This window comes from Companilactobacillus hulinensis (assembly GCF_003946555.1).
Classification (GTDB): Bacteria; Bacillota; Bacilli; order Lactobacillales; family Lactobacillaceae; genus Companilactobacillus; species Companilactobacillus hulinensis.
Map to the genome: position 1 here is coordinate 1 of NZ_RHOO01000001.1, position 230,686 is coordinate 230,686.

Annotated in this window: 212 protein-coding genes and 1 tRNA gene (1 of these 213 cut by a window edge); 148 read left to right on the forward strand and 65 right to left on the reverse strand. The window is 37.1% G+C overall.

What is annotated here, in order from left to right:
• The first annotated feature begins 96 nt into the window (after positions 1-96).
• Positions 97-222, forward strand: coding sequence for a hypothetical protein (locus EKM66_RS12795; protein ID WP_263854115.1), 126 nt, complete (start codon positions 97-99; stop codon positions 220-222).
• A gap of 219 nt (positions 223-441) precedes the next feature.
• Complete coding sequence (locus tag EKM66_RS00005; RefSeq protein ID WP_125760387.1) at positions 442-3,114, forward strand: cation-translocating P-type ATPase; 2,673 nt, start codon at positions 442-444, stop codon at positions 3,112-3,114.
• A 607-nt stretch (positions 3,115-3,721) separates the two neighbouring features.
• On the opposite strand, the gene EKM66_RS00010 is transcribed toward EKM66_RS00005, so the two are convergent.
• Positions 3,722-4,414 carry an EAL domain-containing protein gene (locus EKM66_RS00010; RefSeq protein WP_125760389.1) on the reverse strand — a complete coding sequence of 231 codons (693 nt, stop codon included), beginning with the start codon at positions 4,412-4,414 and terminating at the stop codon, positions 3,722-3,724.
• Positions 4,415-4,471: 57 nt separating this feature from the next.
• The gene (locus EKM66_RS00015) at positions 4,472-4,903 is read right to left on the reverse strand and encodes a GNAT family N-acetyltransferase (RefSeq protein ID WP_125760391.1); all 432 of its coding nucleotides are present in this window, start codon (positions 4,901-4,903) and stop codon (positions 4,472-4,474) included.
• Between the two features lie 317 nt (positions 4,904-5,220).
• Between EKM66_RS00015 and EKM66_RS00020 the strand changes: the two genes are divergently transcribed.
• Positions 5,221-6,585, forward strand: a complete 1,365-nt coding sequence (locus EKM66_RS00020) for an FAD-dependent oxidoreductase (protein WP_125760393.1) — start codon at positions 5,221-5,223, stop codon at positions 6,583-6,585.
• Positions 6,586-6,729: 144 nt separating this feature from the next.
• A complete protein-coding gene (locus EKM66_RS00025) occupies positions 6,730-7,059 on the forward strand; it encodes a metal-sulfur cluster assembly factor (protein ID WP_125760395.1) in 330 nt (109 codons plus the stop codon).
• Between the two features lie 472 nt (positions 7,060-7,531).
• Here the strand turns inward: EKM66_RS00025 and fba are convergent, their stop codons facing one another.
• Positions 7,532-8,398 (reverse strand): class II fructose-1,6-bisphosphate aldolase, encoded by an 867-nt coding sequence (fba, locus tag EKM66_RS00030; protein WP_125760398.1) that lies wholly within the window; start codon positions 8,396-8,398, stop codon positions 7,532-7,534.
• Between the two features lie 402 nt (positions 8,399-8,800).
• Between fba and wecB the strand changes: the two genes are divergently transcribed.
• Entirely contained in the window at positions 8,801-9,943 is a 1,143-nt protein-coding gene (gene wecB, locus EKM66_RS00035; protein WP_125760400.1) for a non-hydrolyzing UDP-N-acetylglucosamine 2-epimerase, read from the forward strand.
• Positions 9,944-9,973: 30 nt separating this feature from the next.
• Here the strand turns inward: wecB and EKM66_RS00040 are convergent, their stop codons facing one another.
• The gene (locus tag EKM66_RS00040) at positions 9,974-10,459 is read right to left on the reverse strand and encodes a GtrA family protein (RefSeq protein ID WP_125760402.1); all 486 of its coding nucleotides are present in this window, start codon (positions 10,457-10,459) and stop codon (positions 9,974-9,976) included.
• Between the two features lie 2 nt (positions 10,460-10,461).
• On the reverse strand, positions 10,462-10,917 hold the full coding sequence (locus tag EKM66_RS00045) for a flavodoxin (protein WP_125760404.1): 456 nt from the start codon (positions 10,915-10,917) through the stop codon (positions 10,462-10,464).
• A gap of 124 nt (positions 10,918-11,041) precedes the next feature.
• On the opposite strand from EKM66_RS00045, the gene map reads away from it, so the two are divergent.
• The 3 genes from map to galU are packed head-to-tail and all read left to right on the forward strand — an operon-like array spanning position 11,042 to position 13,768.
• Positions 11,042-11,839 (forward strand): type I methionyl aminopeptidase, encoded by a 798-nt coding sequence (gene map / locus EKM66_RS00050; RefSeq protein WP_125760406.1) that lies wholly within the window; start codon positions 11,042-11,044, stop codon positions 11,837-11,839.
• An 11-nt stretch (positions 11,840-11,850) separates the two neighbouring features.
• Positions 11,851-12,819: a YihY/virulence factor BrkB family protein gene (locus EKM66_RS00055; protein ID WP_125760408.1), complete on the forward strand. Its 969-nt coding sequence runs from the start codon at positions 11,851-11,853 to the stop codon at positions 12,817-12,819.
• Between the two features lie 37 nt (positions 12,820-12,856).
• Positions 12,857-13,768 carry a UTP--glucose-1-phosphate uridylyltransferase GalU gene (gene galU / locus EKM66_RS00060; RefSeq protein WP_125760410.1) on the forward strand — a complete coding sequence of 304 codons (912 nt, stop codon included), beginning with the start codon at positions 12,857-12,859 and terminating at the stop codon, positions 13,766-13,768.
• Between the two features lie 464 nt (positions 13,769-14,232).
• On the opposite strand, the gene EKM66_RS00065 is transcribed toward galU, so the two are convergent.
• Positions 14,233-14,517 carry a hypothetical protein gene (locus EKM66_RS00065; protein ID WP_125760412.1) on the reverse strand — a complete coding sequence of 95 codons (285 nt, stop codon included), beginning with the start codon at positions 14,515-14,517 and terminating at the stop codon, positions 14,233-14,235.
• A 95-nt stretch (positions 14,518-14,612) separates the two neighbouring features.
• On the opposite strand from EKM66_RS00065, the gene EKM66_RS00070 reads away from it, so the two are divergent.
• Genes EKM66_RS00070 through EKM66_RS00080 form a run of 3 tightly spaced genes read left to right on the forward strand, consistent with a single transcriptional unit; the run spans position 14,613 to position 18,163 of the window.
• Positions 14,613-15,767, forward strand: a complete 1,155-nt coding sequence (locus EKM66_RS00070) for a thiolase family protein (protein WP_125760414.1) — start codon at positions 14,613-14,615, stop codon at positions 15,765-15,767.
• Complete coding sequence (locus tag EKM66_RS00075) at positions 15,764-17,002, forward strand: hydroxymethylglutaryl-CoA reductase, degradative (protein WP_125760416.1); 1,239 nt, start codon at positions 15,764-15,766, stop codon at positions 17,000-17,002. The genes EKM66_RS00070 and EKM66_RS00075 overlap by 4 nt, the downstream gene beginning before the upstream one ends.
• A 3-nt stretch (positions 17,003-17,005) precedes the next feature.
• Positions 17,006-18,163: a hydroxymethylglutaryl-CoA synthase gene (locus EKM66_RS00080; protein WP_125760418.1), complete on the forward strand. Its 1,158-nt coding sequence runs from the start codon at positions 17,006-17,008 to the stop codon at positions 18,161-18,163.
• 531 nt (positions 18,164-18,694) lie between these two features.
• Here the strand turns inward: EKM66_RS00080 and EKM66_RS00085 are convergent.
• From EKM66_RS00085 to EKM66_RS00100, 4 genes are all read right to left on the reverse strand, one after another.
• A complete protein-coding gene (locus EKM66_RS00085) occupies positions 18,695-19,258 on the reverse strand; it encodes a plasmid pRiA4b ORF-3 family protein (protein WP_125760420.1) in 564 nt (187 codons plus the stop codon).
• A gap of 73 nt (positions 19,259-19,331) precedes the next feature.
• On the reverse strand, positions 19,332-21,527 hold the full coding sequence (locus EKM66_RS00090) for a glycoside hydrolase family 65 protein (RefSeq protein WP_125760422.1): 2,196 nt from the start codon (positions 21,525-21,527) through the stop codon (positions 19,332-19,334).
• A 336-nt stretch (positions 21,528-21,863) separates the two neighbouring features.
• Positions 21,864-22,667 carry a hypothetical protein gene (locus EKM66_RS12680; RefSeq protein ID WP_225426532.1) on the reverse strand — a complete coding sequence of 268 codons (804 nt, stop codon included), beginning with the start codon at positions 22,665-22,667 and terminating at the stop codon, positions 21,864-21,866.
• Between the two features lie 198 nt (positions 22,668-22,865).
• Positions 22,866-23,339 carry a nucleoside 2-deoxyribosyltransferase gene (locus tag EKM66_RS00100; RefSeq protein ID WP_125760424.1) on the reverse strand — a complete coding sequence of 158 codons (474 nt, stop codon included), beginning with the start codon at positions 23,337-23,339 and terminating at the stop codon, positions 22,866-22,868.
• Positions 23,340-23,443: 104 nt separating this feature from the next.
• On the opposite strand from EKM66_RS00100, the gene EKM66_RS00105 reads away from it, so the two are divergent.
• From EKM66_RS00105 to EKM66_RS00130, 6 genes are all read left to right on the forward strand, one after another.
• On the forward strand, positions 23,444-23,674 hold the full coding sequence (locus EKM66_RS00105) for a hypothetical protein (protein WP_125760425.1): 231 nt from the start codon (positions 23,444-23,446) through the stop codon (positions 23,672-23,674).
• A 62-nt stretch (positions 23,675-23,736) separates the two neighbouring features.
• Complete coding sequence (locus EKM66_RS00110; RefSeq protein ID WP_125760427.1) at positions 23,737-23,928, forward strand: hypothetical protein; 192 nt, start codon at positions 23,737-23,739, stop codon at positions 23,926-23,928.
• A gap of 30 nt (positions 23,929-23,958) precedes the next feature.
• Positions 23,959-25,638 carry an FAD-dependent oxidoreductase gene (locus tag EKM66_RS00115; RefSeq protein ID WP_125760429.1) on the forward strand — a complete coding sequence of 560 codons (1,680 nt, stop codon included), beginning with the start codon at positions 23,959-23,961 and terminating at the stop codon, positions 25,636-25,638.
• Between the two features lie 161 nt (positions 25,639-25,799).
• Positions 25,800-26,177: a cupredoxin domain-containing protein gene (locus EKM66_RS00120; RefSeq protein ID WP_125760828.1), complete on the forward strand. Its 378-nt coding sequence runs from the start codon at positions 25,800-25,802 to the stop codon at positions 26,175-26,177.
• A 25-nt stretch (positions 26,178-26,202) separates the two neighbouring features.
• Positions 26,203-26,475, forward strand: a complete 273-nt coding sequence (locus tag EKM66_RS00125) for a cupredoxin domain-containing protein (protein WP_125760431.1) — start codon at positions 26,203-26,205, stop codon at positions 26,473-26,475.
• Positions 26,475-28,403, forward strand: coding sequence for a copper-translocating P-type ATPase (locus tag EKM66_RS00130; RefSeq protein ID WP_125760433.1), 1,929 nt, complete (start codon positions 26,475-26,477; stop codon positions 28,401-28,403). The genes EKM66_RS00125 and EKM66_RS00130 overlap by 1 nt, the downstream gene beginning before the upstream one ends.
• A 159-nt stretch (positions 28,404-28,562) precedes the next feature.
• Here EKM66_RS00130 and EKM66_RS00135 read toward each other — a convergent pair whose 3' ends face one another.
• The 4 genes from EKM66_RS00135 to EKM66_RS00150 all read right to left on the reverse strand — a co-directional run bounded on the left by EKM66_RS00135 (position 28,563) and on the right by EKM66_RS00150 (position 33,642).
• Positions 28,563-29,594 carry a branched-chain amino acid aminotransferase gene (locus EKM66_RS00135; RefSeq protein ID WP_125760436.1) on the reverse strand — a complete coding sequence of 344 codons (1,032 nt, stop codon included), beginning with the start codon at positions 29,592-29,594 and terminating at the stop codon, positions 28,563-28,565.
• A 393-nt stretch (positions 29,595-29,987) separates the two neighbouring features.
• Positions 29,988-30,974 (reverse strand): LacI family DNA-binding transcriptional regulator, encoded by a 987-nt coding sequence (locus tag EKM66_RS00140; protein WP_164505003.1) that lies wholly within the window; start codon positions 30,972-30,974, stop codon positions 29,988-29,990.
• Positions 30,971-32,464: a UDP-glucose--hexose-1-phosphate uridylyltransferase gene (locus tag EKM66_RS00145; RefSeq protein WP_125760440.1), complete on the reverse strand. Its 1,494-nt coding sequence runs from the start codon at positions 32,462-32,464 to the stop codon at positions 30,971-30,973. The genes EKM66_RS00140 and EKM66_RS00145 overlap by 4 nt, the downstream gene beginning before the upstream one ends.
• On the reverse strand, positions 32,464-33,642 hold the full coding sequence (locus tag EKM66_RS00150) for a galactokinase (RefSeq protein WP_125760442.1): 1,179 nt from the start codon (positions 33,640-33,642) through the stop codon (positions 32,464-32,466). The genes EKM66_RS00145 and EKM66_RS00150 overlap by 1 nt, the downstream gene beginning before the upstream one ends.
• A gap of 211 nt (positions 33,643-33,853) precedes the next feature.
• Between EKM66_RS00150 and EKM66_RS00155 the strand changes: the two genes are divergently transcribed.
• Positions 33,854-34,720, forward strand: a complete 867-nt coding sequence (locus EKM66_RS00155) for a DegV family protein (protein WP_125760443.1) — start codon at positions 33,854-33,856, stop codon at positions 34,718-34,720.
• A gap of 334 nt (positions 34,721-35,054) precedes the next feature.
• On the opposite strand, the gene EKM66_RS00160 is transcribed toward EKM66_RS00155, so the two are convergent.
• A complete protein-coding gene (locus tag EKM66_RS00160) occupies positions 35,055-36,440 on the reverse strand; it encodes an MDR family MFS transporter (protein ID WP_125760445.1) in 1,386 nt (461 codons plus the stop codon).
• Positions 36,441-36,589: 149 nt separating this feature from the next.
• Between EKM66_RS00160 and EKM66_RS00165 the strand changes: the two genes are divergently transcribed.
• Positions 36,590-37,111 (forward strand): GNAT family N-acetyltransferase, encoded by a 522-nt coding sequence (locus EKM66_RS00165; protein WP_125760447.1) that lies wholly within the window; start codon positions 36,590-36,592, stop codon positions 37,109-37,111.
• Positions 37,112-37,194: 83 nt separating this feature from the next.
• Here EKM66_RS00165 and EKM66_RS00170 read toward each other — a convergent pair whose 3' ends face one another.
• The gene (locus EKM66_RS00170; RefSeq protein ID WP_125760449.1) at positions 37,195-38,100 is read right to left on the reverse strand and encodes an amidohydrolase family protein; all 906 of its coding nucleotides are present in this window, start codon (positions 38,098-38,100) and stop codon (positions 37,195-37,197) included.
• 180 nt (positions 38,101-38,280) lie between these two features.
• Here EKM66_RS00170 and EKM66_RS00175 point away from each other — a divergent pair, with 180 nt between their 5' ends.
• Together EKM66_RS00175 and EKM66_RS00180 are read left to right on the forward strand one after the other, a co-directional pair.
• On the forward strand, positions 38,281-39,171 hold the full coding sequence (locus tag EKM66_RS00175) for a LysR family transcriptional regulator (protein WP_125760451.1): 891 nt from the start codon (positions 38,281-38,283) through the stop codon (positions 39,169-39,171).
• 61 nt (positions 39,172-39,232) lie between these two features.
• Positions 39,233-39,820, forward strand: a complete 588-nt coding sequence (locus EKM66_RS00180) for a histidine phosphatase family protein (RefSeq protein ID WP_125760453.1) — start codon at positions 39,233-39,235, stop codon at positions 39,818-39,820.
• Positions 39,821-39,896: 76 nt separating this feature from the next.
• Here EKM66_RS00180 and rlmD read toward each other — a convergent pair whose 3' ends face one another.
• Positions 39,897-41,276, reverse strand: a complete 1,380-nt coding sequence (rlmD, locus tag EKM66_RS00185) for a 23S rRNA (uracil(1939)-C(5))-methyltransferase RlmD (protein WP_125760455.1) — start codon at positions 41,274-41,276, stop codon at positions 39,897-39,899.
• Between the two features lie 74 nt (positions 41,277-41,350).
• Here rlmD and recX point away from each other — a divergent pair, with 74 nt between their 5' ends.
• The 3 genes from recX (at position 41,351) to ntdP (ending at position 42,939) form a co-directional block, all read left to right on the forward strand.
• The gene (gene recX, locus EKM66_RS00190; protein WP_225426538.1) at positions 41,351-42,112 is read left to right on the forward strand and encodes a recombination regulator RecX; all 762 of its coding nucleotides are present in this window, start codon (positions 41,351-41,353) and stop codon (positions 42,110-42,112) included.
• 17 nt (positions 42,113-42,129) lie between these two features.
• The gene (locus EKM66_RS12480; protein ID WP_164504996.1) at positions 42,130-42,288 is read left to right on the forward strand and encodes a hypothetical protein; all 159 of its coding nucleotides are present in this window, start codon (positions 42,130-42,132) and stop codon (positions 42,286-42,288) included.
• A 117-nt stretch (positions 42,289-42,405) separates the two neighbouring features.
• Positions 42,406-42,939: a nucleoside tri-diphosphate phosphatase gene (gene ntdP, locus EKM66_RS00195; RefSeq protein ID WP_125760458.1), complete on the forward strand. Its 534-nt coding sequence runs from the start codon at positions 42,406-42,408 to the stop codon at positions 42,937-42,939.
• Positions 42,940-43,035: 96 nt separating this feature from the next.
• On the opposite strand, the gene EKM66_RS00200 is transcribed toward ntdP, so the two are convergent.
• The 4 genes from EKM66_RS00200 to EKM66_RS00215 form a co-directional block, all read right to left on the reverse strand.
• Positions 43,036-43,797: an amino acid ABC transporter ATP-binding protein gene (locus tag EKM66_RS00200; RefSeq protein WP_125760460.1), complete on the reverse strand. Its 762-nt coding sequence runs from the start codon at positions 43,795-43,797 to the stop codon at positions 43,036-43,038.
• Complete coding sequence (locus tag EKM66_RS00205; protein WP_125760462.1) at positions 43,797-44,492, reverse strand: amino acid ABC transporter permease; 696 nt, start codon at positions 44,490-44,492, stop codon at positions 43,797-43,799. The genes EKM66_RS00200 and EKM66_RS00205 overlap by 1 nt, the downstream gene beginning before the upstream one ends.
• Positions 44,493-44,522: 30 nt before the next feature.
• Positions 44,523-45,308 carry a transporter substrate-binding domain-containing protein gene (locus tag EKM66_RS00210; RefSeq protein WP_125760464.1) on the reverse strand — a complete coding sequence of 262 codons (786 nt, stop codon included), beginning with the start codon at positions 45,306-45,308 and terminating at the stop codon, positions 44,523-44,525.
• A gap of 423 nt (positions 45,309-45,731) precedes the next feature.
• Positions 45,732-46,196 carry a hypothetical protein gene (locus EKM66_RS00215; protein ID WP_125760466.1) on the reverse strand — a complete coding sequence of 155 codons (465 nt, stop codon included), beginning with the start codon at positions 46,194-46,196 and terminating at the stop codon, positions 45,732-45,734.
• A gap of 130 nt (positions 46,197-46,326) precedes the next feature.
• Here EKM66_RS00215 and EKM66_RS00220 point away from each other — a divergent pair, with 130 nt between their 5' ends.
• Both EKM66_RS00220 and EKM66_RS00225 read left to right on the forward strand, forming a co-directional pair.
• Positions 46,327-47,676 carry a hemolysin family protein gene (locus EKM66_RS00220; protein ID WP_125760830.1) on the forward strand — a complete coding sequence of 450 codons (1,350 nt, stop codon included), beginning with the start codon at positions 46,327-46,329 and terminating at the stop codon, positions 47,674-47,676.
• 64 nt (positions 47,677-47,740) lie between these two features.
• Positions 47,741-49,318 (forward strand): peptide chain release factor 3, encoded by a 1,578-nt coding sequence (locus tag EKM66_RS00225; RefSeq protein WP_125760468.1) that lies wholly within the window; start codon positions 47,741-47,743, stop codon positions 49,316-49,318.
• 38 nt (positions 49,319-49,356) lie between these two features.
• Here the strand turns inward: EKM66_RS00225 and EKM66_RS00230 are convergent, their stop codons facing one another.
• The 8 genes from EKM66_RS00230 to EKM66_RS00265 all read right to left on the reverse strand — a co-directional run bounded on the left by EKM66_RS00230 (position 49,357) and on the right by EKM66_RS00265 (position 53,729).
• Entirely contained in the window at positions 49,357-49,668 is a 312-nt protein-coding gene (locus EKM66_RS00230) for a hypothetical protein (protein ID WP_125760470.1), read from the reverse strand.
• Positions 49,665-49,913 carry a hypothetical protein gene (locus EKM66_RS00235; RefSeq protein WP_125760472.1) on the reverse strand — a complete coding sequence of 83 codons (249 nt, stop codon included), beginning with the start codon at positions 49,911-49,913 and terminating at the stop codon, positions 49,665-49,667. Before EKM66_RS00235 ends, EKM66_RS00230 begins: the two co-directional genes overlap by 4 nt.
• A gap of 89 nt (positions 49,914-50,002) precedes the next feature.
• On the reverse strand, positions 50,003-50,563 hold the full coding sequence (locus EKM66_RS00240) for a hypothetical protein (protein ID WP_125760474.1): 561 nt from the start codon (positions 50,561-50,563) through the stop codon (positions 50,003-50,005).
• A 12-nt stretch (positions 50,564-50,575) separates the two neighbouring features.
• Positions 50,576-51,127, reverse strand: coding sequence for a hypothetical protein (locus EKM66_RS00245; protein ID WP_125760476.1), 552 nt, complete (start codon positions 51,125-51,127; stop codon positions 50,576-50,578).
• 21 nt (positions 51,128-51,148) lie between these two features.
• Positions 51,149-51,700, reverse strand: a complete 552-nt coding sequence (locus EKM66_RS00250; protein ID WP_125760478.1) for a hypothetical protein — start codon at positions 51,698-51,700, stop codon at positions 51,149-51,151.
• 13 nt (positions 51,701-51,713) lie between these two features.
• Complete coding sequence (locus tag EKM66_RS00255) at positions 51,714-52,289, reverse strand: hypothetical protein (RefSeq protein WP_125760480.1); 576 nt, start codon at positions 52,287-52,289, stop codon at positions 51,714-51,716.
• A 139-nt stretch (positions 52,290-52,428) separates the two neighbouring features.
• On the reverse strand, positions 52,429-53,181 hold the full coding sequence (locus tag EKM66_RS00260) for a class I SAM-dependent methyltransferase (protein ID WP_125760481.1): 753 nt from the start codon (positions 53,179-53,181) through the stop codon (positions 52,429-52,431).
• Positions 53,181-53,729 (reverse strand): GNAT family N-acetyltransferase, encoded by a 549-nt coding sequence (locus tag EKM66_RS00265; RefSeq protein WP_125760483.1) that lies wholly within the window; start codon positions 53,727-53,729, stop codon positions 53,181-53,183. Before EKM66_RS00265 ends, EKM66_RS00260 begins: the two co-directional genes overlap by 1 nt.
• Before the next feature lie 278 nt (positions 53,730-54,007).
• On the opposite strand from EKM66_RS00265, the gene brnQ reads away from it, so the two are divergent.
• Positions 54,008-55,330 carry a branched-chain amino acid transport system II carrier protein gene (brnQ, locus tag EKM66_RS00270; protein ID WP_125760485.1) on the forward strand — a complete coding sequence of 441 codons (1,323 nt, stop codon included), beginning with the start codon at positions 54,008-54,010 and terminating at the stop codon, positions 55,328-55,330.
• Here brnQ and EKM66_RS00275 read toward each other — a convergent pair.
• The gene (locus EKM66_RS00275) at positions 55,316-56,158 is read right to left on the reverse strand and encodes an aldo/keto reductase (protein ID WP_125760487.1); all 843 of its coding nucleotides are present in this window, start codon (positions 56,156-56,158) and stop codon (positions 55,316-55,318) included. The genes brnQ and EKM66_RS00275 overlap by 15 nt on opposite strands.
• Before the next feature lie 38 nt (positions 56,159-56,196).
• Positions 56,197-57,252, reverse strand: coding sequence for a CdaR family transcriptional regulator (locus tag EKM66_RS00280; protein WP_125760488.1), 1,056 nt, complete (start codon positions 57,250-57,252; stop codon positions 56,197-56,199).
• 290 nt (positions 57,253-57,542) lie between these two features.
• Here EKM66_RS00280 and EKM66_RS00285 point away from each other — a divergent pair, with 290 nt between their 5' ends.
• Together EKM66_RS00285 and EKM66_RS00290 are read left to right on the forward strand one after the other, a co-directional pair.
• Positions 57,543-58,823, forward strand: coding sequence for a GntP family permease (locus EKM66_RS00285; RefSeq protein WP_225426533.1), 1,281 nt, complete (start codon positions 57,543-57,545; stop codon positions 58,821-58,823).
• Between the two features lie 18 nt (positions 58,824-58,841).
• Complete coding sequence (locus EKM66_RS00290; RefSeq protein WP_125760492.1) at positions 58,842-59,981, forward strand: glycerate kinase family protein; 1,140 nt, start codon at positions 58,842-58,844, stop codon at positions 59,979-59,981.
• Positions 59,982-60,449: 468 nt separating this feature from the next.
• On the opposite strand, the gene EKM66_RS00295 is transcribed toward EKM66_RS00290, so the two are convergent.
• The gene (locus tag EKM66_RS00295) at positions 60,450-63,044 is read right to left on the reverse strand and encodes a YhgE/Pip domain-containing protein (protein WP_125760494.1); all 2,595 of its coding nucleotides are present in this window, start codon (positions 63,042-63,044) and stop codon (positions 60,450-60,452) included.
• Positions 63,045-63,200: 156 nt separating this feature from the next.
• Here EKM66_RS00295 and EKM66_RS00300 point away from each other — a divergent pair, with 156 nt between their 5' ends.
• Together EKM66_RS00300 and rpoN are read left to right on the forward strand one after the other, a co-directional pair.
• On the forward strand, positions 63,201-63,782 hold the full coding sequence (locus tag EKM66_RS00300; RefSeq protein WP_125760496.1) for a TetR/AcrR family transcriptional regulator: 582 nt from the start codon (positions 63,201-63,203) through the stop codon (positions 63,780-63,782).
• A 91-nt stretch (positions 63,783-63,873) separates the two neighbouring features.
• On the forward strand, positions 63,874-65,157 hold the full coding sequence (rpoN, locus tag EKM66_RS00305; protein WP_125760498.1) for an RNA polymerase factor sigma-54: 1,284 nt from the start codon (positions 63,874-63,876) through the stop codon (positions 65,155-65,157).
• 163 nt (positions 65,158-65,320) lie between these two features.
• Here the strand turns inward: rpoN and EKM66_RS00310 are convergent, their stop codons facing one another.
• From EKM66_RS00310 to EKM66_RS00320, 3 genes are read right to left on the reverse strand one after another with little or no spacing between them, the layout of a single operon-like run.
• Positions 65,321-66,277, reverse strand: coding sequence for a LacI family DNA-binding transcriptional regulator (locus tag EKM66_RS00310; RefSeq protein WP_125760500.1), 957 nt, complete (start codon positions 66,275-66,277; stop codon positions 65,321-65,323).
• Positions 66,278-66,280: 3 nt separating this feature from the next.
• Positions 66,281-67,087 (reverse strand): HAD family hydrolase, encoded by an 807-nt coding sequence (locus EKM66_RS00315; protein WP_125760502.1) that lies wholly within the window; start codon positions 67,085-67,087, stop codon positions 66,281-66,283.
• Positions 67,088-67,117: 30 nt separating this feature from the next.
• On the reverse strand, positions 67,118-67,585 hold the full coding sequence (locus EKM66_RS00320; RefSeq protein ID WP_125760504.1) for a PTS sugar transporter subunit IIA: 468 nt from the start codon (positions 67,583-67,585) through the stop codon (positions 67,118-67,120).
• Between the two features lie 174 nt (positions 67,586-67,759).
• On the opposite strand from EKM66_RS00320, the gene hisJ reads away from it, so the two are divergent.
• The 3 genes from hisJ (at position 67,760) to EKM66_RS00335 (ending at position 70,587) form a co-directional block, all read left to right on the forward strand.
• Entirely contained in the window at positions 67,760-68,596 is an 837-nt protein-coding gene (gene hisJ / locus EKM66_RS00325) for a histidinol-phosphatase HisJ (protein WP_125760506.1), read from the forward strand.
• A 232-nt stretch (positions 68,597-68,828) separates the two neighbouring features.
• Positions 68,829-69,554: a 1-(5-phosphoribosyl)-5-[(5-phosphoribosylamino)methylideneamino]imidazole-4-carboxamide isomerase gene (gene hisA / locus EKM66_RS00330; protein ID WP_125760509.1), complete on the forward strand. Its 726-nt coding sequence runs from the start codon at positions 68,829-68,831 to the stop codon at positions 69,552-69,554.
• A 109-nt stretch (positions 69,555-69,663) separates the two neighbouring features.
• Entirely contained in the window at positions 69,664-70,587 is a 924-nt protein-coding gene (locus EKM66_RS00335; protein ID WP_125760511.1) for an AEC family transporter, read from the forward strand.
• A 328-nt stretch (positions 70,588-70,915) separates the two neighbouring features.
• Here EKM66_RS00335 and EKM66_RS00340 read toward each other — a convergent pair whose 3' ends face one another.
• The 3 genes from EKM66_RS00340 to EKM66_RS00350 form a co-directional block, all read right to left on the reverse strand.
• The gene (locus tag EKM66_RS00340) at positions 70,916-71,890 is read right to left on the reverse strand and encodes a MucBP domain-containing protein (RefSeq protein WP_125760513.1); all 975 of its coding nucleotides are present in this window, start codon (positions 71,888-71,890) and stop codon (positions 70,916-70,918) included.
• Positions 71,891-72,127: 237 nt separating this feature from the next.
• On the reverse strand, positions 72,128-73,354 hold the full coding sequence (locus EKM66_RS00345) for an MFS transporter (RefSeq protein WP_125760515.1): 1,227 nt from the start codon (positions 73,352-73,354) through the stop codon (positions 72,128-72,130).
• A 214-nt stretch (positions 73,355-73,568) separates the two neighbouring features.
• The gene (locus EKM66_RS00350) at positions 73,569-75,809 is read right to left on the reverse strand and encodes an ATP-dependent Clp protease ATP-binding subunit (protein WP_125760517.1); all 2,241 of its coding nucleotides are present in this window, start codon (positions 75,807-75,809) and stop codon (positions 73,569-73,571) included.
• A gap of 294 nt (positions 75,810-76,103) precedes the next feature.
• Between EKM66_RS00350 and EKM66_RS00355 the strand changes: the two genes are divergently transcribed.
• Positions 76,104-76,370 (forward strand): phosphocarrier protein HPr, encoded by a 267-nt coding sequence (locus EKM66_RS00355; protein ID WP_125760519.1) that lies wholly within the window; start codon positions 76,104-76,106, stop codon positions 76,368-76,370.
• Positions 76,370-78,094: a phosphoenolpyruvate--protein phosphotransferase gene (gene ptsP / locus EKM66_RS00360; protein WP_125760521.1), complete on the forward strand. Its 1,725-nt coding sequence runs from the start codon at positions 76,370-76,372 to the stop codon at positions 78,092-78,094. Before EKM66_RS00355 ends, ptsP begins: the two co-directional genes overlap by 1 nt.
• Here ptsP and EKM66_RS00365 read toward each other — a convergent pair.
• Positions 78,061-79,740, reverse strand: coding sequence for an IS1182 family transposase (locus EKM66_RS00365; RefSeq protein WP_125760523.1), 1,680 nt, complete (start codon positions 79,738-79,740; stop codon positions 78,061-78,063). The genes ptsP and EKM66_RS00365 overlap by 34 nt on opposite strands.
• Positions 79,741-79,996: 256 nt before the next feature.
• On the opposite strand from EKM66_RS00365, the gene EKM66_RS00370 reads away from it, so the two are divergent.
• From EKM66_RS00370 to EKM66_RS12890, 4 genes are all read left to right on the forward strand, one after another.
• On the forward strand, positions 79,997-80,515 hold the full coding sequence (locus EKM66_RS00370; protein WP_125760525.1) for an SLAP domain-containing protein: 519 nt from the start codon (positions 79,997-79,999) through the stop codon (positions 80,513-80,515).
• Positions 80,516-80,673: 158 nt separating this feature from the next.
• Positions 80,674-81,606 carry a hypothetical protein gene (locus tag EKM66_RS00375; protein ID WP_125760527.1) on the forward strand — a complete coding sequence of 311 codons (933 nt, stop codon included), beginning with the start codon at positions 80,674-80,676 and terminating at the stop codon, positions 81,604-81,606.
• A gap of 102 nt (positions 81,607-81,708) precedes the next feature.
• The gene (locus tag EKM66_RS00380; protein WP_125760529.1) at positions 81,709-82,383 is read left to right on the forward strand and encodes an HAD family hydrolase; all 675 of its coding nucleotides are present in this window, start codon (positions 81,709-81,711) and stop codon (positions 82,381-82,383) included.
• Positions 82,384-82,482: 99 nt separating this feature from the next.
• On the forward strand, positions 82,483-83,454 hold the full coding sequence (locus tag EKM66_RS12890; protein WP_125760531.1) for a glycoside hydrolase family 73 protein: 972 nt from the start codon (positions 82,483-82,485) through the stop codon (positions 83,452-83,454).
• Between the two features lie 54 nt (positions 83,455-83,508).
• Here the strand turns inward: EKM66_RS12890 and EKM66_RS00390 are convergent, their stop codons facing one another.
• On the reverse strand, positions 83,509-84,570 hold the full coding sequence (locus EKM66_RS00390) for an SLAP domain-containing protein (RefSeq protein WP_125760533.1): 1,062 nt from the start codon (positions 84,568-84,570) through the stop codon (positions 83,509-83,511).
• 551 nt (positions 84,571-85,121) lie between these two features.
• On the opposite strand from EKM66_RS00390, the gene nrdJ reads away from it, so the two are divergent.
• From nrdJ to EKM66_RS00425, 7 genes are all read left to right on the forward strand, one after another.
• On the forward strand, positions 85,122-87,362 hold the full coding sequence (gene nrdJ / locus EKM66_RS00395; protein WP_125760832.1) for a ribonucleoside-triphosphate reductase, adenosylcobalamin-dependent: 2,241 nt from the start codon (positions 85,122-85,124) through the stop codon (positions 87,360-87,362).
• A 161-nt stretch (positions 87,363-87,523) separates the two neighbouring features.
• On the forward strand, positions 87,524-88,606 hold the full coding sequence (locus EKM66_RS00400; RefSeq protein ID WP_125760534.1) for an ABC transporter ATP-binding protein: 1,083 nt from the start codon (positions 87,524-87,526) through the stop codon (positions 88,604-88,606).
• Positions 88,599-89,540, forward strand: a complete 942-nt coding sequence (locus EKM66_RS00405; RefSeq protein ID WP_125760536.1) for a carbohydrate ABC transporter permease — start codon at positions 88,599-88,601, stop codon at positions 89,538-89,540. The genes EKM66_RS00400 and EKM66_RS00405 overlap by 8 nt, the downstream gene beginning before the upstream one ends.
• Complete coding sequence (locus EKM66_RS00410) at positions 89,540-90,370, forward strand: carbohydrate ABC transporter permease (RefSeq protein ID WP_125760538.1); 831 nt, start codon at positions 89,540-89,542, stop codon at positions 90,368-90,370. The genes EKM66_RS00405 and EKM66_RS00410 overlap by 1 nt, the downstream gene beginning before the upstream one ends.
• The gene (locus EKM66_RS00415) at positions 90,370-91,728 is read left to right on the forward strand and encodes an ABC transporter substrate-binding protein (protein WP_125760540.1); all 1,359 of its coding nucleotides are present in this window, start codon (positions 90,370-90,372) and stop codon (positions 91,726-91,728) included. The genes EKM66_RS00410 and EKM66_RS00415 overlap by 1 nt, the downstream gene beginning before the upstream one ends.
• Positions 91,729-91,857: 129 nt before the next feature.
• A complete protein-coding gene (locus EKM66_RS00420; RefSeq protein WP_125760542.1) occupies positions 91,858-92,277 on the forward strand; it encodes a CopY/TcrY family copper transport repressor in 420 nt (139 codons plus the stop codon).
• Positions 92,274-94,361 (forward strand): heavy metal translocating P-type ATPase, encoded by a 2,088-nt coding sequence (locus EKM66_RS00425; protein WP_164504997.1) that lies wholly within the window; start codon positions 92,274-92,276, stop codon positions 94,359-94,361. Before EKM66_RS00420 ends, EKM66_RS00425 begins: the two co-directional genes overlap by 4 nt.
• Positions 94,362-94,405: 44 nt before the next feature.
• On the opposite strand, the gene EKM66_RS00430 is transcribed toward EKM66_RS00425, so the two are convergent.
• Together EKM66_RS00430 and EKM66_RS00435 are read right to left on the reverse strand one after the other, a co-directional pair.
• Positions 94,406-95,401: a sensor histidine kinase gene (locus EKM66_RS00430; RefSeq protein WP_125760544.1), complete on the reverse strand. Its 996-nt coding sequence runs from the start codon at positions 95,399-95,401 to the stop codon at positions 94,406-94,408.
• 11 nt (positions 95,402-95,412) lie between these two features.
• Complete coding sequence (locus EKM66_RS00435; RefSeq protein ID WP_125760546.1) at positions 95,413-96,087, reverse strand: response regulator transcription factor; 675 nt, start codon at positions 96,085-96,087, stop codon at positions 95,413-95,415.
• A gap of 72 nt (positions 96,088-96,159) precedes the next feature.
• Here EKM66_RS00435 and EKM66_RS00440 point away from each other — a divergent pair, with 72 nt between their 5' ends.
• Positions 96,160-96,936, forward strand: a complete 777-nt coding sequence (locus tag EKM66_RS00440) for an ABC transporter ATP-binding protein (protein ID WP_125760548.1) — start codon at positions 96,160-96,162, stop codon at positions 96,934-96,936.
• Complete coding sequence (locus EKM66_RS00445; RefSeq protein WP_125760550.1) at positions 96,917-98,923, forward strand: ABC transporter permease family protein; 2,007 nt, start codon at positions 96,917-96,919, stop codon at positions 98,921-98,923. The genes EKM66_RS00440 and EKM66_RS00445 overlap by 20 nt, the downstream gene beginning before the upstream one ends.
• Here EKM66_RS00445 and EKM66_RS00450 read toward each other — a convergent pair.
• The gene (locus EKM66_RS00450; RefSeq protein ID WP_125760552.1) at positions 98,916-99,359 is read right to left on the reverse strand and encodes a hypothetical protein; all 444 of its coding nucleotides are present in this window, start codon (positions 99,357-99,359) and stop codon (positions 98,916-98,918) included. The two genes, EKM66_RS00445 and EKM66_RS00450, sit on opposite strands and share 8 nt — an antisense overlap.
• A 42-nt stretch (positions 99,360-99,401) precedes the next feature.
• On the opposite strand from EKM66_RS00450, the gene EKM66_RS00455 reads away from it, so the two are divergent.
• The 9 genes from EKM66_RS00455 (at position 99,402) to EKM66_RS00490 (ending at position 108,540) form a co-directional block, all read left to right on the forward strand.
• The gene (locus EKM66_RS00455; protein ID WP_125760554.1) at positions 99,402-100,124 is read left to right on the forward strand and encodes an MBL fold metallo-hydrolase; all 723 of its coding nucleotides are present in this window, start codon (positions 99,402-99,404) and stop codon (positions 100,122-100,124) included.
• Positions 100,125-100,383: 259 nt separating this feature from the next.
• Positions 100,384-100,782 carry a transcriptional regulator SpxA gene (spxA, locus tag EKM66_RS00460; protein ID WP_076615117.1) on the forward strand — a complete coding sequence of 133 codons (399 nt, stop codon included), beginning with the start codon at positions 100,384-100,386 and terminating at the stop codon, positions 100,780-100,782.
• Positions 100,783-101,028: 246 nt separating this feature from the next.
• Entirely contained in the window at positions 101,029-103,770 is a 2,742-nt protein-coding gene (locus tag EKM66_RS00465; protein ID WP_164504998.1) for a BspA family leucine-rich repeat surface protein, read from the forward strand.
• A 159-nt stretch (positions 103,771-103,929) separates the two neighbouring features.
• Positions 103,930-104,610, forward strand: a complete 681-nt coding sequence (locus EKM66_RS00470) for an adaptor protein MecA (RefSeq protein WP_125760836.1) — start codon at positions 103,930-103,932, stop codon at positions 104,608-104,610.
• 689 nt (positions 104,611-105,299) lie between these two features.
• On the forward strand, positions 105,300-106,157 hold the full coding sequence (locus tag EKM66_RS00475; RefSeq protein ID WP_404811435.1) for a MetQ/NlpA family ABC transporter substrate-binding protein: 858 nt from the start codon (positions 105,300-105,302) through the stop codon (positions 106,155-106,157).
• Between the two features lie 20 nt (positions 106,158-106,177).
• Positions 106,178-106,651 (forward strand): S-ribosylhomocysteine lyase, encoded by a 474-nt coding sequence (locus EKM66_RS00480; RefSeq protein WP_125760560.1) that lies wholly within the window; start codon positions 106,178-106,180, stop codon positions 106,649-106,651.
• A 159-nt stretch (positions 106,652-106,810) separates the two neighbouring features.
• Positions 106,811-107,425, forward strand: a complete 615-nt coding sequence (locus tag EKM66_RS00485) for an SDR family NAD(P)-dependent oxidoreductase (RefSeq protein ID WP_263854116.1) — start codon at positions 106,811-106,813, stop codon at positions 107,423-107,425.
• Positions 107,426-107,436: 11 nt separating this feature from the next.
• Positions 107,437-107,586, forward strand: coding sequence for an SDR family oxidoreductase (locus EKM66_RS12800; protein WP_263854117.1), 150 nt, complete (start codon positions 107,437-107,439; stop codon positions 107,584-107,586).
• A gap of 87 nt (positions 107,587-107,673) precedes the next feature.
• Positions 107,674-108,540, forward strand: coding sequence for a competence protein CoiA (locus tag EKM66_RS00490; RefSeq protein ID WP_125760562.1), 867 nt, complete (start codon positions 107,674-107,676; stop codon positions 108,538-108,540).
• A gap of 1 nt (position 108,541) precedes the next feature.
• Here EKM66_RS00490 and EKM66_RS00495 read toward each other — a convergent pair whose 3' ends face one another.
• The gene (locus EKM66_RS00495) at positions 108,542-109,192 is read right to left on the reverse strand and encodes a DsbA family protein (protein WP_125760564.1); all 651 of its coding nucleotides are present in this window, start codon (positions 109,190-109,192) and stop codon (positions 108,542-108,544) included.
• Between the two features lie 158 nt (positions 109,193-109,350).
• On the opposite strand from EKM66_RS00495, the gene EKM66_RS00500 reads away from it, so the two are divergent.
• The 4 genes from EKM66_RS00500 to mgtE are packed head-to-tail and all read left to right on the forward strand — an operon-like array spanning position 109,351 to position 113,087.
• Complete coding sequence (locus tag EKM66_RS00500; RefSeq protein ID WP_125760566.1) at positions 109,351-110,007, forward strand: GTP pyrophosphokinase; 657 nt, start codon at positions 109,351-109,353, stop codon at positions 110,005-110,007.
• Positions 110,004-110,813 (forward strand): NAD kinase, encoded by an 810-nt coding sequence (locus EKM66_RS00505; protein ID WP_125760568.1) that lies wholly within the window; start codon positions 110,004-110,006, stop codon positions 110,811-110,813. Before EKM66_RS00500 ends, EKM66_RS00505 begins: the two co-directional genes overlap by 4 nt.
• Entirely contained in the window at positions 110,803-111,708 is a 906-nt protein-coding gene (locus tag EKM66_RS00510; protein ID WP_125760570.1) for an RluA family pseudouridine synthase, read from the forward strand. The genes EKM66_RS00505 and EKM66_RS00510 overlap by 11 nt, the downstream gene beginning before the upstream one ends.
• A 5-nt stretch (positions 111,709-111,713) precedes the next feature.
• Positions 111,714-113,087 carry a magnesium transporter gene (gene mgtE, locus EKM66_RS00515; protein ID WP_125760572.1) on the forward strand — a complete coding sequence of 458 codons (1,374 nt, stop codon included), beginning with the start codon at positions 111,714-111,716 and terminating at the stop codon, positions 113,085-113,087.
• A 423-nt stretch (positions 113,088-113,510) separates the two neighbouring features.
• On the opposite strand, the gene EKM66_RS00520 is transcribed toward mgtE, so the two are convergent.
• From EKM66_RS00520 to EKM66_RS00530, 3 genes are all read right to left on the reverse strand, one after another.
• Positions 113,511-114,149 carry a copper homeostasis protein CutC gene (locus EKM66_RS00520; protein ID WP_125760838.1) on the reverse strand — a complete coding sequence of 213 codons (639 nt, stop codon included), beginning with the start codon at positions 114,147-114,149 and terminating at the stop codon, positions 113,511-113,513.
• 90 nt (positions 114,150-114,239) lie between these two features.
• Positions 114,240-115,082 (reverse strand): undecaprenyl-diphosphate phosphatase, encoded by an 843-nt coding sequence (locus EKM66_RS00525; protein WP_125760574.1) that lies wholly within the window; start codon positions 115,080-115,082, stop codon positions 114,240-114,242.
• A 26-nt stretch (positions 115,083-115,108) separates the two neighbouring features.
• Positions 115,109-116,128: a lactonase family protein gene (locus tag EKM66_RS00530; protein ID WP_125760576.1), complete on the reverse strand. Its 1,020-nt coding sequence runs from the start codon at positions 116,126-116,128 to the stop codon at positions 115,109-115,111.
• A gap of 81 nt (positions 116,129-116,209) precedes the next feature.
• Between EKM66_RS00530 and EKM66_RS00535 the strand changes: the two genes are divergently transcribed.
• The 13 genes from EKM66_RS00535 to EKM66_RS00595 all read left to right on the forward strand — a co-directional run bounded on the left by EKM66_RS00535 (position 116,210) and on the right by EKM66_RS00595 (position 131,230).
• Positions 116,210-117,418, forward strand: a complete 1,209-nt coding sequence (locus EKM66_RS00535; protein WP_125760578.1) for an AI-2E family transporter — start codon at positions 116,210-116,212, stop codon at positions 117,416-117,418.
• A 195-nt stretch (positions 117,419-117,613) separates the two neighbouring features.
• Positions 117,614-118,123 carry a tRNA (uridine(34)/cytosine(34)/5-carboxymethylaminomethyluridine(34)-2'-O)-methyltransferase TrmL gene (trmL, locus tag EKM66_RS00540; RefSeq protein WP_125760580.1) on the forward strand — a complete coding sequence of 170 codons (510 nt, stop codon included), beginning with the start codon at positions 117,614-117,616 and terminating at the stop codon, positions 118,121-118,123.
• A gap of 22 nt (positions 118,124-118,145) precedes the next feature.
• A complete protein-coding gene (locus tag EKM66_RS00545; protein WP_125760582.1) occupies positions 118,146-118,592 on the forward strand; it encodes a DUF1149 family protein in 447 nt (148 codons plus the stop codon).
• 113 nt (positions 118,593-118,705) lie between these two features.
• Positions 118,706-121,138: a DNA translocase FtsK gene (locus EKM66_RS00550; RefSeq protein WP_125760584.1), complete on the forward strand. Its 2,433-nt coding sequence runs from the start codon at positions 118,706-118,708 to the stop codon at positions 121,136-121,138.
• The gene (gene yfmF, locus EKM66_RS00555) at positions 121,135-122,412 is read left to right on the forward strand and encodes an EF-P 5-aminopentanol modification-associated protein YfmF (RefSeq protein ID WP_125760586.1); all 1,278 of its coding nucleotides are present in this window, start codon (positions 121,135-121,137) and stop codon (positions 122,410-122,412) included. The genes EKM66_RS00550 and yfmF overlap by 4 nt, the downstream gene beginning before the upstream one ends.
• Before the next feature lie 15 nt (positions 122,413-122,427).
• Positions 122,428-123,654 carry an EF-P 5-aminopentanol modification-associated protein YfmH gene (yfmH, locus tag EKM66_RS00560; protein ID WP_125760588.1) on the forward strand — a complete coding sequence of 409 codons (1,227 nt, stop codon included), beginning with the start codon at positions 122,428-122,430 and terminating at the stop codon, positions 123,652-123,654.
• A 10-nt stretch (positions 123,655-123,664) separates the two neighbouring features.
• Positions 123,665-124,384 (forward strand): elongation factor P 5-aminopentanone reductase, encoded by a 720-nt coding sequence (gene ymfI / locus EKM66_RS00565; protein ID WP_125760590.1) that lies wholly within the window; start codon positions 123,665-123,667, stop codon positions 124,382-124,384.
• A 65-nt stretch (positions 124,385-124,449) separates the two neighbouring features.
• A complete protein-coding gene (locus tag EKM66_RS00570; protein ID WP_125760592.1) occupies positions 124,450-125,307 on the forward strand; it encodes a helix-turn-helix domain-containing protein in 858 nt (285 codons plus the stop codon).
• Positions 125,308-125,418: 111 nt separating this feature from the next.
• Positions 125,419-126,003: a CDP-diacylglycerol--glycerol-3-phosphate 3-phosphatidyltransferase gene (pgsA, locus tag EKM66_RS00575; RefSeq protein ID WP_125760594.1), complete on the forward strand. Its 585-nt coding sequence runs from the start codon at positions 125,419-125,421 to the stop codon at positions 126,001-126,003.
• A gap of 23 nt (positions 126,004-126,026) precedes the next feature.
• Positions 126,027-126,581 (forward strand): CinA family protein, encoded by a 555-nt coding sequence (locus EKM66_RS00580; protein ID WP_125760596.1) that lies wholly within the window; start codon positions 126,027-126,029, stop codon positions 126,579-126,581.
• Positions 126,582-126,702: 121 nt separating this feature from the next.
• On the forward strand, positions 126,703-127,839 hold the full coding sequence (recA, locus tag EKM66_RS00585; protein ID WP_125760840.1) for a recombinase RecA: 1,137 nt from the start codon (positions 126,703-126,705) through the stop codon (positions 127,837-127,839).
• 129 nt (positions 127,840-127,968) lie between these two features.
• Positions 127,969-129,534 (forward strand): ribonuclease Y, encoded by a 1,566-nt coding sequence (gene rny, locus EKM66_RS00590; protein WP_125760598.1) that lies wholly within the window; start codon positions 127,969-127,971, stop codon positions 129,532-129,534.
• A 610-nt stretch (positions 129,535-130,144) separates the two neighbouring features.
• Positions 130,145-131,230 carry a glycosyltransferase family 4 protein gene (locus EKM66_RS00595; RefSeq protein ID WP_125760600.1) on the forward strand — a complete coding sequence of 362 codons (1,086 nt, stop codon included), beginning with the start codon at positions 130,145-130,147 and terminating at the stop codon, positions 131,228-131,230.
• 46 nt (positions 131,231-131,276) lie between these two features.
• On the opposite strand, the gene EKM66_RS00600 is transcribed toward EKM66_RS00595, so the two are convergent.
• Positions 131,277-131,906, reverse strand: a complete 630-nt coding sequence (locus EKM66_RS00600; protein ID WP_125760602.1) for a YigZ family protein — start codon at positions 131,904-131,906, stop codon at positions 131,277-131,279.
• Between the two features lie 28 nt (positions 131,907-131,934).
• On the opposite strand from EKM66_RS00600, the gene EKM66_RS00605 reads away from it, so the two are divergent.
• The 33 genes from EKM66_RS00605 (at position 131,935) to whiA (ending at position 170,017) form a co-directional block, all read left to right on the forward strand.
• Complete coding sequence (locus tag EKM66_RS00605; RefSeq protein WP_125760604.1) at positions 131,935-133,230, forward strand: DEAD/DEAH box helicase; 1,296 nt, start codon at positions 131,935-131,937, stop codon at positions 133,228-133,230.
• Complete coding sequence (locus tag EKM66_RS00610) at positions 133,227-133,907, forward strand: ComF family protein (RefSeq protein WP_125760606.1); 681 nt, start codon at positions 133,227-133,229, stop codon at positions 133,905-133,907. The genes EKM66_RS00605 and EKM66_RS00610 overlap by 4 nt, the downstream gene beginning before the upstream one ends.
• A 93-nt stretch (positions 133,908-134,000) precedes the next feature.
• The gene (gene hpf / locus EKM66_RS00615) at positions 134,001-134,549 is read left to right on the forward strand and encodes a ribosome hibernation-promoting factor, HPF/YfiA family (RefSeq protein WP_125760609.1); all 549 of its coding nucleotides are present in this window, start codon (positions 134,001-134,003) and stop codon (positions 134,547-134,549) included.
• A gap of 284 nt (positions 134,550-134,833) precedes the next feature.
• Entirely contained in the window at positions 134,834-137,194 is a 2,361-nt protein-coding gene (secA, locus tag EKM66_RS00620; RefSeq protein WP_125760611.1) for a preprotein translocase subunit SecA, read from the forward strand.
• 45 nt (positions 137,195-137,239) lie between these two features.
• A protein-coding gene (gene prfB, locus EKM66_RS00625; RefSeq protein ID WP_191988020.1) for a peptide chain release factor 2 occupies positions 137,240-138,356 on the forward strand; the annotation gives its coding sequence in 2 pieces (ribosomal slippage) (positions 137,240-137,290 and positions 137,292-138,356; 1,116 coding nt in all).
• 1 nt (position 138,357) lies between these two features.
• Positions 138,358-139,020, forward strand: coding sequence for a response regulator transcription factor (locus EKM66_RS00630; RefSeq protein WP_125760615.1), 663 nt, complete (start codon positions 138,358-138,360; stop codon positions 139,018-139,020).
• A 1-nt stretch (position 139,021) separates the two neighbouring features.
• Complete coding sequence (locus EKM66_RS00635) at positions 139,022-140,671, forward strand: sensor histidine kinase (protein WP_125760618.1); 1,650 nt, start codon at positions 139,022-139,024, stop codon at positions 140,669-140,671.
• 174 nt (positions 140,672-140,845) lie between these two features.
• Entirely contained in the window at positions 140,846-141,790 is a 945-nt protein-coding gene (locus EKM66_RS00640) for a peptidoglycan recognition protein family protein (RefSeq protein ID WP_125760620.1), read from the forward strand.
• Positions 141,791-142,127: 337 nt separating this feature from the next.
• Complete coding sequence (locus tag EKM66_RS12805; RefSeq protein WP_125760622.1) at positions 142,128-143,162, forward strand: glycoside hydrolase family 73 protein; 1,035 nt, start codon at positions 142,128-142,130, stop codon at positions 143,160-143,162.
• 214 nt (positions 143,163-143,376) lie between these two features.
• Positions 143,377-144,351, forward strand: coding sequence for a glycoside hydrolase family 73 protein (locus EKM66_RS12895; RefSeq protein ID WP_125760624.1), 975 nt, complete (start codon positions 143,377-143,379; stop codon positions 144,349-144,351).
• A gap of 130 nt (positions 144,352-144,481) precedes the next feature.
• Positions 144,482-145,360: a phosphate ABC transporter substrate-binding protein PstS family protein gene (locus tag EKM66_RS00655; RefSeq protein WP_125760626.1), complete on the forward strand. Its 879-nt coding sequence runs from the start codon at positions 144,482-144,484 to the stop codon at positions 145,358-145,360.
• Position 145,361: 1 nt separating this feature from the next.
• Positions 145,362-146,282 carry a phosphate ABC transporter permease subunit PstC gene (gene pstC, locus EKM66_RS00660; RefSeq protein ID WP_125760628.1) on the forward strand — a complete coding sequence of 307 codons (921 nt, stop codon included), beginning with the start codon at positions 145,362-145,364 and terminating at the stop codon, positions 146,280-146,282.
• A complete protein-coding gene (gene pstA, locus EKM66_RS00665) occupies positions 146,282-147,169 on the forward strand; it encodes a phosphate ABC transporter permease PstA (protein ID WP_125760630.1) in 888 nt (295 codons plus the stop codon). The genes pstC and pstA overlap by 1 nt, the downstream gene beginning before the upstream one ends.
• A 4-nt stretch (positions 147,170-147,173) precedes the next feature.
• Positions 147,174-147,980 carry a phosphate ABC transporter ATP-binding protein PstB gene (gene pstB / locus EKM66_RS00670; protein ID WP_125760632.1) on the forward strand — a complete coding sequence of 269 codons (807 nt, stop codon included), beginning with the start codon at positions 147,174-147,176 and terminating at the stop codon, positions 147,978-147,980.
• A 12-nt stretch (positions 147,981-147,992) separates the two neighbouring features.
• Positions 147,993-148,751: a phosphate ABC transporter ATP-binding protein PstB gene (gene pstB / locus EKM66_RS00675; RefSeq protein WP_125760634.1), complete on the forward strand. Its 759-nt coding sequence runs from the start codon at positions 147,993-147,995 to the stop codon at positions 148,749-148,751.
• An 11-nt stretch (positions 148,752-148,762) separates the two neighbouring features.
• The gene (gene phoU, locus EKM66_RS00680) at positions 148,763-149,440 is read left to right on the forward strand and encodes a phosphate signaling complex protein PhoU (protein ID WP_125760636.1); all 678 of its coding nucleotides are present in this window, start codon (positions 148,763-148,765) and stop codon (positions 149,438-149,440) included.
• A 64-nt stretch (positions 149,441-149,504) separates the two neighbouring features.
• Entirely contained in the window at positions 149,505-149,798 is a 294-nt protein-coding gene (locus tag EKM66_RS00685) for a PspC domain-containing protein (protein WP_125760638.1), read from the forward strand.
• Positions 149,795-150,160 carry a phage holin family protein gene (locus tag EKM66_RS00690; protein ID WP_125760640.1) on the forward strand — a complete coding sequence of 122 codons (366 nt, stop codon included), beginning with the start codon at positions 149,795-149,797 and terminating at the stop codon, positions 150,158-150,160. The genes EKM66_RS00685 and EKM66_RS00690 overlap by 4 nt, the downstream gene beginning before the upstream one ends.
• Positions 150,161-150,281: 121 nt before the next feature.
• Positions 150,282-151,232 (forward strand): HPr(Ser) kinase/phosphatase, encoded by a 951-nt coding sequence (hprK, locus tag EKM66_RS00695; protein ID WP_125760642.1) that lies wholly within the window; start codon positions 150,282-150,284, stop codon positions 151,230-151,232.
• Entirely contained in the window at positions 151,229-152,044 is an 816-nt protein-coding gene (lgt, locus tag EKM66_RS00700) for a prolipoprotein diacylglyceryl transferase (protein WP_125760644.1), read from the forward strand. Before hprK ends, lgt begins: the two co-directional genes overlap by 4 nt.
• 82 nt (positions 152,045-152,126) lie before the next feature.
• Positions 152,127-153,089 carry a thioredoxin-disulfide reductase gene (gene trxB, locus EKM66_RS00705; protein ID WP_225426539.1) on the forward strand — a complete coding sequence of 321 codons (963 nt, stop codon included), beginning with the start codon at positions 152,127-152,129 and terminating at the stop codon, positions 153,087-153,089.
• Between the two features lie 241 nt (positions 153,090-153,330).
• A complete protein-coding gene (locus tag EKM66_RS00710) occupies positions 153,331-153,582 on the forward strand; it encodes a helix-turn-helix domain-containing protein (RefSeq protein ID WP_125760649.1) in 252 nt (83 codons plus the stop codon).
• A gap of 88 nt (positions 153,583-153,670) precedes the next feature.
• Complete coding sequence (locus EKM66_RS00715) at positions 153,671-155,389, forward strand: phospho-sugar mutase (RefSeq protein ID WP_125760651.1); 1,719 nt, start codon at positions 153,671-153,673, stop codon at positions 155,387-155,389.
• Positions 155,390-155,500: 111 nt separating this feature from the next.
• Entirely contained in the window at positions 155,501-158,455 is a 2,955-nt protein-coding gene (locus tag EKM66_RS00720) for a SpaA isopeptide-forming pilin-related protein (protein WP_125760653.1), read from the forward strand.
• Between the two features lie 111 nt (positions 158,456-158,566).
• A complete protein-coding gene (locus tag EKM66_RS00725; RefSeq protein ID WP_125760655.1) occupies positions 158,567-159,856 on the forward strand; it encodes an alkaline phosphatase family protein in 1,290 nt (429 codons plus the stop codon).
• Positions 159,853-161,097: an MFS transporter gene (locus EKM66_RS00730; protein WP_125760657.1), complete on the forward strand. Its 1,245-nt coding sequence runs from the start codon at positions 159,853-159,855 to the stop codon at positions 161,095-161,097. Before EKM66_RS00725 ends, EKM66_RS00730 begins: the two co-directional genes overlap by 4 nt.
• A gap of 117 nt (positions 161,098-161,214) precedes the next feature.
• On the forward strand, positions 161,215-163,224 hold the full coding sequence (gene uvrB / locus EKM66_RS00735; RefSeq protein ID WP_125760659.1) for an excinuclease ABC subunit UvrB: 2,010 nt from the start codon (positions 161,215-161,217) through the stop codon (positions 163,222-163,224).
• 2 nt (positions 163,225-163,226) lie between these two features.
• Positions 163,227-166,115, forward strand: a complete 2,889-nt coding sequence (uvrA, locus tag EKM66_RS00740; RefSeq protein ID WP_125760661.1) for an excinuclease ABC subunit UvrA — start codon at positions 163,227-163,229, stop codon at positions 166,113-166,115.
• Positions 166,116-166,328: 213 nt separating this feature from the next.
• Entirely contained in the window at positions 166,329-166,517 is a 189-nt protein-coding gene (locus tag EKM66_RS00745) for a helix-turn-helix transcriptional regulator (RefSeq protein ID WP_125760663.1), read from the forward strand.
• A gap of 4 nt (positions 166,518-166,521) precedes the next feature.
• Positions 166,522-167,049: a DUF6773 family protein gene (locus EKM66_RS00750; RefSeq protein WP_125760665.1), complete on the forward strand. Its 528-nt coding sequence runs from the start codon at positions 166,522-166,524 to the stop codon at positions 167,047-167,049.
• A 100-nt stretch (positions 167,050-167,149) separates the two neighbouring features.
• Positions 167,150-168,064, forward strand: coding sequence for an RNase adapter RapZ (gene rapZ, locus EKM66_RS00755; protein WP_125760667.1), 915 nt, complete (start codon positions 167,150-167,152; stop codon positions 168,062-168,064).
• Positions 168,051-169,085, forward strand: coding sequence for a gluconeogenesis factor YvcK family protein (locus EKM66_RS00760; protein WP_125760669.1), 1,035 nt, complete (start codon positions 168,051-168,053; stop codon positions 169,083-169,085). Before rapZ ends, EKM66_RS00760 begins: the two co-directional genes overlap by 14 nt.
• Entirely contained in the window at positions 169,085-170,017 is a 933-nt protein-coding gene (gene whiA / locus EKM66_RS00765; protein WP_125760671.1) for a DNA-binding protein WhiA, read from the forward strand. The genes EKM66_RS00760 and whiA overlap by 1 nt, the downstream gene beginning before the upstream one ends.
• A 91-nt stretch (positions 170,018-170,108) precedes the next feature.
• On the opposite strand, the gene EKM66_RS00770 is transcribed toward whiA, so the two are convergent.
• From EKM66_RS00770 to EKM66_RS00785, 4 genes are all read right to left on the reverse strand, one after another.
• A complete protein-coding gene (locus EKM66_RS00770; protein WP_125760673.1) occupies positions 170,109-171,221 on the reverse strand; it encodes an ABC transporter permease in 1,113 nt (370 codons plus the stop codon).
• On the reverse strand, positions 171,221-171,943 hold the full coding sequence (locus tag EKM66_RS00775; RefSeq protein WP_125760675.1) for an ABC transporter ATP-binding protein: 723 nt from the start codon (positions 171,941-171,943) through the stop codon (positions 171,221-171,223). The genes EKM66_RS00770 and EKM66_RS00775 overlap by 1 nt, the downstream gene beginning before the upstream one ends.
• 142 nt (positions 171,944-172,085) lie before the next feature.
• Positions 172,086-173,801: a glycosyltransferase family protein gene (locus EKM66_RS00780; protein WP_125760677.1), complete on the reverse strand. Its 1,716-nt coding sequence runs from the start codon at positions 173,799-173,801 to the stop codon at positions 172,086-172,088.
• 567 nt (positions 173,802-174,368) lie between these two features.
• Positions 174,369-175,754, reverse strand: a complete 1,386-nt coding sequence (locus EKM66_RS00785; protein ID WP_125760679.1) for a DHA2 family efflux MFS transporter permease subunit — start codon at positions 175,752-175,754, stop codon at positions 174,369-174,371.
• A 396-nt stretch (positions 175,755-176,150) separates the two neighbouring features.
• On the opposite strand from EKM66_RS00785, the gene EKM66_RS00790 reads away from it, so the two are divergent.
• The 3 genes from EKM66_RS00790 to EKM66_RS00800 all read left to right on the forward strand — a co-directional run bounded on the left by EKM66_RS00790 (position 176,151) and on the right by EKM66_RS00800 (position 179,202).
• On the forward strand, positions 176,151-176,612 hold the full coding sequence (locus tag EKM66_RS00790; protein WP_125760681.1) for a hypothetical protein: 462 nt from the start codon (positions 176,151-176,153) through the stop codon (positions 176,610-176,612).
• An 82-nt stretch (positions 176,613-176,694) separates the two neighbouring features.
• Entirely contained in the window at positions 176,695-178,845 is a 2,151-nt protein-coding gene (locus tag EKM66_RS00795) for a hypothetical protein (RefSeq protein ID WP_125760683.1), read from the forward strand.
• A gap of 168 nt (positions 178,846-179,013) precedes the next feature.
• Positions 179,014-179,202, forward strand: coding sequence for a hypothetical protein (locus tag EKM66_RS00800; RefSeq protein WP_125760685.1), 189 nt, complete (start codon positions 179,014-179,016; stop codon positions 179,200-179,202).
• A gap of 50 nt (positions 179,203-179,252) precedes the next feature.
• Here EKM66_RS00800 and clpP read toward each other — a convergent pair whose 3' ends face one another.
• From clpP to EKM66_RS00815, 3 genes are all read right to left on the reverse strand, one after another.
• Entirely contained in the window at positions 179,253-179,840 is a 588-nt protein-coding gene (clpP, locus tag EKM66_RS00805; RefSeq protein WP_125760687.1) for an ATP-dependent Clp endopeptidase proteolytic subunit ClpP, read from the reverse strand.
• Between the two features lie 172 nt (positions 179,841-180,012).
• Positions 180,013-181,146 (reverse strand): acyltransferase family protein, encoded by a 1,134-nt coding sequence (locus EKM66_RS00810; RefSeq protein WP_125760689.1) that lies wholly within the window; start codon positions 181,144-181,146, stop codon positions 180,013-180,015.
• 86 nt (positions 181,147-181,232) lie between these two features.
• Positions 181,233-182,108 (reverse strand): LysR family transcriptional regulator, encoded by an 876-nt coding sequence (locus EKM66_RS00815; protein ID WP_125760691.1) that lies wholly within the window; start codon positions 182,106-182,108, stop codon positions 181,233-181,235.
• A 127-nt stretch (positions 182,109-182,235) separates the two neighbouring features.
• Here EKM66_RS00815 and EKM66_RS00820 point away from each other — a divergent pair, with 127 nt between their 5' ends.
• The 7 genes from EKM66_RS00820 (at position 182,236) to EKM66_RS00850 (ending at position 189,390) form a co-directional block, all read left to right on the forward strand.
• Complete coding sequence (locus EKM66_RS00820; RefSeq protein ID WP_125760693.1) at positions 182,236-183,144, forward strand: ACP S-malonyltransferase; 909 nt, start codon at positions 182,236-182,238, stop codon at positions 183,142-183,144.
• Entirely contained in the window at positions 183,137-184,777 is a 1,641-nt protein-coding gene (mdcA, locus tag EKM66_RS00825; RefSeq protein WP_125760696.1) for a malonate decarboxylase subunit alpha, read from the forward strand. Before EKM66_RS00820 ends, mdcA begins: the two co-directional genes overlap by 8 nt.
• A 1-nt stretch (position 184,778) precedes the next feature.
• Complete coding sequence (locus tag EKM66_RS00830; RefSeq protein ID WP_125760698.1) at positions 184,779-185,579, forward strand: triphosphoribosyl-dephospho-CoA synthase; 801 nt, start codon at positions 184,779-184,781, stop codon at positions 185,577-185,579.
• A complete protein-coding gene (locus EKM66_RS00835; protein WP_125760700.1) occupies positions 185,580-185,879 on the forward strand; it encodes a malonate decarboxylase subunit delta in 300 nt (99 codons plus the stop codon). It begins immediately after the preceding gene.
• The gene (mdcD, locus tag EKM66_RS00840; RefSeq protein WP_125760702.1) at positions 185,869-187,533 is read left to right on the forward strand and encodes a biotin-independent malonate decarboxylase subunit beta; all 1,665 of its coding nucleotides are present in this window, start codon (positions 185,869-185,871) and stop codon (positions 187,531-187,533) included. Before EKM66_RS00835 ends, mdcD begins: the two co-directional genes overlap by 11 nt.
• A complete protein-coding gene (locus tag EKM66_RS00845) occupies positions 187,521-188,165 on the forward strand; it encodes a malonate decarboxylase holo-ACP synthase (protein ID WP_125760704.1) in 645 nt (214 codons plus the stop codon). Before mdcD ends, EKM66_RS00845 begins: the two co-directional genes overlap by 13 nt.
• A 433-nt stretch (positions 188,166-188,598) precedes the next feature.
• Positions 188,599-189,390: an alpha/beta fold hydrolase gene (locus EKM66_RS00850; protein WP_125760706.1), complete on the forward strand. Its 792-nt coding sequence runs from the start codon at positions 188,599-188,601 to the stop codon at positions 189,388-189,390.
• Between the two features lie 134 nt (positions 189,391-189,524).
• Here EKM66_RS00850 and EKM66_RS00855 read toward each other — a convergent pair whose 3' ends face one another.
• Positions 189,525-190,157 carry a type II toxin-antitoxin system PemK/MazF family toxin gene (locus EKM66_RS00855; RefSeq protein ID WP_125760708.1) on the reverse strand — a complete coding sequence of 211 codons (633 nt, stop codon included), beginning with the start codon at positions 190,155-190,157 and terminating at the stop codon, positions 189,525-189,527.
• A gap of 624 nt (positions 190,158-190,781) precedes the next feature.
• On the opposite strand from EKM66_RS00855, the gene trpD reads away from it, so the two are divergent.
• Genes trpD through trpA form a run of 5 tightly spaced genes read left to right on the forward strand, consistent with a single transcriptional unit; the run spans position 190,782 to position 195,092 of the window.
• Positions 190,782-191,816, forward strand: coding sequence for an anthranilate phosphoribosyltransferase (gene trpD, locus EKM66_RS00860; protein WP_125760710.1), 1,035 nt, complete (start codon positions 190,782-190,784; stop codon positions 191,814-191,816).
• Complete coding sequence (trpC, locus tag EKM66_RS00865) at positions 191,813-192,547, forward strand: indole-3-glycerol phosphate synthase TrpC (protein WP_125760712.1); 735 nt, start codon at positions 191,813-191,815, stop codon at positions 192,545-192,547. Before trpD ends, trpC begins: the two co-directional genes overlap by 4 nt.
• Positions 192,548-192,550: 3 nt before the next feature.
• Positions 192,551-193,126: a phosphoribosylanthranilate isomerase gene (locus EKM66_RS00870; protein ID WP_125760714.1), complete on the forward strand. Its 576-nt coding sequence runs from the start codon at positions 192,551-192,553 to the stop codon at positions 193,124-193,126.
• Between the two features lie 12 nt (positions 193,127-193,138).
• The gene (trpB, locus tag EKM66_RS00875) at positions 193,139-194,347 is read left to right on the forward strand and encodes a tryptophan synthase subunit beta (RefSeq protein ID WP_125760716.1); all 1,209 of its coding nucleotides are present in this window, start codon (positions 193,139-193,141) and stop codon (positions 194,345-194,347) included.
• Positions 194,340-195,092 carry a tryptophan synthase subunit alpha gene (gene trpA / locus EKM66_RS00880; protein WP_125760718.1) on the forward strand — a complete coding sequence of 251 codons (753 nt, stop codon included), beginning with the start codon at positions 194,340-194,342 and terminating at the stop codon, positions 195,090-195,092. Before trpB ends, trpA begins: the two co-directional genes overlap by 8 nt.
• A 51-nt stretch (positions 195,093-195,143) precedes the next feature.
• Here trpA and EKM66_RS00885 read toward each other — a convergent pair whose 3' ends face one another.
• The 5 genes from EKM66_RS00885 to EKM66_RS00905 form a co-directional block, all read right to left on the reverse strand.
• On the reverse strand, positions 195,144-195,626 hold the full coding sequence (locus EKM66_RS00885; RefSeq protein WP_125760720.1) for a PTS sugar transporter subunit IIA: 483 nt from the start codon (positions 195,624-195,626) through the stop codon (positions 195,144-195,146).
• A 12-nt stretch (positions 195,627-195,638) separates the two neighbouring features.
• A complete protein-coding gene (locus tag EKM66_RS00890) occupies positions 195,639-197,018 on the reverse strand; it encodes a 6-phospho-alpha-glucosidase (RefSeq protein ID WP_125760722.1) in 1,380 nt (459 codons plus the stop codon).
• Positions 197,019-197,034: 16 nt separating this feature from the next.
• Positions 197,035-198,648, reverse strand: a complete 1,614-nt coding sequence (locus tag EKM66_RS00895; protein ID WP_125760724.1) for a PTS transporter subunit EIIC — start codon at positions 198,646-198,648, stop codon at positions 197,035-197,037.
• A gap of 161 nt (positions 198,649-198,809) precedes the next feature.
• Positions 198,810-199,535 (reverse strand): MurR/RpiR family transcriptional regulator, encoded by a 726-nt coding sequence (locus EKM66_RS00900; protein ID WP_164504999.1) that lies wholly within the window; start codon positions 199,533-199,535, stop codon positions 198,810-198,812.
• Between the two features lie 36 nt (positions 199,536-199,571).
• Positions 199,572-199,643: transfer RNA gene (locus EKM66_RS00905), tRNA-Arg, on the reverse strand.
• Between the two features lie 225 nt (positions 199,644-199,868).
• On the opposite strand from EKM66_RS00905, the gene EKM66_RS00910 reads away from it, so the two are divergent.
• From EKM66_RS00910 to EKM66_RS00975, 14 genes are all read left to right on the forward strand, one after another.
• The gene (locus EKM66_RS00910; RefSeq protein WP_125760728.1) at positions 199,869-200,909 is read left to right on the forward strand and encodes a sugar-binding transcriptional regulator; all 1,041 of its coding nucleotides are present in this window, start codon (positions 199,869-199,871) and stop codon (positions 200,907-200,909) included.
• Positions 200,910-200,947: 38 nt separating this feature from the next.
• Complete coding sequence (gap, locus tag EKM66_RS00915; RefSeq protein ID WP_125760730.1) at positions 200,948-201,976, forward strand: type I glyceraldehyde-3-phosphate dehydrogenase; 1,029 nt, start codon at positions 200,948-200,950, stop codon at positions 201,974-201,976.
• Positions 201,977-202,092: 116 nt separating this feature from the next.
• Positions 202,093-203,307: a phosphoglycerate kinase gene (locus EKM66_RS00920; protein WP_125760732.1), complete on the forward strand. Its 1,215-nt coding sequence runs from the start codon at positions 202,093-202,095 to the stop codon at positions 203,305-203,307.
• Between the two features lie 19 nt (positions 203,308-203,326).
• Entirely contained in the window at positions 203,327-204,079 is a 753-nt protein-coding gene (tpiA, locus tag EKM66_RS00925) for a triose-phosphate isomerase (protein ID WP_125760734.1), read from the forward strand.
• Positions 204,080-204,162: 83 nt separating this feature from the next.
• The gene (eno, locus tag EKM66_RS00930; RefSeq protein WP_125760736.1) at positions 204,163-205,464 is read left to right on the forward strand and encodes a phosphopyruvate hydratase; all 1,302 of its coding nucleotides are present in this window, start codon (positions 204,163-204,165) and stop codon (positions 205,462-205,464) included.
• A gap of 186 nt (positions 205,465-205,650) precedes the next feature.
• Positions 205,651-206,979 carry a lectin-like domain-containing protein gene (locus EKM66_RS00935; protein WP_125760739.1) on the forward strand — a complete coding sequence of 443 codons (1,329 nt, stop codon included), beginning with the start codon at positions 205,651-205,653 and terminating at the stop codon, positions 206,977-206,979.
• A 249-nt stretch (positions 206,980-207,228) separates the two neighbouring features.
• A complete protein-coding gene (locus EKM66_RS00940; protein ID WP_164505000.1) occupies positions 207,229-207,879 on the forward strand; it encodes a hypothetical protein in 651 nt (216 codons plus the stop codon).
• Positions 207,880-207,962: 83 nt separating this feature from the next.
• Complete coding sequence (locus tag EKM66_RS00945; RefSeq protein ID WP_125760743.1) at positions 207,963-209,015, forward strand: oxidoreductase; 1,053 nt, start codon at positions 207,963-207,965, stop codon at positions 209,013-209,015.
• 66 nt (positions 209,016-209,081) lie between these two features.
• Positions 209,082-210,620, forward strand: coding sequence for a ClC family H(+)/Cl(-) exchange transporter (locus tag EKM66_RS00950; protein WP_125760745.1), 1,539 nt, complete (start codon positions 209,082-209,084; stop codon positions 210,618-210,620).
• Positions 210,621-210,693: 73 nt separating this feature from the next.
• Complete coding sequence (secG, locus tag EKM66_RS00955) at positions 210,694-210,930, forward strand: preprotein translocase subunit SecG (protein ID WP_125760747.1); 237 nt, start codon at positions 210,694-210,696, stop codon at positions 210,928-210,930.
• A gap of 65 nt (positions 210,931-210,995) precedes the next feature.
• Complete coding sequence (locus EKM66_RS00960; protein WP_125760749.1) at positions 210,996-211,745, forward strand: alpha/beta hydrolase; 750 nt, start codon at positions 210,996-210,998, stop codon at positions 211,743-211,745.
• The gene (gene rnr, locus EKM66_RS00965; protein WP_125760751.1) at positions 211,738-214,125 is read left to right on the forward strand and encodes a ribonuclease R; all 2,388 of its coding nucleotides are present in this window, start codon (positions 211,738-211,740) and stop codon (positions 214,123-214,125) included. Before EKM66_RS00960 ends, rnr begins: the two co-directional genes overlap by 8 nt.
• Positions 214,126-214,131: 6 nt before the next feature.
• Positions 214,132-214,602: an SsrA-binding protein SmpB gene (smpB, locus tag EKM66_RS00970; RefSeq protein WP_125760753.1), complete on the forward strand. Its 471-nt coding sequence runs from the start codon at positions 214,132-214,134 to the stop codon at positions 214,600-214,602.
• A 449-nt stretch (positions 214,603-215,051) separates the two neighbouring features.
• A complete protein-coding gene (locus EKM66_RS00975; RefSeq protein WP_125760755.1) occupies positions 215,052-215,612 on the forward strand; it encodes a GNAT family N-acetyltransferase in 561 nt (186 codons plus the stop codon).
• Between the two features lie 53 nt (positions 215,613-215,665).
• Here EKM66_RS00975 and EKM66_RS00980 read toward each other — a convergent pair whose 3' ends face one another.
• Both EKM66_RS00980 and EKM66_RS00985 read right to left on the reverse strand, forming a co-directional pair.
• The gene (locus EKM66_RS00980) at positions 215,666-216,226 is read right to left on the reverse strand and encodes a hypothetical protein (RefSeq protein WP_125760757.1); all 561 of its coding nucleotides are present in this window, start codon (positions 216,224-216,226) and stop codon (positions 215,666-215,668) included.
• A complete protein-coding gene (locus EKM66_RS00985; RefSeq protein ID WP_125760759.1) occupies positions 216,223-217,116 on the reverse strand; it encodes a Cof-type HAD-IIB family hydrolase in 894 nt (297 codons plus the stop codon). The genes EKM66_RS00980 and EKM66_RS00985 overlap by 4 nt, the downstream gene beginning before the upstream one ends.
• An 81-nt stretch (positions 217,117-217,197) precedes the next feature.
• Here EKM66_RS00985 and EKM66_RS00990 point away from each other — a divergent pair, with 81 nt between their 5' ends.
• The 4 genes from EKM66_RS00990 to EKM66_RS01005 are packed head-to-tail and all read left to right on the forward strand — an operon-like array spanning position 217,198 to position 219,836.
• Positions 217,198-217,893, forward strand: coding sequence for a uracil-DNA glycosylase (locus EKM66_RS00990; RefSeq protein WP_125760761.1), 696 nt, complete (start codon positions 217,198-217,200; stop codon positions 217,891-217,893).
• Positions 217,893-218,861, forward strand: coding sequence for a phosphate acetyltransferase (gene pta / locus EKM66_RS00995; RefSeq protein WP_125760763.1), 969 nt, complete (start codon positions 217,893-217,895; stop codon positions 218,859-218,861). The genes EKM66_RS00990 and pta overlap by 1 nt, the downstream gene beginning before the upstream one ends.
• Before the next feature lie 34 nt (positions 218,862-218,895).
• On the forward strand, positions 218,896-219,375 hold the full coding sequence (gene tsaE, locus EKM66_RS01000; protein ID WP_125760765.1) for a tRNA (adenosine(37)-N6)-threonylcarbamoyltransferase complex ATPase subunit type 1 TsaE: 480 nt from the start codon (positions 218,896-218,898) through the stop codon (positions 219,373-219,375).
• Positions 219,372-219,836 (forward strand): GNAT family N-acetyltransferase, encoded by a 465-nt coding sequence (locus EKM66_RS01005; protein ID WP_125760767.1) that lies wholly within the window; start codon positions 219,372-219,374, stop codon positions 219,834-219,836. The genes tsaE and EKM66_RS01005 overlap by 4 nt, the downstream gene beginning before the upstream one ends.
• On the opposite strand, the gene EKM66_RS01010 is transcribed toward EKM66_RS01005, so the two are convergent.
• Together EKM66_RS01010 and EKM66_RS01015 are read right to left on the reverse strand one after the other, a co-directional pair.
• Positions 219,833-220,369, reverse strand: coding sequence for a 3'-5' exonuclease (locus EKM66_RS01010; protein ID WP_125760769.1), 537 nt, complete (start codon positions 220,367-220,369; stop codon positions 219,833-219,835). The genes EKM66_RS01005 and EKM66_RS01010 overlap by 4 nt on opposite strands.
• 14 nt (positions 220,370-220,383) lie before the next feature.
• A complete protein-coding gene (locus tag EKM66_RS01015) occupies positions 220,384-221,136 on the reverse strand; it encodes an exodeoxyribonuclease III (protein WP_125760771.1) in 753 nt (250 codons plus the stop codon).
• 96 nt (positions 221,137-221,232) lie between these two features.
• Here EKM66_RS01015 and murB point away from each other — a divergent pair, with 96 nt between their 5' ends.
• From murB to EKM66_RS01050, 7 genes are all read left to right on the forward strand, one after another.
• A complete protein-coding gene (gene murB, locus EKM66_RS01020; protein WP_404811439.1) occupies positions 221,233-222,150 on the forward strand; it encodes a UDP-N-acetylmuramate dehydrogenase in 918 nt (305 codons plus the stop codon).
• Positions 222,151-222,179: 29 nt separating this feature from the next.
• Positions 222,180-224,306 (forward strand): cation:proton antiporter, encoded by a 2,127-nt coding sequence (locus EKM66_RS01025; RefSeq protein ID WP_125760775.1) that lies wholly within the window; start codon positions 222,180-222,182, stop codon positions 224,304-224,306.
• A gap of 82 nt (positions 224,307-224,388) precedes the next feature.
• Complete coding sequence (gene cdaA, locus EKM66_RS01030) at positions 224,389-225,252, forward strand: diadenylate cyclase CdaA (RefSeq protein WP_125760777.1); 864 nt, start codon at positions 224,389-224,391, stop codon at positions 225,250-225,252.
• Positions 225,233-226,375, forward strand: a complete 1,143-nt coding sequence (locus EKM66_RS01035) for a CdaR family protein (RefSeq protein WP_225426535.1) — start codon at positions 225,233-225,235, stop codon at positions 226,373-226,375. The genes cdaA and EKM66_RS01035 overlap by 20 nt, the downstream gene beginning before the upstream one ends.
• 18 nt (positions 226,376-226,393) lie before the next feature.
• Positions 226,394-227,746: a phosphoglucosamine mutase gene (glmM, locus tag EKM66_RS01040; protein WP_125760779.1), complete on the forward strand. Its 1,353-nt coding sequence runs from the start codon at positions 226,394-226,396 to the stop codon at positions 227,744-227,746.
• 311 nt (positions 227,747-228,057) lie between these two features.
• Entirely contained in the window at positions 228,058-229,869 is a 1,812-nt protein-coding gene (gene glmS / locus EKM66_RS01045; protein WP_125760781.1) for a glutamine--fructose-6-phosphate transaminase (isomerizing), read from the forward strand.
• Between the two features lie 156 nt (positions 229,870-230,025).
• Positions 230,026-230,686, forward strand: partial view of an APC family permease gene (locus EKM66_RS01050; protein ID WP_125760783.1) — the 5' end (the start) only. Its footprint extends 941 nt past the window's final position; only the first 661 of its 1,602 coding nucleotides appear in the window; its start codon is at positions 230,026-230,028; the stop codon falls past the right edge of the window.

The window sequence follows — 230,686 nt, forward strand, 5'->3', positions numbered from 1 at the left end:
GATACCTGATTTTTTCGTCTTGGTGTTTTTTTTATTCAGTTTTTCTCAAGTGGCTAACTTGATTATAAAATTTGCCACAAAAATACCATTGATGATTTGGCATTTATTGATATGTTATTCCAACCAAATTATGACAATCCATTCAATTACTTGAATCTTGTTGGACAAATGGCCGTTGGAAAAGAACGAGACGAAAAAAAAGCTAGAGCCGATAAAGAATAATTATTTTAGTTGCTCTTCTGTAATGAATCAGATATACTTTGCTTAACGAAAATATTGTTTTTCATGAGGGAGTAACTAGCAGCTTCGGCTGTAGCAATATCACCAACCCGGACGGATTATTCTGGTATTGCTATAAATAGTGAGACTTATGTGTGTTTTTACATACGTAGGTCTATTTTTTTACCCAAAATAGGCCGCGTTAGAAAGGGAGGAACTACATTGTCAGAACAAAAGAAACAATTGTCCCAAGCATTCTATTCGCAAACTGAATCCGAGGTATTAAAAGAACTCGATGCGTCTAGTGAGGGACTAGATTCTCAGCAAGTTGAGAGACGTGCGGGTGAATATGGTCCAAATAAATTGGATGATGGTAAAAAGAAATCCATTATTCAGAAGTTCTTGGAACAGTTTAAGGACTTGATGATTTTGGTTCTATTGGCGGCCGCGGTTATTTCGGCAGTTGTATCACATGATGTGATCGACTCAGTTATAATCTTGGCAGTTGTTATCATTAACGCCGTGCTTGGTGTATTCCAGGAGTCAAAGGCGGAAGCGGCACTTGATGCGTTGAAGAATATGTCGACACCGCACGCCAATGTCTTGAGAAATGGCGATACTATCACAATTAAAAGTACAGAATTGGTACCTGGAGATATTGTGTTATTAGAAGCTGGAGATGTTGTACCAGCTGACCTTAGATTACTTGAGTCAAAATCCTTAAAAATTGAAGAATCAGCTTTGACTGGTGAATCTGTCTCAGTTGAAAAAGAAACAGGAGTTATTGAAGGCGACCAAGTTGGTATTGGTGATCGGCTCAACATGGCCTTTTCAAATAGTAATGTTACTTATGGTCGTGGAACTGGTGTTGTAGTTAATACAGGAATGTCTACTGAAGTTGGTAAGATTGCTGGTATGTTAGCTAATGCTGATGAAACAACGACACCATTGAAGAACAGCTTGAATCATTTAGGTAAGTTCTTAACAATTGCTATCGTGATCATTGCCGTAGTTATGTATGTTGTGGGAACGTTCCTGAATGGTATGGATCCTATTAAGATGATGCTTACATCTATTTCACTTGCCGTTGCTGCTATCCCAGAAGGATTGCCGGCAATTGTAACGATTATTTTGGCTCTTGGTACACAAGTAATGGCTAAGCGTAATGCAGTTATTCGTAAACTGCCAGCTGTTGAAACTTTGGGATCAACAGATATTATTGCATCAGATAAAACTGGTACATTAACTTTGAACCAGATGACAGTGGAAAAAGTTTATACTTTCGGTGCTCAACAATCAGCCGAAGCAGAATTACCAGAAGATAATATGACATTGAAAGTTATGAACTTCGCAAATGATACGAAGATTTCTCAAGATGGCACAATGATCGGTGATCCAACTGAAACAGCTTTAATAACGTTTGGTGAAAAACATAACTTTGATCTTGATGCTAAATTAATAGCTCAACCTCGTGTGGCTGAATTGCCATTTGATTCAGAGCGTAAATTAATGTCGACCGTCCATGAGAACTCAGATGGTAAGTTCTTAGTTGCCGTCAAGGGTGCTCCAGATATCTTGCTGGAACGTATTACTAAGATTCAAACCAAAGATGGTATTCGAGACATTACTGAAGAAGATAAGAAACAAATTCTTTGGAATAACAAAGATATGGCACAGCAAGCGCTACGTGTTTTGGAGATGGCGTATAAGTATATTGATGAAGTTCCAAATGACCCACAATCTGAGCAAATTGAAAGTGACTTGATTTTTGCCGGATTAGTCGGAATGATCGATCCTGAACGTAGTGAAGCTGCTGAAGCTGTGCGTGTTGCTAAAGCTGCTGGTGTTCGTCCACTGATGATCACTGGTGATCACCAAATCACTGCTGAAGCAATTGCTGCTAGATTAGGTATTATTGAAGCAGGTGATGATGCAGCAGTTCTAACAGGTGCTGAGTTAGACCAAATGTCAACTGAAGAATTCGATAAAAAAGTTAAGAAGTATTCCGTTTACGCTCGTGTTTCACCGGAACACAAAGTTAGAATCGTTAAGGCTTGGCAAAAGGCAGGTAAGGTCGTTGCCATGACAGGTGATGGTGTTAACGATGCTCCAGCCCTTAAGCAAGCTGATATCGGTATCGGAATGGGTATCACTGGTACTGAAGTTTCTAAAGGTGCATCAGACATGGTGCTAGCCGATGATAACTTTGCTACGATCGTTGTCGCTGTTGAGGAAGGTCGTAAGGTCTTCTCTAACATTCAAAAAGCCATTCAATATTTGTTGGCTGCCAACTTGGGTGAAGTTTTGACATTGTTCATTGCTACATTGTTAGCTTGGGATACGATGCTTCCAATCCATTTATTGTGGATAAACTTGGTAACTGATACTTTCCCAGCCATTGCTTTGGGGATGGAACCAGCGGAATCTAACTTGATGGAACATAAACCTAGAGGTAAAAATTCCAATTTCTTCTCTGGAGGAGTATTGAGTAGTGTGGTATATCAAGGTATCCTTGAAGCTGCTACAGTATTACTGGTTTATGCAACAGCCATTTGGTGGCCAGTACATTCAGGCTATAACGCAATCCATGCAGATGCTTTAACAATGTCATTTGCTACTTTAGGATTGATTCAATTGTTCCATGCCTTTAATGTTAAGTCTGTTCATCAATCAATTTTCAAAGTTGGATTGTTTAAGAACAAGACTTTCAATTGGTCGATTCTTTTATCATTAGTTATGATGATGATTATCATAGTTGTCCCTGGTTTGAATGATGCCTTCAGAGTTGCACATTTAGATATGCATCAATGGTTGATCGTACTTGGATCGTCATTCGCAATTATTCCAATTGTGGAAGTTGTAAAATTTGTTCAACGTAAATTAGGTAAAGCATAATAAAAATTCCACCTTGAAAGTTTTGGTTTCAGGGTGGAATTTTTTGATGTTCTTTTGTCGCCTGCGGCTAAAAATAATAATCCTGCTGTGGGATCGACCTCAGCCAAAGGGCGGTCTGAGGTCTCGATTTTGAACTCCGCATAGCCCCGCGAATTTCAAAAGTCGTCCTGTGCTGTATGGACGGCGGTTCGCCGTCCGACAGCACTATCACAGCTGGATCATTATTTTTAACCTCCGGCTGGTTTGGTGTTTATACTCTCCTTATTTTTTTTAGTCCAAAAATTATTAATAGATTTTTTAATTAGTCATGGTTGGTCGTATTGATTTTTTGGGACAATAAAAAAGTGATCAAGATTCAACAGAATCCTAATCACTCATTAACTTTAGTATTTCGTTTTAACACGTGGATAGTCAATAAGAGCTGGAGGTTACAAAATATTTCATCAGCCATGAAAGTTCCGTAGAACGGTGGTTTTACCGTTCGTACGGAACAGGGCGAGCTTGGAGATTTGCAAAGCAAAGCTTCAAGTCGAGGGTCGAGACCTTGGCTCGAGCCGACCCCATGGCAGATGAAATATTTTATAACCGGAAGCGGAAACGAAACTAGTTATTTCTCATCAAAAACGTCATCATCATCTTCAAGCTTCAATAGGTGAGGCTTGCCATAATAATAACCTTGACGTAAATCAATCTGCAATGAATCAGCTAATTTATCATCAGCTTCATTTTCGATTCCTTCAAGAATTAGTCGTAAGTTATTTTCGTTGGCAAAATCACGCCAAAAGATAACTTTTTTCTCGATATTAGGGTCACGGAACTTTTCTTTGAAATTCTGAAGTGCAAATTTAACTTCATTGGCCATTGGAACCAATGGCTTGATGTGTTCTAGTTTGTTTTCACCAGTACCAACATCATCTAGACTGAAGTCCATTCCGTAATCGATGAATTGCTTGATCAATGGAATCATTTCTTCGTTAGTCCATTTTTCATCGCCAGGCTCTTCAGTTAATTCAACAACAAGTTTTAATGGACGCAATTGAAGTTGTGATTTGATGATAGCTTTTCTAACTTCAGGGTTCATTAATTGTGTACGGTTGATGTTAACTGAAACTGAACCAATTTTGAGTGATAGACGTAAGGTGGTAGCCATTAGGACTTCAGCCATTATGTGAGAAGGAATATCTGAAAAATGCAGTGGAGGACGCCATCCTTCGGGCGTCTTCTTTTTCATTAATAATTCGTAGCCAATCAATGTATTGGTGTACTTGTTTAACTGTGGTTGTATGAAATATCTATACATAGGCTCCCCTTCAAATAATCTCTGTTTACCATTATACAATAAACTTAAAAGATTATCTCACAATGTGAGTTTCATATCATGGTGCAGTATTCCTGCTTCACGGTATTGTTCTCCCACAACTTCAAATCCTAGTTGTGTATAGAAATCTTGGGCGTGATCTTGTGCACCTAATATAACATATGTATATCCAGAATCTTTGACTCTTTTAATGAGATTGTTCAATAATTTAGATGCGATACCTTGATGACGGTATTCCTTGAGAACGGCGACTCGTTGAACATGGATACCATTATCGTTAGTTGGAAAATATCGTGCAGTACCAGCAGCCTGATTGTCCTTGTATAGGGTTGCATGCGTACAGTTATCTTCGCCATCGATCTCTATTTTTTCATCGACATTTTGTTCTTTGATAAAGACTTCTTTGCGAATGTTAAGTGCATCGTGGTAAGTTTTTGAATTTAAATCAGTTGTATATTCAATAGTTATCATTAATTAGCCAGCTTTCAGTATCGAATTATTGCTATTTTACTATTAATTTAATAGTTGTTGTAGAGGAAAGTGAATCATTCTGATATAAAAATGGAATATTTTCAACATTCCAAATGTGTATTCAGAATTTGATAAATGAATTTTTCTATTTTGATAGTCATGACCAATCTAAATAAACTATAATACTTGATGAAAGTGTTCACATTAATTGGGACAATCTAGTAAACTTATATAGGTAAGTGTGATATTTTAATATCATGGGCTTTTGATAAATTATGAAAAAAAGTTATTAGAAATGTCCTATAGGGAGGCACATATTGAAAGTTATTGTCGTCGGCTGTACACATGCTGGAACAGCTGCAGTTGAACAAATTTTAAAAGATCACCCTGATACCGATGTTACTGTATATGAGCGTGAAGATAATATTTCGTTTCTATCATGTGGTATCGCATTATATTTAGGTCGTATTGTAGATAGACTTGAGGATATGTTTTATGCAGACCCAGATACTCTAGAGTCACTTGGAGCAAAGGTCAAAATGAAGCATAGTGTTGAAAAAATTGATGCCAAGAACAAGTCAATGGTAGTTAAAGACCTTGCTACAGGCGAAGAGATCACCGATACTTATGACAAATTGATCATGACAACTGGTTCGGTTGTAAGTACTCCAAATATGAAGGGAATTAATAACCCTCGTATCTTGTACTGTAAGAACTATGAGCAAGCTAAGAATATTTATGAGTCTGCAAAGAATTACCAAAGTATTGCCATTATTGGTGGTGGATACGTTGGAGTCGAATTAGCTGAAGCTTATGCTAATACTGTTCATGAAGTTACACTTATTCAATCCGGTGGTCAAATCTTGAAGAACTATATTGATAAGCCACTATCAGATAAGATTATTGGTCTGTTAAAAGACCATTATGTAAATGTATATCTTAATGAACGTGTCCAAAGTTTTGAGGATGGTAAAGAGATTACTATCAAGACGGACAAAGATACACATCAAGCTGATCTTGTAATTATGTGTACTGGATTCGATGCTAATACTGGATTGCTTAAGGGACAAGTTGATATGGATGGTCGTAATGCTTTGATCATTAATGAATACGTCCAAACTTCAGACCCAGATATTTATTCAGCTGGTGACGCATGTGCTGTTAACTTCAATCCTACTAAGCAACCATTGTATATTCCTTTGGCATCTAATGCCGTTCGCCAAGGTGTTTTAGCAGGTAAAAATGTTTTCGGAAATATTCAAAAGTATATGGGAACTCAAGGTTCCACTGGTATGGAATTATTTGAACATACTTTGGCATCAACTGGTATTACATTGCACAATGCTCTTAATGCTGGGATCAATGCCGATCAAGTTGAGTATAATGCCAACTATCGTCCAGACTTCATGCCTACTAACGAGAATCTTCAAATCTTCTTAGTATATGATAAAGATACTCGTAAGATATTGGGAGCTCAATTGTTCAGTAAGCACGAAGTAGCACAGTCAGCCAATGCTGTTTCAATTGCTATTCAAAACAATAATACTATCGATGACCTGGCCTTTGTTGATATGTTATTCCAACCAAATTACGACAATCCATGGAATTATCTGAACTTAGTTGCTCAGATGGCGATTGACAAATTAGATTACGGAATTGTAAATGATTCGGCCGCTAAATAAGTAGAGTATTTATTGATAAAATTAAGGACAGTATTGGTAAAAAATGTTGTCCTTTTTTGATGCCATTTTGTTAGAAAGATGATATATTATGCTTGTGAGAGCGTTAACATAAAACGTAGTCGTAATCCGATAGGAGACTTGAATATGGATGATAAACAAGGAATAGGGCCTAGGATCAGCCTTGAAGGCGAAGTAATGTGCGCACTAGAAAGCGTTATTGATCCTGAATTAGGGGTTGATATAGTTAACTTAGGCATGATTTATAATGTGGAAGTAAATAACAATGTATGCAAAGTTACAATGACGTTGACACATATCTGGTGTCCAGTAAGCGATTATTTGAAGGTTTTGATATGTAACGCCGTGACTTCAGTCGAAGGCATAGATAGTTGTGATATTAACTTGGTATGGGAACCCAGATGGACGATTGACAAAATGAGCCGTATGGCAAAAATCGCATTAAATATATCTTAGACAAAAATAAAACACCCAGGATGGCAAAGTCCTAGGTGTTTTTTAGTATATAGGGGATAGTTCCTTAAAACTGTGGGGGATAGTTCAATAATTCTTTGATGCATGTTATCCACGTTTATATCGGGAGGAACATGTAGCAGGAAGTAGATCATACGTGAATAACATTGTTGAGTATACCAATATTATAGTAGGACCTCCTCACTTCCGAGATTGCTCTCTCTTTATGGCATTAGTATATCAGGGATAGCTTGATTTCACAATATGTAAATTAAAATGAAAATATATTTCACAATTGAATCCGCTACTGTTGCTGATATATAGCTGATAGTGTGAACTGAATGAATTCAAAATAGTTATTTTACAGTTCACAAATAGTTATTTTTCTGTAAAAATATTTTACAACTATACCAATTATAAAAAAGAGCACAAAAAAAGAGAAATGCCAAGCATCTCTCTTAATAGACAATCATTATTAGATTGAAGGTGTACCGAACCATTCGATACGTTCCTTAGTTGTGTCAGTGATAGCCTTTGTACCAGGTGCAAGTAACTTACGTGGGTCATAACCCTTAGCATCAACATCTTGATCATGTCCTGCTTCGATATATTCACGTGTAGCCTTTGCAAATGATAATTGTAATTCAGTATTAACGTTAACCTTTGAAATACCCATTGAGATAGCCTTAACGATTTGTTCCTTAGGGATACCTGAACCACCGTGAAGAACAAGTGGTGTTGAGATTTCAGCAGCTAATTCTTGTAGACGATCAAAGCTTAAACCTTTCCAGTTGTCAGGGTAAACACCGTGGATGTTACCAATACCAACAGCTAGGTAGTCAACGCCAGTAGCAGCAAGTGTCTTAGCTTCTTCAACATCAGCTAATTCACCAAGACCAGTAATACCATCTTCTGTACCACCGATTGAACCAACTTCTGCTTCAACAGACATATTCTTAGCGTGAGCTAATTTAACGATTTCCTTTGTCTTTTCAAGGTTTTCGTCGAAAGGTAAGTCGTGGCCATCGAACATAACTGAGTTGTAACCAACTTCGATACATTCTTTAGCAGCTTCGTAGTTACCATGATCCAAGTGCATAACAACTGGAACTGTGATACCCATTGACTTGATTGTGTCTTGTACTAGGTGTAGGCAAAGTTCATAACCACCCATGTACTTAGCAGCACCCATTGATGTTTGAACCAAGATAGGCGTGTTTGTTTCTTGGGCTGCAGCTAAAATAGCACGAGTCCATTCCAAGTCGTTGATGTTAAAAGCACCAACAGCGTATTTGCCTTTACGGGCGTTGTTGAAAATTTCGTTACCGTTTGTTAAAACCATCGATAATCCTCCAATAAATTCATCTTTGAATACAATAGACATTTTAACTCAAAACTTAAGCAATTCATATGTTTTTTGTAAAAGTATTTACATGAATGGAACTTTATTGGTTTGGAAATATACAATAAAAGCTATTATATAAAGGATTACCAGCCCTAAAAGAATAAACCACCAATATTTCTTGGTGTTAGATTTCATGAACGTATTGTAAATTGCCATTACTAGAAAAAAGGCAAGCAGGGTTGTGAGAATGCTGAGTAGTATAAGTAGAGGTATGTTTATCATCATGAAACTAATTATAGCAATTTTTTCAGAAAATTATCTATAGAAACTAAATTAACACCTACTATATAAAGTTACGCGATTCTGATATACTTTGAAGAGGTTATTGAGGTGATTAATTTGAAAAAAATCAAAGTTATGACAGTCTTTGGAACACGTCCAGAGGCAATTAAAATGGCACCATTGGTTTTGAAATTAAAACAAAATAGTGATCGTTTTGAAACGGTTACTGTAGTTACTGCCCAACATCGTGAAATGTTGGATTCTGTTCTGGAGATATTCAAGATCACACCAGATTATGATTTGAACATCATGAAGGAACGTCAGACACTCAGTGGAATCACTGGATTAGTTCTGAAGGAATTAGACAGTATTATTGAAAAAGAAAAGCCTGACATTGTGCTAGTTCATGGCGATACTACAACAACATTCAGTGCTGCACTTTCAGCTTTCTATCACCAAACAAGTATTGGTCACGTAGAAGCTGGATTGAGAACTTGGAATAAGTATTCTCCATGGCCAGAAGAGATGAATCGTCAGATGACTGATGATTTGGCCGACTTGTACTTCGCTCCAACTAGTGAAAGTAAGGCCAATTTGTTGAAGGAGAATCACAAGGAAGATAATATCTTCGTTACTGGTAATACAGCGATTGATGCTCTACGTAGTACGGTTCATCAAGATTATCATCATGATATTTTGGATATCATTGATCCAAACAAGAAGATGATATTGATCACAATGCACCGTCGTGAGAATCAAGGAGAACCAATGAAGCAAGTCTTTCGTGCTATGAAACGTGTTGTTGAAAAGCATGATGACATAGAATTGATTTATCCAGTTCATTTGAATCCAGTAGTTCAACAAACCGCTAAGGACATTCTTGGTGATGTTGAACGAGTTCACTTGATCGATCCACTTGATGTGGTTGATTTTCACAACTTAGCTTCTAAGAGCTACTTTATCATGACTGATTCCGGTGGTGTTCAAGAAGAAGCACCTTCACTTGGTAAGCCAGTATTAGTATTGCGTGATACCACTGAACGTCCAGAAGGCGTTGAAGCTGGAACGTTGAAGTTAGTTGGTACTGACTCAGATGTTGTTGAGCGTGAAATGAGTCGCTTGATTGAAGATAAGCCTGAGTATGATCGTATGGCGAATGCTAAGAATCCATATGGTGATGGTAAAGCATCTGATAGAATCATGGATGCAATCAGTTATCATTTTGGTCAAACAACAGATACACCTGATGAATTTGAATAGTATTAATTTAAAAAAGTGAAGCCGAGGAAATTAAATTTCCTTAGCTTCACTTTTTTCTTTGTCGTTATTACTTTTTGAAGAACTTCTGAATTTCTTGAACTTATCAATTAAATTACGGTTGTTATAATTGAATATCAATTTGGATGAATAATAATTAAACAATCCAACTACCAGTTGATCAATTACTTTGATGATGATATTTCCGAATGGAAGTACCATCACGGCAACTATCATGAAGAAGTCATCGAATAGTAATGAGAATAATCGGGATAGAATGAAATAGATTCCTTCTTGAAACATTTTTTTCACATTTCCCATTTTGCGTTTGAAGACAAATATTTTCGTCACAAAGAATGAGAAGACATTAGATACGAACCAGGCAATTGTGTTGGCGATCCACAAGGGAATACCAAAATTATTGTGTGCCATATCGAAAATCACAATATTGATGAGAGATGCAAGAAATCCAAATAGACAATACACTGCGAAGTCGCGGTGTTTTCTAATGAAATCCATAGTTAGTCATCCATTTCTTTAGCTTTAGCTACCAATTCTTCAGCAAATTTATCAAGATGCTCAATGTCGTCTTGTTCTGGGTCTAGTTCTACTTTGACAGAATCTGAACCTTTGGTTGCTCCTACTTGTTCGAAGATAGTGGAGAACTCATCAACGGCACGACAAAAATCCTCATAGAAACGATCACCTGAGCCACATACGCCGTAGATTTTACCGTTTAAGTCAAGATCTTGCATGTCATCGTAAAAATCCATTGCTTCTTCGGGGACAATTCCTTGATCATATGTATAACTAGCAATTACACAAATGTCAGCATCCTCAAAATCAGAAGCGTCAGTCTGTGAAACCTCACTCATATCAACATCCATTCCTAAGTCCTCGAACTTTTCTGTTAGAACGTATGCGATGTCTTCGTCGTTACCAGTGATACTTGCATAAACGATTTTTACTTTTGTCATTTAACTGCCTCTCATTTTACAATCTTGAGATATTATAGCAAAAATAGTCAACTATCTAAATGGATAACCATGACAATGTTATAATATCAATGACTTTATTTTTTTTGAAGGGAAATGCAAAAAGTTGATTACACTAAAATCTGCACGAGAAATAGAAGGTATGAGAAAGTCTGGCGAATTACTTGCCAACGTTCATATCGGATTACGAGATATTATCAAACCAGGAATTTCTTCAATGGAGATTGAAGATTTTGCTGATAAATATATAACTGAACATGGTGGGAGACCATCTGAAAAGGGATTCGAAGGATACAAATATGCAACTTGTGTTTGTGTTAATGATGAAGTTGCTCATGGTATTCCACGTAAGAACTTGATCTTGAAGAGCGGTGACGTTCTAAAAGTTGATATGACTGTTAATTTAGACGGTTATGAAAGTGATTCTTGCTGGACATACGCTGTTGGTGAATTATCACCAGAAGACAAGCACCTAATGGAAGTTACACACAAAGCTCTATACTTAGGTATCGATCAAGCTGTTGTGGGCAATCGTTTGGGTGATATTGGTTATGCTATTCAACACTACGTTGAAGATGAACAACACATGGGTGATGTTCGTGATTTGATCGGACATGGTATCCAGCCTACAATGCACGAAGCACCAAATGTTCCTCACTACGGTGAACCAGGACAAGGTCTTCGTTTGCGTGAAGGTATGACTATCACTATTGAACCAATGGTCAACCTTGGAACATGGGAGATCAATGATAAGTTCGTCAAAGCAGACGGATGGGAATACTTTGTTTCAGCTGATGGATCAGATTCTGCTCAATATGAACATACAATTGCTATCACAAAAGATGGCCCTAAGATTTTGACTTCTCAAGATCCAGAGTTCGATGCTAAATATCTATTGAAATAATGGTGGGATAAATGGACGAAAATAAGAACAAACCAATACCCATATTTGAACAGTCCATTTCACGGCGTCAAAAATTTATCGGCTTCGTGAAATGTGTTGCACAAGCTGTGAGTGATGCTAATATTCCAATGGCTTCAAAGGCCGTTACATATTATCTTTTATTGTCTTTATTTCCGGCCTTTATTATTGTTGGAAATTTAATTCCACTATTACATTTAGACAGACCAACAGTCGTTTCTTATATTGAATTTATTTTGCCAGAGAATCTCCACGAATACTTCATTCCGTTAATTGAAAAAGTTATTACCAGTTCTAATACTGGTATATTGTCAGTCGGTATTGTTGTTGCCTTATGGGCTATTTCACGTGGATTGAACACTGCACAATTGTCGATGAATCAAGCATACGGATTGGATATCAATAGTTTGTTTGTTAATCAAACTTTTTTGAACTATATCATTAGACGTGCTTTGGCGTTCATCATGACGTTCTTTCTTATTGTCATCGCTGTTGCAGTTATCATTGTGTTCACTTTTGGTCAGATATTTTTGAATTGGCTGATTGATCTGATTGAACTTCAGGCTTTACAGACGGTCTTGGATGAGTTTATGAGATGGAAATGGCCTCTGGCTATTGTTATAATGTTCTTGATCGTATTTGCTTTATTTTATTTTTTACCTAATGTCCATCTGAAGCTTCACTACATACTTTTGGGCTCAGTTATCGCTACGACGGGTATGCTTGGATTATCTCAGATCTTTTCCTACTATTTAAAATATTTTGGATCAGCTTGGGATAACTATGGAACCATTGGAGCTATTATTATTTTCCTCCTTTGGATCAACATGTCTGTGACGATATTTCTATTTGGAAATGCCGTCAATGTTGGCTTTGCGGAAGCAAGTCAAGGACCATATCTTCGTAAGAATACTGGACGTTTGAGCACGTATTTGAAGTCGCATGAAACCAATAAAGGGTGAGGACAATATCCGCATCTGTATATTAAGGAGATCAGTAATGAAAGTAAGAAAAGCTATTATTCCAGCTGCAGGATTAGGAACAAGATTTTTACCAGCAACAAAGGCATTGGCTAAGGAAATGTTACCAATTGTTGATAAGCCAACAATTCAATTTATTGTTGAGGAAGCTAAGGCTTCAGGTATCGAAGATATCTTGATTATTACTGGTAAGAATAAGCGTTCGATCGAAGATCATTTTGATGCTGCACCTGAACTAGAACAGAATTTGGAATCAAAGAATAAGACAGAACTATTGAAGGTCGTTCAAGGTACAACAGACTTAGGTGTTAACTTGTACTATAGCCGTCAAGCTCATCCAAATGGCTTAGGCGATGCTGTTGCTCAAGCACAATCATTCATTTCAGGCGAACCATTCGTTGTTATGCTTGGTGATGATTTGATGACAGATAAAGTTCCACTAACAAAGCAATTGATTGATGATTACGATAAGACACACGCTTCAACAATCGCTGTTATGAAGGTTCCTGATAAGGATGTTTCAAAATACGGAATTATCGAACCAGACGGTGAACAAGCTCCTGGACTATATAATGTTAAGAGCTTTGTTGAGAAGCCAAAAGTTGATGAAGCTCCAAGTAACTTGGCTATCATTGGTCGTTACTTATTAACACCTGAAATCTTCGATTTGTTGAAGACTCAAAAACCAGGTGCTGGTAATGAGATCCAATTAACAGATGCTATTGATCGTATGAACAAGATTCAACGTGTATTTGCTCATGAATTCAAGGGTCAAAGAGACGATGTTGGTAATAAGTTTGGTTATGTTAAGACCAACATTGAGTATGGTTTGACTCACCCAGAAGTTAAGGATGAATTGAGAAAGTATATTTTGGACTTGAGCAAGAAGCTTCAAGCTGAGGATAATCAAGGTAAGAAGTCAGCTAAGTAGCCTTTTAAGTTGTTCAGTTGTCGCTTCCGGTTCCAAGAGTTTTTACCTGCCGTGGGACCGATTCGAGCCAAGGTCTCGAATCTCGACTTGAAGCTTTGCTTCGCAAATCTCCAAGCTCGTCCTGTGGCTTCGCCACCTTCACGGCTGGTAAAATCTCTTGTAACCTCCAGCTATAATAGTTCATTATTTGGCTAGATGGTTACTTACTTACGTGATTGGATGGGGTGTTTTGCCACATGCTATTTCATTCTGAACGTAACAAGAGTAAGAAACTGTAAATTAGTCGGAGATAGAAAATGATGTAACCAGCAGTGATAGTGCTGTCGGACGGCCTTGCCGTCCATACAGCACAGGACGACTTTTGAAATCTGCGGTTTGTGCAGAGTTCAAAATCGAGTCTTCAGACCGCACTTTGGCTGAAGACGGTCCCACTGCAGGTTCCATCGTTTTCTATCGGAGACGTCTTAACCTAATAAAATACAATCATCATCAACCCTGAATCCAAAGAGTTGGTGGTGATTTTTTTTGTTGTCATAGTAAACAGGAAGTTCGTAATATTCTTTTTTATTTATCAGCAATAAGAACTCCCAGTTTTTCAAACCTTTTAATTTATTTGAAGTCTTCAAATAAACGCCAGTAGGTTCTGATTCCAGATCCACCACGGCATATCTTTGTTTGTCTTCTTCAATAAATATTCGATTATTTTTGTTAAAATCATTTAGCAATAAGATTAAATCAATGATTCGCATAAGATAAACTCCATCGTTTTGATTGTAATTATTTACTAGTTAAATTATTATTAAGGCTTAGAGTAATTTTACCAAATATGAGAGGGTACATTTAAATGAATCCAGTTGTAATTATAGATGCAAAAAGAACCGCAATCGGTAAGTTCCGTGGGGAATTCGCTGATTTGTCAGCGGTTGAGCTAGGAACACAGTTAGTTAAAAAGTTGTTAAAAAAGAATAATATTGATCCTAAAATAGTTGATCAATTTATTTTTGGAAATGTTTATCAAGCTGGTGCTGGACAAAATCCTGCCAGACAAGTTGCAATTAACTCTGGAGCAGCAGTTGAATCTACTGCTATGACGATCAATCAAGTTTGTGGTTCAGGGATGAAAGCTGTTCATGAAGCCACTAATGCTTTACTTTTAGGAGATGCTGAAATCATCGTTGCTGGTGGTATTGAAAGCATGTCAAACGCTCCCTTTTACGCCAAACGTGTTGGTAAATTGGAAGCAAGTGATAAGAAGGGTGATACGTTATTCCGTGATGGATTGTGGGATGCCTTCAATAATAATCACATGGGTATCACAGCTGAAAATGTTGCTCAGAAATATGCTGTGACTCGCCAGCAACAAGACCAGTTTGCGTATGCCTCACAACAAAAGGCTGCTGCATCAGTAGATAAGTTAGCTCAAGAAATTATTCCAATTGACGTTGACGGTGAAAAAATCGTCAAAGATGAGTCAATCAGAGCTAATACTACACTTGAAAAAATGGCTAATTTGAAGCCTGCATTTGAGGAAAATGGGACTGTTACGGCCGGTAATTCATCACCATTGAATGATGGTGCCGCAGCCTTGATCATGATGACTAAGGATAAAGCTGATAGTCTAGGCCTAGATTATATAGCTGAGATCACTGGCTATACAGAAGTTGGTATCAATCCGAACTTTATGGGCTATGCTCCATATTACGCCATCAAAAAGTATTCTGAGAAATATAAGACTGATTTGAATGATATCGACTTATATGAAATAAATGAAGCATTTGCATCACAAGCATTCGCAGTAACTAGAGACTTGAATCTTCCTGCAAATAAAATAAATATCTATGGTGGAGGAATTGCCCTGGGTCATCCACTTGGCGCAACTGGTGCTAGATTAATTGTTTCACTTATCAATGCGCTACAAAATACCGAGCAAACAACTGGTATTGCTTCATTATGCATTGGCGGTGGAATGGGTATGGCTCTAGGAATTAAGTTATCATGAAATTATACGAAATGACGGATGAAGAAAGAATTCAATATTTACTTGATCATAAGTATATTAACCAAGATCAAGCTAATTTGTTAAGCTCTCGGAATCCTTTATCACAAGAATTGTCAGATAGTCTGAGTGAAAATCAACTTGGCGTATTTGGTCTGCCTTATGGATTTGCAACAGATGTGGTAGTCAACGGCAAGGATTATATTGTTCCTATGTCAATTGAAGAACCATCAGTGATTGCTGCGGCATCTAACGGTGCCAAGAGAATCAAGAACAGCGGTGGATTCAAAGTATCGACTAGTTCACATATTGTCTATGGGCAGATTGTTTTAGAAGATGTTAATGAGAACACTTTGAATTTATTACAGAATAAGAAAAGCTTAATATTACAGATTGCTAATGGTGCACATCCAAGTTTGATCAAGCGTGGCGGTGGTGTTAGCTCGGTTGAGTTCGTATCTTATGGAGATATGATAGAAGTTGAATTAGGTGTTGATACGGTTGATGCCATGGGTGCCAATCTTGTTAATACCATTCTAGAAATCACTAGTCGAAAAGTATCAGAAATAACTTCCTGTAATGTTTTGTGCAGTATTCTGTCTAACAGTGGGGAAGGTCAAGTCGTTGATGTTAACGCTGAAGTTTCATTTGAGCAACTTGCTACCAAGAAGATGCCTGGTGAAGAAGTCGCTGAACGAATTGTTTCACTGACAGGGTTTGCTCAAAAGTCAGTTAAACGAGCTATTACACACAACAAAGGTATTATGAATGGAATTGATGCTGTCATTGCTTCGACTGGAAACGACTTCCGTGCTCAAGAGGCTGCTGCACATGCATTTGCAATACAAAGTGGCAGTTATCAACCATTAAGTGATTGGCGAATAGTTGATGGACATTTGGAAGGTAAATTAACTATCCCGATTGAAGCTGGTAGCGTTGGTGGGGCAATTAGCTCAATGCCAATGGCACAGCTTAGTTTGTCGATAATGAAGATACAAAATAGTCAGGAGTTGCGTTCAGTTATTGGAGCAATTGGCTTAGCTAATAACTTGTCAGCTCTACGTGCCTTAGTAACGACAGGCATTCAAGCTGGTCACATGAGTCTTCAGAGCAAGTCTTTGGCTATTTCGGCTGGAGCAGTCGGCGAAGAAATTAACAAGGTCGCACGGGAATTGAATAGACAGAAGAATTATTCACTTGCTAATGCAAAAGAAGTTCTGAAAGAATTGAGGAATTAATAGATGGATATTGGTATTGATAGACTAGGCTTTTATGTGCCTAAAAAATACATTGATTTAGTTGAATTAGCGAATAAGCGTAATGTTGATCCAAACAAATTCACGATAGGAATCGGCCAGAGCAAGCAGGCAGTACCTGACTTATATCAAGATGCCGTAACTATGGCAGCTGAATCGGCAGATCAAGTTCTGAATGATGACAACCGTAAGGATATTGGTTTGGTGATTGTGGGAACTGAAAGCAGTGTTGATGAATCAAAGGCTGCAGCAACTTATTTAGTTGAATTATTAAATCTTCCAGAAGAAGTCAGAGCCTTTGAAATTAAAGAGGCTTGTTACGGTGCCACTGCAGGATTACAAATGGCATATAATTTCGTAGCTATGAACCCTGACAAGAAGGCATTAGTGATTGCCAGTGATATAGCTCGTTACGGAGTTAATACACCTGGTGAGGTTACGCAAGGTGCTGGTTCTGTTGCGATGCTTGTTAGTGAGAATCCACATATTTTGAAATTAAATAATAAGTCGGTTTATATGACTCGTAATGTCGGAGACTTCTGGCGTCCTACGTTTTCTAAGACAGCTTTTGCTCGTGGCAAATATTCCAATGAAGTCTATGTTGATTTCTTCAAGACGCTTTGGAAGAAGTTCCAAGACAAGTATGATGTCACAGCTGATGATTTCAGTACTATGTTATTCCACATTCCTTATACCAAGATGGGGATGAAGGCCTTACGTACTCTGGAAGGTAATATTCCAGATGATAAATACAATGAGTTGTCTGATCATTATCAAGCAAGTATTGAGATCAGTCGCAATGTCGGTAATCTTTATACTGGTTCATTGTACTTGGGACTTATTTCTTATCTGATCAACGGGGATGTTAAGCCAAATGAACAGATAAGCCTGTTTAGTTATGGTTCAGGGGCTGTTGGTGAAATTTATAGTGCAGAAATCCAACCTGATTATACAGGTTTTTTGAATATCGATTTTATTAAGAAAGAGTTAAGCGATAGGCAAAAAATTAGCATTTCTGACTATGAAGATATTTTTGGAAAAGAAGTCAAGAATGGCGATGTAACAGTACTTTCAGATGTTCATGATAAGTACTATTTGAGTGAGATAAAAGAAAATGAAAGATTGTACAAAAAGCTGAAGTAAAATGTTGCAAACGGTTACATCAAATGTTATATTAAAGACGTGGTAAAGATGAAATGCCTGGAACTGTAGCCCTAAAAAATTTGATGCTAATTAAAAAGTTTTAACTGTTTCCGTTAGGAGGCTGGTAGGATTAATAAAGAGCAACGAAGAGTTAGAGTATTACGGTTCAACGGCATTTTGGGACTAGCAACAAAAGTTAACATAAAATCGACTTAAATTTAGTAGTCGCGCAAGCTCAATACATGATTTGCTAGGATCCTTAGTTGAACGACAAGTGTTAGTAGTAAGATTTGTTTTACAGTAGCAAGATTCAGATTCAGGATTTACGTGAAAAGCTTTAAGCATTACATGATAAATTAAGAAGTTGATGAAAACTACAGTGGATTTCATCTTACCACTTCAAATGAATTGACCCCGTCAGATTGGATGGGGTCTTTTTGTATGTTCTTTTTTGTTTGCATTCGATTGAAAGTTTCATTCTAATATATATAGATTCACAAAAAAACGCTGAGATTTCTCCCAACGCTTGTATTAACCTTCATAATTCATTTCTAATATATAAATTTTACCTTTGAGTAATGATTGATGATATTCCAAACTGAAATTACGGTAATCCCATGGATGTTCATTTATTTCAGGAATTTTTCCTGTTGTGTCGGTATCTTGAATTATCTTCTCTAAGTCAGATGGAAAGATATTTTCAATTATTCCACGTCCGGCACCGTCTGTAACATAGGGGTAGTGGTTTCCGGAACCACGTTTCATTTCAGATATTTCAATAAGTTCTAAATTAAATGTCCATGATGATCCGTAGTCATACGTCAATGTAGCAGTATCGCCGATTTCCATTTTTAATGACGTAAGTTTTGTCTTACGTGCTTCTTTAGTCCCATATGGATAATCCATTCCCGGGAACATTATAGAATAGGACACGCCGTTATAATTTATATCGAACATATGAGAACCTTCGGCTTCAAATGCTGCTAATACGGCATAACTTAATTTTGCCATAGTGGAATTTGCACTCACCTCAATATCACGCCAAATAGTGTTTTCAAAGTCTCTTAGTTTTACTTTAAATTTATATACTTGCATATGATCACATCCTTAATGAAATTATACTATGTTACTAAAACAAGCGCTGGGATTTTTCCCAACGCTTGTTTTTTTACACTTTATCGACATTGATCTCAGGTTCATTCTTATCCAAAACAACATCATTTCCACATAGCTCGATCTTGGCAGGGATGTCATTCAATAATTTAACTTTGGAAAAATCATGATTCAAGGTTATTTCAAGCAAACTATTCTTATAAGTGATCCGATAGGTGAATCCTTTGATTTGTTCGGGCACGTGGTTCTCAAATGAAACTTTATCATCATATAATTTTAATCCAGAGAATCCAGAAGCAATCGACAACCAGCTGCCACCTAAGTTGGCAATGTGTAATCCATCTTCAGTATTGCCATGCTTGTTCAATAAGTCTGAGAAGGCTGATTCTTGGAATGCCTCAAAGGCCACACTAGGCTTTCCTAGGCGAGAAGCAATGATCCCAAAGATTGACTTGGACAATGATGAATCGTGCGTTGTGACGGCATTATAGTAGTCGTACTCCCGATTGAGCTGTTCACTAGAGATTTCATCTGGGAATAAATACTCAGCTAGGATTGCATCAGCTTGCTTAGCCACTTGGTAACGATAGATTGTTAGGGGATGATAGTGGAGTAGTAGTGGATAATTATCCTTAGGTACTTCGTCAAATGGCCACAAAGGCTTGCTTAAGAAACTATCATCTTGTGCATTTATTTCTTTTTCTTTATCAAATGGTAAGTAGACCGCTTTTGAAATTTCGTATAGTTTCTTGATTTCGTCCTTGTTAGTTCCATAGTCATCAAGTGACACATCAGATCTCTTTACCAATTTGTCAGCGTATTTCTTAACCAATGCCAAGTTATGCTTAGCCATTCGGTTGGTGTAGTAGTTATTGTTGACTAAAGCAGTATATTCGTCTGGACCTGTGACTGACCAGAATTCAAATTTATCTTTGTTCCAGTTACCAAATTCGGCCCAGAATCTAGCTGTTTCGAGGATGATTTGGAATCCGTATTTTTGGATGAAGTCGAAGTCACCACTCGATTTACAATACAAATCAACGGCATAAGCAATATCAGCATCAATATGATATTGAGCAGTTCCAGCAGGGAAGAATGCCGAAGCCTCTTCACCGTTAATTGTTCTCCAAGCGAATAAGGCACCGCTTTTGACACCGAGTTCAGCTGCACGTTTCTTAGCTTGTGGTAAAGTACTATAACGATATTTTAATATTCTTCTAGCAATTTTTGGTGAAGAATAGGCGAAGTAAGGTAAGGCGTATGTTTCTGTATCCCAGAAATAATGTCCTTCGTAACCAGTACCACTCAATCCTTTGGCAGCAAGACTGGTCTTCCCGTCTTTACCTGCTGACTGATTAAGCTGGAAAATATTGAATAATAGGGCTGTATTAAGGTGTGGTGCGCCATTAATGGTTACTTCGCTATTGAGCCAGACATTGTTCCAAAAGTGTTTAGCGTCGTCAGTTATCTCAGATAATGAATGCTTAGGCATGGTTTCAACGTCACCAGTTTTGGAGATATCTCCGATTCCAATAATATAGGGGATAGTTGGTTCATCAGATATATCAACTGTCATATTGATCAGTTGGTCTTGTTTGTTAGCTGTTCTCAAAGTGAAGGGAATCGTTAGATTAGATTGCTTTGTTGCTAGGATACAACTGTATGAATTGTATGATTTACGTTCGCCATAGACTGATAGTGGGTATGATATGTTCGATTTACGAGGATCATTTGAATCAAGAATTCGTTCAGTTGTATCAAACGATACAGTTTTACTGATGGTCAGTTTGCCATGATAATTGATCCCTGAGAATCCATACGAAATGCAGTACCAATTCCTATTATGTTGACTGATACAGGATTCGACTGTCATTTCAATTGCTTCATTTAGGGAGTTGGTTAAGTGATATTTCTCTAATAATTTACCGGTCTTCATATTCAACTGCATTGAGATAAGCTCGGATTTATTGAAGTCAATTCCGTCGGTATTGGTTATGCGAATGTATCGTAAATTGGTGATGTTGACGATAGTTTGATTAAATTGTGCATATCCGTAGGCAGATTCACCATAATGAATTTTGGACTTTTCATAGAATCCATTCACCAACGTATCGAAGTTGTCGGTATTGAGAATGGGATTATTTGCACGAACTCCGAAGTGTCCGTTAGCAATTGAAAAGATTGTTTCGAGAAATGCTGCGTCTTTTTCTTGTAAATCATTTAAAGTTAAGACAAATTTGTTTGAAGACATAATTGTTCTCCTTCCGATTGAAGAGGTGTATTCAACAATAATTATAAAGTGATTTATATTAAATACAATAGATATGTTTAAACAAATACAGTGATGTGACAAGATATGTTCAACTTTTGAGTATTAAGATATGACTGCACAAAAATAGCGATACTATTATTGTAATAGTATCGCTTTGTTTTTTTAAAAAATGAGTTGTAGAAGGTTTCTGCTTTCTAAACGAGTTACAAAAGCCAGATTCCTGCGCTTGCTACAGATAACAAATGCACCAACTTCGTTGGCACCTCTGTTATCTTAGGCAATGCTCAGAATCTCCCGGCTTTTTCCACTCTCTTATTAGCCTAGTACTTGAACTGTAACGTTTTGACGTCCGAATGATAATGCTTGTGAGTTAGGCATAGCGATGTCTAATTGGTTAGGATTGCTGTATGCGAACAAGCCTGTATCATTAACAACACGGTTGTAAACTGTACCGTTACTTGATGTGATTCTCAAATGTGTACCTCTTGGGAATTTTGATAGGTTAGCAGCAACACCGCTGTATCCCATGTTTGATCCAAGAACGGCTGGATCATAAGCTGTAGCGTTCATAGTAATTGTTTGTTTAACGTTGTCATTTGACATGTATTTACCATTGATCCATTGGCTTCCACCAAGGTCATACCAAACTTGGCCACTTGCGTCAGTTGTTTGGGCGTAAACTGTGTAACCTGAACCACCAGCAGCTGTGTTACCTGTGAAGTAACCACCATTAGCTGAGCTGTAAAGATTTACATGACCACTGGCACTAACGTACATCATCTTGTTAACAGATGTTACAGGTGCTGTAGTTGAAATGTCTGAAGCGTTGATCCATTGGTTCTTACCAACGGCATAGTATGTTACACCATCGATGTTAGCAGTCTTACTGATTGCCCATGCAGTATTATTTGAAAGCTTGTTACCTGTATCACCGACATTACCTTGGGTGTTTGGTGTTGTGTAGATTGTTGCGCCGTTTGCATTGTTGATGTAAATGACACCTGAAGTTGTTTGATATGAAACTGTAGCAGCTTGAACAGCTGAAGTAGTTGAACCTAATGTTACAAGTGCGAGTGAAGCGACTGTTAATACTGAAGCAGCGATATTTTTGATTTTCATTATAAGATATATCCCCCGTAGAATATGTATGTGTATTTTTATATTTATGAGTAGCAATTAACCTGGCAGTTAGTTGTGTACTCTAATTTTTCTAACCGAGAAATATCATATAACGTCTGGAACGCAAAAAGTTGGATATAACCTAAACGTAAATGAGCTATAATCCAACTGTAAATAAGGTGTAACACTATTGAAACATTACAAGTACTTTTTTACTTCTTTTAGCAAATCTTCCACATTATTGGTTACAATCCCGTTCATCTTAATTAAGCCAATTGTGTAGTTATTAATGTAACCAAAGGGATTCTCACCGATTGTTTTGACTGCTTCTAATTTGGCAGGATTGTTGAATCCGTGTTGACGAAGGTCAGTCCATAATCCAACTACAGGAATTTCTTTTCCAAAGGCAAGACCGATTTCTGTAGCAACACCATCGTCCATAGTGTCACCATCAAGTACTGCAACTACGATATCAGATGAAAGAAGTTCTTTGTTATCCTCTTGAGCAATCTTGATCGAGTCGGCATAGTTCATCTTGTCATTGATGTCACCATTTTCTTGAGGTAGATAAACCTCAATGTCACTAGACATGTCACGAATCTTCTTAACGACCATATCATTGTACATGCGGTCAGCTTCTGAGAATAGTCCGTTTGCAAAATAAATCTTCATTTAAAAATCCTTCTTTCATATATATGTAATTCAAGTTTAGCATGAAAGAATTATTTATTAGCAATCAATTGTAAATAATCTGACTTTGGATCTTTTAAGCGGTTTTGATAGTTACTAATGATGTCTTGCAAGGAGATTGGAAGTTCTTACAAAGCTCTAATCCAATGACAGATAATAATTTGTATGAAACAAAGCCATATATGGACAAGCTCATAAAAAATATTAGTAACATGCAAGTCTCAACTGCCATGATTCCTAGAAGTAAAGTTGATGGAGCGTCAGATCTCCAGTATTTCTTGAAGGTGACAGATTTAAAGAGGCATACAACAGGGTAAATACCTTTATCAAAGATAATCAGAATAAGAAGTTGCTGTTAATGGAGCTAGGAGTTGGTCGCATGACGCCAATGTTTATTCAACAACCATTTTGGAATTTAACGTATAATTTACCGCAAGCTTCATATGTTAATATCAATCCAAAGGATGCAATGACGCATCCCAAGATAGAGGATAAGTCTTTAGTTATTCATGAAGATATTAATGCAGTTTTTGCAGATATTGCTGAGAGTTTAGATGTAAATAACTTATAATTGAATTATTACAATGCAGGAGGAACACCGATGGGAAAGAGAATTTTGATAGTTGGTGGTAATGCCGGTGGTGCATCAGTTGCTGCCAGAGCCAGACGATTGGATGAAGATGCTGAAATAATTATGTTCGAAAAGGGTCCATATGTTTCATATTCAAACTGTTCCTTACCATATTATTTGAGTGGTGTAGTCGAGAATGTTGACGATATGGTAATGAAAACTCCAGAACAATTTGAAAAACAGTATAATATCAAGGCTTTGGTCAACAATGAGGTTATTAGTGGTGAAGACGAGCTCAAGACAATCACTGTTAAGAACTTAGTAACCGGTAAAGTCTCTGATTATAAATACGATGAATTAGTTCTGGCAACTGGGGCTACTCCAGTTTTACCTAGCTCAATAAAAGGAATCCATAACAGTAATGTCTACACAGTTCGTGATGTTGAAGATATTAAATTGATCAACGATAAAATTAGTGGTGTCAATAATATTACGGTTATCGGTGGAGGATTCATCGGATTAGAAATGATGGAGAACTTATCCCATGCAGGTAAGAAGGTAACTGTGGTCGAAGCAACCAAGCATGTGATGGCAACGATTGATGACGATATGGCACAACTTGTTCACAAAGAAATCATCGATAACGGTGTAAACTTAATTGTTGATGATGGTGTTAAAAAAATCACTGATGACTCAGTTGTTCTTTCATCGGGAAAGACTATTCCAAGTGAAGTCGTGATTGCTGCAATTGGTGTGAAACCAAATGTTGAATTAGCAGATAATATTGGTCTTCAACTCGGAGAGACTGGTGCAATTGAGGTCTATGATGGTTATCAAACTAGTGTTGACCATATTTATGCAGTTGGGGATGCCATTGAAGTTACCAATATGTTAACTCGTAAGAAACAACGCTTGAATCTTTCTGGTCCGGCTCAGATGCAGGCAAGAGATGCCGCTGATCACATGTATCATCGTCAAACTAGACGTCCTGGAGTTATCGGAACACAGGTGGTCAAAGTCTTTGGTTTGAACATTGCATCAACTGGATTGACGCAAGAACAGGCTGGACTTAATAACTTCGATTATCGAACGGCTCTGGTTATTCCTAAGGATAAGGTTGAAATAATGCCTGATGCTAGTCCAATTAATTTGAAACTTGTCTTCGGATATCCAAGTGGCGAGATCCTTGGTGCACAAGCTCTGGGCAAAGGTGATGTGGATAAACAGATTGATGTGATTGCTACAATGATCACTATGCACGGCAAAGTTGAAGATTTGCAGAATTTGGAATTAGCCTACCAGCCGTTATTCAGTACTCCTAAGAATGCTGTTAATGTTGCGGGAATGGTTGCTACTAATATTCTCAATGGTGAATTCAAACAAGTTCCAATTTCAGTTGTCCGGATATTGGTTGAACACGGTGCCTTTATTATGGATGTCAGAGAACCTAGTGAGTTTGCTAGGGGTCATCTTAGAAATGCCGTGAATATTCCCATGAGCCAGTTTAGAGACAGACTCAAAGAGATTCCACATGATAGGCCAGTATATGTGCACTGCCAGACTAGTCAACGTGGCTATAATGTCACTCGTGCACTGAATAATCTTGGTTATACAAATGTTAATAACATTCAGGGTTCATTCTTGGGTATCTCAGAGTATGAATATTATCACGATGTTGTTGATGATCGAGATTCTATTATTGTTAAGTAAGAGCGCAACAAGATATGTTTAAATTTTGCGTTTACCGAATAAAGTAGTCATATCCCTAATTGGATATGGCTATTTTATTTTGTAAAATGTTTTTGTTGACAAATGTAAACGTCAGATATAATATTAATTTATCGATTACAGTTGTAAACAGAAATGAGGGAATGATTTTGACAAAGATAATAGTTTTGATAGCTGGTTTGGCAATTATAGGTTTCATGGTGTGGTGGTTCTTTGGTAAACATGAAGTAGCTGAGGTTTCCGCAGATGTTTCTGATAATTCTCAGAGTATTGATGTTGAAGTAAATGGTGGCTATTCACCAGAAACTGTTGTTTTGAAACAAGGTGTTCCAGCAATTTTGAATTTCACCCGTAAGGACAAATCAAGTTGTTTGGATCGTGTGGTCTTCTCAGACTTCGGTATCAATCAAGCATTACCTATTAATGAAGAACAACAAATTGAAATAGATACAACCAAGCCTGGCGAATATCAATGGGCATGTGGAATGGATATGTTCCATGGAAAAGTTATTGTTAAATAAATTGAGAGAATAGAGGATAAACATTATGACTGAAAATACACAAGAAGTTAAAGTTGAAGTTGCTGGAGGATACAATCCAGAAGTTGTTAATTTGAAGAAAGGTGTTCCCGCTAAGATCTCTTTTACTAGAACTAATCCACAGGGATGTTTAGATGTTGTTCATTCTAAGGAACTCGGCTTTGAAGAGGAACTTCCCATCAATGTAACTAAGACGGTTTATGTACCAACTGATAAGGCTGGTGAATTCGACTTCAGTTGTGGAATGGACATGTTCTTTGGAAAGGTAGTGATCTCGTAATGACGATAACTAAGCGTTTCTGGATATCATTGCTTTTTTCATTGCCAATGTTGATTAACATGATTCTGATGCCGTTCGGATGGATGTTGCCCGGTGGTAATTGGACGCAGTTAGCATTAACTACCGTAATCATGTTAGTTTCGGCTCGTCCATTCTGGCAGAGTGCATGGGCATCGTTTAATAAGCATCATTCTAATATGGATACATTAGTCGCAATTGGGACTGTAACAGCTTATGTGTACAGTATTTACGCTATGGCTACGAATCAGGCTGTCTTCTTTGAAAGTGCAGCATTTGTTACGACGTTTGTTCTTTTAGGACAAGTATTCGAAGAGAGAATGAGAAATAATGCATCTAATGCTGTGGAAAAACTGGTTGATCTACAAGCAAAAGATGCTGAAGTTATGCGTGATGGAAAACTTGTTAAGATCCCACTTTCTGAAGTCATTGTTGGCGACATTATCAGGGTAAAACCTGGTGAAAAGGTTGCTGTCGATGGAACTATTACTGATGGAACATCAACAATCGATGAATCAATGGTTACTGGTGAAAGTATGCCTGTTGAAAAGAAGACTGGCGACAAAGTAATTGGTTCAACTATCAATAGTAATGGTACATTCATGTTCAAAGCTGACAAAGTCGGTGATGACACGATGCTTTCACAGATCGTGGAATTAGTTAAGAAAGCTCAGAACAGTCATGCTCCTATTCAAAATTTAACTGATAAAGTTTCAGATATATTTGTTCCAACAGTTTTGATTCTGTCAATTCTAACATTTTTAGTTTGGTACGTATTTCTTGATGCGTCAGTCGCAAATTCATTGATATTTGCCGTTTCAGTTGTGGTTATTGCTTGTCCTTGTGCGCTTGGATTGGCAACACCTACAGCGTTAATGGTTGGAACTGGTCGTTCAGCCAAGATGGGTATCTTGATCAAGAATGGTGAAGTTCTAGAAGCTGTTAACGATGTTAAAACTGTTGTTTTTGATAAGACAGGTACTATCACAGTTGGCAAGCCAGAAGTTACAGATATTGTTGGGGATGAAAAAGAAGTTCTAGCATTCGCTACTGGACTAGAACAGTTTTCCGAGCATCCACTTGCTTCAGCTATTGTTAAGAAAGCTGATAACAGTAATATTTCTGTACCTAAAGTTAGTCAGTTCAAGGCTCTTGAAGGTAAGGGTGTTGAAGCTGTAGTAGCTGGTAAACAAGCATTTGTTGGTAATGACAAATTATTAGCTGATGTGGATATTGATGACAATATGAAGCAACAAGTTATCAAACTTCAAGAAGAGGCTAAGACAGTTGTCTTTGTTGGAGTTGAGAATAAAGTTATCGGTTTGATTGCTATTCAAGATGCTCCAAAAGATACTTCTAAAGAAGCAATAGCGGACTTGAAGGCTCGTGGTTTGAAGACCGTTATGCTGACAGGCGATAATCAACGTGTTGCGCAAGCAATTGCATCGCAAGTTGGAATTGATTCAGTTATTGCCGATGTTTTGCCAAGTGACAAAGCAGATCATGTTAAAGCTCTGCAACAAGATGGTAAAGTTGCCTTTGTTGGTGATGGTATCAATGATGCTCCAGCTTTGACTGTCGCTGATGTTGGTATCGCCATGGGTTCAGGTACTGATATTGCCATTGAATCTGGTGGTATTGTGTTGGTCAAGAATGATTTGAGAGATGTTGATCGTGCACTTGCATTGAGCAAGAAGACATTTAACAGGATCAAATTGAATCTATTCTGGGCATTTATCTATAATGTTCTGGGTATCCCAGTTGCTGCCGGATTGTTCTTCGGAATTGGTTTGAGCTTGAGTCCTGAGTTAGCTGGTTTGGCAATGGCATTTAGTTCATTGTCAGTTGTAACTAGTTCGATGTTGTTGAATAAAGCTAAAATAACAAGTAAAGCTAGGGTTGCTGTTTAGAGTTGATTTGTAATCTACGACTAAATGGATTAATCATTATCAATTAGAGGTAGAAACCTACAATACTTAAAAAGGTGTCGATGAATTAATTTTCATCGACACCTTTTTCATATCTATAATTTTGTTTTGTAAATTTTACCTAGCGATTACTATTTTCCTTTAATCAACAACTTGAATCCATCCCTCAGGTGCTTCAACAGTACCGAATTGGATTCCTGTTAATTCGTCATAGAGCTTCTTAGTAATTGGTCCGACTTCTGTTTCACTATAGAATACGTGTAGTTTACCATTGTGTTCCAATCCTCCAATAGGAGAGATTACAGCGGCCGTACCACAGGCACCAGCTTCTTTGAATTGATCTAATTGATCGATGTATACGTCACCCTCCTTAGCTCCAAGTCCCAATCTGTGTTCAGCGAGCCAAAGTAATGAATATTTGGTGATTGAAGGTAGGATAGATGGTGACTTTGGTGTTAAGAAGACATTGTCCTTTGTGATACCAAAGAAGTTAGCTGATCCAACTTCTTCAATCTTTTTGTGCTCAACTGGGTCTAGATATACGCAGTCAGCGAATCCTTCTTTATGGGCATTGTCGCCAGGTAGTAAGGAAGCGGCATAGTTACCACCAACTTTTGCTTGACCAGTACCTTTGTGGGCTGCACGGTCATATTGAGAAGTTGTGAAGTTAACAGGTGTCATACCACCCTTGAAGTAACTACCAACAGGCATTGCGAAAATTGTAAAGATATATTCAGGAGCTGCGTGGACGCCAATAGTTGCACCTGATCCAATTAGAAGTGGACGGAGATAAAGTGTAGCACCAGTTCCATATGGTGGAACGAAGTCGGCGTTTGCTTTAACAACTTGTTTAACAGCATCGACGAACTTGTCCTCAGGGAATACCGGCATAAGTAGTCTTTCAGCTGAACTGCGTAAACGAGCAGCATTACGATCAGGTCTGAATAATTGAATCTTGTTGTCAGGTGTACGATAAGCTTTCATTCCTTCGAAGGCACCTTGACCATAATGTAGTACAACAGCAGCTTCACTTAGTTGAAGAGTACTGTTCTCAGTAAGACCACCATCTTGCCAGGCACCGTCCTTCCAGTGAGCCGTATATCGATAAGGCAAGTCCATATAGTCAAATCCTAAGTTTTTCCAATCTAGTTTTGATGCATCTGCTTTTGCCATAAAAATATCTCCTTTGTTTAACTGCTGTACGCAATTTTTATTAAACAATATTAAAATTTTGTTAAAGCTAATGATAGTTCGAATATGTATATTAAGTCAACTGTGAACCCTGGAATTAGATTGATGTCTTTTTTTATTAGGATAGCTTTAATTTGTTAGTTGTAGTTGTCGTCTCCGGTTGAGAGATATTTTACCTGCCATGTGGACCGGTTTGAGCCGAGGTGCGGTCTCAAACCTCGACTTTAAGCCTTGCTTCGCAAATCTTAAAGTTCGTCCTGTTTTCACGGCTGGTAAAATATCTCTCAATCTCTGACTAGAGCGGTTATTCTTTCCAATCGGAGACGAAAAAAATAGGACCTGTATTTGTACAAATCACAAATACAGATCCTATAATTATTTCTTAGTACTATCTCTAAATACAAGCTTAGTAGCTAGTTCTAACTTGAAAGGTACGTGCTTGTCGTTATTTAAAAGATCATTCAAAATATCAACTGAGCAACGTCCCATTTCTTCCATCTCGACTGAAACTGCGCTTAACTCAGGGTTAACGTAGTTTGCGACTGAGGTGTTATTGAAACTAAAGACTTGTACTTGACCAGGAACAGAGATGCCAGCTTCTTGCAAAGCCTGAAGTGTTCCAGCAGCCATTGGATCATTTGTAACGAAGAAGGCAGATGGTAATTTATCCAGCTTATTAATGGCTGAGCGCATCTGCTGATATCCAGACTTCTTAGTGAAGTCACCCTTGAAACAATATTTTTCCTGAAAGAGGTTGTTATTGGATAAGTATTGTTTGAAATAATCGAATCTTTGGTCAGGGATGACTCTAAGACCGTCAGTCGAATGTTCTTCGCCATAGATGATACCTATGTCTTGTAAGTCTTGTTTAATAAAGAAGTCAATGACTTGAGTAACACCGGTTTTGAAGTCACTGAGGACGGAATCATACCCATTCATGAATTGGTTGTCATCGATGAAGACGATTTTTGGTGAAACTTGTGACATATGCTTGACTTGTTCATTACTGAATTTCCCAACAGCAATGATGGCGTCGATGTCACCCTCAATTTCATTCAAATCATTCTGGAATATACGAACAATTTCGAAGTTATAGAGCTGACTACGTTTCTCAATACCTTCTCGGATCATCATATAATACAGGTCATCTTGTTCTTTGGATTGTGAATACCATTGGATCAAAGCAACACGCTTTTGAATCCGTCGGTTAACTTTTGAATAATTAAGAGCATCAGCTGTTTTGATAATTTTGATACGTGTCTCGTCAGTGACTGAAAGAGTTAAGTCATTGTTGAGGACACGAGATACAGTCGCTGGTGATACTCCAGCTTTTTTTGCGATATCACGTATTGTTGCCATTATTTCACCGAACTCAAACTATCAGTATTTAAACTATCAATAAACTTGCCGAATGCGGCTTGTCCAGCGTCATTCCACTTGTAGACACCAGCGTTCTCTAGAACGTGTGAGAATACCAATCCTGTTTCATTATTGACGATTTCTTCAACATTATCCTTAGTGAATTCATGTTGATTCTTTAATTCATCGGCCCATTCTTTGTGGTAATCGGCCATTTCATTTGGCTCACCAAGCAAGTACTTTTCGACTTCAACTAGTTCAGTCTTGAGTCTGGCTGGTAAGATGGCACGTCCCATAACTTCGATCAAGCCGATATTTTCTTTCTTGATATGTTGATATTGCTTGTGTGGATGGAAGATACCATCAGGGTATTGAGCAGATGTTTGGTTGTCGCGCAAGACAATATCCATAACATATTTGTCACCATCACGATAGGCGATAGGTGTAACTGTGTGATGACGAACGCCATCAACATAGGCACGAATATCTACACTTTCATCAGAATAATTCATCCAAGTATTATGGATCAATGTGGCAGCTTTAACCAATTGGTCAGGCTTGTCACTTGTTAATCTGATATCTGACAATGGCCATTTAACGATTCCAGCTTGTACATCATCAATAGGTAGAGTTATTTCTTTAACAACTGGAGCCTTCATCATAGGGAACTCGTGACGTCCACCTTGATAATGGTCATGAGTTAGCATAGATCCACCAACGATAGGTAAGTCGGCGTTACTTCCAACGAAGTATTGTGGGAATTGTTTAACGATTTCTAGTAGATTACTGAAAGTATGCTGATTAATTATCATTGGTCGATGCGTCTTAGCTAAGAAGATGGCATGTTCTGTGAAGTAAGCATATGGAGAATATTGGAATCCCCATGTTTCACCACTCAGGGTGAATCTGATAATACGATGATTACTTCTAGCGGGATAGCCTAATCTACCTAGATATCCTTCATTTTCCATACATAATTGACACTTAGGATAGCCGTTTTGAACTTGATTACGAGCTGCAGCAATTGCTTTAGGGTCTTTTTCAGGTTTAGAAAGGTTAACGGTGATTTCCAGGTTGCCATAATCAGTTTTAGTTTCGAATGACAGATTCTTAGCAATGGCACGTGTCTTGATATAATCATTTTTACGACTGAGATTATAGAAATAGTTAGTCGCATCTTCAGGGCTCTTTTGATAAAGATTCCAGAATTTCTGGTTAACATAAGAAGGCATTGGTGTGATTAGATTCATCAATTGATCGCCAAGGATTTCCTTGTCAGTTGGATTATCTTCAATTTTTTCATTTGTGATCGCAGTTTGAACCAGTGCATCACGCAAGTCTAATAGGGACTTACCGTTGATATTACATTCGTCACCAACTAGTGCACGGATACGATTGATCAAGTAGATTCTGTCTAATTCTTGATAGGCATTGTCAGCTTTGATAATCTCGTCAGCAAATTTATCGATAGCATTTGTTTCTTTGGAACTCATTATTCTTCCACCTTTGATAATTCTTTTGGTCCATCAGAAATTTCAGCGATGTAGAAGTCAGCATCATAGCCGATTTCTTTCTTATAAGTTTCGCCGACATTCTTCTTGAAGTTATCCACTTCGTCTTTGGCAACGATAGCGATAGCACAGCCACCGAATCCGGCACCTGTCATACGAGCACCAAGAACTCCAGGTTGTGCCCAAGCTGTTTCTACTAAAGTATCAAGTTCTTTACCAGTTACAGCATAGTCGTAGTGTAGTGAAACGTGTGATGCGTTGACTAGACGACCGAATCCTTCGATATCATTGTCCTTTAATCTATCAATAGCTTTCAAAGTACGTTGATTTTCAAAGACAGCATGACGTGCACGACGAATCAAGGCGTCATCATTGATCAAGTAATCGTATTCGTTGAATTCATCGATTGAGAGATCCCCAAGTGCCTTGATATCCAGCTTTGTTTGTAATCTCTTAAGTGCTTCTTCACATTCACTGCGACGTTCGTTGTACTTAGAATCAGCCAATTCACGACGTTTGTTGGTATTCATGATGACAATAACGTTGTCTCCAAGTTCAACTGGAGCGTATTGATATTTCATAGTATTTGTATCAAGCAAGATGGCTTGATCCTTTTTGCCCATACCAACTGCGAATTGGTCCATGATACCTGAGTTAACACCAATATATTTGTTTTCGTCTTCTTGACCAATTTTAACTAAGTCTAATTGGTCAACTTTTAGATCGAAGACATTGTTCAAAATTGTTCCCATCAATAATTCGATTGATGCGGAAGATGATAATCCGGCACCGTCTGGCAAGTTACCATGGATAAATAAGTTGAATCCATGATCGAACTTGTAGCCGCGTTGTGCTAAGAAGTACATGATACCGCGTGGGTAGTTTACCCAGCCATCTTCCTTGTTGTAGTCGAGTTCGTCAGTAGTGAAGCTGATGATACCCTTGTCAGGGATATTTGCGGAATACATTTGGATCTTATTGTCGTCACGTGCGCCGTATGCAGCGTATGTACCAATACTAATGGCACAAGGGAAGACGTTACCACCGTTATAATCGGTATGTTCACCGATTAAGTTAATTCTGCCGGGTGAGAAGAAAAGTTTGTCGGCAGCTGATTTAAATATGTTTTGATAATCTGAAAGAAGGGTTTCGTTATTCATAATGTTAGTCTCCATATTTATTTAGTAAATGTTTACCAATTTATGATAACGCTTTCTTGAAGCTATCGCAATAAAATTAATTAGTAAACGTTTGGTAAACAAAAATAATTGTTAGCTTGCAACGTAATATATAATAGTAATATAAACTAAATATGTTATGATTTAAGCAACACTTTCATATCATTACATTGAAGGAAAAAGAGGACGAATTATGCCAACGGCAATTGTGACGGATACGGCTTCATACTTAACCCCAGAACAAATCAAAGAATTCAATATCGTTGTTCTGCCCATTACAGTTATTTTGGGAAATACACAATACAAAGAAACTGAAGAATTAGGATTAGACAAATTTTACGACTACTTAAAAACAGAAGATGAACTACCTACAACAGCACAAGTTTCCATGGGTCAAATTGAAGAAGCTTATGACAATTTGGTTGAACAAGGTTATGACAAAATCATTTCAATTCATCTATCAAGTGGAATTACTAGTTTCATGAATAATTTACGTATGTTTTGTAAGGACTATGACAAGGCTGAAACATTCCCGTTCGATTCGTTGGTAGCTAGTGCCGGAGAAGCCAATTTGGTATTGCTTGCTGGTAAATTAGTTAAAGAGGGTCAAGATCCAGAAGAAATCATGCCTAAGCTCAAGGCACTACGTGACACAATGGAAGTCAGATTTGCGGTTGATAACTTGAAGCACTTAATGCGTACGGGTCGTTTGAGCAATAGATCAGCTATTATTGGGAATCTTTTGAATATCAAACCAATGCTTACTTTTGATGAAGAGGGTAAAATTATCGCTATTGGTAAGGAACGTACTATGAAGCGTGTCTTCAGACTAATGTGCGATAAGATTCAAGAGACTCTGGATGGTGTTGATTACAAAGTTCACGCAACTGTTATCGATGCTAATAACCAAGAGTTGTCAGATGCTTGGACTAAGGAATTAAATGAGAGGTTTCCTGAGATCCGTGTAACTCAAAGTTCTCTTGGACCTGCTATCAGTGTTCACACTGGTGAAAAGACTATGGGAATTATTTGGGAAGAGGACTGGCAAACAGTTAAATAAGGTATTTTAAAAGGAGCATCCATTTTTGTGGGTGCTCCTTTTGGTTTGCTTGTGTTTTGGTTTGCCTGCGGTTGAAAAATAATGACATCGGCTGTGGGACCGACTTCAGCCTTGGTCTGAAGTCTCGCTTTTGAACTCTGCATAAATCACAGATTTCAAAAGTCGTCCTGTGCTGTAAGAACGGCTTTGCCGTTCAACACCACTTTCACTGCCGGTGTCATTATTTTTCAACCTCCGGCTATCTTATTGTAATGATATGTTAGTTAATAGCTATTTTCTATTGATTAGTTAACATAGCATGTAAATATCCCTAGATCGAAAATATTAATAACGATTATGCTTCTGTGTTTTCAGAAGTCCTTGAAACTAACCAACGAGTTAAGAATAGGCAAATGATTATCATACCTAGTGATACGACAAATCCTATCTTGATACCGATCAATTCACTGTGTAGATAATTGCCTGGATTAGCTCTAGTTGACATACTGATAATTCCAACTAATAGAGCTGTACCAAATGATGCAGCAACTTGACGCAAAGTGTTATAAGTTGCTACTCCATCTGGTAATATTTCGTGTGGAATTGATGATAGTGCTTGAGTTTGAATTGGGATCAGCACTTGGCACAATCCCATCTGTCTAATTGTCTGGCCTAATGTGACTATCAGAATTGGCGTTGATAAGGTTGTGAATGACTGTAATCCGGTACCGATACAATCGATTATTAGTCCAGAAACAACTAGTCTTTTTACGCCGAATCTATCGTACAATCTGCCACTGATAGGTGACATTATTGCAGTGAAGGTTGCACCAGGGAGAACTACTAGTCCAGATTGCAAGGCACTGTAATGCATGACGTTTTGAACCAGAATAGGGATGATAATTGAGTTACTATACATGGTTACCATCAGAATCATGTTGATTACTACTGCGACATTATATTGTTTGTAGTTAAATATGTTCAAGTTAATGAATGGGGATACATCGTTGCGTTGAGTTAATACGAATGTTATCAGCAATATTAATCCAATTAATGTTGAACCACCGATATTGAAGCTAAAGAAGTTGGTAGTTCCGATGTTGGATAATCCATATAATAGGAACAATAGTCCTAGACTTGATAGGATCAATCCTTTGGTATTGAATTTGAGCTTAGTTTCCTGATGATTATCGGAAAGAAAGATGAACGACAGGATAATATTTATGGCAGTGAATGGTATTACCAAGATAAACAAATAACGCCATGATAAAACTGACAGTACGAATCCTGATAGGGTGGGCCCAACAACTGGAGCAAAGTTGAATGCTAAGCCAATTATTCCCATGACATTACCTTGGTTATGTTTGTCAGCTGAATTCATTGCCATAACATTGACCAATGGCATCATGACACCAGCACCAATTGCTTGAATCATTCTCCCAGTTATTAGGAAGACGTACTCATGTGAGAGCGCACCAAAAATAGTTCCCAACAGAAAAATAATTGAGAAGAACAAATAAAGTTTTTTGAATGAGAACTTCTTGAGCAGGAATGCACTTGTGGGGATCATAATAGCATTCACAAGAATGTAGCCATTTGTCAGCCATTGTCCCATTGAAGTTGTAATTGAAAAAGTCTTCATGATTGAAGGCAGAGCAGTACTCATCAGAGTGGAACTTAAAACTCCGAAAAAGCTGCCGATAGTAACGATAGCTAATGATATTTTGGTCTTTTTGTTCATTAAATGGACACTTCCTTATACGTGTTAAAAAAACGTGCTTTTCTTATCATCGGTTTAATAGTGGCCTTTGTCAAATAAACTTGAATTGACAATGTTATAAGTTAGATTATTATTAAATTTATGAGTTCACAGTATAGGGAGTGGAGTATATGTTTAACGTTTTTGTAAGACAGGCACAAAAGGAAGATTTAACACAAATCATCAAGGTTATTAATGATGCTAAGAAACTGATCAAGGGTACTGGCAGCCCTCAGTGGCAAGATGGCGAACCAAGCCTACAAGTTCTTGAGGAGGATTTGGAACTTGGTCGTGGGTATGTTCTAATAGTTAACGGTGATTTAGTTGGTTATACTTGTTTGATGCAGACTGATGATCCTCATTATGAAGTCATTCAAGATGGTAGCTGGAATAATACTACTGATAAGTACGCAACTCTACACCGTGTTGCCATCAAAGATGGATATCGTGGCAAACATCTAAGTGACTTCTTGATGTCTAATATGTTCACTATTGGCTATGGATTAGGATTCAGAAACTTTAGAATCGATACGCATGAGATGAACAAAGGCATGCAACATGTTTCTGAGAAACTTGGATTCAAGTATCGCGGAATTATTTATGTTGGTCCTAAAGAAGACGACCGTCGTGTGGCTTATGAGTTAAATATGTAGTCGTGATAAAGCATGTTTAAATTTTGAATATAACTTAAAAAATCTCCTCAAACTTGACGAATATATCAAATTTGGGGAGATTTTTAATTAAGCATATTTTTTAAATTTTCTGAATAAATCATATTCTTTTGATCCGCAGGGATATTCATATTATCGATTGCAGATACAATTTTGTTAGTTGCGCCGAATGGTGGAATACCAAACGGCGCATCTGTTCCAAACAATACATGACTGACTCCAAAGAAGTCGACTGTTAATTCAAGCGCCTTGGGATTGCCAAGTAGGGCAGTATCAACGTAGAACTTCTTGAAGTCGTTGTATTCAGTTTCAGACATCGTATATTTTATGCGTTCTGAGAAGAATGGAATCATGGCACCAGCGTGGTGAACGATAACTTTCAAATTAGGATACTTTTCGAAGTATCCCTTTTTGACTAGCCCGTACATAGCTTGTGTTAATTCATACTCCCAACTGAAAGTAATATTGTTGTCGGTACGTGATTCATCAAAGACTGGGTGCAGCCAAATCGGAATGTTCAAGTCATTTAGCTTAGCAAAAATTGGTTCGTATTCATCAGAAGTAATTGGTTTGTTCAATGCTCTAGTGAACAATTGAACGCCGACTAATTCTTTATTTGTGACAACTTGATCTTCAATAATCTTGACGGCTTTGTTAACTGAATTCATGGGCAACATCGCTACCGCAGATAGGAAAATATCGTTATCTTTTACCATGGCAATCAGTTCCTCATTTGCATCGCGGCATAACTCGACGGACGTTTTGTCGTCAACGTAGTCTTCAGGGTTCAAGTTAACATTGGAAATAACTTGTTTAACATCAGGGGCTAAGCCAGTTTTTATTTTCTCAATATTAGTTAGCATATCGTTTTGCAAATAAGGGTTCTTAGCTAACAAGTTATCATCAAATTGTTTCATGTGATCATAAAAATTTATGGGTAATACATGAGCAAATACGTCAATTTTTGTCATTAAATATATCTCTCCTCTCAATGGTTAGTATCATATACCTTGAAGTTAACTTTAAAGCAATAGAAAAGTTTGACAGATGCATCTTAAAACATCAGAGCTATGATGTACAATACTTATAATTAATGACTAAGAATGCCCAAAAGTAATGAAAGGATATTCTAGTTATAGGAGGACGGATTATTGGAAATCAGAGTTTTAAACTATTTTTTGGCAGTTGCTAGAGAAGAAAATATTACTCGTGCCGCTGAATCATTGAACATAACCCAGCCAACTTTGTCACGACAACTTCACCAGTTAGAAGAAGAACTGGGTGTAGAACTTTTTGAAAAGGAAAATCGTAAGATGATTCTTACCAATGAAGGGATGTTATTGAAACGCCGCGCACAAGAGATCGTTTCATTAGCCGATAAAACCGTCACTGAGGTTTCTCACAATGAGAAGGATTTGAATGGTGAAATAGCAATTGGTTGTGGAGAATTGCAGAGTGTTGATACGTTGTCTAAGATCATTGTTGAATTCCAGAAGCTGCATCCTAAGGTCACGTTTAATATGTTTAGTGGTAATACCGAAGATATTAAAAACCAGATGGATCAAGGCTTACTTGATATAGGATTATTTTTGGAGCCAGTAAATGTTGAGAAATATGATTTTTTGCGAATGAATGTTGAAGAGACTTGGGGATTATTTGTTAGAGATGATTCGAAACTAGCTAACCATGAAGTCATTGAACCGAAGGATCTTAAGAACCAATCGGTCATTCTTCCGGGACGAGGTGTGATCAATCATGAATTAATGAATTGGTTAGGATCTGAAGGTGAAAAGTTGAGTACGGTCTCGAGTTACAACTTGATCTATAACAGTGCTAAGTTGGTTCAAAATGGCATGGGAGTGATGCTTTGTTTGAAGCTAGATACGTACTATCAATATCTAACCTTTATACCATTAAGTAATGCGCCAGTTTTGAATTCATTTGTTGTTTGGAATTCTGGTCAAATCTTCTCGAAGACTGTTACCTCATTTATTGAATATACTAGAAGATACATAAAAGGCATTGATATAGATGTAAATTAGGCATTAGACATTGTTAAAATAACTGGCGATAATAGATGTATATAGCAAAGGAGTGTTGAGGATGACAAAAACATTATATTTGATGAGACATGGACAGACATTATTTAATGAACAGCATCGGATTCAAGGATGGAGCGACTCACCGTTAACTCAAAAGGGTATTGATGATGCCAAATTAGTTGGCGATTATTTCCAAAAGGAAAATATAAAATTTGATCATGCTTATTCGTCAACTCAAGAACGTGCATCTGATACTTTGGAACTTGTAACTAAGCAACCTTATGAACGTCTAAAAGGATTAAAGGAATGGAATTTCGGAGAATTTGAGGCTGAAAGTGAACGATTGAATCCTGAAGATGACCCTAAACGTCATTCATATGGTGACTTTTTCCTACAATATGGAGGAGAATCTGACCAAGAAGTTCAGGATAGAATGGTTAAGACTTTAACCGAAGTAATGGAAAGGCCGGACAACCAAAGAGTCCTGGCAGTTAGCCACGGTGGTGCATGTTTTATGTTTCTTAGGAAATGGTTGGCAATTGATGAGATCAAAAAGAAAGTTAGTTTCCATAATTGCTGTATTCTCAAATTTGAATATAACGATGGAGAATTTAAGTATATTGATTCACTTAATTTGAGTGATAAATAGGGTAAAGTAAAAGAGCTCGATATTGAACAATTGCGTTCAATATCGAGCTCCTATTTAATATAATACGTAATTTAGTTTATCTACGGCTTAGCTTAACAACAGTTTCAACGTGTGGAGTTTGAGGGAACATATCTACTGGTTGTAGATAATCCACACGATATTTGTTAGTCAATCTTGTTAGATCCTTTGCCAAAGTTGAAGGGTTACATGAGATATAAACTAGTTTCTCTGGACGGTGGCGGAGCAATGTTTCAATTAATTTGCCATCCAAACCAGTACGTGGAGGGTCAACGATAACTGCATTTGGTTTAACATGATCAGTTAATAATTCAGGATAAACTTGATCAACTGAACCGACGTAGTAGTCAGCGTTTTCGACTTCATTCAACTCGGCATTCTTCTTTGCATCAGCGATTGCTTCGGGGATTATTTCGATTCCGTAAACATGGTTAACCTTTTTAGCGAGGGTAATGCCGATTGTACCGACACCACAATATGCGTCAAGTAACACATCACGTTCTTCAGGATTAAGGGCTTTTTCAGCAATATCATACAATTTATCAGTTTGAAGTGAGTTCAATTGTAGGAATGCACGTGGTGAAAGGTTGAAGACGTAACCATTAATGTCTTCTTGCAAGTACTCATCACCCCAAACAAGACGTGTTTCATCGCCCCATACACTACCCTTGTCGTCAGTATTGATATTTTGAGAAATAGAGCTGACTTCGGGAATTTGTTCATTGATTTTCTCAATGATTTGGCGTTCTTTAAGGAACTTCTTTGAACGAGTGATGAAGGTAACTTGCAATTTGTTGAATTCAACAGATTGACGAATAACAATCATGCGTAGGATTCCTGATTTTGCTTCAGGATTGTATACGGGAATACCAAGTTCCTTGATGATACCGACGATTTTGCGCATAGCCTCCATTGTTAAGTCCATTTGTGTAGGCATTTCTTCAAGGTCAACTAGCTTTTGTGTACCATCTTGGTATAATCCACAAAGGATTTTACCGTCGACTTCTTGAATAGGAAATTGTGCTTTATTACGATATTTCTCCTGTTGAGGGGATGCAACAGTTGGTCTGATGTTGTAGTGTTCATAAGCATAAGGCTTGTATTTCTCAATTGATTCACGAAGGATATCAGCTTTGAACTTCAATTGGTCTTCATATTTGATATGAGCAAATTCTAATCCACCAACTTCACTAGCTAGTTCTGGTACATCGGGATTACGATATGGACTAGCAGTTCTGATTTTGTGGATTTTACCATTTAGGAATTTAGGGTGGACTTCAGTTATTTCACAGACAATAACGTCTTCAGGAACAGCTCCTGGTACGAAGACGATAACGTGTTTGAAGAAGCCAATTCCTTCACCATTGATTCCGATTCTTTTGATTGTGAGTGGGAAACGGTCGCCCACTTGTAATTCTTCTGTTATATTAGTATCCATTAGATTTTTCCTTTTCTTATAAGTGCGATAAACTACTCTAGAGTATAACATGCGAGGTAATAATATTGGCAAAAGTGACAAAAATACAAGCTCAAAAACGAAAAGGACGCTACAATATTTATCTTGATGGTGAATATTCGTTTCCTGTCGGTGAAACAACATTAGTTGATTATCGATTGATGAATGGCGTTGAATTAGATGATGCCCAAATAAAAGAAATCAAGTCTCGTGAGAATATGAATAAGGCATACGGTGATGCCGTAAATTATTTGAGTTACGAATTGAGAACAACCAAAGAGATGCGTGACTACTTATATAAAAAAGAATACAGTTCACCAGTTGTTTATTCGGTAATGGAACGACTAAAAAAGCTCAATTATATGGATGATGAAGCATACGCAGACAGCTTCATTAGTACGCAATTGAATACGACCGCTAATGGTCCGAAAATTATTCGACAGAAAATGGTTCAAAAGGGTGTTCCAGCAACAATTATCGAAGATAAATTAGCTGAGATAGATCCAGATAAATTATTGGAGAATGCGACGGTTTTTGCGGGTAAACAGGTTAGAAAACAACGCCATAAGTCATTCCAACAAATGATTACAAAGTTAAAACAAAGTTTGTACCAAAAAGGTTATAGCGGTGATATAGTTAGTCAGGCTATTGATGATTTGGGGTTGGAACGTGATGATGAATCTGAGGAAGAGAACCTGCGATTATTGATCAAAAAGGTTGAACATCGTTATGACAATCCAGCTAAACTCATAAATTATTTGATGACCAAGGGATACCGATACGATGCAATTAAGCATGCTTTGACGGATGATGATTAAAAAATTAGGTGGAAAATATGCTGCAAAAACGTGATTTTAATGTGTTCTTTGAGACTGACATAAAAGAAAACAAAAGATCCAAAGCCGAAGAAAAAGAAATTCTCAAGAGAAGTAAAGAAAAAGTATTCTCGAATCCAGAGGTACTAGCAGCACTTGAAGAACTATCCAAAATGTAATTAACTCAAACACCTACTATCAACATGGTAGGTGTTTTTTAGTACGTATTATCTTTCAATTGTTTCACAGCTCTGTTATAATTTTTCGTGAACAAGAAGCGGAAAGCCGGGTAGTTTATGCAGATTCCTAAAGAAGGAGATTACGTGGCAATCCAAAGTTATAAGCATGATGGTCATTTACATCGTACTTGGCGTGAAACAATGGTGTTAAAGACAAGTGAAAACGAGATAATCGGCTGTAATGAGAATACTCTTGTTACTGAATCGGACGGTCGTCGATGGGTAACACGTGAACCGGCATTGGTTTATTTCCATAAACATTACTGGTTCAATATTATTACCATGATTCGAGAGAGTGGGGTATCCTACTACTGTAATTTAGCTACACCGTTTGCTTTGGACAAAGAGGCTATCAAATATATTGATTATGATTTAGATGTAAAGGTCTTCCCTGATGGTGAGAAGCGTCTGCTTGACGTTGATGAATATGCAGCACATAGCAAGATGTGGAATTATCCACCAGAAATAGATACGATTTTACATCGAAATGTTGACGTTTTGATCGATTGGATCGATAAAGGTAAGGGTCCTTTTTCTCAAGCCTATGTGGACCTTTGGATGCAAAGATATAAAGAATTGTCACACCATTAGTTAGGATTGCCATACAAGTTATATACAAAAAATAAGCTGAGACTTTAAATAGTCTCAGCTTATTTTTTCGAGTTTTTTTCGTATGTGGCAGTTAATTTATTTCTTGATTTTGTCGTTTTCCTCATCTAGTGAAATACCTGATAAGAAGTCTTTGATACGTGGTGTTGGGTGATTAAAGAATTCCTTTGTATCACCATCATAGACCTTGTTACCATCTTCAATGAAGACAATCTTGTCAGACACTAGTCTGGCAAATTCCATGTTATGTGTAACGATAACCATTGATTGGCCTTGTTGACATAGCTTTTCCAGGATACGAAGAACTTGGGTCTCAAGTTCAGGATCGAGGGCACTAGTTGGTTCGTCTAACAGAATATACTCAGGGTTCATCGCAAGTGCACGACAGATCGAGATACGTTGTTGTTGACCACCAGATAGTTGACTTGGATAGCGGTCTTCCAATCCTTCTAGACCGACCTCTTTGATTAGGCTCTTGGCAAGAGCTTCAGCGTCTTCTTTAGAACGTTTCAAAACAGTGATTGGAGCAGTGGTAATATTGTCAATTACTGTTAAATTAGGGAACAAGTTCCAGTTTTGGAATACCATACTTGTTCTACGTCTTAAATCAAAGCTGTCTTTTTTTGAGATTGACTTGGAATAGTCGACTTTCAAATCACCGAAGCTGACAGTTCCACTTTCGGGACGAACCAGCATATCTAGTGAACGTAACAGAGTTGATTTACCAGAACCAGAAGGTCCAAGGATAACAGTAGTTTTGCCATCAGGAAAATCTACTGAGATGTCATTCAAGACGGTCTTGCCTTCGTATTGTTTGTTAATGTGTTTAGCTGAAAGCATTAGTTTTGACCTCCCTTAACATATTTCGATGTACGGCGTTCTAAGTAGTGTTGTAACCAGCTTAGAAGTGAGCAGACGATTGCGTATAGGGCAGCGGCCAATGTGTACATCAACAATGGTTGGTAATTCTTGGCAGTGATCTGTTGACTAACTTGGAACATTTCCAAGATGGTGATCGAGCTGGCCAAAGATGTATCCTTTACCAAACCAATAAATGAGTTGGATAGTGGTGGTAAGGCAATTCTGACAGCTTGTGGAAGAACGATTTTCATCAATGTTTGACGAGTAGTGAAGTTCAAAGTATAAGCTGCATCCCATTGATCCTGCGGTACAGATAAGAGGGCAGAACGAATGGTTTCAGATGCATATGCACCAGTATTTAATGAGAATCCAATTACGGCAGCTAAGAAGGCTGGAAGTTGGATACCGACACTAGGAAGTCCAAAGAAAATAATGAACAATTGAACTAGTAATGGTGTTGAACGGAATAGCCAAACGTAGAAATTAGCTATTGCACGTAATACCAACCAAGGATACTTAAGTGCTTTATTCTCACTTGGTTCGATGAATTTGATAAGTGCAGTTAGTACAGCCAAGATAAGTCCAAAGATGAACGAAATGATGGCAAGTGGAATAGTGAATTGAAGCATAGCTCCAATCATTTCCGGCAATGATGAAACAATTATGTGCCACATGAAACGAAAACCCCTCTCGAAAATTAAATGTTATTTTTTAGTGATATCCTCACCGAAGTACTTAATAGATAGCTTCTTCATAGTTCCGTCTTTGTAAAGCTTCTTGATAGCCTTGTTGACGTCATCACGAAGACCTGTTGATTTCTTGTTGTAAATTGGAGCAATCTTAGATGCTGCAATATATTTAGATGAAATCTCTTGATACTTAAGATCTGTGTTCTTGTGATCTTTCTTCCATGTTAAGAAAGCTTCTTTTGAGTTAACAGCAGCTTCAACACGTCCTTGATCGATCATTGACATTGAAGTTTGGAAGTCTTGTGATGGAACAATATCTGCATCGTACTTTTCAGCCTTGTTGTAGTTATCAGTACCAGTACCGGCAGCAACTTTCTTACCTTTAATATCAGTAATATTCTTGATATCTGTGTTATCCTTCTTCATGATCAATGCTGATCTTGAGTAGATATAAGGTGTTGAGAAAATATATTGTTTCTCACGTGACTTGTTCATAGCAACGTTATTGATAACAACGTCAAATGTGTTTGAGTTCAAACCAGCAATAAGTGAATCCCATTTAGTAGGAACGAACTTAACTTTCATACCCATTTCTTTAGCGACATCTCTAGCAAAGTCAACTTCGAATCCTTTAAGCTTACCATCTTCACGGTATGAATATGGTGCGTAAGTACCCTCAAGTCCGACAGTCAATGTACCTTTTGTCTTTGTATTCGCTGCATCTTTGTTACTTGAGCATCCTGTAAGGATCAATACCAACGCAGCAATTGTTGTTAAAATTAAAACTAGACGTTTCTTCATAATTAAAAACTCTCCCCATAAAAATTTTCCATTTTTTATTGTCTCATATCTTAACGTTTGATAGAAAAAATATGACTTTTAAAATTTAAATAAATTCTTTGAGCAAACATCGTTTCGAATTACTTGATCTTACTGTAATCACTTTCTCGTCGATGCCAATTATAGTTTGTTCCACAACGGGCTCCTTTCCGGTAGCGAATAAAAAAGGAGAGCCGACTAATGTCGACTCTCCTTGATTTAATAGTTTTCACTACGTGTTCATCAATTGAGCGGTATTAGACATGCTGAAAAAGTATAGTAATTTTGCATTACTACACAACAACATGCTTGCATTTGTTTTGCGTTATTTAATTTCATCATGTCTATTACCTCCATCAATTAAGTTGTCTCCAGATTATTATTAAACTTTAGATAAGTCAAGAATTATCTTTTCTTTTTTTCTGTGTAAATCGATAGTGTTTCAAATTCTAGATAAGATGCAAGTGTCAAAGAAACGATAAGTATCAATACTAACCAGCCTAATGTTGAACCCATTATTTGTGAGAGGGTCAATACATTAGCAACTAAATAAATACTTCCGATCGACAAGAAGAAGTCTACGACTAGATTCATTCCGATAACAACTTTGCTTCTTTCCAAAATAAAGAAATTAATTAAGTTTTTCAAAGCTTTGCGAGTGGTACTACGGTACATTATCAGAACTGGACGTTGTGCGATGACCTTGACCGCAAACATTCCAAACGCTCCGACGATTCCACCAACGAAGACACGCCAAGTCAAGGCGTGCAAGACAAGTGCGTTATATGAGATACCAACGACTAGCATGCAGACGATGTATGGAATGATAAAGAATAGTAGATAAATAATGGCAATTTTTTTGTTAGACATTTTTAAAAACTCCCTAGTATGCAATTAACTATTATTCTATCATGAAAAACCTTTATTGTTGAAACCAATAACACCTGCTATAATGTTTTTGTCTATTTAATTTTACATATGAAAGAGAGTGAAAGATTCAATGAGTGATGACCCGACCGGAGCGACGCTGACTGGACAGCTAATTTTAATAGTCGTGCTTACGTTCCTTAATGCTTTTTTTGCTGCAGGCGAAATGGCAATTGTTTCTGTTAATAAAACTTCCGTAGAGGAAAAGGCAAAGGATGGTAACCGTCGAGCTGTTAAGATATTACAGGCGATTAATCACCCAAATAATTTCTTATCAACAATACAGGTAGCAATCACATTAGCTGGATTCTTATCATCAGCCAGTGCAGCTACTAGTTTAACATCTGTCATGGAAGGACTTATCGGTAAGTTCCCAGGTAGTCGTGAATTATCTATCGTTATAATCACGGTTATCCTATCGTACTTCACATTGGTACTAGGTGAGCTTTATCCGAAGCGTATAGCGTTACACAGTCCCTATAAAGTTGCGAGTGCGACTGAACCAGTAGTTTCAATATTTGGTAAAATTTTGAAACCGTTCGTCTGGTTGTTAACAGTATCGATCGACTTATTAATGAAGATAACTCCGATTGATTTTAGCAAGAAGGATGACAAAGTTACTCGTAATGAAATGATGGCAACGATTCAAAAGTCTCGTCAAAGTGGAACTATCAATTCTGATGAATATCAGATGTTACAAGGTATTATTCGCTTCGGTGATACAACGATTCGTGAGATCATGGTGCCAAGAATTGATACCTTCATGATCGACATCAATGATCCAATTGATAAGAATATCGATGCAATTTTGAGTCATCCATTCTCTAGAGTTCCTGTTTATGGTGGAGACAAGGATACTATTATAGGTATTGTTCATATTAAGAACTTGCTCAAAAAGGCTCGTGAATCTGGTTTTGAAAATATTACTTTAAAAGAAATTATGACAGAACCACTCTTTGTACAAGAATCAACTAATATTGATTCAGTTCTAATTAAAATGCGTTCAACCCAAACACAGATTGCCATGGTAGTTGACGAATACGGCGGTATCGTCGGTTTGGCAACTATTGAGGACTTGATTGAGGAGATCGTCGGTGAAATCGATGATGAATACGATGAAGTTACTACTAATTATCGTCGTATCAGTTCGACTCAATATTCTGTTATTGGCCGTTTCTCACTTGAAGACTTCAATGACTTATTTAATGAGGAACTTGAAGCTGAAGATGTTGATACGATTGCTGGATATTTGATTGCCAATATTGGTGAGATTCCAGATGAGAACCATCCTAAGTCATTCACTTTAGAAGATGGGTTGGTACTTACTTCTGGTGAAATGAATGGATCTCGTATTGAAAAGGTCCTCGTTACATTACCCGATTCCAAGACAAAGTCTGTGATGGCTAATACATTTAAGAAATAACTAACCAAGAAGGCGAAGAATTGTCGCCTTCTTTTACTGTGATAATACAAAATAGGAGTTAAATATGGATCAAAAACAATTAGATAATGAAGTGAAAAAGCGCCGTACCTTCGCTATTATTTCTCACCCGGATGCTGGTAAGACAACAATTACTGAACAAATGCTGTATTTTGGTGGAGTTATTCGTTCAGCCGGTACTGTTAAGGCTAAGAAGTCTGGTCAATTCGCAACTAGTGACTGGATGGAGATTGAAAAGAAACGTGGAATCTCCGTAACGAGTTCTGTCATGCAATTCCACTATCATGATAAAGATGTCAATATCTTGGATACTCCAGGACATGAGGACTTCTCTGAAGATACTTATCGTACTTTGATGGCTGTTGATGCGGCTGTCATGGTTATTGATTCCGCAAAAGGTATCGAGCCACAGACTAAGAAATTGTTCAAAGTTGTTAAAAAACGTGGAATTCCTATTTTCACATTCATGAATAAGTTGGATCGTGATGGACGTGATCCACTTGACCTGATTGCTGAACTGGAAGATTTACTTAATATTGAAGGTTGCGCAATGAACTGGCCTATTGGTATGGGTAAGGAATTGAAGGGTCTCTATGATATCGCCAACAACCAAATTGAACTGTACCGTAAAGAAGGCGACGACAGATACTTACCATTGGATGAAAATGGCAAGTTGCCTGCTGGAAATAATCTTGAGGGCGAAGGTGTCTATGACCAAGCTGTTGGTGAAGTTGACTTGATCAAGGAAGCCGGTAATAAATTCGACCTTGAAAAAGTTCAAAAGGGTAATCAAACACCTGTCTTCTTCGGTTCAGCTTTGACAAACTTTGGTGTACAAACATTCCTTGATACATTCTTGGATATGGCACCAGCACCAGCTGAACACAAAGAACAAGATAGTGAAGAAGTAGTTAAACCTGATGATCCAGAATTCTCTGGTTTTGTCTTCAAAATTCAAGCTAACATGAATCCTAATCACCGTGATAGAATTGCCTTTATCAGAATTTGTTCAGGTGAATTTGTTCGTGGAATGGATGTTACTTTGCAAAGAACTGGTAAAGTAATGCGTTTGAACAATGCGACTGAATTCATGTCTGACCAAAGAGAGCAAGTTAAGACTGCTGTTGCTGGTGATATTGTTGGATTGTATGATACTGGTAATTTCCAAATTGGCGATACTATCTATACAGGTAAGAAGTCAGTTCAATTCGAAGACTTGCCACAATTTACACCTGAAATGTTCATGCAAGTTCAAGCTAAGAACGTTATGAAGCAGAAATCATTCCACAAAGGTATGCAACAGTTGGTTCAAGAAGGTGCCGTTCAATTGTATAGAACTTATACAACTAACGACTACATTCTAGGTGCTGTTGGTCAACTTCAATTTGAAGTTTTCCAATTCAGAATGAAGAACGAATATAACTGTGATGTTGTTATGAATCCAATTGGTTCAAGAACAGCTCGTTGGATCGATCCAGAACAACTTGATCCAGCCATGTCTTCAACTAGAAATATGCTGGTTAAAGATATGGATGACCAACCACTATTCTTGTTTGAGAATAGATTTGCTGAGAACTGGTTCACTAATAAATATCCTGACGTTAAATTAACATCAAAATTGTAAAAAAATTGGACTCTGACATTTGTTGTCGGGGTCCTTTTTCATTGGAGATTTCTATTCAAAATTGTAAAAGCTTGATTGAACTTGTCCAGTGCATCTTCACTGCCATATGCGAAGTCTCTGGACATATCAAGTCTTACTTCATCACCATCTTTTAATTCTAGTAACAAGAACTTTGGATTGCGTAGTCTCGTTAGTGCTGATGCATATACAACAGTTGCTGGTGATACTGGAACGCCCCAAGAGAAGAGGTCAGTTTCATGCATTGGAATTTTGATTCCACCAACTTTGATCTTGGTTATTTCGTCGAAGTGAACAACATCATGTTTCACATGATTACGTTCAAAAATCATTTGATTCTCTTCCAAAATGATGACATATCATAGTAATCTATCTCTTGATCATCAATTGACCAGGCGTTGAATAGGAAGGGGAGATTGATACCATAGTAGATTATTGCAACTATGATGAAGGCTGTTATACCAGCGACTAAACCTAGGATAATTGAGAATCCACCGAAAACCGATCCGATGAAAATACCATATAGAAGACCTAACACAATGGGACGTGTCGAAACCTTTTTTCCAAAGTTAACCATGATTGCACCTCGATTGATTTATTTGCCACAATTATAGGTAGCCAATTGCGAGGTCGCAAATATTTATTATGGACACGTTGTAAAATATATTAAGATAGAGTCTTGTTGATCAATTCAACCACACGATTGAACTTCTCAGTTGATTCTTGGCTGTTATAAGCAAAATCTCTGGACATGTCCAGACGAACTGCTTTGCCATCTTTTAATTCGACTAATATGTATTTGGGATTTCTGATTCTTGTTATGGCCGATGCATAGACGCTAGTTGTTGCTGATACCGGAATACCCCAAGAGAATAAGTCAGTTGCGTGCATGGGAATATCGACACCGTAGGCTTTGATATCGGTGATATCTTCTAGCTTGATTACATCATGCTGGACGTGATCTCTTAGAAAAATCAATTTGATTCTTTTCCAAATCGACGTCATATCGTAGTAGGTTATTTCTTGATCATTGATTGACCAAGCATTGAATAGAAATGGGAGATTGCCACCGTAATAGAACAATGCAATTAGACAGAACATTGCTATACCAACGACAGTTGCCCACATTGTAGATAATAGATCACTAAATGCAAGACCAACGATACCGCCATATAGTAATCCCAGAACAATTGGACGAGTTGAAACTTTTTTACCAAATGTAATCATGATATGCCTCGATTAATCAAATTTGTGTTTATCTAGAATCTTAATAACTTGATCTAGTTTTTTATCCATTTTTTTTGAATCAGCGATGTAATCACGAGCCAAATCAAGGGTAATTAACTTACCATCTTTTGTTTGTATAACTAGACATCTAGGGTTATTGGCTCTGAGTAATACACGGGAAGCAACCACTTGTCCAATACCAACAATGATTCCCCAACCGATATCCTTATATGCATCACCAAGTCCGTAAAATGTATATCCTTTGATATCTGAAAGGTTGATTGTTTCCATACCAGTGTGTTTTGTAAGGAAAATGGTTTTTACTTTCTTAGGAAAGGTCGATAGATTGTAATATTGAATCTTGTCGTTATCAATTGTCCAATATGAAAAGTCTAGTTGGAGGTTAATGCCGTAATAAACGAATACGGCATCTATGAACAGTCCCAATCCGGTTACGGTTCCTAAGACTATTCCGCCAAGTTTACCAAGGTATACTCCTACTAATATTCCCGCTAAACCAACTAAGAGCGGTCGATAAGTTATTTCTCTACCAAATTTGAGCATGTCAATTCGCCTGATTTTTTATTATTTTGTATGGCTGTTATTAAATAATGCTATAACCTTATCAAGTTTTGCCTGTGCATCCTCACTGTTGTATTCGAAGTCACGAGTTAAATCCAACATGATTTTTTCACCATTTTTCATTTTAACTATCATATACTTAGGATTTTTAATTCTAAGCAAGACAGGTGATTCAATGGCTTGGTATGCTGAAACTGGAATTCCCCAACCGATATCTTGGTATTTTCTACTGAATCCAACTAGTCCGAATCCCTGAACTTTATCGATGGGAATTGATGCCATTTTTGTTGCTCTCATTAAGAAAATAGTTTTGACACGTTTTGAATAGGTTGTTAAATCATAGTACTGAATCTGATTATCCTTGACTTGCCAATATGAGAAGTTCAATTCTAGATTTGCTCCGTAATAACCGAGTGTGACAATTGAGAAGAAAATCAATCCAATTATTACACCGACTATTGTGTTAAAAGCGCTGAAGATTGATCCTGTGAATAGACCCAAGACTAATCCAAATGCTATGGGACGAAAAGTTATCTTTTTACCAAAAGTAATCATGATAGTGCATCTCCTAATTTTGTTTAATAAGGTCGAAAACTTTTAATAATTTTGTTTTAGCGGCAACGGGGTCACTTTGGAAATCACGGGCTAGATCAAGTGTGACTTCTGATCCGTCTTTCAAATATAAAGTAATGGCTTTTGGATTTTTAGCACGTTGCATCAATGATGCTTGGATGTATTGTGTAGCTAAGTAACTGCGATCATATCCACTTTTATCGATTATTGCATCTAATCCATGGGTTGAGATTTTTTTGATATCACTTAATTTAACAGTTTTCTTGGGCATGTTGTGTTTTAAGAAAATTGTTTTAACGCGATTTGAAAATGTGCTCAAATCATAGTAAGTGATTTCTTTGTTAGATACTGTCCAGTAATAGAAGTCTGCCTCAAGATTGGTGCCGTAGTAGACAACGGTTGTAAATAGGAAAGTTACTATCAGAACAACGATTCCGACAATAAATACAATGGAATTTATTTCTGATATTCCAGCTACTGTACCAGTTGCGGCAATGATTCCTGCTACTATTCCGAAGAATAGTCCTAAGTTAATTGGGCGGTTATTAATTTCTTTTCCGAATGTAATCATAATTATATCTCTTCAAATAATATTTTTGGAATATTAAAGTGATATCACTTTTGTACAATTTCAGAATACACCTGTTTGAAAACGCTTGCAATATTAAAATAAGAGATTCGTATTAAATCTACGAATCCCTTATTTTTGACTAATTTTTCTGTGCAATTATGATGAATCTGTCTTCATGTGTTGAAATATATCCAACATGTTGAATGATTTTTTCTAATTCGAATAGTTTGTTAAGGCAACCATCGACTGTAAAGTGTGGAAATTCCCAAGGAATATTTGATGCATAATATACAACTGCATTGACAGAATAGAACTTCCTTTGAGGATGATATTCATCTAAGAATTTCATCTTCAATCCAGAATCAATTATGTGACTAATTGAATTCATCGCTGTATTCTCAGGAAAAGCTGGAGTGTAATCTGGGTCTAAGAATCTAGATAGACTGTAATTATTGGCAGAACCAACTTGTTGAGTTATGAAGATTCCGTCCTTTTCAAGAGTATCGGCTACTGTTTGTGGGTCGTAGCTGGTATGTGAATTTATAATCATATTGAACTTTTTCCCATCGGGTAGATCTTCTTGATTTTTAACAGGATAGATGTGTATTCCTTTCGGCTCAAGTTTTGACCTAATTAAGCTGATATTGGGTTCCCAAGATTCAGTAGCACTGGTTAATTCGAATGGGTGGGGAATGGTTGATAGGAATTCACCACCGCCAGTTCCCATATCGAGCAATTTATCATCGGAATTCAAAAATTGTACGATTTGATCACGATAACTCCATGGTAATTTTTCACTCCATGATTGATCTTTTAAGTATGAGAAGTCCCATCCCTTCATACCGATTTGTTCTGTTTCTTTCCATTGTGATACCAAGTTTTCTTTGTTCATTAGTATTCACCCCTCAAAATAGAATAAACAACCTCATCGCAGATACCATTGTTATTGTAACCCTTTGACCGCATAACACCCTCAAAACTCATACCGCTTTTGTGCATAACTTTGCCAGAGTTGGGATTATCACTATCGTAACAAGCTTCGATACGATTGACGTCAGTTTCAGTGAAGAAAAAGTCGATTACTTTTTTCAGTGCTTCAGTCATGTATCCATTTCTCCACCATTTGCTACCGATGGCATAGCCGATTTCAACTGAATTGATTTTTCCGGAGAAATCAACGGCGGAGATTGTTCCAATTAAATCATTGGTTTCTTTTACAACAATGCCCCAGTCGTATGTACAGGGATTCTGATATGATTCAGTTCTATATTTCAAAAACTCGTATGCTTGATCAATAGAATCATAGGTGGGCCATGTTAAATACTTGGTCACTTCAGGATCACTAGCCCAATTGTGATACATTTCATCAGCATCACTTGGGGATAGACGTCGTAAGATTAGGCGTTTGGTTTCTAATTTTACAGTTCCGATGTTTTTCATGGCTTTGCCTCCTTGGGTGTCCTAGGTAATGCTCGTGTATTCCCGCTCATTGACACTCTCTGAAACGAGTTTACGAAAGGCATATCTCTGCGCTTACTACGAATAAGCAATGCGTCACTACGTGCCACCTTTCTTATCCTAGGTAATGCTCAAGATATAACCGCCTTTCGACACTCTCTTATAATATAAATTTACCTCATCACTGTCCAAACTTATAGGGATTTTGTTATGATATTAGGGTTATTGATTCAAGTTTAAGTTGTAGAGGTGTAATTATTATGAATAACCGCTTATCGTGGCGTAATTCATTGTTTATTGGTTCGATGTTATTCGGATTATTTTTTGGAGCTGGGAATCTTATTTTTCCAGTTTTCTTAGGTCAGCAAGCTGGGCATAATGTTGGTTTAGCTGTCTTTGGATTCTTATTAACTGGTATTGGATTACCACTTCTTGGTGTTGCCGGGATGGGGCTGACTCGTTCTAACAGTGTCTTCGAGTTATCGGAACATGTCAATCGTCCATTCGCATATATATTTACATTGTTATTATATTTGACGATCGGTCCATTTTTTGCGACGCCTAGGTTGGCTACTACTTCGTTTCAAATGGGAGTATCTCCATTTATACCACTGGTACATCACAGATTGGTACTGGCAATTTTTTCTGTAGTATTTTTTGCGACTGCATGGTGGTTTGCCCGCAAGCCAAGCAAGCTGATGACTTATGTCGGTAAGTGGCTGACGCCAATATTCTTGATATTGTTGGGAATCTTGATCGTCACGGCATTAGTTAAGCCAATGGGGGACTTCTCAGCATTACCTCAAGGAATGTACAAAAAAAGCCCTGTTCTCACAGGGTTTACTGAAGGTTATAACACAATGGATGCGTTGGCATCATTGGTATTTGGTGTAGTTGTTATTGATTCTATTAAAGATCTAGGAATAACTAAGCCTGCCCAGATAGCTAAGGAAACTATCAAGTCGGGTGCTATAAGTATTGTTTTGATGGGAATTTTATATTCTCTTCTAGCCATTATCGGTACGATGAGTCTAGGTAAGTTGCACTTGGCTGAGAATGGTGGAACTACGTTAGCACAGGTTTTTAATTACTATTTTGGATCTGTTGGTAGCTTATTGCTTGCATTAATTGTCATAATAGCTTGTTTGAAGACGGCAATTGGTCTGATCTCTTCATTTGGTGATTCGATGACAGAGATGTTCCCTGGCACTAATTACCAATTGATGATTGGTGTTGCTAGTGTTGTGTCATGTGTGATTGCTAATCTTGGTTTGACTAATTTAATCAAGTATTCAACACCGGTTCTGATGTTCATTTATCCTTTGGCAATTGTTCTGATTTTGTTGGCAGTTTTGTCACCAATTCTTGGAACATCAAAGTGGTTGTATGGAATAACTTTGTTATTCACCATTGTTCCCGCTATTTTTGCGGGTATTGAGAATTTGCCTAAGAATTTACAGATTCATTCGATCTTAACAATCAATCAACTATTGCCGTTTTCTAGTATGGGCCTAGGCTGGATTATTCCAGCATTGATCGGATTAATTGTTGGATATATTTTAAGTAAACTAAATCACATCTAGTGGCTTTTCAGCTGTTGGAGCTGGATAGTAACTGTTCAATAATTCCAGTTCGTCCCCGGTGAATTCAACATCAATTGCACCTAGATTGTCCTTTAAGTGGGCAACTGAACTAGTTTTTGGAATACTCAAGATATTGTTGTTTCTGATTACCCAAGCTAGTAGTAATTGGAAAGCAGAGATATGCTTTTGAGCAGCCATATTGCCGATAATTTCTTTGGGATGCAAGTAGGCATTCTTGTCAGAACCGAATGGTGAGTAACCCATGAATGAAATATCATGTTCGGCCTGCCATGGTAGGATAGAATATTCAACACCGCGGCTCTCAATATTGTAGAGGTTCTGATTGACTTTGCAGTGGTCACCGTTAGGTAATGAATGCAATTCTTTTAAGTCGTTTATATCAAAGTTTGAGACACCCCAATCTTTGATATAGCCGGCTTTTTTTACGTCTTCCAAACCAGAGATGGTTTCTTCAAGGGGAGTGTCACCACGCCAATGAAGCAGGTACATATCTAAGTAATCAGTTTGTAGGCGCTTGAGACTGTTTTCCAGACTTTGTTTGATTAACTTAGGTGTTGCATGATAAGGATAGAACTTAGATACTAATTGGAATTTACTACGATCTAATCCTTGAATTGCTTCACCGACTAAGGTTTCTGAGGCACCTTCGCCATACATTTCCGCTGTATCGATCAACGTTATGCCATGGTTCAGACCGTATTTGATTGTTTTGATTTCTGAGGCCTTTTTGGCAGGATCTTCACCGATCCGCCATGTTCCCATTCCTAGAATAGAAGTGGGTTGACCATTGAATTGTATTTGTCGCATTTTTCTTCCTCCTTAAATGAGCTGCATTCTACTTAGATTCAGTGAGTTCGTTTGTAAACTAATTCTTGGAAAAATATGTAATTCACATACAGTTTAAATGTTTCATCTAGTATGTGTAAATCTAAATCAAAATATTCTGAAATTTTATTTAGACGATAGTTTGTCGTATTGCGGTGAATATGAAGCTGCTCTGAGGTTTCAGTGACACTGCCATTTTGTTCGAAGTAACAAGACAAAGTATCTATAAGTTCGCGTCCACTGTCTGTTTGGTACAAAGTATTGAATTTTTCAATCGTCTTTGAAGATGATAGATTTGTGGACAGAATATTATCGATGAAACTTATTTGGTGATAAAAGTTGGTATCGTGAAAATTGAAGATCTGTGTTACACGAATTGTATTTTGAGCTTGTTTGACTGATTTTCCAAGTAAAGTTGTTTTATTGCCAATCCCAGTTGGTATGTGTTTTGTGCGTGCTTTCTTCAAGTATGTCTTCATGGCATTGTCTGAGGCGGTAATAATAACAGTGCTGTGAGGAGAGAGGGCTAGTGTGTAATCAGTGGTCTTAATGGAAAACAGGGATATGTCATTAGTTTCAACCACAATTGCGTAACGTTTGATCGTCAAATCGACTTGTAACAACTTGGCTTCAATATTAAGTTCTATTTGAGTCTCAATGTTCTCCATTACTTCTGTCCATTGATAGAGGAAACGATTAAGGCGATTCTTGTGTTGAGTTTCCATCTGATTATTGTAACTTTGCGTCAGCAATAACTCGGTTGATATTTTGAGTAGTGATGCCAGTGGTGTAACTTTATCAGGATCTCCGGTAATACCAATAACGCCGATAGTTTGATTTTGGAATTGAACAGGGATGTTAACGCCGGGCTGTCCATGAGTTCCGTATGATTGGATCATGGGTAAAGTTTCACTTTTAGCAATGGCATCGACTGCTCCAACGTGTAATGTGTTAATCCTTTTTTTATCACCACTGGCAATGATATATCCATGTTCATTCATCATGTTGATATTGTAAGGGATGCTTTCCATCATTCTATCAACGATAGATTGAGCAAGTATGGGGTCAAGTTTCATAGGTAAGGCCTTTCTTTTGTACAAAATAGCACAAGCAAGCTTAATACCATATTCTTAAAATATGAATTAGTCTTAAGATTATTTTGTGCGTTTATTTATTTATGATTATCTATACAAATAATAATACTATAATATCAACCACAGAATACGTTTTCTTATTTAAAAGACAAAATATTATTGTGCAAATGCACATTGAACAAAAATATTCGGCAGGCTATTATATTCCTCGTAAATCAATTGTTCATTTTTTAACAAGAAAGATAATTAGTATCAATGAGGGGGAAAAGAAATTGATAGCATGGTGGGCCGCGTTGATCGGTTTAGCTTTAGCAATTATTTTGATTTTGTTCAAAGTAAATCCTGTTTATTCATTAATGATGGGAAGTATTATTGGTTGTTTATTAGGCGGTATGAGTTTAGCTCAGACTACGAATACAATTGTTACAGGTAGTTCTGGTGTTATGGGAACGATTGTCAGAGTTATTGCGGCTGGGGTTCTAGCTGGTGTAATGATGGAATCAGGTGCTGCAAATGTTATTGCTACCAATATTGTCAGTCATTTCAGTGATCGTTTGACGATATTTGCACTGGCTCTATCAACGATGGTCTTGACTGGTGTGGGGATTTTCATTCCCGTAGCGGTTTTGATCGTTGCTCCGATTGCACTTGAAGTTGGACAAAAGATGCATTACAGCAAGTTGTCACTATTGGTTGCATTGTCTGGTGGAGGCAAGGCGGGGAATATTATTTCACCTAACCCCAATACAATTGCGGCAGCTAAAGGATTCAATGTTGAATTGTCACAAGTTATGATTGCTGACTTTGTTCCAGCAGTTGTTGGACTTATCGTCGCTGTGTTATTGGCTATGATGGTCAAGAATAAAGGAACTTTCGTTCCAGCTGATGAGAAGTTTATCAAGAAAGAAACCAAAGATTTACCTAGTTTGGGAGCTGCTATTACAACTCCATTAGTTGCAGTTATTTTGTTGTTGATAACTCCAATTGGTGATGTCTTGGGCATCAAAGCCTTGGCTGGTTTGAATATTGATGCAATGTATATTTTGCCAATTGCCGGATTTGTTGGGACTTTGGCTATGAGACAACAAAGAAAGTTCTTAACATACATGAAGAATGGATTATCTAGAATGACTGACGTTGTCATGATTTTAATTGGTGCCGGTGCGATTGCTGGACTGATTTCGGCATCTAACTTGCCACAAGAAATCGTTATGTTAGTTAAATCATCAGGAGTATCAGGAACTTTCTTGGCACCGATCGCAGGTATCTTGATGGCCGCTGCTACTGGTTCAACTTCAACTGGTGTAATCCTTGCTTCTAATTCTTTCAGCAAGTCGATCATGTCACTAGGAATCTCTGGAACGGGTGCTGCCGCAATGGTTCACACCGGAGCAACAGTAATCGATCAATTGCCACATGGTAATTACTTCCACGTCACAGCTCAAGCAGTTCATATGCAATTCAAAGAAAGAATGAGCGTGGTAGTTTGGGAAATGTTCGTCGGATTATCTATGACGATTGTTGCAACATTGATGTATGGTGGATTATTTTAATATATGAAGGTGAATAAAATGAAAATTGTACTTGCTCCAGATTCATTCAAAAATTCTTTAACCGCTAAGCAAGTCGCTCAAGCAATGCAAAAAGGATTGGAAAAAGTTTATCCAAATGCAAATTTTGTTAAAGTTCCGATGGCTGATGGTGGCGAGGGTACGGTCCAATCATTAGTTGATGCTAAGAACGGTGAAATTTTAACTGAGAACGTAATCAACCCTTTGGGTGTTGAAACAGAAGCTAATTATGGATTGATCGATAATGGGGAAGTTGCTGTAATCGAAATGGCAGAAGCTAGTGGAATTCAATTTATCAACAAATTCACACGTAATCCATATGTCACAACAACTTATGGAACTGGTCAATTGATGAAGGCTGCGATTAAACGTGGTGCTAAAACTATCATCATTGGTATTGGTGGTTCCGCAACTAACGATGGCGGCGCTGGGATGGCTCAAGCACTTGGTGCACATTTGTTAGATGATGAAGGTAATGAATTAAAATACGGTGGAGCTGTTTTGAAGAAACTGGCAAAAATTGATATTAGTGAAATGTTGCCAGAGTTGAACGATGTAAAAATCGTCGTTGCTTCCGATGTAACGAATCCATTGACTGGACCAAATGGTGCCTCACACGTGTTCGGACCACAAAAAGGTGCTAATGAGGAAATGGTCAAGTTCTTAGATGAAGCTTTGTCACACTACGCAGGTATTATCAAACGTGACTTAGGCAAAGACTTGGAGCAAACTCCAGGTGCTGGTGCTGCCGGCGGACTTGGTGCAGGATTGTTGGCATTCACTAATGCGGAGATGCAATCAGGTGTAGATATCGTAGTTAATTACACTGGTTTAAAGGATCAAGTTAGGGATGCTGATGTCGTATTTACGGGCGAAGGTCAAATTGACTTTCAAACTAAGTTCGGAAAGACTCCAATTGGCGTAAGTCAGGCAACAAAAGAGGTTAATCCTGATGCTACGGTAATTGCGATTGCTGGTAGTGTCGGCGATAGAATCTCTGAATTGTATCCACTTGGAATTGATGCAATCTTTACTTGTGTTCCCGGTGTTCAGAGCTTGGACGATGCTATTTCTAATTCTCAGAAGAATATTGAACAGGTTAGTGAAAATATTGGTCGTTTGATTAAGAGCAGAGGTTAGATTTTGTTTACCTCCGATTGAAAGTAATTTAGCCTGCTGTGGGACCGACTTCAGCCTTGGTCTGAAGTCTCGCTTTTGAACTCTGCATGGGACCGCAGATTTTAAAAACGTCCTGTGCTGTAAGGCCGGGGAATCACCGACCTAACAGCACTTTCACTGCTGGCTTAATCACTTTCAATCTCCGGCTGGTCTGATATTGAGAAATAAATTTTAATATTCAAATTTCACTTTGATACAACTAATCAGACACATGATGAATACCGAGCTGGAGGTAGAGAAAGATTTTACCAGCTGTGAAAGTGGCGTAAGCCACAGGACGAGCTATAAGATTTGCAGAGCAAAGCTCATAGTCGAGGTTCGAGACCAAGGCTCGAACCGGTCCAACAGCAGGTAAAATCTTTCTCTACCGTAAGCGGCAATAAAACCAAAAATCCCCCACAAAAAAATTGTGGAGGATTTTTTATACGACTAAGTAAGTGAGTTCTCTGATGCTTCCTTGGTAAAATCAATTTCGTTGATTCTTGATTTACGACGGAAGAAGAATAATATGCTCAAGCATGAGAAAATTACCGTTATTGTAAGTAAAATCTCCATTTGAGGTAGAGCGGTATTGCCAATCATCAGAGTTTGGCGCAATCCTGCGACACTGTATGACATTGGTAACCATGGATGAATCGTGTTGAAGAAGTTGTTTGATAGTTGGATTGGGTAGGTACCAGCAGATCCTCCAAGTTGTAGGACCAATAATATCATGCTGAAGAAAGCACCGACTTTACCAAGTACTAGATTCAGCCATCCAACTATTGCCATGAAGACTAGAGCTGTACAGAGAATCATTCCAAAAGTTGCGGCGGGGTGAATGGGGGTTAATCCGTCGATCAAACTCATTAATGCAAAGACAATAGTTGATTCGACTAATGCGAATACTCCTTGAACAGAGGCTTTACTGAACCACCAGGCCATTCCTTGGTGTGGATACTTTCTTGGTGTATAAGTGTCGAACATCAAATTGAAGGCGAGAGCACCAACGAATAGTGAAACAGATAACATATATGGAGCCATTCCAGTACCATTGTTAGGTGCGTCATCATGTTCAGTATGCTTAGTTGTGGCTGGTTTGGCAACTTGTTCATAAGTCAGTTTACTTGGGTTTACTCGTGATTTTTTACCAGCAACGGCAAGCGTCTTGGTCAGTGCTGAATCTCCATAGTCTAGTTGTAGAATACCATTGCCAAGTTGTGCTGATCCGTCAGCCAAAATTGTGGCACCATTAGAAATCTGGGTGGCACCATTAGCCAGTTGATTTGCCCCAGAATTTAGTCCAGAACCATTATTGGAGAGTGTTGTTAATCCAGAGCTTAACTGTTGTGATCCTGAATCAAGCTGTGTAATGCCGCTTTGTAGTGTTGGCATCTGGTCGTTCATAGAATTGATTCCTGTTGCCAAGTTTGCACTGCCATTTAGTAAATTGGCGCTGTTATTATTCAATATTCCAGTTCCAGATGTTATCAGACTTGTACCAGACATAACTGCCTTTGAACTGGAATTAAGCTGAGCAATACCATTGTTCAGCTGTCCCATGCCATTTGTTGCAATCCCAATGTTAGATGTTAACTGCTTTGAGCCATCTGCAAGCTGTTCAATAACAGTGGATAAGTTATTTTGATCGTTGTTATTAATCGATGATTGCAAGGTGTTCAAGTTATCAAGAGTTTGTGATTGTGTATCTATCATTGTTGTCAGGTCATCGCTTAGAGTGTTGGCTGCCTGTGTTAATTCTGAAGTATTAGACGTATTATCGGTGCTATTTACGGCATCTAGGATTGCAGCTTTTTGTGTAGGCGTTAGTCCTTGTTGATCAGCTACAGCGGACACTTTGTTATTGATACTGTCATTATTCGAATCGTTTTGTGTATTGATTTTCTTTTGCAAGTTATTTAAGTCCGATTTAATTGTTGCAGCTTGTTCGGAATCATCGGTGGATAGTTTTTCTTTTAAATTAGATATGGATGAGTCTAGTGAAGATATGTTTGTGGAATTACTTGATAAACCATCGCTGACTTTTTGCAATTGAGTTGATAAATTGGAACTAGCAGAGTAGATCTGATTCATTCCAGAGTTCAATGTATTTGAACTTTGACTTAATTTGTTAGCTCCATTAGCTAAGCTGGCAGTGCCAGATTCTAGGGATTTCGTGGAAGTGTTCAATTCACTGACACCGGAAGCATATTTTTCGATTCCACTATTCAAGTTGGTTGAACCATTGGCTAATTGTCCGACGCCAGTGGCAAGTGTGGTGGATTTTGAAGAGAGTTGGGATAATCCGCTTGTTAAGGTATAGCTACCGTTCTTAGCTTGATTTACACCGGCAATATAGGCATTAAGTCCTTGTGTCAAAGTATTGGCACCATTTGAAAAGACTAATGAGCTTCTAGTTAAAGTATTCAATCCTCTGGTTATTTGGTGATTAACGGTTGATAATTTTTTATCTCCAGCGGCAAGTTTTGCACTGCCTTTTGATGCGGTGGTAAAACCTGTACTTAGTTGTTTGATAGTTGCAAACATAGTTTTGGAGTACGACTTAGTTACCTCTTGTGAGACTTCTTGAGCTACTTGTTTAGCCGCAGTGGCAGTCATTTTTGATGCGGTATAGTTATGACCGGCACTGGTTTCGTAATTTAGGACCATCTTTTTTGGGTGATTGTCCATTAAGGTAGTCGCATTTTTAGAAAAGTTTTTGGGGATGGTAACGATCATATAGTAGTTACCATTTTTGAGACCACTTTTAGCTTTTTTATCAGATTTCAGAATTTTGAAGTCCATTGCTGAAGAATGTTTGAGAGTTTTGGTCAAACTAGTACCAACATCTAAGTGTGTCCCGTGATAGGTGATAGGTTTGTCGTGATCAATCACTGCAACTGGCAGTTTATCCAATTCATCATAAGGATTCCACATTGACTTGAGAAAAGTTACTGAATAAATTGATGGGATAAACATGATTACGATCAAAACTAACATTAAGAATTTGTGTTTTAGTATGTATTTCCATTCGGCTTTTAACATAGCTACACCCGCATCTAATAAAATGTATTATACTGTGAATAAAGTTAATACTCACTTGTGTAGAAATAATATTATTAATTGAAGTAAATATCTACACCAAAGAATCCACATTTGAGTATTAATATACATATTGAACGAAAATGAGGCATAACTAGCATGGATACAGATAGACGAGTAAGAAAAACTACTGCTGCCTTGAAGGAAGCATTTCGTGAAATAGCAAGGGATACAAGGTATCGAGATATTACTGTTCGAGAGTTGACTGAGAAGGCTGACGTGAATAGGAAGACATTTTATCTACATTATGATTCGATCGATGATTTCGCAAATACGTTTGTTGACGAACTAGCCGATCAATTGATCAAGTTGATAGTTGTTAAGCCGATGAATCACACGCTACAAGAGCCAGGAATTGTGTTTGATAAGGTATTTGATTTCTTTACGCAGTCAAGGGACTTCTATACATTTATGATTACGTCGGATGATTATAGCTTTTTGTCGAGAAAGGTAGAAGCCAAAGTTTCAGAAGCATTGGCTCAAGCAATCAAAGAATCCTATGATGTTTCGGAAGTAGATGCGTACATCAGCTCAAGCTTTATGATCAGGAATACATTAATGCTGTTCAGACTTCATATTAATGGTCAGATGAAATTAAGTCGTGACGAGTTTAAGGATAGAATTATCCGACTGGACAAATCGGGTCTTGAGACATTTTTGAACAAAAATAATAGTTTGTGAAATTCTTGAATTACAATTACAAAATACTAAAAAAGCGCTATCATTAATTTTGGGAGGTAACGTTATTAATTTGAAGGGAGGGCATAATATTATGCAACTCAAACAGAGTCATCAACTTAGTCAAAGACAGATGCAAAAATTATCTTTGACTCAAGGAATGCGTCAATCGATTGTCATGCTTCAATCGGATGCAATTGATCTAAGTGAATATTTGAAAGATGTAAGTCTAGAAAATCCGCTATTTGATGTACATACAAGTCTAGATGTTCCATTTATGCAAGGAACGAGGGATAACCAATCGTATCAATTGAGGGACAATGATCAATCATTATTTGAGTATTTACTTGATCAAGTTCAATTAACTATGAGAGATACACCTTTAAGAGACTTGGTACTTTATCTAGTTGAACAACTTGACCCAAATGGTTATCTGCCAATGACGGATAAGGAAATAATGGACGAGTTAAATGTTGATAAGATAACATTGCTAGATGCTAAAACATTGTTACAACAATTGGATCCACCTGGTGTAGGAGCACATGACTTACAGGAATGTCTATTCTTGCAAGCACAAGCAGACCGTGAATCTCCAGAGTATGCAACTGAAATTTTGAAGTATTACTTTGATGTGATGGCAGACCGTAAGTGGCAGACCCTTCAGAATAATCTTCAAATTGACAAGGCTACTCTTGATGAGAATATTAACTATATCAAGACATTGTCAGGTGCACCAGGAGAGCGTTACAACGGTAGTGATTTGCAGTATGTTGTGCCTGAGCTGCAAGTTAAGAACAATGCTGGTAAGTTAAGCTTATCAATCACTAGATATGGTCAACCACAATTGATTTTTGCCCAAGAGACTTACGATACATTATCCAAGTCTGTTGATGCTGATGTTAAGAAGTACATCAAAGAAAAGTATGATCAATATCAAACCCTGGAATATAATCTGGAACGTAGAATTAAGACCGTCTCAATGATTGGTAGAGTAATTGTGAAGAGGCAGTATAAGTTCTTTACACAAGAGACCAATACGCTTGAACCATTATTGTTGAGAGATGTTGCGCAAAAGCTTCAGTTGAGTGAATCAACCGTTAGTCGTGCTATCAATGGTAAATATATTCAAACTGATTTTGGGATGTTTGAATTGAAACACTTCTTCTCAAGACGTAGTAAAGTCGCAGCTGGCCTAAAGAGTCGTTCAGTTGACCAAGTCAAAGAGAGTATTAAAGAGCTAATTGATAAAGAAGATAAGCCACTAAGTGATCAAAAGATTTCTGATTTGTTGAAAGAACAGGGATCAGAAGTGGCTAGAAGAACAGTTGCTAAGTATCGTGAACAGTTGGGGATTGCTTCTGCTTCTAAGAGAAGATAGAGAGTGGAGAAAGTCGGGAGATCATGAGCACTGCCTAAGGTAACTAAGGTGCCACGAAGTGGCGCATTAGTTATCTGTAGCAGGCGAAGTGATCTGACTTTCGTAGCTCGTTTCAGAATGTTTCAAAGTCCTGGAGACTATAACAAACAAAAAAACCATCGAATTAATTTTCGATGGCTTTTTGCTGCCGAAAGATGAACTCAGATTCTACAGGTAATTGCTTTGTTTGGTTGTTAATAGCCAGTCTGCAGGCCAATTTTCCCACTTGTTGGAAGTGATGGTTGATGGTTGGAATGTTCAATATCTGACCAGATAATTGATTCTCTTGACCTATCAGCTGTGGAATCTCCAAACTATTATCAAGATAGAATTGACGAACACCAGCGGCAATATCATCACCATTGGTAAAATATACATCTGGATATTGATGATTTGCGTGAAACTGTTTTGCGGCGCTATATCCGTCTTCAAAAGTTGTGACGTTGGTATTTAATAATTCATTTTTGGGAGCGGTGTTGAAGACTTTTTCATACGCTGAAAAAGTCTTTTGAGCAGTAGCGCTGACAGTCGTATCACGGCTTAGTAGTATCGAAATTTTTTTGAAATTATGTAATTTGATCCAATTAAGTGCATCGATATAGGATGATTCTCTCATGGTATATGCTGCAGCAATGTCATATTCACCGGGATTCTGGCAACAAACGATGGAACCATATTGTTTGTACTTGTAAATTTTTTCCAAAGGAAGTCCGTGTGACGTGAAGATTATTGAATCATAAGCTTTTCTGCGTAGTCGATTCAAATATTTAAGTTCTGTTTTGGAATCAAACTTAGACGGAAGCAGTACAATGCGATATCCAGAAGCGAAGGCCTCATCCATGATTCCATCCACCAGTTGAGTGTAGTATGGATGCTTATTGTGCGGCAGGACTACACCGATATCACAAGTTTTGCCGTTGCTCAGATTTCTAGCAACGTCATTAGGTGCGTAGTCGTATTCTTTAATGATTTTTTTAATAGTTTTCCTAGCTTTTTCAGATACATAGTCGTTATTGTTGATAACTCTTGAAACCGTGCCTGATGAATAACCACTAAGTTTGGCAATATCACGTATATTCATGAATCACACTCCAAGAAAGTTTTGAATACCATAAGCAACGCCGTCTTCATCGTTGGTTTTGGTAATATGAACGGCATACCTTTTTACTTCATCCATGGCGTTTTCCATGATGATCGGTGTATCAACCATCGTTAGCATAGGGATGTCGTTGTGACCGTCTCCAAAAGCTGCCATATCGGACTTTTCAAGATTGTTGAGTTCTTGAATATAACGAATACCACGAGACTTCTTCGCCTTGTCACTAGTGATCTCCAGATATCTGTTACCAGATTGTTGGATACTTACACCGCTCAAATGCAGATTGTCCAAGGCCTTCAAGATAGTATTCATTTCATCGTCTGTTGTGGCAATAAACATTATTTTGTAAATATCTTCGTCAGTTGTTTTAAGAAATTCGGGATAGTCGACAATATCAGGATGGTGGAAAGTTAAGCTTGTTTCTAGTTGAATACCATCATCAATTTGATCGGTATACCATTTGGTGTCGGTGTATAAACTTAGGCTTATGTCATTAAATTGCTTTCTAATGTTGAGCACAATATTTTGGACGATATCAGTTATCATTGGATTCTCAGTTATTTTCACAATTGAGTCACCTTTTCGTTTGTAAATAAGTCCACCATTGAAAGCTATTTGAGCACTTTTAAGACCGAGTTTATCGATCGTATCAAACATTTCCATTGGCGCACGTGCAGAAACCAAAGTGAAGGGAATGCCGCAAGCTTTGATAGCCTGAATATTTCCTTCACTTATGAAGCCTTTTTCATTTAATAGAGTTCCATCCATATCGGAAAAGATTTGTTTTATCATTAAATAAATACTCCTAAAATTAGTTGCCCACTAGTTGTTTACCTTTTGAGCGATGGAGTCTTCAACTAATTCAACTAGTGAATCCGGATCGTCAAGACTATCTTGGAACTTGTCAACGATTGCAGGATTTGCCAGATCATCACGAAGATCCTTTACTATATAATGATAATCTTTTTCGTGACTATTTCTAGGCATAATTAAAGCGATTACAACATTTACCGGCTGATCATCCTTTGAACGCCAGTCAATATCATCATCAAAAGTCAGAACAAAGGCAATAGGCTCGTCAATATCTGATGAGTTAGCATGTGGAATAGCAACCTTGCCACCAAAGGCAGTTGATCCAGCTGCTTCACGTGCTAAGAAGCCACTTTTGATTTCTTGTTCATCAATGTTAAGTTTGTTGGCGATAACTTGCGATATTGTAGATAGGATTTGAATTTCATTAGCTTTTGGTAAATATATTTTTGTAAAGACATTTCCAGTTGTTAGTTTCATAATAATACACTCCTAAATTATGTTTACTCGTGTATCGACGTCGTTTCACGGTGTTATTCTTAACTACAACTGGAGTGTAAATTGTGGAACGCGTTCCATGTCAAGTGAAAATCTACTTTATTCGAAAACGTTTTCTGTGGTTCAATTAATCTAATCAAATATAGGGGGCATTTTATGTTAATGGATGGACATACACATACTGAGTTTTGCCAACACGGCAGTGGGGAATCCGCTGAAGAGATGATTCTTCGTGCAATACAACTTGGTATGAAAAAATACTGTATCACTGAACATGCACCGTTGCCATCAGATTTCAAAACAGTTTTTGAAGGTAATCCGAAAGTTGTCGATACTGGTGCAATGGCACTAACTGATTTGCCAACTTATATGCAGCAGATGAAACGACTACAAAAAAAGTATGCTGACGAAATAGAAATATCGATTGGGTTCGAGGTTGATTATTTAGAGGGATTCGAGGATTGGACTAAGAGCTTTCTAGATGAGTACGGCTCACAAACACAAGAAAGCATTTTGTCAGTTCACTTTATGCAAGGTAAGAATGATAAGCAGTGGGGAATCGATTATGACACCAAGGACTATGGAGAAGGATTTGAGCAATTTTTAGATGATCCGCAACATATCTTCAGACAGTATTATTTAACGGTTAAGAAGTCAATTGAAGCTGATCTAGGTGAATATCGTCCACAGCGTATTGGTCATATGAGCTTGATTAGAAAATTCCAAGATTATTTTAATTTAGTTGAAGACTATGATGCTAAAAACATGCAATTGATTACAGAAATACTTCATGAAATCAAGCAACAAAACCGAGAATTAGACTTAAACGTTGCCGGATTGTACAAGCCACTTTGCAATGATTATTATCCCGGTAAACAAATAACACAACTTGCTCAACAGCTTGATATACCGCTTGTATATGGTTCAGATGCACATGATATATTGTCGGTCGGACATGGACAGCATTTGGTTGAATCAGCAATTTTATCTTGACAGAAGGGTTTAAGAACTCTATTATTAATTTTAAATTAAATAATTATTAAAAATACTAATTTAAATTTAATAATAGTCATTCGAACAGAAAGTCCCCTAAGCTGGAATCACGTATCAATGAATATCCTCTTAGCAAATTATTTTGTTTGCTGAGGGGATTTTTTATGCAATATATTAAATTAAATGAGTATTTGAACTGTTTTTACAAAAAATTTCAAAGGGTGGTTGAGATATGATTTTTCCGGCAATTGATATACATAATGGTAAAAGTGTTAGGTTGTTTAAAGGGGATTATCGGAAGATAACGTTGATCAATGAGAATCCAGTCGAACAAGCACAAGAAATCTTGAATTCAGGAGTTAATCAGTTACATATCGTAGACTTAGATGGTGCTAAATCAGGAAAGCCTGAAAATTATGAGATTATCAAGCAAATCCGTCAGAGCTTCAATGGTTTCATAGAACTTGGTGGGGGCATTCGAGATTATGTTATTGCACACGAATATTTGGAACTGGGAATAGATCGTATAATTGTTGGCTCAGCTGCTGTTGAAGAACCGGGATTTGTTAAAGATCTATTGCAAGAATATGGGTGCGAAAGAATTGTCATCGGAGTCGATGGAGTTGACGGTAAGGTATCTATCAATGGTTGGGTCGATCAGTCTAATATTGATATGGAAGATTTGATCAAGGTCATGGTCGGTAATGGTGCTAAGCATTTTATTGTGACCGATGTTTCTCGTGATGGAACGATGACTGGACCTAATCTTGATTTGCTTTGGAAGCTGAAGCAAGACATGCCGCAGGTCAACTTGGTAGCAAATGGTGGAATCAGAGATGAACGTGATCTGCATCGTATGAAAGCATTCGGTATTATTGACGTTATTATAAGACGAGCACTCTATGAAGGCACGATTACTTTGGAGCAGATTTCTGATTTGGAGAAAAAAGCTAGTTAAAGACATTGTAAAAAAAGTCTAATGAACAATTGCGTAATTTGATATATGATTGTAAATAGAGAGTGAAAATGTTTATTTTCTCACTCTTTTTTTGTTGAAAGGATCATATATGAATATAGGACAAATTACGAATCAGATTATCTTAATGTTTTGCTTGATGCTAGTGGGAGTGCTGATAAATAAGTTCAAATTTATGCATGCTCAAACTTCTAACGATTTAACTAATATTTTGCTATATATAGTTTCACCATGTTTGATTATCAATGCTTTTGAACAAAAGTATTCTGCTAGCAGAATTAATCAATTTATTTTGGTTGCTATTGGAATTGTAGTTTTTTATGTTATTGCAATTATTGTCTCCAAATTGATTTTTGGACGTTTGGAAAATGAAAATCTTAGACGGATAACTCAGTACGGAAGTGTGTACTCCAACGCTGGATTCATGGGAATTCCGTTAATAAGTGCCTTGTTTGGATCTAATGGAGTTTTCTTTGCGGTTGTTTCATTGGCTGGATTCAATATTTTTAGTTGGACTCATGGAGTTTCATTATTCCGAGATAAGGATGAGAAAATTGATTTTAAAGAGATAATTTTGAATCCAAACATCATTGCAATCGTTGTTGGATTGTTGATGTTCGTGTTCTCATTGAGACTGCCCGGAACTATTAATACTGTGGTCAAGTATGTTGGTTCGATCAATACACCATTGTCAATGATCGTTATAGGTAACAGCTTGGCAAATATTAAGTTTAGTCGTGATATGTTTGATAAAAATATTGGTTTGACATTAATTTTGAGGAATTTAATTTTGCCGATCATTATGGTATTTTTGCTTAAATACCTGGGTGTCACAGGGATTGCGTATTATACGACGATTATTATGACGGCATGTCCTGTTGCGGGAATTGTTGTGTTGTTCACACTACAGGCACATGGGGATGCTGGACCGGCTATTTCTTTAATGAGTATTTCAACGATTTTAAGTTTGGTTACGATACCGTTGATTTTTGCAATTGGTGGTTTTGTTTTGTAATTTAGTTGGGAGTTCTGTTGTCGCTTGCGGTCGAAAAAAATTTGCCTGCCGTGTGGACCGGTGCGAGCCAAAGTGCGGTCTCTCACCTCGACTTGAAGCTTTGCTTTGCAAATCTCCAAGCTCGTCCTGTGGCTTTCGCCACACTCACGGCTGGTAAACTTTTTTTCGACCTCCAGCTTGTGAACCATTTTGGTACTTATTTATGTAGTACTTGCAGATTTTGGCTGAAGTTGGTCCCACAGCAGACTTCGTCCTTCCCAACCGTAGGCGAAAACAACGACAAAAAGGCCTTGAAGAGAACACCTCTTCAAGGCCTTTTTTAACACAATTATAAATTCAAATACTTACTTTCAATGTAATATCCATCTTTTAACTCAGCCCAGACGCTATTGTTGTCTAGTTGAATCAAACGTGTAACGAATACTTCTTGACCACCGAAGTAACGGTGATTATCCATTGTACCGTATGGAGTTTCCCATGCAGTCACATTTTGATCAGAGTAATAAAGGATCTTAGCTGATCGATTAATGGGCATACTATCGATAATTTGATAAATGTAGCTAATGTTATTAGCGTTGGCACTTAACGGACTGTCGATTGCCTTTTTTTCCTCAGAATACTGTTTCAAAATGACAGAAGAAATATTTTCTGAGCTAGGAATCCAAGTACTGCCACCCAAGTTATACCAGATGGTGTTACTGTATGTTTCTTTAAGAGCTTTATATACACGCCAAGTGGAATCATGAGGCAATGGTAATTGAAGTGGATTTTTACTGCCTGGTTCCTCAAAAACGTCGACATTTTCATTAGTTCGTACAAATAGATCTTTTTTGATTTCATATTTTACGAATGGAATCGTATTATAGACGAATTCATATTCTTGAACTTGACTAGAAAATTGTCCTTTGGATTTCTTGGGATAATCGACCAAGAAACGTTCAGCTTCAGCTAAAGGCTTGGCTTGATAATCCTTATTTAATTCACCATAGATATATTGTGGATCAGAAATCAATTCACCATTAGTATTACGATGATAAACAACAACAGGAGCAGCCATTTGTTTGAAGTAAATCAAGTAAATGCCGTCTGGATTCGGAATGAATGTTTGTTGAAAATTTTGAACAGATGAAAGGACATATCCTGGAATTGTTTTCCAGGGCATATCCAAATTATCGTTATAGTGACCTTGTAATGTAACAGGCTCGGCAAGTGGAGTCCCAACTGAGTCGATATAATTAATCGTAATTTCGACATCGTTGCGAGTTATTTTTTTAATTTTAGAAGAAACTAGGTTATTGTTCATATTTGTATCCCCATTTTTCGGGGAAGTGGATCTCTTGTTAATTTTCCCCATAATTTAACCCCTTCAATGTACTTTTAGATTAGTGTAATTCTATCATAATAAAGTAGGATAATTATTGGATTGAAGCCTTGTGGGGGATAACTTAAATGAAATATAAAGAAGACTAAAGAAAATTTTAAGAAATAGAAATAATCGGAAAAAACAAGAAATTATAAATATTTGTATTTTTTTTGTTACTTAATTTGTGTCAACACTTCTGCCATTTACAATGTAGTTGTAAATTACAAAGGCAAACATTATTATGCCACTGACTATCAGTAACCAATTAGGCTTGTATGCAAAGGTAGTCGCAATGATTGTACCAATTGGCATAGCTACTTGCGATGCTCCGAACATGAATGAGAACACCCGCCCTTGAATCTTTTCAGGTACTGACGACTGCATGTATGTACTCATTGGTATTTCCATAGATACGAGCGAGAATCCCATTAAGATTGAGAATGTATAGATCAGTAGAAGACTTGATAGCTTGGGAAGAATGGATGTTGATATTATTCCAAAGAATAGTAATGAAGCTGAAACACTCAGCATAGCAAGCATACTAGCCTTTATCGGATCTTTTATTCGTGTAACCACTGAAAGACTTAGACCAGCGAGAATTGAACCAATTCCGACCATTGTTTGTTGTAGTCCGTATTGTTCGTTAGTAAATTTCAAAATATGAAGCATCATAAATGGTAGTGCGATATTTGAAATGGCTAGAAATATGTTGACTCCAACTGACATTGAGATTGCATATAACAACTTTCGTTCTTTTTTGATTGTGCTAAATATTTTGAAGTCATGATTGAAAACCTGGGTGCTTTTGCCATCGGTAAGGACCGTGACAGCGTTGAAGTCTATTTGTAGCATTAAAGTTAGTGAGAGCACGATAGTGACTATTCTTATTGAGATCATATTATCCATTCCAATAAGGGAGTACAGTGCAGCTCCAAGTGCAGGTGAAAATATTTGAGCACATGAAGAGGCAAGTCTTTGCAGAGAGTTCAGCTGCTGCAGATGATCATCTGGAACCAAGTGTACAACGGATGCTTGATAGGCTGATTGCTCAACTAAGTTTAAAATGTTAATGAGTATTAATACTATTAATGTGATTAGGAATTTTGTAGAAATATTTATATTCAATCTTAATAGTACAAAGTAAAATAATGTGACGAAGAATTCCGCAATGTATGCATATTTGAGGATTGTCTTATGTTTATACTTATCAACTAGCTCACCGACTTTATTGGACAGAAAAAAGGCTATTAGTGGAGATATGATTTGAGTTCCGGCAAACCAAAGCGGGGATGATGATTCTCTCAAAACGTATAGGTCGATTGCAAATGAGAACATTCCATTTCCAAATCCAGATATGAAATCCGCAGAGGAAGCTAAGTAAATTTGTTTTTTGAATTTATTCATAGATTATCGTTCCAATCATTACATCAAAATGTTTATTTTTAATACTAATCCAATTTAATTAGAATATCAATAATATTAATTTGCAGAGGAACAGGGATTTGCAGAGTACCTAGAACCTTAAATCAATATAAATGAATTGAAAATTAGAGAATGTCTAATTTTAGGAATAAAAAAGGATTCGAGAAATTAATCTCGAATCCTTTTTTTAGTTAATCTATTTATTTGAACTTTCTGAAGTTTCACTAGTTTCAGTTGCTTCAGGGGCATTATATTTACCAATGGTAATTTCACCCTTAACAATCTTAGCTTCAAGTTCCTTTTCCTTAGGATTATCCAAGAAGTAGTCGGCAACCTTATCTTCAATCTGTTCCTCGATGACTCTTCTCAATGGACGAGCACCCATCTTAGGATTGAATCCAAGATCAACTAACTTCTCCTTAGCATCCTTAGTAACGTGGATACTCAAGTTTTGATCAGCAATCATTGCATTGGTATCATCTAACATTAAGTCAACGATCTTCATCAAGTTAGCCTTAGTTAATGAATTGAATTCGACAATGCCGTCAAATCTATTCAAGAACTCTGGTTTGAAGAATTCTGACAAACTATTGATGATTGAATGTGTTTTACCTGAAGCTTCAGCACCGAATCCAACGTTTGCTTCTTGCAAGCCTTGTCCAGCGTTTGAAGTCATGATAATGATAGTATCCTTGAAGCTTACTGTACGTCCTTGAGAGTCAGTCAAACGACCATCATCAAGAATTTGTAGGAACATATGCATTACATCGGGGTGAGCCTTCTCGATTTCATCCAATAGGATCAAGCTGTATGGATTACGACGAACTTGTTCAGTTAATTGACCAGCTTCTTCGTAACCAACATACCCTGGAGGTGAACCGATGAGCTTAGACACACTATGCTTCTCCATGTACTCAGACATGTCGAAACGAATCATTGAATCCTCAGTACCGAACAACTCACGTGCTAATTGCTTAGCAAGCTCAGTCTTACCAACACCAGTAGGTCCTACAAATAGGAAACTACCAATTGGGCGTCCAGACTTATTGAATCCAACTCTGTTACGACGAATTGCTTTAGATACTTGACTAACAGCTTCGTCTTGTCCAATAATGTGGCTCTTTAAGTCAGAATCCAAGTTCTTCAATTGTGATTGCTCATTAGATTGAAGTTCCCCGACAGGGATGTTTGTCTTCTCTTCAACAATATTTTGAATAGCTTTTTCAGTAACGATACTTTTATCAGCAGGTTCTTCATTAGCACTATTCTTCATATCTTGGAACTTAGTTACTTGATCACGATAGTAAGCAGCTTTTTCATAATCTTCATTACGTAGGGCAGCTTGCTTCTGTACTTCAGCATCAGATATCTTGTTGTCTAAGTCAGCCATATCAACATGATTGATTTGCAAGTTCTTCTTAGAACCAGCCTCATCGATCAAGTCAATAGCCTTATCAGGCAAGAATCTATCTTGGATGTAACGTGCTGATAATTCTGCAGCAGCTTTAATAGCTTCATTAGAGTACTTAACGTGATGGTAATCTTCGTACTTAGGTTGGAGACCTTTAAGAATTTGAACAGTTTCTTCGACAGTAGGTTCATCAACTTGAACAGGTTGTAAACGACGTTCAAGAGCTGAATCCTTTTCGATAGTTCTGTATTCATTCAAAGTTGTAGCACCAACTAGTTGTAGATCGCCACGGGCTAGGGCAGGCTTCAAGACGTTACCAGCGTCCATACCACCTTCAGCGTTACCAGCTCCAACAATTTCATGGATCTCATCAATAAATAGGATGATTTCCTTACTCTTTTGTAATTCTTGAATCAATTGTTGCATACGTTGTTCGAATTGACCACGGACACCAGTTCCTTGAACCAATGAGACGACGTCTAGACGAACGACACGTTTATTTTGTAATTTTTCTGGGACATCTCCGTCAGCAATCTTTTGAGCAAGACCTTCGACAACGGCTGTTTTACCAACACCAGCCTCACCGATTAGAACGGGGTTGTTCTTTGTTCTTCTATTTAATATTTCGATTACACGGTTAATTTCTTTATCACGACCGATAACAGGGTCGATTTGGCCTTTTTTAGCCAATTCTGTTAAATCAACACCATATTGATCTAGCACACCATTACCATGACTGCGTCCACGGTTATTATTTCCGTTTCCACCGCCAGTTTGGGTTTGTGGACCTTGTTGTTGTTCAAAACCATTAGCGGATTGACCTCCGCCGTTGTTTAAGGCATTGAACAAGTCTTCAAAACTTGAAAAGCCGTATGGATTTTCTGCCATATTATTCATACCTTCGTTAGCTTGATTTCTTAGTTGTTGATAGCAATTCTGACAGAGGTTTATTTCTGTACGTTGACCATTAACACTTGTATACAAATGAATTGTAGCTTCATTCTTGTGACAATTTTGACAAAGCACTTGCACCCCACCTTTCTGTCTCATATACAATACAACGGTAGTATATAACTTAGCACTCGGGTATTGCAAGTGCTAAGTCTTGAAAATTTGTAGAAAATTATCATTATTTTTTTGTCACAAAATTGAACGCTTACAAAACACTTGCATGTAAGCGTTGCATGGCTTATTATAACAAGGGTTTATCAAAGGTTTTTTTACAAAAGTCTTGTGAAAGAATCTATATAATGGTAAATTAATTAGTGAATATTTGTAGATTTACTACAAGAATTTTAAAAATATGGTGAGGTATTTATTATGGAAAAGAAAGATTTTCACATTATTGCAGAAACAGGAATCCACGCACGTCCAGCTACAATGTTAGTACAAGCTGCTAGCAAGTTTACTTCAGATATCAACATTGAATTCAATGGTAAATCAGTAAACCTTAAATCAATCATGGGTGTTATGTCACTTGGTGTTGGCCAAGGTGCTGATGTTACAATTACTGCTGACGGCGACGATGCTGCTGATGCAATTGCTGCTATTACAGATACAATGACAAAGGAAGGACTTGCTGAATAATGGTTAAAACTATCAAAGGGATTGCAGCTAGTGATGGTATCGCAACTGCTGAAGCATACCTTTTAGTTCAACCAGATTTGTCTTTCGATAAAAAGAGCATTTCTGACACTGACGCTGAAGTTAGTCGTTTAAAGGATGCAATCGCTACATCAGATTCAGAACTTACAAAAATTAGAGACGTTGCCAAAGAGTCTTTAGGTGAAGAAGAAGCACAAGTTTTTGATGCACATAAGATGATTTTGGCCGACCCTGAATTTACAGGTGCCGTTGAACAAGAGGTAAAAGATAAGTCAGTTAATGCTGAACAAGCACTTGATGATGTATCAAAGAACTTCATCCAAATTTTTGAAGCTATGACTGATAATCCATACATGCAAGAACGTGCTGCCGATGTACGCGATGTTACAAAACGTGTTATGGCACACCTTCTTGGTGTTGAACTACCAAATCCTTCACTTATCGATCATGAAGTAATTATCGTTGCTCACGATTTGACACCTAGTGATACTGCTCAATTAAATAAGAAGTATGTTAAGGGATTTGTTACTGATATCGGTGGACGTACTGCTCACTCAGCTATTATGGCTCGTTCTTTGGAACTACCAGCTGTTGTTGGTACTAACACAATCACAGGCGACGTTAAAGAAGGCCAAACTGTTATCCTTGATGGATTAAACGGTGCAGCTATCGTAGACCCAACTGATGATGATATCAAGAAATATGCTAAGTTAGCTAAAGACTTTGCTGCTCAAAAGGCAGAATGGGAAAAATTGAAGAATGAAGCCACAGTTACTGCTGATGGCAAGCATTTTGATATTGCTGCTAACATTGGTACTCCCGATGATCTTCAAGGTGTTATTGATAATGGCGCCGAAGGTGTTGGACTTTACCGTACAGAATTCTTATACATGCAATCTGAGGAACTTCCTACAGAAGATGCCCAATTTGATGCATATAAGAAAGTTCTCGAAGGTATGAAAGGCAAGCCAGTTGTTGTTCGTACAATGGATATTGGTGGTGACAAACACTTGTCATATCTACCACTTCCAGAAGAAATGAACCCATTCTTAGGTTACCGTGCTATCCGTATCAGTTTGGATAGACAAGAAATCTTCAGAACACAATTAAGAGCCTTGCTCCGTGCATCTGCATTCGGTCAATTACGTATCATGTTCCCTATGATCGGTACTTTGAACGAATTCAGATCAGCCAAGAAGATTTTTGAAGAAGAAAAAGCTAAGTTAGTTGAAAAGGGTGTAGAAGTTTCTGACAACATTCAATTAGGAATGATGATGGAAGTTCCTGCTGCAGCTATTCTAGCTGACCAATTCGCTAAAGAAGTTGACTTCTTCAGTATCGGTACTAACGACTTGATTCAATATACAATGGCTGCTGATCGAGGTAATGAACATGTTTCTTACCTATATCAACCATACAACCCTTCAATCTTGAGACTAGTTAAGCACGTTATTGACTCAGCTCATGCAGAAGGCAAGTGGGCTGGTATGTGTGGTGAAGCTGCTGGTGATAACATCATGGTTCCATTGCTACTTGGCATGGGTCTTGATGAATACTCAATGAGTGCTACATCTGTACTTCGTGTAAGAAGTTTGATGAAGAAGTTGAGCACAGCTGATCTTAAAGAATTAGCTGATCGTGCAGTTAACGAATCAATTACAAATGAAGATAATCAAAAACTTGTTGAATCATATATCAACAAATAACAACTAAAAGAGGCTGTGACATAAGTGGTCTCTAAAAAATGAAATATGGACAAAAACCGCTTTTGGTTTTTGCCCATATTTTTTGTTTTGTCTTTATTCCTTACCATTGATACTAATTTTAAGATGTTCAATGCCATTACTACGATACCTGCTTCTTTTTTAACCTTTTCAAGCCCTCTGACTGAGAACCTGTTGAAATGCAAAGAAGCCTTCATCTTACCAAAAACTGGCTCTACGTCTGTCTTTCTTTGTCCGTAGATTTGACCTGTTTCTGGAGCTGAAAGTAATTCTCTCTGTTTTGCTTTGTGATATTCCCATGTCGGATTGACCATGATTGTTCTGATATTTCCCTTTGGGGTTAGTGACTCAGGAATTACTTGTTGGTCGGTCGTGTATTTTTCCGCTTGATATACTTTGAAATATCTTTGGAATCCGTATTTATCGGTTCTTGTGGTATATCTTATAAAATCAAATCGTATGTTCTTTGGATCAAGATAATAGTCATCCTGTTCATGGTAGTCCCAGTTCATTACCTTTTTGTCATCACTCTTCCACTTACGACTGTTCTCTTTGAGCATAGTTCCGTATGGTGCAATCAGTCTTTGGTTATCTAACTTATCTTCACAATAAGTATAATTTCTTTCTGAACCGTAACCAGCATCCGCTACAATTGTTTGTCCCAATGTTCCTCTTATATTCAAGTGTTCAATGAATGGTATAAGCGTTCTTGTATCTGTAGGATTTTGAAACAACTGATATCCCGTAATGAATTGATTGCTTGTAGCCAGTTGCCAGTTATAGGCTGGTTTTAATTGACCGTTTTGCATCGGATCTTCTTTGACACGCATGAAAGTGGCATCAGTATCGGTCTTTGAGAAACTGTTTCTTTCCCCAAATGTTTCACTTTGAATTTGATGCTCAATCATCTTATCGCGACGCTCACTGATTTTTCTTTTCTTTGATTTTAAACTGCGTCGTTCCTGTTTATCAGGATTAGGGGATAATTTTGGATTATCCTCAATACGTTCATTTAATAGGGTTAATCTGTCCTCAAGCATTGAAATAACTACATTTAAAGATTCTGGAGTTATATCTGAACCATCGGGTACTTTATCAATCAATTTAGCTTCGTGAAGTTCGCCTAATAATGAGACTAGTTGTTCTCGGTTCATTTGATCATATTGGATTGTTTTCTTCTTCCAAACAAAAGAGTATTTATTGGCATCAGCCACTATCTTCGTGCCATCAATAAAGGAAACCTCGTCGATCAATCCTTGTTTCTTGAGGAAAACGGTAAGATTAATAAGTCCTTGATCTATCAATGAGAACAATTCTTCAGAGATACGGAATCTACAAATAGTCCGGTAGGATGGTACTTGACCAGATGTAAGCCAACCTGCAGGTTTATTTTCTTCTGCGAATAATTGAATTTGTCGGCTACTAAAGATTCCACGTGTATAGGCAAATAAGACCAGTTTCAACATTGCACTGAGGTCATATTCACGTGGTCTTCCGAATACATATGAATTATCGAGTTCAAGCTGCTCAACTAAAGCATTAATATATCTTGCTGGATGATTTTCTTGAGGCTCATAATCGAGTTGTACACTTAAGGTCATCTGATTCATGTTATAATAGTTTTGCATTTTGTTATTTCCTTTCGAGGAAGTACTTAGAGTATCGGGTGCGACCGGTGCTCTTTTTTTATTTCTATATTGTACCAAAAAGGCGCTGTTTCAGAACCTATCGGTTCTAAAACAGCGCCTTTTGTTTAGAGACTTATGTCACAGCCTCTTTTTTGTACTCTTTGTCTATTGAATTGGTTTCTAATTATTTGTACCACGATTATCATGGTGTTATTTTAGCGTCGATTCAAATAATAATCGTGAGGCTAATGATAATATGAAAAAGAATTTATTTAAATCAATTACTATAGGATTAATGACGATTTCACCAGTATTATTAATGGGGGCAACTAACCTAGGCGAGATTACAGCTGATGCATCTGGAACACCTGAGAATCCTGAGGCTGATGTGAAATGTGCTTATATATCTGGCTATAGCGAGGCAGTTTATAATAGTAAAGGAGCTATTACCGAATACTTACCACATGGAACTTCTTGGAGATTGGGTAAAGCAATCAGTATTCAAGGCAAGTATTATTTTGAAGTTGGAACAGATGAATATATTGACGGTGCAGATGGTGGTACTGATTGGTACACACCTTATTCTGGTACAGTTCGTGTAATGACCTCTCAACCAGCACCATTATATACAAAGTATGGAACTAAGATTATGAGCCGTGCTTTAGCATCCGGAACATATTGGCATAAAGATAGGGTGATCAACATTGGCGGAACTTCTTATATGAGAGTGGCAACTGATGAGTATGTTTGTGTATCAGATGCAGCACCTGTTTAAAATTTAAAATTAGATGATAAGATGCAAGTCTCGTGAGAGGCTTGTATTTTTTTAAAATTTTTGCACAGCCATTGTAAACGGTCACTATCCTCTGATACCATGAGAATATAATATAGTATTTCGATATTATAAAATTTGATAATTAGGGGAGAGTAATCGTGAAAAAATCTATCTTGGCTATTAGTTTGGCATTAATGGGAACCTTAGTAACTACCAGTGGTGTAGTGAATGCTTCGGAAAAAACATACACATTTGAGGCTGCTAAAACAATATTTGTGAAAAGCACGTCAGATAAGAATGATGTTTATGAAATGAAGAATGGGAAAATTGTTAAGACTAATAGTAAAGTGGATGTTTACGATGATAAAGGCACTCCCAAGTATTGGAAAGTTAATAAAGTTAATGTAAATGGTAAGAATTGGTATCAAATTGCTGAAAACAAATATTTCAGTACTAAAGGTGCCGATGTGCTGGATGTAAGTAAAGAAACCGAGTCTAATCCTGATGAAATCAAGTATGCTAATTACACACCTGATCTACCTACTTACAATGGTAATGAAATAGTTTATATCGCTGCAGACGCTAAGTCAGATAGTATGTCGATTGACCTGTACAAAAATGTGAATGGCAAATTAGTTGATACTGGCAGAAGTGTAAATTCTGCCAAAGGATTCTCAACACAATATTGGAAAGCTGATAAAGTTAATATTGGTGGACAAGATTGTTGGCAGGTTGGTGATAACTTGTACTTCAATTCACCACGAGTTGAAGTGTTGAATACAAAGTTAAATGATGCAGCAAGTGTTACTAATTATGGAAATTATCCAGATAGTAGTTCAAATTCTACATCAGATAGTGTTTCAAATGAGATCTTCTTAATTAATGCAAAAGGAGACTATGTTCCAGTTATGGCTTTGCAAAATGACGGGTCATTCACCAAGATATCCAATCGTGCCTTGATGAGCAATACTAACTGGAAGATTGATAAGATCAGAAACCACAATGGTAAGATTTATGCTCGTGTCGCTACAAATGAATGGATCAATGTAACTGATTATGCCGTTCAAAATCAAAGAAATTATATCAATTAGATTATTAAGCAGAAGTACATCTAAGGATGTGCTTTTTTTATTTTATATAAGTGTAAGGGCTTTCTTGATATAATATAATTAATTCGTTTTGGAGGAGTAAGGATGATAAAAGCACTGATATTTGATATGGATGGTGTTGTTACAGACACTGAATATTATGATCATCAAGTCCAACTAGATTTTATAGAATCACTTGGTGGACATGCAACGGATGAAGAGACTGCAGGACTGATCGGTAAGTCATATGATGATTTTTACAATTCAATCAGTGAATTTTTACCTGGGACATATACGACTGAAGAAGTTGAGGAAATGTTTGATAAGTTTTCTGAGGAAAAATATCGAGATCTTGATTATCGTCCATTATTCAGAGAGGACATTGTGGACGTATTGAAGTTTGCAAAGGCTAATAATGTCAAATTAGCAATGGCGTCATCTTCGACTAAAAAGCATGTTGAGGAGGTTCTGGAACAATGTGGAATACTGAATTACTTTGATGTCATCATCAGTGGTGAAATGTTTGAGAGTAGTAAACCCAATCCAGATATTTATTTGTATACTTTAAAAGAATTGGACGTATCAGCAAAAGAAGCAGTTACTGTTGAAGATTCATATTATGGGATTAAAGCAGCCACTAGCGCTGGTATTTATACTTTTGGATATCGTGAGACCAGGTTGCCAGTTGATCAAAGTAGAGCTGATAAAATGATTGATGGAATGACTGATTTGCTTGATGAACTACGACGGTATCGTAGTAAAGATAAGGGTAGCCTGTAAGATAAAATATTTTATGTAAACGAATTGTAACCGAAATGTCACCCTATGTAATGTTTTCGCGCGTTATAGTTGACGTGAAGATATTAGGGGAGTATTAAAATGAATAAAAAAGTATTATTAACGAGTGCTACTATTTTGGGAATCGTAGCTATGAGCTCAACTACCATGGCATCTGCCGCAAGTAATTCAGGAATTATAGCTGGACCAGAAGTAGATAAATCGGATCCAACAGTTGCAAGTTTTTCAGAATTAAATACAAATTTGAATCCAAACTCTAGTGAAAAGGCAATTGTCCAAGCAACTAATAACTATGCTAGTCCTGCCGAACAACAAGCATTCTTAAGTAAAGCTGTGCCAATAGCTCAGCAAGTCGCAAAGAAATATAATATTTATGCATCTGTCATGCTAGCTCAAGCAATTAATGAGAGTGGCTGGGGTAAGTCAGGACTTTCTACTGCAACGAATAATTTATTCGGAATTAAGGGAAGCTATAATGGAGCTACTTACACCGTCTCGACTAGGGAATGGAGCAGTTCAAAGGGATATTACTATATATATTCCAACTTTAGTAAGTATCCAAGTTATTATGAGTCATTTGATGACAATGGAAATAAACTTCGCAATGGTGTTGCATGGAACCACTCATACTATAGTGGCACTTGGAAGGAAAATACTTCATCGTATAAGGATGCGACTGCATGGTTACAGGGAAGATATGCTACAGAGCCTAATTATTCTGCAATTTTGAATAATACTATTCAAAATTATAATTTGACTCAGTATGATATTTCTACAAACGCAAACAGCAATCATAATGATTCAAACAATAAATCACCTGAGACAAATGGTGGAAGCACTGACGAGGTGCAACAAACAGGAACTGTTCGTGTGAATTACGCTCCGTATGCTAATATCTATGATAACAATGGTAAATTGGTTAGAAATCGAGCATTATCTAATCATTCAAATTGGTATTTTAATAAAACTAAAACAGACTCAAATGGTGTAGTTTGGTACCATGTTGCCACTACCGAGTGGGTTAGTGCTAATAAAGTAAATTTAATCAAATAACAAACAAAGGGATGCATCTCAAATTGAAGATGCATCCCTTGTTTAATTCAATTATTATTTAACATCTGTAGCAAAGTATGGTTCATAAGTTGCGTTCGTATAGACGCTCTCAGCCTGTGTATTGAAGGCATTAGCTGGAAGCCATCTATTACTATCGACTTTGAAGAAATACTTACCTTGATTGTTTTTGACGACTTGATAGACAGTGAATTGTGAACCAGCACCATACGGATTAGATACATATGTATTAGTACTGTTGTCATAGAAGTTTCGTGGTGCGGTACTTGTAATTTGGAAAGTGTTTTGATTGTTCTTTTCTTGCGGATCCTGATTGTTGACGACTGTTCCAGAAGCATTTCCGACCGTCATAGAACTTTCAGCAATCCATTGATTTGTAGCGACACGATAATAAGTTTCACCATCAACAACTTTTTTAGCACTCAACTTCCAAGCTGTGCCGTAACTGAAACTATTTTGAGTTATATTACCATTGTTGTCATAAGAATATGTTCCGTATTTGGTAATTGTGCCAACATAACCTGGAGTCGAAACTATATTAGTGTTGTTAGTTGTTGTACTTGCTTGTGGTTGAGCAGGTTTACCAACTTGAATGAATCCAGCTTCGACCCATTGGTTTGTAGCAACGCGGTAGTATGTGTTTCCGTTCGTAACTTTCTTAGCACTGACTTTCCAAGAAGTGTAATTGCCTAAGTATTTACCGGTACTGTTACCATTATTATCAACGATTGTGGCTCCACCTTTTAGAATGGTTCCAATATATCCAGGAGTCTTGATCGTTGTGCTGCTATTGGATGTTGTTGATACGCTTTGACCAGTGATATTGAGCGATGAGGCTTTGACCCATTCATTAGTAGCAACTTTGTAATAGGCAACACCGTTGATACTCTTTTGTGATCCTAGTTTCCAGGAAGTGAAGTTTCCTAATATACGATTGTTGATAACATTTCCGTTACCATCAACTAATGTTCCACCATTTCGTCTGACCGTGCCGACTAAGTTAGAACTAGCGTTAACATTTTGCGATGTATTGTTCATGGCTGATGTAGCAAGTAACAATGCTGCTGCAGCTCCGAGTATCATCGAATTGTTCTTCATAACTATGGTGCCTCCTAAATTTCTCTTACTACTATTGTAGTTGTTTGATTAGAGACCAATCTTAGTTGAAGGTGTTCTTATCAATTTCTTAACAGAGATTTGACTTCGATAGAAGATAATTACATGTGATATTTTTATGAAAATTACAGAGTTGCTTTCATAAAAATTTGATGGATAGTAATTTAATCATCAGAATGTTCAAGATTAAGTCAAGCATATTTCATGTTTTTTTGTTGAGAAAATTTGATGTCAAGTACTTGAAATGTGACAAAATATGTTAATTAAATTTGTCATTGCTTATCAAGTTATAAACATATTAGAATGGTAATTGCGGATTTAAAAAAACTTAAATGAATTAGATTGAATCAAAATTTAATTCCAAAAAAAAATTAAAATGAAAACAGATTTATAAATGTCCTAATTGACGGTGGTTCCAGCCTTCAAAAACAGGTTCAGTCGTTTCACTTACCAACTACCACATCTTGTTATATAATCTCAATTGAGATACCATATATTGTGTTGTAAAGAAATAATTGGAGTGAAGCAATATGATGAACTTATTAAAAAAGATTACGTTAGATGATAAATTTATTGAAGATGTTAAGGCAACAGTTAAGCCTCACTGGGGCGAACTAGGATGGGTCACATACAAGCGTACATACGCTCGTTGGATTCCTGAATTAGGTCGTACCGAAAATTGGTCCGAAACAGTTAAGCGTGTGGTTGAAGGTAATATTAATCTTGATCCTCGTTTGAAAGATGACTCATTAACAGATAAACAATATCAAGGCTTGATCAAAGAAGCCCAAGAATTATACAAGTTAGTTTATGGATTAGCAGCTACACCATCAGGTAGAAACTTATGGATCTCTGGTACTGAGTATCAGGATCGTAATGGGGATGCTTTGAATAATTGCTGGTTTATTGCAATTAGACCACAAAAATATGGTGATAGTCACATTGTTCCTAGTTATTTAGCTAAGGATCAAGTAGCTGTCTCTATGCCATTCTCATTCATGTTTGATCAATTGATGAAGGGTGGCGGCGTTGGATTCTCCGTTGTTCCTGACAATATGAAGAAGATGCCAGTTGTTGATAAGAAGGTTAACTTAACTGTCTTAATTAGCAAATCTAGTGCTTCATACGACGATTCAATCGCTGCAGGTGCAATTGATCGTGAAGACTACTTAAAGGATCACGATATTGCTGACGTTCGTTTCTACAAGCTTCCAGATACACGTGAAGGTTGGGTAATTGCCAACGCCAATATGATCGATGCTCATTTCAAGTCAACTAATGTTGATGATTATGATGATGTTGTATTGGATATTACAGATATCAGAGCTAAGGGTGCTAAGATCAAGGGCTTCGGTGGTACTGCATCAGGTCCTGTTCCGTTGATTGAGATGTTCTATGATATTAATGATGTATTGAATGGTGCTGTCGGCAAACAATTAACATCAGTTGACGGTACTGATATGGGTAATTTGATCGGTAAAACAGTTGTTGCTGGTAACGTTCGTCGCTCAGCTGAGTTAGCACTTGGTGGTGCTACAGATAATGACTTCATTACTATGAAACAAGATCAAAAGAAGTTATACCATCATCGTTGGGCATCAAACAACAGTGTTTCGGTTGATTCTAAGTTCAATGAATATCAACCAATCGCTGATTCAATTGTCCACAATGGTGAACCAGGAATTGTTAACCTTGAGTTGTCACGTAACTACGGACGTATTGCTGATGGTTATCAACCTGGAATTGACGATGCTGTTGAAGGAACAAACCCTTGTGGTGAAATTTCTCTAAGCAATGGTGAACCATGTAATTTATTCGAATTATTCCCAGTTATTGCTGAGAAGCAAGGCTGGAGTTTGGATGAAGCTTTTGGTTTGGCTGCTAGATATACTAAGCGTGTTACATTCAGCAGTTATGACTGGGAAGTTTCACGTAAGGCAATTGCTAAGAATCGTCGTATCGGTGTTTCAATGTCTGGTATTCAAGATTGGATCTTAAATACATTTGGTAATCGTGTTGTTACAGGATTTGAAGACGCCAAAGACGAAAAGGGCGTAGCTTATAAGAAACCAATTTATGACCCAAGAATCGTTAAAGAATTTGATAGTTTGTATCATTCAGTTGTTAAGGCTGATGAAGATTATTCAAATGAATTACACTGCAATACTTCTATCAAACACACAACCGTCAAACCATCAGGTACCGTTGCTAAATTAGCTGGTGTGTCAGAAGGTATGCATTTCCACTACGCTGGCTACTTGATTCAAAGAATCAGATTCCAAGATAGTGATCCATTGCTTCCTGCATTGAAAGCATGTGGTTACAAGATTGAACCTGATGTTTATACAAAGCATACAATGTGTGTTGAGTTCCCAGTTAAGGCTGTCAACGCTGACAATCCTAACTTTGCATCAGCTGGTAATGTATCGATTGCTGAACAATTCGCTACACAAGCATTCTTGCAAACATATTGGTCAGATAATGCGGTAAGTTGTACCGTTACATTCCAACCTGATGAAGCTGATGAAATTGCACCATTAATGTATCAATACAGACACATTACAAAGTCAACATCATTACTACCTTACAGTGGTGGTGAGTTCAAACAAGCTCCTAAGGAACCAATTAATAAGAAGATTTATTCAGAACGTGAATCAATGATCAGTGGAAATGTCGCAAAGGTATTTGCTGAGATGAATGATAATCACGATAAGAAGGGAATCGAATTAGTTGATCAATCTGACTGCGAAAGCGGAGCTTGCCCAATTAAGTAATTAATATTTTCAAGACCTTATTCAAAATGAATAGGGTCTTTTTTATTTTCATTAAATTTACATTGAATGAAAATTTACATAAAATTTACAATAAATAAAAAAGAAATATACATCTATACCGCATACTAATCTGTATCGAAAAATATATATGGGGTGAAGAAATGTCTACAATTTTGAATCAGGTGTCAAAGCAATACAGCGAAAAAGAAGATATTCTAAAGAATGTCTCTGCTGAAATCGAAACAGGGGAATTCTTCGTTATTGTTGGGCCTTCTGGTTGCGGTAAAAGTACATTGTTACGTATGATTGCCGGTTTAACTTCGATTTCTGATGGTGAAATCAGTATTGATGGTCAAGTAGTTAATGATCTACAACCAAAGGATCGTAAGTTAACAATGGTATTTCAAAGTTACGCACTATTTCCATTTTTAAATGTTTGGGATAACGTCGCTTTTGGATTGAAAGCTAGAAATATTGATCAAGCTGAAGTACATCAAAGAGTTAATGATGCACTTGATATGGTTAATTTGAGTGAATTGAAAGAACGTAAGCCTAGAGAATTATCTGGTGGACAAAGACAACGTGTAGCCTTGGCTCGTGCTGTTGCCAGTGATGCCAAGCTGTGCTTGATGGATGAACCACTTTCAAACTTGGATGCACAATTACGTATTAAAATGCGCCAAGAAATTTATCAACTACAAAGAAAGCTTGGTATTACATTGATCTATGTTACTCATGATCAAGTTGAAGCTATGACTATGGCAGACCATATCATGGTATTGAATGATCATGAAGTACAACAGATTGGTACACCAACAGAGATTTATCAACAACCTGCCAATGAATTTGTTGCTAACTTCTTCGGTACACCATTGATTAATCTTCTTCCTGCACAACGAGTAGATGATAGAACCTTGAACGTTGAAGGAGATTTTGAAGTTAAGACTGAACAAAAGATCTCAGAAAATGAGGTTAATGTTGGAATCAGACCTGGTGAACTGCACGTTGAAGCTAGTGACGAACTAAACGCTAACGCAACTGTTAAGAGTTCAGAGTTCTTAGGGGATGAAACAATTGTTTATGCCACTATGAACAGTGAGCATGAAGTACGTGTTCTAATTCCGGGTAAGGCAGTGTTTGCACCTTATGAAAAGGTCAAAATCACAGCAAGCGGCAATGTCTTCTTATTTGATGCAAATCATAAGAGAATTCCTTTTGAATCGGAGGAACTAGTTAATGCTTAAATCAACTACACCTACAATGGTTGGATCTGAAGCAAAGGCTAAGAAAAAGCGTCATTCATTTTCATTGAATGCTAAAGATAAGTATTTTGCATTGTTATTCTTAGGACCTTCACTTTTACTTTTGAGTGTCTTTGTATTTTATCCAATGTTCAGAACACTTTATATCAGTATGTTTTTAACTAATACACTTGGTAAAACAACTGTTTTCAATGGTTTCGGAAATTATGCCACATTATTGAGTTCTCCCGAATATATCGCAAGTATGGGTTCAACTTTATTCTATGTATTAGCGGTTACTGCTTTGACAGTTTCAATTGGATTGCTTTTAGCGAATCTAGCAAGTCAAAAGTTGGCTGGAATTGGTATTTTTAGAACACTTTATTCAATTACTATGGGTGTTTCAGTTTCAGTTGCTGCAATTTTCTGGCTATTCATTTTTAATCCTTCCACAGGTTTCTTCACAATTATCAGTAATGCACTGCATCTTCCAGTAATCAATTGGTTGACTGATCCAAAGATGGCAATGTGGGCCGTAATTATTACAACTGTTTGGATGCATCTTGGATTCACATTCTTAATCCTTTTAGGTTCTATTTCATCAGTTCCGACAACATTGTATGAAGCAGCCAGTGTTGAGGGTGCCAGTGAACGCCGTCAATTTTTCAAGATTACTATTCCAATGATTTCACCAACACTATTCTTTGTCTCAACAATTACTTTGATTGATTCATTTAAGAGTTTTGGTTTGATCGATTTGATCACCAAAGGTGGACCAACTAACTCAACTAATATGTTAGTTTACAGACTTTATAAAGATGCTTTTTATAGTGGTAATTACGGACAGGCTAGTTCAGAAGCCATTATTTTAACAATTATTATTGCCTTCTTCACATTCTTACAATTCAAATTCTTAGAAAAACGGGTGAACTATTAATGATTACTTCAAACAAGCCAAACCGTTTAAATAAGGTTTTAAGTTACTTACTTCTAGTTGTATTAGCAGTTGTGATCTTAGCACCGTTCTTTATCGGAATCTGGACTAGTTTTTTACCAACAATGGATATTGCGCAAGGTAATTTTTTCAGTACCAAGGTATCCTTTGATAACTATGTAGCAGCATTTACTAAGACACCAATCGTTAGATATTTAGGTAACAGTTTGGTCATTTCAACTTTAACAATGTTAGCTCAATTAGTTTTCTGTTCTATGAGTGCCTACGCATTTGTTTTCTTGAAGTTCAAATATCGCAACGCAATTTTTATTCTCTTCTTGATCACAATGATGCTTCCGTTTGAAGCAGAGATTATTCCTAACTTTACAACGGTTAAGAATCTGGGAATGTTAGATAACTATTCAGTATTGCTTATTCCATTCTTAACTTCAGCTTTTGGTACATTCATGCTTCGTCAAGCATTCATGCAAACACCGACTGAGTTAAAAGAAGCAGCAGATATTGAAGGTCTTAACCACTTCCAAATCTATTGGAGTATCGTACTTCCATATAACAAGATCAGTATGATCACTTTAGGTGCATACAGTTTCTTAGGCGCATGGAATCAATATCTATGGCCAATGCTAACAACATTCAGTAATGATTCTCGATTGATCCAAAATGGTTTGCGTCAATTACAATCAGAAGAAACTTTCAATGACTGGGGTATGATTCAAGCAAGTGCTGCAATCATCGTTATTCCTACTATTATTGTTCTGTTTGTTGGTCAACATTACTTCAAATCTGGTATGAATGAAGGAGCCGTAAAATAATGAGCAAGAAACTAAAAAACTCTTTAATTTCCTTAACTCTTATAATTGCAGCAGTAGTGTTGGGGATATTTGCTACCAACAAGCCTGTAAAATCTTCTTCATCCTCAGACAGGATTCCAATCGTATTCTGGCACGAAATGGGTGGTCCCTCAGAAGATGCTCTTGAAGCAGTAGTTAATGGATTTAATAAATCTCAATCAAAATACAAGGTTATTCCTAAGTACCAAGGTAGTTATGATGAAGCTATTCAAAAGATTCTTCAAACTCACGGTACAAATACATCACCAGCTATTTTCCAATCATTTGATATTGCTACAGCTCAAATGATTCACAGCAAGTACACAACTCCTGTTCAAAACTTTATCGATAAGGACAAAGACTTCGATATTGAAAAGATTGCTCCAGCTGCTAGATCATTCTATTCAAATGATGGCAAGCAACAAGCAATGCCATTCAATACTTCACAACCAGTTCTGTATTACAATGCTTCATTATTGAAGAAGTATCACATTACACCACCACCAGTTTCACCAACATATTCAGATATCACACGTGTTGCTAAACAACTGTATGAACGTTCAGATCACAAGACAAAAGGGATGACCGTTCAAATCTATGGTTGGTTATTAGAACAAGCTACAACAAATGCCGGTCAAGCATTGGCTAATAATGATAATGGACACTCTGGTATTCCTACAGAAGTTAAGTTAAACAATCCTTCAACAGTTAAGTTCCTTGAATGGATTCGTGAAAACATTAAGTCTGGAGACTTTATCAACTATGGTTCAGGTGCCAGTGCAGGTGCTAACCAAATTGCCGGATTCTTATCAGGTAAAGTTGGAATCTTTATTCAATCTTCAGCAAGTATGGGTAAATTAACTAAGAATAATCCTAACAAACTTGGTATTACATACTTCCCACATCCAGATGGTCAAAAGGCTAATGGTGTTTCAATTGGTGGGGCAGCACTTTGGATTTCAAATGACAAATCTAAGGCTGTACAACAAGGTGCTTATGAATTTTCTAAATACGCACTTAGTCCAGCTGTTCAAGCACAATGGCAAAAATCTACAGGTTACTTAGCACTTAACAAAGATGCTCAAAAAGAAAAAATTCTTAAAGATCTTTATGCTAAGAATCCTGAAGCCAAGGTTCCTGGACAACAGTTAGCAGATGCTAAGCCAAACTATGTTAACTCAGGTATCCTTCTCGAAGGTATGCAAGTTACTCGTCAACTTGAGGAAGTAGCGATGGAAGAAGCATATAATGGTGGAGATATTGCTAAGGCATTGTCTCATGCTGACAAAAATGTTAATCAAAATATTGCCACTTCTAACCGTGCAAACGGCTATAAATAAAGGTTCTCGAAAAGTGTGATCAAAAAGTTGATTTTGGTCATGCTTTTTTCTTTACAATTTACGATTACAGATGTAAACTACGAATTGTAATAAAGGATTACAACTGTAAACGACAAGGACATTAAAATTATGAATGAAATAGAGAATATGACGAAGGCCGAGTGGCAAGTGATGCGAATCATCTGGACATTAGGTCAATCAACCAGTAAACAAGTAATTGAAGTTTTGGAACGTAAAACTGAGTGGAAACAAGCTACTATCAAGACTTTGATAGTTAGACTTCAAAAGAAGGGCTTTTTAAAAGCTGATGAATCAGTTAGACCATATGTCTATCATCCTCAGGTCTCAGAAGATGACGCAATCCATCAGAATGTGAATAATATGTTTGATAACCTCTGTTGCATGAAAAAGGGACAAGCAATTGGAGATTTGATTGAGCACTCGGATATTTCTAAGAGTGAGATTCAAGAATTAATTGACCAGTTGCAAGACAAAAAAGAAACCGCACCTGATAAAGTAATGTGCGATTGTTTGGAGGCATCATTATGATGAAGGACATGAAAGGCGATAAGATGCAACATGATATGGGTGACATGGATCACGATAAAATGGACCATGGAGACATGAAGATGGATATGGATGAAATGATGCACAGTGGTCACATGATGATGAATCACGGAGGCATGATGATGGATATGGGAGATCTTCGTAAGAAGTTCTGGGTTTCGTTGATTCTTGCTATTCCAGTATTCATTCTTTCACCATTTATGGGATTCAACCTACCATTTCAGTTCCAGTTTCCAGGGTCTAGCTGGATAGTAATGGTTCTTAGCTCGATTCTTTATTTCTATGGTGGTAAGCCTTTCTTAACAGGTGCTGTAGGTGAATTGAAGGCAAAACAACCTGCTATGATGACATTGATCACAATGGGTATCAGTGTTGCTTATATTTACAGTTTATACGCATTTGTAATGGGAAATATTGTTCGTAGTGGTAAACCCGTTATGGACTTCTTCTGGGAATTAGCTTCCTTGATCGTAATCATGTTACTAGGTCATTGGATCGAAATGAAATCGACAATGAGTGCTGGTAATGCGCTACAAAAGATTGCTTCACTAGTTCCTAATCAAGTACATATGGTTCACGGTTCAGAAACAATGGATCATGACATCTCAATGGTTAAATCAGATGATGTTGTTGAAGTTCGTGCTGGTGAATCAATTCCACTTGATGGTGAAATCTTAAGTGGTACAAGTTACATTAACGAATCATTGATCACTGGTGAATCAAAGGCTGTTAAGAAGTCAATTGGCGATAATGTTGTCGGTGGTTCTATCAATGGTGAAGGAACTATTAGAGTCAAGGTTACTAAGACATCAAGTCAAGGTTACCTGTCACAGATCAGTAAGTTGGTTTCAGATGCACAAAGTAACAAATCTAAAACACAGATGTTAGCCGATAAAGTTTCTGGTTGGTTGTTCTATGCCGCTGTTTCTGTTGGATTATTGGCATTCGTCTACTGGTTAGTATTTGGCGATTTGAATCTTGCTCTATTACGTTTAGTTACAGTTCTAGTTATTGCATGTCCACATGCACTTGGCTTAGCAATCCCACTAGTTATGGCACGTAGTACTTCAATTGCTGCAACCAATGGTTTGATCATTCGTGATAACCAAGCAATTGAGAACAGTCGTAAGATTGATTATGTTGCAATGGACAAAACTGGTACTTTGACTGAAGGTAAGTTCACAGTTAATGGTTTGAAAGCTTCATCAGGTATGAGTGAAAAGGATGTTCTTTCTATCATTGCTGGTATTGAAAGTGGTTCAAGCCATCCTATTGCAAATAGTATTGTTGAATATGCTAAAGAACAAAAAGTTGATGCTGCACAACTTGATAATATCCAAGCTATCAAGGGATACGGAATGAGTGCAACCAAGGATTCACACAAATACTTATTGATTAATATGAAATATTTACAAGAAAACAAGTTATCCTTTGATAAGGCTACTGCTCAAGAATTCCTAGACAAAGGTAATACTGTTAGTTATTTAGTAGTCGACGGCAAGGTGGTCGGACTAGTTGCTTTGGGTGATACTATCAAAGTTAATTCTGTTCAATTTATCAAAGATCTAAAGGCTAGAAATATTACACCTATCATGTTGACAGGTGATAATAAAGAAGCTGCTGCAGCTTTTGCAAAACAGCTTGGTATTGATGAATTCAAAGCTGAACTTCTTCCTGAAGATAAACATACTGTTATTGGTGATCTAGAAGCACAAGGTCATCACGTTATGATGGTCGGTGATGGTATTAACGATGCTCCTAGTTTGGCAAGTGCCACAATTGGTGTTGCCATTGGTGCTGGTACTGATGTTGCCATTGATTCAGCCGATGTTGTTCTATACAATTCGGATCCAAGTGATATTACTAAGTTCTTGAATCTATCAGCCAAGACTTACCGTAAGACAATTGAGAACTTATGGTGGGGAGCTGGATACAATATTCTAGCTATTCCATTGGCTGCTGGATTTTTAGCTGGTATCGGAATTGTACTAAGTCCAGCTGTTGGTGCTGTGATCATGTCAATGTCAACTGTTATCGTTGCTTTGAATGCTATGACATTAAAATAGAGATACAAAAAAATAGGAAATTCCATTTGGAATTTCCTATTTTTTTATGCCTGATAATAAGGCAAGTCTAAGAATGTAATGATAATTTCAGTACCGACTCCAGAATGTGATTGAATTTCAATCTTGTGTCCAAGTTTGTCAGACATCTTCTTGACTAAGTACAATCCAATACCAGTAGATTTACTACCAGATTTACGACCGTTGTCACCGGTAAATCCTTTATTGAAGACACGGCTGATATCTTTCGATGCGATACCTACGCCGTTATCTTTAATATGCAATTCCACATTGTTGTGGTTATTAGTTGTGAATATTTCGATTTTTCCACCTTGATCAGTGTATTTTAAACTATTAGAAATAATCTGATTAAGAATGAAGCTTAACCATTTTTCATCGGTTAGGACCTTTTCATCAGTAATATCCAAACTTATACCGATACGCTTCGAGATAAACATTCGTTTGTTAGTTCTAATGGATGATTTGACGATATTATTCAAATCTTGTTCTTGAATCAGATAGTCGTTGGAGAAGTTATTCAAGCGTGCAAAATACAAGGCCTGATCGACTAGGTAATCGATTTGGTCGATTTCTTCGTCAATTAACTCTTTGTCTAAATCACTATCTTGAGATAATTTAAGCGCCGCTAGTGGAACTTTGATGTCATGAACCCAAGATTCTGTGTATTCTCGTTGGTCATTTTGATTCTGATATAGTTCAGTTAATTCATTACGGTATTCTAAGGCGATATTGTTGATTTTGTCCTGGATAAAACGCTGCTCATTATTTTGAGCACCATGAAGTTCTTTTGAGAGATCTTCTTGGTAATTATTTAACAGCTCATACCAGCTCTTTTTGCGGTTATAGGCTAATATCAAACCGACAAATGCGAAGATAACGGCAATTATCCATGAGTAGATCAGTGTTCCAGTGTGAAATTTTACCTTTGGATCTAAGAATAAAATTAATTCAATGAAGGTGACACTTAGTAAAATTGTTAATAATGTTAACAGATGGTCACGAAAGTATTTGAAGAATGTCATATTTGCCTCACTTAGGGGATGATGTATCCTTGTCCCACTTTAGTAACGATATAATTTTTTAAACCGAACTTTTCAATTTTGCCACGTAGTCGATTAATATTAACAGTCAAAGTGTTGTCATCAACGAATCGCTCGTCATCCCACATGAAATTCAATAGTTGTTCACGTGTAACGATTTTACCTTGATCACGTAGTAGTCGTTGCAATAATTTATATTCATTCTTGGATAAGTCAATTTTGTCTGAACCGATCTCAACGGTCCCACTAGACAGATTCAACTTGAGACCATTGTGTTCGATAATATCACTTGTATTCTTAGTGAAGTCGTAGGTACGACGCAATAGTGCATTGATTTTAGCAACCAAAATATCGACGGAGAATGGCTTCTCAACGAAGTCATCGGCACCCATATTCATTGCCATGATTTGGTCCATATTTGAATTTCTAGATGAAATAATGATTATTGGAGTTTTTGAAATCTTACGAATCTCTTGGTTCCAATAATAACCGTCATAAACTGGTAAGTTGATATCGAGAAGAACCAAGTCTGGTTTGTATTCATCGAATTCTTTCATAACGTTATTGAAATCCTCAATAACGTGTGTATCTATTTGCCATTTCTCAAGATTTTCACTGATAAGTTTGGAAATGGATTGATCGTCTTCAACAATCATAATTTTGGCCATGGTAGAACCCCCTCGTGCTAGAATGAAGACACTAACTATTATAATAACAATATTATCTTAATTATTGGAGAAATTAACGTGCAAATTAATGTAAAGAACGTTGCCAAGGATTATGGCAAGCGTCTAAATGCGGTTCACGCTATCAAGGATATCAGTTTAGAAGTCGAAAAAGGTGAATTTCTCGGAATTATGGGACCTAGTGGTGCCGGGAAGTCCACACTTTTGAATATGATATCGACTAACGAACGTCCTGATCACGGGCAGATCATCATTGATGATATTGATATGACGCAGTTGCATGATCGAGAATTGGCCAAATATCGCCGCAATAAAATGGGATTTATTTATCAGAGTTTTGAATTACTGGATTCGTTGAATGTTAAAGAAAACATTATTCTGCCATTAGCATTGAATCATGCTAATAAGAAGTTTATTGAGGCTCGAGTTAAGCATTTGAATTATTTGTTGAACATCGAAAAGCTCAGCAATAGAAATGTTGATGATCTGTCATTGGGGCAACGGCAACTTGTTTCGGCTGCTAGAGCGTTGATTAACAATCCGGAAATATTATTTGCCGACGAACCAACAGGTAGTTTGGATTCGAAGTCCGCAACTATTTTATTAAATTACATGCAGCTGATAAATCAGCGTGAGCATGCAACAATCCTGATGGCGACTCATGATGCTTTTACAGCTAGTTATTGTAGTCGGGTTGTCTTCGTTAAGGACGGGACTATCTTTTCTGAAATAGTTAATTCTGGCAAACGTGAGGATTTCTTTGAACAAATAATCAACATGCAACGAACTATCGGTGGGGGGAGTTACTTCAATGTATCTGAAAATAATTAGAAGAAGTCTCTCCAAGATGCATGACAGTTATTTGATATATATCTTGGCGTGCAGCTTTGCCATTGGAATATTCAGCATACTGATTTCACTGGCTGACAATAAGATCATGAAGCATGATATCAGCATGTGGAGAACATCTTTAGTACCGATTGTCTTCACACTCAGCATTGTCTTTGCGGTCTCGGCATTCGTGTACATGGCGTACGTTGGTGGATTCTTTATCAAACAGCAACGGCACGAGTTCTTGACCTTTGAAAAACTAGGTATGTCCAAGTTTACAATTATTTTAATAGGATTCATCCAGACTTTTGTTATTCAATTCGTTGCTTGGGTATTGGGAATCATTGAAGCATTTATCTTCCAAAAGTTTTTTGGAATGTTGCTGCTATACCTAATGCGGGTTCGGATAGATTTTACTTCGGCGTTTAATTGGAATAGTATAGTTTCACTACTCCAGATAGCAATATCTTCAATGGTAATATTCAGTGTTATGAACGCCTTCAGAACTTATCGGATCGTCAAAAAAAAGAAACCAAATACTAAAAAAGTTAATATTTGGCTTCGCATTCCGACTGGGACTATTGGTATTTTGATGTTTGTCAGCGCAGTTGTCGGGACCATAGGCTTGTTTACAGCAATGGAGTCTACAGATACCAGAGGGTATTCAAATCGAGTTATTCTTCAAAGTCTATATGTCGCCACAGCGTACTTTTTTGGCACTTATCTGATTTATTTTGGGTTCTTACCAGTTCTATTGACCGCATTACAAAAGGTTAAATGGATCTCGTATTCCGGTTTGAATATGTTTTCTTTCAAATATTTGAAGGAACGTATGAAGCGTAATACGTCGGTACTATGGTTTGTGACTGAATTATCGACAATGGCGTTGATGCTTTTGACGGTTTGTTACTTTGGTTACCGGCTGGTATATGATAATTATCACACTGAATATCCGTTCGCAATGACTGCCAACAGAGATACTGTCAATGATGTTAAAAAGACAATTGATGATAGTAAGACAGAGATTTCTCGTGAGTACCATTCTAAAATCAAGATTGAGCTGGTTTCGAGTGTCGATGAGACTACTCGTGTGCTAGTCCAACGACCAGCATCATTTATGTCCTATTCAGAATATATGAGATTACCCAAAAAAATACGGGATCAAAATCCATATGTTAACCCGAAACAATTTATGCGGATCGGATTCGGTAACGATGAGACGTTTGGATTCTCTAATCGTCGAATTGAATGGAATGTTAAAAATTCCGCAAAAATTGTGACGCATAAAAATGGATCTTCATTCCCGTATGGTGGAGGGATGTTCCCTGGTTCATTAATGGTCACTCCGGATAACTATTACAATAAGATGAACACAGCAAGCACTGACACGCTCTATGGCTGGTACTTCAAACATGGTGATAAGATTACTAAGAAGCAGGCTGAAGCTCTTAGAAAGCATCGGAATGCATATATGATACACGTTGATGCCAAGTCTAGTGTTGATGATTCAACTTTTACAATTACTAAGTACAATCCTAATAATTATGGCGATAACGACTACATTCAAGCTGGATTTGTTCGACAGGAGAATGCCAAACGTCGTTTGCACCAAATAGTCGGATTCTTCATCTTCATGATTGCAATTTTCAGTATTGCACTCTTGTTAGCTCTTGGAAGTGTTCTGACACTACGAGTGTTATTGCGTGATGATCATGAATGGCGACAGCTGAAGACACTCAAAAAGATCGGTGTCAGCAATCAGGAGATTCGTGGCATCGTTCGTAGTGAGAATATATTAACTTTTGTTATTCCATTGATATTTGCCATTCTGCAAGCATATGCAGCGATTATTCTCATCAATAATGAATATAGCTCAATAATTCCTGAATTTGCAATTATCTGTCTGAGTTATGTTGTTTTGTACAGTATAATTGGGGTAGTCACGTATATGATCTCGTGGCGGAGCGTCAAGAGAAGGATCAATTGATAACTTTGTATTCTTTGGTGAAGAATCCGAAGGGTACCTTGGAATCGGAACGGATACCTTCGTCAATTTCTCTTTGTATGTATTTTTGACCGTCTTGCAAATGTGTTTCGTTGTCGAAGGTGCTGATTATCAGATATTCTTGTAAGTCGTCACGAAGTTGGTAGACAGAAGAGTTGTAGCTTATTTTGCCTGTATAGACGAACTTATTGGTAAATAATGATGATTGGTCAGCATTGAACTTCAAATATGTCAACAAATACAGCTTGTCAACGGAATCAATGGTTCCTGTAAGGTTGCGGTATTGCCCATTTCTGGTTAATACTTTTATTAAAAGATGGTCTGTTTTATCATCAAATAAGGGTTTTAATAAAGTATCAGCAGATAGTTGCTGAGGCTTTAAAAAAGAATATGTGCCTAACTTTAATGTTATGTTCATAATTATTGAAATCCTTTCAATCAAAATTTTTGGAGGTTTTCTATGTTAGTTACAGTATTAGGTTATTATGGAGGATACCCATATAAGGGTATTGGTACCTCGGGTTATTTATTGCAAGATGAGGACTTTAACGTCTTGATCGACTGTGGTAGTGGTGTTTTGAATGAATTATCAAACTACCTTAAGCCGACTGATCTTGACGCTGTGGTCCTATCTCACTATCACCATGATCATACCGCTGATGTGGGAGTTTTGCAGTATAATTGGCTTGCTGCTAAGATGCCAGAGCCACTTCCAATTTACGGTCATACGCAAGATTTTGTTAACTTTGCTCAATTAACAGAGAACGGAGCTACCAAGGGAATTGCATATAATGATTATGAGCCAACTGAGATCGGACCGTTCAAGTTTGAGTTTATGAGAACAATCCACCCAGTACCGGCTTACGCAATGAGGATCACCAAAGGCGACAAAACGATTGTTTATACAGCTGACACAACATACTTTGACGGTTTAGTGGACTTTGCTAAAGATGCAGATCTATTGATTACAGATACCAACTTCCCAGAGGATGTTACTGGAAGAAAGTGGCACATGAATACCAAGGAATCAGGTACTTTAGCTAAGGATGCTGGTGTTAAGAGATTAATGATCAGTCATCTTCCACAGACTGTTGATGCTTCAGTTATGTTAGAACAATCACAAAAATATGCCGGGGAAATTCCCGTAATTAATGCGTTTGAGCAGCTTGAAATCGAAGTATAGCCTAGGTACTGATATCATTAGATTTTCATAATGATGTATAACTTATAACTAATGTCATGAATTAATTTATATTTATATAAATTGTGAACTGCTAACACAAACATTGATATTTAGGGTGCTATTTTTCACAATGTACGTTTTGTAGAACAGATATTCGTTAGTTTTATCTGAAAAAGTATAGATTTTATTTTAGTTTTAATGTAAAATATTTATGTGTTCAAATAGTATTGAATAATACATAAGAAAAGGAGAGATTATAATGGTAACTATTTATACATCTCCAAGTTGCACTTCATGCCGTAAAGCAAAGGCTTGGCTCGAAGAACATGACATTCCTTACAAAGAAAGAAACATCTACTCAGAACCTTTAAATAAACAAGAAATTCAACAAGTACTTCAAATGACTGAAAACGGAACAGAAGAAATTATTTCTACACGTTCCAAAGCATTCCAAAACTTAAAGGTTGATCTAGACGATTTAACAATTGATCAATTGTTAACATTAGTTCAAGAGAACCCTGGTTTATTGAAACGTCCAATCATCATGGATGACAAACGTCTCCAAGTTGGTTTCAACGAAGATGAGATCAGAAGATTCTTGCCAAGAAGTGTTAGAACTATGGAGTTACAAAAAGCTCAGCTTATGGCTGGCTTATAGAATGAATTTGATCCGCTGTACATTGAGTACAGTGGGTCTTTTTTTGTGTCCATTTTTAGGTGAAAAATCTGAAATCATCATGAGATAATACACACATTTTACAAGTCTGAGTATTATCTAAAGCCTATAACCATGGGGTTCAATATAGGTAAAAGCACTTTGCATAAATTGAACTAATACGCTATGAATATATTGATAAACTGCTTCTTGTTAAGAAATTATCAAATGGACAAGGCGGAAGTAATTATGATTGGGACTAATTTGAAACCACCTAAAAAAGGTATTAGATATATTTTATGGTTAAGTATTTTGATTGGATTTATAGCTGAAGTTATTTGTGGTCAGAGGGTCGTTAAGGCAGATGACATTACTGATTTACAAGGAATGTTGAATGAGAATAGTTCTGTTATCCAAAATGCACCAGATACTAAGAGTGACACAATTAATACAATCGCTCCATTAGCCGCTACTATAACGGCTAGTGGAACTTTTGGTACTTGTAATTGGGATATTGATGAAGATGGATTGCTTACTATTCATGCTGGAGTTTTGGGTACAAATGCAGGAAATTGGATGTCATATAAGTCCAGTATTAATAAAATTGTCGTTGAACCAGGGGTTGTTGCTAATTCTGGCAGTTCAAATTTATTTGCAAATCTTAGTAATGTAAAAATGATAGATGTTACAAATTTAAATACAGGAAATGTTGTAACAATGAGTGAAATGTTTTTTCAAGATACATCATTAACTGAAATTGTTGGTTTGGACAACTTTGACACTTCCAAAGTTACTGGTATGTCGCGAATGTTTTATAGTACAAAGCTGTTAGGATCCATTGATTTATCTAGCTTTGATACTGGCAAAGTTCAAGCAATGAATGAAATGTTTAGTTCAACAGGTGCATCGGAAATAGTTGGATTGGGAAATATGAATTTAGAAATAGTAACCAATATACAAGCTATATTTTCAGGTACGTCGGTTGACAATTTGGATGAAATTAAAAATTGGAATACATCACGTGTTCAAAATATGTCTGGTGTATTTCGCTCATGTACGTTTGTTAAACTTGTTGATTTGTCTGGTTGGGATACATCAAGTGTTACTAATATGAGTTTGCTGTTTGCATCCTCCAGTGGATTAGATGAACCATACGGATTGGAGAACTGGGATACTGGCAAAGTAACGGATATGTCATCTGCTTTTCAGTATTCGAAGTTTAGTTCATTAGATCAAATTAAAAATTGGGATACATCAAATGTAACTAATATGGGTCAAATGTTTTTGTCTGCTACCAAATTGAATGGGTTAGATGTTTCAAAATGGAACACTTCAAAAGTTACAACAATGAATGCAATGTTTCAATCTGATGCTAATTTGAATGAAAATAATCTTATTGGCTTAGATAAATTGAATACGTCAAATGTAACGGATATGAGCAATATGTTTTTGGGAACTGGATTTACTGTATTGGACTTATCTGGCTTTGATACAAAAAATGTAACGTCAATGACGTCAATGTTCCAATCAACAGGTAAATTAGTACAGGTGATTGGAAACTTTAATACTGGTAGTTTGGAAAAGATGAGTAGTATTTTTGATAATTCGGCAATTAGTGATTTAAGTCAATTTAATATAGCTGATTGGGATACTAGCAGGGTAATTAGTTTTAGTAGAGCTTTTGTTAGCACTCCCATTACTAGTGCGGATTTTGTAAAAAATTGGGATACTAGTTCAGGTCAAGATTTTTCAGGTTTATTTAACAACTGCACAAGTCTTCAATCTGCGGATGTTTCAAATTGGAATACATCGAGTGCTACTGATATGAGTGCAATATTTAGGAGTGATAGTAAGTTACAAAATATAGATGTTTCAAATTGGAATACTGGAAATGTAATCAATATGAAATCAATGTTTTATAATGATTATTCTATGTCTAAAATTGATGTCTCAAAATGGAATACGAAGAATGTTACCGATATGTCGAATATGTTCTACGGAATAAATAAGCTTAAAGAATTAGATGTTTCAAATTGGGACACAGGTAATGTCACAGATATGCAGTATATGTTCAACGGAGATACGCTACTTAGCTATTTGGATGTATCGAATTGGAATACGGGTAAGGTACAGAATATGCTCTATATGTTTGCGGGTGATACTAGTTTATCTAATCTAGATGTTTCAAACTGGGATGTTAAAAATGTAACCAACATTTCAATGATGTTTTATAATAACAAATTAATGACAAGCTTGGACTTGTCAAATTGGGATACTTCCAATGTTGACACAGACTTATCTTTTATAAATTCAACACCAAAATTGTGGAAAATATCACTTGGTCCTAAATTTTTTGCTCATGATGGTACATTTATGACCACTGCTCCTGGTAACAATAGGACAATTGATGATCCAGATTCTAGTGAACAGTACACTAGTATTTCCGATATGTGGCAGGCAGTTAATGTTAAGTCAGGTGGTACAGCTCATAAACCTGCCGGTAAGTTATATACATATTCAGACATAACAAATATGTATTCAGAGCCTGGTGGACAATCTGAAACATACGTATGGCAACAGCAACCTTATATGGATGTCTCTATGGATGTCCCAGATTTGTCATATGGTCAAGCATCCGCTGGACAAGGAATCGTTCATCGACAAGAGAATGATTGGGGAATTACTTTAACCAATAATGTTTATCCTGTTGCAGCGGTCGACACGTCAATATCTGTTGCAATGGAGTCGCCATTGATATCGAGCGATGGTAAGTATACGGCTGAAAATATTCTGATGTTTAGAGATGATGATGGAAATGATAAATATATTGGAGCTTCACCGGTCAACATTTATGAAGGTAGAGTTGCCAATGGTTCTAAGTTCATCGATTGGGATGATGATCATGGATTTTTGATGAATCTTGATGGTTATGATTATAAAATGTCCAATTATTCAACAACACTAGATTGGACAATGGTAAACAGTATTTAATCGAGTTAATTTCCTATAACTTTAATTATAATGTATGCTACAATGCTTGACGAAGTAACGGTTAAGAGTCTATAGTTTTGTCTAAACAAACGAAGGTTTATTTACTTTACAAAGATTTTGAGACTGTTAAAATGTAGATACAGAATTGAGGTGACTATGATGGAAATGGATCGACTTAATGAGAACACAATCAGAGTCATTCTTAGTACGCAGGATTTGCAAGATCGTGGAGTTACTGTTTTAGATCTCTTGGGAAATAAGAAACAGATCGAAACATTCTTCTATAGTATTTTGGATGAAGTTGACAAGGATCACGTTTTCACAAACAATGAACCAGTGACTTTCCAAATTATGCCTAACAAACAAGGCCTAGAGCTACTTATTAGCAAGAACGATGATGCTGATGATGCTGGTTCATTGCCATTAAATACGTTGCAGAATTCAAACGACGGTGATGATACTAATTCATTTGAATTTGATAATGCGAAGTTGGGTAACGATGAGTACGATGAGGATACTGCACCATACTTGAATGACCCAGATACACCTACGAAGGCAGTTATTGTTGAGTTTAAGGATTTTGAAGACTTCATTCAACTTGCAGATTTGTTGCACTTAGAGAGTGGAGTTTCTAATCTATGGGAATATCAAGGTACGTACTACTTGCAATTAATCCTGTTTACTGATGAAATGCACGATATGACTTATAATGATGTGATGGCTATGTTGAGTGAATATAGCTTTAAGACTAAGGTCACAGCTGCTGTATTATCTGAGTATGGTAAGGAAGTTATGAGTAAGACTGCTTTGGAATTAGCTAGATATTATTTTAAGAACTAGAAGTCGCAGAGATGCGGCTTTTTTTGTATGCTATTATAATTGCTGAATAAATTTTGAGCTGTTATAATAACTTTGTTACAAGTGCAATAAAAAAGCAGACCGATATGATGGTCTGCTTGCGGCAATTCCGCTGATGCGGTGGTCGCTTAAACTATACTAAAGTAAGCTTTGACGGCCAAGTCAATACGAGCTTACTTTTTTAATTTACACCATATTAGTATTTAGATATTCCAATTATTTCAAAATCCATTTGACAATATAAAATTAAAAGTGTAAATTAATCACCAATCAAATGATTAAATAATATTTAATCTTATTAGACGTTGAAGAGAAGAGTAGATTGGTGAGTAGTTTGAATAGTGACCGCTAGATGGTGAAAAGGCGGAACGAAAGTTTGATCGAAGATGAGCTTGGAGTCTTACCTAGGTGGAAGCCAAAGGTACGCAAGGATGCGATATCATCCCGGACATGTTAGTGTCGTTGAGGTATTTTGAGCAATTAAAATATAAATTAGGGTGGTACCACGGTAATCGTCCCTACATCGCAGAGTAATTCTGTGTATGTAGGGACGATTTTTTTTTCATAAGATTTGAGATTTTGAGGAGGCGGATATATGAGAATATTAGTTATTTACAAATCACCCATGTGGTTCTCAAGTTAGAAAATTTTAATCTGAGGGAGATATGGAAATGAGTAAAAAGTGGCACAAGATTTTTGGAACAATTATTTTAGCATTATCAATATTCGTTCTGGCTGGTTGTGGAAAAAGTGCATCGGCATCAACGAGTAAGACAATTACAATTGGGTCTCAAGGTTCAGACTTAGAGATCTGGCAACATATTGCCAAGAGTTCTCAAGCAAAGCAAGCTGGTTTGAAGATCAAGGTTAAGGAAATCACTGATGGCACTCAACTGAACAAGGCAAAAACTGAGGGTGAAGTTGACGTCAATGCATTCCAATCATGGTCATATTATCAAGCCTACAATAAGCAGAATCCTAACGGTAAATTAGCTGCTTTGGGAACGACTTATCTTGAACCATTAGGAATCTATTCTAAGAAGTACAAGAAGCTTAGTGAGATTCCTAATGGTACAACGATTGCAATTGCCAATAATCCTGCCAACACTTCCAGAGATTTGTTGCTGCTACAAAAGGCTGGTTTGATCACTTTGGATAAAGGGTTCAACGCTTTGAGCAATACTAAGGATATCAAGAGTAATCCGAAGAACCTGAAGTTCAAGGAGATTGACGATACGACCGGCCCACGTGTTTTAAATGATGTTGATGTTGTTTTGATTTCTAACACGGTTGCTCTAGATGGCGGACTTCATGTGCTGACTGACTCAATCTACCATGAGAACGTTGATCAAAGTACAAAGGACAATGTTAATATTCTGGCAACTGCCACAAAGAATAAGAATAATAAGCAATACAAGAAACTTGTTAAGCTGTATCACAATAAGACAATTCAAAAGTATATTAAGAAGAAGTATTACGGAACTAAGATCGAAGTTAATAAACCATTATCATATTTGGAAAATAAATAAAATTTAGGAGATATTACATTATGGCAAAAGTTGAAAGTTTTACATTGGATCACACAAAGGTTAAGGCACCATACGTTAGATTGATTACTGAGGAACACGGAGCAAAAGGTGACGCTATTTCAAACTATGACCTACGTCTAGTACAACCAAACGAGAATGCTATTCCGACTGCTGGATTGCATACGATTGAACATTTACTAGCCGGATTATTGAGAGACCGTCTCGATGGAGTTATTGATTGTTCACCATTCGGATGTCGTACAGGATTCCACTTGATTACATGGGGCGAACATTCAACTACTGAAGTCGCTGAAGCATTGAAAGGCTCACTTGATGATATTGCTAATAAGATAGAGTGGAAAGACGTTCAAGGTACTGATAAGTATAGTTGTGGTAATTACCGTGATCACTCATTGTTCTCAGCTAAGGAATGGTCAAAGAAGATTCTTGAAGAAGGAATCAGTGATGATCCATTTGAAAGACATGTAATTTAACAGAGCGAAACATGACGGTAATTCATGAGCATTACCTAGATAAGTGAATTATTTACGAAGTAAATGAGTCGCTTATCGTAGCAAAGCGGAGTGAATTGTCATGTGTAGCTCGACTATGAACAGAGCGAAACATGACGGTAATTCAAAGGAGTTGATGCAATGGGATTATTTGAAGAATTAAGCAACAAAGTAGTATTAGTCACTGGGGGGAATCAGGGAATTGGAGCATCAGTTGCAAAGACCTTCTTGAATGAGAATTCAATTGTTATCTGTGCTGACTTGGTATTTGATAACGATAAATTGGCTGAGGAATCTAAGCAATTGTACAAGATTCATCTGGATGTCAGTGATGAAGATAGTGTTAAAAATCTTACAGCTCAACTTATCGCCAATAATTTAGTGCCGAATGTTCTAGTCAATGTGGCTGGAATTTCAACAATGAATTATTTGATTGAGAGTAAGACGAGTGACTTCGATAGGACGATTGCCGTGAATACGCGTGGAACATATTTGATCACTAAGTATATCGTCAAGGAAATGGTCAAGACCAAGCGACCAGGTAAGGTTGTTTTGATAGCTTCCCAAGCTGGGAAAAATGGTTATCGAGCAATGTCTGCCTATGTTGCATCCAAACACGCTGTGTTGGGATTAACTAAGACCTTGGCAATCGAAGTAGCTCATAACCAAATCAATGTCAATGCTGTTTGTCCCGGTATCGTTGAAACTTCAATGAAGCCCGTGAGCGAAATGATGGTGCGGCTATCCGTGGATTAACTCCAGATGATATTGAAAAGGAAGACAACAGTCAGGTTCCTCTTGGCAGAACTGCCCAACCGCAGGATGTTGCCAATGTAGTATTGTTCCTGTCTAGTCATTTGTCAGATTACATGACTGGTCAAGGGATCAATGTTACTGGTGGGATGACAATGAACTAATATAATGGTAGAAAAATGCAAATCTATTTTGGTAGATTTGCATTTTTGCTTTTGTAAATACGTAATTTATCTACAGAGGTGATAAATATGTATGCTGCTCTTAATCAAAATAAAAAATTAATTAATGCCATCGAAAGCAACTTTGAAGATAAATACTTCTGTGTGAAATGTAGTCGACCAGTGATACTGATTCAAAATGACAATAGTGCCTTCTTTCGCCATGAGAATGTCTGTAATAATGAAGAGAATGAACGTGATATTCACAAGAAAGGTAAAGAATTAATTGTTGATGCATTGAAGATTCTTGGATATCAAGATGTGGTCTTGGAACATTACTTGAAAACAATCAAGCAAAGGCCTGATATTATGATTAATCAGAAAACAGTAATAGAATATCAGTGTGCGAAAATAAATGCGGACAAGTTAATGGGTCGAGTTGATAGCTATCATGCTCTGGGAATTCCTAATATTTGGATATTAGGCGGTGAATATTTATCTGTACAATTGTACAAGGCTCATATGAAATTCATTTCCTATCACAAAAATTGGGGATTTTATTTGATTATGCTTGATTCAGAGCAGGAACAGATCAATTTGTTTTATGGCATCAAGTTATTTGGTCCGTTCAACAAGATTCAATACAAGAAGAAGACTTTTTTGATTGAGAACATACATGAACTATTTAAATTTGAGGCAGAGTTATCTTCTGACTCTAAAAATAAAATTAATCAATATCAGTTGGATAAAATCAGAAAGTTAAAGAGTAAGAAAGTGGATAGTCTCAAAATGAGATTCTTCAATCAACACGATGAGACTGTCGAAGATTTTTTGAAAGATAAGAAGTTTGGGGCAATCAAGCCGATTTATCAGAATCATCAGTGGAAAATTATGTGCGGTGAAAATAAAGAATATTTGAAACAACCGTTTTTGGGCACAAAAAAAGAAGATAATTAGATTATCTTCTAAATTGATCAATACTGATTACAGTATTGTTATTGATGTAAGCCGGTTTTGTTTCCGGCATTGTGGATTCTAACATTGCTGTTAGGTTTTGGTTAATAATTTCTTCCGATGTTTTACTACCAAAGTCGTTGATCATGAGGCCAGGTTTTTCAGGATTTTCATTGTCGAAGATAACGATTGTTGGAGCTTTTTCGATATGCATTTCCTTTGAAAGTTGTTTGTCTCGTTTGATTCCCAAGTCAACACAGGCACTATTCTTTTCACTCATTATGGATTTATAGTCCAAGCCACTGTTAACAATAGCTGTTTTAACTGTTTCATCATTGAAAGGATTATCAAGCACGTTGATTTGTTCTTGAAGGTTCATCAAGAAGTTACGAGCTTTTTTATTTCCTTGGCATGATGCTGCTTTGTAGAGGCGAGCTGCTTCTTCCACTTCGCGTGTGGCTTTGGCACGTTGTTCTAAATCACATAATTTGTAGCCTTGTAATTGAATGTAGTCATTAATTGTTTCCATGTTGTAATTAGTAACAAAATGATATTGTGTTTCAATTTCATGTTTTCTTGTGAAGTCAATGATTGATTGTTCGACCTTTAGGCAATAAGAACATACGGGATTAATATAAATGAAAACTTCCCACATTTTGATTTCCTCCATCTCTCTAGCATAGTTATTCTAACAGCAATAATATAAAAGGTAAAATTATTAACTCTGGAAGCTAAAATTCTTGTAATTCGTACATTTTAGTGAAACTTTACTGGAATTAAGATATATTTAATAAGGAAGTAAGTGGGGTAATCATGACAGAAATCAAATGGAACGAATTTTTGATACCTTATTCACAGGCAGTGGACGAGTTAAAGATAAAATTCAGAGACCTTCGTAAGGAATTTTTAGAAAAAAACGAACACTCACCAATTGAATTTGTGACCGGTCGTGTTAAAACAGTTGATAGTATTAAGGAAAAGATGCAACGACGATACATATCTGAGGATCTTCTGGAACAAGATATGCAAGATATTGCTGGTATCAGGATTCAATGTCAGTTCGTTGAAGATATCTATGATGTTGCCAGATTATTGCACATCCGAGAAGATATGCGTGTGATCGAGGAACGTGACTATATCGCTAACAGCAAGTCTAGTGGATATAGATCATATCACGTTGTGATCGAATATCCAATTCAAACGGCTAAGGGACAGAAGAATATTTTAGCTGAGATTCAAATTAGAACTTTAGCAATGAATTTTTGGTCAACAATTGAACACTCACTTAATTACAAGTACAAAGGTGACTTCCCAGAAGAAATCAATGAACGTCTGAAGCGTGCTGCAGAAGCGTCATTTATGTTGGATGAGGAAATGTCCAAAATTAGAGAAGAGATTCAGGATGCACAGCAATACTTTACTGATCGTAAGCGGGATGTAAATAATTCGACGGAGCATAAAGACAAATGAAATTTTGGATAAATAACAACAACAAAGAACAATCAATAGCAGCTGCTGACAAGTTAAGACAGGCATTACTTGATAGTGGTATGGAACAAAACCGTCGTAGTCCTTCATTGGTCATTAGTGTTGGTGGCGATGGAACACTTTTGAGCACATTTCATGCTTATGCTGCACATTTAGACACTGTGAAGTTTCTTGCTTTGCATACAGGGCATTTAGGCTTCTATTCTGATTGGACTGATCAAGAAATCGACGAGTTAGTCGACTGTATTATCAAGTGTCAGGAGAAGATTCCTTCGACCAGTTATCCACTATTAGATATTCAAGTTGAACGTGAAGAAGGCGAGACTTTTCACGGAATCGCTATTAATGAGACTGTTGTACGTCGTTTGTCTGCTTTGACAATGAAAACTAAAGTTGATCTCGATGGAGAATTCTTTGAGAATTTCCGTGGAGATGGACTTTGTTTCTCAACACCAACTGGTTCAACAGCTTACTCTAAGGCTATCGGTGGAGCGTTGATACATCCTAAAATCAGTGTTTTCCAAATGGTTGAAATTGCATCCATCAATAACCGTGTTTATAGAACAATTTCTTCACCAATTATTATTCCACATAATCAGCAAGTTGATCTCTATCCACATCGTGCTGATGATTATGTTATTACGTGTGATGGAATCTCAACTAAGTTGAAAAATGTTAAGAAGATTTCTATTAAGCTTAATTATCAAAGAGCGCAATTTGCTCAATACCGCCACCGTCATTTCTGGACTAGGGTAGAGACTGCCTTTTTAGGACAAGATGACGAATAACCGTTATTTAAAATTCACGATACAGGATACAGACAAGAAGATTATTCGTAAGTTTTTAGTGCATAAGAAGTTTTCTTCAAGTCAACTGCATAATTTGAAGAACAAAGGCGGTCAAATTTTTGTAAACCATAAACAACGTCATTTCGACTTCAGAATGAAAACTGGCGATACCTTATTGATAGTTCTGAGTGAAGAGGAACCGTCGGATATCATTGAGCCGATGAAGGGTGAAGTTGATGTTATTTATGAGGATGAGTATTTATTAGTTGTGAATAAGCCACCCGGATTAGCTAGTTTACCTGCTAAGGCGAGAACTAGTAAGACGATGGCGAATATTGTTAAATATTATTTAGAACAGAAACATGAAAATAGCACGATTCACTTGGTAACTAGACTGGATCGTGATACTTCAGGATTAATGGTTTTTGCCAAGAATTCATACACGCACTCATTATTAGATCAAATACTACATTCTGAGGGATTTCAGAAGTTCTATTCGGCACTTATTTATGGACATATGGAACCATCTGAAGGGATGATCGATTTACCAATTGGGATTGATCCCGATGCCTTTTATTTGCGAGCAATTGATTGGCAAACGGGAAAGAATTCTAAGACAATGTATGAAACGGTAGAGAGTTATAAAGATGCAAGTTTACTAAAATTGAAACTATTAACCGGTCGGACGCACCAAATCCGTGTACATCTCTCAGCCATGGGGCATCCAATCATTGGCGACGAGATGTATAGTCACAAAAAGGACACACGAATAAGTCGACAGGCGTTACATTGTTATGAGTTAAATATTATCCATCCTGTAACGAATAAGTTGTTAAAATTAAAGGCACCAATTCCTCAAGATATGGTATTGTTAAGGGGTGCGATAAAGGGGTGAGAATAATGGATGAAAATGAAAAAAGGCTGCAAGAAAAGTTTGCACAATTAAAAAGTTATTTAGATAAGGGTGATAAGAAAAGGTTCCGAAAAACCTATCTAGATATGCATTTTTACGACCAGAGTACTTTCTACCTCACCTTAGATAAACCAGAAAGATTAAGTTTATATTCACTTTTGGAGCCCGACGAAATGGGTGATATGTTTGATACTATCGAAGATGATCTGCCAGAGATTCCTGAATATTTGAAAGAAATGGATCTAGAATTTGCGGCAGAAATGTTGAACGATATGTATGATGATAATGCGGCCGATGTACTGGAGCATTTGGACAAAGCTGACGTTGACCGTTTCTTAGGTCAGATGCCACGTTCGGATGCCAACAATCTACGTGGGTTGCTACATTATGACACGGAGACTGCCGGTGGTATTATGACTACCGACTATGTTCAATTCCATGAACAAGAGACTGCAGCAAATGCAATTAAAGATCTTCGTAAGTTTGCTGAGACAGCTGAAACTATCTACTACTTATATGTATTAGATAGTCACGATGACCTGGTAGGCGTAATGTCTCTGCGTGATTTAATTCTGTTGAATCCCGACGACAAGTTGGGTGAGCAGATGAATAGTGATGTTATCACCGTGAATGTTGATGCTGAACAGGCTGAAGTTGCTCAAGTTTTCAGAGATTATGAGTTCTTAGCTGTTCCGGTTGTTGATCATGCTAACCAAATGGTTGGTATTGTCACAGTCGATGATGTTATCGAAGTTATTGATGATGAATCATTGCAAGACTATTCAGGACTTGCCGGTGTTAGTGTTGATGAGACCGTTCAGGATAATCCATTGAAGGCGGCTTCCAAACGTTTACCTTGGTTGATAACTTTGTTGCTGCTCAGTATGATTACTGCGACTTTGATCAACCACTACGAGAGTTTGCTGGCAGAAGCGAGCATTCTAGCAGTTTTCATTTCTACCATTACAGGTACCGCTGGTAATGCTGGTACTCAGAGTTTGGCCGTTGCTGTAAGACGACTAGCTGTTGAAGAAATTGATCGAACAGAATTCTTCAAGTTGATTGGTAAGGAATTATTAACAGGATTCATTACTGGTGTTGTTACTGGAGTTTCAGTAATGCTATTAGTTGGGGTATGGAAACATAACTTCATTCTTGGTATGGTCATTGGCTTGGCAATGTGTGCCGCTATAACGGTAGCTAACCTTGCCGGAAGCTTAATACCAATGCTTATGTCAAGCTTTGGGTTTGATCCTGCCGTAGCGAGTGGACCGTTTATCTCAACACTTAGTGATTTGACCAGTGTATTGATTTACTTCAGTATCGCCGGATTATTTATGCAATCATTTACGAGTATGTGAATAATTAATGTTAAGAAGAGACTTCAGCAATTGCTGGAGTCTTTTTGTCTTTATTATGATGTTCAGATTTATTATCAAGTGATAAATGCATTTTGAAAGTTTAGTTATAATGTATTTATATGAATGCGATAATAATTCTATCAATAATGGTTTTGGATATAATTACTTGCGAGCGTAGCGACGTTATACAGTCAAAATGATTTTAGAATATTCATCGGTGGTAACCGATTTAAGCCGTTTTTGGAAATAGAAAAAGACTGTGACGTCCGTGTTTTCGGATTTCACAGTCTTTTGTTTTGTTCTTTTAAGCCGACTAAGGTTATGGCAGATGAAATATCCCATAACCTTAGTCTAGATTGGCGGTAGTGTATTTTCATTTTTAATTTGTTGCGAATGTTTCTACAAGATTAATTTAGAAGGCAACTAAGCCAAATCAATCAAACGTGTACCATGTAATTCTTTAACACCAAGGACTTCAGCTACATGATCACAATTTTCATAAGTAACACCGCCACCAGGAACAATAGTGATTCTGCCGTCAGCATAATCAACATACTTCTTCAAATTGTCTAATGTTTCTTCAATAGGAATGCTCAATGGGCCACCATGAGTAAGGATACGATCAACGTCATGGTCAACTAGCCAATCGATAGCAGCAAATTTCTTATCATCGGGAATATCATCAAATGCCATGTGGAAGACGATTTGCATTCCTGCACTTGCAGCAATCAATTGTTCAGCTGCTTCTTCGTCAATTTCACCTGATTCTGTTAATGTACCGAAGCAAACAGCATCCACGCCAAGTTTTTGTGCTTGGAATAGATCTGCTTCCATCATTTTGATTTCAACATCGTTATAAACGAAGTTTCCTCGGCGAGGTCGAATCATTTCAACCAATGGAATGTGTTTTTCTTGTAAATATTTTGTTGCTTCTTGCAAGACTCCAGTGCTTGGAGTGGTACCTCCGACTGCTAAGTTATCATTTAATTCAATTCTATTAGCTCCAGCCAATACGGCTTGGGGAATGTTAGTAAAGTTTTCTACACAGATTTCTTTAAAGATAAGAATCACTTCTTTCAGATTATTTAAGCACTTACATTGTACACAATCGAGCACAAAAAAAGAACGCCTTACGACGTTCTAATTGATTAATTATGCAATCATACCTTTGATAAATCCGAAGTATACAATCACAAGAGTAGCTAAGATAATTCTATACCAACCGAATGCCTTGAAGTCATTACTTCTAATGTAGTTCAATAAGAACTTGATTGAAGCATAGGCAACGATGAATGATACAAGTGTACCAACTATTAAGATGATGAATTGATCAGCTGTAAATGTATTTCCACCGGCGAAGTACTTACCGATCTTCAACAGACTAGCACCAAACATTGTTGGAATAGCCAAGAAGAATGAGAATTCTGTAGCGACGAATCTTGAAGTACCGATTGAGATACCACCTAAGATCGTTGCACCAGAACGTGAAGTACCAGGAACTAGTGACAATACTTGGAATAGTCCTATTTTTAAGGCTGTTCCATATGAAAGGTTATCTAGGTCAGTAACTTGTGGACGTTTACCCTTAAAGTAGTTTTCAACGATAATAAATAGAACACCATAAATTAACAATGTGGCCGCAATAACTTGCCAGCTTGTAAGATTCTTATCCATCCAGTCGTTTAATGGCAATCCAATTACGACTGAAGGAATGATAGCAACCAAAACTTTGAACCAAATATTCCAAGTTAAACGCTTTTCGTGATGGTTTTTCTTGGGTGAGAATGGATTCAGTTTGTGGAAGTAAATCAAGATAACCGCTAAGATCGCACCGAATTGAATAACAACCATGAACATGTGGATAAATGCTGATGGCTCATTTAATTTGACGAACTCATCGGCTAGATATAAGTGTCCGGTTGAACTGATTGGTAGGAACTCAGTGAAACCTTCGATTATACCAAGGATGATGGTCTTTATAATTTCAATGAACATTATTATTTTCTCCTATAATTTTGGAACTAAATAAAGTGTACACATACACACTCAGGAATGGAAATATTTTCTTCGAGAAGATTCAATGCACCTTTATTTGAACTACGTGAGAAAATGCTTACATTATCAGAATCTTGGTTGGCAACAACTAAATATTTTTCTGAAGGGTCAAGTTCAAAGTCTCGAGGACCGTTACCCATAGTCTTAGTTGTGTTGATTTTCTTTAGACGATCACCGTCTGGTGAGACAGAGAATGTAGCGATGGTATCAGCTCCACGAGTTGATACATAAAGAAATTTACCGTCTTTAGAAATACGGATTGCAGCGGTAGTATTCTTTTGTTCATCTTTGGCAGCATCCATTTCGTCTACTAGTGTTAGACGTGAATCTTCTTCGCTGTACTCCATAACGAGAACTTTTGAGGATAATTCACAGGCAACATATACATAAGGCTTAGTTGGATTGAATACCAAATGTCTAGGAGCATAACCTGATGGAGCAATATATTCGTTAACTTGTTTAGGATTCTTTGGATCATTGATGTCATAGATATAGATACGATCGGCACCGTAATCACAGATGATCAATTTTCCATCTGGTGTAAGTGCTGAATAGTGAGGCTTAGATTGGTCTTGTTCTGGACGAGGACCTGAACCTTCAAAATGTACTTCTGAACAGTGTTCGATTTTACCGTCAGCAGTTAAATGATCAATCTTAACTTTGCTTAAGTGGAAGTAGGCACTGAAAATCAAACTACGACTTGCATCAAATTTTACATATGATGGTGAAGTTTCTTCTGAGAAGTCTTCATCAAGTAATTCAGCTTTGTCACCGCTGATGTCATATGAAACAATTCCACCTTTGCCATCTTTCTTAGCAAGGGCAATCAGCTTCATATCATTTGTTACATCGATATAGGTTGGACCGTCTAGCTCAACTAATGTTTCTGGTGTAGATAGTTTACCAGTATCTGAATCAAGTTCAGCTTGGTAAACACCTTTGCCGTCTTTCTTCGTATAACCACTAAAGAGAACTTTTTCTAACATTACAATTTCCTCCAAACAATGTATAGTGTACATTATAATATTAGTGTTCAAATATTGATACACGTAAGGAGTACGTATGAGATGAAAGAAACATCTAAAAAGGAGAAGACATGGTTCTATAAGTGGTTTCTCAATAACCAAGTTACGGTTGTTTTATTAAATATTTTTGTAATTTTTCTAGTAATCTATTTGTTTTCAAAAATAAGCTTTGTTTTCAATCCAATTAATCAGATTTTGGGAATTACAATGCCTCCAGTTATTTTGGCGTTAGTTCTATATTATTTAATTAACCCACTGATCAATGTTTTGGAAGATAAATTCCACGTTAATCGAGTTATCTCTATCACATTTGTTTTCATAATTATTTTTGCATTGCTAGTGTGGGGAATTATGTCACTGATTCCTTTCATCCAGAACCAAATTGATTCTTTGGTTCAGAATTGGCCACAGTATTGGGATGCCTTGAATAAGAGTCTCCAAAATATGTTCAAAGATCCTAAGTTGCATGTTTTCCGTGAAAACTTAGTTAATTCAAACGCTAAAATAAGCAAGAATTTTGAACAAGCCGTTAATAAGATTTTGCCACAAACATTTAGTGGTATTAGTTCGGCTGTAAGTACGGTAACCAATATTGTTATTATTATTCTGACAGCACCGTTCATTTTGTTCTTCATGCTTAAGGATAAGAACAAGTTTAAAGAATCAGTCGTTTCATTTGTGCCTACAAGACTTAAGAAGTCGACTGATGAGATGCTCACAGAGATGAGTCAGTCACTTAGTTCTTATATAACTGGTCAATTGACGGTTGCGTTTTGGGTTGCCGTCATGTTCTTCGTTGGATATCTAATTATTGGTCAACGCTATGCGCTGGTTCTAGGAATTAGTGCTGGTATCTTAAATTTGATTCCATATGTTGGTTCGACGTTAGCATTGATACCATCTTTAATAATTGGTGCGTTTATTTCGCCATCAATGTTCATCAAAGTAATTATTGTGTTTGCGGTTGAACAGACGATTGAGACTCGTGTAATCTCACCAATTATTGTTGGTAACAAAATGCAGATGCACCCAGTGACAACTATTCTGGTATTATTAGTTTCAGCAGGGATGTTTGGATTGTTTGGGATGATTGCTGGTATTCCAGTGTTTGCTATTCTGAAAATCATTTGCACAAGAGTATTTAGATGGGTTAAGCGCAATTCTCATTGGTATGATGAGGAAGAGCTTGGATCCCCGGTAGACGATGACTCAGAAGAAGTTACAAATGATTCTGAAAAAATTCATCAATAATTCAAATATATATTGTAGGAATATAAATAAACATGTATAATATCTATAAACTTTGCGGTTACTTGTTTTTCTCAGAATAACTTTTTGACAAAAGCAAGTAAATGTAAAAGCTTAACTAACGCATGTCCTTGCTGTGGCGATCACCGAGGGTATGCGTTTTTTTGTTGAAAGAGCGAAAAGAAGGGAATATTTAAAATGACTAATCATATAGCTTTGTATCAACCACTTATGCCCGCCAATACAGGTAATATTGCCCGTACTTGTGCCGGAACAAATACCAAACTACACTTGATACGACCACTCGGATTCAGTACTGATGATGCACATATGAAACGTGCTGGACTCGATTACTGGGACAAGGTCGATATTACTTATCATGATAGTTTGGAAGACTTCGTTAATTCAGTTCCTGACGAGAATTATTTATACTTAATAACTAAGTTTTCAGACAAAGTGTATAGTGATGCTGATTTTTCTGACACATCAAAAGACCATTACTTCTTGTTCGGTAAGGAAACAACTGGTTTGCCAGAAGACTTTATGAGAGATAATCCTGAGAAATGTCTAAGAATTCCTATGAGTGATAACATTAGAGCATTGAACCTTTCTAACAGTTGTGCTTTAGTAATTTATGAGGCAGTTCGTCAACAGAATTTTGCTGGATTAGAGTTATCACATCATTATGAGCACGACAAATTAGATTAAGTTATATAAGGGGATAAGTATAATGAAAACAAATAAAGGTGAAGTTACAGTTCAATCATTCCACTACGACGTTGAATCACCCGCCGCTGATGTTAAGTCAGATTTGCAAATTTCAATTGAACATCCAGATTTAAAGAACGAAAAGGGTGATCCATTGGATGAATCAGAAGGTAAAATCTTTCAAGTTGTAATTCCTTTTGAGATTCATCCTGAGAAGGCTCCATTCAAAGTTTCCGGCTTGATTGGACAAGTTGTTCAATTAATTGGATTCCAGGGAAGTCCTGAAGATCTTGAACCTAAACAAGTTGAGAAGATTTCTCGTCCAGTTGTTGAATATATTGAAACATTGACATATCAAGTAACTGCCGTGGCTATCAATCGTGGTGTTTCATTGAATTTTACGGCTCACAGTAATGTTGAACCAAATGAAGCAATGAAAGATTTACAAAATAAGAAGAATAAAAAGTAATTGGACAGCCGTAAGGCTGTTTTTTTATTTGTTAAATATTACTTAGAAGTTTGTACTACCTAAGTTCTAAATGTATAATTTCCTATGATTAACAAGAATTATGTGAGGTTTATATGGCAAAGAGAAAGGCGAAGTCTACGCCTACTAAAAGAACTAGAAAAACTACTACAAAAAATAATAGTGACAGCAGATTATTCAGATCCATTTTTGGTCTATTGCTGATTGTACTATCAGTGCTAGGTTTATTTAAGTTTGGTATTATTGGGAACTTTTTTGACAATATCTATCGGATCTTTGTTGGTGATAGCTATCCGGTAATGCTGATAGTAAGTATCTTTGCTGGTGCCTTCTTAATAGCTACGGGCAGGTTCCCCGTTATGACGCCTAAAAGAAACTTCGGATTTCTATTCACTTATTTAGGAACACTGGTCATATTGCATATAATGATGTTCTCCAAAATAGAGCTATATCATAATTACAATATGGTGACATGGAATACATTATCCGCTGATATGGCGGACTTCACTGTTTACAAGTCAGTTGGTGGAGGGATGATTGGTTCGTATCTTTATAGTTTGTTCATGCCATTGTTTTCCACTTGGGGAACTTATTTTATAACGTTTTTGATGATACTGGTTGGTATCTTGATGCTGTTCAATGTCACAATGAAGCAAGTTGCAATCGTAACGACCAATATATTAGTTCATATTAAACATGGGGCAATTACTCTAAAAAATATTTTATCTGGACATTATAGTAATTATGTTGATTCACGTGAAACACGCAAGGCGAAGAAGGCTGAAACGGTGGCATCTGATATTAAGCCAGAATCTAAGCGCGTCGATCGAGATAATGAACGTTTTAAAGATGTTAACAGCTTTGCCAAGAGTAATAACGAAGATTCGGATTCAAGTAAAAATGATGATTCAGATTTTCAAATCGATATGCCGACGCAGTCACCTGATCCGGAGCCAACAGCTTCTCCATCTCAAAATACAGGTTCTGCACAGATCATGTCGAAACCATATGGTATTGATAATACTGATAAGAAGGACTTGCCAACACCTGTTAGTTCGAGAAGTGTGGACGATGATGATTACAAACTTCCATCATCAGATTTGTTAGAGCAGCCTAAACATGTCGACCAAAGTGGTGAAGTACAACTGATCGATGATAATAAGGATAAACTCAAGCAAACATTTAAGAGTTTTGGAGTTAACGTTGAAGTTAAAAAAGCGAGTCTAGGGCCCACTATTACCAAATATGAGGTTCAACCTGCGGTCGGAGTTAAGGTAAGTAAAATCGTTAATTTGGCGGATGATCTGGCGTTAGCATTAGCAGCAAAGGATATTCGTATTGAAGCCCCAATTCCTGGTAAATCCTTTGTAGGTATTGAAGTACCTAATAAAACAATATCGACAGTCTCATTCAGAGATATTACTGAAAATCAGAAGGATAAGACGCATCCGTTGATCGTTCCACTAGGTAAGGATGTTTCGGGTAACATTATTGAAGTTAACATTACCAAGATGCCTCACTTGTTGATTGCCGGTTCAACTGGTAGTGGTAAATCCGTTGCCATAAATACAATAATTACTGGTATCCTAATGAAAGCTAAACCTAGTGAAGTAAAATTGATTTTGATCGATCCGAAGATGGTTGAATTGAATGTTTATAATGGTATTCCTCACTTGCTGATACCAGTTGTTACCGATGCAAGGCGTGCAGCTGGTGCATTACAAAAGGCTGTTACAGAAATGGAACGTCGTTACAAACTATTCGCAGAAACCAACCATCGTAACATTGGTGAGTACAATGCAGATGTCGATAAATTCAATGAAACAGCTGATGATGACAAGAAAATGGAAAGATTACCATTTATTGTTGTTATCGTTGATGAATTATCAGACTTGATGATGGTTGCTGGACATGAAGTTGAAGCGGCTATTGTACGTTTGGCGCAGATGGCTCGTGCGGCTGGGTTGCACATCATTATCGCTACTCAGCGTCCATCAGTTGATGTTATTACTGGTTTGATCAAAGCCAATATTCCTTCTAGAATGGCATTCGCTGTTTCTAGTGGTGTTGACTCCAGAACTATACTTGACTCTGTTGGTGCTGAAAAATTACTTGGACGTGGTGATATGTTATTCCAGCCAATTGGCAAGAGTAAACCAGTCAGACTTCAAGGTGCTTATATCTCCGAAAATGAAGTTGAAAATGTTGTTAAGTTCGTCAGTGAGCAGCAGCAAGCTGAATATGATGAAGACATGATTCCAACAGACATTGAAGATAATAATTCTAAGGATGACAAGCCTAATGATGAGTACTGGGATGATGCTGTCCAAATGATAGTTCAACAGCAATCTGCAAGTGTATCTATGTTGCAGAGAAGATTCCAGATCGGATACAATCGAGCAGCTAGAATGGTCGATGAAATGGAAGAGAAGGGTATTGTTGGGCCATCTGAAGGTAGTAAGCCTCGGAAGGTACTATTAACACAAGAACAATTAGATTCAATTAAGAAAAAACAGGTGGAAAATTGAGAAAGTCAATCGCAAATAATGTGGCATTAAATATTAAGCCAATTAAAAAGTTTCGTACAATCAAAATTCAAATTGATTTTTTAAGACCTTTATCTAAGGAAGAAACAACAACTCGTCGCTTGTTAGCTAATGTATTGTCCAATTCGACAAAGCATTATCCTACTTTTAAAGCGTTAAATGATCGTGAAATGGAATTATATGGATCAGAAATAAGCGTATATACACGTAACTTGCTGAATTTCAATGATTTGGCATTCAGTGTTGAATTCGCTGATCCTAAGTTCTTATTGCATGATCCTAATCAATTAGCGGAAAACTTGAATCTTTTGGGAGAAATAGTTTTGCAACCAAACCTCAAAAATGATTCAGAATTTGATGACACTGCTTTTGATACTGAAAAGAGAAACTTGATGTCAAATCTGGCATCAGTGGGCGATAATCAGGATTTGGTCAGCATATTAGGGTTAACTAGTTTGTTGTATCGAGATAATCCTGATCGTCAGATTCCTATTTTTGGAAGTATCGAACAGCTTAAACAATTGAACAATACTGATTTGTATAAGCATTATCAAGATGTAATAAAAAGCGATGCAGTAGTGGTCAACGTTGTTGGAGATGTTGATGAAGACGAATTTACCAAGGTGTTTATGGACAGTATGTTTGCTCAAGTACTAAAGAACAATCGTCAAAATCTGTCGATCGAGTTTGAAAATTTCGATAAGTTATTGGAATCACCAGCATCAAAAGAGGATCACAAACATTTAAACCAAAGTCGTTTGGCAATGGCATATTTGACTAAGAAATTAGATACTTCATATAGTCGATTGGCTCCGCAAGCAATGAATTTGATTCTTGGTGGGGATGACCAATCACAGTTGTTCTTGCAAGTACGTGAGAAGAATAGCTTGGCATATTCAGTTTCTAGTTCATATCAACCAATTAGTCATTTGGTAACGATTCAGGCGGGATTAGATGCTAAGACTATTGAGCAGGCAACTGATTTGATCAGTAAGCAAATTGACTTCATTAAGAATGACAAGTTTACTGATGATCAAATAGTTCATGCGCAAAAGGTCCTTGATACTCGCCGTGAGATATCATCTGATTCAATCCAGCATTATATTATGCGCAGTATTTGGGAGACGGTTTATTCCAAGTCACTGTTAACAGATGATCAGTTCAAAGTAGAGTTAGATAAGATGGATCGTAAGCAAATTGTTGCTGTTGCTCAGAATATGAGTGAGATTGCACAGTATAGACTAATTGGAGATTAATGATTGGAGAACAGAATGGCCGAGAAACTAGAAAAATATTCTAAGAAACTTAAAAATGGTTATGAAATCGAAGTGGTTCCACTTCCAGGATACAATCAGGTATACGGTCTTGCTATGACAGACTTCGGTTCTGTTAATACTCGCAACGGAGAATTACCCGCTGGAATAGCACATTTTATTGAACACAAATTATTCGCCAAGCCAGGATATGATGTATCTGAAAAGTTTGCTGAATATGGTGCCAATTCTAATGCCTATACGAGTTACACCAAGACAGCTTACTTATTTCAAACTTTGGAGAATCCATATGACAATCTGAAGGTTTTACTAGATTTAATTCAGAATCCACATTTTACTGAAGAAAATGTTGCCTCTGAAAGGGGTATTATTGATCAAGAAATTCAAATGTATTTGGATATGCCTGAATGGGTACTTGAACAAAGAATTTTGGGTCAGTTGTATCCAAATGATCCAATTTCCCAAGATATTGCTGGGTCTAGTGAATCATTACAACAGATCAATAAAGATAATTTGTTGGAAACGTATCGACAGAATTATCGTCCTAGTAATATGGACTTAGTAATTGTTGGTGATGTGGATTTTGAAAAAATTGAAAATATTGTTGAAAATTCTGATTTTCATGGTGTGACAGATATTTTACCTCCAGCTAAGCAAATATTTGAACCCATCGGTGCTGGTGGACATGAAACAATGGAAATAACTCAGGGTCGTTCTGCGTATGGAATTAGAATAGATGCTGATGTATCAATGCCAGAGTTGGTAAAATTACAATTTGAACTCAATATGATTATGGAAATTCTAATTGGTGAAGCCTCAGATAATTATGAAAAAATGACCAATTTAAACATAATTGATGACAGTTTTTCGTATAATGTTGTTGCAGAAAACAACTATTGTTTTATCATTGTAAGTGGGTCAACAAATTATCCTGAAAAATTTCAAGAATACTTACGCAAACATTTGTCATTTAATGAACTAAAAGACGTTTTGGATGAGAAACGATTTGAACGAATCAAACGTGATGCAATTGGGTCATATTTGTTTGCTCAAAATTCTCCAGATGCAATTGCCAATCAAATGGCAGAATTGTACTTTTATGATGTTGATTACTTGCAATTAATTAAGCTGATTGATTCAATCAGTTATGATGACGTTTTACGAGTAGCCGAGCAATTTATCACAGATGATAATTGTACCTACTACAATATTTTGCCAAAATAGGAAGTATTTTATGTACGCATTAGTCATGGGAAGTTCCGGTGATATTGGTACGAGTGCTGCGAAAACATTAGCCGCAAAGGGCTGGTCGCTGTATCTTCATTACAATAAGAACCGTCAACGAATTGCTAGTCTACAAAGTGAACTAGCTGAAAAATATCCACATCAGGATTTTATTCCAGTTCAATTCGACATGGAGTCGGATAAAGTGGAGACGCTGACAAAGCAAATATACGGATTGGATGCAATCGTATTTGCTCAAGGTAATACTTATTACAAGTTGTTAGTTGATATTCAAGAAGAAGAGATCGATGCTCTTTGGAACATTCATATCAAATTGCCAATTCTGATCTTGAAAGAATTACAGGATAAGTTAGCACTAACACATCATGGTCGAGTCGTTTTCATTGGATCTATTTATGGAAAGATCGGTTCTGCTATGGAAGTTGTTTATAGCACCGTTAAAGGCGCTATGACGTCATTTGCGGATGCGTATGCAAAGGAAGTTGCCTCACTTGGTATCTCAGTTAATGTGGTGGCTCCCGGTGCTGTTAATACCAAAATGAATGCTGAATTTTCATCTGAAGATTTGGAAAGCATTAAGGAAGAAATACCTGCAGATAGGTTGGCAAACCCTGATGAGATAGCTGATTTAGTCAGTTATTTGGTCAATATTAAGTCCAACTATTTAACGGGACAAACGATTTATTTTGCTGGCGGTTGGTTGTTATAACGTCGTTGGTAGTTCAGTAATAATATATGTTATACTTAGAAAAATTAGTTAATCGGTGGTAAATAATGGACGAAATTGGCCAAAAGTTAAGAAATGCACGTATAAAAAAAGGATATACAATTGATGACTTGCAACAAGTCACAAAGATCCAAAAGAGATATTTAATTGCGATTGAAGAAGGACAATTTGATCATTTGCCCGGCGATTTTTATGTGCGCGCTTTTATCAAACAATATTCAGATGCTGTTGGCATCTCAAGTGATGATTTATTAGAAGAATACAAGGCAGAAATCCCTGATTCTCAACCTAAAGAACCAGTTCAAAATGAAGAAAAGAAGAATACTAGATCAATTAAAGAAGAGTCTAGTTCGTTTTTCTCAAACTTAGGCAACTATATTCCTCAGATTATTGTTGGAATTATTGTAGTTGTAATTATCGGTGTTATTGCTTTTGGAATGATGCACAGAAGTTCAAGTTCTTCTAGTGTAACGATTCCAAAGGACAATACCGAGAAGACAACTAAGAAGAGTTCAAGCGATACTTCAAAGAAGTCTACAAAGAAGGCAGCTAAGAAGACACCTGTAAAGAAGTCAACTGAACTTACTGTTAAAGAATCAGATACCAAGGGTACATATACAATTACTAACTTACCTACTGATGGTACTGATGTTGAAGTTTCAGCTGATAACGGACAAGCTTGGATTCAATTCGAAGAAGGTTCGAACACTACATGGCAACAAGCTTTGAGTGCTGGTGAGAAGAAATCAACTAAGATCACTAGCGACATTACTACATTCTCAATTCATACAGGTAATATCAATAATACTAAGGTAAGTATTGGCGGTAAAGCGGTTGATTTGAGTAGTGTAAGTTCAGGTGATTCAATTGTTCAAACTCTTACATTTAATGTTGAGAGTAAGTAATTAAAAATAATAAAGAGGCTTAAACTTAACGTCCCAGCCTGATAAAATATATGAGGTTGCGGTTTAGTCCGGCCTCATTTTATTTTGCAAAAAATCGGAGGAAATTAAAAAATGGTTTGGAATTTACCAAATAAATTAACTATGTTACGAATTATCTTGATCCCAATATTTATTGTTTTATTGGCATTCAATTGGACTGGATTGGGCGATATTTATGTTGCTAATGATCTGATTCCGATGAATCATGTATTTGCAACCCTTGTGTTTGTTATTGCATCATTAACTGATTTGGCTGACGGTAAAATTGCACGTGCCAATCATCTTGTTACAAATTTTGGTAAATTTGCTGATACATTAGCTGATAAGATGCTAGTTATGACAGCATTTATCTTCCTTGTTGAGTTAAAGATGGCTCCAGCTTGGGTCGTTGCAATTATTGTTTGTCGTGAATTAGCCGTTACAGGATTAAGAATGATTGTTCTTGAAGAGGGTGGTAAAGTTATGGCTGCCCAAATGCCTGGTAAGATCAAAACGACTACTCAAATGTTAGCCATCATCTTCTTATTAATGCATAACATTTTCTTCTCAGCCATTAACTTCCCAATTGGTGAAATCTTCTTATATATCTGTTTATTCTTTACTATCTATTCAGGTGCTGACTACTTTATTCAATCAAGAGACATATTCAAAAAATAAAACGTAATTTAGAAGTGAGAACAATGAAAAACGAAAAAACTTTTGCTCAATATCGTGAAATTATCGAAGCTGCAGATTTTGAATCTGGTATTCCAGATGACTTGAAATCTATTGCTGTAGATACTGTGAATCAACTTAAGGAACGTAATCTAAGTATTTCTGCTGCTGAAAGTTTAACAGCGGGTCTGTTTCAAGCTGCTATCGCTAATGTCCCGGGTGCTTCTCAGATCCTAGGCGGAGGCTTTGTAACTTATTCTGATGAATCAAAGGTCAACTTGCTACATATTGATGAAAATATCGTTAATAAATATACGGTTGTTAGTCCCACTGTCGCGCAGGCAATGTCAGATTCAACTGCTAAAATTAACGGTGCTGATATTGGAGTTGGTTTGACTGGAGTTGCTGGACCTGATCCACTAGAAGGTAGTCCAGTGGGGACGGTTTTTATTGGAGTTTATGATAGATTAAGAGATTCGTGTGTAGTTAGAGAGTTTCATTTTGAGGGTTCAAGACGTGCAGTCCGTTTGAAGTCGGTCGTTATTGCGTTTGTTCTCGTACAAAGACTCATTCATCAATGATTTATTTTTTTGAACAAACATTTGTTCGCTTTTTTCTTGCTTTTTTGAATAAGAACTAATAAGATACTAATGATGAATGCATTAGGAGGAAACTAATTTGGCTAAAGAAGAACAAACAAGAATTGCAGACGAGGCTGGACGCAAACAAGCACTAGACAAGGCTTTGAAGGCTATCGAAAAAGATTTTGGTAAAGGTGCAATCATGCGTATGGGTGACGATACAGACACTCAAATCTCAACTGTCTCAACTGGTTCTTTAGCACTAGACAACGCCCTAGGTGTTGGTGGATTTCCACGTGGTAGAATTGTTGAAATTTATGGACCTGAAAGTTCTGGTAAAACAACTGTAGCGTTGCATGCCGTTGCTGAAGTTCAAAAAGAGGGCGGTACTGCCGCTTATATTGATGCTGAAAATGCTATGGACCCTGCATACGCTACGGCATTAGGAGTTAACATTGATGATTTGCTTCTTTCTCAACCAGATACTGGTGAGCAAGGTTTGGAAATTGCTGATGCTTTGGTATCCAGCGGTGCGGTTGATATTGTTGTTGTCGATTCTGTTGCTGCTTTGGTACCACGTGCCGAAATCGAAGGTGATATGGGTGATGCCCACGTTGGTCTTCAAGCACGTTTGATGTCGCAGGCTCTACGTAAATTATCAGGTACTATCAATAGAACTAAGACTATTGCATTGTTTATTAACCAGATCCGTGAAAAAGTCGGTATTATGTTTGGTAACCCTGAAACAACACCAGGTGGCCGTGCTTTGAAGTTCTATTCAACTGTACGTCTAGAAGTACGTCGTGCTGAACAAATCAAAGATGGTTCAGATGTAATTGGTAACAAGACTAAGATCAAGGTCGTTAAGAACAAGGTTGCTCCACCATTTAAGGTTGCTCTTGTTGATATCATGTATGGTCGTGGTATTTCACAAACTGGAGAGTTAGTCGATATGGCGGTTGAAAAAGATATCATTGATAAGGCTGGTTCATGGTATTCATACAATGGCGAGCGAATCGGACAAGGTCGTGAGAACGCTAAGGCATTCTTAGCTGCTAATCCAGAGAAGATGGCTGAAATCCGTAAATTAGTTCGTGATGCTTACGGTATGGATGGAAAACCAAAAGATGATGATAAAGATTCAGATGATAAAAAAGATTCTGATAAATCTGATAGTAAATCAAAGAGTGAAAAGGCTCCCAAAACAGCTAGTACAGAGCTAGATTTGGGTAGTGCAAAAGAAAAAGAGACCAAATAGGGTCTCTTTTTTGCTTTTTATTTGGTTGACAGGTGATATTTATTCTATAATATAAACGTTGTATGTAAAAATTCTGTAATAATTGCTTTTACAAACAAATAATTAAAGAAACGATTTGGAGGTGATGGCATGTATCATGCTATCGTAACCTTCTCTTTCGCGCTAATAACATTAATTGTGGGTATCTTCTTCGGATATGCATTCTGCAAGGATGCCTACGAAAAAAAACTTTCACAAGCTAAACAAACAGCTGATGATATTATTGCCAATGCTAAGAAGTCTGCAAAATCTCTTAAAAAAGAGACTTTGCTTGAGGCAAAGGACGAAATTCATAAGTATCGTGAAGAGCAAGAGAATGATTTGAAGGAACGTCGTAAAGATGTTCAGAAACAAGAGAATCGTGCCCTTGAACGTCAAGATATTCTTGATAGAAAAGACCAATCGCTTGAAAAACGTGAGGAAAATATTGAGAAGAACGAGAATAATATCACAGCTAGACAACATAAACTTGATGATAAGGATAAACAATTGACTGCAACTCTTGAAGAACAAAAGGCGGAATTAACTAGAGTAAGTAATCTAACTCAAGAACAAGGTAGAAAGATTATTCTAGGTAATTTAAACAAAGAGTTGACACATGAACGAGCTACGATGATCAATGATAGTACTGAACAAGCAAGACAATACGCTGATAAAGAAGCAAAAGCACTTATTGTTGCTGCTATTCAACGTAGTGCGGCAGATACTGTTTCAGAATCTACCGTTACAACGGTTTCATTACCTAATGAAGACATGAAGGGACGTATTATTGGCCGTGAGGGTAGAAATATCCGTACGATCGAGGCCCTTACAGGGATTGATTTAATTATTGATGATACTCCTGAGGCAGTTGCTCTTAGTGGATATGATCCAATTAGAAGAGAAATTGCTCGCATGGCTTTGGAGAAATTGATTGAGGATGGTAGGATCCATCCAGCTAGAATTGAAGAAATGGTTGATAAGGCTAGAAAAGAAATGGATGATCACATTCGTGAAGTCGGTGAACAAACTATTTATAGTTTGGGAATCAGCTCAATTAATCCTGATCTGATTAAGATTATCGGTCGTATGCAATATCGTACAAGTTATGGTCAAAATGTTTTGAGTCACTCAATTGAGGTTGCTAAATTATCCGCCATAATGGCAGCTGAGTTGGGTGAAGATGTTATGCTAGCAAAACGAGCAGGGTTATTACACGACATAGGTAAAGCTATTGATCGTGAAGTTGACGGTTCACACGTAGAAATAGGTGTTGATATCGCAACTAAATATAAAGAACCAGAAGTAGTTATTAATACAATTGCTTCGCACCATGGGGATGTAGAACCAACTTCTTTGATTGCCACTATAGTTGCTGCGGCTGATGCAATTTCAGCTGCTAGACCAGGTGCTAGATCAGAGTCAATGGAAAATTACATTCATCGTCTTGAGAAACTTGAAGAAATTGCTAATAAGCATGAGGGTGTTGATCATTGTTATGCTATTCAAGCAGGTCATGAGATTCGTGTTATGGTTAAACCAGAACAAATTTCAGATGATCAAGCAGCAATTCTTTCTAGAGATATTAAAAACGAAATCGAAGAGAATCTTGAGTATCCTGGGCATATTAAGGTCACAGTGGTACGTGAGGTCAGAAAAGTTGAATTGGCTAAGTAATTAAGTCGATTTGACCAATATAGAAAATATAGGGGGACTGTGACTACTATTAGTAGGTGCGGTCTTTTTTTGTTTTCTGTTGTCGCTTACGGTTATAAAATATTTCATATGTCGTGGGAACCTGATTGAGCCAAAAAGCGGTCTCAATCCTCGACTTGAAGCTTTGCTCTGCAAATCTCCAAGTTCGTTCCATTCCGTAATGAACGGAAAGGTCTTCGTTCAAACGGCATTTTCACGACGTATGAAATATTTTATAACCTCCAGCTAATGTAGCTAAATTTCTAATTCTGAAGTTTATCTAATGTTTTACTGGGTTAAAAAATAGCAGAAAAAATAGTCGGAAGTCAAAAAGGATGAATCCACTGTGATAGTGCTGTTGGACGGTGAGGTTACCGGCCTTACAGCACAGGATAACTTTTGAAATCTGCGGTCCATGCAGAGTTCAAAAGCAAGTCTTCAGACCGCTTTTTGGCTGAAGACGGTCCCACAGTAGATTCATCTTTTTTGACTGGAGACGTGAAAAACCTTTAACAATTAAGTTTTGGTATTACAAGCAATTATTGTATAATTGAAATATTATGAGAAAGTGAGTTTCGGGGGTAATCCGTGTATGTTTAATGTAATAGTGTATTTGTTTTTGACAATGATATTGTCAGCCATAATAACTCCCTTTGTAATTAAACTTGCTTACATTTTGGGTGCTGTTGATAATCCAAATGCTCGTCGTGTGAATAAGAAACCAATGCCTACAATGGGTGGGTTAGCCATTTTTATTGCTTTTACATTTTCGACTTTTGTATTATTGAGGAATCAATTTCCTAGTCATGAGTTATTCAGTGTTTTTTTGGCTGAATGCATTATTATTCTGACAGGAATCATTGATGATATTAGAGAATTGTCTCCGAAAGCAAAAATGGCAGGTATTTTCGCTGCTGCATTGGTTATTTATTTCTTAGCTGGCATCAGAATGAATGAAGTTGTATTACCTATTTTTGGAGCTTTCAAACTTGGCTGGTGGAGTTTTCCAGTTACAATAATTTGGATTTTGGCAATTACCAACGCTGTTAACTTGATCGATGGATTGGATGGGTTAGCAACTGGTGTTTCAATAATTGCCCTGTTCACCATGGGAGTTGTTGGTTATTTCTTCTTAAATATAACTAATGTTTATGTGTCTGTTTGGATTTTTGCACTGGTAGCCGCCTTATTAGGGTTTCTACCGCATAATTTTCACCCTGCTAGTATCTTCTTAGGAGATACTGGGGCACTGTTCATAGGCTTTATGATGGCTGTATTCTCACTTAAAGGATTGAAAAATGTAACTTTCATTTCTGTGTTAATTCCGGTCATCATCATGGGAGTGCCAATCACAGATACTGTGTATGCAATGTTAAGAAGATTTCTTAATAAGAAGCCAATTACGCAAGCTGATAAGCATCATTTGCACCATAGATTGATGCAACTTGGATTGTCACATCGACAAACAGTATTAGTTATTTATGGCTTATCATTGATCTTTGCGTTCATTTCATTGCTTTATCCACTATCAAGTTTGTGGGGCAGTGTGTTATTAACGATTGGTGTGTTACTTGGCTTAGAGTTATTCGTGGAGTCGATAGGACTTCTTGGTGATAATAGGCAGCCATTGTTGCGAGCAATACAAAAGATGGTTAAGAGATTAGAAAAGAAAGAATAATAAAATAAGGAGAATGCCATTGGCATTCTCCTTTTTATGTGAAATTTTAAATTGCGACTTGTTTATAAACTTGTTCGGTTTCTTCAAGTGAAATTTGATTTTGAAATTGATTTTTAATATCTTGAACTATTTCTTTATGATTTTCTAAATCTAGAAAAATATTGCAAGTTACATCTGTTGAAAAAGCCTTATCTTCAAGAATTATTTTTTCGTTCTTAGCGTAGTTCTCAAATTTATCATAAAGGTGGTAAGGAACAGTTAGTTGATATCCCTGTTGAAGGCGATTCTCTACTAAGCCGATTTCTTTGATTGCATCAGCTGTAGTTGATGAATATGCACGAATTAATCCACCTGCGCCTAATTTGATACCGCCGAAGTATCGTGTAACGACAGCAGTAACGTTCTTTAGATCATTTTGTTGAAGAACGTTCAAAATGGGGGATCCAGCAGTTCCACTTGGCTCACCATCATCGGACATTCTTTCTATTTCAACGTTTTCCAGAACGATAAAGGCTGTACAGTTGTGAGTTGCACTAGATTCTTGTTCACGAATTTTTTGAATAAATTGTTTTGCCTCATCCTCAGAAAAAGTCTGAGCAATGTGAGCTATGAAACGTGACTTTTTAATATCTTTTTCGAAGCTTCCCGTTTCAGCTATAGTTTTATAATTTTGCAAATGTGTTTTTCCTTTCGTAATTTAGTTTATGGAAAATTTAAATGAATATTTGGGTGGTCGTATATTCAATACGGCAGAATTAGATGTGACACAAATTAGATTATTGAATGAAATTGGCAGTAAACAGGTTGATGCAATCAAAAATAATATTTGTCAGCGGTGTTTAATGCCAGTTATTAATAATTCCAGATTAACTTATTGTCGCAACTGTATCAACCTTGGTAGGATCAGTGGAGGTAACAAGCTGATAATTTCACCGGCAGAAGCATTATTCAATCGGCAGAGCACACCTATGAACTGGTCAGGTGAATTAACCGTGATGCAGAAAAAGGCGTCTGAGGAGCTAATTACGGCTTACAATACAGGAACTGATCATCTAGTGTGGGCCGTTACAGGAGCCGGCAAGACAGAGATGATTTATCCGATGATTGAACGAGTTATTCTTGACGGTAAGCGGATAGCGATATGTTCGCCCCGTGTCGATGTTTGTATTGAGTTATTTCCAAGAGTACAAGCAGCATTTCCACAGACTAGTATTGGATTATTTCATGGTAGAAGTGAGGAAAGATATTCATTTACTCAAATAATGTTGTCAACAGTGCATCAATTGATAAAATTCGAGGGTGCATTTGATGTTCTGGTTATTGATGAAGTTGACTCTTATCCGTTGGCAGGAAACAAGATGTTGGAACAAGCTATTTATAAAGCAAAAAAATCTACAGGTAATTTGATCTTTTTGTCAGCAACGCCACCAAGAGAATTACTCGAAGATGTTAAAAATCAAAAAGTAACTATTTCTAAATTATATCAAAGATTCCATACTTATCCTTTACCGGAACCTAAGTGTCACATGCTATTCAAAAGTAGTGATTTTTGTAAAATAAATCCTAGATTGAAATATAGAATTCAGAAAATGATCGATACTGGTCAAAGATTCATGCTGTTTTTTCCAAAAATTCCAGCTATGTTGAGCTTTGCTAATAATTTAAAAAATATTTTTCCTGAGTTAACTTTTGTCGATGTTAGTTCAAAAGATGAGCAAAGACTGGAAAAAGTCCAAAAGTTTCGTGATAAAAATGTTCAAGCAATTTTGACTACAACTATTCTGGAGCGTGGAGTTACTTTTAAAAAAATCACGGTAATGGTTATTGATGCTGATGCTAAAGAATTTTCAAAAACATCATTGATTCAAATAGCTGGTCGAGCTGGTCGTGCGAGTGAATCGCACGATGACGAGGTTCATTTCTATTATCAAAGTTACAATCGTCAAATAAAGCAGGCATGTGCAGAAATAAACTACTTGAATCGGCAGGCAAAAAAATGAAATGTTTGAGTTGTGGTAATTCAGTTATAAATGATTTTGATTTGAAAGTTCTATTTGGATTTAAAGAATTTATACCGGACAATATTTGTCAGTTTTGCAGGCAACAGTTAAACTGGCTTGATCCAGACAATGGCTGTATAAGATGTTATAAGCAGATCAATGAGAATATATGTGATGACTGTTTGATGTGGGAGAAAAAATATAATATTATCAATTGCCATAAATCTTTGTTTGAGTATAATCAGTTCATACATAGTTATTTTAAAAACTATAAAAGGTATGGCGACATCTTATTAGCAGAGTTGTTTTCGAAGGACTTGTACCAGTGGTCCAGGTCCAATAAATTCGATTTAATTACGTATATTCCGGCAAGCAATGGGCATTTACAGGCAAGGGGTTTCGATCCCGTATGGGAAATGTATCGACAAGCGTTTGACTTAACGTCAATGCTAACTAAAGTTGATGCAGATAAACCACAAGCTCAAAAGAACCGCTATGAAAGACTTCAAACGCCACAAACCTTTTATTGTCATTCCAATAACCTTGATATATCAAGGAATAGCAGTGTTTTAATTTTGGATGACGTATATACTACAGGCCGCACCATGACGCACGCGAGACAAGCCTTAGAAATAGTAGGTTTCAATAATATTTGTACTTTTTCATTATCTAGGTAGTGAAACCGTTGTCACATCACCGGAAGAATTATATACTTAGAGAGAAGAGTAGATACACTCTTTAATTTCCTATCGTCGGAAGGAGAGATTCTTATGTTAACAATTAATGTTCGTGGTGAAAATATCGAGGTAACACCAGCTATTCGTGACTATGTTGAAAAAAGACTATCAAAGATGGAAAAATATTTCAGTGACGACAGCAATCCAATTGCTCACGTTAATTTGAAGACTTATCCATCAAAGGGTACAAAGGTTGAGGTAACTATTCCACTTCCATACATGACTCTTAGAGCTGAAGAGATCAACGATGACATGTATGCCGGAATTGACTTAGTTATTGATAAACTTGAAAGACAAGTTAAGAAATTTAAGACACGTGTAAATCGTAAGGGACGTGAATCAGGCAGTATTAAGGATATTCCTTTAGATGATGTATCTGCTGAAGACGCTAAGGAAGACGAATCACAAATCGTCAGAACAAAACGTTTATCACTAAAACCAATGGACGCTGAAGAAGCAGTTCTACAAATGGAAATGCTTGGACATGAATTCTTTATATTCGAAGATGCCGAGACAAATGGCGCAAGCATCGTATACAAACGTAACGATGGTAAGTATGGTTTGATCGAAACAAATGAATAGGAAATTTAAAAAAGTTAGGACTTTATGCCCTAGCTTTTTTTATTTGCTTGGAAAGAAATTATTTTGTGGTTTGCATTCGTAAGTACGAGTATGCTTTTTGTATGGCTGAGACTTGCGACTGATAAGATTTAGGATTTTTTAATTTTGTGCAAAATACACCAAAAATATACAAATATGGTGTAGTATATTAACTCTGGAAGACTCTATATAATTCTGAGTTTAAAACAATCTAAAAAAATGCTACTATTAAGAGTATGTTTAGTATTTAGGAGAGATTATTACATATGGCAAATCCATTAAGAAAATGGGTCGAAAGCGACAAAAGAGAAGTTAAACGTATGGGCAAGATTGCCGATAAGGTTGAAAGTTATGCTGATGCATATAGCAAACTTTCAGACGAAGAACTTCAAGCTAAGACTCCTGAATTTAAAGAAAGATTAGCAAAAGGTGAAACTCTAGATGATATTCTACCTGAAGCCTTTGCTACAGCCCGTGAGGGTGCTAAAAGAGTATTAGGACTTTATCCATTTAGAGTTCAAATTATTGGTGGTATTACACTTCACGAAGGTAATATTGCTGAAATGAAAACTGGTGAAGGTAAGACTTTGACTGCCACATTACCAGTTTATTTGAACGCGCTTGCAGGAAAGGGTGTTCATGTTGTTACTGTTAATGAATATCTATCATCCCGTGATGCAAAAGAAATGGGTGAGTTATACAACTGGTTAGGACTTTCAGTAGGTCTTAACGTCAACAGCATGGATTCAGAAGAAAAACGTGCTGCATACAATTGTGATATTACTTATTCTACAAATAGTGAACTTGGATTCGATTACTTGCGTGATAACATGGTCGTTTACAAAGAACAAATGGTTCAACGTCCATTACATTATGCTATCGTCGATGAGGTCGATTCAATCTTGATTGATGAGGCTAGAACTCCATTGATCATTTCTGGTGCCGCTGAAAAATCTACAGCTATGTATGTTCGTGCCGATAGATTCTCTAAGACACTTGAAAAAGATGATTACAAGATCGATTGGCCTACAAAGTCAATTAGTTTAACTGAAACAGGTATTAGAAAAGCTGAAGATTACTTCGGTTTGGATAACCTATATGATATTGATAATACTGTCTTGAATCACCATTTGGACCAAGCACTTCGTGCCAACTACATTATGACTCTTGATATTGATTATGTTGTGCAAGATGGCGAAGTTAAAATTGTTGATCAATTTACTGGTCGTGTTATGGATGGTCGTCGTTATTCTGATGGATTACACCAGGCTATTGAAGCCAAAGAAGGTGTTGAGATCCAAGATGAAACTAAGACAATGGCTAACATCACTTATCAAAACTTCTTCCGTATGTATGATAAGTTATCAGGTATGACTGGTACTGCTAAGACTGAAGCAGAAGAATTCAGAGAAATCTACAACATGGAAGTTATTTCAATTCCAACTAACAAACCAGTTATTCGTGATGATAAGGATGATTTGCTATATCCTACATTGAAGAGTAAATTTGCGGCTGTTGTTGAAGATATCAAGAGAAGACACGCAAAGGGTCAACCATTACTAGTTGGTACTGTTGCGGTTGAATCTTCAGAATATCTATCTAAGTTGCTTGATAAAGAGGGTATTCCTCATGCTGTCTTGAACGCTAAGAACCATGCTAAGGAAGCTGAAATTGTTATGAACGCTGGTCAACGTGGCGCCGTAACTATTGCTACCAACATGGCTGGTCGTGGTACTGATATTAAACTTGGACCTGGCGTTAAAGAAGTCGGTGGTCTATGTGTTCTTGGTACAGAACGTCATGAATCACGTCGTATTGATAATCAGCTTCGTGGTAGATCTGGTCGTCAAGGTGATCCTGGTGTTACACAATTCTACATGTCACTTGAAGATGACTTGATGAAACGTTTCGGTTCAGAAAGAATCAAACGTGTTCTTAAGACATTGAAGATTGAAGATGACGATGCCGTTATTCAAAGTAAGATGATGACTCGTCAGGTTGAATCTGCTCAAAAACGTGTTGAAGGTAATAACTACGATACTCGTAAGAATACCTTGCAATATGATGATGTTATGCGTGAACAACGTGAAGTTATCTATAAAGAAAGAATGGAAGTTATTACTGAGGACAAGGATCTTGACCGTGTTCTTCTACCTATGATCGAGCGTACTATCAAAGTTACTGTTGATGTACATACTCAAGGTAAACAAGAAGATTGGGATCTTGCTGCCATTGCTGACTTTGCAACATCAGCCTTAGTAAGCGATAAGGATTTCAGTGTTGTTGATCTTCAAATGAAGTCAGCAGATGAAATTATTAAGTACCTAATGGACTTTGTTAATAAGAACTACGAAGCTAAGAAGGAACAACTTGGAGATCCAGCTCAAATGCTAGAATTTGAAAAAGTTGTTATCCTTAGAGTTGTTGATGAACACTGGACAGATCATATTGACGCGATGGATCAATTACGTCAATCAATTGGTCTACGTGGTTATGGACAATTAAATCCACTTGTTGAATATCAAGAAGAAGGATATCGTATGTTTGAAGAAATGGTTTCAGACATTGAATATGATGTAACTAGACTATTCATGAAGGCCGAAATTAGACAAAACATGGAAAGATAAATCGGCAGGCCGCTTGGCCTGTCTTTTTTTATAAAGGTGATAATTATGGAATTTAGCGAAATAAAGACAAAAATAAGTAATATTGAAAGCAAAATAAGCCAATTCAGGGGGTCTCTTTGACTTAGATAGTTTGGAAGAGTCTATTGCAGAGAACGAAGCCAAGATGACTGAGAATGGTTTTTGGGATGATCACGATAAAGCTCAAAAAGTCATTGATGCCAATAATGATCTGAAAGATAAATATGATAACTTCAAGCAACTTGATGAGGGATTGGAGAACTTGAAGGTTTTAGCTGAGTTATATCAGGATGATCCTGAAGATGATTTGATAGTTCAAATGGAAGATGATGTTGCCACTCTTGAAAAGAAAATGCAGTCTTATGAATTGACAATGTTGCTTTCTGAACCCTATGATTCAGATAATGCCATTTTGGAAATTCATCCAGGTGCTGGTGGTACTGAATCTCAAGATTGGGGTTCGATGCTGTTAAGAATGTATCAAAGATGGGCTGATCAACATGATTTCTCTGTTGAAATTGAAGATTATCAACCTGGGGATGAAGCTGGCATTAAGAGTGTGTCTCTGATGATCAGTGGAAAAAATGCCTATGGATTATTGAGATCAGAACGTGGTGTTCATCGTCTAGTTAGAATCTCACCATTTGATTCTGCCGGCAGACGTCACACTTCGTTTGCTTCAGTAGATGTGATGCCTGAATTAGATGACTCAATTGAAGTTGAGATCAATGATGATGATTTGCGTGTTGATGTTTTCCGTTCATCTGGTGCCGGTGGTCAGCATATCAATAAGACCTCATCAGCTGTAAGAATTACTCACTTGCCAACTGGTATAGTTGTTAGTTCTCAAGCTCAGAGGTCACAATTACAAAATAGACAAACAGCAATGAACATGTTAAAAGCTAAGTTGTATCAAAGAGAACAAGAAGAACAAGCTAAGAAAAATGCTGAAATCAAGGGTGAACAGATGGATATTGGTTGGGGATCACAGATCCGTTCATATGTTTTCCATCCATATACAATGGTCAAGGATCATCGTTCAAACTACGAAACTGGTAACGGTCAAGCGGTAATGGACGGTGACTTAGATCCATTTATTTATGCTTACTTGCAATGGAAACTTCAAGGGGAGAATCCAGACTAATATGTCAAAGAGAATTTTAATTGTAGACGATGAATTATCGATTTTGGAATTAATTGAATATAATTTAACTGCCAAAGGTTATGACACTGATACTGCTACTAATGGGGAAGATGCCTTAGACAAAATATTGATGGAAAAGTTTGATTTGGTACTATTGGATCAGATGCTTCCAAAACTGAGTGGAATTGAAATTCTTAAAAAAATTCGTTCAGAAGGAAATGCCACACCAGTGATATTTTTGACTGCTGTTGATGCTGAAGATAATAAAATTGAAGGCTTGATCAGTGGAGCTGATGATTACATAACTAAACCCTTTAGTGTAAAGGAACTTCTGGCAAGAATTGAAGTAGTGCTACGTAGAACAACTAGTTCTGATAAGACACATTTTGCATTAAACAAAGCTGCTAAAAGTTTGATTATCAACGGAACAGAGATTGCTTTGACTAGAAAAGAATACCAATTGTTGGAGTTCTTGCTAGATAATAAGGGAATCGTGGTTTCACGCGATCAAATTTTTGACAATGTCTGGGGATTAAACTCTAATTCACAGTTACGAATGGTCGATATTCAAATTAGTCATCTTCGTGATAAAATTGAAAAGGATACAAAAGATCCGCAAATAATAAAAACCGTACACGGATTCGGTTACGTCTTAGAGGTGTAGTATGAGGAAAAAATTTGGTCCATTAATTGCTATCGCTATTACTGTAATAATCTTTATCGTGCTTTCTGTATTTGCTGATAATATTTTGGGACATTCTCAAAATGAGATGTTCTCTGATGAAACGGTTTCGTATCGTGAATTAAAAAAGAACCATTCTCAAGAGCAGGCAGCCAAGTATTCTAGTTTGTCTTATGTTGATACTACAAAACGTAGTACGGCCTTGGAAAAGGGTGCATATGATCTAATTCATCGTGGCCACCTTACACCGGGACAGAACTTTGTTACTAACGATACTTTTGGTACAAGAACCATGTATTATATGCACGGTTCAAGTAAATATGTAGTTGCAAAGAAGTATAAGAGACTGTGGAATCAGGATACTTTCTCGTTTGTTATGGTTGCATTTATCTATTTCATTGTCACAGATTCAATGATTCTCTTCTTCTACCGTAGACGTCAGGTTCTAAGTAAAGATATTGAGAGTGTTACTGAGAACTTGAAGCGTGTTCGTAAGAATAAAGAGATGGCATCACTTATCTTGGCACCTGATGATGAATTGTATGAGCTTGTTGAACAGACGAATGATATTAGTATGGATATTAATGAATTGAGAGATAATGCACGACTTCGTGAACGTAGATTTAAGGGGCTTATCGGCCACTTGCCAATCGGTGTTATGTTGTTAAACTCTCAAGGTGAAGTGCTAATGCATAATCAAGCTATGGCTGGATTATTGGATGAAAATATTTCAAATGAGATACATCCCTTTATCGAAGATGTTAAAACTTACAGTTTGAGTCGAATGATCGAGCATACTTTGCGCAAGAATAAGAATCATCATCGTGAGATTCAATTGGTTGGAAATTCACAGAAATATGTTGATGCGAATGTTATTAGACTAGTTCATTCACGTGAAGATTATGACCAACAAGTCTTAGTTATCTTATATGATTTAACTGAAAGTAGAAGATTTGAACAGATGCAAGTCGACTTCGTAAATAATGTTAGCCATGAGTTGAAGACTCCAATTACATCAATTGAAGGATTCTCAGAGACATTATTGAATGGTGCCAAGGATGATCCTGAGAAACTAGATCATTTCTTGCATATAATTAATGACGAAAGTATTCGCTTAACAGAATTGATTCAGGATATTCTTTCATTATCCAAAGTTAAAAAGGATACTGAAAAAGCTCAACTTGTTAATATGTCTGAAGATATTGATAAATTACTGGAACGTATGGAAATTCCAATCAAAAAACATGGAATTCATGTTAAAAAAGAATTTTTCGGCAATGTCAATGTAACTATCAGTAAAGAAAAAATAAATTTGATCATTGGCAATTTGATTAAAAATGCAATTTCTTACAATAAAGAAAATGGTACTATTTCAATGGAATTTCATCATGATGAAATTGAAAACCGCATCAGATTTGTTATTCAAGATACTGGAATTGGTATCGCTGATGATGAACAAGATCGTGTATTCGAAAGATTCTATCGTGTCGATAAATCTAGAAGTTTGGAGACCGGTGGCACTGGACTAGGACTTGCCATTGTTAAAGAGACAGTAGATACATTGAATGGAACAATCGGTGTTGAATCACATAAGGGTCTTGGATCAACATTTACAGTTAACATTCCGTTATAAAATTAATAATTTAGTCGTATCTCAATTGAGGTATGGCTTTTTTTGTAATCAAAACGTAATGTGCAAAGGGCTTTCGTAGAGGGTATCAAATACGTTATAGTGGTTCTGGTAAGAAAAATGAGAAGACTGTGTATAGGGAGTTATTTTTCTACAATTAAGCTGTAGGAGGCAAATATGTTCAAGGGGAAAAAGATTTGGATTTTGGGTGTGTTATCAATTTTCTTCGGTATGCTGTTACTTTCAAGTAACAATACTGATGTTGAGGCATCTCAAATCAATGATTATATAATTAACAACAAGATTCAACCGGCTTCAATTCAATATCGTACAGGTACATTCACTGAATGGATACCTTATGAAAATGGTGTTGGTAAGCCAGAAGGAGTTGTAGTTCATGAAACTGCAACTCCTGGTGCCACTGCTGAAAATGAGGTAACACTTTTCAACAGAGAGTGGAGAAATATGCAGACTTATGTCCATGCATTCACTGATGATAAGCAGATTATCAATATTCATAGTGCTGATTATGGTGTTTGGGGCGCTGGTCCAACTGCTAATGCCAAATATATTCAAATTGAATTATGTGAAGTAAATTCATATGATGGATTTGCACATTCTTTGGCAAATGATGCTTACTATATTGCATCTAAATTGATTCAATACAATTTACCAGATATTCCTGGTCAAACAGTTGTTTCTCACCACGAAGTAAGTAATATGTATCACCAAACAACTCACGTTGATCCAGATACATACTTTGCTCGCAAAGGCTATAGTATGGCTGAACTAAACCAATTGATTTCACTTTATTACAATAATTTGAAGGCAACTGGTAATGTTTATGGTGTTGGTAATACTACAAACGCCGGTTCAAATAACAATACTAACAACACTGGAAATACTGCAACTCCTAGCAAGGGTGTCATCAAAGTTAATAACGCTAACGGTTATTATGTTCCATTGATGGCTCTTCAAGGTGATGGTACTTTCAAGCCCGTTAAGAATCGTGCTTTGGCAAACAACACTCCATGGGTCACAGATAAGACAAAGACTTATAATGGTATAACATATCGTCGTGTTGCTACAAATGAATGGGTTGATAGCTCATATATTATTTAAATCAAACTTTAGAGGTTGTGGAATATTCAGCGTAAATGCGTAATAAGATACAACTTCTTCTGTTTAATAATAAAAATCCTCGAGTTTACTATATGTAAATTCGAGGATTTTTTAGGTCATGTTCAAAAATTAAACGAGCTTTGTAATGCTATTTTTTGTACAATTGTTTAATTTTTATTTATGAAATTTTAGAATTATTGAATCTCGTAATTCTTAATAGTAATCTGTGAAATGGATAACAATAATAAAGTGAGTTATAGGGGATCAAGCTACCTAGCTGTCAAAATCCATGATAGTCCAGGCTTATTTTCTTATTGCTCCGATACGGGGGATGCCTATGAATAAAAGAGCACTGTTAACAAGTGTTGCAGTTTTGAATACTGTTGCGGCTGTTGCTGCCCCAACAGTTGTTTCTGCTGCCGACACTTCAGAACCAGATTCTAAACAAGGGGACTCGAGTACAGTTGATGGCAATAATGTACTTGTGGGACCAAAGGTAAAAGAGGCTGATACGACTGTTGCCCACTCACCAATCGTGGAAGCTCCGGTTGAATCTTCAGCATTGCAACAAATAATTGTTGAGTCGGCAAATAATTACGCTTCTCCAGCTCAACAACATGCGTTTTTGTATAAAGCCGTTCCATTAGCACAAAGAGCTGCTAGTCAATATAATGTATACACTTCAGTTATGTTGGCTCAAGCTATTTTAGAGAGTAGTTGGGGTTTGTCCACTTTAGCAACGGACGCCAATAACTTATTTGGTATCAAAGGTGACTACAATGGTTCAACCTATACTGTTCAAACTCGTGAATGGAGTGCTGATAAAGGTTACTATTACATCACGGCTAATTTTAGAAAGTATGCCAGTTACTATGAATCATTCCAAGATAATGGTAACAAGTTGCGTAATGGTTTAACTTACAATTCTGCATTCTATAGTGGAACATGGAAAGAAAACACATCATCATATCGTGATGCTACTGCATGGTTGCAGGGTAGATATGCCACTGCCCCTAATTATGCCAGTGTCTTAAATAACATTATTGATAGTTATAATTTGACGCAATACGATGATGATCAACCAGCAACAAATGAGACTCAAAACACTAATACCAATAATACAAATACTGATAATAGTGCTGAAACAAATGGTGGAAGTACCAACGAAGTTCAAGAAGAAGGCAATGTTCATGTTAATGTAACGCCATATGCACCGTTACAAGATAACAACGGAAAAGCCGTTAAAAATCGTGCCTTAGGTTCAGATACTGACTGGTATTATAACAAGACTAAAACTGATTCAAATGGTACAACTTGGTATCATGTTGCAACTAGCGAATGGGTCAGTGCTAGCAGTGTATACGTAAAATAGTTAAGAAATACTTTTAACCACCTTCAAAATTTTGAAGGTGGTTCTTTTTGTGCAAAAAATCCCAGTTAATGTTGAAAAGCGGTTTTAAGTTACTGTAAATGTTTCAGGAGTATTACACAATGTTTAGTTTCTGTTACAGAACGGAAGATTGATTGAATCTGGCTTTTTTAAATAGTAACCTGATATGTAGATATTATATAGGGGGATACCTTCAATGAATAAAAAAGTGTTGTTAACAAGCGTTGCGGTTCTTAACACACTAGCTGCCGTTGCTGCTCCAACGGTTGCTTCCGCTGCCACGGACACTACTAGTGTTCCAGAAAATTCAGAACAAGTAAGTAATACAAATCAAAATAATAGTGATACAGATGTGATTTCAGGATCAGATGTTACAAAAGCTGATACTACAGTTGCTCATACAGCAGTAGTCCAATCAGCTGCTTCAACAAAGGCTGTTGTACAAGCTACAAGTAGTGGTGTAACATCAGCCCAACAACAAGCATTCTTGGCTGAAGCCGTTCCAATGGCTCAACAAGCTGCTTCAAAGTACAATCTATATACTTCAGTTATGTTAGCTCAAGCTATCCTTGAAAGTGCATGGGGTACTTCAACTCTTGCTACTCAAGGCCATAACTTATTTGGTATCAAAGGTGACTATAATGGAGCCTATGTATCAATGCCAACTTCTGAATGGAGTGCATCAGCTGGTTGGTATACAATCTATGCTAACTTCAGACAATATCCTAGTTACTATGAATCATTCTTAGACAATGGTAACAAGTTGCGTAACGGTGTTGCATGGAACTCAAGTTATTACTCAGGTACATGGAAAGAAAATGCTGCATCATACAAGGATGCTACTGCATGGCTACAAGGTAGATATGCAACTGCTCCTAACTATGCCTCATCATTGAATAGTTTGATTACAAGATACAATTTAACTCAATATGATGGTAATGCTGAAACAAACAGTGGTGCTGATAACTCAGCTGATACTGGTACAGTTCATGTTAATGTAACACCTTATGCTACACTACAAGATAACAACGGTAAGGCTGTTAAGAATCGTGCTTTGTCACCAAACTCAGATTGGTACTTCAACAAGACAAAGACTGATGCAAACGGTGTTGTTTGGTATCATGTTGCAACTACTGAATGGGTAAGTGCTAGTCAAGTTTCAGTTAAATAATTTAAAAATATTCTATTACACTATCGATTAATCGGTGGTGTTTTTTTTTATGAATTTTTTTGTTGAAATCTCTGTTTTTATACAAAAAATATACATTGGTATATTACTATGAATTGGATAGAGGTGAAGAATGTTGAAAAAAAGACTTGTTGCGTTATTTGCTGTGACATTTTCCGCAATTTTTATTCTAACTGGTTGCTCCGGGAGTGGTAGCCAAAAGACAATTACGGCGGTTGGTTCTTCTGCAGCACAACCATTAGTTGAGCTTGCTGGTGAAGAATTTTCAAAAGATAACCCCAACGAATATGTCAATGTTCAAGGTGGGGGAACTGGTACAGGACTTAGTCAGATACAACAAGGTGCCGTTGATATTGGTAATTCAGATTTGTATGCTGAACAAAAGAGTGGCATCGATGCTAGTAAGTTAGTAGATCATCGTATAGCCGCTGTGGGAATGGTTCCCATCGTCAATAAAGACGTTAAGGTTGATTCCTTGACCATTAAACAATTACGTCAAATCTTCTCTGGTGAAGTTACTAACTGGAAACAAGTTGGTGGACAAGATTTGAAAATAACTATCATTAACCGTGCTGATGGAAGCGGTACTCGTTCAGCATTTGAAGATGATGTAATGGATAATGCTCAGTTTGCCAGTTCACAAGAGCAAGATTCTAGTGGGATGGTACGTCAAATTGTGTATAACACCGATGGTGCTATCAGCTATTTGGCGATGCCTTATTTGAATGACACCGTTAAGACACTCAAAGTTAATGGTGTAAAACCTACAATTAAAAATATTGAAAATAATACTTGGAAGATTTGGTCATACGAGCATCTCTATACTAATGGTGAAGCAAAAGGGATGACTAAAGAATTCTTGAGTTACATTATGACTGATAAGATTCAAAATCAAGTTGTTAAAAAGCTACAGTATGTTCCTATAAAAGATATGCAGTATCAAAAAGATTACAAGGGTAATGTAATGCCTGTTTCAAAGGGGGGAGTCTAAAATGAAAGATCCAATTAGAGAAAGTCTAACTAAAAAATCTGTTTCAGCTAAAAGAGAAACTCGCGGAAAAATAATTTCGTTCAGTTTCACTGCAATTATCGTAATTTTAGTTGTAACGATAATTGGGTTCGTTGCTTCTCGAGGATTGATTATTTTCTTCAAAGATGGAGTTAATCCAATCAATTTCTTAACTCATTCAGTTTGGGCTCCTAGTAAGCTCGATAGTGCCGGTCATCCAATCGTTGGTGCAGCACCGATGATTGTTGGTTCATTCGCCGTTACTTTGATTGCAGCATTAATTGGTACACCATTTGCAATTGCTGCCGCTTTATTCATGACGGAGATTTCTCCTAAATGGGGACGTAAGGTACTTCAACCAGTTATTGAATTATTGGTTGGTATTCCTTCGGTTGTTTATGGTTTCATCGGTTTAACAGTGGTTGTTCCTTTTGTTCGTAAGATAGCTGGTGGAAGTGGATTCGGTATTTTAGCCGGTTCTTTCGTTCTGTTCGTTATGATTCTACCGACGATAACATCTATGTCAGTGGATGCTTTACGTGCTGTACCTAGATATTATCGTGAAGCCTCACTAGCATTGGGTGCTACTCGTTGGCAAACGATACACAAAGTTATTTTGCGTGCGGCTACACCCGGTATTTTGACAGCTGTTGTGTTCGGTATGTCGCGTGCGTTCGGTGAAGCTTTAGCGGTTCAAATGGTTATTGGTAATGCAATGTTGCTACCAAACAACTTAGTATCACCATCAGCCACTTTGACTAGTGTTCTAACAATGAACATGGGTAATACAATTATGGGCTCGACGCCAAATAACGCCTTGTGGTCATTAGCATTACTATTACTTCTCATGTCATTGCTGTTTAACTTCATAATTAGATTAATCGCAAAGAGAGGTAAGATGTAATGTTCAATGAAAAAGTAAAAGACAAAATTGCAACAGGCGTTATCTATGCAATGTCAGGCATCATTGTACTTATTCTTGCCGGATTACTGTTATATATTTTAGGAAGTGGTCTGCGTTACGTTAACTGGCATTTTCTAACATCTGGATCAAAAGCCTTTCAAGCGGGTAGTGGTGTAGGAATTCAATTGTTTAATTCATTTTTCCTACTAATCCTTTCAATGCTGATTTCGATTCCCATCTCAATTTCAGCTGGTATTTATTTGTCAGAATATGCTGGTAAAAACAAACTAGTTGAGGTCATTCGTATTTCAATCGAAGTATTGAGTTCATTGCCTTCCATAGTTGTTGGTTTGTTTGGATTTTTGATTTTTGTGATTAGTTTCAAGTTCGGTTTTTCGATTCTTTCTGGTGCGTTGACACTGACTGTTTTCAATCTACCAATTTTGACTAGAAACGTTGAAGATTCATTGAAGTCAGTTGCTCAGTCACAGCGTGAAGCTGGACTTGCCTTAGGATTATCCAAATGGGAAACGGTTATTCATGTTATTATTCCTGATGGTCTTCCAGGTATTATTACCGGTATGATCATTGGTGCTGGTAGAGTATTCGGTGAAGCCGCTGCATTGATTTACACGGCTGGGCAGAGTGCTCCGCCATTAGACTTCACTAATTTCAACGTATTCAGTATTACTAGTCCCTTGAATCTAATGCGTCCAGCTGAGACTTTAGCGGTACATATTTGGAAAGTTAACTCTGAAGGACTTATTCCTGATGCTGTTCAAGTATCTGCAGGAGCATCTGCCGTTTTGATTATTGCAGTTTTACTATTTAATTTACTATCAAGATATATTGGTAACTTGGTTTATAAAAAGATGACTGGAGAGTAGTTTTATGGATGTACAAAATGAAGAACAATTTATTCATCACTTAGATGAAAAAGATCATGAAATAGCTATGTCCACTAAAGACTTACAAGTATTCTATGGTGAAAAAGAAGCTATGCACAAAGCCAGTCTTCAATTTGAAAGGTACAAGATAACTTCCTTAATTGGAGCTTCTGGTTCTGGTAAATCAACTTTCTTGCGGTCTTTGAACCGGATGAACGATAATGTACCCGGAGCAACTGTTAAAGGTCAGATCATGTATCGTGGTCTTGATATCAATAAAAATGATGTAGATATTTATGAAACAAGAAAGCATATTGGAATGGTATTCCAACGTCCCAATCCGTTCGCTAAATCGATTTACAACAATATAACTTTTGCTCTGAAACGTCATGGATTACATGACAAAGGTAAGTTGGATGAAATTGTTGAAACGACGTTGAAGCAAGCGTCACTTTGGGATCAAGTTAAGGATGATCTTAACAAGAGTGCGATGGCTCTATCTGGTGGACAGCAGCAGCGTTTGTGCATTGCACGTGCAATTGCCATGAAACCTGATATTCTATTAATGGATGAGCCAGCAAGTGCGCTTGATCCAATCTCTACTTCTAATATTGAAGAAACAATGCTTAATCTGAAAGACCAATTTACCATTATTATCGTTACACATAATATGCAACAAGCGGCTAGAATTAGTGATTACACGGCATTCTTCCATATGGGGCATGTTGTGGAATTCAACGAAACTAGAAAAATCTTCACTCGTCCTAAAATTAAGACGACTGAAGATTACGTTTCAGGACATTTTGGGTAGGAGGCTCCACTTTTGGCAGAAAAAATTTTAACATCTTCGGATGTGCATTTATTTTATGGTAAAAAAGAAGCACTGAAAGGTATCAATCTAGACTTTAACAAAAATGAAATCACTGCTTTGATCGGGCCTTCAGGATGTGGTAAGTCAACATATCTTCGTTGCTTGAATCGAATGAATGATTTGATACCCGATGTAACAATTACTGGAACTATTTCTTTAAATGGTAAAAATATTTACTCACCTAACGTTGATACTGTAGAATTAAGGAAGCAAGTCGGAATGGTGTTCCAACAACCTAATCCGTTTCCATTTTCAGTTTATGATAATGTAATATATGGATTGCGATTGGCTGGTGTCAAGGACAAGGCGGTCCTAGATGAAGCAGTTGAGACAAGTCTTCAGAACGCTGCGGTATGGGATGACGTTAAGGACAAATTACACCAGAGTGCGTTGTCATTATCTGGTGGGCAACAACAAAGGGTTTGTATTGCTAGAGTTCTAGCTGTTAAGCCTGATATCATCCTTTTGGATGAACCTACTTCTGCGCTTGATCCTATTTCTTCGGCAAAAGTTGAAGACACATTGCTTAACTTGCGTGAAGATTATACTATTATCACGGTAACTCACAATATGCAACAAGCTTCAAGAATCTCAGACCGAACTGCTTTCTTCTTGAATGGAGAATTGATTGAAGCTGACGAAACTAAAAATATATTCTTAAATCCAAAAGAAAAACAAACCGAAGATTATATCTCAGGTAAATTCGGATAGGGGGAAAAATTATGCGTAGTACTTTTGAAGAGCAACTTAATGATTTGCATTTACGATTTTCAGAAATGGGAATGATGGCCAGTGAGGCAATCATGAAATCTGTTAAGGCATATATCAATCATGACAAGGCATTAGCAAAGGAAGTTATTGAAAAGGATGTCTATATTAATAAGCGTGAGATGGATCTTGAAAAGGATTCATTCGAAATGATTGCCTTACAACAGCCAGTTACTTCAGACTTACGTATGATTGTTACAGTGTTAAAAGCCAGCTCAGATCTTGAGCGTATGGGAGATCATGCGGTAAGTATTGCTCAAGAAACAATCAGAGTAAAAGGTAAGACACGTATTCCTGAAATCGAAAAATTAATTAGTGAAATGGGCGATATGGCTACAAGTATCGTTGAAGATTCACTTGAGGCCTATTTGAAGAGAGACGACAAAATGGCTGAAGAAGTTGCTCATCGAGATGTTGAGATCGATGCAAAGAGCAAGATGATCAATGAATTGTGTATTAAAGATATGCAAAAGACGGCTGACAATGTATTGAGTGGTACTTCATATATGCTAGTTGCTAGTTATCTTGAACGTGTTGGCGATTACTCGACTAACATTTGTGAATGGGTAGTTTACTTAAACAGTGGTCATGTGATTGAATTGAATCGTAAACATATGGCAGAACAGGATTAAGTTGTTGGTTGAAATTCCCACAACTATGTTGTATATTTTTCAGACAAAGTTGAGGTGAGATTTCTTGAAAGAACGTATCACAAGATCTAGTAAAGATAGAATGATTGCTGGTGTTTGTGGCGGTTTAGGAGAACACTTTGGAATAGACTCGACTTGGATTAGATTAGCCTTTATCTTTATGTCACCATTCAGTTATTTTCTGACTATTCTAGTCTATATAATTTGTGTATTTTCATTTCCTGAAAAACGCAATATCCAACAAACAGATTTTAATAAACCATACAACCCGTATGGCAAAATAAACAAAACTATTCGTAGAATAAATAAAACAAAGGAGCTAAGTAGAAAAAACAAATGAGACTATTAATTAAAATGGCAATTTACACCGTACTATTTTTGGCAATAGCAAGATTGATCCCCACTATGTTTTATGTAGATAGCTTAACGACAGCGATTATAGCTAGTTTTGTATTAATCGTTTTGAACTGGACAGTTAAGCCAATTTTGCATCTTATTTCCTTACCGATAACGTTTATTACATTTGGATTGTTCTCATTTGTAATTAGTGCTGCTACTTTGGAAATAACTTCATCACTGATGGGACCAACAACATTTTATTTCAGCAGTTTCGGTGCTGCCATTGTTGTAGCCATCATCTTAGCTGTATGTAATTCGATTATTAATCGATATACTGCGGAGAATTTTAATAAGAGAGTGTAGATCTCTCTAGGCGTGTCAGTTTTGATGCGTCTTTTTTGTTTTCTTGATACAGCTCAATTCTTTTATCCTCATTAAAATGATAGAATTGAGGTTAAGAATAAAAATTAGTGAGGGTTGCTTTATGACAAGTTTTGTTACGGTATCTGAATTAGTTAAAGAAAATGATTTGAAGGTTTATGGTGGGAAAGAATTACTGGATAGCAAGCACGTTACTACTAGTGATATTTCGCGTCCTGGGATTGAGTTGACGGGTTATTTTGACTATTACCCAAGTGAACGTATCCAATTATTCGGCCAAACTGAATCAGCTTATTCACATTCAATGACTGCTAATAATCGCTATAAGGTCATGTTGGAGATATGTCGAGAAGATACACCGGCTCTATTGATCTCTCGTGATATCAAGCCGAGTGCTGAGTTATTACGTGCAGCTAAGGAACATAAAGTTCCAGTTATTGGTTCAGAATTACCTACGACAAGACTTTCGAGTATGGTAACTGAATTCTTAGATCAAAGATTAGCACCCAGAGAGTCGATTCATGGTGTCTTAGTTGATGTGTATGGTATTGGAATCTTGCTAACAGGTCACTCTGGTATTGGTAAGAGTGAAACAGCTCTTGAATTAGTCAAGAGAGGGCACCGTCTGATTGCTGATGACCGTGTTGATGTTTATCAACAAGATGAGAAGACGGTTGTTGGTGAGGCTCCTAAGATTTTGAATCACTTGCTAGAAATTCGTGGCATCGGAATTATTGATGTTATGAACTTGTTCGGTGCTGGTGCAGTTCGTTCTGAAGCTGATATTCAATTGATCATCAACCTTGAAGATTGGTCACCAGATAAGAATTATGATCGTATTGGATCAATGGAAGACAAACGTGTGATTTTTGATGTCGATGTACCTCAAATCACTATTCCAGTTAAAGTTGGTCGTAATATTTCTATTATCATTGAAGTTGCTGCAATGAACTTCCGTGCTAAAAAGATGGGATACGATGCAACTAAGAAGTTTGAAGAGAACCTAGGTTCACTAATTAAAGAAAATACTAAAAATGAAGAAGGTAACAAATGAGCTTATTAGCCTTAAATCCAATTGCCTTTAATGTGGGTGCACTTGAGATCCACTGGTATGGGATCATTATCGCTATGGGAGCTTTGGTCGGGGTCATTATGGCTATGTCTGAAGCAAAAAAACGTGGCATTGATCCAGACAATATTTTAGATTTAGTTTTATGGGGTGTACCGATTGCTTTAGTCGGTGCCAGATTGTATTATGTGATTTTTGAACTTCCGTTCTATCTTGCTAATCCAAGTGAAATCATTAAGATTTGGCATGGAGGAATTGCTATCTATGGTGGTTTGATTGCGGCATTTATCGTGTTGATCGTCTTGTGTAAACGTCGTAAACTGTCAATTTGGCTAATGCTGGACATCGCTGCGCCATCTGTATTACTTGGACAAATAGTTGGTCGTTGGGGTAATTTTATGAACCAAGAAGCCTTTGGCGCTAAGACAAGTTTGAGTTTCTTGCAGTCGTTACATCTACCACATTTTGTCATTGAGCAAATGTATATTAACGGAGCTTATCGACAACCAACATTCTTGTATGAATCATTTTTTAACTTGATCGGCTTGGTTATTATTTTGGTACTACGTCATCGTAAGCAGTTATTTAAGCAAGGTGAAGTTTTCCTTTCATATCTAATTTGGTATCCAGCCGTTAGATTCTTCGTTGAAGGGATGCGTACGGATAGTTTATATATCATGCCTGGCATCAGAGTTTCACAGGTATTGTCGATTGTATTATTTGTTACAGCCATAGGTGTTTGGATCTATCGGAGACGCAATACTTTTAAGCTTCCGTGGTATGTTGAGGCAAAATAATGGATTTTTATTTTTAAAATGGTAAGATTTTAAAAGTTGATACAGATAAGCACATACATTTGCTTTCTGTACGTTATAAGTTATAGTAAGTTTTGAGGAGGTACAATTAATGAAAACATATGATGTAGTAGTCATTGGCGCTGGTCCTGGTGGACTAACTGCCGCACTTTATGCTTCACGTGCAAATTTGTCAGTAATGATTCTTGACCGTGGTATTTACGGTGGTCAAATGAACAATACTGCTGAAATCGAAAACTATCCTGGTTTTGAATCAATCTTGGGACCTGATTTAGGTGAGAAGATGTATAAATCATCAACACGTTTTGGCGCAGACTTCGGTTACGGAGCTGTAGAATCTGTTGAAGATAAAGGTACAACTAAGATTGTTCATACTGATGATGGCGATTATGAGGCTAAAGTTGTAATCATTGCTACTGGTTCACAATATAAGAAGATCGGCATTCCTGGTGAGGATGAATTATCAGGTCGTGGAGTTTCTTACTGTGCTGTATGTGATGGTGCCTTCTTTAAAGGTAAGGACGTAGCAGTTATCGGTGGTGGTGATTCCGCTGTTGAAGAGGGTGTTTACCTAACTCAAATGGCCAAATCAGTAACAATTATTCACCGTCGTGATCAATTACGTGCTCAAAAGATTCTTCAAGATCGTGCATTTAAGAACGATAAGATCAAATTTGTTTGGAATGCTGATGTTAAAGAAATCGTCGACAAAGATGGAAAAGTCGGTGGAGTTCGTTATGTAGATAAGAAGACTGGTGAGGAACATGTTGTTCCCGCAAGCGGTGCCTTCATCTATGTTGGTATCCAACCTATGACAGATTCATTTAAGAGCCTAGGTGTTCTTGATGAAAATGGCTGGATCGATACTAATGATCACATGGAAACAACTGTACCTGGCGTATATGCTATTGGTGATGTTAGAAAGAAGGAATTGCGTCAAATCACAACTGCTGTTGGTGATGGCGGAATTGCTGGACAAGAAGCATTCAATTACATTCAAAAATTAGGTGACGAAGTTACTGCTTAATTTATTAAATTCAGAGAGTGGGCCGATTATGGCTTACTCTTTTTTTATTTCCATTTCTTGGTACTAAATATACTAAAATTACACTCTTTAGCCCTTTGAATCAAAAAAAGTAAAAAAATTATCGATATTTTGTATTTACTATCAAAATAATAAAAATCTTTTTACCGATATTGGTTCACATTTATACCTGTTTAAACATATAATAGGTTATGAAATAAAGATATGGATAGGAGTGTTTTATATGCGCGAATTTATCAACGAAAGTAATCAAATATATCAAGATTCAGAATTGAATATCCACACAAACTTAAAATTACTCCGCCAAAAATGCGGGGTAACTCAGAAGCAGGTTGCTGAAGTGTTACATATTGATGTAACAACTCTATCGCATTATGAGACTGGCATCAGAGTTCCAGATATTGAAACCTTGATCAGACTAGCTGATTATTATGGGACATCTGTTAACTGTATAATAAGTTGTGAAGCAATTTAAAATAAATGACTCGTTATTACGGTAGCGGGTTATTTTTATTGGTATAATACAATTGTGTAAGTACTTACAAATTAGGAGGACAATTTTAATGTCTTGGCAAAATACATTACAAGAATGGCTTGATTATAAGGAATTAGATCCTGAACTAAAATCACAATTGATTGATTTACAAAAAGATTCAGATGCGACTGAAGAAGCATTTTATGCACCAATGGAATTCGGTACAGCTGGAATGCGTGGTTTACTTGGACCTGGTATCAACCGTATGAATATTTATACAGTTCGCCAAGCTGCTGAAGGTTTAGCATCATTCATGGATACACTTGATGACAGTAAGAAATCTCAAGGTGTAGCAATCAGTTATGATTCACGTTATCATTCACAGGACTTTGCTTATGAATCAGCTAAGGTATTGGGAGCACATGGTATCCACAGTTATGTGTTCGACAGCTTGCGTCCAACTCCTGAACTTTCATTTGCTGTGAGAAGTCTTCATACATACGCTGGTATTATGATTACAGCTAGTCATAACCCTAAGCAATATAATGGTTTCAAGATTTATGGTCCAGATGGTGGACAGATGCCACCAGTTGAATCTGACAATATTACAAGTTTTGCACGTAAAGCAAGTGACTTATTCGCTATTAAAACTAAGTCAGTTCAACAACTACGTGCTGAAAAGTTATTGACTCTAATTGGTGAAGATGTTGATCTTAATTACTTAGATAAGCTTGATACAGTTGTTGTTAACCATGATTTGATCAAGAATATCGGCGATAAGATGAACTTTGTTTATACACCACTTCATGGTACAGGTAAGATGATCGCACCAAGAATCTTCCAAAAACTTGGTTTTAAGAACTTCTCTATGGTAACTGAGCAAGCAATTCTTGATCCCGAATTTGAAACAACACCATTCCCTAATCCAGAATTTGCCCAAACATTTGATTTGGCAATTGAAAAAGGTAAGAAGATCGGTGCAAATATCTTAATTGCTACTGATCCTGATGCTGATAGATTAGGTGCTGCCGTTCGTCAACCAGATGGTTCATACAAATTGATGACAGGTAACCAAATTGCCTCAGTATTGCTTAACTATATTTTGAATGCTAAAAAAGAATTAGGTGTATTGCCTGCTAACGGAGCGGTTGTTAAGTCAATTGTTTCAACAGAATTGGCAACTGCCATTGCTAACAAGTACAATATCAGGATGTTCAATGTTTTGACTGGATTCAAGTACATTGCTGAAAAGATTCAAAACTTCCAAGACTCTGGTAGTAATGAATTTCTATTCGGATTTGAAGAGAGTTATGGATATTTGGTAAAACCATTTGTACGTGATAAGGATGCTATGCAATCAACTATTTTGCTAGCTGAAGCTGCTGCTTACTACGAATCAAAGGGTGAAACAATCTATGATGCTCTTGAAGACTTGTACAAGGAATATGGTTATTATCGTGAAAAGACTATTTCTAAGACCTTTGAAGGTATCTCAGGTAAGGATAGAATGGCTGCTATCATGAAACAATTCCGTGAAGAGGGATTCGAAGAAATTAACGGCGTAAAAGTTGTTGAATCATTAGATTACCTAAATCAAACTGATAAAACGGCTGATGGCGTTAAAGAAACTGGTCTTCCAAAGGCTGATGCATTGAAGTTCATTCTTGAAGATGGCACATGGGTGGCAGTTCGTCCATCAGGTACCGAACCAAAAATGAAGTTCTATATTGGAATCACAAGTGATAGCGACGAACATGCTGCTACTAAGCTTGAGGCCTTTGCTAAAGAAGTAAATGGTTGGGAATAATAGTTAAATTTTATGTAAGAAAGAAGACTATCAATTAAGATAGTCTTCTTTTTGTCGCTTAAGGCACATTATGATATATAATTATATTCATAGTAATTAGGGGGAATTATTATGAATCGTATTGTAAGACACAAGAAATTATCAGCGATAGTCCTGTTATTTATTTTTGGACTATCATTAGTCGCTAACTTTTTTGTTAGCACAAGTACTAGTTATGCAGCTACGGACTTAACTCCGTCAGCTTCAGGTGTGGCTGCAAGTGATGCTACACTGACATATACAGACAATGGTGTAGAAAAAGAAATTCCGAAAGATATTACAGATTTGTCTCATTATGTAGATTTAAATGTTAATTATCATTGGAGTATTGCCAATGGAGTGCCAATTTCTAATGGTGATACATTGAAGTTCAATATTCCAGAAAATGTAAATATTAATTTTCCAAATAAAACTAGTGATTTAACTTTTAAAATTTATGGTAGTGATGAGAAAACTCAACTCGGAAATGCTGTAGTTACTCAAGCTGATCCTAGAGTAGGAATAATTACTTTTAATAGCGCACTTGAAGGAACCACTACTGATAGATCAGGAGATATAAGTATCAGTGGAGCAGGAGTTGTTACAAGCACCGGTGGCAGCGGTACCGGCGGTGACTCGGCCTTTCTTACTAAAGTTGGCTGGTTCCCAGATTCAGATAAAGAGGTTCCAAGTACTATGGTGTGGAATATAGTAGCCAATCCGAGAGGATCGAAGAATGTTAGTAATTTGGTTCTCACTGATACTTTAGGTGAAGGCCAGATTTTTGACAGTAGTAGTATGTCTGTTCAAGCAAAAACATATGACAATCCAGATTCACAAGATCCTACATCTGTAGAAGATATTCCAGTTGGATCGAAGTTAACTTCTACTGATAAAGGTTTTACTTTGAATATTGGCGATACCCACAAAGAGATAGTTTTAGTCTATGAAACAAAAATAACTACACCTATTAATCCAGAGGATAAGTTCACTTGGAGCAATAGCGTAAAGAGTAGCTATACTAATCCAGGTGATGGGAGTGACCCTAGTTCTGATCCTGATCCTGGATCAGGAACTGGCACAGAACCGGATGAACCTATAGTTAGTGAAATTAATCAAACAAAGACATTCGGAGCAAGTGGTACCGCTTCTGGTCGTAATGGGACAGTAGTTCTTACAAAAGTGGATTCTGCTGACCATACAAAGACTTTGCCAGGGGCTCATTTTAAATTGGTAGAAGATAATGGTACAACAGATGGTAAAGTAATACCTGATACTGATGAGTATAAATACAGTGATTTAGTTACCGACGACAAGGGACAAATAACTATTCCTAATTTGCCTGTGGGTAAGTATATTTTCATTGAAACTAAGGCTCCAAATGGTTATACAATAGATAAAAATAATGATCGTAAAGCATTTACTATTGCTGCAGACCAAAAGCTTCCACTACAATTTGATTTTTCCGATGTAAAAGAAGGAACGCCAACTCCAAAAACTGGAAGTGTAGTTCTAACTAAGACATCAAAGAATGATGGAACTCCGTTATCAGGGGCTATATTTGAATTACAGGATTCGGCTGGTAAAGTGTTAGAGTCGGGATTGACAACTGACAAAAATGGTCAAATCAAAGTTGATAATTTGCCAGTGGCAGATGGATATAAGTTCATCGAAACTCAGGCACCGGATAAATATGAACTTGATTCTTCACCACATGCATTTAGTATCACTGCTGATCAAACTGAGCCAATAGGAGTATCGATAGAAGATACAAAAACTACACCATTTACCGGAAGTGTAATTCTAACAAAAATAGCACCAGACGGAACACCTTTAAAAGATGCAAAATTTGATTTAAATGATTCAAAAGGTAATACCTTACAAAAAGGCTTGATAACCGATAAGAATGGTCAAATCACTGTTGATAAGTTGGAGGCAGGATCTTATCAGTTTGTAGAAACTGATGCACCAACGGGATACAAACTTAATCAAAAACCACAAATATTTACTATTGTGGATAATCAAAAAACTGCAACTGGTGTAACAGTAACCGATGAAGTGAAAGATGTAACACCACCAGCTCCAGAAACAGGCAGTGTGATTCTAACTAAGACATCTAAAGATGATAACAAGCCGTTACAAGGTGCAGTCTTTGACTTACAAGATAAAAACGGTAAGATTATTCAACAAAACCTATCAACTGACAAAAACGGTGAGATAACTGTTGATAAATTAGTCGCAGGTGATTATCAATTTGTAGAAACTAAAGCACCAACAGATTATAAACTTGATGCAAGAGCACATGCATTTACTATTGATCCTAAAAAAGACGCTGCGATTAAAGTTTCAGTCAAGGATGAAAAAGAAAGTGGAAATGTAACAAATCCAAAAGGAAATGTTATTTTGACTAAGACTGATGCTAAAACTAAAAATGTTCTAAAAGATGCAGTCTTCGATTTGAAAGATGCTGATGGCAAAGTTGTAAAGAGTGATTTGACAACTGATTATAAAGGACAAATTCAAGTTACTGATTTGACACCTGGCACATATCAATTCGTTGAAAAGAAAGCTCCGAAAGGTTACAAGTTAAGCTCTAAACCTGCAGTGTTCGTGGTTAAAGATGGTGAAACAACTGAGGTATCGATGACAAATGAAGTAACTTCAACAACAACAACGCCAACGACACCTGAGAACCCTGACAAACCAACGACACCTACAACTCCAGAAGTACCTGGAACACCAGATAAACCAACAGTGCCTACGAATCCAGTAATTCCAACAACACCGGTTAATCCAACCGTTCCAAATAATCCAGGAACACCAACAAATCCGTTGATTCCTGAAGTTCCTGGTACGAACGTACCTGTTACAAGCACACCTAGTTCAGACATTCCTGACAACAATACATCTACAAATCAAAATAATACTTCTAACAAATTGCCACAAACTGGTATTGCCGGAAGCAACATTGAATTGTATATGGGATTGGTTGTTCTAGTCATTGCAATTTCTGGATTAGCTTATGAATATGTTGAAATTAAAAAATAACAAATTATAGACGAAGAGATTCGTCTATTTTTTTGTCAAAAATAATTTCCTTTGGTAAGCAATCACTTACTTGCGGTATAATACGACATATGAGAGCGGGGGGACTTTATTTTGACAACAAATAAGCATATGGTCGTAATTTCCCTAGATTCATTGGGATTTAGAGACATTCGCGAACATCAAGAAGAATTACCGACACTTAATAAATTGGTCAATGGCGGAACTTGGGTCAAGTCAGTTACAGGAATTTATCCAACACTGACTTATCCATCACATACGACAATTATTACGGGACAGTATCCAAATGTGCATGGGATTGTTAACAACACGAAGATTCAACCAGAGCGTCGTTCACCTGATTGGTATTGGTATCAAAAAGACGTTAAGTCGACTACTTTGTATGATCTAGCGCGTGAAAAAGGGATGAAGACGGCAGCATTTTTATGGCCAGTTACAGCTGGTAGTAAGATCAATTACAACTTGGCTGAAATCTTTCCCAATCGTATTTGGACCAATCAAGTTTTGGTTTCATTGAAAGCCAGTTCACCATTATTCTTGCTAGAAATGAATCACAAATACGGTAAATTGAGAAATGGTATTAAGCAACCGCAACTAGATGATTTCATTACAGCGTGTGCGGTTGATACGATTGAAAACAAAAAGCCTAATCTAACCCTGCTTCACTTAGTGGATATGGATAGCATGCGTCATCGTTATGGCGTTCGTTCAAAGGAAGCTATGGAAGCCTTACACAGATTAGATGCCCATGTAGCTCAAGTTATTGAAGCTACTAAAAAAGCTGGAACGTTCTATGATACTAACTTTGTTATTTTGGGCGATCATTATCAAATCAATGTTGATACAATGATCCACCTGAATACATTGTTCGCTAAGAAGGGGTGGTTGACTCCTAAACCGGATCAGACGTACGAGAAAGATTGGCGTGTGATGGCGAAGACTTGTGATGGTTCGACTTATATTTATACACAGAACTTTGATGATAAAGACGATTTGGCTGAATTAATCGGTAGTGTTGAAGGTGTTGAAACCATCTATCCACGATATCGTGCAATTGAACGTGGGGCTGATCCAGCATGTACCTTCATGGTTGAAGCCAAGGAAGGTTATTACTTCACTGATGAAAGCAGTCGTCCAGAAGTAGTCGAGAAAGTTGATCCAGATACATTGGGACAACCTGACAGATATCATGGTGTCCATGGTTATGATCCTGATAAGCCTGATTATCAAACAACTATTTTGTTCAACGGGCCCGCTGTAAATGAAGGACAAACAGTTGAACATGCTAACTTAGTTGACGAAGCACCAACATTTGCACGTTTATTAGGTCTTGAGTTCAAAGATGATCTCGCTGGTAAATGTATTAAAGGAGTCATTAAATGAGGTTTAATAAACAACAATGGAGCTGGATATTCTATGATTGGGCAAACTCCGGTTATGGAATTATCGTTACTACAGCTGTTTTACCGGTGTATTTCAAGGCTGTTGCTCAAGGAAGCGGAGTTAGTGCCGCTAATTCTACAGCGTACTGGGGATATGCCAATAGTTTTGGAACGTTGTTAGTTTCAATTCTGGCACCTGTTTTAGGAGCTTTAGCAGATTATCCAGGTTATAAGAAACGAATGTTGAATATGTTCGCATTAGTCGGCGTTCTTATGACATTTGGATTGAGCGTAGTGCCGACGACTCAATGGTCGTGGCTATTGGGAGTGTATATTTTGTCGATAATCGGTTATTCCGGTGGCAATCTGTTCTATGATAGTTTCTTAACTGATGTAGCTGATAACAAAGAAATGGATAAGGTTTCTTCGTATGGTTATGGATTCGGATATCTGGGTGGAGTTTTAGCCTTTGTGTTATTTTTAGTACTCCAATTAACTAGTGGATTTGGGATGTTATCAAGTTTTGGTGTTGCAAGATGGAGTTTTGTTCTAGCAGCTGTTTGGTGGATAATCTTCTATATTCCATTGATCAGAAATGTTAAACAAGTATATTCTGTAAAGGCTGATGCACATCCTATTACTTCAAGTTTTAAGCGTGTCTTTGAAACTCTGAAACATATTAGAAGATATAAGAAAGTTGCCTGGTTCTTGGTAGCATATTTCTTCTATATTGATGGTGTTGATACTATTTTTACAATGGCAACTTCCATCGGTATGGATATGGGAATTACTACAACGACACTGATGATTGTTTTGTTAGTTGTTCAGCTCGTAGCATTTCCATTTTCAATTCTGTATGGTTGGTTGGCCAATAAGACTTCAACTAGAACTGGTATATTGATTGGTATCGTTCTTTATCTGGGAATTTGTTTGTATGCACTGAAATTAAATACAACAGTTGATTTTTGGATTCTAGCTGTTCTAGTCGGGACTAGTCAGGGTGGTATTCAAGCCTTGAGTCGTTCTTACTTTGGTCGTCTAATTCCTAAGGAGTCAGGTAGTGATTTCTTTGGATTCTACAATATTTTGGGAAAATTCTCAGCGGTCATGGGTCCTGTACTAGTTGGTATCGTTACACAAATTACGGGTAAATCAACGATTGGTGCTGCATCTTTGAGCATTCTATTCTTGATTGGTTTGGTGATATTTAGTTATTTGCCAAAACTTTCTAAAGCAAAGTAAAAATATAGCGAAAGTATGTTCGATATGTTAATATAAAGGCAACATATTTGTGCCTAACGCAAATTACATCTAATTCACTGAGTTAGATGTATTTTTTAGCTTTATGGAGGATGAATTTTGATAGATAGAGTAGACGATAATAAGTTTGATTTGGTTTCAAAGTACTCGCCAGCGGGGGATCAACAACAAGCAATCGATAAGATTACTAATGATTTCAAGGCCGGTGACAAGGAAGTCATACTTGAGGGGGCAACTGGTACTGGTAAGACATTCACGATGGCAAATGTTATCAAGAACTTGAATAAACCAACACTGATTCTTTCGCATAACAAGACGTTGGCTGGACAGCTATATGGAGAATTCAAAGAGTTCTTTCCTAACAATGCTGTTGAATATTTTGTTAGTTATTATGATTACTATCAACCTGAAGCTTATGTACCATCTAGTGATACTTATATTGAGAAGGATTCTAGTATCAACGATGAAATCGATAAGCTTCGTCACTCGGCAACTAGCTCATTACTAGAACGTAATGATGTTATCGTTGTTGCATCTGTTTCTTGTATCTTTGGTTTAGGTGATCCAAAAGAGTATGCCGATAGTATTATTTCATTGCGTGTTGGTCAGCAAATAAGTCGCAATGATTTATTGGAGAAGCTAGTAGATAATCAATTCGAACGTAATGATATTGATTTTCAACGTGGACGTTTTCGTGTACGTGGAGATGTTGTGGATATATTCCCAGCTTCACGAGATGATAACGCTCTTCGTGTCGAATTCTTTGGGGATGAGATTGATCGTATCGTTGAAATGGATGCTTTGACTGGTGAAATTAAAGGTCAAATGGACCATATTGGAATTTTCCCAGCAACTCACTTTATGATCAGTGATTCAAAAATGGAAGATGCACTTGACCGTATTCAAAAAGAAATGGATACACAGGTTGCTACATTTACCAAAGAAGGTAAGTTACTAGAGGCACAACGTATTAAGCAGCGTACTGAATATGATATTGAAATGATGCGTGAAATGGGTTACACGTCAGGTATTGAAAACTATTCACGTCATATGGAAGGCCGTGCCGAAGGAGAACCTCCATTTACACTGTTGGACTTCTTCCCTAAGGATTTCAATATTATGGTCGATGAATCTCATGTTACTATGCCTCAAGTTCGTGGTATTTATAATGGTGATCGTGCTAGAAAACAAATGTTAGTCAATTATGGATTCCGTTTGCCTAGTGCTTTGGATAACCGTCCACTGAAACTGGAAGAATTTGAAAAGCATGTTAACCGTATTTTGTACGTTTCAGCTACACCAGGTCCTTATGAATTGGATCGCACAGACCATGTTGCTACTCAGATTATTCGTCCAACTGGATTGCTTGATCCTAAGATCGAAGTTCGTCCAATTATGGGACAAATCGATGACTTGGTTGGTGAAATCAATGATCGTGTTGAGAAACATGAACGTGTCTTTGTCACAACCTTGACTAAGAAAATGGCAGAGGATTTAACTGACTACTTCAAAGACCTGGGTATTAAAGTTAGATATTTACACAGTGATATTAAAACACTTGAACGTACGAAGATTATTCGTGACTTGCGACTCGGTAAATTTGATGTATTGATCGGTATCAACTTGCTTCGTGAAGGTATTGATGTACCTGAAGTTTCGTTGATTGCTATTTTGGATGCCGATAAGGAAGGATTCTTGCGTGCAGAACGTTCACTTATCCAGATCATCGGACGTGCATCTCGTAATGAGAATGGTAAAGTTATTATGTACGCTGATTCTATTACAGAATCAATGGAAGGCGCTATTTCTAAGACAAAACATCGTCGTGAATTGCAAGAGAAGTTCAATGAAGAACATGGAATTACTCCAAAGACCATTGTTAAGCCAATTCGTGATGCTATTTCAATGTTCCAGAAAGTTGATAATACTGCTTCTGAATCTGAGAAGATCGATGATGATTTGAAGTTTGAAGATATGTCTAAGGCAGAACAAAATGAGCTGCTTAAGAACTTACAAGAACAAATGGAAGCTGCTGCCAAGAAATTGGACTTCGAAGCTGCTGCCAACTTGCGTGACACAATTCTAGATCTGAAGGCGGAAATGAAATAAAGATGTTAAATGATAAAATCGTAATTCACGGAGCTCGTGCACATAACTTGAAAAATGTGGACGTTACGATTCCGCGTGATAAATTAGTAGTAATGACTGGACTATCTGGTTCAGGTAAGAGTTCTTTGGCATTTGATACTTTGTATGCTGAAGGACAACGTCGCTATGTTGAGAGTCTATCCTCATATGCACGTCAATTCTTAGGACAAATGGATAAGCCGGATGTAGATTCAATTGATGGGTTAAGCCCAGCAATTTCAATTGATCAGAAGACAACTTCTAAGAACCCTCGTTCAACTGTTGGTACAGTTACTGAAATCAATGATTATTTACGTTTATTGTGGGCACGTGTTGGTACACCAATCTGTCCTAACGATGGAACAGTTATTACTAGTCAATCAGCTCAGCAAATGGTTGATGCTGTCTTGAAGCTTGATGAAGGAACAAAGTTACAAGTTCTTTCACCAGTTATTCGTGCCAAAAAAGGTCAACACAAGAAGGCTCTTGCTCAAATTCAAAAGCAAGGCTATGTCAGAATTCGTGTTGACGGTGAAGTTCATGATGTTGGTGAAGAGCTGGATCTAGATAAGAATAAGAAACATGATATTGATGTCGTTGTTGATAGAATTGTTATCAATGATCATATCAAGTCACGTTTGTTTGATTCTGTTGAGGCTGCACTTCGTTTGTCAGATGGCTACATGAATATTGATGTCATTGGCAAAGATATGATGGTGTTCTCTGAAAAGAATGCTTGTCCATTGTGTGGTTTCACTGTTGGTGAGCTTGAGCCACGTTTGTTCTCATTTAATGCACCTTTTGGTGCTTGTGATAACTGTGATGGTTTAGGAATCAAGCTTGAAGTCGATATTGATTTGGTTGTTCCTGATCAATCGAAGACTTTAGCTGAGGGAGCCGTTCTTCCTTGGAATCCTATCAGTTCACAATATTATCCACAAATGCTTGAACAAGCTTGTAAAGAATTCAAAATTGATATGAATACACCATTCGAGAAGTTATCAGAACACGACAAGAATATTGTTCTCAATGGTTCAGATGGTAAGAACTTCCATTTCCACTATGAGAATGACTTCGGTAATGTTCGTGATGTTGATGTTCCTTTTGAAGGTGTAATCCCTAATATTAATCGTCGTTATCACGAAACAAATAGTGACTTTACACGTGAGGTTATGCGTAAGTACATGACTGAGCTTACTTGTCCTGTTTGTCATGGTAAGAGATTGAATCGTCAAGCTCTAGCTGTAAAAGTTGGTGGACAAGATATTGCTGAAGTATCAAATCTATCAATTAAGAAGGAGCTCCCATTCTTCACTGGAATTACTTTGGGTGAACAGAATACTGTAATTGCTAAACCAATTCTAAAGGAAGTCAAAGACCGTCTATCATTCTTGATCAATGTTGGATTGGATTATTTAACTTTGTCACGTTCAGCTGGAACACTATCCGGTGGTGAAGCTCAACGTATTCGTTTGGCTACACAAATTGGTTCTAACTTATCAGGTGTCATGTATATTCTTGATGAGCCTTCAATCGGATTGCATCAACGTGATAATAATCGTTTGATCAGTTCGTTGAAGAAGATGCGTGATCTTGGTAATACTTTGATTGTTGTGGAACATGATGAGGATACTATGTTAGCGGCTGATTATTTAATTGATGTCGGACCTGGTGCTGGTGAAAAGGGTGGTCAAATCGTGGCTGCCGGAACTCCTAAACAAGTCATGCGCAGTGCTAAATCACTTACTGGACAGTATTTATCTGGTAAAAGGTTTATTAAGGTACCACTTGAACGCAAAGCTGGTAGTGGTGACTATGTTGAAGTATTCGGTGCTGAAGAGAATAATTTGAAGAAGATTGATGTTAAGTTTCCACTTGGTAAATTTATCTCAGTTACTGGTGTATCAGGTTCTGGTAAATCGACTCTAGTTAATACAATTCTCAAACGTGCCTTAGCTCAGAAGATGAATCGTAATTCTCATAAGCCTGGTAAGTATAAGAAGATTACTGGTTATGAGAATCTTGAGAAGATGATTGCCATTGACCAGAGTCCAATTGGACGTACACCAAGAAGTAATCCAGCTACCTATACTGGTGTCTTTGATGATATTCGTGATTTGTTTGCTCAAACTAATGAAGCTAAACTTCGTGGATATAAAAAAGGCAGATTCTCATTCAACGTCAAAGGTGGACGCTGTGAGAACTGCCATGGTGATGGAATTATTAAGATTGAAATGAACTTCTTGCCTGATGTTTATGTACCTTGTGAAGTTTGTCATGGAACACGCTATAATTCAGAAACACTTGAGGTTACATATAAGGGTAAGAACATTGCTGAGGTCTTGGATATGAAGGTTGAAGATGCACTAGAATTCTTCAACAATATTCCAAAGATTAGAAGAAAACTTCAAACAATCGTTGATGTTGGTCTTGGTTATGTTTCAATGGGACAATCAGCCACACAACTATCAGGTGGTGAAGCACAACGTATGAAGCTTGCTTCAGAATTGTATAAGAAATCAGCTGGTCAGAATTTCTACATTCTTGATGAACCAACAACTGGATTGCACACTGACGATATCAAACGTTTATTGGCTGTTCTTCAACGCTTAGTTGATGAAGGCAATACCGTTTTGGTTATTGAACACAATCTTGATGTTATCAAATCATCCGACTGGGTAATCGACCTTGGTCCTGAAGGTGGAGAAGGTGGCGGTCAAGTCGTTGCTACTGGAACACCTGAAGAAATTTGTGAAGTAAAAGAAAGTTATACTGGCCAATATCTGAAGCCAATATTGGAACGTGATACTAAGCGTACAATTGATGCTGAAGAAAAAGCTGAAAAGAAAACTACTAAAAAATCTAAGAAGTAATATATAGAAAGTGGGACGGACATGTTCAACTTTCTAGCATTAAGGTGAATAGGGGCTGTAATCCGATTTTGGATTACAGCCCCTACTTTGTTCAAGCGGAAAAATTTATGTTCCAGAATTTTTTATACGTAAATGTGTCATATATATTTGACATTTATCACAGATATTATATACTTAAGGTGTCAAATATATATGACACATGAGGCATAGTTTATGAACCGAGTAAAAGAATATCGAACGGAATTGAAGATTTCACAGATTAAATTGGCTTCGGAAATAGGAGTCGCACGTCAGACAATCAATATGATTGAAAATGACAAGTATAATCCGTCATTAGATTTGTGTATCAAATTAGCAAAGGCTTTGGGGACTGATCTGAATCAACTATTCTGGGAGGAATGAAGTCATGAAGACTAAGGAATCTTTTTCGACTAAATCTATTAAGTATTTTTACGGAATTGATGGAGAATTAGACGAGTATCGTCGTAGTGAATTGAATCGTATTGGGAATAATGCGTACATGATATTGTTCTATTACTTATTGATTTCGACAATTGTAGCGGAGTTTGTTGTTGGAAATAGTTTCCGGTTTTTACAGAATTATTTAATGTTAAATCTTTTGTTTCTGATATTTGGGAGTGGAATGTACACAGTTGTCGCCATACATCGGTTGAAGTTGCATATTACTGATGTGTCAGCGATGAATTACAAAAGTGTTAGAAGAATGATTTTGAAGCGAGATATTCGTCGAACAGTACTCGTGACGATAATTTATTGTATTTTTTTTGCTATGAGTATGGCTAGAGAAGGAGCTAATTTAGCGTCATTTGTGTTTTCTCCAGCTATGTTAATTGCGGCAGGATCATTCGCAGCAATATTCGGATTTATTTCCTTGGTTATTGATTATTCTCATTTAAGAAGATATAAAGATTAGAAAATATAACTCGGCTAATATTAGTCGAGCTTTTTTTATTGCCTAAAAATGACACACCAGGCATGTTGTGGTATGCTTATATCTGAATGCGAGGTGCACTATGTCAAAAGACATGCAAAGTTTAGTAATCGTAACTGGTATGAGTGGTGCTGGTAAGACTGTCGCCATGCAGTCTTTCGAAGATTTGGGGTATTTTTGTATTGATAATATGCCGCCCAATCTTCTTCCTAAGTTCTGGGAGTTAGTTCATGAATCTGGAACTATCAAAAAAGTCGCACTTGTTGTGGATATTCGTTCACGTGCGTTCTATGATGAAATTTTTTCAATGATTTCACAAATGGATGAGGACGAACAAGAGAAGCAACAAAAGGTTGATATGCGAATTCTATTCTTGAACGCTTCTGATGAGGAATTAGTTTCTCGTTATAAAGAAACTCGCCGTAGTCATCCACTAGCTATGGAAGGTCGCTTGCTTGATGGTATTCACAAAGAGCGTGAGTTACTCGCAGAGATCAAGAGTCGTGCTCAAGTAGAAATTGATACGACTGATTTGACTCCAAGACAACTCCGTGAAGAAATATTTGATAATTTTCAAGAGAGTACGGGTACACCAACGTTTCATATTGAAGTCATGTCATTTGGTTTCAAGTATGGCTTGCCGATAGATGCCGATATTGTTATGGATGTTAGATTCCTGAAGAATCCTTACTATATTGATAGTCTTAAGACTCAAACGGGTATGGATAAGCCAGTTTATGATTATGTGATGGATGATCCTGTAACTGAGAACTTTTATAAGAAATTAGCTGATTTATTGAAGGATATTATTCCTGGATATGAAAAAGAAGGAAAGACTAGTTTGACGATTGCAATTGGTTGTACCGGTGGTCAACACCGTTCAGTTGCCATTGCACAACGACTAGGCACAGAGTTACGTGATAACTACTACGTCGATATTACGCATCGTGATATGGATAAATCGCAAAAGAAGGTAATTGAAGATGCCAACAAATAGGATAGTTCGTGTTGTTAAGGGACGCCGTCCAAAAGTAGTTGTTATAGGTGGGGGAACTGGTTTACCAGTTGTATTAAATAGTTTGAGAAATAAGGATGCTGATATCACAGCTATTGTGACAGTTGCCGATGATGGTGGTTCGTCTGGTGTGTTAAGAGATTACATCAACGTTGTGCCACCTGGGGACATTCGTAACGTTTTAGCTTCCCTTTCAGATCTACCAAAAGTCGATTTGGATGTGTTCCAATATCGATTTAACAGTGACGATGATTTCTTTTCTGGTCATGCGATTGGAAACTTGATCATCGCTGCATTATCTGAAATGTCACCTAATATTTTTGACGCAGTCCAAGAACTGTCCAAAATGATGCGTGTTGATGGTCGGGTTTATCCTGCCAGCAATACCAAATTGACGTTGAATGCAGAATTCACCGATGGCACTACACTGTCTGGTGAACATGAAATAACTCACTCAGGTAAGCACGTTAAACGTGTCTGGGTGACTAATTCAGATGATCCCGACAAGACACCACAATCGTTATTGCCAGTTATAGCATCGATTATGCAGGCTGATGTTGTGGTACTTGGGCCAGGTAGCTTGTTTACAAGTATTCTGCCTAACTTGATGATCAGTGATCTTGGTGATGCAGTTCGCCAGACACCAGCAGAAGTAGTTTATATTTGTAATATTATGACTCAAATCGGTGAGACCGAAGGCTTTACTGATGCTGACCACGTGAATGTTTTGAACGAACATTTAGGTGATAATATCGTCGATACAGTTCTTGTTAATACAAGACCTATACCTGAAGGATATATGGATCATAAGAAATACGATGAATACGTCAGTCAGGTCAAACCAGACTTTGAACGACTACGTAAAATGGGATGCCGTGTAATTCAAGATGACTTCTTATCATTGCATGATAAGGGAGCTTTCCACGATGGCAAGAAAATTGGTCGTGAAATCTTGAATTTGGCATTCCAATCAGGAAATAGAAAAAATGAGGTGAGACACTAGTGGCTTCTTACGCAAGTGAAGTAAAGAAGGAACTCACTGGTTTAGAGGTTCATCCCGAACATGCACGAGTAGAACTATCAGCCTTGCTGAGAATGAATGGTTCGTTGAGTTTGTATAACCATCATTTTGTTCTAACAGCGCAAACAGAGAATCCTGCGATTGCTCGTAGGATTTTTTCACTCATTAAATTGCGCTATGGGATGGAATCAGAACTATTGGTTCGTAAAAAGATGAAGTTAAAGAAGAACAATCAATATCTTGTTCGATTAAAGTACGATACTGATAAAGTCTTGAAAGACTTAGGTATTTTGGATGAAACAGGTTTGTCCATTAATACTGATGTACCAGAAGATATCCTCGATGAAGATCAAAGAATGCGTTCATACTTACGTGGTGCCTTTTTGGCAACTGGAAGTGTGAATAATCCTGAGACATCTAGATATCACTTGGAAATTTATTCACTCTACGAAACGCATAATACTGGTATCGCTCAAATGATGAATCATTTCAATTTGAACGCCAGAGTTACACAACGTCGTAATGGATATATCGTTTATTTGAAGGAAGCAGAAAAAATTGCCGACTTCTTACAAGTTGTTGGGGCAACTAATGCCATGCTGAAATTTGAAGATATTCGTATTGTCCGTGATATGCGTAATTCAGTTAATCGTTTGGTTAATTGCGAGAACGCTAATATTAACAAGACAGTCGCTGCATCTGAACGTCAAGTTGAGAATATCAAGCATCTTCAAAGTACGATTGGTTTAGATTCATTGCCAGTTAAGTTACGAGAAATTGCACTTTTGAGATTGGAAAATCCGGATGTGACCTTGAAAGAACTCGGAGAAATGGTACCAAGTGGTGCTATTTCTAAGTCGGGAATCAATCATAGATTACGTAAGCTGAACCAGTTGGCAGAAGAAGCAGTTTAGACATAGAGAGTGAGAGAAATCTGGTTTCTTCCACTCGTTTAGAAAGTAAAAGGGCTAGAATCCATACAGATTCTAGTCCTTTTATATGTTTTTAAACTTTACGATAGCGTTTCAAGCCGACGATATTTAACCACGTGAGAACCACCAAAATTCCTAATAAAACTGAGATATCTAGTCCGAGTGACCAGATACTGGAACCGCGCATCATAATATCTGCGACGGCATCACCTGAGTACTTGATAGGGATGATGTATGAAATATCACTGACCCATTGTGCCATAGAGTCCAAAGGAATGATTCCTGAGAAGAATACTTGAGGAATAACCACGATAGGAATGAATTGCATCATTTGGAACTCTGATTTTGCGAAAGTCGATAACAAGATACCAAATGCTAGAGCAACAAGGGCTAGTATCAAATTGATGACAATAACCGATATGATATTGCCTTTTATTTCAACTCCCAATAACCAAACAGTAACGAGAACAATAAGAATCGTCTGAATAATTGCAAGAATGCCATAACTTAACATGTATCCAAAGACAATTTCTGAACGTTTGACGGGAGTAGCTAGTAATCTGTCTAAGGTTCCACTTGTGCGTTCTTTCAGTAGCGCCATACCTGAGATTAGGAATACGAAGAAAAATACGAAGAATCCCATTAGTATAGGCAAAATCTTGTCGAAGAATCCAGTGTCTTTATTACCATATACATAGTGATTATTAATTTTGGGTGCTGCTGACTTTGCTGAAGTTGAAGCCGGTTGACCAGTTAACTTAGCTAAAGCGGTGGTCGTTATAATGAGCTGCTTTTTCATTGTACTGACATTTGTTTTGGTCATTGAGGCATTGAAGACCGCTTTTACAGCAGTTGTTTTGGTTGAATCGGTATTTGCGTAAGTTAGATCGTAGTTATTGTCTTTCTTTTGAATAATAGCATCGACTTTGCCATTATTTAAAGATTCTTTAGCTGCTTTTTTAGTACTGTATTTGTATGTGTCGACATGTTTTGTATTATTAATATTGTCATACAAAGCATTAGGTAGGTTAATGGTAGCAATATCTACATTGGGAGTTGCATTGGAATTAAAAATAAAACTCATTAATAATAGAATTAAAATAGGTGCAAAGAACATCAAAGCCAACGTTCTCTTATCTCGTAGAAGTTCTTTTAGAACTCTTTTCATAATTGCAATTGTCCGCATTATTCAACACCTTCTGCTTTCAGGAACACGTCTTCAATCGTGTCCACATTGTATTGCAGTTTTAGTGCGTTTGGTTTGTCGAACGCCATTACTTTGCCATCTAATAATAGCGCTACACGGTCGCATAATTCTGCCTCGTCCATAACGTGAGTTGTAATAAGGATGCTTCGTCCCTCGTCACGAATGGACTTTAGTTCTTTCCAAACCTGTCTACGAAGGGCAGGGTCGATACCAACTGTTGGTTCATCGAGAACTAGAAGTTTGGGACTTCCTAGTAAAGCAATTGCAAGTGACAATCGTCTCATCATACCACCTGAATAGCTATTAACTCGCTTATTTAAGTTATCGGTCAAGTCGACAACCTTAGCAACATATGCGGTTTCCTTATTAATTTCGGATTTACTAATACCTTTCATTTGTGCATAAAATATGAGATTCTCTTTGCCACTAAGCGCATCATATAAGGCGTCTGTCTGTGCCATGTAGCCGATGTTTGAAAGCAATTGTCTGTTGGGCATTGTTGTGTCAAAGACTGTAGCAGATCCTCCATCAGCAACTTCCATTCCCAAAGTTGTTTTGATCACAGTGGATTTACCGGCACCAGATGGTCCAATCAATCCGACAATTTCACCTGCACGGACATTGAGATTAACGTCTTTTAGAACCGTTTGATTGCCAAATTTTTTAACAAGATGTTGCAAGTTCATCGCTGCAGTTTGCATATGATTATCTCCTCGTGAAAAAGCTTATCATGAGTGACTGGTCACTCACTATTTCGAAAATAATAATACCATCTTGAAGATTGTTGTCAATAATTTTAGTTAAAAAAAATCAGATCTCCAAAAATGGAATCTGACTTTGTGTTTAAATATGAAATTTGATATAGACGACATATCCGGTCATAGCAACGAACAACACGAATGAAATCCAGATCATGTAAGGATACATGTGTGGTGGATTACTTATTACTGAAATATTTGCTTGATGTACTTTAGCAGGATTGTTGATAGTAAGGAATCCATTATTATCGGTTGTCCATTTGACATTCTTACCAGCAATGGTCACATGATAATTAAGTGATGAATATCCAAAAATTGGAAGTTCAATATTGCCTCGTTTTAATTTTTTAGCTTGATAGGTAACACTGTCAGTTGTTGAAGTCACTTTATTCAGATTGATGGATTTGTTACCTTGATCTGCTGAATGATGGATAAGTTTGTCTTGAACTCTGGAAGAAAGTTCTTGTCCATTGGAATTAGGGTTCATGGCGACTTTATCTGGCGCATAGTCTGGAATCAACGTTCTCATTATCTTTTCACTAGTAATACCACTTGAGGTTAATTTAGTATCAGTATTAGCTGATAATGTGCTCTTCGTGGAACCGGTCATTGTGGATAAGGTCTCGCCGTGGTTGTAGATGTAATTAGTTGTTACTTGTGTAGCTGCTGATAGTGACAAAACAGATAATAACAACAAGATGTATTTGCTAGTCTGTTCTTTGAAATTCTCCAGCAACATAATTATTGGGGAAATACCTAGAAATAGTGCAAAACGCCAACTTGATTCTTGGAAGTTATTAATAACAGGGATGTGGTTGAATAATGCCCACGGTGTTAGGTCAGTGCTGAAAATTATTAATAACGATTCGAGTAGTAACCAAGGAATTACATTCTTGATTCTTTTTTTATCTAATCCTATGAATACCATTAACAATAAGATTAATGACAATGTTGAAAACGCAGTTTTTGCATTCCATTTAATGGTTGTGAATAAAGCTGTGATTGGGTCAGCAATTATATTGCCCTTGCCAAATGGTGGAAGTAGTCCAGTTTTGGAGATGGTCATAACTCGATAAATCAATGGTAAGCACAGAATAACCGCTATTACTCCCGCCAGGATCAAATTGATCCAAGGAGCAAGCGTCTTGTTCTTAATAGAACAAACGATTAGGAATACTCCGGCAATCATTGAAATAGCGATTGCACTCAATAAGTGAGAATTTATAACAATAGTCATTAGAAGACCAACTTTAATAGCTAGAAGGTGGTCTATTTTTTTGCTCTCAATAATATCTTTGAAGGTAAAAACTAATGGGAATGCAAACGCTAGAACAATTGATGTTCCTGGCTGAAATTCAGTAGTTACGCCACGGAGAACGGCACCAGAGTATGTGTAGATCAATGCAGCCATACTGGAGTTCAAACTAGTATAACGCTTGTTTAGTGATAGGAACGTTACAACAAAGGTCATAATTGCAATGAGAACTTTGATGGCTATAATTTGGTGAATCGGTGACAACATGTCAGTTACGAATACGAAGGGCCAAAGAGTGAAGTCAGGGTACATTCCATTAACTGCTTGTCCGGCAGAGAAGAATGTGTTGAAGTTCAGCCAATTCGGCAAATTGCCATTGATGAATGCTTGACGGATTTCATAGATTCTCTGTGTGTGAAAGAAAGTGTCACTTCCTGCAATTAGATAATTGAGATGAAATTGCCAGATCATCCAAATAATTATTGAAATGAAGAATAGCAGAATAACTGAAATAGTCTTTTTATTGATGCGGTTTTGAGTATTCATAAGATCTCCCTATAAGTATTAATCCAGGAATTAATTATACTTCTTAAACACAAAAACTGCGACCGAGTGGTTGCAGTTTTTTGTGTCTCCAATTACGAAATATTATACCTGCTGTGGGGACCGATTCCAGCCAAAGAGTGGTCTGGAATTTCGACTTGAAGCTTTGCTTTGCAAATCTCCAAGTTCGTCCGTGGTGTAAGAACGGTAAGACCACCGTCCTAAAGCCACCCTCACTGCAGATATAATATTTTGTAATCTCCGATGAGTATGTCTTGATTGAGATATAAGAGTATAGGTATGTTTTAATATGGTACTTACTATTGTTACAATGTCTTGCAGATTTTAAATTAACTGTAGATTATTTAAGAATTTAAAAATTAGCCGGAGATAAAAAAATGGGCCAGCTGTGATAGTGGTGTTAAGACGAGTGATTTCCTCGTTTTTACAGCACAGGACGATTTTTGAAATCCGTGATTTTTACGGAGTTCAAAAACGAGATTTAAGACGTTTTTCAGGCTTAAATCGGTCCCACAGCAGGCTCAATTTTTTATCGTAGGCGGAAAAAGGCTATCCCTTTTGATGATTCTTAATAAGCAATGCGAAAACAAAACCGATAATTGCCATTGCACAGAAGAATCCGAATACGTAATGGTATCCAACCAAACCTAAGTTAGCGGGTAAGCCGTGATTTTGATTGGCTGTAACTAGGATCAATGTTGCCAGTGAAACACCCAATGAACCTAATAGCTGACGAACGGTTGTAATTATGGCAGTTCCGTGTGGAATTAAGTTTTCGGGTAGTGAATTACCACCAAGTGTAGTTGCTGGCATCATAACGAAGGCATTTCCACCTTCAATCAGCATGGCAATTAGAATCATTGGTAATATTCCCAGTTTGGTATTTAATGCGAACAATAATACCCAACCGATAACGATCATCGACATACCAGAGATCAGAGTTTTCTTGAAACCAATTTTGTCAGCTAATTTACCAGTTAGTGGGTTAAGAATACTTAAGAGAATAGCTGGTGGAACTAGTGCTAAACCTGACACTAGGACTGATGTGTGTAAGATGTTTTGATAATATAGCGGATAAATAATTGTGACAACGATCAATGAGATGTATGAGAAACCAGTCAATAGAACCGATAGATCAAAGTTGAAATTACTCATAACTTTGAGGTCTAGTAGTGGTTCTTCCTTGGTCAATTGTCGGTGAATAAACAATCCTGATAGTATCAAACTGATTACTAATAAAATAATCAAATTGGTGGAAAGACTGTGTTGACTACCAGCCTGATTGACAACATATAGCAATCCGATGATTCCTAGTAAGTACACGATCGATAGTGAATCTAGTTTGACCATGTGTCGAGGCATAACGTCTTTGATATAAATTAGTCCAGTAATGAAAATGACTATCATTATTAGTAGAAAGATGACGAACAAGCCTTGCCATTGCAAGAAATTCAAAACTATACCTGAAATGATTGGACCAGATGCTAAGGCGGAACCCATGACTAACCCGGCGAATCCCATGGTAGTGCCACGTTGTGATTCAGGTGTGATAGTCATAAGAACCGATTGAAACGATGGGAAGAGAATTCCTACTCCGATGGCTTCGAGTGCTCGACCAAACATTGCCATGGCGAAGTTCTGGGCAATGATGATGATAAATGTCCCAATGGCGAATATTCCTACGACGCTCAAAAATATCTTCTTGAATGAAATATTATTTAAAAGCCAAGGACTGATTGGCATCATGATACTCATGATCAACATGAAGCCAGTCGTTAACCATTGAATAGTTGGTGCAGTTACGCCGAAGAACTTCATTAATGTCGGGTAGGCAGTTGATAGAGACGACTGACTGATCGACATCGTGAATGTTCCTGATAACAGCGTGATGATGAATAATTTACGTTTTAGTGCGTTATTAATTGTGTTATCCATATATTTAACCTCCAAAGATTAGAATAGACTTATTTGAAGTTTTCGTCTATGGACATTCAGTAGACTGATCAATGATAAATAAATATTATAAGTTTATATATATCGAATAATTATAGTAAAAGAACGTAGCATATACAATGTCATGGTATATTTATGCTATTTATATAAGAAAACAGTGACTTTCTTTTAATTAGGTGAGCAAAAAATAACTAAAAAAAGATAATACACACTTTTGACTTATGTGAGTATTACCTTTTTTATAGGTTTGAAAACTAAATAACATAGTATATAAAATATCATATATCGTAAAACTTTATTATAAAATATGGTTTATTCAATAATATGATAAATTGTATACTCATTTGTGAAGAAGATATTATATTTGGAGGTTAAATGATGAATAGGGGAAAAACAGCGAAACTAGGTTTAGTCACGCTATTTTCTACTTTAGCATTGGGTACGTTTGTTGTTCAAAATAATACTGAGGTGAACGCTGCACCTTTAGGAACTGAATTGCAATATTACTTGAATGACCCAACGCCAGAACCATCTAAGTTTTTGAATATTTGGGATTCTAATGGTTACGATCTACAACCAGTTACTTTCACACTTCATGGTGATACGAATAGTCCGACAGGAGTCATTAACGACAATCGTATCAAGGTCGAGTGGTATAAGAAAGCTCCAGGCAAAACAAAAACAGAATATTTAGGTAAGAGTAATAGCGTTTCATACACAACGGCTAATACAACTGCTTCAGATAATGGAACACAATATCAAGCAAAGATAACTCTTAAAGAAGGTTCTAAGAGTACGACTATAAAAACTAACTGGGCAACTCTTTACGCTAGTTATTAATTATATTTAAGAGATCATCGCATGTATATTGTGAATGGTCTCTTTTTATATTTTTTGTAACTTGTTGAGAAGGGAAAGCAAAATGAAATTTAATAATTTGTTTTTGAGTAGAATACTAATAATCGCTCTATTGTTAAGTAGTTTCATTCAGCCAATTACCGCAGAAGCAGCCACTTTTGGATCACCAATTGCGATTGACAAAGGAACTAATGAACAAACCACTTCATCTTTGACACCTAATGCAGATGCCAAAAAAGCGTTGGCTATAACTGGGCAAGCTAATCAACAGCTAACAGCAGACGTTGTTACACAGTTCAGTTCACCACTAAATAAAACAACCGATACTAATCAGACGCCTCTATTGAATTCATTGATTTCTCCGTTGAGTATATACAATAAAGTCACAACTGGAGATGTGAATGTTAACGGCTATTATATAGAAGTAAATGTCGGATATTTGTTCAGTACAATCAAAAATGATATAAACGTTGCTAACACTGCAACTGTGTCCTTAAAAAGTATTAATCATAATGCTCCAGGAACGGTAAATACCTGGACAATTAAAAGAGGTGCAGACAGTCCAGCATCATCGACAAAGATCGGTAAGACGGCCACAATTACAGGATTTGGAGATTCAATTACCATGAGTTCTGATAAAACAGCAACTTTAGTGGGATCTCATACAGATGTAAGAGGTACTAACGTGGGTTTAACGTCAAGTGGGTATATGCAAATTACGGCTCAAATAACCAATAACATGCCGGCAAGTCTAATGCTGTCACTTGGTGGAGTTGTGGATATACCTGATTATATTCAGCATGCTGATGAGAATACTTTGATGCATTTTAATATCGATCCGGATATTTTTGATGAAGTATATGAATCCATGAAAGCATATTCTCCCACCGATTTGAAAAACTTCCAAATTACTGGTTTGAAGCTTCATTGGAAGAGAGATTATCGTTTGAAGGGAAATGCCGAAACAAAGCCAACGGCTATATCAGATGATGTAACGGATGTGTTGAACGGCTATGATTCTTCTGATTTAAATACCGAGTATTTGTTTTATAAACAGCTTGATCAGAATAGTCCCATAGAATATCCATACATGAATGGTGTCTATGCAGAATTAATATTGGATTATACTTATAAATCCGGACTTTTATTTCCTACTACTAAGACTGGCCAACTTGTGACTAATTTTGGTGGAGATGTCGTTGAACCATCAGTAACACCAACAACACCGGAACAGTTACCGGAAGTTAAGCTAGATAACGAGATTCATAACTTAACTAACACCGATAGCGATTCTCAAGACTCGGATAACAAATATTTGGCTGTTAAAAATGTTAAAAAGGATGATTCGATTCAATATACTGCCAAATTGAATTTAACTTATGACAACACCGGAGAGAATACGGGAACTATTTCAAAAGGTATCTATACAGTTCCCATCCCCAAAGTAATGGATATTGATGCTGATAGCTTCAAATTTACAGATGATGATGGAGTTGTCAGTGCAATTAATTCAAGCAATGTAAGTGTAGCTGAGGATCCAGATGACAGTACTAAACAATTATTGACTGTAAATAATGTCAATCTTGATCCGCAAGGAATCGATGATACGAATTTCAAGCTTGTTTTTAATGGAACAGTAACAGATGATAACCAGAGTGACTTTACCTTTACACCAACATTTAAGGGTGTAGGTGGATATGAAAATGGTAATTCTAGTAATCCACTATATGTGAATGCTGATGGTAAAGAGCAACTGATCAATTTCAACAATACGGTTGAACCTGGTGGTGGAATTACATTGATACCTGTGGATATAGACTTTGGTGCGATTAATTCATTTGTTCATAAGGATGTCATTAAACATAGAGTTAATAATGGTGATTCAACGGCATTGTCAGTTCAGGATGATAGAAGTGATTCTGACAAGGGTAGTCAGACAGTTTCCGTTAAACAAAGAAGTAATCTTTCTAGCGGTAATGTAGAATTTCCAGGCGAACTCAGATTCTATGATCCTGATGATAAAGATAATAATTTTACGCCACTGGTAACTGGAAGTTATGTTCCAATTTATGTTTCTAAAGACGGAGAAACAATATCATCCATTTCGTGGACAGATGATAAAGGGCTATTGCTGCACATAAAAGGTGCTAATTCCGCAGTTCCATCTGGAAAATATTCAACGACATTGGATTGGACCATAAGTGACACGATATAAATATAACCAAAGTGAATTAACTAGAAAATGATATTCAAAAAATACACACATATTATTCTATAAATTATCGTATTTTGTAAAAGATAATTATAATATATGAAAAGTTTATTTAGTGATTTTTGGTATAATAGCTGGTGGAGAATTATCAAACGCAGGGGAGATAGTATTATGGTATTAACTGACGCACAGAGACGCGCCAACGAGAAATGGCACAGAAATAATCGTACGCGCGCAAATTATATTGCAATGAGGTCATCTGCTAGGAGTTTTATTCGAAATAAGTCCACTTTGTCTGACTTAGAAGAGCTGGAATTGATTATTAAGAACCGTAAAATTGAATTAAATTCTGAGAAGTAAAAAAATAAGGCTTAATCGCAATTGCGATTAAGCCTTATTAAGTAAAATCATTATTTTGATGGATTATTTGTCATAATTTCATCAATCAAACCATAGTCTTTAGCTTCTTGAGCTGTCATGTAGTTATCACGATCAGTATCTTTTTGAAGCTTTTCGAATGTTTGACCAGAGTTATCAGCCAAGATGTGGTTCAATCTCTTTCTTGTCTTCAAGATCTCTTGGGCAGCAATTTCAATTTCAGTTTGTTGACCTTGTGCACCACCTAATGGTTGGTGAATAAGAACAGTTGAATTTGGAAGAGCAAAACGTTTGCCCTTTGTACCTGATGACAAGATAACACTTCCCATTGAAGCAGCCAATCCAGTTGCGATTGTTTGAACATCAGATTTAACAAAGTTCATTGTATCAACGATAGCTAATCCGTCGGTAACTGAACCACCGGGTGAGTTGATATACATTGAAATGTCCTTCTCTGAGTCTTGAGCATCAAGGAATAGTAATTCAGCGATAACTGTATTAGCCATTTGGCTGTTAACTTCACCTGATAACATAATAATTCTATCTTTTAGTAATCTTGAATAAATATCATAGGCACGTTCGCCACGTGAGCTTTGTTCAATAACTGTAGGAACTAACATAAACTGCCTCCTAATTAATTAGCACTTGTTATTTTTTAGCACTCTTAATAGTACAGTGCTAATTTAGCATACAATCCGTATCGGGTCAACAAACAAACCTCGAAATATAAAAATAAATAAGATTTGTACGATAACTTTTTTCATTATCGCACAAATCTTATTTTTTTAATCCTTATTTGACTTGTTCAGATACTTCTTTGGAATTCTTAGAAGCGAAGCCTGACTTAACACGTGACCAGATAATGTGGAATGTGTAAGCAGATGTGAATGCTAAACACCATGTGATCAAGTAACAAACGATAATGGCGATGATTGGATGATCTAATGCCATATTGTGGCCGAAGATTCTCCAGATAATTTGGAACCAGAATACGTTTGATAAGTAGGCACGGTATGCATAGACGGCTAAAAAGTGGAATACAGGCAAGGCCTTAGAGTTATTACGTAAATGATATATCGACAACGCTGCCACTAGACTAATTACTAATAGTGCATATAGAGTCATTGATGGCTTGTAATAAGGGGCATTAGTTAATTGAACAGGGAATCCATAAGCTGTAAGTTCACTGTTAGTCCAATAATAGACGGCAATGATTGCTACAACTAGGAAAATCCAAGTTTTTCTGATAAATGTTTCGAATTGTTCACGGTATACCCAGGCGATAACACCGAATATCCCATAAATAACGAAACTAACAAATAGTCTATCTAACAGGTACCAGTTGGTAGCCTGTGGTCCGTGGAACACGTTAATATCGTAGAAGAATATCCAGGCTGCATATCCGACAATTGTCAAAGCAATTGCCCAGATAGCATTAGTAGTACTTTTCTTGACCCAATGTCCGAGTGCCCAGAAGAATGGCATTAAAATGATAAATTGAAGCATCATGGTGTTATACCACAAGTGCGGTGCGGCATTACCATTTACAAAGTGCCATAAGAAACTACCGACACCGTTGTATTGATTGCCCTGTTGAACATCTGGAAATATCAATAAATATGCCAATGTCCACCAAATGGTAGGTACAAAAAGAGCAGACCATTGCTTCTTCATATATCCACCATAGTTATTCCAGCTGTTGTCGCCAGTAGTTCTGGTAGTTGTGTATAAAATACCAAAAATAAAGGCTGGTGCTGTGAACTTAACTAGATTATAGACGATCCCAATAAATGTTTGGGCATTGTCTGGTGGATTGGTGCCTAAAACGACACCAAGAACGGTCTGCATCATAACGGCAGTACAAGCGAAGACTTTCATATAGTCCCCGATATCAGCGGGTCTTGTATTGTCTAATCTTGAATTCATTAGTCATTTCCCCTTTTGTTTGATTGTGAGATCAACAAAAGGACTTCTTAGGAGCTAATATAATCGCTTTCAAAATAAATTGCAACTTAAATTTTTAGTTCAGAGCGTTGGAAACTCAAAAATAATTTGATTAATTCATTACTGATTTCTCGTTGAATATCAGTCAAATTGCTAGATGGTGAACATAGAAAAATTGTTCTCTGTAGTGGTTCGGGGGTCAATCTAGCAAGTTGAACTTGTTCATCAATAGTTTGCAAAGTGACTGACGGAATAAAACTTAATCCGATACCAGCTTCGATGAGGCCACGGATAGTTGCCGGATCATCAGTCTCATACATGTAGTTCAATGATATTCCTCGCTCATTGAAGTAACGGTCAATAGTATTGCGTAGTGGATTATTTTTAGTCAGGCCAACGAATCTTTCGTTTTTAATTTCTTTTGGATTGATGAATTTCTTTGAGTATCCAAATTTTGAATTCCAGCCAACGAAGACCTCTTCTTTTAATACTGGAACATTAGTCAGGTCCTTTAGTGGATGGCTGGTAACGATGAAGTCGAATTGTTTGAAGTCAGCTTCTCGGACAGTATGCTGTGCCAAACTTAATCTAACGTTTGGGAACTTATCTTTGATATTTGTAACGATGCTGGGAATAAAAGGGGATGCGACTTCCATCAAGATGGAGATTGGCTGTTCAGAATTATCGACACCACCTTGAACAGCGTTCACGCCACGATCTAATTCTTTCAAACTATCATTAACATAGCTGAAGAATAATCTTCCAGCACGGTTTAACTTCAGAGTTCTACCAGTACGATCGAACAATTGAACCTGTAGTTCATCTTCTAGTTGTTTGATAGTCTTGCTGACAGCAGGCTGTGAAATATAGAGTATTTCGGCAGCCTTGGTAATACTCTCTTGGTTTGCAACGACGGCGAAGCACTTCAGTTGTGTTAAATTCATCCAAATATCCTCTATTCATAACTATTTGGTTATGTACCATTCATTTTATGTATTATACACGTTATGATTGCGCTTTTATACTTTGGGATGTGAGATCAGCAAATAAGGATGATCTGGAGGTGAATATATGCGTACTTTATGGATATTCCCAGGACAAGGTGGACAACGTCCTGGAATGTTGGATAACGTACCACAGGATTTAAAAACTAAAGTTAAAGATTTGACTGGAGTTCAGTTGACCGATGATGAAGAGGCCTACAAGGATTCTATACAAATTCAGTTAGGAATTTTGATTTTACAACTATATAACATCAGACAGTTACAAGGTATCGATGAGAAGCCTGATGTTGTTGCTGGACATTCCTTGGGAGTGTTTGGTGCTGCAGTTGCCGCTGGAGTCTTGACAGAAGAGGATGCAATTAAAATCGTCTTTCTTCGTTCAACTAAGATGAAAGAAGCCTATCCGGTTGGATTTGGCATGGGAGCAATCGTTGGATTGACTCGTAAAGAAGTAATCGCACTAGTTGAACAAGTCAATGCACCTGATGTTTATGTTTCAAATCAAAATTCAGAGTTGCAGACAGCATTGTCTGGTTCTCTGGATGGTATCAGAAAAGTTTTGGCTTTAGCAAAAGATAATGGTGCTCAAAAGGCACTTATCCTGGAAGTGCCTAATCCATCACATTCACCGTTGATGCAATCAGCTGCCGATGCTTTGCAAGAGGCATTCAAGACAGTCGAGTTGAAGCGTCCTAATTGTACTTATCTAACTAATTACAATGGCCATGCCGTTCATACAGTGGATGAGGTCAAAAAAGACATGATCAACAATCTGATTTATCCAGTTTATTGGGACACGATGATGAGTGTTGCTAGTGAACTAGGAATTGACACAACGGTCGAAGTGATGCCAGGACATGCATTCACCAAGTTGATTCATACTAAGTTGCCTGATCTGAGAAACATTACCATGAGTGAAATGGGAATTGATGATACTGAATTTCTATTAAAAAAATGGAGGAAAATAAATGACTAAAAGAAGTTGGACTACACATCGTGATGCAAAAAACGCTAAGTTAGAAAAAGTTGCACCAATGATGGATGGTAAGTTTGTAAAAACTGAAAACGCTAAGGAATTGTTGGAGGACTTAATTGCCCCTGGCGACAAAGTTGTATTGGAAGGAGATAACCAAAAGCAAGCTAGTTTCTTGTCAAAGGTATTAGCTTCAGTTGATCCTGAAAAAGTTCATGACCTACATATGATCATGTCATCTGTTTCAAGACCAGAACATTTGGATATCTTCGAAACAGGTATTGCTAGCAAGTTGGACTTTTCATTTGCTGGACCACAAAGTACTCGTATCTCACAAATGATTGCTGATGGAACAATGAATGTTGGTGATATTCATACATATCTTGAATTATATGCACGTCTATACGTTGACTTGATTCCTAATGTTGTCTTAGTTGCTGCTGATAAAGTTGACCGTGATGGTAACTTATACACCGGTGCTAATACAGAAGAGACACCTGTTATCGTTGAATCAGCTGCCTTCAAAGATGGTATTGTTATCGTTCAATCTAACCAAATTGTTGATAAAGTTCCACGTGTAGATATCCCTGGTGACTGGGTCGATGTTGTTGTTCAAGCTGATCAACCATATCAACTAGAACCATTATTCACGCGTGATCCTCAAAATATTACTGAGTTACAAGTTCTTATGGGTATGATGGCAATCCGTGGTATCTATGAGAAACATAATGTACAAACAGTTAACCATGGTGTTGGTTTCAATACTGCCGCTATTGAATTATTGCTACCTACATATGGTGAACAACTAGGTTTGAAGGGCAAGATCGTCCCTAACTGGGAAGTTAACCCTACACCTACATTGATTCCTGCTATTGAAAGTGGCTGGGTCAAGACTATTCACAGTTTCGGTGGTGAAGTTGGTATGGAGAACTATATCGCTCACCGTCCCGACATCTTCTTCGTTGGTAAAGATGGAACAATGAGATCAAACCGTGCCTTTGGTCAGATGGCTGGTCAATACGCACTTGATATGTTCGTTGGTTCAACTCTACAAATTGATAAGTATGGTAATTCTTCCACTGTTACAAATGGTCGTCTATCTGGATTCGGTGGTGCTCCTAACATGGGTAGTAACCCAACAGGTCGTCGTCACTCAACACCAGCATGGCAAAGTCTTCGTCCTGACAATGATCCACTAGGTAAAGGACAAAAACTAGTTGTTCAAATGGTTGAGACATTCGGTTCAAATAAGAAGCCAGTCTTCGTTGATCACTTGGATGCTGAAGAAGTTAGAAAAGAAGCTAAATTAGCTAATGTTCCTATCATGATATACTCAGAAGATACTACTCATATTGTTACTGAAGAGGGTATCGCATACTTGTACAAGACAGATAGCATGGCTGAAAGACAAGCTGCCATTGAAGCTATTGCCGGAGTTACACCAGTTGGATTGAGAAGTAATCCTAAGCAACTTGCTGACCTACGTGCACGTGGTATCGTCGCATTGCCAGAAGATATTGGTGTACACCGTAACGAAGCTAAACGTTCACTTCTTGCCGCACAAACAATGGATGATTTAGTAAGCTGGTCAGATGGACTATATAATCCACCAGCTAAGTTCAGAAGTTGGTCATAAAATGCAAATCAAAACATCTATTGCACAATCAGCAGTTGATGCTCTGAAGTGGGAGGTAAACTTTACTCCTAAGCCCGGATTAGTAGATGCATTATCCAACGGTTCACACGATGATATGGATTTGAATTTGTTCCTAAAGTCAGCTGATAGTTTACTATCAGGATTCCAACAGACGGCTGAAGCCAGTTTTGATCGAGATATCGATATTAGTTTACGTGAAGATATCGGTGCTATCGGCAGACAGACTGAAGCAGACATGTTCCAAGCAACTAATGGAGTTAATACTCACAAAGGTGCTATTTGGACGATGAGCTTGTTGATAAGTGCTGCAAGTGCATTGCAGACAAATGATATAGGACAAATATTACTATCGGCGCAGTCATTAGCTAATTTACCAGATAAATATGTTCCACAAACCGCTAAGAAGACTCATGGCATGGTAACGAAGAAAAAGTATGCTTTGTCAGGAGCACGTGGAGAAGCTCAGAATGGATTTCCTAATATTAGGAAAGTTTTGAGTTACACGAATGATGCAGATGATTTGTGGATGCGTCGTTTGATGTTGCTCTATAGCAACGTTAACGATACGAATATTGTTTATCGCAGTAATTTAAAAGTTCTACAAACATTACAAAAAATTTCAAGAGAGATACTTGAAAGCAACACGTCGGTTATTGAGAATTCCAAGTTTGTCGAGTTGGAAAAATTCGTCAGTGAATACCATATTTCACCGGGTGGTTGTGCAGATTTATTTGCAGCAAGTTATTTTTTAGACAATCTATCAAATGTAGGAGAAGAATAAATGGAAAAATTACATTATAAATTTGAAACTAAAAATCCTATCCAAAAGCCAGTTCATATTGGTGTAGTTGCTTCTGGTGACCTTGAAGTAATCTTTCGTCCAACAGATTCTGATGAAACTGTTGTAAGTATTGTTACTGGTAGTGATGGTTTTAAAGAAGTTTGGCAAAATGTTTTGGATCGTTTCTTTGCAAGATACCCAATCCAAGCAAATATTGAGATCAATGACTTCGGTTCAACACCCGGCGTTGTAAATCTTCGGTTAACTCAAGCAATGGAGGCATTAAAGGATGAAAAATAGTTTTGTTGAATTACATGCACGTGAACGTGCTGAGGCATTGCTTGACGATAATGCCCGTGAATTAGTTGGACCACTTGATAATATGATCTCACCACACTTGGAGCCACAAGGTATCGTCCCTGAAAGTGACGATGGTGTTGTTCTAATGCGTGGTACTATCAACGGTAAAAATGCTCTTGTTATTTCTATCGAAGGTAAATTCCAAGGCGGTGGTATTGGTGAAGTTAGTGGTGCCAAAATCGTTGCTGCATTGGAGAAGGCTCTAGAGGATAACAAAGCTGGAAAGACAATCTATCCAGTTATTGTTCTTGATACTGGTGGTGTTCGTCTACAAGAAGCTAACTACGGTTTGCTTTCAATTTCAGAAATTCATAATGCAGTTATTGCATTGAAGAAATATGTTCCAGTTATTGGTCTAGTTCCTGGACGTGTTGGTTCATTCGGTGGTATGTCAATTACTGCCTCAATTCTTTCATACTTAATTGCTACTAAGAAAGCCAGAATTGCTCTAAACGGACCAGAAGTTATTGAACAAGAAGCCGGCGTTCGTGAGTTCGATTCAAGTGATAAGGATTTGATCTGGAATACTTTAGGCACTAAGCAAAGATTAGCAACTGGACTTGTTGATGAAGTTGTCGATGATACAGTTGATGACATTAAAAAGTCAGTTTCAGATGCTATTGATGCTAAAAAAGATGCTCACAGAACCGAACATGTTGACTTCTACCTATCATTGTTAGACCAATTGGATCCTAGCAAGAAACTTGATATTGAAGGATATCGTAAGCTTTATCCAGAAGTTAAGGCTGAGAAGCATGTTATTGCTGATGCAGTTGAGGGAACTGAACCAGGTACAAAGAGCCGTGGTCGTCTATGGTTTGAAAAATTAACAGGTATCAAGAATGCAAAGAGTTCTGTATCTACAGTTTTGCACGCTGAAAAGGATGGTAAGGAATATGTTGCCATTGTCCCTGATGCTGATAACAAATTCCCACGTGTTCGTGATGGTGAAGTAGGTCTTGAAGAAGGATTTGCTGTTGCAAGTATCGTCAACAAAGTTGTTGCTGATGATGCTGACAAGGATGTAAAACGTCCAGTCATTATGGTTGTTGATGTACCTAGCCAAGCTTATGGTTATCAAGAAGAATTAATTGGTATCCACGTTGCCTTAGGTTCAAGTGCCGCTGCATACGCTAAGGCTCGTCAAGCTGGACACCCAGTTATTGCCTTCATTCCTGGTGATGCTGTCTCAGGTGGTTTCTTAGCACATGGTCTACAATCAAATAGACTAATTGCTTTGGATGATACATCGATTACTATCCAAGCTATGTCAAAAGCTAGTGCCGCACGTATCACACAACGTACAATTGCTGAACTTGAAGAAGCTACAAAGCATGTTCCAGCTATGGCTTACGATATCGACAATTACGAAAAACTTGGTGCTCTATACAAATTAGTTAAGGGTATCGGTTCTTATGAGGCTACTGACGAGAATGTGGCTAAGATCAATTCAATTATTGACGAGGCTATTCAGAGTACCGTTGGCAAACCAACAGACTTGCATTTCCGTTATGAAACACCTATTGCTGTTGAAAGTGGTCGTAAGGCTACAAATGCAATTCGTAAGGCTGTCTTTGAACAATGGAACGCATAGAATTTTTGCCACATAATTTGGTCAAAATCGATCCTGAGGAGTTTTTTAGTGATGAAAAAAAGCCGAAATGGGTAGTCGATAGTTTGGCCAAAGTACCATTAGTGATAATCCGTCGTGGAAATGTTGTTGATGGCAAAGTACCAGTAGGTGTCAGAGGTGTTAAGCGTGAACAAAGATTTGCTGGATATATTCCTACTACTGCAGTAGTAAGTGGCTCAGTAATCACGCCGCATGCTTTGATAAATAATTCTTGGGAAGATTTACCTGATGAAAGGCATGAGTTACCAGCAATTAAAGCATTGCCGAAGGTTGCGGAAATTCTGAAATCCTATAATTGGGGAATTAGTGGAAGTGTTGGATTCGAATTGGCTAGTGGACAAGCTACTGCCAAAATGAGTAGTGACTTGGATTTGATTTGGTATGAGAGTCAGCGATTATCTCGGATAGAGGCTGTTGATTTGTTGAAGAGACTGAATCAATTTGGAGTACATGCTGATTTTCAAGTGGTTCACGGTCAAAAGGGATTCTCACTTGAGGAATTCGCTAATAGTACTAGTGATACAATATTAATTAAAACTGCTATTGGACCTGAGTTGTCAAAGGATCCATGGGTAGAAATAGATAAGGATTAAAGAGATGTGACTTTGTTTTCATCTGTTTAGCTAGGGAACTCGCATTTTACGTGCGGGTTCTTTTGTTTTAGCGGTATGTTGTCGCTGCTGGCGTCAATTACTTTTCACCTCCGGCTAATGTGTGTTGTTTGAGTAGTATATGTATGGACTGCGTATTTATACGTAATTAATCAATCAAGTACCATATTTATTTTTAGAAACTACTTTAGCTGGAGGATGTAAATTATTTTATCAGCCGTGAAGGTGGCGTTATGACGGTGATTTCTCCGTCATTACACCACGGGACGATCTTTTAGATTTGTGGGTTGTGCAAAGCTAAAAGTCGAGATTTCAGACCGTTTCTCAGGCTGAGATCGGTCCCCACGGCAGATAAAATGATTTACAGCCGGAAGCGGCAATAGAAAATAAACTACATCATCTTTTTGGATAAACAATGAAGTTTTTAACTGATGATGAAATTGAATTGGATTATAACGTTTATGGAACTGGCAAGCCGGTGATTTTGATTGCAGGATTTGGTGGTTACCAAGAAATATGGTCATTGCAGGTGGACTATTTGGTTAAGATGAATTATCAAGTGATTACCTATGATCATCGAAATCACGGTGCTTCACAAAGAACTGATTTCGGCTTGACTATGGATAGATTAATTCTGGATTTGCATGAATTAATTGGATATTTGCATCTTGATTCGCCGTTGTTGATTGGACATTCGATGGGTGCCAGTGTTTGTTATGGTTATTTAGCCAAATATGACAATGTTGCTGCAATTATGGGTGTTGATCAGACGGGTAAAATGCTGAATGATTCTGAATGGAAGTATGGCTTCATGGATATTAATTCTGATAATTATCGTGATAAGACATCGAAACCAGCTGATGTCCATGAAACCTTACATGGTCTGGACTCACGTGTATTTTCTAAGTTGAATGAGGTTAAGAATAAGCATCCATTTGATCGAGTCACAAGTCTGCCGTTATTGTTCGACCATGTTATTAAGGATTGGCGTGAGGCAATTGAAAAAAGCAGTCATCCAGTAATGCTGATGGCTGCTAAAGAAAGTCCGTATTATAATTTTGAATTTGCCAAAGTTATTGCTGATTTGGGGGAAAATGTAACATCTGCCATTGTTGATAACTCTGGACATGACATTATGGCTGAAGTTCCGGATCAGTTTAATCAGTTGATGCGTCATTTTGTTTTGTCTAATCGACGATTTCAGTGATGAGAATAAAAAAGAGGAAACATCTCTACGAAGTTTCCTCGTGGCCTAGCCACTATGGTATAACAAATACTAAAGTGTTGAAAATTAATTCAACTGGTACCGAGTACCTATAAACAAATAGTAACATGAATACATTATTTTACAATGTTTTTGATTATCTTATTGGTTATTCGACTAATATTTTTGTCTGTTATTACAAAATTTTCAGATATAGAAAATTTTGAGTATTTAAATATTCTTGATTTATCAATAGATCTTATATTCATCGTATCGACATATGTTTCTTTATTGAAATTCCGAGTTATTTCCAATTGATTATTTAGAACAATGATTTGTTGTCTTACTTCGAAAGGATTATTGTTATTATTAATTAATATCTGATTAAGTTTTAAGAGTTCACTTTTGATTTTCTGCAGATTTTTTATTGCAATATTTTCGTTAAGCGGCAAATATCTTTTTTTATTGTGAGAAGTTAAAGGCAAAATAGTTATTATATGATCATACTGGGTATCATTTTTATTTATTACTACACAAAAATGTGGTCCTGACATTTCATCCCCAATATTTACACCCAGTTCTGCCATTATTACTGTTCCTTGTTTGTATTGATTAAATTTAACCTTTCGTCTATTTTGAAGTTCTTTATTTAGTTCATTTGTATAGAAATTTATCCAATTAGGTAATTTTTGTATTTTGAAATAATTTGAATTGGTATTATAAAGCTTTGAAAATTTTGTTAATATTTTTTCTTTGATTCTTAAATTCATTTTTTCACCGCAATCGTAATTTGATTTGTTATTGATATAAGTAAATTACGGATTAAATTTTTACCATAACGTAGAAATAAATTAATCAAATTAAAATAAATCCAATATAACTGTTGACAAACTCTCAAAACAGTCCTATTCTCTGTAACAACAAAACAAATTCGTCCATAAACCGATGAGATGGAGATCAAGACTATTGTGCATGCACAGAGAGTTACCGTTGCTGAGAGTGTAACCAAACGCAGATAGTTAAATGGACCATCGAGGGTTCTCTCGAATATTTGAATATTAGAATTAAACTAATATTTGGATTAGTACAGAGGAACGTTAGGCATACGTAAGTTGTCGGGAGGGTGTTTGCCCTTCGCTAAGAGTAATGGATTGTTAGTTGAATGTCTTTTTGTATACACTAGCAGTCTATTAAAATAAGGTGGCACCGCGGTAAATCCGTCCTTAAACTTAATAAGTTTATGGGCGGATTTTTTTGTATCTAGAATTAAAAAGGTCGTTAGATCTTTGCGATTCATTTAAAGAAATGGAGTAAACGCTATGATACAAAAACCTGGAAAGCGATGGTTTCACCAGTTTGATTTAGACAACAAAAATTAAATTGGAGGAATCATTATGCAAGAAAATACAAGAATCGAAAGTGCTATCAAAAAGGTTGTTAACGGAACAGATTTAACATTTGAGGAGACTAACCAAGTGATTGATGAAATTATGAGTGGTAAAACAACACCAGTTCAAATTTCAAGTTTTCTAACGGCTTTGTCTATTCGTAAAGAGACAGTTGAAGAAATAGCTGGAGCAGCTGATGCGATGCGAGCACACGCATTGGAATTCAAGGCTGATGAACCAGTCTTGGAAATTGTTGGAACTGGTGGCGATCATTCGAACTCATTCAATATTTCGACGACTACAGCATTAGTTGTTTCAGCGACAGGAATTCCGGTTGCTAAGCATGGCAATCGAGCTGCATCTTCTAAGAGCGGTGCTGCTGATGTTCTGGAAGCTTTGGGAGTTCAAATCAATGTTGATCCGAAACAAAGTGAGGCAGTCTTGAATGAAATTGGTATTTGTTTCTTGTTCGCACAGGAGTATCACAAGGCAATGAAGTATGTTGCTCCAGTCAGAAAAGAGTTAGGAATTAGAACTCTGTTCAATATTTTGGGACCATTAGCCAATCCAGCGCATGCCACATCACAAGTTCTGGGAGTGTATGACGAAGAATTAGTTGTACCAATGGCAGAGGTACTGAATCAATTAGGAGTTAAAAATGCAACAGTTGTTTATGGACAAGACGGATTCGATGAGGTTTCTGCGTCAGCTCCAACGACAATTGCTGAAGTTGTAGATGGCAAAGTTAATGAATATGAAATTACACCTGAACAATTTGGAATCAAACGTTGTAACAAACTAGATATTATCGGAGGAACACCTGAGGAAAATGCTCAAATTACTAGAGATATTTTGAATGGCAAAATTGATGCTAGAAGGGATGTTGTCTTGATGAATGCTGGGGTGGCAATCCATACTGCCAAGCCGGAATTATCGATTGCACAAGGGATAGAAATGGCTAGAAAAGCTATCAATGATGGATCAGCGCAACGTCAATTAGAGAAATTTATCGATCTAACGCAAGTTGGTATGGTCGCATGATTCTAGATGATTTAGTTGCGGCAACTGAAAAGAGAATTGCTAAAGAAAAGGATCATAATAATATTCAAACAATCATAAATAAGTTTTTGGAACCAAAAATGGGCTTCATTGGAGAAGTCAAGCATGCTTCGCCGTCAAAAGGCGTAATCGTTGAAAAGTTTCCTTACATGAAGATTGCCAAGGAGTATGAAACAGCCGGTGTAGATGCAATATCAGTTTTAACTGAACCTGATTATTTTCAAGGTAAATTACAATACCTAGAAGATATATCGAATGAAGTTGATGTACCAGTATTGAGAAAAGATTTTGTAATAGATCCATATATGATTTACCAAGCTAAATTTGCTGGAGCAAAGGTTATTTTGTTAATAGTGGCGATACTGACATCGAACCAATTGAAGGAGTTCCAACGATTAGCTGATGAACTGGATTTGGCAGCAATCGTTGAAGTACATTCTGAACAAGAATTGCAAACTGCATTAAATGCTGGAGCGAGGATCATTGGGGTTAATAATCGAAATCTCAAAGACTTCACAGTTGATTTGAATAATAGTTTGAGATTAAGACCATTAGTACCTTCTGGAATGCCGTTTATCGCTGAAAGTGGAATAAAGACTATTGAAGATATTAGGTTATTGAAGTCATCTGGTGTAAATGAGGTATTAATTGGTGAGACTTTTATGAAGGCAAAAGACAGAGTGGCAATTATTAATAAATTCAAAGAAGCATAGTATATGACAAAAATTAAGATATGCGGATTGATGACCGTTGAAGATATTGATGCTGTGAATCAAGCACAGCCAGATTTGGCAGGATTTATCTTCGCTGGTGGGAGACATCACGTAAATTTGGAACAAGCAATTAAATTAAGACAAAGGCTGGATTCACAGATTCAAAGTGTCGGAGTTTTTGTGAATGCAACAATTGAAGAAATACTAAAAGTAGTCGATAGTGGAGCAATTTCAGTCGTTCAATTACATGGGGATGAGTCAGAAGACATGGTCCATGTGTTACAAAATCTTGGCATTGAAGTTATTCAGGTTTTTAAATTACCAACAAAAAGGATTTTGAAGACTAGTGCAGATTACTTAATGGTAGATAGTGGATCAGGTGATGGTGAAGCTTTGAATTGGAACCAACTAAAAATCGCACCAGATATTTTGGCTGGAGCAATTGATATTAATAATGTTTATGAAGCAATTAATATAGTAAAACCTAAAATAATCGATGTTTCTCGTGGAGTTGAAGTTAACGGCAAAAAAGATTGTGACAAAATAAAACAAATTGTGAATGCAGTACATGCAAGTTAAGGGGTGCTTAATATGAAAGAAATGCAAAGAACAGATACAAAGTCACATTACTATGGTGAATTCGGTGGACAATTTATTCCGGAAACCTTAATGACAGCCTTGAATGAGGTATCAGATGCTTATGACAAATACAAAGATGATCCTGACTTCTTAGATGAGTTGCATACATTATTAAGTGATTATGCTAATAGACCTTCACTTCTATATTATGCGAAGAACATGACTGAGGATCTAGGCGGTGCCAAAATTTACTTTAAACGTGAGGACCTAAACCATACAGGTGCGCATAAAATCAACAATGTTATTGGGCAAGCGTTGATCGCCAAGCGTATGGGCAAAACTAGGTTGATTGCTGAAACTGGTGCTGGTCAGCATGGTGTTGCTACAGCTACAATTGCTGCACTTTTCGGTATGGAATGTGAAATCTATATGGGAAAGATGGATACTGACCGACAAAAATTGAATGTTTATCGTATGGAATTATTAGGTGCCAAAGTTCACCCGGTAACAACTGGGTCGATGGTTCTCAAAGACGCAGTGAATGCCGCCTTGCAAGCATGGACAAAACGTGTTGATGACACATTTTATGTTATGGGTTCAGCTGTTGGTCCATATCCATTTCCAGAGATGGTACATGATTTTCAAAGTGTGATCAGTAAAGAATCTAAGCAACAGATATTAGAAGAAGAGGGACGTTTGCCAGATGCTGTAGTTGCCTGTGTCGGAGGTGGAAGTAATGCCATTGGTAGTTTTGCACAATATATTGATGATGAGAACGTTCAATTGATCGGTTGTGAAGCTGCTGGAAAAGGTGTGGATACTGATCAGACCGCAGCAACGATTGAACGTGGAACAACCGGAATATTTCATGGGATGAAGTCACTGTTTTTGCAGGACAAGGATGGTCAAATTGATAAGGTTTATTCGATTTCAGCTGGACTTGATTATCCGGGAGTTGGACCAGAACATGCACATTTGGCAATTACCAAACGAGCTAAGTATGTTGGTATTACTGATGATGAAGCAGTTGATGCCTTTGAATATATTGCTAAGACAGAGGGGATTATTGCTGCAATTGAAAGTTGCCATGCAGTAGCCTATGTTCAAAAACTAGCTCCAACAATGTCAAAGGATAAGATTATTATTTGTACATTATCAGGACGTGGTGACAAGGATGTCGCTTCGATTGCTAAGTACAGGGGGAGAGATATTGATGAATAAATTAGAAGAAGTATTTCATAATAAAAAGGCATTCATCCCATTCGTAGTGGCTGATGATCCGAATTTTGATGCTACGGTTCAAAACGTTCTTACTTTAGCTAATAATGGCGCAGATATTATTGAACTTGGTATTCCATTCTCTGATCCGGTTGCTGATGGACCGATTATTCAAGCAGCGGATTTGCGTGCATTTGATGCAGGGGTCAATACAGAGGTAGTATTTGATATTGTAGCCAAAATACGAGAATCAACCACGATACCGATTATCTTTCTTACCTATACTAATATTGTTTATAAATATGGTTATGAAGAATTCTGTCATAAATGTCATGAATTAGATATCAGTGGATTGGTAATTCCTGACTTACCATTCGAAGAGCAAGGCGAGTTAAAAGAGTTTACTGAGCAATATGGTATTTCACTAATTCAATTAATTGCACCTACTTCAGGTAAACGTATCTCTATGATTGCATCACAGGCTGAAGGGTTCATTTATATGGTTTCTTCAATGGGAGTTACTGGTAAACGTGAAGATTTCTCTAGCGAACTAGGAAGTACTATAGAAGAAATAAGAAAGACGACCGATGTTCCAATAGCAATTGGATTTGGCATTCACTCAGCTCAGCAAGCAAGAGATCTGTCAGAATTAGCTGATGGAATAATTATTGGTAGTGCTGTTGTTGAGATTGTTGATAAAAGCAAAGATTTAGCACAGTATTCAAAGGAAATAAGTCAGGCAATTTAAATAGTATAGAAAAAAGTCCACCTCGTATGAGATGGACTTTTTCTACTCAGATTAATTTAATGTGATCTTTGCAACAACTTCTGAATTATTAATGTTACCTGAAGCAATATCTAATTCTTTAACTTTTACAGATGAATTTGTTATAAGCGTCATAACAACTGGGTCTTTATCAGCGGATTTTATTTCTTCGATATTCATTGTTGCTAACGGTTGACCAGCCTTAATGGAATCTCCATCGTTTACTGAAATTGTAAATGGAGAACCATCTAGTTCAACTGTGTCTATACCGAGATGAAGAACAATCTCTAATCCATTTTTTGCTTTTATTCCAAGTGCATGTTTCGTATCAGCGACCATTCCAACTATTCCATCAACTGGACTAACAATTTGACTATCATTGGGGATGATTGCAATACCTTCACCCATCATTTTTTGAGCAAAGACTTCATCACTGACTGTTTCTAAAGGAATTATTTTGCCAGAAATAGGTGCCTCGATATTAAGCTTTTTAGCGGATTTGAATAAATTGATCATTATGAATTCTCCTTAAACTGGTTCTTCTTCACCAACTTCAGAAATAAGTCCATATTTCTTGTCGGGGCGTTTTAATTCAGGCCAAAATTCTTTATTGGCTTCGATAAGATCATCAAGCAATTCTTTTGCTACTTGTGCACTAGGAACGGTTTTTGATAATGATAATGCTTGCCATAGTTTTTGATAATCATGTTCAATCCATGCTTGTACAGCTAATTTTTCGACTGTAACTTGTTCGTACATCATTCCACGTTGGAACATAGGAATATTTCCTTGTGCTAGTGGTTCAGGTCCATCATTACCAACGATACATGGAACCTCAACCATTGCGTCATCATCAAAGTTTGCAATGGCACCATTATTTGGAACAATTAGAAGCATACGTTCATGAGTATTGAAGGCGATAGCACGTGCTAAATCGACGATGAATGAAGCGTGGCTATCAATGTTGAATTCACCGACTGCAGATGTACCAGCATCTACAATTCGTTGTGCAGCAGAGAAAACATTTTTTTCACGTCCATCCATTACTTCGTTTGCTCGTGTGTAGTTAGGATCAGATTCTTCAACAACATAATCAGGATATAAGTAATATTTCAAATAGGTGTTGGGTAGGAATCTAGGGTCGATAGCTAATAAGTCTTTTGCTTTTTTATGAGTTGCTTGCCAGCTAGCATCCATGTGTTGAGTGTCAACTTCAACTTTTGTTAAGTATCCGTGTTCAGCAACGTAATCTCTAATCTCGGGAAGATATTCATGTCCTTTGTGATCCTTTACGCTTGTCCACCACCCAAAATGATTTAGTCCAAAATATTTAACTTCTAAATCTTCTGGTGTCAATCCGACAATTTGTGACATTCTTCTGAGGGTACCAACAGGCATATCACAAATATTGAGAATTCTTGAACCTGGGCGAAGAACACGGCAAGCTTCAGCTACAATTGCTGCAGGATTGGAGTAGTTAAGCATCCAAGCATCGGGTGAGTACTTCTCCATAAAATCGATCAGTTCAATAATGTCTCCAATGCTTCTCATACCATAAGCAATACCACCAGGTCCACAAGTTTCTTGACCTACAACACCATGTGCAAGAGGGATCTTTTCATCAAGTTCTCTCATACGATATTTACCAGATCTAATATGTGCAAAGACAAAATCAACATTTGTGAAAGCTTCTTCAGGATCAGTAGTGTATTTGAATTCAATTTGGGGTGCTTTTTCATTTAAAACAATTTTTAATGCACGTCCTAATTTTGCTTGTCTTTCTTCATCATTGTCGTAAAGCTTTAATGAATCAATTGGAAATCTATCCATGTTATCTAGTAACATCATTACGATTCCTGGTGTAAATGTGCTTCCGCCCCCGGCGATTAAGATTGAATGTTTTTTCATGATTAATTTTCTCCTTTTATTCGATTTCAGCATCCATGTCTGATATTCCAAGTGCCTCATCGACTGCTTTTCTAACAGCGGTAACAGTTAATCCATATACCACATGTACATTATTTCCTTTGATAATTAAGCCACTAGCACCAGTATCATTTTTTAAAGTTTCTTCATCAACAAGTGAAGGGTCTTTTAGTACAGTTCTTAATCTTGTATAACAGTTTGTTACACTTTCAATATTATCTTCACCACCGAGTGCTTCAATAATTAAACCGGCAGGTACTTCATCGTTTCCTTTGACAGAAATCTTTTTATCAGGTGCTTTGTCTTTTTCTTTATAATCTTTTTTAGAATATAGCTTGACGTCTTTAGTGTCGTCTTCACGTCCAACAGTTTTAAGATTAAATGCCTGTATCAGGACTCTGAAGGTAATGTAGTAAATGAAGAAGAATGCAATACCAACTACGATGTACATTGGCCAATGGGTTTTGGATACTCCAAGTGGGACATTATATAGTAAGAAGTCTAGAAATCCATTGGGACCAATCGCTCTAACGTTAAGTATATTAAGAACTACCATGCTTAATCCTGATAAGGCAGCATGAACGACGAAAAGCAATGGTGCTAGGAACATGAATGAGAATTCTATTGGTTCTGTTACACCAGCCAAGAAGGATGTAACTACAGCTGGAATCAAAATAGCCTTAACTTTCATTTTGTTTTCAGGCTTAGCAGTTTGATACATGGCTAAACATGCACCGATTAATCCGAACATTTTTGAAATTCCTCTTGCGTCCCAAATAACTGATTTGGAGAGAAGATGAATTGATGGATTGGCCATTTCAGCGTAATAAATATTTCTTGCGCCTTCATAGACATGTCCGGCAATTGTTTCTGTTCCACCGAGTGATGTATATAAAAATGGTGTATAAACTAGATGATGTAATCCAGTAGGAATAAGTAATCTTTCAAGTGATCCATATAGGAACAATCCAAAATTACCAGATTGTCTGATGAATCCTCCCATACTGGAAATTCCAGCTTGAATGAATGGCCAGATGTAGGTAAGTGCAATTGCTAAAATTACGGTTACAGGGATAATTACAATAAAGACGAATCTTGATCCACCATAAATTTGAAATGCACTTTTGAATTCAGTATCAACGAATCGGTTATGAACGATTCCAACAATAATTCCTAAAATAATACCCAAGAACACACCCATATCTAAGATTTGAACACCAAGAACCATTGTTTGACCAGTTCCTTGTAAATCTTTAGAGGTATTCAATAGGTGATTTAAATCCATAAATTTATTCATTGCATTAATAAATACTAAGAATGCTAGTAAAGCTGTGAATCCTGCTTCAGCTTTTTTCTTCTTTGCTAATCCAACGGCTAAACCAACACAGAAAATAACCCCTAGATTAGTTAGAATTGAGACCAGTGATCCGGATAAAATAGCACCAAATCCTGTAGTGATTGGGTTATTCAAGAATGGTACTGCTTCTAGCAGTTTTACATTTGTAAAAATGTTTCCGATAGCTATTAAGATACCGGCGATTGGAAGAATAAGAACCGGAATAAACATTGCTTTTGAGAAGCGTTGTAATCCGTTCATAACTTTTTCTTTCATATTGTGTAACATCTCCTTTACTTGAGTTCATAGTGAGTATATCGGAAAAATCAATTTGTGAAAACGCTTTTATAGAGTTTGGAAACAAGTTACTCGACAAAGAAACTTGTTTCAGAGTACAAAAAAAGACGATATCTGAAGTGGATATCGTCTTACTTGAATTAAAGGCGCTCATAAAGGCATATAACATGTTCAAAAAGCAGTAGTATATTTGGGAAAAAATCATTTGAAAACTGATTGTAATCGTCTAGTGGATAGTCGTCTTTACAAGTAATAGGCAGATTGGCGACATAGTTTATGGAACTATCCTTGTTTCCTGTGATTCCGATCACCTCAATATTTTCATCTTGTGCCATTTTAACTTTATCAAGTACCTGTTTAGTTTCACCTGATTTAGAAACTACTATTAATAATCCAATATTGTTAAGATTATTTTCAAATACCCCGATTGAATCACCACCAGTTGATATTAAGCATTTTTTACCAAGTATTAATAACTTTTTATAAAAATATTCTGCTACAGTTGTTGAGAACCCTGTTGCATAGATATAAATAAACTTTTCTTCTTGTTCAGAAATTAATTCAGCAAATTCTTTAAGTGATTTTTCGGTTGTTTCTACCATTATGTTGTTTAACTCTGTGGATGGTTGTTTAACAGGGGTATCTTTCATTATGTATTCAGCAATTCTATAGTGCATTTCCACAAATCCAGAATAGCCCAGCTTTTGTGCGAGTCTCATCACAGTTGAGGTAGAGGTATAATTTGCTTTTGCCACGCCACGTACTCCAAGGTCTAATGCAGTACTGTTGTTATCTAGTAGAAACTGTAAAACCTGTTTTTCATTTGAAGAAAGCTTATCGCTATTTTTGAATTTTGAAATATTCATCAGATGACCTCCAACAAAAAATAAGGTACAAAAAAATGCGCCACGTGGGAGTCGAACCCACATTCCAGGAACCGGAATCCTGTGTGCGATCCATTACACTAGCGGCGCAAGTACGATATTAATTTTATCGCATTCATGTACCAAATGTAAATTGTTAAAAAAAGATTCACAAAGTTGGAGGTTTTTGGAGGATATTACTTGAAATAATCACAATACCAGTTATAATAATCAGTGTGCTTAGGAGATCAATGGTTCGACTGAGCTATTATTTTTTGAGTATATGGGTCGTAAACAGACATACAGGGACGATAGCTGCCCCACGGAGTATATCAAATGACTAATAATGAAGATTTAGAATTGCTTGATTTAATTGCCCCAGACTTCATTAAAACTGTGGAAAAGCGATTTATGATTCTTCAGAACATATCGTTAATGGAGCCGGTGGGACGCAGAACTCTCGCTGATGACCTTAATGTCACTGAAAGAAGTCTTCGTACAGAAACGGACTTACTTAGGAAGCAAGGATTAATTGTTTCATCTAAGTCAGGGATGTCTCTTACGAGAAATGGAAGTCATGTGACGGATCAGCTTGGTAAGATGTTAGCTGATTATCAAGGTGTTGCACTTCTGGAGAAACAGCTTAGTCAGAAGTTAGGAATTTCCCGTTGTATTGTATTACCGGGTAATTCTAATAAACAACACCGTGTAGTTGATTCATTTGGTAGACGTTTGAATCAATTACTTGGTTCAATTCTTCCAACCGGAGAAGCGCTTATTTCCGTTACGGGTGGAAGAACATTAGCAAGAGTTGCTAGAAACCTTTCACCAGACTTATCTAAGAATAGAAAACTGATTTTTCTACCTGCCAGAGGTGGTGTAGGTGAGTCGGTTGAGATTCAAGCTAACAGTGTCTGTGCTGAAATGGCGGATAAAACTCAAGGTCAGTACCGTGCTATGTATCTTCCAGAAGATATTAGTGAAGAAAGTTTTGAATCTCTTCAAAAAGAGGCTTCAATTAAGTCGGTACTTGATTTAATATATAGGAGTGATGTTGTTATTCACAGCATTGGCTCCGCAAGTATTATGGCTGATCGCAGAAACTTGTCACGAGAAGAAAAAATGAACATCGTAGAACGTGGTGCTGTTTCTGAAGCTTTTGGTGATTTCTTCGATCAAAGTGGTAGACTTGTATATAAGGTACCTAGGATTGGACTTCATGTCCGGGACCTTGATAGAATTAAATATGTGATTGCAATTGCCGGTGGTTCTGAAAAGGCTAACGCAATTCAATCGTATATGAAAAATGCACCTGCTCATACAGTACTTATTACTGATGAAGGTGCCTCAAAACTGATTTTAAGGGATAACCCTTAAAAATATATTTTTTAATTTCCTGAAGGAGGAATTTTTGTATGACTACAAAAGTTGGTATTAATGGATTTGGACGTATCGGTCGTTTGGCATTCCGTCGTATTGCTGATCTTCAAGCACAAGGTAAAACTGATTTGGAAGTTGTTGCAATCAATGATTTAACATCACCTGCAATGCTTGCACATCTATTGAAGTATGATACAGCTCATGGTAACTTCATGGCTGACAAGATCAGTGCTACAGAAAACTCAATCGTCGTTGACGGTAAGACTATTCCTGTATATGCTGAAATGAATGCTGCAGACCTTAAATGGGTTGGCAACGACGGTGTTGACATCGTTCTTGAATGTACTGGTTTCTACACATCAACAGAAAAAGCACAAGCTCACATCGATGCTGGTGCAAAACGTGTATTGATCTCAGCTCCATCAGGTGCTATGCCTACAGTTGTTTACGGTGTTAACGACGACATTCTTACAAATGACGTTAAGATCGCTTCAGCTGGTTCATGTACAACAAACTGTCTTGCACCATTAGCTAATGCCGTAAACAAAGAATTCGGTATCAAAGCTGGTACAATGACAACAGTTCACGCATACACAGCTACACAAAAACTTCAAGATGGTCCAGAACGTAAAGGTAATGTTCGTGCTGCACGTGCTGCTGCTGCTAACATCATCCCTCACTCAACTGGTGCTGCTAAGGCTCTTGGCCTTGTTGTTCCAGAACTTAAGGGTAAGCTTGATGGACATGCACAACGTGTACCAGTTATCACAGGTTCACTTACAGAATTAGTTGCAACTTTCGACAAGGAAGTTACAGTTGACGAAGTTAACGCTGCTGTTAAGAAATATACAGAAAATAACCCTTCATTCGGTTACAATGATGACGAAATTGTTTCATCAGACATCATCGGTACATCATTTGGTTCAGTATTTGACCCAACACAAACACAAGTTGTTGGTTCAGGTGCAGGTCAAGTTGTAAAGACTGTTGCTTGGTATGACAACGAATCAGGATTTACTGCACAAATGGTTCGTACACTTGAAAAATTTGCTACATTAAACTAATTCATTAGTTTAACTAGTATCTAAGTTAAGATAAAACCTAATTTAGCGATTTAAATTGGCGGAGGGAGGAAACTCCTTCCGCTTTTTTTTAAGGAAAATATTGGAGGATTTATATATTGGCAAAACTTATCGTTTCTGACGTTGACGTAAAAGACAAGAAAGTTCTTATGCGTGTAGATTTCAACGTTCCTATTAAAGATGGTGTTGTTGGCGATACAAACCGTATTGTTGGTGCTATCCCAACAATTAAATATGTATCAGAACATGGTGGAAAGGTTATCTTGCTATCTCACTTGGGTCGTATCAAGAGTGATGAAGACAAGAAAGCTTTGTCATTGAAGCCAGTTGCTGAAAAGTTACAAGAATTAAGTGGTATGTCAGTTAAGTTCGTACCAACTAACGAAGGTAAAGAACTTGAAGATGCTATCAACGAACTAAAAGATGGCGACATTCTATTGATGGAAAACACACGTTTCCAAGATATCGACAACGATTTCGGTAAACGCGAAAGTAAGAATGATCCAAAACTTGGTGAATACTGGGCATCACTTGGTGACGTATTTATCAACGACGCTTTTGGTACAGCTCACAGAAGCCATGCCTCAAACGTTGGTATCTCAACAGCTATGAAGGCTGCTGGTAAGCCAGTTGCTGCTGGATACTTGATGGAAAAAGAAATCAAATTCTTAGGTAATGCCGTTGACAATCCTGTACACCCATTCGTTACAATTCTTGGTGGTGCAAAGGTTTCAGATAAGATCGGTGTTATTGAACATCTAATTCCAAAATCAGACCACATCATTATCGGTGGTGGTATGGCATACACATTCTTAGCCGCTCAAGGCCACAAGATTGGTAAGTCATTGTTCGAAGAAGACAAAGTTGAACTTGCTAAAGACCTCCTTCAAAAAGCAGGCGACAAGATTGTTCTTCCTGTAGACCACATCGTTGCTAAAGAATTCTCAAATGATGCTGATGCTACAACTACTGATGGTGTTGATATTCCTGATGACGAAATGGCTCTTGATATCGGACCTAAGACAGTTAAATTATTCCAAGACACTCTAAAGGGTGCTAAGACTGTTGTATGGAATGGACCAATGGGTGCATTCGAAATGAGCAAGTTTGCTGAAGGTACACTAGAAGTTGGACGTGCTATGGGCGACTTATCAGATGCTATTACTATTGTTGGTGGTGGTGATTCAACTGCTGCTGCTAAGAGTCTTGGTATTGCTGATAAGCTAACACACATCTCAACTGGTGGTGGTGCTTCACTTGAATATCTAGAAGGTAAAGTATTGCCTGGTATTGATTCAATTTCTGACAAATAATCTAAGGAGTGTTAAATTTATGCGTACACCTATTATTGCGGGTAACTGGAAGATGAACAAAAATCCTCAAGAAACCCAAGAATTTCTAGAAGCTATCAAAGGTAAGTTGCCAGAATCTGGCGTAGAAGCTATCATTGGTGCTCCTGCAATCGACTTAAACGCTCTTACATGGTTCTCAAAAGACGAACCACTAAAGACAGCTGCTGAAAACAGTTACTTTGAAGACGCTGGTGCATTTACTGGTGAAACTTCACCAAAGGCACTTTCAGATATGGGCATTGATTATGTAATCATTGGCCACTCAGAAAGACGTCAATACTTCGGTGAAACTGACGAAGATATCAACAAGAAGGCACATGCTATTCTTAGAAACAACATGCTACCTATCATTTGTTGTGGTGAAACACTAGAACAACGTGAAGCTGGCAAGGCTGAATCATGGGTTACTGGTCAAATCGAAAATGCTGTTAAAGGTATTTCTGCTGAAGACTTAGCTAAATCAGTTATCGCTTACGAACCTATCTGGGCTATCGGTACTGGTAAGACTGCTACAAGCGATCAAGCACAAGAAATGGTTCACGTAATCCGTGAAAAGATTGCTAGTTTGTATGATGCTGATACTGCTGATAAAGTACGTATTCTTTACGGTGGTTCAGTTAAACCTGCTAACGTTAAAGAATTAATGGCTAAAGAAGATATCGATGGTGGACTTGTTGGTGGTGCCAGCATGGATCCTGAATCATTCTTAGCATTAGTTAACTTTAATAAATAATAATCTTAATTAAGATATTTATTTTAAGCGATAAAAAGGTTAAAATTAGTTTGTATTAAAATCATAAAGGAGATTTTTAAAATATGTCTGTAATTACTGATATTTTAGGCCGTGAAGTTCTTGATTCACGTGGCAACCCAACTGTTGAAGTTGAACTATATACTGAATTAGGCGGCTTTGGCCGTGGAATCGTTCCATCAGGTGCTTCAACTGGTGAACACGAAGCTGTTGAATTACGTGATGGCGACAAATCACGTTTTGGTGGCAAGGGTGTTCTTAAAGCCGTTGCTAACGTTAACGACAAGATTGCTAAGAAGATTGTTGGTATGGACGTTACTGATCAAAGAGCTATTGATCAAGCAATGATCGACCTTGATGGTACAGAAAACAAGGGTAACCTTGGTGCAAATGCTATCTTAGGTGTTTCACTAGCTGCTGCACGTGCTGCTGCTGATGAATTAGGTCTTCCATTGTACGAATACCTTGGTGGCCCTAATGCTCACGTATTGCCAACACCTATGATGAACGTTATCAATGGTGGTAAGCATGCTGATAACAACGTTGACTTCCAAGAATTCATGATCGTACCTGTTGGTGCAAAATCAGTTCACGAAGCTGTACGTATGGGTTCAGAAACTTTCCAAGCACTTAAGTCAATTCTTAAAGACCGTGGTCTAAACACTGCTGTTGGTGACGAAGGTGGATTTGCTCCTGACCTTGAAAATAACGAAGCTCCTTTCAAGATTTTGGTTGAAGCTATTGAAAAAGCTGGTTACAAACCTGGCGACGACGTTGCTATTGGTTTTGACTGTGCTTCATCAGAATTCTACAACACAGAAACTGGTAAATACGATCTTAAGGGTGAAGGCGAAAATGGTGCCAGCTTAACAACTGACGAATTCATCGACTTGCTTGACGGAATCGTTGAAAAGTACCCAGTTATCACAATCGAAGACCCACTTGACGAAAACAACTGGGAAGATTGGCAAAAAGTTACAAAGGCTCTTGGTAAGAAAGTACAACTTGTTGGTGATGACTTGTTCGTTACAAACACAGACTACTTGAAGAAGGGTATTGATATGGGAGTATCAAACTCAATCCTTATCAAGCTTAACCAAATCGGTACACTTACAGAAACATTCGAAGCTATCGAAATGGCTAAAGAAGCTGGATTCACAGCCGTTGTATCACACCGTTCAGGTGAAACAGAAGATACAACAATTGCTGACCTTGTTGTTGCTACAAACGCAGGTCAAATCAAGACTGGTTCAATGAGTCGTACAGACCGTATTGCTAAGTACAACCAATTGATGAGAATCGAAGATCAACTTGGCGACCAAGCAGAATACAAAGGTATCCACAGTTTCTACAACTTAAACAAATAATTAATTATTTGAAATCAAGACAATCCTTAGTGATTGTCTTTTTTTATTGAAAAATTTATATATCAATTTATACAAAATATAATTTCCTTATATGAATTATAAAAGCGGTTACATCAGTTATAATATGTCTTGGGTTAATTAATAATAATAATTTACTTTATTTTAATCGCACGGGAGAAGAAGACTATGAGATTACAAGTAAATAAGAAAAAAATATTATATTTCAACTTGATCTTGTTTGGCTTTTTTGTGTTTTTATTGAATTTACCTTCTATAGAAGCTAAAGCTGCCAGTGCTACTGATAATGATTATATATCCGCAATGAACGGTGCGCCTCAAGGACTTAATCTGGATGATATTTTTGTTCCAGGTACTTTTAAAGACAATGTGTCTACTGTCGTAGATGTAGATAACGCATACGTAACTGACACTGACGCTGTTAGATTGACATACGCTAAGGATCAACTGGGAGCCATTTGGTCAACCGATAGTAATTACTTTGATTTGAATAAGGACCAAACTATGTCTATGTGGATGTATTTTGGTGGTACAAAGGATCCTGGTGACGGTATGGCCTTTGTATTACAAAATGATGATAATGGTACTGGTGCAATCTCAACCTTTTCATCTAAAAACATTCTTGGTCAGACTGTTAAGACCCCAACTGGTGGTGAAACGCTTGGTGTCTGGGCTGCTGATATGGATGGAAGTTTGAAGGATACGGAGAAGTTCGCTACTACTGCTATCCAGAAGAGCTGGGCACTAGAATTTGATACATATCTGAATACTTCGGATAATTATCAGGCTGCCGGTAACGGTGGCGCGTTTGACGTGCAGGTTGCTGATGCAGGTCAACATATTGCAGCCAATTATCCTGGTGATGCTTCAAGTTATTACACTGTGTCTAAGAATTATGATTTATTGGGAGTTATCAAAGGATATATTAACTATATGAATCATGGTAGTTTGATCTCCAATGTAGGATTAACTAATGGATCATGGCATCATCTGACGATGAATTGGAATGCTACTAGCAAAGTAATGCGATATAGATTCGATGATATGAATTCTGACGGTAGTGAAAATCCTGATGCTTTAACGAGTAGTTTTACGATTGATACCGATGTATTTAAGTCCTCAGATGGACATGTACGTTGGGGATTCACTGGTGCCACTGGTAAGAAATATGAGAATAATTTGGTAATATTTGAGTCCATTCCAGATTTGGTAAATGCCACGATTACTCCATCTGTTTATGATATAACTCAAAAAAGAGAAATTGCTGATGGTGATGCTGTAACATCTAAAGATGAGCTAAAGGTCTCTTATAATCTTGATTATGAAAGTGGTAGAAGAGATTGGAAGAATATTGTAGCTAATATTAAACTTCCAGGTATTGCTCCTGATCCTGATGATACTAGCAATGATATCGAAAATATTAATTACGACGATACTGCTGAGATCACGTATGCTGATGGAAATACTGAGACTATTTCAATCGAAGGAATGACTTAGAATCAGGTTCAGCATTCGCTTGCTGAGACTCTTTCAAGTGAGAATCAAAGTGCAACGATTGAATTTACTGGAAAAGCGATTGATGTTAATCGTAATACCAAAATTGGTCAAGAAACTTCAAGTTTTAAATCGACCAACTTTATCACTCACGTTAAAACTCCCGGTTTTACGATTCAATCTGACAAAGGACTCTTGATTGCCCTAATTTCTGGGTCAAAACAAACGGTTAAGGCAGGAGAAGATGCCGACATGGCTGGTATGATCGTGTATGCTGGTGGTGATATGGATATCACAAACTCCAACTTTTCTATGCACACTCAGCTAAATGGTGTAGATCGTCCGGTTAGTCAATTAAGCGATGAATATGATCCTGGTGAATTTGCATTTACGGTATCTAGTAGTGAATTACAGCCTGGTAAGAATACTTTTGAGCTATATCTTGAGGATGGTAATGGAACTAAGTCTAATGTGGTTACAGCAACCATAACTGTCTCTGGATATCTGAATTTTCAGGAAGTAGCCGATAATGTTTCATTCAATACTATTCATTATATTGGTGAATCCAATATTATCAGTCGAAATAATGATTGGAAGTTATCAGTCAATGATGCCAGAAATGCTGGATCACAATGGAAAGTAATAGCGTCTTCAACTACATTGACCAATGGAACTGATACGTTACAAGGTGGATTGATTTATTCGAACGGAACATCTGTAACGTCACTTGTTAACAATCCAGTAATGATTGCCAGTCACACGGATCAGTATGACGGCGATGAGGTGAAGGATATTATTGCTGATTGGAACGAGAATGAAGGAATTCTGCTGAGAACTAGTAGTAATGAGAAGCCTGGAAAGTATACAGGTACTATAAAGTGGGAATTATATGACAGTATTTAGGCAGCCTTGTGGCTGTCTTTTTTTATTATGGTTTGGTAAAGTAAAAGTGTTATCGGTTTCAATACAGTATTGGAGGAAATAGGATGTCTTTAAAAATTGCATTTATCGGATTTGGTAAATCTGCTAATCGTTACCATTTGCCATATCTAAATATTCGTAAAAACTTTGAATTGAAAAAGGTTTATACGCGTAAAGGGCCTAATGAAGAACTTGCTAAACCATATCGTGACAAAGGTGTTGATTTCACCACTAACATCGATGATATATTACAAGATAAAGAGATTGATCTAGTTATTATTTGTACTCCAGCAAGCACTCACTATGAATTAGCTAAGCAAGTCATTAATTCTGGTAAGTCAGTTGTTGTGGAGAAGCCATTTGTTGATACAGTTGACCATGCTAAAGAGTTACTTCAATTGGGTAAAGAAAAAAATGTTTTGGTTATGCCATATCAAAACCGTCGCTTTGATGGTGACTTTTTAGCCGCTAAACAAGTTATAGATCAGGGATTCCTTGGTGATATTGTTGAAGTGGAGTCACACATTGATTATTATCGTCCAGGAACTGTCACTGGTAAGGGTACCAAAGAACAAGGTGTGTTTTACGGATTAGGAATTCATTTGATGGATCGTTTAGTTGCCTTATTCGGTCGTCCAGATACTGTCACTTATGATATTAGGAATACTGATGTTGCTGATGCAGTCGACAACTACTTTGATGTTGATTTACATTACGGTAACCAAATGAAAGTTAAGGTCAAAGTTGGTTATGATATTGCTAGTGAATATCCAAGATTCATTGTTCATGGAACAAATGGTTCGTTCATCAAGTATGGTGCTGATCAGCAAGAAAACGATTTGAAGGCTGGTATTATGCCAGGTACACCTAACTTTGGTGAAGATAGTCCAATGTATTATGGTGTGGCTAAATATCAAAATGCCAATGGTGACTGGATCAAGAAGCAGATCAAAACGCCAATTGGTGACTATGGTTTGTACTATGATTCTGTATATGACACATTAGTCAATGGTGCTCCTAAATTAGTAACTGATGAACAAGTATTAACAGATATTGAATTGCTTGAAGCTGGTTTCAATCAGCCATCTCCATCTGTTTACAATGTTCCAAAGATTTAACAGCCGTAAGGCTGTTTTTTTGTAAGTGAAAATTGTTGTATACTTATAAGCAACGGGGTGAAGATTATGAAAGTAGTCGTTGCAGATAACGATAGATTGAAATTGACGCTTGAAGGGATAGTTGTTGGAATCCTTACAGGTGTTGTTGTGAGTAGCTTTAGGTGGACAATTGGTCAGTTATTGACTATTTTTCAAGGGGTATATGTTGCTGCAAGAAGTAACGTGTTCTTGATATTAGGATTATTAGTTATGTTAATTGTTGCAGGATTATTGGTAGCTAATTTTCTGAAAAAAGATCCTAATATTTCAGGATCTGGTATTCCACAGGTTGAAGCACAATTGGCTGGAGAGATGGAAATGAATTGGTGGTCCATCCTTTGGCGTAAGTTTGTTGGTGGTATTGTAAGTATTGGACCAGGATTGTTCCTTGGTCGTGAAGGTCCTTCGATTCAACTAGGATCAGCTATTGGACAAGGTTTCAGTGAGGTAACTAAGGAGACTGGCGTCTTTCGTCGGGTATTAATTGCCAGTGGAGCCGCTGGTGGATTGGCCGCCGCATTTAATGCTCCAATCGCTGGTGCAATGTTTGTTTTGGAAGAAATATATCATAATTTTTCCCCACTAGTTTGGGTAACGGCATTAGCTAGTGCGGTCAGTTCTAATCTGATTGCTTTATATGTATTCGGATTGACCCCAGTTTTGAACATTACTGGTAAGCAAAGTTTGCCTATCAAATTATATTGGCATTTAATTTTACTTGGTATTGTTTTGGGATTGATGGGTCGCTTGTACCAGAAGGTATTGTTGGCAATGCCAGCCTGGTATGCGAAAACTAGAATTCCTCGTTATCTACAAGGATTAGTTCCAATGATTTTGATCTTGCCAATTGGAATGATGTTTCCTAAGTATATTGGTGGTGGTAACAGTATTATCACTAGTTTGAATGGCTGGGGAGATGGTATGTGGTTCTTGTTGGGATTATTGGCCTTGAGATTTATTTATTCAATGATTTCATATGGTTCAGGATTACCTGGTGGAATTTTTCTTCCTATCTTAAATCTTGGTGCAATCATCGGTGCAATTTATGCTGTAGCTATGCACAGTATGGGATTGTTGCCATCTGGATTTGAAAGTGATTTGATTATATTCTCAATGGCTGGATATTTTGCCTGTATCGGTAAAGCTCCGTTTACAGCGATCATTCTAGTTACTGAAATGGTCGGTTCACTCAGCCACTTGATGCCATTAGCTGTGTTATCATTAGTGGCGTACATAGTAGTTGATATCTTGAATGGTGCACCGATCTACGAATCATTGAAGGAACGTTTGAATGTTGACTCTGATTATTTGAATCGTGTCAGCAAGTTCAATGATCGATTGGAAATGCCTATTTTTGAAGGTAGCACGATCGATGGTAAGTACATTCGAGATATTCCATTTCCAAAGGATATTTTAATTATTGCAATTTATCGTGGAGAATCTCAGATCATTCCAAAGGGTGACACGGTTATTAAAGCTGGCGATCGAATTGTAATGATGGTCAATGCCGCCAAACGAGTTGAAATTCGTAATCGAATAAATCATTTGATTAATGGTATGGACTAGAATTTTGACTTACTTTGTGTTATTGTTTTAGGAGTGATTTCAGCTTTCAACACCATGAACGGAGGTTTTACGGGTGTATAACGTTATTGAAACTATACTTATTATTGTTTCCATTTTGATAATTATTGCTGTACTAATGCAGCCTACAAAACAACAAGATGCATTGAACGCCTTATCAGGTGGCGGTGGAGACTTGTTCAGCAACCAGAAGAAACGTGGTTTCGAAGCCTTCATGGTAAAGGTTACCTATGTTTTGCTAGTGCTATTCTTTGTTTGTTCGTTAATACTAGTATATTTATCATCACACTAAGCAAGTTACCCTCCTGAAGCTACTAAAAGTTGCTCGGGAGGTTTTTTGTTATAAGGAGTGGTTTTTTGAGAATTTTGACACCAAAGCCTTTTTTCTTCAATGCTGGAACTAAGGCAGTGATACTGTTACATTCATTTTCAGGGACATCTAACGATATGAGACTCATGGGCAGAATGCTTGAACGTAATGGTTATTCTGCATATGCGCCAATGTTTATGGGGCACGGAACAGATGAGCCCATTGATATTTTGGACCAGGGTGGACCTGATCAATGGTGGCAACAAGTTAATGAAGCAGTCGATTTTTTGAAAGAACAAAGGAAAAATGAAATATATATTTTTGGACTATCTTTAGGGGCAATTTTTGCTACCAAAGCAGTTGAAGAGATTCCAGAAATAAAGGCCGGTGGGGTCTTTGGTTCACCAGTTTTAGCACATGATTTTTCTAATGTTAGGGATGCGTTTATGACATATGCCGAGAAGGCTTATGAAATAAGAGAAGTATCTGAGATAGAGAAATATGCCAATTTACGAACGATTGATTCACGGATTGATGCTATGCTGATGAATATTAGAAAAACCACTGCTGGTGTTGGCGATAAGTTAGCTGAAATAGAAAAGCCCTATTTTATAGGGCAAGGTATGAGAGATAAAATGGTAGATCCTGAAGCTGCCAAACAAGTAGCTCAGATAGTCAAAACTGCCGACTTCCATCAATATGATGCAGGTCACGTTTTGACAATTAATCGTGCTCATAAGGAATTAGAGGGCGATGTGTTAAACTTTTTAGAAAATATTGAGGATAGAAATGCCTGATAAAGATGATAAATTAATTGCAGATATACTTGAATTCTTCAGAAATAATCCAGAACGTAGATATACTTCTGAACAAATTGAAGATTCATTAAGAATGCACGGTGCTTCAGCGTTTAAACGTGTTGTTAAGGCACTTGCAGTTCTTGAAGGTGAGAGCAAGATTACTCTCACAAATAAGGATGAGTTCAAAATGGCTCAACCTGACAAAGTCCTTGAAGGTACATTCAAGGGTAATGATAAAGGATTTGGTTTCGTTAGATATGACGAAGTAGAACCTGATGCCTTTGTTGCTAGAGATAATACACTTCATGCCGTTAATGGCGATACAGTTGAAGTTAAAATTACTAAACCATCCAATCCTTGGATCGATAAAGGACCAGAAGGTGAAATTACTAAGATTGTTGAACGTTCATTGTCAAAAATCGTTGGTGAATTCCATCCCTACAGTGATGCTCAAGTAGAAAAATCCGGAAATTATGGCTATGTTAAGAGTCATGAAAAGAAACTTGCTTCATACATGGTCTTCATTTCAAATAAAGGACTACATCCTCAAATGGGTGACATGGTTCAAGTATCTATTGATGAGTATCCAAATGATGCACATCCACAAAGTATGGAAGGTACTGCTCTAGAGGTCATTGGTAATAAGAATGATCCTGGTGTCGATATTATGTCTATTGTTATTGATAACGATATCAATCCAGAGTTCCCTAAGGAAGTTCTAGAAGAAGCAGAACAGATTCCGGATCACGTACTTGAAAGTGATCGTAAAGGTCGCCATGATTTGACTGATAACATGGTTATCACAATTGATGGGGATGACTCAAAGGATTTTGATGATGCTGTTGGTGTTGAAAAAATGGCTGACGGTAAATTCCATCTTGAAGTACATATCGCTGATGTTACTCACTATGTAACTGAAGGTTCAGCTCTTGATAAAGAAGCTTATGAACGTGGTACAAGTACTTATTTGGTAGACCGTGTTATTCCAATGCTTCCATTTAGATTGTCTAATGGTATTTGTTCATTGAATCCTGGCGAAGATAGATTAGCTTTGACTTGTGACATGGTTATTAACCAGTCAGGTCAAGTTGAAAAATATGATATCTATCCAAGTATCATTCAATCTAAATATCGTATGACATATAACAATGTTAATAAGATTCTTGATGGTGATGTTGAATTAACTGAAGAATACAAGCCACTTGTTCCAATGTTGAAAGATATGGCTGAACTTCATGATATCTTGTTCAAGATGCGTCATGAACGTGGTGCTATTGATTTCGAAGAAACAGAAGCTAAGATCATCGTGGATGAAAACGGCAAGCCAATTGATATTCAATTGCGTGAACGTGGTACATCTGAACGTATGATTGAATCATTCATGTTGGCCGCTAATGAAACAGTTGCCAAGAATTACAACTTGAAACATGTACCATTCTTATATCGTGTCCATGAAAAACCAGATGATGAAAAGGTTAAGAAGTTCTTTGAATTCGTTGCTGCAATGGGTGTTGATGTACATGGTAATTTGAAGGATATTAGTCCTAAGATGTTCCAAGGCATTCTTTCACAAGTAATTGGTACACCTGAAGAAGCTGTTGTTACTATCATGTTATTGAGAAGTATGCAACAAGCTAGATATTCAGATGAACCACTAGGTCACTTTGGTCTAGCTGCTAAGTACTATACTCACTTCACATCACCAATTCGTCGTTATCCTGACTTGACTGTACATCGTATGATCCATAGTTATGCTGAAAATGGCTTCACTGATGATGAACAAGCCAAGTGGGGTGGCAAACTTAAGGAGATCGGTGATCATACTTCTGGCCGTGAAAGAAAATCAATCGACGCTGAACGTGCCGTTGATGATCTTAAGAAGACAGAATATATGGCTGATCAAGTTGGCGAAACATTTGATGCTGTTGTAAGTTCTGTTACAAGTTTTGGTATGTTCATTCAATTGGATAACACCGTTGAAGGTTTGATCCATATTTCTAATATGAAAGATGATTATTATGAATATGATGAGAAGAGCATGTCAATGCATGGTCGTGGAACTGGTAAGACATTCAAAGTTGGTCAACCTATTCAAGTTAAGTTGATCCGTGCTGATGTTGAACACAGACAAATTGACTTCGAACGTGTCTTAACTCCTGAAGAAGCTGAACAAGCTAAGAAGCGTGAAGAAGAATTCGCCAAACGCCGTGGAAGTCACAGTAGAAGTGACCGCAGACACACTGGTAATGGTGGTGGCCGTTCAAATGGTCATTCAAATAATCATTCTAATGGTGGACATGGTCGAAACAATAATCATGGAAGCTCTAATAATGGTAAAGGAAACAACAGAAGACGCAGTAAATACGAAAGTCGGTGATGATATATGAAGAAGCATCACGTAAAGGCTGCTAACGAAGTAGCTAACAACCGTAAAGCTCGTCATGACTACAATATTTTGGACACCTATGAAGCAGGGGTCGCTTTAACAGGTACCGAAATCAAATCCGTACGAGCAAGCAAGATCAACATTCGTGATGGATTCGTACAAGCTAGGAGTGGGGAATTGTGGCTTGAAAATGTAAATATCGCTATTTATGATCAAGGAAATCAATTCAATCATGATCCATTGCGTAATCGCAAATTATTGTTACACAAGAAGGAAATTAGGAAGATATCTTCAACTGTTCAAGAAAAAGGTATAACAGTTATACCTTTGAAAGTGTATTTGAAGAATGGATTTGCTAAAGTCCTTATCGGAGTCGCTGAAGGTAAGAGACAGTTCGATAAACGTGAAACAATTAAGAGACGTGATCAAGAACGTGAGATACAGAGAACTTTGAAGAACTTTAGATAGAGAGCGGAGAAAAGCGGTAGCTCCTGAGCATTACCTAGGTTAATTGTTGGGTCACGAAGTGACACGATAATTAACCGTAGTAAGCACAGGGAGCTGCTTTTCGTAGCTCGTTTTAGATAGAGAGTGGAGCAAGACGGTAGATTTTGAGCACTGCCTAGAGTAATAAAGGTGCCACGTAAGTGGTGCGTTTATTACTCGTAGCAGGCGCAGAAATCTGTCTTGCGCAACTCGTTTTAAATAGAGAGTGTCGAAAGGCGTCCAGACTTTGAGCATTACCTAGATTAATTGTTGGGTCACGGAGTGACACAATAATTAATCGTAGTAAGCGCAGAGGTCTGCCTTTCGTAAACTCATTTTAGAAAAGCAGGATATCCAATGGATGTCCTTTTTTTCGACCTTAATTTGGTAAAATAAGCAATGTACTGTATGATAATATTTGAGGTGAAAATATGTTTAGAAATGCAAACGATGGAGACGCCGACCAGATATTACCTACACTTTTTCAAATATTTGACGAGATGGAGTTAGATATTTTTAAAGAAGTTGGTAATGACAAGATGGCACAGATTATACGAGAAGGATTCAAGCTATCCAATTACCGTTATGGATTGGATCACATTTTAGTTGATGAGATCGATGGCAAGGTAGCAACTATTGCCGTTGGATATCCTGAAGAACAAGAAGATAGCATTGATGATCCGCTAATCAAGGTCTTGCACGAACATGGAATTAAACGAGATAATATCTTTACTGATAAGGAAGCATGGCCTGGGGAATGGTATTTGGATTCTTTTGCAGTTGCTCCTGATATGCAAGGTAAGGGAATTGGAACACAATCACTTAAGGATTTGATTGATATCGTTCGCCAACGTGGTGAGAAAACTATGAGTTTGAATGTTGATGTTACCAATGAACCAGCTAAACACTTATACGATAAAGTCGGATTCAAGAAGGCTGGTCAATTGTATATAGGTGATCATTTATATGATCATATGCAATTTGATTTGTAAAATATATTTGATAGTACAAAAAAGCAGTTCGACGTTTGATGTCGAGCTGCTTTTTAAGATCTATCGGTTTTTTTCCAATCTCTATTCTTAAAGTTAAAGTAAGATAATTTGGATTTAAAGCCAATATTTAAGTCAGTTTCTGGTTTTAAACTGGGAACACGAATGTATTTGTCTAGGAAAATAGCTATCAAAGTAGCAACTGGCCCGTTATCCATTTCATCAATATCAATTTCTAGTCCAGGTTGTCCTTGATTCATTACGGTAGGTTGTACTTTCATGACCTCGTTTCCACCTTGAACAGCGTGGTAGTCTGAGACCACTAAGTTACCAATTATATTCCAATTTATTTTTGAGAGATAAACATACTTCATTTCAATAACCGGCACGGCATTGATTGTAGCCTTTTCCTCGCCATTTATTTCGATTGAGTATATTTTTAAGAAATTGTTTTTGAGTTTGATTTCACCGATTTTGGTATTGAGGCGATTGTACAACTGAATCAGTAGGGGATCATCTTTATCACGTGAAGCAATGAAAATAGTTTCTTTATTCTGATTTGCGACTACAAGAATATTTCCCACCATCAAATCTGCTTTACGTATATAGAGTTTCATTCCATTTGACCTTCTGTTTGGTTTTGTGCGATTACTTTTTGGATGATTTGAGCTACGCCATCATTAATATTATTACCGGTAAATTCGTCAGCTAGTGCTTTGATTTCAGGAACGGCATTTTCCATAGCCACACCGATACCGGCATCACGTATCATAGATTCATCGTTGAGGTTATCGCCAATCGCCATGATTTCACTTTGCTTGATGCCTCTTAATTTGGCGTACTTAAGCAAGGCAATACCCTTTTGTGCGGTGGTACTATTAACCTCGATGTTGTTTGCGGATGAAGATGTGACGACAACATCGGTCATTGTGTTATTGATTTCCTCAGTTAAAGGTTTGAGTTTAACACTACGATCGGTTGTTTCGTCGAAGGCTAATAATTTCATAATTTTGTATGACTCATTATTGAAGATTTTATCGTAACTATCGACAAATGTCATTGGAGTTAACTTAATTCTCTCCAATGTGTCAGCATATGCTTGTTCATAAGTTATTCCGGGGTTTAAACTTTGCAGTAATTTGGCTAAACTAGAGATACGTAATTCTTTGTTATCAGAGAAGATTCCCTTATCAGTTACTACTTCAAAGTAGATGCTGTATTTGTGAAATAAATCAGCAATTTTGAGCTTTGATTCAGTTGAAATAGGATTACTTGATGCAAGTTTCAGCTTTTCATCAAAAACTTCAGCACCATTGAGTGTGATGTATCCAGTGTTAACTCGACCCTTAAGAAAAGGTCTGGCCTCACTTAGACCACGTCCAGTAGCAATTAAGAATTCAATTCCATTAGCTTGGGCATCTTTGATAGCTTGAATATTACGTTCGGATACTTCCATTTTATCGTTTAATAAAGTTCCGTCCATGTCTGATGCAATTAATTTAATCATAAAATTCCTCCGAATGCGTTATTCTATAAGTGAATGTTACCATATTTTAGTAATAGATATACAAGGACAGTAGGTGTAAATTTGAAAACATTAATCAAGAATGATTGGCAAGAAGTCTTAGGACCTGAGTTTGACAAGCCATATTATCACCAATTACATAATTTTTTAAAAGAAGAGTACAGTACCAAGCAGATTTATCCAAATATGTATAATATTTTTCAAGCATTTATTTGGACTTCATTCTCAGATACTAAAGTAGTTATTTTAGGACAAGATCCATATCATGAACCTAATCAAGCTATTGGTTGTAGCTTTGCCGTGGCTCCTGGTGTAAGGATTCCGCCTTCACTAGTTAATATTTATAAGGAATTACAGGATGATGTTGGCTGTACGCCAGTGAATCATGGATATTTGAAGTCGTGGGCAGAACAGGGGGTTTTGTTGCTCAATTCTGTTTTAACAGTTAGACGTGGTCAAGCATATTCTCACAAAGACCACGGCTGGGAACAGCTGACTGATTATGCAATCAAGGCTTTGTCCGAGCGTGGAAAAGTTGTCTTCATTTTGTGGGGCGGAGCTGCTAAAAGCAAAATTCCATTAATCGACCAAAGTAAAAATACAATTATCTCCTCACCACATCCTAGTCCATTATCTGCTTATCGTGGATTTTTTGGCTCAAAACCATTTTCTCGTACAAATAAAGCGCTTTTATCTTATAATGAAAGGGTAATCAATTGGCAATTACCTGAAGTTGTCGATGAAATGGAGGAGAAATAATGGATTTATTTGATAGTCTTAAGAACAAAATTGATGGAAAAGATTTAACGATTGTATTGCCCGAAGGTACTGAACCAAGAATTTTGGGTGCTGCAGTTCGTCTACAAAAGGAAAATATTCTCAAACCAATTTTATTAGGAAACAAAGATGACATTTCTAAAGTTGCCAGTGATCATTCATGGGACATTGATAATCTTCAAATTATTGATCCAGAAACCTACCCAGAATTCGATGCGATGGTAGATGCATTCGTTGAACGTCGCAAGGGTAAGAATACTAAAGAACAAGCTTTGACTATGTTAAAGAATAATAATTACTTTGGTACAATGCTTGTTTATATGGACAAAGCTGATGGTATGGTATCTGGTGCTGTTCATTCGACTGGTGATACTGTTCGTCCAGCACTTCAAATCGTTAAGACAGCTCCAGGCAACAAGAGTGTTAGTGGTTCATTTATTTTGCAAAAGGGTGATCAAAGATACATGTTTGCTGACTGTGCAATTAATATTGACCCTGATGCAAATGGTTTGGCTGAAATTGCTGTTCAAACTGCTAAGAGTGCAAAACTCTTTGATATTGATCCAAAAGTTGCTATGCTTAGTTTCTCTACAAAAGGTAGTGCAAAGGGTGAAATGGTCGATAAGGTGACTGAAGCAACCAAGATAGCCCATGAACTTGATCCCGAACTTCCACTTGATGGTGAATTACAATTTGATGCTGCATTTGTACCAAGTGTTGGTTCACAAAAGGCACCAGGTTCAAAAGTTGCTGGACAAGCTAATGTCTTCGTATTCCCAGACTTACAATCTGGTAATATCGGTTATAAGATTGCACAAAGATTTGGTGGATTCGAAGCTATTGGACCTATTTTGCAAGGCTTGAACAAACCTATTTCTGATCTTTCACGTGGATGCAATGAAGAGGATGTTTACAAGACATCGATCCTCACTGCTGCACTTTCACTATAATCTTTAATGTAAGTATTTATTAACGGGGAAAAATATGACTGAATATCAATTACAAACACATTCTTATCAAGAAACTGAGGCTTTGGGTAAGAAACTTGCTGATTCTTTGAAAGCCGGGGATGTCATTCTGATGAATGGTGATCTTGGTGTAGGTAAAACTACTTTTACAAGAGGATTAGCTCAAGGATTAGGAATTAAGAAGAATGTTAAGAGTCCAACTTTTACCTTGATTCGTGAATATCAAGATGGAAGGTTGCCACTTTATCATATGGATGCATATCGTCTTGAGAGTAGTCCTGATGAGGATTTAGGCTTTGATGAGTATTTCAATGGCAACGGCGTAACAATTGTCGAGTGGCCACAGTTTATCAAAGATGAGGTGCCTGATGATCATATGTCGATCAACATAAAACGATTAGAAAACGATGATGATAGACAGATTGTCCTTAAACTTCACGGAGAAAGCTATCAACAACGTGATTTTGGAGACTTTTTGACTGGAGCAAGTAAATGAGCGAACAACTTATTTTGCGAGAAGCAATTCCTGATGATGCCAAAGCATTGTTGAAGTTTTTGAACCGAGTTAGCTTACAAAGCAACTTTATCGAGCATGATTCAATTGATGGCGTAACTTCTGAACAAGAGGCTGAATCATTGGATGAAATTTATTCTTCAGCAGAAGATGAACTGATGGTTGCACTTTTTGATGAAGAGATAATTGGATTTTGCCGATTAGAAAAATCTGATGACGGTATTGCAGAGTATGGAGTAGTTGTTGATAAGGACTTTTGGGGTAATGGTATTGCCTCATATTTGACTGAAGATGCACTTGATTGGGCTGAAAAGTCACAATTGACTCAAGTGTTTTTAGAAGTATACAAAAATAACTCTGCTGCGATTCATATTTATCAAAAATATGGATTCACAACAGAGTCTGAAAATGATGAAACAATGATTATGAAAAAGATGGTCTAGCTAGTTAGCTTGACCATCTTTTTTAGTTGTTCAGTTCCGAAGTCTTGTTCAGTCTTCAATAATATTTTTGCACAAGCGATACTATCGGCTAAAGCATTGTGATGATTCTCTAAGTCGATGTTCAAATTGGCTGAAACAGTGTCGAGCTTGTGATTGGGTAATTGCGGATAAAATTTGCGGCTTGTTTTGACAGTGTCGATCGTCAAATACTTTGGAGCAAGAATACCGTAATTTGTTAACGTGTTCTTCAATACAGAGTTATCGAAGCTGGCGTTGTGTGCAGCAACAAGATGTGAGCTGTCGAAGAGCGTTTGAATATGTGGCCAGACTTGATCAAAAGTTGGAGCATCTTGCACATCGTCTGGTCTGATGTGATGAATTTGAATATTTCTAGGGCTGAAGTATTCTTGTGGATTGATCAATGTGTAAAAACTGTCTACGATTTGACTATCGCGGACTAATACCAATGCAAGTGAGCAGGCACTGGTACGATGCCCATTGGCAGTTTCAAAATCCATGGAAACAAAGTTCATAAACTAATCTCTCCTTAAAGATTGATATTTAATTCAATTGGACAATGATCAGAGCCGGTAATATCAGTTAAAATATCAGCACTATCGATCATATTCTTGCCATTATTAGAAATTACGAAATAATCGATTCTCCAACCGGCATTGTTTGCACGAGCATTAAAACGATAGCTCCACCATGAGTATTTAACTTCATCGGGATGTAGGTAACGGAAAGTATCAATGAATCCATTATCTAATAATTCAGAGAATTTATTACGTTCTTCATCAGAAAAACCTGGATTCTTATGGTTTGTCTTATCATTTTTGATATCAATTTCTTCATGTGCAACATTCAAGTCACCACAAAGAATTACCGGTTTATCTTCGGATAAGCGTTTCATATAGTCTCTTAGAGCGTCGTCATATTTCATACGAAAATCAAGACGTTTTAATTTTTGTTGTGAATTTGGTGTGTAACTATCGATCAAATAGAATTCAGGATATTCTACGGTCAGAGTACGCCCCTCAGTATCAAGCTCATCGATCCCCAATCCTCGTGTGACATTGACTGGTTTTTCTTTGGTAAAGACAGCAGTACCAGAGTATCCCTTTTTTTCGGCATCATAAAAGTATTGATGATAGCCTGGTAGTTCTAAGTCAATTTGATCTTGATGCAATTTTGTTTCTTGTATAGAAATAACATCAGGATTCAGGTCAGCCACTGTGGCTTGAAAATCTTTTTTGACAACAGCACGTAGTCCATTAACGTTCCATGATATAAGTTTCATCAAAAATCACCTCGGCTATGATTATATCATTATTTTGAAACTTGGCAGTTCGTTAAAGAACTGTGTATGTGATAAAATTGTAAGTAGCTTACATAGATTAAGGATGATGAAATTTTGAAGTTTCCTATTGAGAAGTTACCTAATATTGAATTTAAAACTGATGAACCATTAAGTAAGTATACATTCACCAAAACTGGTGGTAATGCTGACGTTTTGGCTTTTCCTAAAACTCGTGAAGAATTGGTAGAAATCGTTAATACTGCTCGTAGCAATAATATTGACGTTACAATTGTTGGTAATGCTAGCAACTTAATTATTAAAGATGGTGGTATCCGTGGAATTGTAATTATTTTGCCAAACTTTAAAAAAATCAGAGTAGATGGCAATAAGGTTACCGCTGAAGCTGGTGCAACGATTATTGATACAACTATTGCAGCACAAAAGGCCTCATTAACAGGTATTGAATTTGCAGCAGGAATTCCTGGTAGTGTTGGTGGAGCGGTATTTATGAATGCAGGTGCTTATGGTGGAGAGATCAAAGATGCTTTTGAATCTGCTGAAGTACTGTTACCTGATGGCAAAATCGTTACATTGAACCATGACGATATGAACTTCTCATATCGCCATAGTACTGTGCAAGATGATGGCGGAATTGTAATTAGTGCCACTTTTGCATTACAACCAGGTGATGGAGCTAAGATTCAGGCGGAAATGGACCGTTTAAACAAGCTTAGACGCGATAAACAACCTTTGGAATATCCTAGTTGTGGTAGCGTATTTAAACGTCCTACAGGCCATTTTACGGGTCCTCTTATCATCAAGGCTGGACTTCAAGGACATATTGTTGGTGGCGCACAAGTTTCAATGAAACATGCGGGATTTATTGTCAATATTAATCATGCGACAGCTACTGACTACATGAATTTGATTCATTTGATTCAGAGAACTATTAAAGAACAATTTGATATCGATCTTGAAACCGAAGTAAGAATTATCGGTGAAGACGTTAAATAACACAAAATTTAAGAAAATAGGTGATGTCTGTGCAGATACTTGAATCAATTATTTTGATTCTTACATTATTAATCGTGGCTAATATTATAAGCCACTATTTTGTTTCCATTCCACCGAGTTTGATCCAGATTGCAGCTGGTATTTTGGCTGCTTTATTTATGCACGTGAAGATTTCGGTAGATACAGAATGGTTCATGCTAGCGTTTATTGCGCCAATTTTATTTAACGATGGGAACAGATTCCCCAAGCGGGAATTGTGGAAGTTGCGAGGGCCTATTTTAGGGAACGCCGTTATACTGGTTATTTTTTCGACGGTTGTCGGAGGAATGATCGTAAAAATGTTGATTCCAACATTGCCTTGGTCAGTTGCTTTCACTTTGGTTGCTGTACTATCGCCAACTGATCCTATTGCCGTTCAATCAATTGCTAAAAAAGCTCATATTCCTGATAAATTGATGCATTTGATCAGTGGTGAGAGTTTGATCAATGATGCATCAGGATTGATCTGCTTCAAATATGGTGTTGCAGCCACTGTTACAGGGATGTTTTCATTGAAGAGTGCCACAATCGACTTTTTCTATATTTCAATTATGGGAGCACTGGCTGGTGCTGTTATGATTTGGATATTCAATGGTGTCAGACTTTATTTGATCAATCAAGGTGTTGATGACTCGATTCTTCATGCCATTATTCAAATAATGATTCCATTTATTATTTATTACATTGCTGAAGATGTATTTGATGTTTCTGGAGTAGTTGCGGTTGTTGTCGCAGGTATTATGAATGTTTCTTCGAGCCGAACCGTGAGTGCTTTTTCACCGGAAATACGATTAGTTACATCTAGAACTTGGGATCTGGTCGTCTATGTTCTCAATGGTATTGTCTTTGTATTATTGGGAATCGAGATTCCATTTGCTATGACAAAATTGGTACAAAACGATAATATCAGTACTTTTGGTGCCATTGGATTGTCGTTTATAATCTGGATAATGCTTGTCGTTATCAGATTTGTTTGGAGTTATATTTATACAACATTTGTTAAAAATGGTGATGATAATTTTGTACTGTTTTCTAAAGAAAGATTTGATTACTGTTTGATGTCAGGAATTTCTGGTGTCCGTGGTGCGGTAACTATGGTTGGTGTATTGTCGATACCACTTACAATAAGTGGTGGTGCCGCTTTTCCTTCACGTACATTAGTACTATTTATTGCTAGTACTGTAATCGTATTTAGTTTGTTAGGTGCAACATTAATTATTCCTTATTTGACGAAGAGTAGCGCTCCAGTCGCATATCGTGGTAATTCATTCAATGACGATGATGTTGAAATCGATGATGAAGCTGAAGACACTGAGGTTGTTGATACGCAAATTGAACTGGATCAATATCAAGCTAATAAATTGGTCTTAGAGAAGACGATCGACAAGCTCAAAGATGAGAATGAAGAGGATGAAAACATTGCTTATTCGACTGTGATTGCTGAATATTTGTACAACATTCATAATTTGAGTATTCAATCAGATTATCCAGCTCCAATAAGTAAGAAACGTGTGAAAAATAAAAAAGATGCTGAACTGTGGGATATTTGCTTCAATTGTGAATTAGAGGCAATTGAAGAATTATATTCTGAGCAGGAAATTTCAGAAGATGCTTATAATTCTGCTATCAAGAAAATTGCTAAGTACAAGAAAGAAATAGTACGTCATAGATACAGTCAATCTGTTGAATTCTTCCTAAATTATTTCAGAAGAACATATCGTTCAATTAAGAAGTTGGTTCGTACGTCATTACTCAAACGTGAAGAAGTAATTCAATTTGATCAAGATGCTATGAAAATCTCAATTGCTGGTGCACAAAGAGCGCTGGCAAAATTACATGAATTGGATAAGAATGAACATGGTGAGGTTGCTGATAATTTGATTTATGTCTTCCAAAGACACTATGAGGATCGACTAGATCTACTTCAAGGAAGACATAAACACCGTTCTCCGGAGTTCAACAGTGAACGTATCAGTATTGAGATTCAAGCGCTGAGTTATCAGCGTGCCTACGTTCAAGATTTATTGGAACAAGGTAAAATTAGCAAGTCAACCGCTAATGAATTACGTCAAAATATTAACTATAGCGAAGAAGTAATTAACGTAGATATTGATTAAATTATGGATAGATTTTTTTGTTAACTTTTATAATTTTTATTGTTTGCTATAATTAGTTCTAGCTATTAAGGGGTAAAAAATCATGAATTTTATACCAAGCAATTTGTTTACATGGCAAAATTTGGCTAATTTGGTTGATATTTTAGTAGTTTGGTTCGTTCTGTATCAAGTCCTATCGATGATTCGAGGGACTAAGGCGGTTCAACTGCTAAAAGGTATTGTAGTTATTTTCCTAATTAAGTTAATTAGTTGGGCTTTGAACCTACATACTGTTTCATTTTTAATGGATCAATTGATCAATTGGGGAATTGTTGTCATAGTCATTATCTTTCAGCCGGAAATCCGGCGTGGTCTTGAACATCTAGGTAGAATGCCTTTGTTCAGTACTACAAGTAATGAGGAGGGTAAGACTAAGAATCACCTGATAGAAAGTCTGGATCAGGCGATTCAGTATATGAGTAAAAGAAGAATTGGTGCACTTATTACTTTGGAGATGAATACTGGTCTGGAAGAGTATGTCGAGACTGGTATTGATCTTGATGCCGAAGTTACAGGTGCGTTATTGATCAATACTTTTATTCCCAATACGCCGTTGCATGATGGTGCGGTAATTATCCGAAAGAATCGAATATCTGTTGCCGCTGCGTATTTACCATTGTCTGAGAGTAATACTATTCCTAAGGAACTCGGAACTAGACATCGTGCTGCGGTCGGTATCAGTGAAGTTACAGATGCAATAACGATTGTTGTGTCTGAAGAGACCGGTGGCGTTATGATTACGCGTAACGGTCATATGATGCTAGATCTTTCTCGAGAAGATTATCTTAAGTACTTACATGCACAGCTTTCAGATTCTGAGAATGATAATAACCACTCAATACTCAGTCTGTTTTCAATAGGCCGAAAGAAGAGGGGGAAGCAAGATAATGATGAAAAAGATAATTAATAGCAATTATTTCTACGCATTTATTTCGCTTTGCGCCGCAATTTGGCTATTTTTAACAGTCAGTAGTCCCGGAGTGGGATCAACTAGAGATTCCAATCAGTCAAGTACTTCGACGGTTAATACCAAGACAACTTTGACAGTGCCACTTCAAATTCAGGCCAATACTAACGATTACTACATAACTGGTTATCCTGAAAGTGTAAAAATAACAATTGAAGGACCTTCAGCGTTAGTCACAGCGACTAAGAATACACAGAACTTCAATGTGTATTTGAATTTAAAGGATTTAGCTACTGGGAAACATAGTGTTGAAGTTAAAGAATCTGGATTGAACAGTGAACTGACTTATTCAATCAAGCCAAGCACTGTTAAGGTTAATATTCAAAAGCGTAAGACAAAGACGTTTGCTGTGAATGTTGACTACAACGATAATGCTTTGGCATCAGACTATGAAGCCGGAAAGATTACTTTGTCTCCTGAGACAGTTAGTGTTACTGGTGCAGCGTCTGAAGTTAATAAAATCAATAAGGTTGTTGTTAAGCCGATTTTACCAAAAGGTATAAAAACTACCTTTGATCAAGAAGTTTTAGTGCAAGCTTTGGATAAAAATGGTAAAACTGTTAATGTAACTTTGGATCCACAAACAGTTCACGTTAAAATTCCAATTAGCATGCTTAGTAAACAGGTCAGCATTAATCTTAAACAGAAGGGGAATTCATCAAATTCGAATTTCTCCTTTGAATCTGATGTGAAAACCATTAGAATCTATGGCACACAGGACCAACTTAACGCCATCGATAATTCCATTGATGTGCCTATCGATGTGTCCGATGTGACCACGGATACCAAGAAAACGATTAATTTAGCTGATGCTCTTGGTAATCAAGTAGAGGCAACTGATCCTGATACTATTGATGTGAATATTAGTGTTTCGAGCGCTAACAATAGTGGAAACTCAAGCAGTAGTGGCAATAACACCAATAGTAGCAGTAATAGTACGAATACTAATTCGAATAATAATAGTGGTTCTAATAGTAATTCTTCAAATGAAGATGATAGTTCTACTAATAACAGTAACAGTAGTGATTCAAATAATAATAATGAAGACAACGATGAAAAATAAACGTTGGGGGAATTTTTTATGACAAAGTATTTTGGAACAGATGGAGTTAGAGGTATTGCAAATAAGGAGTTAAGTCCAGAACTTGCATTCAAGTTAGGACGTTCAGGCGGTTATGTATTAACACAACATTCTGATAATGAGAATACGCATCCTCGTGTTTTAGTTGCTAGAGATACTCGTATTTCTGGTCAAATGTTGCAATCGAGTTTGATTGCAGGTCTATTATCAGTTGGTATTGAAGTATTGAACTTGGATGTTATTACAACTCCAGCCGTTGCCTACCTGGTACGTGCTGTTTCAGCTGATGCCGGTATTATGATTTCAGCATCACATAATCCTGCTGAAGATAACGGAATTAAGTTCTTCGGATCAGATGGTTACAAATTACCTGATGATGTAGAAGATGAAATTGAAGAGTTATTAGATGCAAAAGAAGACACATTGCCAAGACCCTCAGCCGAGGGATTAGGTAGTGTATCTGATTATCCAGAAGGTGCTCAAAAGTATCTTCAATTCTTAAAGCAAACATTGTCAGATGACCTTAGCGGTATGAAGATTGTTTTAGATACAGCTAATGGCTCAACAAGTCGTCTTGCAAGTACGTTGTTCGCCGATTTGAATGTGGACTTTGAAATCATGGCCTCACATCCAGACGGTATCAATATCAATAAGAATGTTGGATCAACACATCCAGAACAATTGGCTCAAAAAGTTAAGGAATCAGATGCTATTGCTGGATTGGCATTCGATGGTGATGGAGATCGTTGTATCGCGGTTGACGCTGACGGTAACATTGTTGATGGTGATAAGATCATGTTTATCCTAGGACAATATTTACACGAAGGTGGACGCTTAAAGAAGGATACTATCGTTACAACAGTTATGAGTAACTTAGGTTTGTACAAGGCAATTGAGGCCAATGGTATGCACAGTGTTCAAACTGCCGTTGGAGACCGTCACGTTGTTGAGGAGATTCGAGAGAATAACTACAACATCGGTGGTGAACAATCAGGTCACGTTGTACTTTATGAGTACATGAACACTGGTGATGGTATGTTAACAGGTATCCATCTGTTGCACGTGATGAAAGAAACAGGCAAGAGCCTAGCTGAATTAGGCGCACCTGTAAAAGTATATCCACAAAAACTTGTCAATGTACCAGTACATGACAAGGAATCATGGAAGTCACACCAACCAATCCTTGATGCTATCAAGACAGTTGAAGACGAAATGGATGGAGACGGACGTGTCTTAGTTCGCCCTAGTGGAACACAGGCATTGCTTCGTGTTATGTGTGAAGCAGCTACAGAAGAAAAAGTAAGTGACTTCTGTGATCAAATTGTTGAAGTCGTAAAAACAGAAATGAACTAGAGAGTGAAAGAAACTGGGAGATTTTGGTTTCTGTAACTCGTTTCAAATAGCTTAATCAAACTAACCAAATCATGGGTCAGAGTAGAAATACTCTGGCCCATTTTTTGTACAATCTGTATAGGCTATACCAATATTGGTACAGTCCAACTATACCGATTATAAAATATTATCTAAAAATCAAAATAAAAACGTTGACAAAATTCAAAGATATTAGTATTCTAGGCATTGTTCCCATACGGGATAACTAGTCTATGAGACTAGACCAATTAAAAACAATATACTAGACCAATTATAATTGAGAGGTTTTAAAGATGTGTGGAATTGTTGGAGTTGTCGGTAATGAAGAGACAACAGATATTTTATTAAATGGATTAGAGAAACTTGAGTATCGTGGTTACGATTCTGCAGGTATCTATGTTAACAATCAAAAGGGTAAAGATTTCCTAATTAAAGAAGTTGGAAAAATAAGTGAGCTGGAAAAAGCAGTTACACCTGATGTTCAAGGATTAACAGGTATTGGACATACAAGATGGGCAACTCATGGACCCGCAACAATCGATAATGCTCACCCACATTTTTCATCAGATAATAGATTTTATTTGGTACACAATGGTGTGATCACAAATTATAACGAACTAAAACAAGAATATTTAAAAGATGTTAAGTTTAAGAGTCAAACAGATACTGAAGTTGCTGTTCAATTGGTTTCTCATTTTGCCAATGAAGGCATGAAGGCCGAACAAGCATTCAGAAAAGCACTTACTTTGATTCAAGGTTCATATGCGTTTGCAATGGTTGACAAAGAAGAGCCAGATAAGATTTTTGTTGCTAAGAACAAGAGTCCTTTACTTATTGGACTTGGTGATGGATTCAATGTTATTTGTTCAGATGCTATGGCAATGCTTGATCGTACACACGAATTCGTTGAGATCCATGACGGAGAAGTTGTTATTCTTGAAAAGAATAGTGTTTCCATCAGCAAGATCGATGGCACACCAGTAAAAAGAGATTCATATACTGTAAATATTGATATGAATGATATTTCAAAGGGTACTTACGAACATTACATGCTCAAAGAAGTTGATGAACAACCAAGTGTTATGCGTCGTATTTCCAAGAACTATATCGAAGAAGACGGAAGCATCAATGTTGCCCCTGAAATTCTTAAAGAAATGAATAAGGCTGACAGAATTTATATTGTTGCTGCTGGTACAAGTTATCATGCTGGATTAGTTGGTAAGAATATCTTTGAAACTTTAGCTGATGTTCCGGTTGATGCTGAATTAGGTAGCGAATTTGGTTATCACATGCCAAAACTTTCAAAACATCCTTTCTTCATCTTCTTATCACAAAGTGGTGAAACGGCTGATAGTCGTCAAGTACTCGTAAAAATCAATGAAATGAAATTACCAAGTTTGACAATGACTAATGTTCCTAATTCAACACTTTCACGTGAAGCAACATACACGATGGAATTATTAGCAGGACCAGAAATTGCCGTTGCTTCTACAAAGGCATACACAGCACAAATTGCTGTTGAGGCTGTACTTGCTAAAGCATTAGGTGAATTAAAAGGTGTTAAAGCTGCTAAGGATTTGGATTTAAAAGGTCAATTAGCAATTGCCGCAAATGGTATTCAAACGATTGTCGATGAGAAAGAACGTATCAAGAAAATGACAGCTGATTATTTAACTGATCAAGATCATGCCTTTTATATCGGTCGTGGAATTGATTACGCATTATCGCTTGAAGCAGCACTGAAGTTGAAAGAGATTTCATATATTCATGCTGAAGGATTTGCCGCTGGTGAATTGAAACACGGAACGATTGCCTTGATTGAAAAGGGTACACCAGTATTTGCTTATATTAACGATGGTGTGGGTGCTAGCCATACTCGTGGAAATATCCAAGAGGTTGAAGCACGTGGTGCTCACGTAATGGTGATTGCTAACGAGAAGTATGCACAACCTGGTGATCAGATTATCATTCCTGAAATCGATGAGATGATTTCTCCAATCGTTAGTGTCGTACCTGCACAATTAATTGCTTACTACGCAAGTCTTGCTCGTGGCAATGACGTTGATAAACCTCGTAACCTTGCCAAAAGTGTCACAGTAGAGTAGTGTACACAATAGTTATTAAAAATGATGGTCTCTATATTTTATAGAGGCTATTTTTTGTTTTCCGCTATCGTAACCTGTAACTATTCTTGCGTGTTAATTATCTAGGTGGCAACAAAACATTTAATAACAATCTTATAAGTAGTGGTGATTTTCTTAATGAATGGTAAAAAGCTAAATCTATTTTCAACCGTGATGTTTGGTCTAAGTGCCATCATCGGTTCTGGTTGGATGTTTGGATCTAGTCAAGCAGCCAAAATTGCAGGTCCTGCGGCTATTATTGCATGGATTCTTGGGGCAGTATTGGTTGCTATGATTGCAATGGTATACGTTGAAATAGGAACGATGTTTCCTGAGGATGGAGCGATGAGTCGCTTCACTATGTATACTCATGGATCTTTTCTAGGGCATATTGCTTCTTGGGCCAATTGGCTCTCGTTATTAGCGATTCTTCCTATTGAAGCCGTTGCATCTACACAATATATGAGTACCTGGCCTTGGAAATGGGCGCAGTGGACTCATGGGTTTATGTCGCATGGCGAATTATCGGCACAAGGATTGATGATGGCAACATTGTTGATTTTTGTATTTACGTTAATAAATTATTGGTCAGTTACGATTATGGCCAAATTCAATAATCTTATTTCTGTGTTCAAATTAGTCGTGCCACTAGTAACAATGGTGGTATTACTGACAGCACATTTTGATATGTCAAATATGGGTACAACAGTTAGTGAGTTCATGCCAAACGGGACTTCTTCAATCTTCATTGCTATTGGAAGTGCCGGAATTATTTACTCCTATGTTGCATTTCAAACTG

Bases quoted from the DNA above. Each gene is read 5' to 3' on its own strand.
- EKM66_RS00010 (WP_125760389.1), bottom strand. From the start codon at position 4,414: ATGTATAGATATTTCATACAACCACAGTTAAACAAGTACACCAATACA.
- EKM66_RS00015 (WP_125760391.1), bottom strand. From the start codon at position 4,903: ATGATAACTATTGAATATACAACTGATTTAAATTCAAAAACTTACCAC.
- EKM66_RS00025 (WP_125760395.1), top strand. From the start codon at position 6,730: ATGGATGATAAACAAGGAATAGGGCCTAGGATCAGCCTTGAAGGCGAA.
- fba (WP_125760398.1), bottom strand. From the start codon at position 8,398: ATGGTTTTAACAAACGGTAACGAAATTTTCAACAACGCCCGTAAAGGC.
- EKM66_RS00040 (WP_125760402.1), bottom strand. From the start codon at position 10,459: ATGGATTTCATTAGAAAACACCGCGACTTCGCAGTGTATTGTCTATTT.
- EKM66_RS00045 (WP_125760404.1), bottom strand. From the start codon at position 10,917: ATGACAAAAGTAAAAATCGTTTATGCAAGTATCACTGGTAACGACGAA.
- EKM66_RS00055 (WP_125760408.1), top strand. From the start codon at position 11,851: ATGGACGAAAATAAGAACAAACCAATACCCATATTTGAACAGTCCATT.
- galU (WP_125760410.1), top strand. From the start codon at position 12,857: ATGAAAGTAAGAAAAGCTATTATTCCAGCTGCAGGATTAGGAACAAGA.
- EKM66_RS00065 (WP_125760412.1), bottom strand. From the start codon at position 14,517: ATGCGAATCATTGATTTAATCTTATTGCTAAATGATTTTAACAAAAAT.
- EKM66_RS00070 (WP_125760414.1), top strand. From the start codon at position 14,613: ATGAATCCAGTTGTAATTATAGATGCAAAAAGAACCGCAATCGGTAAG.
- EKM66_RS00075 (WP_125760416.1), top strand. From the start codon at position 15,764: ATGAAATTATACGAAATGACGGATGAAGAAAGAATTCAATATTTACTT.
- EKM66_RS00080 (WP_125760418.1), top strand. From the start codon at position 17,006: ATGGATATTGGTATTGATAGACTAGGCTTTTATGTGCCTAAAAAATAC.
- EKM66_RS00085 (WP_125760420.1), bottom strand. From the start codon at position 19,258: ATGCAAGTATATAAATTTAAAGTAAAACTAAGAGACTTTGAAAACACT.
- EKM66_RS00090 (WP_125760422.1), bottom strand. From the start codon at position 21,527: ATGTCTTCAAACAAATTTGTCTTAACTTTAAATGATTTACAAGAAAAA.
- EKM66_RS12680 (WP_225426532.1), bottom strand. From the start codon at position 22,667: ATGAAAATCAAAAATATCGCTGCTTCAGTATTAACAGTCGCTTCACTC.
- EKM66_RS00100 (WP_125760424.1), bottom strand. From the start codon at position 23,339: ATGAAGATTTATTTTGCAAACGGACTATTCTCAGAAGCTGACCGCATG.
- EKM66_RS00110 (WP_125760427.1), top strand. From the start codon at position 23,737: ATGACGCCAATGTTTATTCAACAACCATTTTGGAATTTAACGTATAAT.
- EKM66_RS00115 (WP_125760429.1), top strand. From the start codon at position 23,959: ATGGGAAAGAGAATTTTGATAGTTGGTGGTAATGCCGGTGGTGCATCA.
- EKM66_RS00120 (WP_125760828.1), top strand. From the start codon at position 25,800: ATGATTTTGACAAAGATAATAGTTTTGATAGCTGGTTTGGCAATTATA.
- EKM66_RS00125 (WP_125760431.1), top strand. From the start codon at position 26,203: ATGACTGAAAATACACAAGAAGTTAAAGTTGAAGTTGCTGGAGGATAC.
- EKM66_RS00130 (WP_125760433.1), top strand. From the start codon at position 26,475: ATGACGATAACTAAGCGTTTCTGGATATCATTGCTTTTTTCATTGCCA.
- EKM66_RS00135 (WP_125760436.1), bottom strand. From the start codon at position 29,594: ATGGCAAAAGCAGATGCATCAAAACTAGATTGGAAAAACTTAGGATTT.
- EKM66_RS00145 (WP_125760440.1), bottom strand. From the start codon at position 32,464: ATGAGTTCCAAAGAAACAAATGCTATCGATAAATTTGCTGACGAGATT.
- EKM66_RS00150 (WP_125760442.1), bottom strand. From the start codon at position 33,642: ATGAATAACGAAACCCTTCTTTCAGATTATCAAAACATATTTAAATCA.
- EKM66_RS00155 (WP_125760443.1), top strand. From the start codon at position 33,854: ATGCCAACGGCAATTGTGACGGATACGGCTTCATACTTAACCCCAGAA.
- EKM66_RS00160 (WP_125760445.1), bottom strand. From the start codon at position 36,440: ATGAACAAAAAGACCAAAATATCATTAGCTATCGTTACTATCGGCAGC.
- EKM66_RS00165 (WP_125760447.1), top strand. From the start codon at position 36,590: ATGTTTAACGTTTTTGTAAGACAGGCACAAAAGGAAGATTTAACACAA.
- EKM66_RS00170 (WP_125760449.1), bottom strand. From the start codon at position 38,100: ATGACAAAAATTGACGTATTTGCTCATGTATTACCCATAAATTTTTAT.
- EKM66_RS00180 (WP_125760453.1), top strand. From the start codon at position 39,233: ATGACAAAAACATTATATTTGATGAGACATGGACAGACATTATTTAAT.
- rlmD (WP_125760455.1), bottom strand. From the start codon at position 41,276: ATGGATACTAATATAACAGAAGAATTACAAGTGGGCGACCGTTTCCCA.
- EKM66_RS12480 (WP_164504996.1), top strand. From the start codon at position 42,130: ATGCTGCAAAAACGTGATTTTAATGTGTTCTTTGAGACTGACATAAAA.
- ntdP (WP_125760458.1), top strand. From the start codon at position 42,406: ATGCAGATTCCTAAAGAAGGAGATTACGTGGCAATCCAAAGTTATAAG.
- EKM66_RS00200 (WP_125760460.1), bottom strand. From the start codon at position 43,797: ATGCTTTCAGCTAAACACATTAACAAACAATACGAAGGCAAGACCGTC.
- EKM66_RS00205 (WP_125760462.1), bottom strand. From the start codon at position 44,492: ATGTGGCACATAATTGTTTCATCATTGCCGGAAATGATTGGAGCTATG.
- EKM66_RS00210 (WP_125760464.1), bottom strand. From the start codon at position 45,308: ATGAAGAAACGTCTAGTTTTAATTTTAACAACAATTGCTGCGTTGGTA.
- EKM66_RS00215 (WP_125760466.1), bottom strand. From the start codon at position 46,196: ATGTCTAACAAAAAAATTGCCATTATTTATCTACTATTCTTTATCATT.
- EKM66_RS00220 (WP_125760830.1), top strand. From the start codon at position 46,327: ATGAGTGATGACCCGACCGGAGCGACGCTGACTGGACAGCTAATTTTA.
- EKM66_RS00225 (WP_125760468.1), top strand. From the start codon at position 47,741: ATGGATCAAAAACAATTAGATAATGAAGTGAAAAAGCGCCGTACCTTC.
- EKM66_RS00230 (WP_125760470.1), bottom strand. From the start codon at position 49,668: ATGATTTTTGAACGTAATCATGTGAAACATGATGTTGTTCACTTCGAC.
- EKM66_RS00235 (WP_125760472.1), bottom strand. From the start codon at position 49,913: ATGGTTAACTTTGGAAAAAAGGTTTCGACACGTCCCATTGTGTTAGGT.
- EKM66_RS00240 (WP_125760474.1), bottom strand. From the start codon at position 50,563: ATGATTACATTTGGTAAAAAAGTTTCAACTCGTCCAATTGTTCTGGGA.
- EKM66_RS00245 (WP_125760476.1), bottom strand. From the start codon at position 51,127: ATGCTCAAATTTGGTAGAGAAATAACTTATCGACCGCTCTTAGTTGGT.
- EKM66_RS00250 (WP_125760478.1), bottom strand. From the start codon at position 51,700: ATGATTACTTTTGGTAAAAAGATAACTTTTCGTCCCATAGCATTTGGA.
- EKM66_RS00255 (WP_125760480.1), bottom strand. From the start codon at position 52,289: ATGATTACATTCGGAAAAGAAATTAATAACCGCCCAATTAACTTAGGA.
- EKM66_RS00260 (WP_125760481.1), bottom strand. From the start codon at position 53,181: ATGAACAAAGAAAACTTGGTATCACAATGGAAAGAAACAGAACAAATC.
- EKM66_RS00265 (WP_125760483.1), bottom strand. From the start codon at position 53,729: ATGAAAAACATCGGAACTGTAAAATTAGAAACCAAACGCCTAATCTTA.
- brnQ (WP_125760485.1), top strand. From the start codon at position 54,008: ATGAATAACCGCTTATCGTGGCGTAATTCATTGTTTATTGGTTCGATG.
- EKM66_RS00275 (WP_125760487.1), bottom strand. From the start codon at position 56,158: ATGCGACAAATACAATTCAATGGTCAACCCACTTCTATTCTAGGAATG.
- EKM66_RS00280 (WP_125760488.1), bottom strand. From the start codon at position 57,252: ATGAAACTTGACCCCATACTTGCTCAATCTATCGTTGATAGAATGATG.
- EKM66_RS00290 (WP_125760492.1), top strand. From the start codon at position 58,842: ATGAAAATTGTACTTGCTCCAGATTCATTCAAAAATTCTTTAACCGCT.
- EKM66_RS00295 (WP_125760494.1), bottom strand. From the start codon at position 63,044: ATGTTAAAAGCCGAATGGAAATACATACTAAAACACAAATTCTTAATG.
- EKM66_RS00300 (WP_125760496.1), top strand. From the start codon at position 63,201: ATGGATACAGATAGACGAGTAAGAAAAACTACTGCTGCCTTGAAGGAA.
- rpoN (WP_125760498.1), top strand. From the start codon at position 63,874: ATGCAACTCAAACAGAGTCATCAACTTAGTCAAAGACAGATGCAAAAA.
- EKM66_RS00310 (WP_125760500.1), bottom strand. From the start codon at position 66,277: ATGAATATACGTGATATTGCCAAACTTAGTGGTTATTCATCAGGCACG.
- EKM66_RS00315 (WP_125760502.1), bottom strand. From the start codon at position 67,087: ATGATAAAACAAATCTTTTCCGATATGGATGGAACTCTATTAAATGAA.
- EKM66_RS00320 (WP_125760504.1), bottom strand. From the start codon at position 67,585: ATGAAACTAACAACTGGAAATGTCTTTACAAAAATATATTTACCAAAA.
- hisJ (WP_125760506.1), top strand. From the start codon at position 67,760: ATGTTAATGGATGGACATACACATACTGAGTTTTGCCAACACGGCAGT.
- hisA (WP_125760509.1), top strand. From the start codon at position 68,829: ATGATTTTTCCGGCAATTGATATACATAATGGTAAAAGTGTTAGGTTG.
- EKM66_RS00335 (WP_125760511.1), top strand. From the start codon at position 69,664: ATGAATATAGGACAAATTACGAATCAGATTATCTTAATGTTTTGCTTG.
- EKM66_RS00340 (WP_125760513.1), bottom strand. From the start codon at position 71,890: ATGAACAATAACCTAGTTTCTTCTAAAATTAAAAAAATAACTCGCAAC.
- EKM66_RS00345 (WP_125760515.1), bottom strand. From the start codon at position 73,354: ATGAATAAATTCAAAAAACAAATTTACTTAGCTTCCTCTGCGGATTTC.
- EKM66_RS00355 (WP_125760519.1), top strand. From the start codon at position 76,104: ATGGAAAAGAAAGATTTTCACATTATTGCAGAAACAGGAATCCACGCA.
- ptsP (WP_125760521.1), top strand. From the start codon at position 76,370: ATGGTTAAAACTATCAAAGGGATTGCAGCTAGTGATGGTATCGCAACT.
- EKM66_RS00365 (WP_125760523.1), bottom strand. From the start codon at position 79,740: ATGCAAAACTATTATAACATGAATCAGATGACCTTAAGTGTACAACTC.
- EKM66_RS00370 (WP_125760525.1), top strand. From the start codon at position 79,997: ATGAAAAAGAATTTATTTAAATCAATTACTATAGGATTAATGACGATT.
- EKM66_RS00380 (WP_125760529.1), top strand. From the start codon at position 81,709: ATGATAAAAGCACTGATATTTGATATGGATGGTGTTGTTACAGACACT.
- EKM66_RS12890 (WP_125760531.1), top strand. From the start codon at position 82,483: ATGAATAAAAAAGTATTATTAACGAGTGCTACTATTTTGGGAATCGTA.
- EKM66_RS00390 (WP_125760533.1), bottom strand. From the start codon at position 84,570: ATGAAGAACAATTCGATGATACTCGGAGCTGCAGCAGCATTGTTACTT.
- nrdJ (WP_125760832.1), top strand. From the start codon at position 85,122: ATGAACTTATTAAAAAAGATTACGTTAGATGATAAATTTATTGAAGAT.
- EKM66_RS00400 (WP_125760534.1), top strand. From the start codon at position 87,524: ATGTCTACAATTTTGAATCAGGTGTCAAAGCAATACAGCGAAAAAGAA.
- EKM66_RS00405 (WP_125760536.1), top strand. From the start codon at position 88,599: ATGCTTAAATCAACTACACCTACAATGGTTGGATCTGAAGCAAAGGCT.
- EKM66_RS00410 (WP_125760538.1), top strand. From the start codon at position 89,540: ATGATTACTTCAAACAAGCCAAACCGTTTAAATAAGGTTTTAAGTTAC.
- EKM66_RS00415 (WP_125760540.1), top strand. From the start codon at position 90,370: ATGAGCAAGAAACTAAAAAACTCTTTAATTTCCTTAACTCTTATAATT.
- EKM66_RS00420 (WP_125760542.1), top strand. From the start codon at position 91,858: ATGAATGAAATAGAGAATATGACGAAGGCCGAGTGGCAAGTGATGCGA.
- EKM66_RS00425 (WP_164504997.1), top strand. From the start codon at position 92,274: ATGATGAAGGACATGAAAGGCGATAAGATGCAACATGATATGGGTGAC.
- EKM66_RS00430 (WP_125760544.1), bottom strand. From the start codon at position 95,401: ATGACATTCTTCAAATACTTTCGTGACCATCTGTTAACATTATTAACA.
- EKM66_RS00435 (WP_125760546.1), bottom strand. From the start codon at position 96,087: ATGGCCAAAATTATGATTGTTGAAGACGATCAATCCATTTCCAAACTT.
- EKM66_RS00445 (WP_125760550.1), top strand. From the start codon at position 96,917: ATGTATCTGAAAATAATTAGAAGAAGTCTCTCCAAGATGCATGACAGT.
- EKM66_RS00450 (WP_125760552.1), bottom strand. From the start codon at position 99,359: ATGAACATAACATTAAAGTTAGGCACATATTCTTTTTTAAAGCCTCAG.
- EKM66_RS00455 (WP_125760554.1), top strand. From the start codon at position 99,402: ATGTTAGTTACAGTATTAGGTTATTATGGAGGATACCCATATAAGGGT.
- spxA (WP_076615117.1), top strand. From the start codon at position 100,384: ATGGTAACTATTTATACATCTCCAAGTTGCACTTCATGCCGTAAAGCA.
- EKM66_RS00465 (WP_164504998.1), top strand. From the start codon at position 101,029: ATGATTGGGACTAATTTGAAACCACCTAAAAAAGGTATTAGATATATT.
- EKM66_RS00470 (WP_125760836.1), top strand. From the start codon at position 103,930: ATGGAAATGGATCGACTTAATGAGAACACAATCAGAGTCATTCTTAGT.
- EKM66_RS00475 (WP_404811435.1), top strand. From the start codon at position 105,300: ATGAGTAAAAAGTGGCACAAGATTTTTGGAACAATTATTTTAGCATTA.
- EKM66_RS00480 (WP_125760560.1), top strand. From the start codon at position 106,178: ATGGCAAAAGTTGAAAGTTTTACATTGGATCACACAAAGGTTAAGGCA.
- EKM66_RS00485 (WP_263854116.1), top strand. From the start codon at position 106,811: ATGGGATTATTTGAAGAATTAAGCAACAAAGTAGTATTAGTCACTGGG.
- EKM66_RS00490 (WP_125760562.1), top strand. From the start codon at position 107,674: ATGTATGCTGCTCTTAATCAAAATAAAAAATTAATTAATGCCATCGAA.
- EKM66_RS00495 (WP_125760564.1), bottom strand. From the start codon at position 109,192: ATGTGGGAAGTTTTCATTTATATTAATCCCGTATGTTCTTATTGCCTA.
- EKM66_RS00500 (WP_125760566.1), top strand. From the start codon at position 109,351: ATGACAGAAATCAAATGGAACGAATTTTTGATACCTTATTCACAGGCA.
- EKM66_RS00505 (WP_125760568.1), top strand. From the start codon at position 110,004: ATGAAATTTTGGATAAATAACAACAACAAAGAACAATCAATAGCAGCT.
- EKM66_RS00510 (WP_125760570.1), top strand. From the start codon at position 110,803: ATGACGAATAACCGTTATTTAAAATTCACGATACAGGATACAGACAAG.
- mgtE (WP_125760572.1), top strand. From the start codon at position 111,714: ATGGATGAAAATGAAAAAAGGCTGCAAGAAAAGTTTGCACAATTAAAA.
- EKM66_RS00525 (WP_125760574.1), bottom strand. From the start codon at position 115,082: ATGTTCATTGAAATTATAAAGACCATCATCCTTGGTATAATCGAAGGT.
- EKM66_RS00530 (WP_125760576.1), bottom strand. From the start codon at position 116,128: ATGTTAGAAAAAGTTCTCTTTAGTGGTTATACGAAGAAAGACGGCAAA.
- EKM66_RS00535 (WP_125760578.1), top strand. From the start codon at position 116,210: ATGAAAGAAACATCTAAAAAGGAGAAGACATGGTTCTATAAGTGGTTT.
- trmL (WP_125760580.1), top strand. From the start codon at position 117,614: ATGACTAATCATATAGCTTTGTATCAACCACTTATGCCCGCCAATACA.
- EKM66_RS00545 (WP_125760582.1), top strand. From the start codon at position 118,146: ATGAAAACAAATAAAGGTGAAGTTACAGTTCAATCATTCCACTACGAC.
- EKM66_RS00550 (WP_125760584.1), top strand. From the start codon at position 118,706: ATGGCAAAGAGAAAGGCGAAGTCTACGCCTACTAAAAGAACTAGAAAA.
- yfmH (WP_125760588.1), top strand. From the start codon at position 122,428: ATGGCCGAGAAACTAGAAAAATATTCTAAGAAACTTAAAAATGGTTAT.
- ymfI (WP_125760590.1), top strand. From the start codon at position 123,665: ATGTACGCATTAGTCATGGGAAGTTCCGGTGATATTGGTACGAGTGCT.
- EKM66_RS00570 (WP_125760592.1), top strand. From the start codon at position 124,450: ATGGACGAAATTGGCCAAAAGTTAAGAAATGCACGTATAAAAAAAGGA.
- pgsA (WP_125760594.1), top strand. From the start codon at position 125,419: ATGGTTTGGAATTTACCAAATAAATTAACTATGTTACGAATTATCTTG.
- EKM66_RS00580 (WP_125760596.1), top strand. From the start codon at position 126,027: ATGAAAAACGAAAAAACTTTTGCTCAATATCGTGAAATTATCGAAGCT.
- rny (WP_125760598.1), top strand. From the start codon at position 127,969: ATGTATCATGCTATCGTAACCTTCTCTTTCGCGCTAATAACATTAATT.
- EKM66_RS00595 (WP_125760600.1), top strand. From the start codon at position 130,145: ATGTTTAATGTAATAGTGTATTTGTTTTTGACAATGATATTGTCAGCC.
- EKM66_RS00605 (WP_125760604.1), top strand. From the start codon at position 131,935: ATGGAAAATTTAAATGAATATTTGGGTGGTCGTATATTCAATACGGCA.
- EKM66_RS00610 (WP_125760606.1), top strand. From the start codon at position 133,227: ATGAAATGTTTGAGTTGTGGTAATTCAGTTATAAATGATTTTGATTTG.
- hpf (WP_125760609.1), top strand. From the start codon at position 134,001: ATGTTAACAATTAATGTTCGTGGTGAAAATATCGAGGTAACACCAGCT.
- secA (WP_125760611.1), top strand. From the start codon at position 134,834: ATGGCAAATCCATTAAGAAAATGGGTCGAAAGCGACAAAAGAGAAGTT.
- EKM66_RS00630 (WP_125760615.1), top strand. From the start codon at position 138,358: ATGTCAAAGAGAATTTTAATTGTAGACGATGAATTATCGATTTTGGAA.
- EKM66_RS00635 (WP_125760618.1), top strand. From the start codon at position 139,022: ATGAGGAAAAAATTTGGTCCATTAATTGCTATCGCTATTACTGTAATA.
- EKM66_RS00640 (WP_125760620.1), top strand. From the start codon at position 140,846: ATGTTCAAGGGGAAAAAGATTTGGATTTTGGGTGTGTTATCAATTTTC.
- EKM66_RS12805 (WP_125760622.1), top strand. From the start codon at position 142,128: ATGAATAAAAGAGCACTGTTAACAAGTGTTGCAGTTTTGAATACTGTT.
- EKM66_RS12895 (WP_125760624.1), top strand. From the start codon at position 143,377: ATGAATAAAAAAGTGTTGTTAACAAGCGTTGCGGTTCTTAACACACTA.
- EKM66_RS00655 (WP_125760626.1), top strand. From the start codon at position 144,482: ATGTTGAAAAAAAGACTTGTTGCGTTATTTGCTGTGACATTTTCCGCA.
- pstC (WP_125760628.1), top strand. From the start codon at position 145,362: ATGAAAGATCCAATTAGAGAAAGTCTAACTAAAAAATCTGTTTCAGCT.
- pstA (WP_125760630.1), top strand. From the start codon at position 146,282: ATGTTCAATGAAAAAGTAAAAGACAAAATTGCAACAGGCGTTATCTAT.
- pstB (WP_125760632.1), top strand. From the start codon at position 147,174: ATGGATGTACAAAATGAAGAACAATTTATTCATCACTTAGATGAAAAA.
- phoU (WP_125760636.1), top strand. From the start codon at position 148,763: ATGCGTAGTACTTTTGAAGAGCAACTTAATGATTTGCATTTACGATTT.
- EKM66_RS00690 (WP_125760640.1), top strand. From the start codon at position 149,795: ATGAGACTATTAATTAAAATGGCAATTTACACCGTACTATTTTTGGCA.
- hprK (WP_125760642.1), top strand. From the start codon at position 150,282: ATGACAAGTTTTGTTACGGTATCTGAATTAGTTAAAGAAAATGATTTG.
- lgt (WP_125760644.1), top strand. From the start codon at position 151,229: ATGAGCTTATTAGCCTTAAATCCAATTGCCTTTAATGTGGGTGCACTT.
- EKM66_RS00710 (WP_125760649.1), top strand. From the start codon at position 153,331: ATGCGCGAATTTATCAACGAAAGTAATCAAATATATCAAGATTCAGAA.
- EKM66_RS00715 (WP_125760651.1), top strand. From the start codon at position 153,671: ATGTCTTGGCAAAATACATTACAAGAATGGCTTGATTATAAGGAATTA.
- EKM66_RS00720 (WP_125760653.1), top strand. From the start codon at position 155,501: ATGAATCGTATTGTAAGACACAAGAAATTATCAGCGATAGTCCTGTTA.
- EKM66_RS00730 (WP_125760657.1), top strand. From the start codon at position 159,853: ATGAGGTTTAATAAACAACAATGGAGCTGGATATTCTATGATTGGGCA.
- uvrA (WP_125760661.1), top strand. From the start codon at position 163,227: ATGTTAAATGATAAAATCGTAATTCACGGAGCTCGTGCACATAACTTG.
- EKM66_RS00745 (WP_125760663.1), top strand. From the start codon at position 166,329: ATGAACCGAGTAAAAGAATATCGAACGGAATTGAAGATTTCACAGATT.
- EKM66_RS00750 (WP_125760665.1), top strand. From the start codon at position 166,522: ATGAAGACTAAGGAATCTTTTTCGACTAAATCTATTAAGTATTTTTAC.
- rapZ (WP_125760667.1), top strand. From the start codon at position 167,150: ATGTCAAAAGACATGCAAAGTTTAGTAATCGTAACTGGTATGAGTGGT.
- EKM66_RS00760 (WP_125760669.1), top strand. From the start codon at position 168,051: ATGCCAACAAATAGGATAGTTCGTGTTGTTAAGGGACGCCGTCCAAAA.
- EKM66_RS00770 (WP_125760673.1), bottom strand. From the start codon at position 171,221: ATGCGGACAATTGCAATTATGAAAAGAGTTCTAAAAGAACTTCTACGA.
- EKM66_RS00775 (WP_125760675.1), bottom strand. From the start codon at position 171,943: ATGCAAACTGCAGCGATGAACTTGCAACATCTTGTTAAAAAATTTGGC.
- EKM66_RS00780 (WP_125760677.1), bottom strand. From the start codon at position 173,801: ATGAATACTCAAAACCGCATCAATAAAAAGACTATTTCAGTTATTCTG.
- EKM66_RS00785 (WP_125760679.1), bottom strand. From the start codon at position 175,754: ATGGATAACACAATTAATAACGCACTAAAACGTAAATTATTCATCATC.
- EKM66_RS00790 (WP_125760681.1), top strand. From the start codon at position 176,151: ATGAATAGGGGAAAAACAGCGAAACTAGGTTTAGTCACGCTATTTTCT.
- EKM66_RS00795 (WP_125760683.1), top strand. From the start codon at position 176,695: ATGAAATTTAATAATTTGTTTTTGAGTAGAATACTAATAATCGCTCTA.
- EKM66_RS00800 (WP_125760685.1), top strand. From the start codon at position 179,014: ATGGTATTAACTGACGCACAGAGACGCGCCAACGAGAAATGGCACAGA.
- clpP (WP_125760687.1), bottom strand. From the start codon at position 179,840: ATGTTAGTTCCTACAGTTATTGAACAAAGCTCACGTGGCGAACGTGCC.
- EKM66_RS00810 (WP_125760689.1), bottom strand. From the start codon at position 181,146: ATGAATTCAAGATTAGACAATACAAGACCCGCTGATATCGGGGACTAT.
- EKM66_RS00815 (WP_125760691.1), bottom strand. From the start codon at position 182,108: ATGAATTTAACACAACTGAAGTGCTTCGCCGTCGTTGCAAACCAAGAG.
- EKM66_RS00820 (WP_125760693.1), top strand. From the start codon at position 182,236: ATGCGTACTTTATGGATATTCCCAGGACAAGGTGGACAACGTCCTGGA.
- mdcA (WP_125760696.1), top strand. From the start codon at position 183,137: ATGACTAAAAGAAGTTGGACTACACATCGTGATGCAAAAAACGCTAAG.
- EKM66_RS00830 (WP_125760698.1), top strand. From the start codon at position 184,779: ATGCAAATCAAAACATCTATTGCACAATCAGCAGTTGATGCTCTGAAG.
- EKM66_RS00835 (WP_125760700.1), top strand. From the start codon at position 185,580: ATGGAAAAATTACATTATAAATTTGAAACTAAAAATCCTATCCAAAAG.
- mdcD (WP_125760702.1), top strand. From the start codon at position 185,869: ATGAAAAATAGTTTTGTTGAATTACATGCACGTGAACGTGCTGAGGCA.
- EKM66_RS00845 (WP_125760704.1), top strand. From the start codon at position 187,521: ATGGAACGCATAGAATTTTTGCCACATAATTTGGTCAAAATCGATCCT.
- EKM66_RS00850 (WP_125760706.1), top strand. From the start codon at position 188,599: ATGAAGTTTTTAACTGATGATGAAATTGAATTGGATTATAACGTTTAT.
- EKM66_RS00855 (WP_125760708.1), bottom strand. From the start codon at position 190,157: ATGAATTTAAGAATCAAAGAAAAAATATTAACAAAATTTTCAAAGCTT.
- trpD (WP_125760710.1), top strand. From the start codon at position 190,782: ATGCAAGAAAATACAAGAATCGAAAGTGCTATCAAAAAGGTTGTTAAC.
- trpC (WP_125760712.1), top strand. From the start codon at position 191,813: ATGATTCTAGATGATTTAGTTGCGGCAACTGAAAAGAGAATTGCTAAA.
- EKM66_RS00870 (WP_125760714.1), top strand. From the start codon at position 192,551: ATGACAAAAATTAAGATATGCGGATTGATGACCGTTGAAGATATTGAT.
- trpB (WP_125760716.1), top strand. From the start codon at position 193,139: ATGAAAGAAATGCAAAGAACAGATACAAAGTCACATTACTATGGTGAA.
- trpA (WP_125760718.1), top strand. From the start codon at position 194,340: ATGAATAAATTAGAAGAAGTATTTCATAATAAAAAGGCATTCATCCCA.
- EKM66_RS00885 (WP_125760720.1), bottom strand. From the start codon at position 195,626: ATGATCAATTTATTCAAATCCGCTAAAAAGCTTAATATCGAGGCACCT.
- EKM66_RS00890 (WP_125760722.1), bottom strand. From the start codon at position 197,018: ATGAAAAAACATTCAATCTTAATCGCCGGGGGCGGAAGCACATTTACA.
- EKM66_RS00895 (WP_125760724.1), bottom strand. From the start codon at position 198,648: ATGAAAGAAAAAGTTATGAACGGATTACAACGCTTCTCAAAAGCAATG.
- EKM66_RS00900 (WP_164504999.1), bottom strand. From the start codon at position 199,535: ATGAATATTTCAAAATTCAAAAATAGCGATAAGCTTTCTTCAAATGAA.
- EKM66_RS00910 (WP_125760728.1), top strand. From the start codon at position 199,869: ATGACTAATAATGAAGATTTAGAATTGCTTGATTTAATTGCCCCAGAC.
- gap (WP_125760730.1), top strand. From the start codon at position 200,948: ATGACTACAAAAGTTGGTATTAATGGATTTGGACGTATCGGTCGTTTG.
- tpiA (WP_125760734.1), top strand. From the start codon at position 203,327: ATGCGTACACCTATTATTGCGGGTAACTGGAAGATGAACAAAAATCCT.
- eno (WP_125760736.1), top strand. From the start codon at position 204,163: ATGTCTGTAATTACTGATATTTTAGGCCGTGAAGTTCTTGATTCACGT.
- EKM66_RS00935 (WP_125760739.1), top strand. From the start codon at position 205,651: ATGAGATTACAAGTAAATAAGAAAAAAATATTATATTTCAACTTGATC.
- EKM66_RS00940 (WP_164505000.1), top strand. From the start codon at position 207,229: ATGGCTGGTATGATCGTGTATGCTGGTGGTGATATGGATATCACAAAC.
- EKM66_RS00945 (WP_125760743.1), top strand. From the start codon at position 207,963: ATGTCTTTAAAAATTGCATTTATCGGATTTGGTAAATCTGCTAATCGT.
- EKM66_RS00950 (WP_125760745.1), top strand. From the start codon at position 209,082: ATGAAAGTAGTCGTTGCAGATAACGATAGATTGAAATTGACGCTTGAA.
- rnr (WP_125760751.1), top strand. From the start codon at position 211,738: ATGCCTGATAAAGATGATAAATTAATTGCAGATATACTTGAATTCTTC.
- smpB (WP_125760753.1), top strand. From the start codon at position 214,132: ATGAAGAAGCATCACGTAAAGGCTGCTAACGAAGTAGCTAACAACCGT.
- EKM66_RS00975 (WP_125760755.1), top strand. From the start codon at position 215,052: ATGTTTAGAAATGCAAACGATGGAGACGCCGACCAGATATTACCTACA.
- EKM66_RS00980 (WP_125760757.1), bottom strand. From the start codon at position 216,226: ATGAAACTCTATATACGTAAAGCAGATTTGATGGTGGGAAATATTCTT.
- EKM66_RS00985 (WP_125760759.1), bottom strand. From the start codon at position 217,116: ATGATTAAATTAATTGCATCAGACATGGACGGAACTTTATTAAACGAT.
- pta (WP_125760763.1), top strand. From the start codon at position 217,893: ATGGATTTATTTGATAGTCTTAAGAACAAAATTGATGGAAAAGATTTA.
- tsaE (WP_125760765.1), top strand. From the start codon at position 218,896: ATGACTGAATATCAATTACAAACACATTCTTATCAAGAAACTGAGGCT.
- EKM66_RS01005 (WP_125760767.1), top strand. From the start codon at position 219,372: ATGAGCGAACAACTTATTTTGCGAGAAGCAATTCCTGATGATGCCAAA.
- EKM66_RS01010 (WP_125760769.1), bottom strand. From the start codon at position 220,369: ATGAACTTTGTTTCCATGGATTTTGAAACTGCCAATGGGCATCGTACC.
- EKM66_RS01015 (WP_125760771.1), bottom strand. From the start codon at position 221,136: ATGAAACTTATATCATGGAACGTTAATGGACTACGTGCTGTTGTCAAA.
- cdaA (WP_125760777.1), top strand. From the start codon at position 224,389: ATGAATTTTATACCAAGCAATTTGTTTACATGGCAAAATTTGGCTAAT.
- EKM66_RS01035 (WP_225426535.1), top strand. From the start codon at position 225,233: ATGATGAAAAAGATAATTAATAGCAATTATTTCTACGCATTTATTTCG.
- glmM (WP_125760779.1), top strand. From the start codon at position 226,394: ATGACAAAGTATTTTGGAACAGATGGAGTTAGAGGTATTGCAAATAAG.
- glmS (WP_125760781.1), top strand. From the start codon at position 228,058: ATGTGTGGAATTGTTGGAGTTGTCGGTAATGAAGAGACAACAGATATT.